The following is a 225,717-nucleotide window of genomic DNA, read 5'->3' as shown; positions in this document are numbered from 1 at the left end:
GATCAACCCCATCGCCATGGAAGAAGGTCTGCGCTTCGCTATCCGCGAAGGCGGCCGTACCGTGGGCGCTGGCGTCGTGGCCAAGATCATTGCTTAATCAAGCAAGATATACAGGGGTATAGCTCAATTGGCAGAGCGTCGGTCTCCAAAACCGAAGGTTGTAGGTTCGATTCCTACTGCCCCTGCCACTTGAATGTGGCCCCCAACAAGCCCGCCAGACCCTGGCGGGCTTCGGTGTCTTAAGTGATGCCGTGACTAGGAAGCAGGAAATACTCAAAGATGGCCACTTCACAGGTTGAAACTGTCAATACAGGCGTAGACAAGGCCAAGCTCGCAGTGGTAGTGGCGTTGGTCATTGCCTCCGTTGCGGGCTTTTATTTGTTGAGCAAGCAAGGCGCTGTCGTGCAGTGGGCGGCATTGATCGTCGGGCTGGTTGCGGCTGCGGCGGTGTTTTTGGTGTCGGAATCGGGGCGTCAATTCGTCGCGTTTGCCAAAGACGCATGGCGCGAAGTGAAAAAGGTGGTCTGGCCTACGCGCAAGGAAACCTTGCAGATGACGGCCTATGTGTTTGCCTTTGTGGTCATCATGGCGCTTTTTCTGTGGTTCACGGACAAGACGCTGGAGTGGGTCTTGTACGACTTGATTTTGGGTTGGAGAAAATCATGACGACCGCTGCGGAAATCACGGGAGCACAAGCTCCTGCAGGCGCTTCTGCCTCGGCCAATCCAGACCTGCGCTGGTACATTGTCCATGCCTATTCAGGCATGGAAAAAGCGGTCGAACGCAACATTCAGGAGCGCATCGGCCGTTCTGGCATGCAAGACAAATTTGGTCGGATCTTGGTGCCGACCGAAGAAGTTGTGGAAATGAAGAACGGCCAACGCAAGACGACGGAGCGTCGCTTGTTCCCTGGCTATGTGTTCGTTGAGATGGTGATGGATGACGACACCTGGCACTTGGTGAAGCACACTAACAAGGTCACGGGTTTCGTGGGCGGCGCCAAGAACAGGCCTGCCCCCATCTCGGAAGACGAAGTGCAAAAGATCGTCAGCCAGATGCAGGAAGGCACCGACAAACCACGCCACAAGATCGAGTTCATGGTGGGCGAGTTGGTGCGCGTCAAGGAAGGTCCTTTCACGGACTTCAATGGCTCTGTCGAGGAAGTCAATTACGAAAAGAGTCGCGTGCGCGTCTCTGTGATGATTTTCGGTCGCTCGACCCCTGTGGAGTTGGAGTTCGGACAGGTCGAAAAGACATAAATCTGTCGATCACAAGCCTGACTGCCTCGGCAGTCAGGGCAATGATTTTGGACGCCGCACTTTTCGGCTCGGTGCGGATGTCGTGACAGTGAGTCGTTAACCCGGGGAGCTGGTGGTTGCATGGTGCAACACAAGCGTTATGACCCGTCAGGAGTAAAGCATGGCGAAAAAAATCGTCGGTTTTATCAAGCTGCAAGTTCCAGCTGGTAAGGCCAATCCATCCCCACCGATCGGCCCAGCACTGGGTCAACGTGGCCTCAACATCATGGAGTTCTGCAAGGCATTCAATGCGCAGACCCAAGGTGTGGAGCCAGGTCTGCCACTGCCCGTGGTCATCACGGCGTTCGCAGACAAGAGCTTTACCTTTATCATCAAGACGCCGCCTGCGACGACTCTGATCAAGAAGGCCATCAAGCTCGAAAAGGGTTCTTCCAATGCCCTGAAGACCAAGGTTGGCAAGATCACGCGCGAACAGCTCGAAGAGATCGCCAAGACCAAGATGAAGGACATGAACGCCGCTAACGTTGACGCTGCTGTCCGTACGCTGGCTGGTTCCGCACGCTCGATGGGCGTGACGGTGGAGGGTTTGTAAATGGCCAAGTTGACGAAAAAGCAAAAGGCCCTGCAGGGCAAGGTTGACAGCACCAAGCTGTACGCTTTTGCAGACGCAGTGGCGCTCGTGAAAGAAGCTGCAACGGCCAAGTTCGACGAATCCATCGACGTGGCAGTGCAACTGGGCATCGATGCCAAGAAGTCGGACCAAGTGGTGCGTGGCGCCGTGGTGCTGCCCAATGGCACTGGCAAGACGACCCGTGTCGCTGTGTTTGCACAAGGCGCCAAGGCGGAAGAAGCCAAGGCTGCGGGTGCTGACATCGTTGGCATGGATGACCTGGCTGCCATGGTCAAGGCTGGTGACATGCCTTTCGACGTGGTGATTGCTGCCCCCGACGCTATGCGCGTTGTGGGTACGCTGGGCCAGATTCTGGGCCCTCGTGGTCTGATGCCTAACCCCAAGGTTGGCACCGTGACTCCTGACGTTGCCACGGCTGTGAAGAACGCCAAGGCTGGTCAGGTGCAATTCCGCGTGGACAAGGCCGGTATCGTGCACAGCACCATTGGCCGCCGTTCGTTCGACAACGAAAAGCTGCAAGGCAACCTGGCTGCGCTGATCGATGCACTGAACAAGGCCAAGCCAGCTTCGAGCAAGGGTCTGTACCTGCGCAAGGTCGCTGTGTCCTCCACGATGGGCGTTGGCGTCCGCGTGGATACGCAATCCATCGCAGCGTAATTGCGATTGAAATCTTCGGGCCTTTTTCAAAGGGCCTGATGTGGTGGGCTGTGGGTGGTGCAATACCTGCCTGCAGGCCATCCAAGACCGTTGGTGTGTGGTTCGCCGCACTTAATCCCCTTGCGGGGCCAACGCAGATGGCGATCCCGCTGCAGATGGAATTCGTTCCGAAACAGTTGGTCGCTGCAACAAGAGCGCGCAGGAGGGTGCAAGCCTGAGTGCGCAATTTAAGGAGTAGACCTTGAGTCTTAATCGCAGTGAGAAAGAAGCGGTCATCAGTGAAGTGACCAGCCTCGCCGCTAAAGCTCAAACGCTTGTGATCGCGGAATACCGTGGCATCACGGTCGCCGACATGACCAAACTGCGCGTTGATGCTCGCAGCAAGGGTGTGAGCCTGAGTGTTCTGAAGAACACCCTGGCCCGCCGTGCTGTGGCAGGCAGCCAGTTTGACGTGGTGGCAGACCAGATGACCGGTCCCCTGATCTATGGCTTCTCCGAAGACGCCGTGGCTGCCGCGAAAGTGGTGGCTGACTTTGCGAAGACCAACGACAAGTTGGTGATTCGCGGTGGCGCTTTCGGTGGTAAAGCCCTGGACGTCAACGGCGTGAAGCAACTGGCCAACATTCCTTCCAAGGAAGTTCTGCTGGCTCAGATTTGTGGCTTGCTTATGTCCCCCATGTCGCGTACAGCCGTTGTGCTGGGCGCACTGGCGGCGAAAAAAGGCGAAGGCGCAGCCGCACCGGCCGCCGAACCTGCAGCAGCTTGATAGCTGGGCAGTCAACCAACACAATTGTTAGGAAATCAAAATGGCATTCGATAAAGACGCATTTTTGACCGCGCTGGACAGCATGACGGTTCTGGAACTCAATGACCTGGTGAAGGCCATTGAAGAGAAGTTTGGCGTGAGCGCTGCAGCTATGGCTGCTCCTGCTGCCGCTGGTGGTGGTGCTGGCGCCGCTGCTGCTGAAGAAAAGACGGAATTCAACGTGGTGCTGACCGAAGCCGGCGCCAACAAGGTGTCCGTCATCAAGGCAGTGCGCGAAATCACCGGCCTGGGCCTCAAGGAAGCCAAGGACTTGGTGGACGGCGCTCCCAAGAACGTCAAGGAAGGCATTGCCAAGGCCGACGCCGAAGCAGCCGTCAAGAAGCTGGTGGAAGCCGGCGCCAAGGCCGAACTCAAGTAATTCGGTCTTGCTCAAGGGCTGGAGTGCTCCTCAAAGGGCCTCCAGCCTTTGGTGCTTTCAGAGAGCACCCGTAAGCCCCGTCTGCAACGAGGTTTTCGAGTGTCTTCTGACAACCCCGACAGCAGAAGACGCCTTGGTTCGGGTGATGTGCAACGCATCACCGTCCGCCATGGTTGGTAGTGGCCAACCGCCAAGCCTGTAAGGACCACGCTCCTTGCGGGTCAGTCGTCGAAGACCCAGGACTCATGTCTTTGCCCGGAGATCTCATGGCCTATTCCTACACCGAACGCAAGCGAATTCGCAAAAGTTTCGGCACCCGCGATAGCGTGCTCGAAGTTCCTTATCTGCTGCAGATGCAGAAGGACGCATACACCGCTTTCCTGCAGGCAGATACAGCACCCCAGAAAAGAACCATCGAAGGCCTTCAGGCTGCATTCGACGCTGCCTTCCCCATCGTCTCCCACAACGGGTTTGTGGAGATGAAGTTCATTGAGTACAACCTGGCAAAGCCGGCCTTCGATGTGCGTGAGTGCCAGACCCGTGGTCTGACGTTCGCCTCGGCCGTGCGCGCCAAGGTGCAACTGATCATCTATGACCGCGAGTCCTCGACGTCGCAGTCCAAGGTGGTCAAGGAAGTGAAGGAGCAAGAGGTCTACATGGGTGAAGTGCCCCTGATGACCGACAAGGGCTCGTTCATCATCAACGGCACGGAGCGCGTGATCGTGTCGCAGCTGCACCGTTCGCCAGGCGTGTTTTTCGAGCATGACAAGGGCAAGACCCACAGCTCGGGCAAGCTGCTGTTCTCGGCTCGGATCATCCCGTACCGCGGCTCCTGGCTCGACTTCGAGTTCGACCCCAAGGACATCCTGTACTTCCGCGTGGACCGTCGCCGCAAGATGCCGGTCACGATTCTGCTCAAGGCCATCGGCCTGAACCCCGAGTCCATCCTGGCGAACTTCTTCGTCAACGACAACTTCCGTCTGATGGACAGCGGTGCGCAAATGGAGTTTGTCTCCGAGCGCCTGCGTGGCGAAGTGGCACGCTTCGACATCACCGACAAGTCGGGCAAGGTGGTTGTGGCCAAGGACAAGCGCGTCACGGCCCGTCACACCCGCGAACTGGAGCAGTCTGGCACCACGCACATCAGCGTGCCAGAAGACTTCCTGATTGGCCGTGTGGTCGCTCGCAACATTGTGGACGCCGACACGGGCGAAATCATCGCCAAGGCCAATGAGGAACTGACTGAAGCGCTGCTCAAGAAGCTGCGTACTGCCGGCGTGCAAGACCTGCAGGTCATCTACACGAACGAACTGGACCAAGGCGCCTACATCTCGCAGACCCTGCGCATCGATGAAACGGTGGACGAGTTCGCTGCCCGCGTGGCCATCTACCGCATGATGCGCCCCGGCGAGCCGCCGACAGAAGACGCCGTGCAGGCCCTGTTCCAGCGCCTGTTCTACAACCCCGACACGTACGACCTGTCGCGCGTGGGGCGCATGAAGTTCAACGCCAAGATTGGCCGCGACGAATCCACCGGCCCCATGGTGCTGTCCAACGAAGACATCCTGGCCGTGGTCAAGATCCTGGTGGACCTGCGCAACGGCAACGGCGAAGTCGATGACATCGATCACTTGGGCAACCGCCGCGTGCGTTGCGTGGGCGAACTGGCCGAAAACCAGTACCGCACGGGCCTGGCACGTATCGAAAAGGCCGTGAAGGAGCGTCTGGGCCAGGCCGAGCAAGAGCCTCTGATGCCCCACGACCTGATCAACAGCAAGCCGATCTCGGCAGCGCTGAAGGAGTTCTTCGGCGCATCGCAGCTGTCACAGTTCATGGACCAGACCAACCCGCTGGCGGAAATCACGCACAAGCGCCGTGTATCTGCCCTCGGCCCAGGCGGTCTGACCCGTGAACGTGCAGGCTTCGAAGTGCGTGACGTGCACGTGACCCACTACGGTCGCGTCTGCCCTATCGAAACGCCTGAAGGTCCCAACATTGGTCTGATCAACTCGCTGGCTCTCTACGCCCGCCTGAACGAGTACGGTTTCATTGAGACCCCGTACCGTCGTGTGGTGGACGGCAAGGTGACCAACGACATCGACTATCTGTCGGCGATCGAAGAAGGCAAATACGTGATTGCGCAGGCGAATGCGCAGCTCGACAAGGACGGTCGTCTGACGGGCGAACTGGTCTCAGCCCGTGAAAAGGGTGAGTCGATTCTGTGCGGCGCAGATCGCGTGCAGTACATGGACGTGTCGCCCGCGCAGATCGTGTCGGTGGCAGCCTCGCTGGTGCCATTCCTGGAGCACGATGACGCGAACCGCGCGTTGATGGGCGCCAACATGTCGCGCCAGGCCGTGCCTGTGCTGCGTCCTGAAAAGCCCCTGGTCGGTACGGGCATTGAACGCGTGGCCGCTGTGGACTCGGGCACCGTGGTGACCGCTACACGTGGTGGTATCGTGGATTACGTGGATGCCACCCGTATCGTGGTCCGCGTGAACGACGACGAAGCCGTGGCCGGTGAAGTGGGTGTGGACATCTACAACCTCATCAAGTACCAGCGTTCCAACCAGAACACCAACATCCACCAGCGTCCTATCGTCAAGAAGGGTGACAAGCTGGTCAAGGGTGACGTCGTGGCCGACGGTGCATCGACGGACTTTGGCGAAATCGCCATCGGCCAGAACATGCTGATCGCGTTCATGCCCTGGAACGGCTACAACTTCGAAGACTCGATCCTGATCTCCGAACGCGTGGTGTCCGAAGACCGCTACACCTCGATCCACATCGAAGAGCTGGTGGTCATGGCTCGCGACACGAAGCTGGGTGCAGAAGAAATCACACGTGACATTCCGAACCTGTCGGAACAGCAACTGAACCGTCTGGACGAGTCCGGCATTATCTACGTGGGCGCCGAAGTGCAGCCCGGCGACACGCTGGTCGGCAAGGTCACGCCCAAGGGCGAAACCACCCTCACGCCTGAAGAGAAGCTGCTGCGCGCCATCTTCGGCGAGAAGGCTTCCGACGTGAAGGACACGTCGCTGCGCGTGGACCAGGGGTCGTCCGGCACCGTGATCGACGTGCAGGTGTTCACCCGCGAAGGCATCCAGCGCGACAAGCGCGCCCAGCAGATCATCGACGATGAACTCAAGCGCTTCCGTCTGGACCTGAACGACCAGCTGCGCATCGTGGAGGCCGACGCCTTTGATCGTATCGAGAAGCTGCTGATCGGCCGCGTGGCCAACGGCGGCCCACAGAAGCTCGCCAAGGGCACGAAGATCGACAAGGCCTATCTGGCTTCCGTCGAAAAGTTCCACTGGTTCGACATCCGCCCTGCGGAAGACGAAGTCGCCACCCAGCTCGAATCCATCAAGAACGCGCTGGAGCAAACGCGCCACAGCTTCGACTTGGCCTTTGAAGAAAAGCGCAAGAAGCTCACGCAAGGCGACGAGCTGCCTGCTGGCGTGCTCAAGATGGTCAAGGTGTACCTGGCCGTCAAGCGCCGTCTGCAGCCTGGCGACAAAATGGCTGGCCGCCACGGTAACAAGGGTGTGGTGTCCAAGATCGTTCCGGTCGAAGACATGCCCTACATGGCCGACGGCACGCCTGCCGACATCGTTCTGAACCCGCTGGGCGTGCCCTCGCGGATGAACATTGGTCAGGTGCTGGAAGTCCACCTGGGCTGGGCCGGCAAGGGCATTGGTCAGCGCATCGGCAACATGCTCCAGGAGCAGGCCAAGGCGTCCGAGCTGCGCACCTTCCTCGAAGAGGTGTACAACTCGCGCGGCCGCAAGGAAGACCTGTCGCAACTGAGCGACGACGACCTGATGGCCATGGCGGAAAACCTGACGAGTGGTGTGCCTTACGCTACCCCCGTGTTCGACGGTGCTTCGGAAGAAGAAATCAAGGACATGCTCAAGATCGCCTACCCGGACGATATTGCTGAGCGCAAGGGCCTGACACCGACCCGCACACAGGCTTATCTGTTTGATGGCCGCACGGGCGAGCGCTTTGAGCGCCCGACCACCATCGGCTACATGCACTACCTGAAGCTGCACCACTTGGTGGACGACAAGATGCACGCCCGCTCGACCGGTCCTTACTCGCTCGTCACGCAGCAGCCGCTGGGTGGTAAGGCGCAGTTCGGTGGCCAGCGTTTCGGGGAAATGGAAGTGTGGGCGCTGGAAGCTTACGGCGCCGCCTACGTGCTGCAGGAAATGCTGACCGTGAAGTCCGACGACGTCGTGGGCCGTACAAAGGTGTACGAGTCCATCGTCAAGGGCGAACACGCCATCGAAGCCGGCATGCCGGAATCGTTCAACGTGCTGGTCAAGGAAATCCGTTCGCTGGGCCTGGACATCGAGCTGGAACGCTCCTAAGCAGAAAAGGAAAGAGTCACTATGAAATCGCTACTCGACCTGTTCAAGCAATTCACGCCGGACGAGCATTTCGATGCCATCCGCATCGGCATGGCTTCGCCCGAAAAGATCCGTTCGTGGTCTTTCGGCGAAGTGAAAAAGCCCGAAACTATCAACTACCGCACATTCAAGCCCGAGCGTGACGGTCTGTTCTGCGCCAAGATTTTTGGTCCTATCAAGGACTACGAATGCCTGTGCGGCAAGTACAAGCGCCTCAAGCACCGCGGTGTGATCTGCGAGAAGTGCGGCGTTGAAGTCACGCAGACCAAGGTGCGTCGCGAGCGCATGGGCCACATTGATCTGGCCGCGCCTTGCGCTCACATCTGGTTCCTGAAGTCGCTGCCTTCGCGTCTGGGCCTGGTGCTCGACATGACGCTGCGCGACATCGAGCGCGTGCTGTACTTTGAAGCCTACGTGGTGACCGACCCCGGCATGACCCCGCTGAAGAAGTTCAGCATCATGTCCGAGGACGACTACGACGCCAAGCGCAAGGAATACGGCGACGAGTTCATCGCCAAAATGGGCGCTGAAGGCATCAAGGACCTGCTGGAATCCATCGACATCGACCTGTCGATCGAACGCCTGCGCGGTGACCTGACCGGCTCCGAAGTCAAGGTCAAGAAGAACGCCAAGCGCCTGAAGGTGCTCGAAGCTTTCAAGAAGTCGGGCATCAAGCCCGAGTGGATGGTGCTGGAAGTGCTGCCCGTGCTGCCACCGGACCTGCGTCCGCTGGTGCCGCTGGACGGCGGCCGCTTCGCGACCTCCGACCTGAACGACCTGTACCGCCGCGTCATCAACCGCAACTCGCGTCTGCGCCGCCTGCTGGAGCTGAAGGCCCCTGAAATCATCGCCCGCAACGAAAAGCGGATGCTGCAGGAAGCCGTCGACTCGCTGCTGGACAACGGCCGCCGTGGCAAGGCCATGACGGGCGCCAACAAGCGCGCGCTGAAGTCGCTGGCCGACATGATCAAGGGCAAATCCGGCCGTTTCCGCCAGAACTTGCTGGGCAAGCGCGTGGACTACTCCGGTCGTTCCGTGATCACCGTGGGCCCAACGCTCAAGTTGCACCAGTGCGGTCTGCCCAAGCTGATGGCGCTGGAGCTGTTCAAGCCTTTCATCTTCTCGCGCCTCGAAGCCATGGGCATCGCGACGACGATCAAGGCCGCCAAGAAGGAAGTCGAATCCGGCACCCCCGTGGTGTGGGACATCCTGGAAGAGGTCATCAAGGAACACCCCGTGATGCTGAACCGTGCACCTACGCTGCACCGTTTGGGCATCCAGGCCTTTGAACCCATCCTGATCGAAGGCAAGGCCATCCAGCTGCACCCCCTCGTTTGCGCGGCCTTCAACGCCGACTTCGACGGTGACCAGATGGCTGTGCACGTCCCGCTGTCGGTGGAAGCACAAATGGAAGCCCGCACGCTGATGCTGGCCTCCAACAACGTGCTGTTCCCCGCCTCGGGCGAACCCTCCATCGTGCCTTCGCAGGACGTGGTGCTGGGTCTGTACTACGCCACCCGTGACCGTATCAACGGCAAGGGCGAAGGCCTGGTGTTCGCTGACACCGGCGAAGTGCAGCGTGCCCTGGACGCTGGCCAGGTCGAACTGGCTGCCAAGATCACGGTGCGCATGACCGAGTGGACCAAGGATAAGACCACGGGCGAGTTTGTGCCCTCGACCTCGCTGGTGGAAACCACTGCGGGCCGCGCACTGCTGTCGGAGATCCTGCCCAAGGGCCTGCCGTTCAGCAACATGAACAAGGCGCTGAAGAAGAAGGAAATCTCCAAGCTCATCAACGTGAGCTTCCGCAAGTGCGGCCTGAAAGAAACCGTGGTGTTTGCAGACAAGCTGCTGCAAAACGGTTTCCGCCTGGCTACGCGCGCCGGTATCTCCATTGCTATCGACGACATGCTGGTGCCTCCGCAGAAGGCCGGCATCATTGAGCGCTCCGAGAAGGAAGTCAAAGAGATCGAACAGCAGTACGTGTCCGGTCTGGTGACGTCTGGCGAGCGCTACAACAAGGTGGTGGATATCTGGGGCAAGGCCGGCGACGAAGTGTCCAAGGTGATGATGGCCCAGCTGTCCAAGCAAAAGGTCACCGACCGCCACGGCAAGGAAGTGGACCAGGAGTCTTTCAACTCCATCTACATGATGGCCGACTCCGGTGCCCGCGGCTCTGCGGCCCAGATCCGTCAGGTGGCTGGTATGCGGGGTCTGATGGCCAAGCCAGACGGCTCGATCATCGAGACGCCCATTACCGCGAACTTCCGCGAAGGCCTGAACGTGCTGGAGTACTTCATCTCCACCCACGGTGCCCGTAAGGGTCTGGCCGACACGGCGCTGAAGACGGCGAACTCCGGTTACCTCACCCGCCGTCTGGTGGACGTGACGCAAGACCTGGTTGTGACCGAAGAGGATTGCGGCACGGCCAATGGTTCGCTGATGCGCGCCATCGTCGAAGGCGGTGAAGTGATCGAATCGCTGCGCGAGCGTATCCTGGGCCGCACTGCGGCTGAGGATGTGCTGCACCCCGAGAACCGCGCGGTGCTGGTCGAAGCTGGTGTGATGCTGGACGAAGACCTGATCGAAGAGCTCGAAGCCGCTGGCGTGGACGAAGTGAAGGTGCGCACGGCCCTGACCTGCGAAACCCGCTACGGCCTGTGCGCCAAGTGCTACGGCCGCGACCTGGGCCGCGGTGGCCTGATCAACCTCGGCGAAGCCGTGGGTGTGATCGCTGCCCAGTCCATTGGCGAGCCCGGCACGCAGCTGACCATGCGTACGTTCCACATCGGTGGTGCCGCTTCGCGTGCAGCCATCGCGTCGAGCGTGGAAGCCAAGTCCAACGGCGTGATCGGCTTCAACGCCACGATGCGCTACGTGAGCAACACCAAGGGCGAGCTGGTGGTGATTGCGCGTTCGGGTGAAATCATCATCCAGGACGAGCATGGCCGCGAGCGTGAGCGCCACAAGGTGCCTTACGGTGCGACGCTGACGGTGAAGGCCGACCAGCAGATCAAGGCCGGTACGATCCTGGCCAACTGGGACCCGCTGACGCGACCCATCATCACCGAGTTCGCCGGCCAGACCAAGTTCGAGAACGTCGAAGAAGGCCTGACGGTGGCCAAGCAGGTCGATGAAGTGACCGGTCTGTCCACGCTGGTGGTGATCGATCCGAAGCGCCGTGGTGCCGCCAAGGTGGTGCGTCCGCAGGTGAAGCTGATCGACGCCCAGGGCAACGAAGTGAAGATCCCTGGTACCGACCACTCGGTGACCATCGGCTTCCAGGTCGGTGCTCTGATCCAGGTGCGCGATGGCCAGGACGTGGGCCCCGGCGAAGTGCTGGCGCGTATTCCGGTCGAAGGCCAGAAGACCCGCGACATTACCGGTGGTCTGCCCCGCGTGGCCGAGCTGTTCGAAGCCCGTACACCGAAGGACAAGGGCACCCTGGCCGAAATGACCGGTACCGTGTCGTTCGGCAAGGAAACCAAGGGCAAGGTTCGCCTGCAGATCACTGACCCTGAAGGTCGCGTGTTCGAAGAGCTCGTGCCCAAGGAAAAGAACATCCTGGTGCACGAAGGCCAGGTGGTGAACAAGGGCGAATCGATTGTGGACGGCCCGGCCGACCCGCAAGACATTCTGCGTTTGCTGGGTATCGAAGAACTCTCGCGCTACATCGTCGATGAAGTGCAGGACGTGTACCGCTTGCAGGGTGTGAAGATCAACGACAAGCACATCGAGGTGATCGTTCGCCAGATGCTGCGCCGCGTCGTGGTCGAGAACGTCGGCGAGTCGAACTACATTGCCGGCGAGCAGGTCGAGCGCTCTGAGATCCTCAACACCAACGAGGCACTGCAGGCCGAGGGCAAGATCCCTGCGACCTACAGCAACCTGTTGCTGGGTATCACGAAGGCATCTCTGTCTACCGACTCGTTCATCTCGGCCGCTTCCTTCCAGGAAACGACCCGCGTGCTTACCGAGGCTGCCATCATGGGCAAGCGCGACGAGTTGCGTGGCCTGAAGGAAAACGTGATCGTGGGTCGCCTGATCCCTGCCGGTACGGGACTGGCCTACCACCAGGCACGCAAGGCCAAGGACGCTATGGACGACGCCGAGCGCCGCGCCATCGCCGAAGCCGAAGCCGCCGAAATGGCAGCCCAGTCGGACGCCTCGGATGTGGACAGTGGCAGCGTCACTGCCACAGACGCAGCGGCAGACTGATAGAAAACAGCAAGGCCTCCCCCAGGCCCTGCTGCGGTCGCCACAGCGCCCCCGTCCTGTCCCAGGCAGGCCGGGGGCGTTTTTGATGGACGCGTGTCTTTTCACCGCCCGTCGTTTGTTTCAACTTTCTGTTTTTCGGGCCGCGACGGGTGCAGCAGCATCCGCTCCGGCAACTGTGCATGCTGTGGTCGTCGCCCCTCTTCTGGATTGCTTTTGCCGTCTTTCTGTTCTGGGCCCTGGGGGCCTACAACCGTCTGATGCGCCTGCGCTCGGCCGTCGTTCAGTCGTTCGGCAGTTTTGACGCACACATGGTGCGGCTGGTGGCCTTGCTTGGCGAGTTCGGGGCGGCGCAGACCGTACAGCGCGGCAGCTTGCTGGCCGATGCAGGTGCGCAAGAGTTGGCTGCGCTGCAGGGTGCCGTGACGCAATTGAGTGCCTCGCTGGCCGTGGCACGTGCCCGCCCGCTGCAGAGTGACGCGGTGGCTGCATTGACTGCCGCCCGCGAAGTGCTGCGAGCAACCTGGGCCACCGCCTTGCAGAAGTTGCTGGCCGACCCTGCACAGCCAACAGCATTGGCCTCAGCTGCAGATACCGGTACGGTGACCCCAGGGTCTGCGCCCGTGGCCCTGTCCGTGTGGCAGGTGCGCTGGGAGGAACACGCCGTGCAGAACGAGCAAGCGATTCGCGTGTTCAATGAGGCCGTGGTGCAGTACAACAGTGCCATTGCCCAGTTTCCGGCCAGCCTGCTGGCCTGGGTGTTCGGGTTCAAGGCGGCACGTGCGCTGTAACCCGTTTTCAGGATCACGATGACTCCACCTCCCCACCAACGTCCCCGCCGCACCGGTGGCAATGCGCCGCGTCCCGTGCGCGCAGGCTCCGGCCAGCAGTCTCCGCAGGCGGGTTCTGCTGCGGTCTCACCCGATAGGGCGACTCCATCGAGTGCCACGACGGTTCCTCTGTGGCGGTTGCTGACAGCGGTGGCTGGCGCCTTGCAGGCGATCCGCGGTGGGCAGTCCGGCACGGCAGCGCTGGCGGCCATAGAGATCGCGTTGCGCCCTGGCGCGCAGGCCCTGCTGTTCCAGGTATTGCGCCAGGCCGGGCGGGCCGAGGCCCTGCGCCGACAGCTGGCCGCCCGTGCCCCCGCACCCGCCGCCGATGCGCTGCTGTGCAGCGCGCTGGCGCTGTGCTGGGACCCGCAGGCCTCGCCCTATGAACCCTTCACCCTGGTGAACCAGGCGGTGGAGGCGGCCAAGCACCACCCGGCCACCCGCGCGCAGGCCTCGTTCATCAACGGCTGCCTGCGCCGTTTTCTGCGCGAGCGCGACACCCTGGTGGTCGCCACCGACAACGATCCCGTGGCGCGCTGGAACCATCCGGCGTGGTGGGTGCAACGCCTGCGCAAGGACCACCCCCAGCACTGGGAGCAGATCCTGCAGGCCAACAATGCCCACGCACCAATGATGTTGCGGGTCAACGAACAAAAATGCACGGTAGCGCAGTATTTACATGCCTTGGATGCTATTGGTTTAGGAGCGATTGCGGTGGGCCAGCATGGCGTCGCGCTGCGTCAGGCGGTGCCCGTTCAGTCGCTGCCACACTTTGCGGAGGGCTGGGTGTCCGTGCAGGACGCCGCCGCCCAGCAGGCGGCTCCTTTGCTGCTGCAAGGGCTGGATCTGAGTCAGCCCTTGCGCGTGCTCGACGCCTGCGCCGCCCCCGGCGGCAAGACGGCGCACCTGCTGGAGATGGCGGGTCCGCAGTCTCCCTTGCAGGTCACGGCGCTGGAAATCGATGCCACACGCAGCGTCCGCATTGGTGAAACCCTGCAGCGCCTGGGGCTGACGGCCCAGGTCCTGGTGGCCGATGCTGCCCGCCCGCAAGACTGGTGGCAGTCGCAGTGCGGTGGCGTGCCGTTCGACGCCATCCTGCTCGACGCACCGTGCACCGCGTCCGGCATTGTGCGTCGCCATCCAGACGTGCGCTGGCTGCGCCGTGAATCCGACATTGCCCAGCTGGCAACCCTGCAGGCGGCCCTGCTCAAGGCTCTGTGGCCGCTGTTGCGTCCCGGCGGGCGCCTGCTGTATTGCACTTGTTCCGTCTTCCGGGCAGAGGGTGATGCCCAGGTGCAAACGTTTCTTGCACACAACACCGATGCGCAAATGCTGCCGTCGCCGGGGCATTTAATTCCCGGCAACGCGGACAAGGTCGGGGCTGTCCCGGACAATCTGACCGGTGACCACGACGGCTTTTTTTACGCACTGTTGCAAAAATCGGCGCAATGAGCCCCGGGGCATGCGCTGGTGGCTGGTGTGCGCATGGTTTGTGCTGTTTTGGGGGACGGTGCTCTGCTGGGTGCCGCAGGCCGTAGCGGCACAGGCGGCCTCCTCCGAGGTGGGTGACCTGCGCCTCGAACGCGGGGACGACGGTCTGTACCTAAGTGCCAACCTGCAATTTGAACTGCCCGAGTTGGCAGAAGACGCCTTGCAAAAAGGCATTCCCATGTTCTTCGTGGCCGACGCCCAGGTGCTGCGCGACCGCTGGTACTGGTCCGACCGGCAGGTGGCCGAGACCACCCGGTACTTCCGCCTGAGCTACCAGCCGCTCACCCGCCGTTGGCGTCTCAACATCTCCTCCACGCCTTTCACCAACAGCGGGCTGGGCGTGGTGCTGGGTCAGAATTTTGACAATTACGCCGATGCCTTGTCGTCGATTCAGCGTTTTTCACGTTGGAAGATCGCCGAACGCGATGTGATCGAGTCCGATGCCGTGCATACGGTGAACTTCCGCTTCCGCCTCGACATGTCCCAGCTGCCCCGTCCTTTCCAGATCGGTGCGGTCGGCCGGTCGGGCTGGAACCTGCTGGTGTCCCGCAGCCAGCGCCTGGGCGCAGAGCCAGCCAAGTGAGCACGTCCCCCCCATCCACCGGCGTTTCGGCATCGACCCACGCCACCGCCCGCCAGTCCCGCGCAGTGCGCTGGGCCGTGGGCGTGGGCGCCGCCATCATGTCGGCCATCGGTCTGGTACTGCTGTTCTTGCTGACGCTGGCCACCAACAACCGCGTGCTGTACGAGCGCAACTACGCCTGGCTCTTCGGCGTCAACGTGTTTGTGGCGCTGCTGCTGCTGCTGGTGCTGGGCTGGGTGGCGGTGCGATTGGGCTTGCGCCTGCGCAAGGGGCGCTTTGGCAGCCGCCTGCTGGTCAAGCTCGCAGCCATTTTTGCGCTGGTGGGGCTCATGCCGGGGCTGCTGATCTATGTGGTGTCCTATCAGTTCGTCACGCGCTCCATCGAAAGCTGGTTCGACGTGAAGGTGGAGGGTGCTCTGTCTGCGGGCGTCAACCTGGCCCGCGTGTCGCTGGACTCGCTGGCCACGGACATGGCCGCCAAGACCCGCAATGCCAGCGCCCAGGTGGCCCAGGTGCCTGATGCTGCTGCGGGCCTGGTGCTGGAGCGTATTCGCGACCAGCTCGGCGCGACCGACGTGGTGCTCTGGAACGCGTCCGGTCAGGCGGTGGCCAGCGCGGGACAGTCGCGCTTCAGTCTCAACCCCGAGCGGCCCGGCGCTGCCTTGCTGCGCACGGCGCGCCAGCAGCGCGCCACGGCGCAGATCGAAGGGCTGGACGACATTGCCGACCCGGCTGCGGCGCAGAACGCGCGGGTCAAGGTGCTGGCCCTGGTCAGCAGCCCCAGCGTGGGCCTGCTGATGGAGCCGCGCTATCTGCAGGCCACCTTGCCCCTACCGCCGGCCTTGGTGGCCAACGCCATCGCCGTGCAGGAGGCCAATCGTGAATACCAGGAGCGTGCGCTGGCCCGGGGCGGGCTGCGGCGCATGTATGTGGGCACGCTCACGCTGAGTCTGTTCCTGGCGGTGTTCGGCGCTGTGCTGCTGGCGGTGCTGCTGGGCAACCAGCTGGCGCGGCCTTTGTTGGTGCTTGCAGAGGGGGTGCGCGAGGTGGCTGCGGGCAATCTGAGTCCCAAGGCCGCGCTGCAAAGCAAAGATGAGTTGGGTGGGCTGACGCGCTCGTTCGCGCTCATGACCCAGCAACTGGCAGACGCGCGCCAGGCGGTGGAGCAGAGCATGGGCGAGGTCGATGCCTCCCGCGCCAACCTGCAGACCATTCTGGACAACCTTACGGCGGGTGTCATCGTGCTGGATGCGCAGGGGCTGATCCGTTCGTCCAACCCGGGCGCCACCCGCATCCTGCGCGCTCCCATGGCCGCTTATGAGGGGCGGCCGCTGTCCGAAGTGCCGGGCCTCGCGGAGTTTGCCGCGTCGGTCCAAAGCCATTTCGATGCGTTTTTGGGGGACCATGAACGCCATGGCCTGGACCATTGGCAGCAGCCGTTCGAGCTGCATGCCTCCTCCGGCGGCGCCGGACAACACGCCACGAGCCTGGTTGCGCGGGGCGCCGAGCTGCCCGATGCCACCCGACTGTTGGTTTTTGACGACATTTCAGAGATCGTTTCGGCCCAGCGTGCGCAGGCCTGGGGCGAGGTGGCGCGCCGGCTGGCGCACGAAATCAAGAACCCGCTGACCCCCATCCAGCTGTCGGCCGAGCGCCTTGAAATGAAGCTGTCGGGCAAGCTGCCGGACCCTGAACAGGCCATCCTCGCCAAGTCCGTCAAGACCATCGTGGACCAGGTCGATGCGATGAAGCGACTGGTCAACGAGTTCCGCGATTACGCGCGCTTGCCTGCTGCCGAACTGCATGCGCTGGACCTCAATGCCCTGGTCGCCGACGTGCTCCATTTGTATGGGGCAGAAAACGCCACCGTGCCTGTAGAAGCCGAGCTGGACCCGCGCTGCCCCTGGATTGCGGGCGATGCGCAGCAGTTGCGCCAGGTCGTACACAACCTGCTGCAGAACGCCCAGGATTCGACCGAGCAGGCCCGCGCCGGGGCCTCCGAGCCCGTGCCGCCGGTGCGCATCAGCACCCGCTGGAGCGAATCGTCACGCCGTGTGCGGCTCACGGTGTCGGACAGCGGCGGGGGCTTTCCGTCCCACATCCTGCAGCGCGCTTTCGAACCCTATGTCACCACCAAACCGCGTGGCACCGGCCTGGGTTTGGCCGTGGTCAAAAAGATCGCAGATGAGCACGGAGCGCGCATCGAACTGTCCAACCGCACCGAAGAAGGCGTGGTGCGCGGCGCCCAAGTGTCGTTATCATTCGCCCCTGAACCAGCGGTGGCGTCATAACAACACCGCCCCGCAGTACCTCCCCAAGGCGCTTCAACACACATGGCAAACATTCTGGTGGTCGACGATGAGCTCGGCATTCGTGATCTGCTGTCGGAAATCCTGAACGACGAAGGTCACAGCGTAGACCTCGCAGAAAATGCGACCCAGGCCCGAGCCGCCCGGGCAGGCAACAGCTATGACCTGGTGCTGCTGGACATCTGGATGCCCGACACCGACGGCGTCTCGTTGCTCAAAGAGTGGGCAACTGCGGGCGTGCTCACCATGCCGGTCATCATGATGAGCGGCCACGCCACCATCGACACAGCGGTAGAGGCCACGCGCATCGGCGCCTTCTCGTTCCTCGAAAAACCCATCACCCTGCAAAAGCTCCTCAAGGCCGTGGAGCAGGGCCTGGCCCGCAACGCAGCCCACCAAGCTGCACCCGTGGCTGCCGTGTCCGCACCCGTTGCCGCTCCGGCCGATCCGACGTTCTCGCAGCTGCCTGCCGTTTCTGCGGTGATGGCGGGGGTGGACCCTGGCCCCCACGCCCACCAGGGCTTTGACCTGGATCGTCCCCTGCGCGAAGCGCGCGATGGTTTCGAGAAGGCCTACTTCGAGTTTCACCTGGCCCGCGAAGGCGGCTCCATGACGCGCGTGGCCGAAAAGACGGGCCTGGAGCGCACCCACCTGTACCGCAAGCTGCGCCAGCTGGGCGTGGATCTGGGGCGCGGCAAGCGCGGCTGATCAATTAATTTGTGCCTTTTGCCGGAAGCACTGATTTTTCTGGCTATAATTTGAGGCTCAGGCCCGGTAGCTCAGTCGGTAGAGCAGAGGATTGAAAATCCTTGTGTCGGTGGTTCGATTCCGCCCCAGGCCACCAAACAAAAGCCCTTGATTTGCAAGAATCAAGGGCTTTTTCAATTTCGTACCGCCGAAGCAGGGCCACACCCAGCTGGGCAGGTGCGCATGCCGAAATCCTGCGTTGCCTTGGTGCTGGTTGCTGCCCGTACCGCGCATTGCCTTCCTTGTTGTTTCTCCCCACGTTCCCCATGCCCCTTCTGCAGGACACCACCCTTGGTATCGACTTCGGCACTTCCAACTCCGCGATGGCGGTGCGGCAGGGCGCGGGCCTGTCGCGGATGGTGGCGCTGGAGGGGGATGCACACACGCTGCCCACGGCGCTGTTCTTCAACGCCGAAGACCAGCGCACGCACTTTGGGCGCGATGCGGTGGCGCAGTACCTCGCGGGCACGGAAGGGCGGCTGATGCGCTCGCTCAAGAGCCTGCTGGGCAGTGCGCTGCTGCAGGACAAGACCGCAGTGCACAACCAGCTGGTCAGCTACCAGGACATCATCGGTCTCTTCTTGCGGATGCTGGCGCAGAAGGCCCGCGACGAACTGGGGGGCATGCCCGGGCGGGTGGTGATGGGGCGGCCGGTGCATTTTGTGGACGGCGACGCCGAGCGCGATCAGCAGGCCGAGGACGCGCTGCGCCAGGCCGCGCTGTCTGCAGGGTTCGAGAACGTGAGCTTCCAGTTCGAGCCCATTGCGGCCGCGCTGGACTACGAGCAGCGCATCGACCGGGAGTCGCTGGTGCTGGTGGTGGACATTGGCGGCGGTACGTCGGACTTCACGGTGGTACGCCTGGGCCCCGAGCGCATGGCCCGCGCGGACCGCAGCAGCGATGTGCTGGCCACCACTGGCGTGCACATCGGTGGCACGGACTTTGACCGGCGCCTCAGCCTGGACCTGCTCATGCCGCTGCTGGGCTTTCGCCACATCGGTCCGTCGGGGCGCGAGGTGCCCAGCCGCGTGTTTTTCGACCTCTCGACCTGGCACCTGATCCAGTGGCTGTATTCGCCGCGCGCACTGCGTGATGCGCAGAACCTGCGTACCGACTATGCCGATGCCGCGCTGCATGCCCGGCTGATTCGGGTGTTGAACGAGCGGCTGGGCCACCGCCTGGCCAACACGGTGGAGCAGGCCAAGATCGCGGCTTCTCTGGCCGATGCCGAGGCGCCCATGCCGCTGGACTGGGTCGAGGCTGGGCTCGGCGCCGCCATCACGCCGCCCGGATTGGCGCAGTCCCTGGCGCAGCCGCTGGAACAGGTGGTGGCCTGCGCGCGCGACTGCCTGCAGATGGCGGGACTGGGCGATGGGGGTGTGGATGCGATCTACCTGACTGGGGGCTCGTCGGCATTGCGGCCCCTGCGCCAGGCACTGCGCACGGCCTTCCCGGCAACTCCGCAAGTGGAGGGTGATCTGTTCGGCGGGGTGGCTGCGGGCCTGGCGGTTTCGCGGTAGTCATGCCATCCAGTTTGCTATTAATTGGATAGCTTGTGCGGCATATTGCACTAGCGCTACCGCCCGAAAACATCGCAAACACGGCCCGGGAGCACCTGGAGTCAGTCCTGTACGCCATCCTCGCGCTTCCACTCCAGCGCGGTGTCGTACAGCACGTTGCGTGACGCGCCCGTGATCTCGGCGGCCAGGCGCACGGCGGTCTTCAGGGGCAGCTCGGCCAGCAACAGGCGCAGCACGCGGTGGCTGTCGCCTGCGTCGCTGACCACAGGTACCGGGTGCAGCAGCACCACGAATTCGCCGCGCGAGCGCTGGGGCGACCCATCCAGCCACGCCGTCAGCGCCTGCGCGGGCTGGGTGGTGACTTCTTCAAACTGCTTGGTCAGCTCGCGCGCCAGGGTGATGGGGCGCTCGCCCAATACGGCCAGGGCCTGGGCCAGCTCGCCGATGCGGTGGGGCGCTTCGAGCAGCACCACGCACCGGGGCTCCTGGGCCAGCTGCTGCGCAATCACGTTGGCACGCTCCGCGTTCTTGACGGGCAGGAATCCTGCAAACACAAAGCCGCCGTGTTCGGTGCTGTGGGCCACGGCACCGGCCACGCTCAATGCGGTGGTGATGCTGCTGGCGCCCGGCAGTGGCACGGCACGCAGGCCCGCCGCCTGCACGGCAGCCACCAGACGTGCGCCGGGGTCGCTCACGCCGGGGGTGCCTGCGTCGCTCACATAGGCCACGCGCTGGCCCTGCTGCAGCCTGTGCACCACGTTCTGCGCGGCTTCGGCCTCGTTGTGCTGGTGCACAGCCAGCAGCTGGCTGGCGCCCTTGTCGATGCCGTAGGCGCGCAGCATCGACTGCGTATGGCGCGTGTCCTCGCAAGCCACCGTGTCGGCCAGCTGCAGCACATGCAGTGCGCGCAAGGTGATGTCGGCCAGGTTGCCGATGGGCGTGGCCACCACGTACAGCGCGCCCCGCGGATAATGCTGCGCAGCGGCGGCGTCGTGCGCCGCGCCCTGGGCTGAAGCGAAAGATGCGCTCAATGAATTTCCTTGGAAAAAGACCACCGGCCCTTGCCACCCCGGAGGCTGCCAAAAAAGCCACCACGCGTGAGCGGGGCAACGCTGCCGAGGACCAGGCATTGGCCCATCTGCAGGCAGCGGGACTGCAACTGGCGGTGCGCAATTATCGGACGCCCGGACGCGGCGGGGGCGAGATTGATCTGGTGATGCATGACCGGGATGGCACCCTGGTGTTCGTGGAGGTGCGCAGCCGCACGCATGGCGGCTTTGGCGGCGCCGGTGCCAGCATCAGCGCGACCAAGCAGCAGCGCATCATCTTTGCCGCACGGCACTACCTGATGCGCTTGCCGTCGCCACCGCCCTGCCGTTTTGACGTGGTGCTGGTGGAGGAGGGGGTGCAGTGGCTCAAGGCGGCGTTCGATGCGCAGTAGCGGCGGGCGCCCTACCGGTCGCCAGCGCAATGCGGGTGGCTACCCTTTGCTACAAAAGCTGTAACACGCGGCGGGTATCATCGGGCCCTCATGCTTGAGCAACGCATCCAACAGCATTTCATCGACAGCGCCGACCTGAAGTACCAGGCCGCGCAGACCCTGAGCCATCCCATTGCAGCAGCCGTACAGGCGGTGCTGGCCTGCGTGACCAGCGGCGGCAAGGTGCTGGCCTGTGGCAACGGCCCGTCCGCCGCCGAAGCGCAGCAGTTTGCCGCCTTTTGCGTGGCGGGCTTTGAACGCGAACGTCCCGAGCTGGCCGCGCTGGCGCTCACATCCGACAACACACTGCTCACGGCGGCTGCGGGCAGCAACGATGCCACCCAGCAGTTTGCGCGTCAGGTGCGCGCCCTGGGTCAGGCGGGCGATGTGTTGCTGGCCCTGACGGTGCACGGCAACGACCCCAACCTGCTGGCCGCCGCCGAGGCCGCGCACGAGCGCGACATGACCGTGGTGGTGTTGGCGGGCCGCACCGGCGGCAAACTGGCCGCCATGCTGCGGGAGACCGACGTCTTGATCAGCGTGCCCCACGACCGTGCGGCACGCGTGCGCGAAGTCCACACGCTGGTATTGCATTGCATCAGCGACGGCGTGGACGCACAGTTACTTGGTGAACAGGAGATCCCACTATGAACCCGACAACCATGAACCGCACCCGCCGCGTGGTGGGCACTGCCCTGGCTGCTGCCACACTGGCCGCCGCACTATCGGCCTGCGCGCCCCTGATCGTGGGCGGCGCTGTGGTCGGCGGCGTGATGGCGGTGGACCGCCGCACGGCCGGCACCCAGATCGAAGACGAAGGCATTGAGCTGCGCGCGGCCAACCGCATTCGCGAAGCCCTGGGCGACCGGGCCCATGTCAACGTGACCAGCTACAACCGCCAGGCCCTGCTGACCGGTGAAGTCGCCACGGCCCAGGACCGCCAGGCGGTGGAGCAGATGGTGTCGCAGGTGGAGAACGTGCGCTCCGTGGTCAACGATCTGGCCGTGATGCCCAGCTCCACCCTGAGCCAGCGGTCCACGGACACCTTCATCACCGGCAAGGTGCGTGCGAGCCTGGTGGACGCGCAGGACATCTCGGCCAACTCCTTCAAGGTGGTGACCGAGCGCAACACCGTCTATCTGATGGGCCGTGTCTCGCAGCGCGAGGCCAACCGTGCCACGGACATCGCCCGGGGCGTGAGTGACGTGCGCAAGGTGGTGCGTGTGTTCGAGATCGTTTCGGAGGAAGAGCTGCGCCGCATCGCGCCGCAGCCAGCGCCGGTCACCACGGACACCAAGCCAGCCGGCGGCTGAGGACGGGGTTCAGACCGGAGGGTCAAAGTCCCAGACCGCAGCGCGTGGTCTGGGACTTTTTTCTTGCAGCGCAGCGCTGGGGCTCCGCAACGCTGCCACACGCCGCCGGCGTTGCACCCGGGGGTAAGGCTGTGACGATGCCTGCTTTGTCCGACCGCCAGGCCTGCCCTTTGTCGGGGCAGACACCGCAGGCGGCTGAGGGGGTTACTTCAAGCGCTGAATCAGGCTGGACGTATCCCAGCGGTTGCCGCCCATCTTCTGCACATCGGCATAGAACTGGTCCACCAGTGCCGTCACCGGCACGCGTGATCCGTTGCGCTTGGCTTCGTCCAGTACCAGTCCCAGGTCCTTGCGCATCCAGTCCACGGCAAAACCAAAGTCGAACTTGCCGTCCACCATGGTCTTGCCACGGTTGTCCATCTGCCAGCTCTGGGCAGCGCCCTTGCCGATCACTTCCAGCACCTGCTTCATGTCCAGCCCGGCGTTCTGGCCAAACGCCACGGCTTCCGACAGGGCCTGCACCAGCCCGGCGATGCAGATCTGGTTGACCATCTTGGCCAACTGGCCCGAGCCGCTGGCACCCAGCAGCGTGAAGGCGCGCGAGAACGCCATGGCCACGGGCTGAGCAGCCTCGAAGGCTGCGGCATCGCCACCGCACATCACGGTCAGCAGGCCGTTCTGAGCGCCGGCTTGGCCGCCGGACACGGGCGCATCCACAAACTGCAGGCCGAGCGCCTGGGCGGCCGCATACAGCTCGCGGGCCACCTCGGCCGAGGCCGTGGTGTGGTCCACAAAAATCGCACCGGGCTTCATGCCTGCGAAGGCACCGTCCGCACCCAGGGTGACCGAGCGCAGGTCATCGTCATTGCCCACACAGCAGAACACGATGTCGGCGCCTGCCGCCGCCTCGCGGGGCGTGGCTGCATGCTGGGGGGCCTTGGTGCCCGCATACTCTGCGCACCATGCTACGGATTTGGTAGCGGTCCGGTTGTACACAGTGACTTCATGACCAGCCAGCGCCAGGTGTCCTGCCATGGGATAGCCCATCACGCCCAGGCCCAGAAAGGCGACTTTGCGGGAGGGGGTGGTGTCGTAGTTGCGGGGGTTAGTGCTTGGCATGGTGTGACGGCAAGATGATGCAAAAGTATGCGTGAAAACGAAAACCCGCCCAGGAGGGCGGGTGAAGCTGCGCGAAGGTGTGTGGACCTGGCTCTGGGGTCAAACGATCGCAAAATGCTCGGTACCCTGAGCCAGGTCGGGTGACTTGGCGCGCTGGCTGTTGAGCTTGATCTGCAGGCGCAAGTCGTTGAGCGAGTCGGCATTGCGCAGTGCGTCTTCGTAGCTGATGACATTGGCCTCGTAGGCATCGAACAGCGCCTGGTCGAAGGTCTGCATGCCCAGGTTGCGGCTCTTCTTCATGATCTCCTTGATCTCGGAGACCTCGCCCTTGAAGATCAGGTCGGAGATCAGCGGGGTGTTGAGCATCACCTCCACCGCTGCGGCGCGGCCCTTGCCATCCTGCTTGGGGATCAGGCGCTGCGACACCATGGCGCGCAGGTTGAGCGACAGGTCCATCAACAACTGGGCACGGCGCTCTTCGGGGAAGAAGTTGATGATCCGGTCCAGCGCCTGGTTGGCGCTGTTGGCGTGCAGCGTGGCCAGGCACAAGTGCCCGGTTTCGGCAAACGCCACCGCATGTTCCATGGTCTCGCGGTCGCGGATTTCGCCCATCAGAATCACGTCGGGCGCCTGCCGCAGTGTGTTCTTCAGGGCTGCTTCCCAGCTGTCGGTATCCAGGCCCACTTCACGCTGCGTCACCACGCAGTTCTTGTGCGGGTGCACAAATTCGATGGGGTCTTCCACCGTGATGATGTGGCCGAACGAGTTCTCGTTGCGCCAGTCCACCATGGCGGCCAACGTGGTGGACTTGCCCGAGCCCGTGGCACCCACCAGGATGCACAGGCCGCGTTTGGTCATCGTCACTTCCTTGAGCACCTGCGGCACACCCAGGCCGTCGATGGTGGGCAGCGTGAGCGGAATGGTCCGCAGCACCATGCCGACCTTGCCCTGCTGGATGAAAGCGTTGACGCGGAAGCGCCCGATGCCAGCGGGCGAGATGGCGAAGTTGCACTCCTTGGTGCGCTCGAAGTCCGCCACCTGCTTGTCGCTCATGATGGCGCGCGCCAGCGTGAGCGTGTGGTTGGACGTGAGGGGTTGCGGCGACACCTTGGTCACCTTGCCATCGACCTTGATGGCGGGTGGAAACTCTGCCGTGATGAACAAGTCGCTGCCGTTGCGGCTCACCATCAGCTTGAGCAGGTCATTGATGAATTTACTGGCCTGATCGCGTTCCATCAGAAGTTCTCCCGGGGGTGGTCGTCTGCCGGACGATCTTGTGTCGTGGATAGGTGCATCATTTCTGGTTGTCGCTCAGGCGTGCGCTCACCACGCGCAGGCGCAGCGACAGCTTGCGCGCCAGCAGGGCAATCAGACTGGCGGCCAGTTGCGGATCCTTGGTCATCATGTCGTCCATGGCCTCGGCGGAGAGCACGGCGATCTCGCAGTCGGTCAGCGTGGTGCAGGCCGAAAAGCGGATGCCGCTGTCCAGCAGCGACATCTCTCCCAGGATGTCCCCCGGGCGTGTCTCGGCCAGTCGCAATTGTTCGCCCCAAGGCTGCACGCGGTCCACGGCGATGGTGCCGGTGAGCAGCACCACCATGAAGTTGCCGTACTCATCCTGGCGAATCACGTCGCGGTTGGACGGGACGGCCGCAAATTCAAAAAAGCGCTCCATGCGCTCCACAGCGTCCTTGTCCAGGTGCGCCATGTATTTGTCCTTGGCCCACAGGCCTTGCAGCAGTTTGCCGCCCCGGCTGGTAGGCAGGCGCTTGGCGCCCACTTCCACGGCGCGCGCCTCCCAGGGCACCAGCATGGAGTCGTCCACACCCTGGCCCGCAAACGCGGTGGAAAACAACACGGAATCCGTGTGGTCGTCCGATGGCTTGCCGCTGCGGGTTTTCATTTTCAGAAGGCTCAAAATGCCTTTCATATCGCGCTCCGGTATGCGGCGCCTGCAGGGGCCGCAAAGTCGTTCATGGGGGTGTGCTGTCGGGGGCTCAGCCGGGGAAGTTCTCGGGGATCTTGGCCTTGCTGCGTGCTTCGGCCGGACTGATGATGTTGCGGCGCACGAGGTCGGTCAAATTCTGGTCCAGCGTCTGCATGCCCACGCTGTTGCTGGTCTGGATGGTGGAGTACATCTGCGCCACCTTGGCCTCGCGGATCAGGTTGCGGATGGCGCTGGTGCCCAGCATGATCTCGTGCGCAGCCACGCGGCCGGAGCCGTCCTTGGTCTTGCACAGCGTTTGCGAGATCACGGCCTGCAGCGATTCGGACAACATCGCACGGACCATTTCCTTTTCTTCGGCGGGGAACACGTCGATGATCCGGTCGATGGTCTTGGCGGCGCTCGAGGTGTGCAGCGTGCCAAACACCAAGTGGCCCGTTTCAGCAGCCGTCATGGCCAGGCGGATGGTTTCCAGGTCGCGCATTTCGCCCACCAGAATGGCGTCCGGGTCTTCGCGCAGTGCGGACTTCAGGGCCGCCGCGAACGACAGCGTCATCGGGCCGACTTCACGCTGGTTGATCAGGCACTTCTTGGACTCGTGCACGAATTCGATCGGGTCTTCCACCGTGAGGATGTGGCCGTATTCGGATTCGTTGAGGTAGTTGACCATGGCGGCCAGCGTGGTGGACTTGCCCGAGCCCGTGGGGCCGGTCACCAGCACCAGGCCCCGTGGCTTCAAGGCCAGGTCGCCGAAGATCTTGGGGGCGTTGAGCTGTTCCAGCGTCAGGATCTTGCTCGGAATCGTCCGGAACACGGCGGCCGCGCCCCGGTTCTGGTTGAAGGCGTTGACGCGGAAGCGGGCCAGGCCTTCGATCTCGAAGGAAAAGTCCACCTCCAGGAACTCTTCATACGTCTTGCGCTGCGCGTCGCTCATGATGTCGTACACCATGGCATGCACCGTCTTGTGGTCCAGCGCATCGACGTTGATACGCCGCACGTCGCCGTGGACCCGGATCATGGGCGGCAGACCGGCGGAGAGGTGCAGGTCGGAGGCCTTGTTCTTCACGCTGAACGCGAGCAATTGGGTAATGTCCACGGAGTCCCTCTATCGTTTGGTACGCTTGCCAAACATTATGACCACGATTGCTAACAACCTCCAACAGGTTATGGGCCGGATCGCCCAGGCGTGCCGGGCTGCCGGGCGCGACCCGGGCCAGGTGGGCCTGCTGGCCGTTTCCAAGACCTTTGGCGCCGATGCAGTGCTGGAGGCGGTGGCCGCAGGCCAGCGCGCCTTTGGCGAGAACTACATCCAGGAGGGCGTGGACAAGATTGCCGCCGTGCGGGCTGCCTTGCCCGGCGTGGCGCTGCAGTGGCACTGCATTGGCCCTATCCAGAGCAACAAGACCCGCCTGGTGGCCGAGCACTTTGCCTGGGTGCACACGGTGGACCGGCTCAAGATCGCCGAGCGCCTGTCGGCCCAGCGGCCCGATCACCTGCCGCCGCTGCAGATATGTATCCAGGTCAATATCGATGGAGGCCCCACCAAGTCAGGTGTGGCTCCTGCTGAAACGCTGGAGTTGGTGCGGGCTGTCGCAAAACTGCCACGGCTGGTGGTGCGGGGGCTCATGAGCATTCCGGACCATGCTCCTGAATTTGAAGCGCAATTGGCAATCCACACTAGCGCCAGAAGGCTATTTGACGAGATATCGGCAGTAGGAGAGCCAGGCCTGGGGCAGTTTGACACCCTGTCCCTGGGCATGACGGCCGACCTGGAGGCCGCCATTCAGGCAGGCAGCACGCTGGTGCGCGTGGGCACCGGCGTGTTTGGTGGACGGACCTACCCCGCCGCCTGAGCAGGCTCAGCCCGGCAGCGTGAAGCGCGCCACGCAGTCCAGCGCCGCTGTCACATCCGCCTCACTCACATCCAGGTGCGTCACCCAGCGCAGCCGGGTGGCGCCGCCATACAGACTGCTGGTCACGCGCACGCCGTGCTGCGCCAGCCAGGCGGTGAAGGCTGGGGCCACCTCTGCGTGCAGGTCGGTGAAGAGGATGTTGGTCTGCCACGGCAGCACGGTGAGCTTGCCCTGCAGCACGGGGTGGCTGCGGTTGGCTTCGGTCAGCCCTTGGGCCAGCCGGTCCAGGCGGGCGTGGTCTTCCGCCAGGCGCCGCACATGGTGCTGCAGCGCGTAGTGGCCGGCAGCCGCCAGGACACCCGCCTGCCGCATGCCACCGCCCAGGATCTTGCGGGTGCGGCGCGCCTGCCGGATGAAGTCGCGCGAGCCCAGCACCAGCGAGCCCACGGGCGCACCCAGGCCCTTGCTCAGGCACAGCGATGCGGAATCAAAGTGGCTGCACAGCGCGCGCGCTTCCGCATACACATCGGTGCCGTTGCGCGCGGCATTGGCCGTGGCAGCGTTGAACATGCGTGCGCCGTCCAGGTGCATGGCCAGCCCCCGGCTGCGCGCCAGTTGCGCCACCTCGGCGATGTAGGCGGGCGGCAGCACCTGGCCGCCGGTCGTGTTCTCCAGCACCACGAGGCGGGTGCGCGCGAAGTGCGGGTCGTCCGGTTTGATGGCGGCCGCGATGTCGGCCACGCGCAGCGTGCCGTCTGGCTGGGTCTCGACCGGCTGGGGCTGGATGGAGCCCAGCACGGCCATGCCGCCCGCCTCCCAGCGGTAGGTGTGCCAGCTCTGGCCCACGATGGCCTCGTCGCCGCGCTGGCAGTGGCCCCACAGCGCGATCAGGTTGGTCTGCGTGCCCGAGGGGGCGAACAGCGCGGCCTCAAAACCCAGCAGCTCGGCGGCATGGTCCTGCAGTGCGTTCACTGAGGGGTCGTCGGCAAATACATCGTCGCCCAGCGGGGCCTGGAACATGGCCTCGCGCATGGCGGGCGTGGGCTGGGTGACGGTGTCGCTGCGAAAGTCGGGCATGGGCGCGGTCCTTGTGGGTCGGGTCAATGAATGGCCGGCCATATTAGTCGCGTTGGCATCCCCTGCGGCTGCAATGCCCTCGGCCGGCGAAATGGGCGCTGCCTAGGTCAGGGACGCCGAGCAAGGGCCGCCCCGCAGCGAGGGCGTCGTCCCCCCGAGGGGGAAGGCGCCGAAGGCGACTCAGGGGGGCTACGGTCTGTTCATCTTGCAATCCGTGCCTTGCGCCAGCTCATTGCCGGTGTAGGCGGCATCGGTGCGAAAGCCATAGTTCGTGCCTTCCCAGCCCACCTTCACGGCCTTGCCGTCCACCGGCGCGATGGTGTTGACCACCTGGGGCAGCAGCAGCTGGTGGTCTTCGCCGCGCATGCGCACGGGGCCCACCACCGATTCGAGGGTCAGGTCTTCCAGCGCACGGGCTACCTTCACCGGGTCGGTGGACTGGGCCTTGTTGATGGCTGCGGCGAGGAAGCGCGGCGTCATCTCGATGCGCGGCGCGAGAAAGTCCTTGCCCGTCTTGGCCTTGTAGGTCTTGGCCAGCGCGTCCACCTTGGGGGTGTCGGCCTGGCCGGGGTGCCATTCGGCCACCCAGGTCAGCTGGCCCTGCTTGGCCTGCGACACCGCCAGCACCGTGCCGGGGATGGAGCCCGCGCTGTGGTTGAAGTAGCGCAGGTTGTAGCCCGCATCGCCCGCCGCCTTGAGCAGCAGCGTCATGTCCTGCCCCCAGTTGCCGGTGATGACCGAGTCGGCCTCCGTGCTCTTGACCTTGGCGAGGTAGGGCGCAAAGTCCTTCACGCGGCCGATAGGGTGCAGCGCCTCGCCCACAAACTGGATGTCGGGCCGCGCCAGGCCCACCATCTCGCGGCCATAGTGCGCCCACTGCTTGCCGTGCGCGTAGTCCTGGTTCAGCAGGTACACCTTCTTGATGTCTGGCTGCTTCTTGATGTAGTTGGCGATGGCCTTCATCTTCATGGCCGTGTTGGCCTCGAACTGGAAGTGCCAGAAGTTGCAGGCCTTGCCCGTCAGCTCGGGGTCGATAGAGGAGTGGTTCAGCACCAGGATCTCCTTGCCCGGGTTGCGCTGGTTGTGGCGCGCCGCTGCCTGCACCAGCGCCGTGACCACCGACGAGCCCGAACCGCCCGTCACGATGGCCTTGGCCCCCTGGTCAATGGCGGCCTGCAGCGCGCTCTGGCTCTCTTGCGCCGAGAGCTTGCTGTCGAACTGCAGCAGCTGCAGCTTGGTGCCCTTGAGCACGCCGCCCTTGGCGTTGATGTCCTCGATGGCGTACTGCGTGTGGGTGAGCATCAGCTCACCCACGTTGGCGAACGGGCCCGACAGCGGGTCGATGTAGGCGACCTTGAAGGTCTCCTGCGCGCTGGCGGCCGTGCCGATCAGCAGGGCCGCCGCAGCGGCCAGGGGGGTGAGGAACACGGTTTTCATGGGTTTTGTCTCCGGTGGTTGTTGTGCTTGGTGTAAGGGTGCTGCGGTGCGCGTCAGGCTGAGTTGCGCTTGCGGGTTCGCCGCAGCCCCAGCACACGCCAGGCCAGCTGCGCCAGCTCCTGCGCCACCTCGTCTTGCGACAGGCGGCCGTCAGGGCGGTACCAGTTGTAGAGAAAGCCGGGCAGGCTGCAGGCGGCCAGGGCGGTGATCTTGGTGTCGTTGAACTCGAACATGCCGTCCTGGCGGCCCTGTTCGAGCAGCGCGCACAGCCGGTCGTAGAAGTGGTTCGCCAGGTCCTTTTGCGCCGCCAGGTACTCGGGCCGGTACACCTGCGGCTCGCGGTACGGGAAGAAGGCCGAGGGGTGGTGCTCCAGCGTGGCGCGGATCAGCCGCTCGATGCCTTCCGTCACCTTCACATGGGCAGGCCGGTCATCGTCCGCCGCAAAGTCCATCGCAGTGAAACACGCCACGGCAGGCGCCCACGACAGCGTCTCGAAGATCTCCTGCTTGTTGCGAAAGTAGTAGTACACAAAGGGCTTGGTCACGCCCAGCTGCTGCACGATCTGCTCAATGGTGGTGTTGGCGTAGCCCTGCGCATCGAACAGCGCCTCGGCTGCGCGCAGGATGCGCTCGCGCTTTTCGTCCGACCCGGCCGTGGCGGCCTTCTGGCGGCCGCTGGCCTGCACGGGGGGCTGCTGGTTCATCGGTGTCCTTTGCGCGACGTTGAAGTTATACCCATGGGTAGCATTGTTCTACCGAGCGGTATATATTGGCAAGACGCTGGCGGGTGAGGGCGCTCAGAGAAAACCCTGAGTGGCCGCCAAGAACCAGCGATTCCAGACACCTCGGAGACAACGCCATGCCTTCTGCCGCACCGCAGCTGCCGCTGCACGAACACCTGCGCCGCCACGCGCGCGAAACGCCCGACCACATCGCCTACCTCTGGTACGGCCAGCCCCTCACGTGGGCGCAGCTTGATGCGGCCAGTGATGCATTTGCCGCGCGCCTACAGGCGCTGGGTGTGGCCAAGGGCGAGCCCGTGGCGCTGTTCATGAACAACTGCCCGCAGTACGTGATGGCGCACTACGGCATCCAGAAGATCGGCGCCATCGTCTGCCCTTGCGGGCCGCTGAACAAGGAGCATGAGCTGGAATACCAGCTCACCGACCTGCAGGCGCGCGTGATCGTCGCGGCCGATGTGCTGCTGCCCGTGGTGGACAAGGTGCGCGCCAAGACCGCGCTGCAGCAGGTGTTTGTGGTGCGCTATGCCGAACTGCTGCCCGAGGGCTCGCCCAGCATCGACGTACCCGCCGAGCTGCTGGCCATGCGCGCCGCCATGGCGCCGGTGCCTGCGGGCTGCGAAGACTTCCTGGCCGCCACCCGCACCGGTGCGCGGCCTGCGCCCGTGGCGCTGTCGATGGATGACGTTTCGCTCATGACCTACACCTCGGGCACCACCGGGTTACCGAAGGGCGCGATGCTGAGCTACGGCAATGCCACGTTCAAGACCGCTGCATCGGCGGACTGCAATGGCATGACACCGCACGAAACGCTGCTGGCCGTGGCACCGCTGTACCACATCGCCGGCATGGTGATGGGCGTGAACCTGCCGGTCTACACCGGCGCCACGGCCGTGCTGCTGTACCGTTTTGACCCGCTGGGCGTGGCCCAGGCGCTGGAGCGCCACCGCGTGACCTGGTGGTACAGCATCGCGCCCATGAATGGCGCGCTCATGCAGGTGCCCGGCGCACGCGAGATGGACTGGAGCGCGCTGCGCCGCAACCCAGTCACCAGCTTCGGCATCACCTTCACCGAGGTGCTGGCCCTGCAGTGGCAGCAGTTCGCGCCGAACTGCATCTCCCACGAGGCGGCCTACGGGCTGTCCGAAACGCACACGGTGGACACCGCCATGCCGGTGGACGCCATCCGCTGGGGCACTCAGGGCAAGCCCGTGCCGGGCAACACCCTGCGCATCGTCGACCCCGACACCGGTGCGCCGCTGTCCGTTGGCGAGGTGGGCGAGATCACCATCCACGGCCCCGGCAACTTCAAGGGCTACTGGAACAAGCCCGAGGCCACGGCCAAGACGCTGCGGGATGGCTGGGTCTACACCGGCGACATGGGCAAGATCGATGTGGACGGCTATGTCACCTTCATCGGTCGTTTCAAGGAAATGATCAAGGTGTCGGGCTACAGCGTGTTCCCCGAAGAGGTCGAGACCCTGCTCATCAAGCACCCCGCCGTGGCCCAGGCCGCCGTGATTGGCGTGCCCGATGCGGAAAAGGGTGAGGTGGTGCGCGCCTTCATCGTCAAGAAGTCCGGCCAGGAGGTGGACGCCGCCGGCCTGGTGGCCTGGTGCCGCGAGAACATGGCGCCCTACAAAGCCCCGCGCGAGGTGCGTTTCATCGACGCACTGCCCGCCACGGGCGCTGGCAAAGTGCTGCGCCGCCTGCTGCGTGATATTGCTTGAATGAGTGAAAAATTGGCTGCTGGCGCTAGTTGAATATGCGCTGGCAGCTATAAAAAATAGAGCGACTGCCCCATGCCATCTTCTGTTCTGTTCACCAAAGTGCTGGTTGCCAATCGGGGCGAAATCGCACTGCGCACCGTGCGCGCCCTGCACGACCTGAGCATCACCAGCGTGGCCGTGTATGCCGACGATGACGCCACCAGCCCCCATGTCCACGCAGCCAGTGCGGCCGTGGCACTGGGCGCCACCGGCCCGGCGGCGTACCTGGACGGTGCGCGCCTCATCGCGATTGCGAAGGCGCAGGGCTGCGATGCCGTGCATCCGGGCTACGGCTTCTTGAGCGAGCGCGCCGACTTCGCCCGCGCCTGCGCCGAGGCCGGGTTGCGCTTCATCGGCCCCACGCCTGCGCAGCTCGCGCTGTTCGGCGACAAGGCGCAGGCCCGTGCGCTGGCGCAGCAGCAGGGCGTGCCGCTCATGCCCGGCACGCAGGCGGCGGTGACGCTGCTGGAGGCACAGGCCTTCTTTGCGCAGCACGCCCATGCCGGCATCGTCATCAAGGCCATCGGTGGCGGCGGCGGGCGCGGCATGCGCGCGGTGGCGTCGGCCGATGACTTGCCCGCTGCCTACGCGCGCTGTCGCAGCGAGGCGCAGGCCGCCTTTGGTGTGGACGGCGTGTACGTGGAGCGCCTGATGGGCAACGCCCGCCACATCGAGGTGCAGGTGCTGGGCGATGGGCGCGAGGTGATCGCGCTGGGCGAGCGCGAGTGCACGCTGCAGCGGCGCTTTCAGAAGGTGGTGGAGATCGCGCCCAGCCCTTCGCTGCCCGCAGTGCTGCGCGAGCGGATCACCACCGCCGCACTGTCCATGGCGCGGGCGGTGCAGTACGAAGGCCTGGGCACCTTCGAGTTTCTGGTGGACTTGGCGTCGAGCGACCTGCCGTTTGTCTTCATCGAATGCAACCCACGCCTGCAGGTGGAGCACACCATCACCGAAGAGGTCACCGGCGTGGACCTGGTGCAGGCGCAGATTGCGCTGGCCGCAGGCCGCACGCTGCAGGACATCGGCCTCGACCCTGCCGCACCGCCTGCCGTGTTGGGCTTTGCCGTGCAGTGGCGCATCAACGCCGAGACGCTGGACGCACAGGGCAACGCCACCCCCGGCAGCGGCGTGCTCAGCCGCTTTGACCTGCCCGCAGGCCCAGGCGTGCGCGTGGACACGCACGGCGCAGCAGGCGTAACGCCGTCGCCGCACTACGACACGCTGCTGGCCAAGCTCATCGTGCACACGCGCGGCCCGCGCTTTGCGGACGCGCTGCGCCGCTCGCAGCGCGCGCTGGCCGAGTGCCGCATCGACGGTGTGGCCACCAACCTCGCGCTGCTGCAGGCGCTGGCAACATGGCCCGAAATGGAGAGCCAGCAGGTGCACACGCGCTGGCTGGAGTCGGTGCTGCCGGATCTTTTGGTTGCTACTGAAAATATAGCTATCAAGGCAGATTCGACTAGCGCTACAGGGCAAAAAGACCCGCATATCGCCTCTGACACCCCTGACGGCGCAGTGCTGGCCCCCATGCCCGCCCGCCTGGTGCAGCTGAGCGTGGCCGAGGGCGACGTGGTCGCCGCAGGCGCCGAGCTGGCCGTGCTCGAAGCCATGAAGATGGAGCATGTGCTGCTGGCCCCACACGCGGGCCGCGTCGGCGCGCTGCTGGCCGTGGCCGGTGCCTACGTCGCGCAGGGGCAGCCGCTGCTGGTGCTGGACGCGGTGGACGATGCGGCCGATGTCGAAGTGCAGGGCAGCGCTGCGCACGACCCCGACCACATCCGCGCCGACCTGCAACGCGTGATCGACCGCCACGCCTTCACGCTCGACGCCGCGCGCCCCGACGCCATGGCCAAACGCCACGCCCAAGGTGGCCGCTCCGCGCGCGAGAATATTGCCGACCTGTGCGACGACGGCAGCTTCATCGAATATGGCGCCCTCGCCATCGCCGCGCAGGCGCGCCGCCGCAGCAAGGAGGACCTGATTGCCAACACACCCGCCGACGGCATGGTCACAGGCATCGGCGGCATCAATGGCGCACTGTTTGGCGACGAGAAGTCCCGCACCGTGGTCATGTCTTACGACGCCACCGTGCTCGCGGGCACCCAGGGCGCACGCAACCACGCCAAGACCGACCGCATGCTCGGCATCGCGCTGGCGCAGAAGCTGCCGGTGGTGTTGTTCGCCGAGGGCGGCGGCGGGCGCCCGGGCGACACCGACATGCCCGTGGTGGCGGGGCTGCATGTGCACACGTTTGCGAGCTACGCGGCGCTGTCGGGCCAGGTGCCAGTCATCGGCATCGCCGCCGGGCGCTGCTTTGCGGGCAACGCGGCGCTGCTGGGCTGCAGCGACGTGATCATTGCCACGCGCGCCAGCAACATCGGCATGGGCGGCCCGGCCATGATCGAAGGTGGTGGTCTGGGCATCTTCAAGCCAGAGCAGATCGGACCGAGCCGCGTGCAGCATGCCAACGGCGTGATCGACGTGCTGGTCGATGACGAGGCCGGGGCGGTGCAGGCCGCGCGCCATTACCTGTCGTTCTTCCAGGGCCGCACATCGCAGTGGTCTGCACCCGACCAGCGCCTGCTGCGCGCCGTGGTGCCCGAAAACCGCCTGCGCGTGTACGACACCCGCACGGCGATGGCGGGCCTGGTGGACGACGGCAGCCTGCTGCTGCTGCGCACCGGCTTTGGCGCGGGCATCCACACCGCACTCGCGCGCATCGAAGGCCGCCCCGTGGGCCTGCTGGCCAACAACCCGCAACACCTGGGCGGCGCCATCGACGCCGATGCGGCCGACAAAGGCGCGCGCTTCATGCAGCTGTGCAACGCGCATGGTCTGCCCATCGTGAGCCTGGTGGACACGCCCGGCTTCATGGTCGGCCCCGAGGTCGAAGCCACGGCCCAGGTGCGCCACGTGAGCCGCCTGTTCGTCACCGCAGCCAGCCTGCGCGTACCCACCTTCAGCGTGGTGCTGCGCAAGGGTTACGGCCTGGGCGCCATGGGCATGACGGCCGGGGGCTTCCATGCGCCCGTGTTCACTGTCGCCTGGCCCACGGGCGAGTTCGGTGCCATGGGGCTCGAAGGCGCCGTGCGCCTGGGCTTTCGCAAGGAGCTGGAGGCGCTGCCCGAGGGCGCCGAGCGCGACGCGCTGTTTGCCAAGCTGCTGGCCAAGTCCTACGCCAACGGCGAGGCGATGCACATGGCCGCCACGCTGGAGATCGACGCGGTGATCGACCCGGCGGACACGCGGGCCTGGCTGGCGCGGGGGCTGGCGTCGGCGCAGGTGGCTCCGCTGGGTCCACGTTGCATCGATACCTGGTGAAGCAGCACGGCACCTGGCACGGTGGTGCCTATCGGTGCATCAGGGCGAGCTTTGCGCCGAGCCCGACAAACGCGGCCGCAAAGCCGCGGCGCAGCCACACCAGCGCGCCGGGGCGCTGCAGCACCTGGTCACGAAACCGGGCGGCAAAGACGCCATAGCCCAAAAACACCACAAAAGTCATGGCCATGAAGACCAGCGAGAGCTGGACCATGCGCCACGCGGGCTGCGATTCACCCGGTGCGATGAACTGCGGCAGAAAGGTGAGGAAGAACAGCGACAGCTTGGGGTTGAGCAGGTTGATCAGCATGGCTTCCGCGATACGCCCACCGGCTGTGCGTGCGGGTGCGTCGGCGCGCACCTCCAGTGTGGCGGGCGAGCGCCACGTGGCCCAGCCCATGTAGACCAGGTAGGCGACCCCCGCGTAGCGCAGGACTTCGAATGCCGTGGCGCTGGCGTTGAGAAGTGCGGCCAGCCCGGTGATCGCCGCCAGCAGGTGCGGCACGATGCCGAGCGTGCAGCCCAGCGCCGTCACGGCGGCGGCCCGCGCGCCGCCCGAGAGTCCGGCCGCCACGGTCAGCAGGGTTCCTGGCCCCGGCGAGACGACCACGATGAGAGAGGTGATGAGAAATTCGATGCCCATGGCGAGAGGCCGCGCGGCGGCGGCGTGAAGTGGCGATGCCCGCAGCATCCGCCAACCCCCGCACAACGGTCTTGAACGAAATTGCAGGGTCCGGGCTGTCAGCCGCGTGCGCGGACGTAGGCGCCCGGTGTGATGCCAAAGCTGCGCGTGAAGAGGCGCGTCAGGTGGCTTTGGTCGGCAAAGCCACTGGCTGCGGCGATATCGGCCAGGGGCGTACCCGCACCCATCAGATGGCGCGCAAGCTGCAGTCGGCGCTGCAGCAGGTAGGCGTGCGGCGTCAGGCCCGTGGCCTGGGCAAATTGGCGCACGAGCTGGTAGCGGCTCAAACTTGCTGCGTCGGCCAGTTGCGCGAGGCTCCAGGCCGCGGTGGGATCGTCGTCCATCATGGTGCGAGCCCTGGCGATGGACGCGGCGGATTGTTGGTGGCCCTTCGGCCGCAGCAGGCCGCTCAGCACCCGCAACAGGCATTCCTCCACATGCAGCGCTGCGGCCGAGTGGTTGGGGCGGTGGGTGGCCGCGTCGAACAGCGCCAGTACCTGGTCCGCCAGCCGCGCATCGCGCATGGTCGGAGCATGGAATTCGAAGGCGGAGCCGTGCGGGCCCGGATGCACCTCTGCCGCCAATGGCGCCACCAGGGCGGGCTCCAGGTAGAGCATGCGCCAGGCGCGTCCACGCTCGTCCAGCGGCATGCCATCGTGGACTTCGCCGGGGTTGACCGTGATGGTGTCGCCTGGGCCCGATTCCACAATCCCCCGGCCGCTGGCCGATTTCTGCGCACCCCGCTCGATCACGCCGAGGCCGAACTGCAAGTGCATGTGCCTGCCGAAGACGAGGCGGGAGTCGGCCTGCATCGCTTCGATGCCGGGCAGTGCGGTGGGCAGGAATCGGAAGGGTTTTTGCTGCATGGCGCGCGGCCTTGGGGTGGCGCGGGGCCATGATAAGCTGACCTGATCGTCCCTTTTTCCTCCCTCAGTTTCACACGCGGAGACTCCTCTATGCCTGGCCTTTTGCCCGATATCGACCCCGATGGTTTGCTCGAATTTTCGGTGGTCTACACCGACCGCGCGCTCAACCACATGTCCAAGCGCTTCACCGGCGTGGTGCAGGACATCCTGGGCACGCTCAAAGAGGTCTACCACGCCCACACCGCCGTGCTGGTGCCCGGCAGCGGCACCTTCGGCATGGAGGCCGTGGCGCGCCAGTTTGCCAACAAGGAAAAGGTGCTCATCGTGCGCAACGGTTGGTTCAGCTACCGCTGGACGCAGATCTTTGATGCCGACAAGGGCCTGGGCGGTGGTTCCGTGGTGTGCAAGGCGCGCCAGCAGGGCAGTGGCCCGCAGGCGCCCTGGGCACCATGCCCCGCTGAAGAAGTCGCCGCCACCATCCGGGCAGAAAAGCCCAAGGTGGTGTTTGCGCCCCATGTGGAAACGGCCAGCGGCATCATCCTTTCGGACGACTACATCCGCACGCTGACGGCAGCTGCGCATGAGGTGGGCGCGCTGTTTGTGCTGGACTGCGTGGCGTCGGGCGCGATGTGGGTGGACATGCAGGCCACGGGCGTGGATGTGCTCATCAGCGCACCGCAAAAGGGCTGGAGCGGATCGCCTTGCTGCGCCATGGTGATGCTGTCCGAGCGTGCGCGCGAAGCCATCGAGGGCACCACGAGCAGCAGCTTCTCGTGCGACCTCAAGAAGTGGATGCAGATTGCCGAGGGCTACGAAAAGGGCCAGCACGCGTACCACACCACCATGCCCACGGATGCGCTGGTGCGCCTGCGCGAGGTGATGGGCGAGACGCGTGAATATGGATTTGCCAAGGTGCGTGACGAGCAGATCGAATTGGGCGCCAAGGTGCGCGCGCTGCTCGAATCGCGCGGCTTCCCCAGCGTGGCGGCAGACGGCTTCAAGGCGCCCGGCGTGGTGGTGAGCTACACCACCGACTCCGGCATCCAGAACGGCAAGAAGTTCATGGAAGTGGGCCTGCAGACGGCTGCGGGTGTGCCGCTGCAGTGCGATGAGGGGCCGGACTTCAAGACCTTCCGCATTGGCCTGTTTGGCCTGGAGAAGTGGCACAACGTGGACCGCACGGTGGGCCACCTGTCGAAGGCGCTGGACCAGATTGCGGCGACTGCCTGACGCATTGGGGTCGAGGTCGGCGGGCTGGCCCGGATGAAGCCAGAGACTGACAGCGCAACCGTAGCCCTGCGGCGTGCCAAACGGCAGGCGCTGGGACTGTTGCTGCTGGTGACGGCGGTGTTCATCGCCACCAGCGTGGTCGAACGCGGACTGTGGCTCAACGGTGTGAAGGCCATGGCCGAGGCCGCCATGGTGGGTGCGCTGGCGGACTGGTTTGCGGTGGTGGCGCTGTTCCGGCGCCCGCTGGGCCTGCCGATTCCGCACACCGCAGTCATCGCGCGCAACCAGGCGCGCATCGGCCGCAACCTGGCCACCTTTGTACGCGACAAGTTCCTGGACGTGCCTTCGCTCGTGTCGCTGATCCGCCGGCACGACCCGGCCGAGCGTCTGGCGCAGTGGCTCACGGCGCCAGGCAACGCCGCGCTGCTGGGACACCAGGCCACGCGCCTGGCATCGGCCGCGCTGGAGACGGTGCAGGACGCGCAGGTGGAGCGCTTCATCCACAAGGCCGCGCGTGCCTTGATCGGGCAGGTGGATATGTCGCGTGCCCTGGCAGCGGTGCTCGACACCCTGACCCACAACGGCCGTCACCAGGCGCTGCTGGACGACGTGCTGGCCAAGCTCATCGAACTGCTGCAGAACGAGCAAACCCGCACCTGGGTCGCGCAGTCCATCGTGGTCTGGCTGAAGAAGGACCACCCGCGCACCGAGAAATTGCTGCCCAGCGACTGGCTGGGCGACAAGGGTTCGGCCCTGCTGGCCCGCGCGCTGGAGAGCCTGATGACCGATGTGGCCGCCAACCCGCAGCACGCATTGCGTGCGCAGTTTGATGTGGCGGTGCAGCGCTTTATCGAGCGCCTGCGCAGCGACCCGGAATGGGAGCGCAAGGGCGAGGAGATCCGCACATGGTTGCAGACCGACGCCACGGTGGCAGGTTATGTACAGACCTTGTGGTTGGATCTGCGCGGCGCTCTGCAACGCGACCTGGCCGATGCCAACTCGGTGCTGGCGCGGCAGGTGGGCAAGCTGGGGTTATGGCTGGGCGAGTCGCTGGCGGGGGACGCGGCGCTGCGGCAGTCGTTCAATGACAGGCTGGAGCGTTGGGTGGAGGGTCTGGCGCCGGATGTGTCGGCGTTCATTGCGCAGCACATCGAGGACACGGTGCGGCGGTGGGATACGGAAGAGATGACTCAGCTGATCGAGCTGAACATTGGCAAGGATCTGCAGTACATCCGCATCAATGGCACCGTGGTGGGCGGGCTCATCGGGCTGGTGCTGTTTGCTGTGTCGCATGTGGGGGAGATGGGGCGGGCTTTGTGGGGCGGGTGAGGGCCGCTGAGCGCGGCGCAGCGTGGGACAAGAGGTGATGTCCCTGCCGCACCCCTCACAACAACCGGAACACCAGCGGCATCAGCACCGCAGCCAGCACCACCTGCAGCCCCAGCGCCAACCCTGCATACGCCCCCGCTTCGGCATGCACCTGCAGCGCATGCGCCGCGCCGATGCCATGTGACGCCGTGCCCAGCGCAAAGCCCCGCAGTGCCATGCCTTGCGCGTCGGTGGGCAGGCGCATCAAGCCAAACAACCAGCGCGCAGACAGCGCCCCCACCATGCCCGTCAGCGCCGCGAACACGGCGGCCAGGGCGGGCACGCCGCCGATCTGTGCGGCAATGCCCATGGCGACCGGGGCGGTGACGGATTTGGGGGCCAGCGACATCAGCACATCACCCGGCAGGCCCAGTGCCCAGCCCAGGCCTACAGCGCTGGCGGCCGCCGCGCTGCCACCCGCCAGCGAGGCCAGCACCAGCCGGCCCCAACGCGAGCGCAAGGCCGCGCGGCGCTGCCACAGGGGCCAGCCCAGCGCCACCACCGCAGGGCCCAGCAAGAAGTGGATGAACTGCGCGCCCGCAAAGTACGTGGGATAGGCCGTGCCGGTGGCCAGCATGACCGTGGCCAGAATGGCCACCGACAGCATCACCGGGTTGGCCCAGGGCGCGTGCCCCGAGCGCACCGACAGCGCCTGCGCCAGCACATACACCGCCAGCGTTGCGGTCAGCCCGAACAGTGGGGCCGATGCCAGGTACACCCACAGCTCAACGAAGTTCGCCATGGGTCTCCTTGGGCTGCAAAAGACGCAGCACCAGCGCCGTCACGGCCATACCGACCCAGGTGGACAGCACAATCACCGCCACCAGCTGCAGGCCATAGGTGCTCAGCAGCGCCAGGTGGGTCATGACCCCCACGCCCACCGGCACAAACAGCAGCGACAGGTGCTGGAGCAAGAAGCCCGCCGCCGGGGCTACGGCATCCCGAACGGGCTGCCAACGCAAGGCCAGCAAGAGCAGCACCATGCCGACCACCGGCCCTGGGACCGGGAGCTTCAAAAAGTGAGACAGCGCCTCGCCCCCCGACTGCATGAGCAGAAGAAAGGCCAGCCCTTGCAGCGCCTTCATGGCGATCAGAAACGCGGCAGGTCGGGGTGCTTGATCTGCCCCCCACGCACCAGCATCTTCCCGTACTCCGCGCACCGGTTCAGCGTGGGGATTACCTTGCCGGGGTTCAGCAACCCTGCCGGATCAAACGCGTGCTTGAGCCCGAACATCTGTGCGTTTTCCGCTGCAGAGAACTGCACACACATGCTGTTGAGCTTCTCCACGCCCACGCCATGCTCGCCCGTCACCGTGCCGCCCATGGCGACGCTGGTCTCCAGGATGTCGGCGCCAAACAGCTCGCAGCGGTGCAGTTGGTCGGCATCGTTCGCATCGAACAGGATCAGCGGATGCAGGTTGCCGTCGCCCGCGTGGAACACGTTGGCGCAGCGCAGCTGGTATTTTTTCTCCATCTCCTGGATGGCGAGCAGGATGTCCGCCAGGCGCTTGCGCGGGATGGTCGAGTCCATGCACATGTAGTCGGGGCTGATGCGGCCGCTGGCGGGGAAGGCGTTCTTGCGGCCGCTCCAGAAGCGCAGGCGCTCGGCTTCGTCGTTGCTGACCGAGATGGCGGTGGCGCCTGCAGCGCGCAGCACGTCGCTCATGCGGCCAATTTCTTCCTCTACCTCTTCGGGTGTGCCGTCGCTCTCGCACAGCAGGATGGCTTCCGCAGTCAGGTCGTAGCCCGCGTGCACAAAGTCCTCCACGGCAGCGGTCATGGGTTTGTCCATCATCTCCAGGCCGGCCGGGATGATGCCGGCCGCGATGACCGCGGCCACCGCGTCGCCCGCTTTGCGCACGTCGTCAAAGCTGGCCATGATGCAGCGCGCCAGCTGGGGCTTGGGGATGAGCTTGACGGTGACCTCGGTGGTCACGGCCAGCATGCCCTCGCTGCCGATCACGGCGGCCAGCAGGTCGTAGCCAGGGGCGTCGAGTGCCTCGCTGCCGAATTCGACGGGCTCGCCTTCCACCGTGAAGCCCTTTACCTTGAGCACGTTGTGCACGGTGAGGCCGTATTTGAGGCAGTGCACGCCGCCCGAGTTCTCGGCCACGTTGCCGCCGATGGTGCAGGCGATCTGGCTGCTGGGGTCGGGCGCGTAGTAGAGGTTGTAGGGTGCCGCCGCCTCGCTGATCGCCAGGTTGCGCACGCCACACTGCACCACGGCCGTGCGGCTTTCGGGGTTGATGTCGAGGATGCGGTTGAACTTGGCCAGCGACATCGTCACGCCCAGGGCGTGCGGCATGGCGCCGCCCGACAGGCCCGTGCCCGCACCGCGCGCCACCACCGGCACCTGCAGCCGGTGGCACACCTGCAGCACGGCCTGCACCTCGTCGTAGGTTTCCGGCAGGCACACCACCAGCGGGCGCTGGCGGTAGGCGGTGAGGCCGTCGCATTCGTAGGGCGTGGTGTCCTCGTTGTGCCAGAGCAGTGCGTGGGCGGGCAGCACGCGGCCCAGGGCCTGGACAACCTCGGCCTGGCGCGCGGCGCGTTCGGACAGGGCTACGGTGGGGTCGGCGGCAGTGTTCATGGCTGTCACTGTAGGGGATGGCTCGGTGCCCGGGCTTGAGCTTTTCTTCAGGGGATTGTGAAAAACACCGGATTGCTCACCAATTGATAGCTGCTGGTGCCTGTTGAGCAAGCGCTGGAGGCAAATTTGCCTGAACCTGATGGAGGCGGGCGCGGCTCGGGCGAGGGTGGCCGAGCAAGGGCCGCCTCGCAGCAAGGTCTGCGTCCCCCTTCCCGGCGCAGCCGAGAGAAGGGGGAAGGCGCCCAAGGCGACTCAGGGGGATACCTCTACTACGCCATGGTTTTGCGCAGCCACTCGGCAAACGCCGCGCATTCCCACCGGTCCATGGTGCCCGTGCGCCAGCACAGGTAGTGCGCGTGGGGGCTGGCGGTGTCGGTGTCAAACAGGCGCACCAGTGTGCCGTTCTCCAGCCAGGGCGCGCCCAGCTTCAGGCGTACCAGCGCCACGCCCATGCCGGCAGCGGCGCCGTCACACATCAGGCCGATGTCGTTGAACTGCGAGCCCTCGCTGGGCTCGGCCCAGTCGAGACCCGTGGCAGCAAACCAGGTGCGCCAGGGCTCCAGCGGGCTGCGCAGCAGGGGCACGCCCTCCAGGTCTTCGGGGCGGTCAAAGGGCCCGTGCTCGCGCACGAATGCGGGCGAGGCCAGGGGCGTGACCACGTCGCGCGCCAGCTCCACATGCTCCACGTCGGCATAGTGGCCGGGGCCAAAGCGCACCATCAGGTCGGCGTCTTCGGCCACCACGTCCAGCAGCGGGATGGAGACCTGCAGCGCCAGGTCGATCTCGGGATAGGCCTCGGTGAACTGGCGCAGGCGGGGGATGAGGATGGTGCGCGCAAACGTGGGCGTCACGGCCAGCTTGAGCCGCCGGCGCCCTGGCGCGGCCGCCTGGCCGGGGAACCGCTGCAGCGCACCCAACCCCTCGCGCACATGGGCCAGGTAGGCGCTGCCCTCGGTGGTCAGCGAAAAATCGGCCCGGCCAAACAGCCGCACGCCCAGGATCTGCTCCAGCTGTTTGACGCGGTGGCTCACGGCGCTGGGCGTCACGCACAGCTCGTCGGCCGTCTGCGTCACGCTGCGCAGTCGGGCCAGCGCCTCGAAGGTCAGCAGGCACTGGATGGGCGGGATGCGCCGTGCAGCGCTGCTGAGGAAGGAGGACGGGGCTGCCGTGGCCATGGGAAAGCTGGACTAGCGGAAGATGACTGTCTTGTGGCCGTTCAGGATCACGCGGTGCTCGCTGTGCCACTTCACGGCGCGGGCCAGCACCTGGCTTTCGGTGTCGCGGCCGCGGGCCGTGAGGTCTTCCACGGTGTCGGTGTGGTCGGCGCGGGCCACGTCCTGCTCGATGATCGGGCCTTCGTCCAGGTCGGCCGTCACATAGTGGGCCGTGGCGCCGATCAGCTTCACGCCCCGGTCATGGGCCTGGTAGTAAGGCTTGGCGCCCTTGAAGCTGGGCAGGAAGCTGTGGTGGATGTTGATGGCCCGACCGGCCAACTTTTGACATAGGTCAAGAGAAAGTATCTGCATGTAACGGGCCAATACCACCAACTCGGCCCCTTCGCCCTCGATAATCTCAAACTGCTTGGCTTCGGCCTGGGCCTTGGTGCTGCCCGTCATCGGGATGTGATGAAACGGCACGTTGTAGCTGGCCGCCAGCTGGTAGAAGTCGCGGTGGTTGCTGATGATGGCGCGGATGTCGATGGGCAGCAGGCCACTCTTCCAGCGGAACAGCAGGTCGTTGAGGCAGTGGCCTTCCTTGCTGACCATGAGCACGGTTTTCATGGGGGCTGCCGTGGCGTGCAGGCTCCAGTGCATGTTGTAGGGCTCGGCAAAGCTGGTCAGGCGCGCTTTGAGGGTGGGGTGGTCGTGCTGGTCGCAGGCAAACTGCACCCGCATGAAGAACAGGCCCGTGGCGTGGTCGTTGTACTGCGCGGCTTCTTCGATGTTGCCGCCATGCTCCAGCAAAAAGCCGGAGACGGCGTGCACCAGCCCCAGGCGGTCGGGGCAGGACAGGGTAAGGATGTAGGCGTTGGTCATAGCTGTGCAATTGTCGCAGCAAGGGCCAAAGGCCGTGAAACCGTGAAATCAACAAGGAGCGCAAGAAGCGCAATGGGCAACGAGGGCTATGCCTCATCACTGGTCCCCTGGCGGGGCATGCTGCTGTACCTGGTGCTGGGGGTGGCCTGGGTGTTTGCGGGCGATGTGTTGCTGGCTCACTGGGTGACCGACCCGGCCCTGCTGACCCGTTTTCAGACCTGGAAGGGCTGGGGCTATGTGGCGCTGACCAGCGGCCTGGCCTGGTGGCTGCTGCGGCGCATGCGCCGCGCCGAAAAGGTGCGCATGGCCATGGCGCAGGAGCTGACGCAGATCGTGCGCCATGCGCCGGCCGGGTTTGCGCGGGTGGCGCTGGACGGCAGCTTTCTGTGGGCCAACGCCCGCCTGTGCGACCTGCTGGGGGCCACGCCCGCGCAGACGCTGGGCCTCAATTTTCGCGATGTGATGATCGCCCAGGACCCTGACTGGGCGGCGTCGCAACTGGAGCGCCTGCTGGCTGGCGAGATCGACCACTATGTGGGCGAGCGCCACTGCCTGCGGCTGGACAACGGCCGCCGGGCGCCTGTGCTGTGCACCGTGACACTGGCGCCCGAAGTGGGCGATGAGCCCGCGCACCTGGTGTGTGTGGTGCAGGACCTCGACGAGATCAAGGCCGCGCGTGCGGCGCTGCAGCGCAGCGAGGCCCGCCAGCGCCTGGCGGCCACGGTGGTGGACAACACCATGGAGGGCGTGGTGGTGACCGACGCCCACAGCCGCATCCTGTCGGTCAACGCGGCGTTCACCCGGCTGCTGGGCTATACCGAGGAGGAGCTGCTGGGCAAGACCCCGCGCGTCTTCAAGTCGGGCCGCCACGACAAGGCTTTTTATGAGGCGATGTGGTCGGCGCTGACCGAAACCGGGTACTGGCAGGGCGAGATCTGGAACCGCCGCAAGAACGGCGAGATCTTCCCGGAGCACATGTCCCTGTCGGCCGTGCGCGACCCGGCGGGCGAGATCACGCACTACGTGTGCATGTTTACCGACATCTCCGAAGAAAAGGCCCAGCAGCGGCAACTGGAATACCTGGCGCACAACGACCCGCTCACGGGCTTGTCCAACCGCACCTGGTTCGGGCACCAGCTGGAGCTGGCGGTGCAGGAGGCGCAGGGCAGTGGCGAGCACATCGCCGTGCTGCTGCTCAACCTGGACCGCTTCAAGGACGTGAACGACAGCTACGGCCATGCCACGGGCGACGAGGTGCTCAAGCACATTGCGCGGCAGGTGCAGTCCGCCCTGCGGCCCGGAGACGTGCTGGGGCGCATGGCGGGCGACGAGCTGGCCGTGGTGGCGCGCAACCTGCGCCATGCCGATGGTGCCGCCGCCGTGGCGCGCCACCTTATCCGCGCTGTGGCCGAGCCCTGGCGTTCGCCCGACGGGCTCGAGGTGGTGGCGGGCGTCAGTGTGGGCATCTGCATGTTCCCTGAGCACGCTGGCACCACCGAACTGCTGCTGCAGGGCGCCCATGCGGCGGTCTATGGCGCCAAGGCGCGCGGCCGGGGGGCGTGGTGCTTCTTCCACGAGGCCATGACCCAGGCGGCCCGCGAGCGGCTGGAGCTGGAGTCGCGCCTGCGCCTGGCGCTGGCCCAGGGCCATCTGCAGATGTACTACCAGCCCCAGATCGACATTGCCACCGGTCGCATCCAGGGCGCCGAAGCCCTGGTGCGCTGGAACGACCCGCAAGAGGGGCTGATCTCCCCCGCGCGCTTCATTCCCGTGGCCGAGACCTCGGGCGTCATCGGTCCGCTGGGCGAATGGGTGGTGCGCGAGGTCTGCCGTCAGGGCCAGCAATGGCGTGATGCCGGGCTGCCACCGCTGACCCTGGCGCTGAATGTGTCGCCGCGCCAGTTCCACCTGACCGACTTGGCCGGTTGCACGTCGGCCGCGCTGCAGGCCAGCGGGTTCCCCGCGGCACTGCTGGAGCTGGAGATCACCGAAAGCGCCCTGGCCGAACGTACCGAAGAAGCCCGCCAGGTGCTGGTGCGCCTGCGCGAGCTGGGGGTGCGCATCGCGGTGGATGACTTTGGCACCGGCTATTCGTCGCTGGCGCAGCTCAAGCGGTTTCCCATCGACGTGCTCAAGATCGACCAGGGATTCATCCGCGATATTCCGCAAAGCGAGGACGACATGGCCATCAGCGCCGCCATCATCGCCATGGGGCATAGCATGGGCCTGTCGGTGCTGGCCGAGGGGGTGGAGACCGAGGGCCAGCTGGCCTTCCTGCGCGAGCGGGGCTGCGACGCCTACCAGGGCTACCTGTGCAGCCGCCCCGTGCCCGCCGACGATTTTGTGGCGCTGCTGCGCGCGCAGGCGGAGTCTGCTGCCGCCGCGCAGGGCTAAAAGGCGCGCTCAGACCTTCTGTCCTGGGGGCGCAGGGCGCCACTGCTCGCGCAACTCTGCGCACACATCACGCGGGGGCAGCGCCGGGGTCTGGACCACGGCATCTGCTTGTGCACCTGATTTGATAGCGGCTGGCGCATGTTCCACCTGCGCTATCACCACTTTTGACACCAGATTTGCCGGCCAATGCGTTGGCACGCCCAGGTGGCGCAGCACATGGCCGCCGCCAGCCACCAGCAGCACCGTCTGGCCGGAGCGCAACGCCTCGTGGGCCGTCCGGGCCATGCTGGCGTCGCGGGCGATCTGGATGCGGGCCATGGGCGCAATTTGTGGCTCCGGCAGCAGCCCGCAGTGGCCGTCGCGCAGCGCCTGGTATTGCTGCGCCAGCGCGGGGGCGGGCAGGTGCCGGTCCCAGGCGGTCTCCGCCATGGCGGCCCGCATGCGGGCGCGGGGCAGGTTGCCTCCCAGCACGGGCACGCCGGCGCCCACGGCCGCCATCACCACCGGGCCATAGGCCTGCCATGGCCAGGCGGCGTTGTCCCATTGCAGGGCGGCCTGGGCCTGCGCTTCGCTGGCATCGCGCGGCAGGCCCCGGGTGCTGTGGCCCCGCTCGGCCATCTCCATCACCACGGCCGCCAGCTGCCCGCGCGAGGACAGCCACGCCACGGCCTCGCGCTGCAGGCGCTGGTGGTCGGGTGCATCGTGCTGCTCGCCCAGCAGCAGTACATCGGCGGGAAGCAGGCTCTGCAAGCGGTCGGTCCAGAGGGGGGAGGGCGGCGTGCCCGGGGCAGGGGCGTAGGCGCAGCCAGCCAGCGCCACGGTGACGCTTCCCAGCACCAGCCAGGTTCGCAGGAGAGGGAGGGGCAGTCGTTGCATGGCTCCATGCTACGCGGGCCGCTCTTGACCCAGGTCAAGGTTGTGGTGATGCCCCTTCCCTACACTGCGCCATGCGCTCCCGTCCCACGCTCTCCACCAAACTCCTTGCCATGGGCGCGGGCTTCTTGCTGGTGGCGCTCGCTTCCATCGGCCTGACCCTGTGGGTGACCTGGAAGCTCGAAGGTGGCGCAGCGGCGGTCAACGAGGCCGGCCGCCTGCGCATGAACATGCTGCGCATGGTGCTGGTGCTGCAGACCGAGCCACCCGAGGCCGTGCAAGAACGCGCCCGCCAGTTCGACGCCAGCCTGGAGTTGCTGCGCACGGGCGATCCGTCGCGCCCGCTGTTTGTGCCGTGGAGCGACGAGACACGTACGCGGTTCGATGGCATCCGCACCCGGTGGACCGAGGCCCGCACCGGGTGGGTCAGCGCATCGCCCCCGGACCGCGCCCGGAACCTGGCGGAGGCCGATGCCTTTGTGCAGCAGGTCGATGGTTTTGTGGATGCCATCGAGATCCAGATCGCGGGCTGGACCGCCGCGCTGCACCTGTTCCAGCTGTTCATGATGGCGCTGGCCATCGTGGCTGCCGTCACCTTCATGGCCGTGAGCTATCTGCTGGTCATCAATCCCGTGGCACGTCTGCAGCAGGCCCAGGCCCGGCTGCGCCAGGGCGAGCTGGGCACGCGGCTGCCGGTGGATACGGATGACGAGTTCGGTCAGCTGTCGGCGGGCTTCAACCTCATGGCGCATGCACTGCAGGCATCGCACGACGAGCTGGAGCACAAGGTGCGCGAAAAGACCGCCAGCATCGCCGTGCAGAACCAGCGCCTGGCCGCGTTGTATGAGGTGAGCGCGCTGGCCAGCACGGCGGGCAGCCTGGAGCTGCTGGCCCAGGGTTTTGTGCAGCAGATCCGCCGCGTAGCGGGGGCCGACGCAGCCGCCGTGCGCTGGTCCAATGAGGCCAACGAACGCTATGTGCTGCTGGCGGGCGACGGCCTGCCGCGCACCATGGCCGAAGGCGAGCACTGCCTGCACACGGGCACCTGCCTGTGCGGCCAGCCGCAGGCCCAAGCGCGCACGCGGGTCATTCCCATCACACCGTCCACGACCGTTGCCTTGCCCCATTGCCGCGAGGCGGGGTTCCAGACCATGGTCACCATCCCGGTGCAGATGCTGCAGCGCCTGTTGGGCGAGGTGGATCTGTTCTTCCGCTCGCCGGTGGAGCTGACCGATGAACTGCGCGACCTGCTCGAAGCCATGACGCGCCACTTGGCCAGTGCCATGGAGGGCCTGCGTGCCACCGCGCTGGAGCGCGAGGCGGCGGTGGCCGAGGAGCGCAGCCTGCTGGCGCGGGAGCTGCACGACTCCATCGCCCAGTCGCTGGCCTTCCTCAAGATCCAGACCCAGCTGCTGCGCGATGCCGTGGCGCGCGGCGATGAGGCCAAGCGCGACCGCAGCATCGGCGAGCTGGATGTGGGTGTGCGCGAGTGTTATTCCGATGTGCGCGAGCTGCTGGTGCACTTCCGCACCCGCACCAGCGAGGAAGACATCGAGTCAGCGCTGCGCGCCACCTTGTCCAAGTTTGAGCACCAGACCGGCATGGCCACCACGCTGGGCATGGTGGGCCACGGCTTGCCGCTGGCGCAGGACGTGCAGATCCAAGTGCTGCACATGGTGCAGGAGGCCTTGTCGAACGTGCGCAAACATTCGGGCGCCACACGGGTGGATGTGCTGGTGCACCGCCATCCACGCTGGCGCTTTGAGGTGCAGGACAACGGCACTGGCTTTGAGGTGGCCTCCGTGCCACCGGACTCGCTGCATGTAGGCCTGGGCATCATGCGCGAACGGGCCCAGCGCATTGGCGCGGTGGTCCAGGTGGAGTCCGCTCCGGGGCAGGGCACCCGCGTGTGCATCGAGCTTCCCTCGGTCGCACCCACCCAGCCTCACCAGCCTGCCGCATCCACCCATTCAGCGGGTTCGATATACGCCGCAGCCCCCCAACAAGCCACCATGCCATGACGACCTCCGTATCGCCCGTTGCCACAACCCCCGCGTCAGCGCCGACGACACCGCCGGTCACGCTGCTGGTGGTGGACGACCACACGCTGTTCCGTCGCGGGCTGATCGCGCTGCTGAGCCAGTATGAGGGCCTGTCCGTGGTGGGCGAGGCGGGGGATGCCGCGCAGGCCCTGCGGCTTGCGCCCCAGCTGCAGCCGCAGGTGATCCTGCTCGACAACCACCTGCCCGGGGTGATGGGCGTGGATGCCATCCAGGGCCTGCGCGAAGTCTCGCCCGCCTCGCGCGTGCTCATGCTCACCGTGAGCGAGGACGCGCAGGACCTGGCCACCGCGCTGCGCAACGGCGCGCAGGGCTACCTGCTCAAGACCATCGACGGCGACCTGTTGGCCCAGGCCATTCGCCGTGCCGCCCGGGGCGAGCCCGTGGTAAGCCCCGAACTCATGGGCAAGCTGGTGGCGGCGTTCCAGTCGCAGGGTGTGCCCGAGATAGCGCCCGCCGCGCCCTTACCCGCCGATGCCGCTGCGGTCGCTGCAGGCGCCGCCAGCGGCTTCACACCCCTGTCACCGCGCGAGGAAGACGTGCTGCGCGAGATCGCGCGCGGTGCCAGCAACAAGGAAATCGCGCGCACGCTCGATATCGCCGAGACCACGGTCAAGATCCATGTGCAGCACATCCTGCGCAAGCTGGGCCTGAGTTCACGCGTTCAGGCGGCCGTCTACGCGTCAGACCGGCAGCGCGCCGAATAGCGCTGGCCCGCGCACGCTCCGGGCGCGTCGGGCTGGTGTGGTGCGGGTGCTATTACCCACAACGCTTGCGCCATAGTTCTTTCGGACGATGCTCCGCCCAGGGTAAATAGTCCCTCTGCCGCGCCGCACACCCTCTAGTGAAGGATGTGCAAAGGTCGCCACAAACGCGACCATTCCTCTCATGCAAAAAGAGAGGAATCGCGCAATGGCCAACGCAACCCTGACCCCGGGCGACAGCCCGCAGCGCACTCGCCAGGCTTGGTCGGTGCTGATCGTCAGCACCTTCGCCTTCACGGTCTGCTTCATGGTGTGGATGATGTTTGGCGTCATCGGCATCCCCATCAAGAAGATGCTGAACCTGAACTCCACGCAGTTCGGGCTGCTGATGTCCATGCCAGTGCTCACGGGCTCGCTGGTGCGGGTGCCCCTGGGCATCTGGACCGACAAGTTCGGTGGCCGCATCGTGATGGCGGCCGTCATGGCTACCACCGTGCCTGCCATCTGGCTCATGAGCTATGCCACGGAGTACTGGCACTTCCTGACGATCGGCCTGTTCGTGGGCTTGGCGGGGGGCTCGTTCTCAGTGGGTACGCCGTATGTGGCGCGCTGGTTCCCCAAGCATCGCCAGGGCACGGCCATGGGTGTGTATGGCGCGGGTAACTCGGGTGCAGCCGTGAACAAGTTCGTGGCCCCGGTGCTGCTGGTGGCCTTTGGCTGGACCATGGTGCCGCAGGTGTATGCGGCCATCATGCTGGGCACCGTGGTGCTGTTCTGGCTCTTCAGCTACAGCGACCCGGCCCACCTGGTGCCCAGCAACGTCAAGTTCACCGACCAGCTCAAGGCGCTCAAGGACCCCAAGGTGCTCAAGTACTGCCAGTACTACAGCATCGTGTTCGGCGGCTACGTGGCGCTGTCGCTGTGGATGGTTCAGTACTACGTGGGCGAGTTCGGCCTCGATATCCGCGTGGCGGCGTTGCTGGCGGCCTGCTTCTCGTTGCCTGGCGGTGTGCTGCGCGCCATCGGCGGCATGCTCTCCGACAAGTACGGCGCACACAGCGTGACCTGGTGGGTGATGTGGGTGAGCTGGATCTGCCTGTTCGTGCTGAGCTACCCACAGACCGACTTCACCATCCTCACCGTCAACGGTCCCAAGACCTTCCACCTGGGTCTCAACGTCTACGCGTTCACCGGCCTGATGTTCCTGCTGGGCATTTCGTGGGCCTTCGGCAAGGCCAGTGTCTTCAAGTACATCAGCGATGACTATCCCAAGAACATCGGTGCCATCAGCGGCATCGTGGGCCTGGCCGGTGGCCTCGGCGGCTTCATCCTGCCCATCCTGTTTGGTGCGCTCATGGACCTCACCGGCATCCGCTCCAGCGCCTTCATGTTGATGTATGGCGTGGTGTGGGTCTCGCTCATCTGGATGTACTTCACCGAAGTGCGCAACACCCGTCTCATGGGCTCGCAGGGCGCTGTCGCACAGCCTGCCACCCGCTGATTTTTCAAGGAAACCTCACCATGTCTGCCACCACCAACAGCGGGCGCCAGGGGCGCCTGCTCACCCTCTGGACCCCGGAGGACAAGTCCTTCTGGGAGCGCGAAGGCGAAGCCGTCGCCAAGCTCAACCTGTGGATCTCGGTGCCCGCGCTGTTCCTGGCCTTTGCCATCTGGCAGGTCTGGAGCGTGGTCGCCGTGAGCCTGCCGGGCCTGGGCTTCAAGTATTCGACCAACCAGCTGTTCTGGCTGGCGGCAGCGCCCGCGCTTTCGGGCGCCACGCTGCGCATCTTCTACTCGTTCATGGTGCCGCTCGTGGGCGGGCGCCGCTGGACGGCGATCTCCACCGCTTCGCTGCTGATCCCTGCGATTGGCATCGGTTTTGCGGTGCAGGACAACACCACCGCGTACCCCACCATGCTCATCCTGGCGCTGCTGTGCGGCCTGGGCGGCGGCAACTTCAGCTCCAGCATGGCCAACATCAGCTTCTTCTTTCCGAAGGAGCGCAAGGGCTCGGCGCTGGGCGTGAACGCGGGCCTGGGCAACCTGGGCGTGTCGGTGGTGCAGTTCCTGAGCCCGCTGGTGGTCACGGCCGGCATCTTCGGCATCTTTGGCGGCGAAGGCCAGACCATTGTGAAGAACGGCCAGACCGTGCAGGTGTGGACGCAGAACGCCGCCTTCATCTGGGTGCCATGGATTGCGCTGACGGCGCTGGCCGCCTGGTTCGGCATGAACGACATCGCCGACGCGCGCGCCTCGTTCGCCGCCCAGGCCGCCATCTTCAAGCGCAAGCACAACTGGCTGATGTGCGTGCTGTACCTCGGCACCTTCGGCTCGTTCATCGGCTATGCAGCGGGCTTTCCGCTCCTCATCAAGAGCCAGTTCCCTGGCGTGAACCCCCTGGCCTACGCCTGGCTGGGCCCGCTGGTGGGCGCGGTGATCCGCCCGTTTGGCGGCTGGATGGCCGACAAGCTCGGCGGTGCGCGCGTCACGCTGTGGAACTTCATCGTCATGGCCATGGCGGTGGTGGGCGTCACGTTCTTCCTGCCCTCGGCGGGTAACGAAGGCCAGTTTGCAGGCTTCTTTGTGTGCTTCCTGGTGCTGTTCCTCACCACCGGCATCGGCAACGGCTCCACCTTCCGCATGATCCCCGTGATTTTCCTGACCGAAGCCATGCGGGGTGTGGACCCCCGCAACACCGCCGCCGTGGCACAGGCCAACAAGGAAGGCAACACGCTGGGCGCTGCCACGCTGGGCTTCACCGCCGCCATGGCCGCCTATGGCGGGTTCTTCATCCCCAAAAGCTATGGCAGCTCGATTGCCCTGACTGGCAGCCCCCATGCGGCGCTGTGGACATTTTTCGCTTTCTATCTCGTTTGCATCGTGATCACCTGGTGGTACTACGCACGCAAGCACGCCGAGATGCCTTGCTGATCACCCCTGGACAGAACAGAAAAAGGAGCCCCCGATGAGCCATTTCCTCGATCGCCTTTCGTACTTCTCGCAGCCCCGCGAGACCTTTGCCCAAGGCCACGGCGAAACCAACGGTGAAGACCGCACCTGGGAAGACGCCTACCGCGACCGCTGGGCGCACGACAAGATCGTGCGCAGCACGCACGGCGTGAACTGCACGGGCAGCTGCAGCTGGAAGATCTACGTCAAGGGCGGCATCGTGACCTGGGAAACCCAGCAGACCGACTACCCCCGCACCCGCCCCGACCTGCCCAACCACGAGCCCCGTGGCTGTGCGCGTGGCGCCAGCTACAGCTGGTACCTGTACAGCGCCAACCGCGTGAAGTACCCCATGGTGCGTGGCCGCCTGCTCAAGCATTGGCGCGCTGCCATTGCCCTCGCCAAGAGCCCGGTGGACGCCTGGGCCAGCATCGTCGAGAACGATGCCTCCAAACGCGAATGGCAAAAGCAGCGCGGCCTGGGCGGCTTCGTGCGCAGCACCTGGGAAGAAGTCAACCAGATGATCGCTGCGGCCAACGTGTACACCATCAAGAAGCACGGACCGGACCGCATCATCGGCTTCTCGCCCATCCCGGCGATGTCGATGATTTCGTACGCTGCGGGCAGCCGCTATCTCAGCCTGATTGGCGGCGTGTGCATGAGCTTTTACGACTGGTACTGCGACCTGCCCCCGAGCAGCCCGCAAGTTTGGGGTGAGCAGACCGACGTGCCCGAGTCGGCCGACTGGTACAACAGCTCGTACATCATTGCCTGGGGTTCCAACGTGCCCCAGACACGCACGCCCGATGCGCACTTTTTGACCGAGGTGCGCTACAAGGGCACCAAGGTCGTGTCCATCACGCCCGACTATTCCGAAGTCGCCAAGCTGGGCGATTTGTGGATGCACCCCAAGCAGGGGACGGACGCCGCCGTGGCCATGGCCATGGGCCATGTGATCCTGAACGAGTTCTACTTCAAGGACGGCGGCAAGGGCCGTTCGGCGTACTTTGATGACTACGCCCGCCGCTACACCGACCTGCCGCTGTTGGTGGTGCTGAAGGAAAAGAAGCTGCCCGATGGCCGCACGGTGATGGTGCCCGACCGCTATGTGCGCGCCAGCGACTTTCCGAACAAGCTCGACCAGTCGAACAACCCCGACTGGAAGACCGTGGGCTACGACGAACTGGGCCAGGTCACGCTGCCCAATGGTTCCATCGGGTTTCGTTGGGGGGCGGACGGCCGCCCCGACCAGGGTCTGTGGAACCTGGAGAACAAGGAAGCGCGCACCGGCAACACCGTCAAGCTCAAGCTCTCGGTGATTGAAGACGGCGACCAGGCGCACGACGTGGCTGACGTGGCCTTCCCGTACTTTGGCGGTGTAGCCACGCCCAACTTCACGGCCAATGAACAAGGCGGCGACGTGATGGTGCGCCGCGTGCCGGTGTCGCACCTGGAGCTGGCCGGGCACGAAGCCCAGGGCCGGGTGATGGTGGCCACGGTGTTCGACCTGCTGGCAGGCAACTACGGCATCGACCGTGGCCTGCCGGGTGAAGAGCCTGGTGGCAGCTACGATGCCGACCGCCCCTATACCCCCGCGTGGCAAGAGGCCATCACCGGTGTACCGCGCGAGCAGATCATTGCCGTGGCGCGACAGTTTGCCGACAACGCAGATAAGACCCATGGCAAGTCCATGGTGATCATCGGCGCGGCCATGAACCACTGGTACCACAGTGACATGAACTACCGGGGCATCATCAACATGCTGATGCTGTGCGGCTGTATTGGCCAGAGCGGTGGCGGCTGGGCGCACTATGTGGGCCAGGAAAAGCTGCGCCCACAGACGGGCTGGACGGCGCTGGCCTTTGCGCTGGACTGGATCCGTCCACCGCGCCAGATGAACAGCACGAGCTTCTTCTACGCCCACACCGACCAGTGGCGCTATGAAAAGCTGGGCATGGAAGAGATTCTGTCGCCCCTGGCCGACCAGCGCGCCTACCACGGCGCGCAGATCGACTACAACGTGCGTGCCGAGCGCATGGGCTGGCTGCCATCAGCCCCCCAGCTCAAGACCAACCCGATGCAGGTGGCCAAGGACGCCGCCGCTGCGGGAATGGACGCGAAGGACTACGTCGTCAAGTCTCTGAAGGATGGCAGCCTCACGATGAGCTGCGAGGACCCGGACCACCCCGCCAACTGGCCGCGCAACATGTTCGTGTGGCGCTCCAACATTTTGGGATCGTCGGGCAAGGGGCATGAATACTTCCTCAAGCACCTGCTGGGCACCACCCACGGCGTGCAGGGCAAAGACTTGGGCAAGGACGAGGCCAAGCCCGAGGAAGTGCAGTGGCACGCCAACGCGCCCGAAGGCAAGCTGGACCTGCTGGTCACGCTCGACTTCCGCATGAGCACCACCTGCCTTTACTCCGACATCGTGCTGCCCACGGCCACCTGGTATGAGAAGAACGACCTCAACACCAGCGACATGCACCCCTTCATCCACCCGCTGTCCACGGCGGTGGACCCTGCCTGGCAGGCCAAGAGCGACTGGGAGATCTACAAGGGTTTCGCCAAGGCTGTGAGCGAGGTCAGCGTGGGCCACCTGGGCGTCGAAAAAGACGTGGTGCTCACGCCCATCATGCACGACACCCCCGGTGAAATGGCGCAGCCGTATGGCGTGCGCGACTGGAAGAACGGCGAGTGCGAACTCATCCCCGGCAAGACCGCGCCGCAGGTCACCGTGGTAGAGCGCGATTACCCCAACCTCTACAAGCGCTTCACGGCCCTGGGCCCGCTGATGGACAAGGCGGGCAACGGCGGCAAGGGCATCGGCTGGAACACGCAGACCGAAGTCGGCCAGCTCGGTGACCTGAACGGCCGTGTGAAGGAAGAGGGCGTGACGCAGGGCATGCCCCGCATCGTGACCGACATCGACGCCACCGAAGTGGTGATGATGCTGGCCCCCGAAACCAACGGCCATGTGGCCTGCAAGGCCTGGGAGGCCCTGGGCAAGCAGACCGGGCGCGACCACGTGCACCTGGCGCTGCACCGCGAGGACGAGAAGATCCGCTTCCGCGACATCCAGGCGCAACCGCGCAAGATCATCAGCTCGCCCACCTGGTCGGGCCTGGAAAGCGAGAAGGTCAGCTACAACGCGGGCTACACCAATGTGCACGAGTACATCCCATGGCGCACCCTCACGGGCCGCCAGCAGTTCTACCAAGACCATCCGTGGATGCGTGACTTCGGCGAAGGGTTCGTGAGCTACCGCCCACCGGTGCACCTCAAGACGCTGGAAGAAGTCGAAGGCAAGAAGCCCAACGGCAACCGCGAGATTGCGCTGAACTTCATCACGCCGCACCAGAAGTGGGGCATCCACAGCACGTACAGCGACAACCTGATGATGCTGACGCTCAACCGCGGTGGCTCGGTCGTGTGGCTGAGCGAAGACGACGCCACGAGCGCCGGCATCGTGGACAACGACTGGGTGGAACTGTTCAACGCCAACGGCGCCATTGCGGCCCGTGCGGTGGTGAGCCAGCGTGTGAACCCCGGCATGGTGATGATGTACCACTCGCAAGAGAAGATCATCAACACACCCGGCTCCGAGATCACCGGCACCCGCGGCGGCATCCACAACTCGGTCACCCGCATCGTGCTCAAGCCCACGCACATGATCGGCGGCTATGCGCAGCTGAGCTACGGCTTCAACTACTACGGAACCATCGGCACCAACCGCGACGAGTTCGTGCTGGTGCGCAAGATGGACCGCATCGACTGGCTCGATGACGAGCCTGTGTCCAGCACCGCAGCCCACGCCTGAAGCCCTAGGAGAAACACGATGAAAATTCGCGCACAAATCGGCATGGTGCTGAACCTGGACAAGTGCATCGGTTGCCACACCTGTTCCGTCACCTGCAAGAACGTCTGGACCAGCCGCCCCGGCGTGGAATACGCCTGGTTCAACAACGTCGAAACCAAGCCCGGCATTGGCTATCCCAAGGAATGGGAAAACCAGGACAAGTGGAATGGCGGCTGGGTACGCAGTCCGGACGGCTCCATCGCCCCCCGCCAGGGCGGCAAGTGGAAGCTGCTCATGCGCATCTTTGCCAATCCCAACCTGCCGCAGATCGACGACTACTACGAGCCCTTCACGTTCGACTACGACCACCTGCAGTCGGCCCCTGAAAGCAAAGCCGCGCCTACGGCCCGCCCGCGCAGCCTGATCACCGGCAAGCGCATGGAGAAAATCGAGTGGGGTCCGAATTGGGAAGAAATCCTGGGCGGCGAATTCAGCAAGCGCAGCAAGGACAAGAACTTCGACGATGTGCAAAAGGACATCTACGGCCAGTTCGAAAACACCTTCATGATGTACCTGCCGCGCCTGTGCGAGCACTGCCTGAACCCGGCCTGCGTGGCATCGTGCCCCAGTGGCTCGATCTACAAGCGCGAGGAAGACGGCATCGTGCTGATCGACCAGGACAAGTGCCGCGGCTGGCGCATGTGCGTCTCTGGCTGCCCCTACAAGAAGATCTACTACAACTGGCAGTCGGGCAAGGCCGAGAAGTGCATCTTCTGCTACCCCCGCATTGAGGCCGGCCAGCCCACGGTGTGTTCGGAAACCTGCGTGGGCCGCATCCGCTACCTGGGCGTGCTGCTGTATGACGCAGACCGCATCCAGGAAGCTGCCAGCGTGGAGCGCGACCGCGACCTGTACCAGGCGCAGCTCGACATCTTCCTGGACCCGAACGACCCGGACGTGATCAAGCAAGCCCGCATCGACGGCATCCCGGACAGCTGGATGGACGCCGCGCGCAACAGCCCCGTCTACAAGATGGCCGTGCAGTGGAAGGTGGCCCTGCCGCTGCACCCCGAGTACCGCACGCTGCCCATGGTCTGGTATGTACCGCCCCTGTCGCCCATCACGGCCGCTGCCAATGCCGGCCATGTGGGCGTGAATGGCGAGATCCCCGACGTGTCGCAGCTGCGCATCCCCGTACAGTACCTGGCCAACCTGCTCACCGCCGGTGACACCGGACCCGTGGTGCGGGCGCTGGAGCGCATGCTGGCCATGCGCACCTACCAGCGCGACAAGCATGTGGAGCAGCGCCAGAACCTGTCGGTGCTCAAGCAGGCGGGCCTGTCGATGGCCGAGGTCGAGGAGATGTACCACGTGATGGCGATTGCCAATTACGAGGACCGCTTCGTCATCCCATCGGCCCACCGCGAGTACGCAGAAAACGCGTTCGACATCCGCGGCGGTTGCGGCTTCTCGTTTGGCAACGGTTGCTCCGACGGCGCCACCGAGACCAGTATGTTCGGTGGCAAGAAGCCGCGGACCATTCCCATCAAAGCGACTGTTTGAGCGACACGGAAGGAATCACTATGTTCAAGAAGAACCCGACCTCCGTGCGCCTGACCCTGCGCGCCCTGGGCTACCTGCTGAGCTACCCCGATGCGCAGCTGCGCAGCGTGATGCCACAGCTCATCGACGCCCTGCAGGCCGAGCAAGCCCTGACGGCCGAGCGCATGGAGGAGTTGAAGGCGGTGTGCGAGCACCTGGCTGCACTCGACCCGCTGGAAGCCGAAGCCCGCTACGTGGACAACTTTGATCGCGGCCGCCAGACCTCGCTGCACCTGTTCGAGCATGTGCACGGCGACTCGCGTGACCGGGGCCCGGCGCTCATCGACCTGTTGCAGACCTACGAGAAGGCAGGCCTGCAGTTCCAGGCAGAGGAGCTGCCCGACCACCTGCCGGTGGTGCTGGAGTTCGCCTCTACCCAGCCGCCCGAAGTGGCCAGGGATTTTCTGGGCGAAATGGCCCACATCCTCAATGCGCTGTTCAGCGCCCTCGTGGCGCGCAACAGTCCCTACGCCAGCGTGATCGCCGCCGTGCTCGAAGTCTCGGGCCAGCGTGTGCAGTCGGTGGCGCTCACGCCCGAGCCGCCCATGGACGAGGTCTGGGCCGAGCCCGAAGCGTTTGGCGGTTGCAGCACCCAGGGCCAGTCCAAGCCCGACCAGCCGCAGCCCCTGCATTTTGTTCGTACCCCCCGCGCCGAGCGGGCACCCGAAGGAGTCTCAGCATGACCACCTGGCTTGACACCCTGCTGTTTGGCATCTATCCGTACATTTGCCTGGCCGTGTTCTTCATCGGCAGCTGGGCGCGGTTTGACCGTGACCAGTACACCTGGAAGAGTGATTCGTCGCAGCTGCTGCGCACCGGCAGCCTGCGCTGGGGCAGCAACCTGTTCCACATCGGCGTGCTGTTCCTGTTCTTCGGCCACACGGTGGGCATGCTCACGCCGCACTTTGTGTACGAGCATTTCATGAGTGCGGGCGCCAAGCAGCTCATGGCCATGGTCTCCGGCGGGATCGCGGGCACGCTGGGCTTCATCGGCCTGTCCATCCTGCTGCACCGCCGCCTGTCGGACCCTCGCATCCGCGCCACGTCCAAGACCAGCGACATCCTGATTCTGGTGCTGCTGTGGCTGCAACTGGCACTGGGCCTGGCCACCATTCCGCTGTCGGCGCAGCATCTGGATGGCTCCATGATGATGAAGCTGGCCGAGTGGGGGCAACGGGTGGTGACCTTCCGCAGTGGCGGGGTGGAGCTGCTGGCCGAGGCGGGCTGGATTTTCAAGGCACACATGTTCCTGGGCATGAGCATCTTCCTGATCTTCCCCTTCACCCGCCTGGTGCACGTGTGGAGCGGCTTTGGCACGCTGGCCTATGTGCTGCGCCCCTACCAGGTGGTGCGTGCGCGCCGCCTGAACCTGCCGCCCGGCCACATGCAGTCGCAAGACCGCCGCGCCTGAAACCCACTGACCCAAGGAGCACACCATGAGCGGATGTGGAACCGGGAGCTGCGGATGCGGCTCCACTGACAGCAGCGTGGCGGCAGCACCTGCCAGCACGCTGACCCCTACGCAGGCTGCGGCCTACGAGGCACTGGTGGCAACGATGGACGATGCGCCCCAGCAAGCCACCCTGGCACCACAAGCCGGCGCCATGGGGGGCATGGGCTCGGTGGCGGCCGAGGTGGCTCGTGTCAATGGCGTGGCCCTCAACGTCCCGCACGAGCTGCTGGACGAAGAGGCCCTGCGCCAGCGTGCATGTACCGAGCTGCTGCGCCAGGCGGCGCAACAGGCCGGGTTGCTGTCTGCGAGCGACACGCCGGGTGTCGAAGGCGCCATCAGCGTGGATGCGTCCAATGCCATCGAGCAGCTGCTGGAGCGCGAGCTGGACCTCCCTGATCCTTCAGAAGAAGCCTGCCGCCGCTACCACGAGGCCCACCCTGCGGCACACGCCCAGGGTGAGCGTGCGCAACTGCGCCATGTGCTGTTTGCGGTGACGCCGGGGGTGGATGTGAAGCAGCTGCGCCTGCGGGCCGAGGCCTTGCTGATCGAGCTGCGCTGCGCGGACGATGGCGGCGCCCAATTTGCCAAGGCCGCCGCCCAGTGGTCCAACTGCCCCAGTGGCCAGCAGGGCGGCGACCTGGGCTGGCTCACCCGCGCGGACTGCGCCCCCGAGTTCGCGCGCGAGGTGTTTGGCGGTGCTGAGATCGGTGTGCTGGCACGCCTGGTGCACAGCCGCTTTGGTCTGCATGTGGTGGAGGTGGTGGCCCGTGACCCGGGGCAACAGCGCTCGTTCGAAGAGGTGCGCCAAGCCATTGCGCTCACCCTGCGCCAGCAGGCCTGGGTGAATGCGTTGCGCCAATATTTGCAGCTGCTGGCGGGCGCCGCCGTGGTCGAAGGGGTGGTGCTGGACGCGGCCGACACGCCGCTCGTACAGTAGTTGCTCCACACACCACCGTTATCTGATTGCCTGCCCATGCCCGACGAGTTGCTGGACCGCTTGCGCCGCTTCCATGACGACGCTTTCCCCCAGTACCGCCAGCAGTTCCAGGCGCTGGTGGACGAAGGGCAGCATCCCACCACCTTGTTCATCGGATGTTCCGACTCCCGCCTGGTGCCCTATCTGCTGACTGGTGCGGGGCCGGGCGAGCTGTTTCTGGTGCGCAATGTGGGGGCGTTTATCCCGCCGTACGACGGGTCGCATGGCCACCATGGCACCACGGCGGCCATCGAGTTCGCAGTGCTCAACCTGCAGGTGCGCCGCATCGTGGTGTGCGGCCACAGTCACTGTGGGGCCATCAAGGCGATGTATGGTGAGGTGTCGCCCGAGGCCCCCAACCTCAACCGCTGGCTGGACCTGGGGCGCGAGGCACTGTTGCCCATGCAGCCGGGTCCCGAGGTATTGCGCCGCACCGAACAGCGCGCAGTGGTGTTGCAGCTGGAGCGCCTCATGGAGTACCCCATGGTGCGTAGCCGGGTGCAGTCGGGCCAAATCAGCCTGCACGGTTGGCACTATGTGATCGAGGACGGCGAAGTGCATGTGTTCGACGTCCAGACCGGTGGATTTGTGCCCGCTTCGCAGTCGGACCACAGCGGCACCGGCCCCTACCAGCCCTACGTGGAGCATGATGGGCAGGTGCTGGTGGACGAGTGAGCGGCCACCGACTTGCCATGGCGCTGCATTCGGAGTGGAATGAGCGCTCCTTGACGGAACGCAACCCCGTTTCAGCCTGAAACCCAAATCATCGGCCCCCATGAAACGCGAACCCCAGCCCCCACTCAACCCCACCTCGTCCCTGCAGCCCATCAGCCTGGATGTGCTGCGGGAGAAGTACCTCAAACCCGGCGAAACCACGGCCGACGAGCTGTACCAGCGCGTGGCACGGGCCCTGGCCTCGGTCGAAAAACCCGAGCTGCGCGCAAAGTACGAGGCCCTGTTCCTCGCCAATCTGAAGGCGGGCGCCATCGGCGCAGGCCGCATCATGAGCGCAGCGGGCACCGACATCCAGGCCACCCTCATCAACTGCTTTGTGCAGCCCGTGGGTGACTGCATCCAGGGCGTGGATGACGAAGGCTTTCCGGGCATCTACGAAGCGCTGCGCGAGGCGGCCGAGACCATGCGCCGTGGCGGGGGCGTGGGCTACGATTTCTCCCGCATCCGTCCCAAGGGCGCACAGGTGAAGGCCACCGCCTCCATGGCATCGGGGCCGTGCAGCTACATGAACGTGTTCGACCAGTCCTGCTCCACCGTGGAGAGTGCTGGCGCACGCCGGGGTGCGCAGATGGGCGTGCTGCGCATCGACCACCCCGATGTGCACGAGTTCATCACCGCCAAGCGCACGCCAGGCCGCTGGAACAATTTCAATGTGTCGGTGGGGGTGTCGGACGAGTTCATCCAGGCTGTGCAGAACAACGCACCGTGGGAGCTGGTGCACAAGGCCCGCCCCGGCACCGCACTGCTGGCCCAGGGCGCTCGCCAGCGCGCCGATGGCCTGTGGGTCTACGCTACCGTGGCCGCGCGCGAGCTGTGGGACACGATCATGAAGTCGGCCTACGACTTTGCCGAGCCTGGCATCCTGTTCCTGGGGCGCATCAACGAAGACAACAACCTGCATTACTGCGAAGACATTGCGGCGACCAACCCCTGCGGAGAGCAGCCGCTGCCGTCCTATGGCTGCTGTGACCTGGGCCCCATCATCCTCACCCGCTTTGTGCGGCACCCCTTTGGCTTTGGGGGCGTGGCCGCGTTTGACTTTGACGCATTCACCCAAGCCGTGGCGCTGCAGGTGCGTGCACTCGACAACGTGCTCGATGTGACCTACTGGCCGCTGCCGCAGCAGCGCGATGAGGCCATGGCCAAGCGCCGTATTGGCGTGGGCTTTACCGGCATGGGCAACACGCTGGCCATGCTGTGCCTGCGCTACGACCTGCCTGAGGGCCGCACCATGGCCGCGCGCATTGCCGAGTGCATGCGCGACGCCGCGTACGCCGCGTCGGTGGATCTGGCGCGCGAGAAAGGTGCGTTTCCAAAGTTCGATGCGCGGGGCTACCTGGCGGAAGGCACGTTTGCGAGCCGGCTGCCCGAATCGCTCAAGGCCGCGATCCACCAGCACGGCATCCGCAACAGCCACCTGTTGTCCATCGCGCCCACGGGCACCGTGAGCCTGGCCTTTGCCGACAATGCCTCCAATGGCATCGAGCCGCCGTTCTCGTGGATGTACAAGCGCAAGAAGCGCGAGTCCGACGGCAGCACCACCGAATACGCTGTGGAAGACCATGCCTGGCGCCTGTACCGCGAGCTGGGTGGGGATGTGGAGGCGTTGCCGGACTACTTCGTCTCGGCCCTGGCCATGCCGGCCGAAGGCCACATCGCCATGATGGAAGCCGTGCAGCCTTTTGTGGACACGGCCATCTCCAAGACCGTCAACATTCCCGCGGACTACCCCTACGAAGGGTTCAAGGACCTGTACCTGCAGGCCTGGCGCGCCAAGCTCAAGGGCCTGGCCACCTACCGGCCCAACAGCATTCTGGGTTCGGTGCTCGAAACCCATGCGGAACCTGCGCCCGCGCCCGCTGCGGCGCCTGTGGCGCCACCCGCACCCCCGGTGGACCCCATGCGCACCGTGATCGAAAGCCGTCCGCAAGGGGGCCTTTCGGCGGTGGCTGAGAAGCTTGAGTACTGGACGCAGGAAGGCCACAAGACCCTGTACCTCATCGTGTCCTTCCTGCCCGTGCCCACGGGCGTGGGCAACGGTACGGTGGACCGCGCCATCGAGTTCTTCATGCCGGTGGGCCAGAGCGGCGAGTCGCAACAGTGGATCACGTCCAGCATGCGCATGCTGTCGCTCGCAGCGCGTGGCGGTTTTCTGGAGCGGGCGCTGTCGGACATGCGCAAAGTCGCCTGGGACCGCGGCCCGGTGCGCCTGGGCACCCACCGCAAGGACGACGGCACGCTGGTGCCCATGTGGCACGACTCCGAAGTGGCGGCCATGGCCTATGCCATCCAGAACATCCTGGCGCGCCGCGTGGCCGACCCGGTGCAGCAGCAACTGCCGCTGGACGAGCCCGCCCCGCTGCCCGTGGCTGTGCCCCAGGCCATGGCGGGCAAGAAGTGCAGCGAATGTGGCGCCCATGCGGTCATCCGCAAGGACGGCTGCGACTACTGCACGCAGTGTGGGCACCTGGGGAGCTGTGGATGAACGGTCGGGTCCCGCATCGGCCTTCCCGGCACACACGGTAAGCATTGGAAGGATTCCCCATGTCTGTCATTCCCTGGCCGTTGAACCCTTCGTCTCGCGCGCAGCTTGCTGCAGCGCGGGCCAGTGCGCCGGACGATGTGGCCGGGCTAGCGGCGGCGTTGATCCAGTCACGCCAGACCATTCTGCCCAAGCGCCTGGGCGGGCCCGGCCCCAATGCGGTCGAGCTGGCGCAGATCCTCCAGGCCGCAGCCTACGCGCCAGACCATGGCCAGCTGCTGCCCTGGCGCTTCATCCTGGTGCCGCAGGCCGCGCGCCCGCCGCTGGCCGATGTGTTTGCGCAGGCCCTGCTGGAGCGCGACTCTGCCGCCACCCCCGAGCAGGCCGAGCAGGCGCGCGAGAAGGCGTACCGCTCCCCGGTGTTGCTGTTGGCGGTGGTGGATGCCGAGCGAGGCGACGCCGAGATTGATCTGGCCGAGCGCACCGTCTCTGCCGGCTGTGCCGTGCAGAACATGCTGCTGATGGCCACCGCGCAAGGCTACGGTTCGGCACTGACCAGCGGCAAGGCGCTGAAGGCGCCGAGCCTGCGGGCCTTGTTTCAACTGGCGGCCTCCGAGCAGGCCCTGTGTTTCATCAGCATCGGCACCGTGTTGTCGCGCAAGGCGGTGCGCGCACGCCCTGCGGCAGGCGCCTATGTGAGCACACTGGATGCCAAGCGGGGCGTGGTGCCTGGATTTTGAAGCGCGCTGGTGGGCCCCACCTTTCATTGATTGCGAGACCTTTTCATGGATATTTCCAGTTTTGACGACCTGCTGCAGGCCGCACGCATGCAACCCGAGCCGCAGCGCCTGCTGTTCGTCTTCGCGGCGGTGGAGCTGCCCGACGACGCCACCCTGGCGCAGCGCGCGCGCTTCGAGGCCGGGCAGGGCGGTGCCCTGGTGCCTCTGATGTGTGTGGACAAGACGCCGCAGGAACTGGCATCGTTCGACGCACTGGTGACCGAGGCCCGCCAGTTCACCGCCCCGGGCCACGACTGGGCCATCGTGTTTGCGGCGGCGATGTCCGGCACGCTGAACCAAGCGCCCAGCAGCGCCGATGCCGAGGCGCCCTTGCAGCGCATGGTGGATGCGATCAAGGGTGGGGCGCATGGGGCGTTCATTCCGTTTGACCGCCAGGGCCACCCTGTGCGGTTTGGCTGAGGCCTGCCATGGCACAGGCGTCCGTACCTGCGTCCGCATCCGCATCTGCACCCGTATCTGCTGCCGCGTCAAGGCATCTGCCCGGCTTCAGCGCACCGGCCGTGGGCTTTGAGCAGCCTTTTGCCATGCTGGAGGCCTGCCACGAGCGCGTGCAACGCACGCTGGGTTTGCTGGGCCGCTTGCGTGAGCATGTGCGAAAGCAGGGCGTTGACAACGATGCCCGCCAGGCCGCGCGGGATGTACTGCGTTATTTCGACATCGCAGCACCGCTGCACCACCAGGACGAAGAACTGCATGTGTTCCCCCTGCTGCTCGCCCAGGCCACGCCCGAGGTCCGGGCGCTGGTCACGCGCCTGCAGCACGACCACGTGGCCATGACCACCGACTGGGCAGCGGCCCGGGCCGGGCTGCAAGCGTTGCTGGATGAAAGCGCCACCGGCTTCACGCCCCAGGACGAGGCCGCGCTGGACCGTTTTGCCATGCGGTACGACGCCCACATCGCCGCCGAAGAAGGCGTGGCCTACCCTGCTGCTGCCACTTTGCTGCCGCCCGCGTCCCTTGCGGCGATGGGGCAGGAGATGGCTGCGCGGCGGGGTGCGATCTAATTGCTATCAAAAATATAGCTGCAAGCGCATATTCGACTAGCGCAAGAGGCCGCTAGGGTTGAAATTTTGGCGCCTGCTGCCCCCAGGGACTGCTTGGCGCACGGTGCTACGCGGCCGTTGCCCGGTGGCGATGCCAGCCGTTCCGTCTGGGCAGCGCCTTGGCGGCTGCAGGGGCGGTGGCTCGCGCGATACTGCGGGGTTGCGCGCGCGACCCGCCGCGCTTGTTTGCTTGCCTGCCTGCCGTTTCCCGTATGCGCCCCCTCTTTATTGTTCGCACCCTGGCCACCCTGGCCTTGGCGTGGGCCGCTGCCGCTGCCTGTGTGGCCCTGCAGACCCCGCTGCCCTGGATGATCGGCCCACTGCTGGCCACTTCTGTCGTGTCGATGGCCGGCGGCCCCACCGAAAGCTGGGGCCCGCTGCGCAACGCCGGGCAATGGACCATTGGCGCCGCGCTGGGCCTGTATTTCACGCCCCAGGTGGTCGCGCTGATCGGCGGCCTGTGGTGGGCCATCGTGCTGGGCATTGCGTGGGCGCTGTTCCTGGGCTGGCTGTTTGGTGCGTGGCTTTACCGCGTGCATGCGCCCCGCATGCACGGTGTTCCTGCACCGATGCTGCGCGCCACCAGCTACTTTGCCGGCGCGATTGGGGCGGCGTCCGAGATGACCTTGTTGTCCGAGCGCGAAAACGCGCGCACTGACCTGGTGGCTGCCAGTCACAGCCTGCGGCTGCTGATCGTTACGGTGACCATTCCGTTCGCGCTGCAGTTCAGCGGCCTGCACGGCCTCGATATCCTGCCGCCCACGCTGCGGGTGGTGAACTGGCCGGGGCTGGCGCTGATGGCGCTGTTGACCGGTGCAGGGGCGTTGCTGATGGACCGGCTGGGCCGCGCCAACCCCTGGTTCATGGGGGCGATGCTGGTGTCCATGGGCCTGACCATGGCGGGCCAGAGCCTGTCGGCGGTGCCCCAGGGCATGGTGAACGCAGCGCAGCTCGTGATCGGGGTGAGCCTGGGCGTGCGGTTTCGCGCGGAGTTCTTGCACACTGCGCCGCGTTGGCTGGCGTCGGTGGCGCTGGGCACGGTGGCGCTGATGGGCGTGTGCGCACTGTTTGCCGGTGCCCTGGCCTGGGCGACGGGGCTGCCCTGGGTCACCTTGCTGCTGGGCACTTCGCCCGGCGGCATCACCGAGATGGCCATCACGGCCAAGGTGCTGCAGCTGGGGGTGCCCGTGGTGACGGCGTTCCAGGTGTGCCGGCTGATTGCGGTGCTGATGCTGGTGGACCCGCTGTACCGGAGGATTTATCCGCCCAGCGCACACGAAGGCTCGGTAGGCTGAGCTAACGCACCGGCCTTTGTCGCGGTGTCAGTGCACCACCACCGGGTTTTGCGCCAGGCCCGCGTAGCGGTCCAGTGCGTCTTCCACTTCTTCCTGGGTGGGCGTGTCGCGCTGCCAGGCCAGGATCTGTTCCTGGAACATCTCGGCCCAGGAACCGTCCAGGTAGACCTCTTTGCCGGAGCGCTTGTCCACGATTTCAAAACCATGGCGTGCAAGCTGGGGAACGGCGGGGGCGGTGTCGTTGAGCACCTGGGCGCTCTTTTTCTCCACGGCATCGGGCAGCATATGGACCACCACGAAGGATTCTGAGTCGTAGAGCATGTGCATCGTGTTCCCCTTGTCGATATAGATGTCAGATGACAGCGGGTGCGCAGAGTTCAAGGGCCTTTGAACAGGTTCTTAGGTAAACCACGGCTTTAGTCCCCTGCTGCGTTGCAGTATTTCATGAAAAACGGAGCACGCCGGGTTCGCGGGGGTTTTTTGCCCGGATGGCGTATGGGCGCAACACTCCGTGCGGCGCGAGCCGTCGGAGGCAGTGCTTTGAACAGGTTCTCAGGGTGGGCTGCTGGCGCGCAGCAGCAGGTCGGCGAAATCGCCGTTGGCCTGGGTGAGCTTGATGCGCACGGGCAGATAACCCAGCCCCGGCGCCACCCAGAGTTCGGCCTTCTGGTCGTAGTCCTTGCGGGGCAGGCGCAGCAGCTTGAGGGCAGGCGTGGGCCCGGCGGGCAGGTCCAGGGTTTCGGGGCCTTCCACGGTGAAGGTCCAGCGGTCGGCGCTGCGGGCACTCACCGTGGTCAGCGTGATCTGGGTGCCAGGCACAAACCGGCCCGGGTCTGCGGCCAGCATCGCGCCCAGCTGGATGAACAGGCTCAGCCGGTCCTGCACGCCGGGGCCTGCCACGGCATCGGGCGTGTTGGCGCTGAAGGTGACGTGGCCCTTGTCGTAGTCAAAATGCGCGGCCTGCTCGCTGCGGGATTTGTCGGAGAACTTCTCGGGCAGCAGTCCTTGCTCCGTGACCGTGCCCACGCTGCGCTGCGTGCGGGTGCCCACCAGGAAGGCGCTGATCTCCTGGCGCGCCTCGTAGCGATTGCCGTCGTGCTGCCACAGCAGTTCGGCCCGGGCGCTGTAGGCGAACTTTTTGGCCTGGCCGCTCACATCAAACGCGAGGCGCGTCGAGGCAGGCATGCGCACGGGCGGCGGTGGGGCGCTGGCACTGCGGCCGGTGCCTCCGGGCGGGCGGATGTCCACGCCCGTGCCGGGCTGTGCGTCTTCAGCCGTGGGCTCTGGGGGGGCGGCCGGTGCAGATGCCGCAGGCGCGGGCGCAGGGGCGGCGTCGTCGGCAGGCGTCTCAGGGGTTGCGCTGGCCACGGTGGTTGCGGCACCAGGGTCCGCAGGCGCGCCGGCTTCCGTGACAGGGGCGGCAGCCAGTGGCGCCTCGGGACGGTCTGGGACGGCAGGGGCTGGGGGGCGCTTGGGGGAGGGCGCCTTTTTACGGGCCGGGGGCTGCGGTGCGGCGACGGGCGCGGCGGTCACGCCGGAGGGCGCAACGGCTGGTGGGGGCGGTGCGGGCGCGATGCTGCGCGTGCTGAACACTTGGCGGGACGGCTGCGCGGGGCTGTCCCAGGCCAGGGGTACGCCGCTGAGCACCAGCCAGTGCAGGGCCAGCACCAGGGCCGTGATGAAAACCAGCGCGCGCCGTGGCATCTGCTCGCTGCTTGTGTGTCCGGGTACGGGGCCGTCAGGCGCTGCCCGCGCCCAGGTCGCTGGACAGCTGGGCTGCGGCCGCGCGCAGCGGCGCATCAATGGCGCCGCCCCATTCGGGGTCAAAGGTGGCGATAGATCCCAGCGTGGTGATGCCCAGCTCCAGGTGACCGTCGGCATCGAAAACCGGCGCGCAGAAGGCGACGATGCCCGGCAGCAGCGTGTCCACCACGCGCGCCGCGCCGCGCTCGCGCACCTCGGCCAGCAGTGCGTTCACTTCGGCCATGGTGGCGGGCAGGTCGGTGCGGCGCATCTTCACGGCGCGGGCCAGCTCCTCTTTGAGCAGCGGCGCCACCACCTCGGGCGACATGAAGGCCGCAAAACACCGGCCCGTGGCCGACGACAGCAGCGGCATCACGTCGCCCAGGCGCAGGTTGGCGGTGACGGCCTGGGGCGATTCCTCCCAGTGCACGATGGTGGGGCCGTGGTTGCCCCACACGGCCAGCGCCAGCGTGTGGCCGATGGTTTCCATGAGCGCGGGCATGCGTTCGCGGGCCAGGCGCACGCCATCGAGCCGCGTCAGCGAGGCCAGCCCCAGCTTGAGTGCGGCCGGGCCCAGGTCATAGCGCGCGGTGCGGGGGTCTTGCGTGACCAGGCCCAGGCGCTGAAAGCTCACCAGATACCGGTGCGCCTTGGCCGCGCTCATGCCCGCCGAGGCGGCCACATCCTTGAGCATCAGCGGTCCGCGCGAGCGCGTCAGCCCCTCCAGCAGGGCAAAACCCACCTCGACCGATTGAATTCCTGCACGTTCTTTGTCCATGTGCACTAAAATTTGCGAGTTTTGTTTAGTTAAATCAATTTACCCAAGCGTAATTCGTGTTGGGTGAAACCTTCAACCCCTTGAGACAAAGGTCCTGCCACCATGAAACTCGCTACCTACAAAGACGGCTCGCGCGACGGCCAACTGGTTGTCGTCTCCCGCGACCTGGGAACGGCCCATTATGCGACCGGCATTGCCAGCAAGATGCAGCAGGTGCTGGACGACTGGGGCTTCCTCTCGCCCCAGCTGCAGGACCTGTACGACCAGCTCAACAGCGGCCGCGCGCGCCACGCCTTCCCCTTTGACCCCGCCCAGTGCATGGCCCCGTTGCCCCGCGCGTACCAGTGGGCCGACGGCTCGGCCTACATCAACCACGTTGAACTGGTGCGAAAAGCGCGCAACTCCGAAGTGCCCGAAAGCTTCTACACCGACCCCCTGATGTACCAGGGCGGCAGCGACGACTTCATCGGCCCCTGCGACGATGTCGTGGTGCCCAGCGAAGCCATGGGCATCGACTTCGAGGCCGAGATCGCCGTCATCACCGGCGACGTGAAGATGGGCACCAATGCCGACCAGGCGCTGGACGGCATCCGCCTGGTGATGATTGCCAACGACGTGAGCCTGCGCAACCTGATCCCGGCCGAGCTGGCCAAGGGTTTTGGTTTCTTCCAGAGCAAGCCCGCCACCGCCTTCGGCCCCGTGGCCGTCACACTGGACGAGCTGGGCGACGCCTGGGACCACGGCCGCGTCAACCTCACCGTGCAGTCCACCTGGAACGGCCGCAAGGTCGGCATGTGCGACGCGGGTCCTGAAATGACCTTCCACTTCGGCCAGCTCATTGCCCACATCGCCAAGACGCGCAACGTGCGCGCCGGCTCCATCGTGGGCAGCGGCACCGTCAGCAACAAGGGCGTGGAGCAGAACGGCCGCATGGAATGGCCCAAGGGCTACAGCTGCATCGCCGAAAAGCGCTGCATCGAAACCATCCAGGACGGCAAGCCCAGCACCGACTTCATGAAGTTCGGCGACACCATCCGCATCGAGGTCAAGGGCAAGGACGGCGCCAGCATTTTTGGTGCCATCGACCAGACCATTGCCGCACCGGCCGCCTGAGGCCCCGCAGAGCAAAATTTGAATAAAAACGGCTGTATGCGCTAGAGGAACATGCGCTTGCAGCTATCAAATTAATAGTATCAAGGAGACAACCCCATGCAACGCCGTACCCTCTTGTCCGCCCTGGCCGCCGCAGGCGCCACCACCGCTGCGCCCTGGGCCGCCGCCCAATCGACCTGGCCCGACCAGCCCCTGCGCTGGGTGGTGCCGTACCCCGCCGGTGGCGGCACCGACGTGCTGGCCCGCACCGTGGCTGAGGCCATGCGCCAGACGCTGGGCCAGCAGATCGTGGTGGACAACCGCCCGGGCGCCTCCACCAACATCGGCGGCCAGATGGTGGCCACGGCCAAGCCCGACGGCAACACCTTCATGTCGGCCGACAACGCCATCCTGGCCTACAACGAACACCTGTTCACCAAGCTGCCGTTCAACCCTGAAAAGGACTTCACCTACGTGGGCGGCATCAGCCGCTTTCCGCTGGCGCTGGTGGTGCACCCGGCGTTTGAAGCCAAGACGGTGAAGGAATTCCTCGCCTACGCGCGCGCCAACCCCGGCAAGCTCAACTACGCATCGCCCGGCAATGGTTCGCCACACCACCTGGCGATGGAGATGTTCAAGAACCGCACCAAGACCTTCCTCACCCACATCCCCTACCGCGGCGCGGCGCCTGCGCTGCAGGACGTGATGGGCGGCCAGGTGCCCTGCATGTTCCTGGACCTGGCCGCTGGCCTTCCCGTCATCACCTCGGGCAAGGTGCGTGCGCTGGCCATTGGCTCGGCCAAGCGCGTGGCCGCGCTGCCGGACGTGCCCACCTTGGCAGAAGCCGGTGTGCCCAACACCGAAGTGTTTGCGTTCCAGGGCATCCTGGCGCCCGCCGGTCTGCCCGCTGCGATCACGGCGCGCCTGAACGGCGACCTGAACAAGGCCCTGCTCAACCCCGCCGTGGTCAAGCGCATGGCCGACTTCGGCATGGAAGCCCTGCCCGGCACGCCGGAGCAGTTCCGCGCCATGGCACGCTCCGAGTCCAAGCGCTGGGGCGAGATCATCAAAGCGGCAGGCGTGAAACTCGACTGACCCCCCTGAGCGGCTGCGCCGCTTCCCCCCAGGGGGACGCACCTGGTGGCCTGGCAAAGCCAGTTCCACGGGTGCACTCGCTTGGCGACGCGCCCTCTGCGGAGGGTGCAGCGGTGTTTCTTACTCCGGCAGGTGGCACACCGCCTCGATGTTGTTGCCCTCGGGGTCGATGACAAACGCGCCGTAATAGTGGGGGTGGTAGTCGGGCCGCAGGCCCGGGGCGCCGTTGTCTTGGCCCCCGGCTTCGATGGCGGCGCGGTGGAAGGCATCGACCTGGGCCCGGGTGGCGGCCCGCCACGCCAGGTGGCAGCCCGTGGTGGCGGGCGGGCCGCCGTAGGGCGAGGGGCCGTCGATGAACCACACATCCGCCTTCTTGCCGTCGGGCTCGGACGGAGCCGGGTAGGCATAGCCCAGCATGTTCGAGCCGTAGTTGCCTTCAAAACACAGGCTGTAGCCCAAAGGCGCGAGGGCAGCGGTGTAGAACGCCTTGGTGCGGGCAATGTCGGTGACGCGGAAGGTCATGTGGTCCAGCATGGGAGGTCTCCTCGGGTTGTGGTGCCCTGATTTATACCTGAAAGACTGTTTATAAATACAGTATTTTTCAGCCCGACACACAATCTGTCGCGCGGGTGGTGCTACGCCCCCTGCATGGCCCGCAGTTCTTCAGGCCCACCCCTCCAGTACCAGCTTGCCCCGCGCCTTGCCGCTCTCGATCAGCGCATGCGCGCGCTTCAGATTCTCGGCATTGATGGTGCCAAAGCGCTGGTCCAGCGTAGTGCGAATCAGCCCCGCATCCACCAGCTGTGCCACCTCAGTCAGCAGCCGGTGCTGGCCGATCATGTCGGCGGTGCCGAACAGGGCGCGGGTGAACATCAGCTCCCAGTGCACCGACACGGACTTGCGCTTGAACTTCGTCACGTCGAGTGAGACGGGGTCGTCGATCAGCGCGAACTGGCCCTGCGGCGCGATGGCCTCGACGATCTGGTCGAAGTGCGCGTCGGTCTGCGTGAGGCTCACGACGATGTCCACCGTGGGGTGGCCGATGCGGGCCAGCTCTTGTGTGAGCGGCTGGCTGTGGTCGATGACGTGGTGGGCGCCCAGGTCGCGCACCCACTGCTGCGTTTCGGGGCGCGATGCGGTGCCGATGATCGTGAGGCTGGTGAGCCGCGCCGCCAGCTGTGTGAGGATAGAGCCCACGCCGCCGCTCGCGCCAATGATGAGCAGGGTCTTGGGGGTGGGCTGCTTGCCAGGGGCCACACCCAGGCGGTCAAACAGCAGCTCCCACGCGGTGATGGTGGTCAGCGGCAGCGCGGCGGCTTCGGCAAAGTCCAGCGATTGGGGGGCATGGCCCACGATGCGTTCATCCACCAGGTGCAGTTCGCTGTTGGTGCCCTGGCGTGCGATGGAGCCCGCGTACCAGACGCGGTCGCCGGGCTGGAACAGTGTCACCTCCGGGCCCACGGCGCGGACGATGCCGCTGGCGTCCCAGCCCAGCACCTTGTAGTCGGGCCCGTCGCCGCTGCGCGAGCTGCTTTTGCGCACTTTCGTGTCCACGGGGTTGACCGAGACGGCGTGCACTTCCACCAGCAGATCGCGGCCGGTGGCCACCGGGTCGGGCAGGGTGATGTTGAGCAGCGACTCGGGGTGGTCGATGGGGTGGGCGGTTTGGTAGCCAACGGCTTTCATGATGGGTTCCTTGAGGTGCAAAGGGAGTTGAAGCGGGGGATATGCGAAGTTCGGAAGGGCGCGTGGTGCCGTTTTCAGGCCACTTCAGCCGCGCCAGCGTGGGCCATGGGCGCAGCCAGCGCATGGGCCGGTGCGTAGTCGCTGTAGCCGTGTGCTTCGCCGCCAAACAGCGTGGCCGCATCGAACGGGGCCAGTGGCAGCCCGGCGGCATAGCGCGCAGGCAGATCGGGGTTGGCAATGAACGGGCGGCCAAACGCCACCAGGTCGGCCATGCCGGACGCGAGGATCTGTTGCGCGCGTTCGGGGGTGTACTGGCCCGCCACCATCACTCGGCCGCTGAAGGCGGTGCGTAGAGCCTGGCGGAATTCATCTGGAATGCGGGGGGCGTCGTCCCAGTCGGCCTCTGCCAGGTGGATATAGGCCAGGCCCAGCGTGTCCAGCTCGCGCGCCAGGTGCAGGATGGTGGGGATGATCTCCGGGCAGTCCATGCCGCGCTGCGTGATGAACGGGGCCAGGCGCATGCCCGTGCGTTCGGCGCCGGCCTCGCTGGCCACGGCAGCGGCCACTTCGCGGGCGAAGCGGGTGCGGTTTTCCACCGGGCCGCCGTAGGCGTCGGTGCGGTGGTTGGAGGTCGTGCGCAGAAACTGGTCAAGGAGATAGCCGTTGGCGCCGTGGATCTCCACGCCGTCGAACCCTGCGCGCATGGCGTTGGCGGCGGCACGGCGGAAGTCGTCCACCACGCCAGGAATCTCGGCGGCCTCCAGTGCGCGGGGCACGGGGCAGTCGAGCATGCGGCCCACGCCGTCTTCGCCTGCCACCCATACCCGTGCCGCCGGGGCCAGGGCCGAGGGCGCCACGGGCAGCCCATCGGCATGGAAGCTGGCGTGCGACATGCGGCCCACGTGCCACAGCTGCAGCACCATGCGCCCGCCCGCGGCGTGCACCGCTTCGGTCACGCGGCGCCAGCCTTGCACCTGCGCCTCGCTGTAGATGCCAGGCGTGAAGCTGTAGCCCTGGCCTTGGCGTGACACCTGGCTGGCCTCGCTGACGATGAGGCCCGCACTGGCGCGCTGGGCGTAGTAGTCGGCCATGAGCGCGTTGGGCACGTCGCCCGGCTGGCTGCTGCGGGCGCGCGTCATGGGCGCCATCACGATGCGGTGGGGCAGTGCCAGCGGCCCCATCTGCAGGGGGCGGAACAGGGCGGGTGTGGCGGTGTGTGGGGTGGTGGTCATGGCAGGGGCTCGGGTCGGCGGCAGGCCGGTGTGGAACATGACGTGAATGGTGGGCTTTCTGCAATAGTTTTTAAATAGACGGTTGATTGAAAGAATATTCAAAGAAAATTTGAATATCAGCCCCTGGTGGTGGTGTCGTTCCATCGCCGTCGTCTTCCCTTTCCATCCACCCTCGCCATGAAAAGCCTGCAAGACCTCGACATCTTTGTGCGCACCGTGGACAGCGGCAGCCTTTCGGCCACGGCCCGTGCGCTGGATCTCACCCCCGCCGCCACGAGCGCCGCGCTCAAGCGGCTGGAGGCCGAGCTGGGCGTGGCGCTGTTCGTGCGCTCCACGCGCAGCCTGCGGCTCACGCAGGAGGGCGCGCTGTTCCTGGAGCACTGCCGCCCCGCACTCGCCGCGCTGCAGCAGGTGCAGGGCCAGCTCGCCAGCGGCCGGGCGGGCGAGCTGCGTGGCATGCTGCAGCTGGCGGCCCCGTCCGACCTGGGGCGCAATGTGCTGCTGCCCTGGCTGGATGCCTTCCAGGCGCTGCACCCCGGCATCGACATCCGCCTGCAGCTGTCGGACCGCATGGCCAATGTCTACGGCGAACCGGTGGATGCCGCCTTCCGCTACGGCAAGCCGCAGGATTCGAGCCTGGTGGCGCTGCCGCTGGTCGCCGAACACCGGCGCGTGCTCTGCGCCGCCCCCTCCTACCTGGCAGCGCACGGCACGCCCGATACGCCCCACGCCTTGGCTGCGCACGATGGCCTGTGCTTCATGCTGGGCGAGGACGTGCACGACCGCTGGCGCTTCTGGGACGCATCGGGCCAAGAAGTGGTGGTGCGCGTGCGCAGCCGCAACGTGGCCAACGACGGCGACGCGGTGCGCCGCTGGGCCGTGCTGGGCCGGGGCATTGCGTACAAGTCGTACTTTGATGTGGCCGACGACCTGGCCGCCGGGCGCCTAGTGCCGCTGTGCCCCGGCTGGACCACCGAGGCCGTGCCGCTCTTCCTGGTGGCCCCCAGCCGCCGCCAGTTCACGCCGCTGGTGCGGGCGCTGCGCGACTTCATGGCCGAGCGGCTGCAGGCGCTGATGGAGCGGGCGTCGCACTGAGTGCGTGTTGACGACCCCCGCTGGATCGTCAACAGGCTCCCAGCGCTAGCAGCAGTCGCATGCGCTGCGCCCGATGTGCTGCATGAGGCTCTGCTGGCTGCAGGGCTATCGCACGCGCGACCGGCACCGGGACCCCGTGCGCCGCACAATCGCGCCCTTGCTGTCGCTACCCAGGGCGGCGCGCCCCCTGCGCCCACCCGCGCGGCCGGGTTCCTGGTGATGCAGCGACGGCCTTTGACGGAGAAAGATCAACATGCTGAATTTCGACTTCCACAACCCCACCCACATCGCCTTCGGCCAAGGCCGCATTGCCGACCTGGCCAAGCTCGTGCCCGCTGCCGCCAAGGTGCTGATCCTGGTGGGCGGTGCCAGCGCCGAAAAGACCGGCACCCTGGCCGAGGTGCGCGCCGCGCTGGGCGAGCGCCAGCACGCCACCTTCAGCGGCATCGAGCCCAACCCGAGCTACGAGACCTCCATGAAGGCCGTGGCGCAGATCCGCGAAGGCGGGTTTGACTTCTTGCTGGCCGTGGGGGGCGGTTCGGTGATCGACGCCACCAAGTTCATCGCGGCCGCTGTCCGTTTTGAAGGCGATGACCCCTGGGCCATCCTCGAAAAGCACGGCCGCAACATCAAGGGCGCCATGCCGTTTGGTTCCGTGCTCACGCTGCCCGCCACGGGCTCGGAGATGAACAACGGCGGCGTCATCACCCACCGCGCCAAGGGTGCCAAGCTGTCGTTTGGCAGCGTGCACACCTACCCGGTGTTCTCGGTGCTCGACCCCACCAAGACCTACACCCTGCCACCCCAGCAGCTGGCCAATGGCGTGGTGGATGCGTTTGTGCACACGGTCGAGCAGTACCTGACCTACCCGGTCAACGCACCCGTGCAGGACCGGTTTGCAGAAGGCATCCTGCAGACGCTGATCGAGATCGGCCCGCGCCTGCTGACTGCCCCCGAGCCGGTGTACGACGACCGCGCCAACCTGATGTGGGCCGCCACCATGGCGCTCAACGGCCTGATCGGCGCGGGCGTGCCGCAGGACTGGGCCACGCACATGATCGGCCACGAGCTGACGGCGCTGCATGGCATCGACCACGCGCGCACCCTGGCTATCGTGCTGCCCGCGCTGCTGAACGAGCGCCGGGTGGCCAAGCGCGCCAAGCTGCTGCAGTACGGCGAGCGCGTATGGGGCATCACCACCGGCACGGATGACGAGCGCATCACCGCCGCCATCGAGCGCACGCGCGATTTCTTTGAGAGCATGGGCATCGCCACGCGCCTGTCTGGCTACGGCCTGGGCAGCGAGGTGGTGAACACCGTGGTGGCACAGCTGGAAGCGCACGGCATGGTGACGCTGGGCGAACAGCGCGAGATCACCCCTGCTGTGAGCCGCCGCATCCTCGAAGCTGCGCTGTAAATGGTGGTGGGCGGGGAGGGCGGGCCTATGGTCCTCTCTCCTGCTCGCCCCGCCTGCGCTGCATTTCGCGCCGCGCAGCCGCGTTTCGTCGCAGGGCGCTGGAGCCCGCCCCTTGCGCCGCCTACAGTGCCGTCAAGCCACCTCCTTGGGTGGCATTTGACGAAAGGCGCACCGTGACCCTCATCCTCATCCTGGCCCTCCGCTCCGCGTGGCGCAACGCCCGTGCCCCGTTGCTGGCAGCTTTTGTGGCAATGCTGGCCTGGGCCACACCGGCATCGGCCCAGCACGCCGGCCTGCGCACCCTGGTGGTACCGGGCGCAGAGCCCGTGACCGTGGCGCTGTTCTACCCCACCCCGGTGGTGGCGCGCACCCTGCCCATGGGCCCGTGGCGGCCCGTGGTCACGCCGGGCGCCCCGGTGGCAACCGCGCCCCTCAAGGGCCTGATCCTCATCTCGCACGGCACGGGTGGCCATGAACTGGGCCACCACAACCTGGCCACGCGCTTGGCGGCCGACGGCTATCTGGTGGCAGCGCTGCGCCATCCGGGCGACAACTGGGAAGACCGGTCGATGATCACCTCGGGCCGCTATTTCAGCGAGCGCCCCCGCCAGGTAAGCCGCGTGCTGGACGCACTGCTAGCCAACCCCGAATGGGGCCCCCGCATTCCGGCCGGGCGCATTGGCGGCGTGGGCCATTCGGCAGGCGGCTACACCGTGCTGGCCCTGGCCGGTGCGCAGGCCGAACCGGCCCGTGCGGCAGAGCACTGCCGCAGCGTGTCGGACGACCCCGGCTTTTGTAGCCTGGGCAAGCTGCCCGCCCGTGGCCAGACCGCCCAGACTACCAAGGAGGCCCCTGCGGCCGCCACCGCGGCATCCACACAGGCCGGCGCCCCCGCGCTCGATGGTCCGCTGGTCTCGGTGGCAGACCCCCGCATCCGCGCCGTGGTGGCCATGGCGCCCATGGCGGTGGTGTTCACGCCCGACAGCCTGAAGGCCATCAGCGTGCCCGTGAGGCTGATGGTGGCCGAGCGCGATGCCGTGCTTGTGGGCCCCTACCACGGCGGCTATGTGGCAGCGAATTTGCCGTCTGCACAGGCCAGTACGGTGCCGGGTGCAGGCCACTTCGCCTTCATGGCCCAGTCTGTCTGGCCGCTGGCGTCCGAGGCGGGGGACGCCGCCGCCAATCCCGAAGGCTTTGACCGCGTGGCCTACCACGCCACGCTGGAGAACGAGGTGGCGGAGTTCCTGGCCAGGCAGCTGCGTTGACAGGTTGAGGGCCCGCAGGTGCTGTAGCGCCGTGCTGTAAGCCAATGCCGCAAACCGGCCTGCATGGCGGGACAACGGGCCCGATGGCTGGTACGGTGATGGTTTGGTTTTTCCGATCAACCCCTCCCCACACCGAAAGCGACTTCCATGTCACACATCCTCATGGTTCTGACGTCCCACGACCAACTGGGCGACACCGGCAAAAAGACGGGCTTCTGGCTGGAAGAGTTTGCTGCACCGTACTACGTGTTCAAGGATGCAGGCGTGCAGATCACGCTCGCATCGCCCCACGGCGGCCAGCCGCCCCTGGACCCCAAAAGCGACGACGAAAACGCCCAGACCGATGCCACGCGCCGCTTTAAGGCCGATGCTTCAGCGAAGCAGCAGCTGGCCAGCACCGTGCCCCTGTCCAGCGTGAAGGCCGAGGACTTTGATGCAGTGTTCTACCCCGGCGGCCACGGCCCGCTGTGGGACCTAGCGGAAGACGCGCAGTCCATTGCCCTCATCGAAAAGACCTTTGCAGCAGGCAAGCCGCTGGCGCTGGTGTGCCACGCACCCGGCGTGCTGCGCCACGCCAAGGCGCCCGACGGGTCGCCGCTGGTCAAGGGCAAGAAGGTCACGGGGTTTACCAACAGCGAAGAAGACGCGGTGCAGTTGACCCAGATCGTGCCCTTCCTGGTGGAGGACATGCTCAAGGCCAACGGCGGCGTGTATTCCAAAGGCCCCGACTGGGCACCCTATGTGCTGATCGACGGCACGCTGATCACGGGGCAGAACCCGGCATCGTCCGAGCAGGGCGCACACGCGTTGCTGAAGCTGTTGGGGTAAGGGGCCGCGAAGGAACCCTGCACAGCCGCAGATCCTGCGCAGAACGGGTGTTTGCGCAGGTTAAGGATCAAAATGGCTGCAAGCGCCAGTGGATATTGCGCAAGCAGCTATTGAATGGATAGCAAACCCAGCATCTCAAGCTGCCCTCAGGCCGTGGTGCCGACGCGGGCTCCGGCATCCATGCCGGCATCGGCGGCGCCTGTGGCCTCCACTTCCACCAGACAGTCATAAAACGTGGGCGCGCGGCCCAGGTCGGTCAGCGCCTGGCTGGTCACCTCGTTCACGTTGGTGCCGTTCAGCCCCAGCTTGCGCCACCAGATGCCCAGGCCGTTGACCACGCCGGGCCGTGCGCGGCGCGAGACGGTGGCGTGGCAAAGGTAGCTGCCCCGGTCGTTGAACACGCGCACCACGGCGTCGTTGGCAATGCCGCGTGCTTCGGCGTCGTCGGGGTGGATCTCCAGCACGGGGCGGCCCTCGATGTTGCGCAGGCTCTGCACATTCACGAAGGTGGAGTTCAAGAAGTTGCGCGCGGGCGGCGAGATCATGGCCAGCGGGTGGCGTGCGTCCGTGCCCTGCAGTTCGTAGTTGGGCAGGTGGTCGGGCAGGCCGTCCAGGCCCTGGGCGGCCAGGCGGGCGCTGTAGAACTCGCACTTTCCAGAGGGTGATGGGAAGTTGCCTTCGGCGAACGGCGCATCGGGCAGCGCCAGCGTGGCAAATCCTTGGCTTTCAAGCAGTGCGTAGTCCACTGCGTCGCCAAACGCCTGGCGGCACAGGGCCTCGTCGCTCTCGGCAAAACAGGGCTCGGCAAAGCCCATGCGCGCCGCCAGGTCGCGGAAGATCTGCGCATTGCTGCGCGCCTGGCCCTGGGGCGCAATGGCGGGACGGTTGAGCAGCACGTCGGTGTGGCCGTAGCTCAGGTGGATGTCCCAATGCTCCAGCTGCGTGGTGGCGGGCAGGATGTAGTCGGCGTAGTCGGCCGTGTCGGTTTTGAAATGTTCCAGCACCACGGTGAACAGGTCTTCGCGTGCAAAGCCTTGCACCACCTTGCCCGAGTCGGGCGCCACGGCCACGGGATTGCTGTTGTAGACCACGATGGCCTCCACCTTCGGGCCGAAGGTGGGCGAGGCCTCGCGCAGCAGGTCGTCGCCAATGGTGGACATGTTGATGGTGCGCGGTGTCTGGGCGGGCATCAGGTCGGGCCGCTGCAGCACGGCGCGCTGCGCCGGGAACTGTCCCGAGCTGGACAGCAGCACGCCGCCCGCGCGGTGGCGCCAGGCGCCCGTGAGCGCAGGCAGGCAGGCCACGGCGCGCACCGCATTGCCGCCGCCGCGCACGCGCTGCATGCCGTAGTTCAGGCGGATGGCGGCGGGCTTCGTCGTGCCGTAGTCCTGGGCCAGCTGGCGAATCTGCTCCACCGGAATGCCGCACACCTCGGCCGCGCGCTCGGGCGGCCACTGCAGTGCGCGCTCGCGCAGCTGGTCCCAGCCCAACGTGTGGCGGGCGATGTAGTCGTGGTCCAGCCAGTCGTGGGCGATCAGCTCGTGCATCAGCGCCAGGGCCAGCGCGGCGTCGGTGCCGGGGCGCAGGGCAATGTGCTCGTGGCATTTGTCGGCCGTCTCGCTCTTGCGCGGGTCGATGCACACCAGCTTGGCTCCATTCCTCTTGGCCTGCTGGGCGTAGCGCCAGAAGTGCAGGTTGCTGCCGATGGAGTTGCTGCCCCAGATGATGATGAGCTGCGATTCGGCAAAGAACTCCACCTTCATGCCCACCTTGCCACCCAGGGTCTGCACCAGGGCCTCGGCCCCGGCCGATGCGCAGATGGTGCGGTCCAGTTGCGAGGCACCCAGCTTGTGGAAGAAGCGCCGGTCCATGCTCTCGCCCTGCACCATGCCCATGGTGCCCGCGTAGCTGTAGGGCAGGATGGCTTCGGGCGCGCGCGCGGCGATGGCCTGCAGGCGCTGGGCGATGTCGGCCAGCGCCTCGTCCCAGGTCACAGGCACGAACTGGCCGGCCCCCTTGGCGCCCGTGCGCTTGAGCGGCGTGAGCACGCGCTCGGGGTGGTAGCTGCGCTCGGTGTACTTGCTCACCTTGGCGCACAGCGCGCCGTCGGTGTGGCGGTGGTCAGGGTTGCCCTGCACGCGGGTGGCCACGCCGTGCTCGTCCACGGTGGTGAGCAGGGCGCAGGTGTCGGGGCAGTCGTGGGGGCAAGCGCCGCGCACCTGAATCAGTGCCGATGGAGGGGAATTAGCGTCAGAAGGCGTGGGCATTCGGGGGCTGGATCGTTAAACTGGCTGTCAGGGTTGGAACGGGCGTGCATATGGGTCCCCCGTTTCCAAGGGGCTGCCTACCGGCAGTGCAGAGGGGCATGCCCCTTCTTTCTTCTTACAAGAGCAGAGATTTCACCATGAACCAGACAGTATTGGGGCGCAGGCAGTTTTCGGTGGGCATGGGCGCCGTGGCGCTGGGCGGGTTCGGCCTGGCGCGTGCGCAGAGCGAGGGGCGCATCGTGCTGGGGCAGTCGGCCGCCTTCACCGGCCCGGCGGCGCAGCTGGGCGTGCAGTTCAACCAGGGCGCCAAGCTCTTTTTTGACCAGCTCAACGCCCAGGGCGGCGTGGGCAAGCGCATGGTGGAGATCCGCACCATGGACGACGGCTATGAGCCCGACCGGTGCGCCGAGAACACCCGCAAACTGATTGCCGACGAGGTGTTTGCCCTGTTTGGCTACATCGGCACTCCCACCAGCCTGGCGGCGCTGCCACTGTTCACCAAGGAGAAGGTGCCGTTTTTTGGCCCCTTTACCGGTGCCGAGGCGCTGCGCCAGCCGTTCAACCGGCTGATCTTTCATGTGCGTGCGTCCTACTACGACGAAACCGCACTCATCGTGCGCCAGCTCACCAACCTGGGGCTCAAGAAGATTGCGGTGTTCTACCAGAACGACGCCTACGGCAAGGCGGGGCTCGATGGCGTGAACCGCGCGCTGGCCGAGCTGAAGCTGACACCTGTGGCGACGGCCACCGTGGAGCGCAACTCCACGGACGTGAAAGCGGCCGTGGACAAGCTGGTGCCCGCCACGCCCGATGCCGTGGTGCAGATCACGGCCTATGCGTCGGCCGCCGCGTTTGTGCGTGCGGCGCGCAAGGCGGGCTTTGGCGGCACGTTCTACAACGTGTCGTTTGTGGGCACCCAGGCGCTGGCCGACGAGCTGGGCAAGGACGGTGCGGGTGTGGTGGTGTCGCAGGTGGTGCCCTCGCCCTACCAGCCCTCGCGCCAAATCACGCGCGAGTTTCTGGAGGCCATCAAGAAGGGTGGCGACAAGGTGCAGCCCAACTACTCCAGCATGGAAGGCTATCTGGCTGCACGCGTGTTCGCCGAGGGCCTGCGCCAGGCCCAGGCCGGCGGAAAGATCACGCGCGAGAGCTTCATCACTGGCACCGAGTCCATCGGCAACCAGGTGATCTCGGGCTTTCCGGTGTCGTTCAGTGGCACCAGCCACGCAGCCTCGAAGTTTGTCGAGATGTCGATGCTGACCGGGGACGGCCGGGTCAGGACCTGATCCCATTCCGGAGGGGGCGCGTTGGCCCCCGCCGCTGCGCAGTTATCAACCCAGCGTGCGCGTGCGCGCCAGCCCCTGCATGAACGCCTCGCAGCGTCCCAGCTGCTCCAGGCTCACGTACTCGTCGGGCTGGTGGGCCTGCTGGATGCTGCCGGGGCCACACACCACGGTGGAGATGCCCGCGTTCTTGAACAGCCCCGCTTCGGTGCCAAAGGCCACCAGGGTGGTGCCTTTTTCGCCCGACAGCTCTTGCGCCAGGCGCGTCACCGGGTCGTCCTTGCTGCCCAGGAAGCTCGGGATTTCGCAGATGGTTTCGAATTCAAAACCCGCTGCGGGCGCCACCTTCTTCATGGCGGGCTCCAGCGACCTGGCGTAGGCCACCACCTCGGACTGCATCTGCGCGGCGTTAGCCGTGGGCAGGTCGCGGAACTCGTAGCGGAACTCGGCGTCGCGCGGCACAACGTTGTCGGCAATGCCACCGTGGAACTGGCCCACGCTGCTGGTCGAGAACGGCACGTCAAAGCCCTCAAAGCGGGGCTCATTCTTTTCAAAGTCTTCCGCCATGTCGCGCACCCGGCCCACCACGCGGGCGGCCATCTCGATGGCGTTGACCGAATGCGGCGTGAGGGACGAATGCGCCTCCTTGCCACGCACGCAGCACTTGTAGCGGTACACGCCCTTGTGCGCGATGGCGGGGATCATGCTGGTGGGCTCGCCCACGATGCAGGCCAGGGGCTTGATGTTCGCGTCGCGCAGGTCGGCGATGAGTTCCTTCACGCCAAAGCAGCCGATCTCCTCTTCGTAGCTGAATGCCAGATGGACCGCAAAAGGCGCGTCGCTGCTCAGGAATTGCTCTGCGTGCGACACGGCAATGCCAATGAAGGCCTTCATGTCGGCACTGCCGCGCCCGTACAGGTTGCCGTCCTTGACCAGGGCACTCAGCGGGTCCATGGTCCAGTCCTGACCATCCCACGGCACCGTGTCGGTATGGCCCGAAAGGATCACGCCCGCCGGCTTGCCCTCGCCCAGGGTGGCGAACAGGTTGGCCTTGGTCTTGTCGTCGTTGAAGGTCAGGCGGCTTTTCACGCCCAGCTTGGCCAGGTGGTCGCGGATGAAATGGATCAGTTCCAGATTGGAGTTATGGCTGACGGTGTTCATGCGCACCAGGGTTTGCGCAAGTTCGAGGGCGTGGGCAGAAATCATGGGTGGCTAGCGAATAACCCGGGTTGGCACGTGTGTTGCTGTCGGGCTAGACTGTGAGATCGTAAGGACACATATCATGAACGTTATTGACTCCATCGTCACCCAGGCGGCCAGTATTGCAGCGGTGCGCCGGGACATTCACGCCCACCCCGAGCTGTGCTTCGAAGAGGTGCGCACCGCCGACGTGGTGGCGCAAAAGCTCACCGAGTGGGGCATTCCCATCCACCGGGGTATGGGCAAAACGGGCGTGGTGGGCATCGTCAAGGGGCGCGACGGTGGCGCCAGTGGCCGCGCGATTGGCCTGCGCGCCGACATGGACGCACTGCCCATGCAGGAGTTCAACACCTTCGCCCACGCCAGCAAACACCAGGGCAAGATGCACGCCTGCGGCCACGACGGCCATGTGGCCATGCTGCTGGCGGCGGCCCAGCACTTTGCCAAGCACCGCAATTTCGACGGCACCGTGTACCTGATCTTCCAGCCCGCCGAAGAGGGTGGCGGCGGTGCCCGCGTGATGATCGAGGACGGCCTGTTCGAGCAGTTCCCCATGGAGGCCGTGTACGGCATGCACAACTGGCCTGGCATGCCGGTGGGCACCTTTGCCGTGAGCCCCGGCCCAGTGATGGCATCGACCAGCGAGTTCAAGATCACCCTGCGTGGCAAGGGTGGCCATGCGGCGCTGCCGCACACCGGCATCGACCCGGTGCCGATTGCCTGCGGCATGGTGCAGTCCTTCCAAACCATCATCAGCCGCAACAAGAAGCCCGTGGACGCCGGCGTGATCTCGGTCACCATGATCCACGCGGGCGAGGCCACCAACGTGATTCCAGACAGCGTCGAGCTGCAGGGCACGGTGCGCACCTTCACCACCGAAGTGACGGACCTCATTGAAAAGCGCATGCGCCAGATCGCCGAGAACCACTGCGCTGCGCACGATGCCACCTGCGAGTTCGAGTTCGTGCGCAACTACCCGCCCACCGTCAACTCGCCCGCCGAGGCCGAATTTGCCCGCAAGGTCATGACCGGCATCGTGGGGGAAGAGCGTGTGGTGGTTCAGGAGCCCACCATGGGCGCTGAAGACTTTGCCTACATGCTGCAGGCCAAGCCCGGTGCGTACTGCTTCATTGCCAACGGCGACGGCGCCCACCGCGAGATGGGCCACGGCGGTGGCCCCTGCATGCTGCACAACCCCAGCTACGACTTCAACGACGACCTGATCCCGCTGGGCGCGACCTACTGGGTCAAGCTGGCCGAGGAATGGCTGGCCCAGCCCGCCAAAGTGGCCTGAAGCAGCTTGACGCGCCGTTGATCCTCCTCCACCCGGGCGTGCGCAGCGCGCGTGCCCGGGTTTTCTTTTTGTCTTCCCACTGACTCCTGAAAGCCCTGCCCATGACCGGAATCGTTGAAGCCTTCTCGCCCAGCTACGCCCAGGCGCGCACAAAGTTTCTGGAGGCCGCTGCAGCCGCCGGCCTGTCCATCGAATCGCACGCCCACCCGCTCAAGGGCCGCGATGGCGAAGACCTGGCCATGGACGTGGTGCGCGACGGCCCGGCCGATGCCAAAAAGCTGCTCATCGTGAGCAGCGCCTGCCATGGCGTCGAGGGCTACTGCGGCAGCGGCGTGCAGGTGTTTGCGCTGCACGATGCCGAGTGGCGCGCCAAGGCGCGCGATGCCGGTGTGGCCACGCTCTACATCCACGCGCTCAACCCGTATGGCTTCTCGCACGTGCGCCGCTTCACACACGAGAACGTGGACCTGAACCGCAACTTCCAGGACTTCAGCAAGCCCCTGCCCGTGAACACGGCCTACCGCGAGGTGCAGCCCCTGCTGCTGCCCGAGCAGTGGCCACCCGGCCCTGAGAACCAGGCAGCGGTGGCGGAGTACATCGCCAACAAGGGCGAGGCCGCGTGGCAGGCCGCCATCTCGCAAGGCCAGCACGAGTTTCCGCAGGGAGTGTTCTTTGGCGGCACCGAGCCCACCTGGAGCAACCGCACGCTGCGCCAGGTGCTGCGCCAGCACGGTGCGGCCGCGTCGAAGATCGCCTGGATCGACCTGCACACGGGCCTGGGCCCCAGCGGCCATGGCGAGCGCATCTATGCGGGCAATGACAACGCCGTGGCCGTGGCCCGCGCGCGCGCCTGGTGGGACGGCGGCGGCGCCACGCCGGTCACGTCGATCTACGACGGCTCGTCCACCTCGGCCTTCCTCACCGGCCTGATGTGGACCTCGATCTACGACGAGTGCCCCCACGCCGAGTACACCGGCATTGCCATGGAGTACGGCACCGTGCCCGTGCTCGACGTGATGAACGCCATCCGTGCCGAGCAATGGCTCCAACTGCACCCCGAAACTCCGGCTGACAAGGCTGCCCAGATCAAGGCGCAAATGCTGGCGGCCTTCTACACCGACACGGACGCGTGGAAGGGCCAGATCATCAGCCAGGCACGGCAGTCGATGTTCCAGGCAGTGGACGGGTTGACGGCCTGATTTTGTGTTCCAGAGGCCTCAGGCGCTAGTGCTATATGGCTGAGTTGCTATCAATATCGTAGTGTTGCGCTGAGGTCGTGCGGACGCTCCGGGTTTACGGGGGGTTGGGGTAGCCACCCTGTGGCGGCTACCATCGCCTCCAAAAACCAGGAGACACCATGGCCTCTGACCCTCTGCGCGCGCTGAGCCGCAGCCTGCTCCGGCTGTCGGAGCAAGCCCAGCAGGTGGCCCCGCAGGACTTGCTGCACCAGGCCATGCAGACCTTGCAGGGGCTGGTGCCTTTTGATTCCGCCTGGTGGGGCGAGGTCTCGGCGGGCGATGTGCAGGTGGCACCCCGCAACTGGCTGCACGGCAGCATTGGCCTGAGCCGCAGCTTTGCCGAGGAGTGGAATGCGCTGGCGGCGGTGGACCTGTTTGGGCTGCAGTCCATGCAGCAGCTGGGGGTGGTGATCCGTGAGCGTGACGTGGTGGGCCCGTTACCCGAGCACCCGGAGGTGGCCGCCTTCAGCCAGCGCCACGGCCTGTACCACTGTATGGCCCTCACGGCCGAGCTGCCCCACAGCGGGCTCATGTTTTTTGTCTCCATCTACCGCCCGCCAGCGCGGCCGGAATTCTCGGACGGAGAGACCGTGCTGTTCGGCGAATTCGTCCTGCACCTGCTGCAGCAATGGCACCACCGTCTGCAGCGCCTGCAAAGCGACACGCCCGGCCGCCCCTGGGACAGCTTTGCCCTGGCCCGGCCGTCGGGCGAACTGCTGTTTGCCGGGCTGCGCATCAGCCGGGCGTTGGGCGAAGCCAGCCCCGGCTGGCACGGCACCCACCTGCCTCCGGTGGTGGCGCAGGCGCTGGCGGGTGCGCCCTGCACCCTGTCGGTGGGCAAGGCCTGCCGCCTGCGCTTGGAGCCCTGCGGGCCACTGGTGGCCGTGAGCCTGGCGTCGCGCCAGCGCAAGCAAGCCCTGGCACCGCGCGAGCTGAGCGCCGCCATGCTGTACGCCCAGGGCCGCTCGCACAAGGACATTGCGGCCACGCTGGGCCTCACGCCCGCCACGGTGCGCACCTACCTGCGCACGGCCTATGCAGCGCTGGGCGTGAGCAACAAGCTGGAGCTGGTGGCCGCGCTGCGTCACCAGTAGAGATCGGCGGCGGGGCGCCACGCGCCGGTTTGCAGGGCTCGGTAGTTTCCCGCTCCCTCTGCATTTGCAGAGGCTGCAACCACGCCACCTTTTCCTATCGTCCGCACCGGAGTCCAGACACCGGTGCGGGCCAGACCGCCGCCCGGCCTGGGCTCCTGAAGAACCGCCATAACAGGAGACCCTTGCATGTTCCCGAACCCCCACCCCTCCGCCGTGGCGCCCCGGCGCCACCCTCACTCCCTGGCACGCGCAGGGCGATGGACCGCTGTCTGCACCCTGGGTGCTGTGGCAGCCCTGGCCCTGACCGCCTGCGGCGGCGGCAGCGACGCCAACCCCCCGCTGGCCAGCAAGCCCCTGGCTGAGGCCTGCGCCGCCTACGCATCCACCGCCTTGCCCCATGGCGCCAAGGTCACCCGTACCGAGCTGCGCAAGGCCGAGGGCACGTTGCCCGACGTGTGCATCGTGCGCGGGCAGATCGTCTCGTCGCCCGAGTCCACCATCAACTGGGCGGTGGAGCTGCCCACGCCGGCCCAGTGGAACGGCAAGACGCTGACCATTGGCGGCGGCGGCTTCGACGGCTTCATCCCCACCGACGACCCGTGGTACCAGCAGCTGGTGGGCCCGTCGGCCAACCCGTACGTGAAGATCAGCTCCGACTCCGGCCACCAGATCCGCGGGTTTGCCTGGGGCAAGAGCGACGTGGCGCTGCGCAACCACGCGTTCGACGCCAACCATTTCGTGCTGGAGGTGGGCACCACGATCGCCACCGAGTTCTATGGCAAGCGCCCCGTGCGGCGCTACCACATGGGCCATTCCAACGGCGGTCGGTCGGGGCTCATCTCCACGCAGAAGTACCCCAAGGACTACGACGGCGTGGTGGCCATGGAGCCCGCCATCAGCCAGCAGGCGCATCAGGTCAACCTGGGGCCCACGGTGCTGCGCCACATCTTCAAGAGCCGCGACAACTGGATGAGCCCCGCCAAGATCGCGCTGTATGCCAAGGCCGAGGTGGCGGCGTGTGATGGCCTCGATGGCCTGAAGGACGGCGTCATCGGCAACATCGAGGCGTGCAACTACGTGCCTACCGAGCTGCTGTGCCAGGGGGCGGACAACGACAGCTGTCTCACGGCCGGCCAGATCGAATCCATCCGCCTCATCTACAGCGACCACAAGACACCCGTGACCCTGTCGCGCGGTGCCGTGGGCTACCCGCGCTATGGCCGGGGCGGGGCGTCCACCTCCGACTGGCAGTCGTACATGTTCGGCACCAGCTTTGACGCGCCCGATTCGTTCAACCACATGGCCGTGACGGAAGCCGCGCGCCTGGTGGAGGGCAACCCCAACGCCAACATCCTGAGCCACGACCCCACGCAGTACCAGGCGCAGTACGCGCGGCTGGCCGAGATGATCGATGGCACGGACCCCGACATCTCCGCCTTTGCCGACAACGGCGGCAAGCTGCTGATCTGGTACGGCCTGGGCGACACCTGCGTGTCGCTGTACCGCACGGCAGACTATTTCGACACGGTCAAGCAGCGCCTGGGCGCCAGCAAGGTGCAGGGCTTTGCGCGCATGGTCACCTCGCCCTCCAACGGGCATGACCTGGACGGCGCAGGCACCGAGCCGCGCTCCATTGACCTGCTCGCCGCCATGGACGCCTGGGTGGAAAAGGGAGCGGCGCCTGACAAGCTGGTCGCCACGAAGTTCGCCCCAGGCACCAGCACCCCCGTGGCCCAGCGCCCGGTGTGCGAGTACCCCAAGTTCCCGCGCTACAACGGCACGGGCGATCCGGCCAAGGCCGAGAGCTTCAGCTGCTCCGCGACCTGAGCGCTGCGTTGGATGGAAAAAGGCACGCCCTGGGCGTGCCTTTTTTTGCGTCCAGTCCTCCGTCAGGATGCCAGCGCGCGCATCTCCGCAATCAGGTCCGACTTGCCTTCGAAGCCGATGCCCGGCAGCGGTGGCAGTGTGACGTAGCCGTTGTCCACCTTCACGCCATCGGGGAAGCCACCGTAAGGCTGGAACAGGTCGGGGTAGCTCTCGTTGCCGCCCAGGCCCAGGCCGGCGGCAATTGCCAGCGACATCTGGTGGCCGCCGTGCGGTATGCAGCGGCTGGGGGACCAGCCGTATTCCTTGAGCATGTCGAGCGTGCGCAGGTACTCCACCAGGCCGTAGCTCAGCGCGCAGTCGAACTGCAGCCAGTCGCGGTCCTTGTGCATGCCGCCGTGGCGGATCAGGTTGCGCGCGTCCTGCATCGAGAACAGGTTCTCGCCCGTGGCCATGGGGCCTTGGTAGACCTCGCCGAGCTTGGCCTGCAGCTCGTAGTCCAGCGGGTCACCCGCTTCTTCGTACCAGAACAGCGGGTACTGCGACAGGGCCTTGCCGTATTCGATGGCGGTCTTCAGATCGAAGCGGCCATTGGCGTCCACCGCCAGTTGCTGGCCTGGGCCCAGGATCTTGAGCACCGACTCGATGCGCTCGCAGTCTTCGGCCAGCGTGGCGCCGCCGATCTTCATCTTGACCACCGAGTAGCCGCGTGCCAGGTAGCTTTCCATTTCCTTCTTGAGGCCATCGAGCCCCTTGCCGGGGTAGTAGTAGCCGCCGGCGGCGTAGACAAACACGCGCGGGTTGGGCGTGCCGTTGCCGTAGCGCTCGGCCAGCAGCTGGTACAGCGGCTTGCCTGCAATCTTGGCCGTGGCGTCCCACGCGGCCATGTCGATGGTGCCCACGGCCACCGAGCGCTCGCCGTGGCCGCCTGGTTTTTCGTTGATCATCATGCGGGCCCAGACCTTGTGCGGGTCCAGGTTCTCGCCCGTCTCGTCCAGCAGGCTGGCCGGCTCAGCCTCCAGCACGCGGGGGATGAATCGGTCGCGCATCAGCGCGCCCTGGCCGTAACGGCCGTTGGAGTTGAAGCCGTAGCCGATCACCGGCTTGCCATCGCGGATCACGTCGGTGACCACGGCCACGAGGCTCAGCGTCATCTTCGAGAAGTCGATGTAGGCATTGCGGATGTCCGACTTGATGGGACGGGTCGATTCGAGGATGTTGACGATCTTCATGGTGGTCGCGTTGGTTGGCAAAGAGGGAAAGGGGCGGGATCAAAAGGAAAGATCAGCGGGCGAGCGAAGAGCCCCCGCAGATCGCGATGTCCTGCCCCGTGATGGCGGCGGCAGATTCAGACAGAAGAAAGCCCACCAGTGCGGCAATCTCGGCAGGCTCGATCAGGCGGCCGATGGGCGGCAGGCGCGGTGCACTGCCCTGGCGGGCGGGGTCGTTCAGCATGCCGGTGGCGGTGGCTGCGGGCGAGACGACATTCACCGTCACGCCCTGCGCGGCCACCTCGGCGGCCCAGCTGCGCGCCAGTGCAATCAGCGCGGCCTTGGTCGCGGCGTACTGACCGCGCCCGGCCATGCCCTGCGCCACGCGGCTGCCAATGAACACCACGCGCCCCTGGCCGCGCTGGGCCATGCCGGGCACGATGGCATCGGCCAGCCGGGTGGCGGCATCCACATGCAGGCGCCACATCAGCTCGCCGCCCGCATGGTCGAGCTGGCCCAGCGGCCCCACGCGCAGCACGCCGGCCGCATGGACCAGCGCGTCCACGCCGGGCAGTGCAGCGGCCACGCGGGCGATGTCTGCGCCATCGGCCAGGTTGACCGGTGTATGGGTGAACGAGGGGTGAACGACCGTCGCCTGGGCCACATCCAGGCCCGTCACGCGCCAGCCGCCGGCCAGCAGCGACTCGGCGATGCTGCGGCCTATGCCGCTGCCGCTGCCGGTGACGATGGCGTGGCGGGCATTACTCGACACGGATATTCCCTTCGGTGACGATCTTCTGCGAGCGCTCCATGTCGCTGCGCTGGAACTTCGCAAAGTCCTCCACGCTGCCCGGCGTGGTCAGCAGCCCTTGTTCCTTGAGCTTGGGCGTCATCTCGGCCAGGGCCTTGTTCACCTCGGTGTTCAGCCGCTGGGTGATGTCCGCCGGCAGCTTGGCCGGGCCCCACAGGCCATACCAGCTGTAGAACTCGTAGCCCGGAATCGTCTCGCCCACCGTGGGCACGTCGGGCAAGCTCGCGGCGCGCTGGGCGGAGGTGACGGCCACCACGCGCAGCATGCCGCTCTTGTGGTACTGCAGAGACCCCAGGATGGGGTCGATGAACCCGTCGATCTGCCCGCCGATCAGGTCCTGGAACGCAGGCGCCGTGCCCTTGTAGGGCACGATCAGGTAGTCGAGGTTGCCTGCGCGCTTGAGCAGTTCGGTCGAGAGGTGCCCGGCCGACCCGATGGAGCCCACGGCGAAGGTCATCTTGCCGGGGTTGGCTTTGGCGTAGGCCATCAGCGACTTGATGTCGGTGACCGGCAGGTTCTTGTTGATGGCCACCGACAACGGGGCCTTGGCCACCAGCGCCACGGGCGTGAAGTCCTTGACCACGCCGTAGGGCACGGACTTCATGGTCATGGGCGCCGTGGTGAAGGTGGATGCGTTGAACAGCAGCGTGTAGCCGTCGGCCGGGGCCTTGGCCACCACGTCGCCGCCAATCACGCCATTGCCGCCCGCCTTGTTCTCGACGATGAAGTTCTGGCCCATCTGGTCGCCCAGCTTTTGCGCGAGCATGCGGCCCACGGTGTCGAGCGTGCCGCCTGGCGGAAAGGGGATGACCATCCGGACGGGCTTGGTGGGGTAAGCCTGCGCAAAGCTGCTGGCCGCCATCGCGAGCGTGGCTACACCCAGGGCGGCGCGGATGAAAAGGTGGCGTTGCATGGTGTCTTGTCTCCTTGTCGGTTTTCTTGTGTGCAATGAGGCGCGGGGGACTCAAAATCCCCCGAGCCTCGCAGGGACCGCTCAGCGCTTGAGCAGGCCGGCCTGCTTCACCGCAGCGCGCAGCGCTTCGACTTCCTTGGCGTTGGGCGCCTCGGTCGGTGGGCGCACGGTGGCGTCGTCGATCACGCCTGCCAGGTACATGCCACCCTTCATGCGGGCGTGGGCCTCGCCAGTGGGCTCGCCGCCGCCATACACCGCGTCCTTCAGGGGCGTGATGACAGCCTGCACCGCCATGGCTTTCTTCAAGTCGCCGGCCTTCACCGCATTCCACAGATCGATGATGAGCTGGGGGATGAAGGTCGCAAAACCCACCAGCGCGCCGTCCACGCCCTGCACCATCGAGGCCAGCAGGTACTCGTCGTGGCAGGTCAGGATGGCCTTGGACGCGTCGGCCTCGCGGATCGCCTGGATGTCGCGGGCGTACTTGTTCATGTCGCGCTGGCCCACCTTGAAGGCCTGCAGGTAGGGCAACCGTGCCAGGTCGGCCAGCAGCTGCGACGAGTACGAGGCACGCGTCCAGGCCGGGTAGACGTGGCAGACCAGATCGGCGTTGGGCGCCGCCTTGTGGATGGCATCGAAGTACTGCAGTGCGTGGCCGGCCGTGAAGCCAAAGCGCAGCCAGTGGTGCGGGGGCATCACGTCCAGCGCCACAGCACCAGCCTCGACGGCAGCGCGGGCATGGTCGGCCGCGTCGGCCAGGCCTTCGCAGACGATGGACGAAATGACAGGCATGCGCCCCTTGAGTTCGTCGGCCACGATGCGGGTGACCTCGGCGCGTTCAGCCGGTGTGAGGGAGAACACCTCGCCGGTGTGGCCGTTGGTCATGACGGCCACCACGCCCTCGTGGCCCGCCAGCCAGGCGGCGAGCTTGCGCAGCGCGGGCTCGTCGATGCGGTGGTCGGGGGTGAAGGGGCACGAGATGGCGGGGATGATCCCGCGATAATTCGAGATGGCAGGCATGCTTTCTTGTCTCCGTTGGAAAAGCTGGTGAACAACGGGGTGGATCATTCCGCGCCATGCTGCAGCGGTCCAATACTCGAATCGCATACAACTATCTACCGATCCATCGCGGAGACACATGGGACCCGGCAACCGACCCCTGGACCTGGAATGGCTGGAGGATTTCCTCGCCCTGGCCGAGACGGGCAATTTCTCGCGTGCGGCCGAGGCCCGCGCCATTGCCCAGCCCGCCTTCAGCCGCCATATCCGCGCACTGGAAGACTGGGTGGGCGTGGAGCTGTTCGACCGCAGTGCCCATCCCGCGGCGCTCACGGCGGCAGGCCAGCGCTTTTTGCCGCTGCTCGAAACCATCCTGGCCAATCTGGAGGCCGCGCGCATCAAGGCCCGTGCTGCACATGACCTGGCGGCTGCCAGCCTGCGCTTTGCGGCCACGCACGTGCTCTCTCTCACGTTCTTTCCGCGCTGGCTGGTGGGCATGGAGGCACGCCTGCGGCTGGGGCCCATCCAGACCATGTCCGACAGCTCGCAGGCCTGCGAAGACCTGATGCTCCAGCGGCGTGTGCAGTTTGTGCTGTGCCATGGCCACGCCGAGGTGCCGGGGCGCCTGGACGAGGCGCAGTACCCCATGTGCCGCCTGGCGGACGACCGGCTGCTGCCAGTCAGTGCGCCGCAGCCCGGCGGCGCAGCAGGCCAGCCGTTGCATGCGCTGGGCCAGCAGGCCCCGGTGCCCGTGCTGGCCTACAGCGAGGCGTCGGGCCTGGGCCGCATCATGCGGGCCCGCATGCGCGGGGTGTTCGCTGACGGTGCTGACGGCCCGGTGGCGGTGGTTTTCACCGCGCACCACGCGGTGTTGCTCAAGACCCTGGCCCAGGAAGGGCGGGGCGTGGCCTGGCTGCCCGAAAGCCTGATTGCCGACGAGCTGCGCGCCGGCACGCTGGTGGCTGCCGGGGGCGCTGACTGGAACGTGCCGGTGCAGATCCGCCTGTACCGCCAGCGTGCCGAGATGTCGCCAGTGGCCGAGTCCTTGTGGGAACTGGCGGTGGCGCAGGTGGCACCGCAGGCCTGAGCGCTTGCCGTTCCCCTGGCTGGCAGCCGATTCTTAAAGGCCCAGGTCGCTCAGCCCCGGATGGTCGTCTGGCCGGCGCCCCAGCGGCCAGAAGAACAGCCGGTCTGCGGCCTGGATGGGGCGGTCGTTGATGCTGGCGTGGCGCACGGCCATCAGGCCTGCGTCGTTGAACTCCCAGTTCTCGTTGCCGTAGCTGCGGTACCACTGGCCTGCGTCGTCATGCCACTCGTAGGCAAACCGCACGGCGATGCGGTGGCCGCTGAACGCCCACAGCTCCTTGATGAGGCGGTAGTCCAGTTCGCGTGCCCACTTGCGCTCCAGCAGCTGCCGGGCGGCCTCGCGGCCCACGGGGAACTCGGCGCGGTTGCGCCAGCGCGTGTCCTCTGTGTAGGCCAGGGCCACGCGGGCAGGGTCGCGCGAGTTCCAGCCGTCTTCGGCCAGGCGCACTTTCTGGACGGCGGTGTGTTGGGTAAAGGGCGGCAAAGGCGGGCGTGTTTCCATGGGAACCTCGACGGTGAAGGGTTGATGTAGACAGGTCTGTCTACGTGTCATCATAAAGCCATGTAGACAGACTTGTCTACAATGAGCGAATGACCTTTGATCCTCTCCCTGTCGGCTGGCAAGACCTGCCCGCCCGAGACCGCCTGCTGCACACGGCGCACGCGCTGTTCTACCGGGATGGCATCCGCGCCACGGGCATCGACCGGGTGATTGCGGAGTCTGGCGTGACCAAGGTGACCTTCTACCGGCATTTCCCGAGCAAGAACGCGCTCATCTGTGCGTATCTGGAGTACCGGCACGCGGGCTGGATGAGCTGGTTCGCCGACGCGCTGCAGCGCCATGCGCACGCGCTGCCCTCAGGGGCGGATCGCACGCGGGCATTGGCGCCCGCGCTGGCGGAATGGTTGGGCAGCAAGCACTTTCGGGGCTGTGCGTTCATCAACAGCGTGAGCGAGCTGGGAGACACCGTGCCCGAGGTGCTGGAGATTGCGCAGCGCCACAAGCGCGACATGACGGCGTTGCTGGCTGCCTTGTTGTCAGCGCCTTCCCACCGTGCGGAGGACGCGCAGGCGCTGACCCTGGTGGTGGAGGGCGCCATCGTGCGCGCGCAGATGGGCGAACCTGTCGCCGCGGTGGTGGCCGCAGTGTCCCGCCTGACGGATGCGCTGGTGGCGGCGCCTCCTCAGCGCAAGGGGTGAGCCTGTCGGTCGATAGGAAAGATGGGAACGTTTCTGGCGGCCGCCCGCATGGTCAGTCCAGCCGTGCGCCTTGTGTGGCACCGTGGCGGGTGCGCTGGTCGTACTGCTTCTCGCGTGCCACGTGGTCCTGCAGCAGCCGGTGGCCCAGGGCATTGGCTTCGCGCTCCAGCGTGGCGCAGTCGGACGCTGCGGGCATCTGGCGGATGGCCTGGTCAATGGCCTGCGCTGCGTCGCGCCCGATCTGCACATGGCCTTGCTCGTGGTGGGACAGCGCCTGCAAATAGCGGTCAAAAACCGCCTGCTGCGACGGGCTGGCGGCCTGCAGGTCGGGCAGCTGCACTTCGGTGCGCAGCCGGGTGTTGACTTCGGTGATCGCACAGCGGCCCGAGGCTTCGCGCCACCAGCGGAAGGTCCAGCGCACGTTCCAGCGGGTGTAGCCATGAAAGCGCTGTCCACCCACCGAAATGGGGGTTGCAGCATGCAGGGCATCGCGCAGTGTCTCTCCGGGCTGGGCGCGCACCACGTAGGGCCGCTGGGTGCTTTCTTCCTCCACGGCCGCGTGTGCCCCACCCGCAGACAGCAGCAAGGCCACCACCCACCCCAGACACACGCAGGGTGGTGGCTCTGGCAACGCAGATGCGTTCAGTCGCCCCACGGCAGCATCAGCGTGAGGAGCGACAGCTGGTCGAACTCGGGCGCAAAGGCATCAATGATCTGCTGCGGCTCGGGGCACAGGGTGGTGTCCGTGATCACGCCAAACTGCACGCCGCCGCCGTAGCTGAGGATAGAGACCCCCAGCCCGATGTCACCCGACTGCGGCACCCAGAACATGCACTGCGTGACGCGTGCGCCGCACAGCGTGAGCTGCTCCTTGGGGCCGGGCACGTTGGTCATCACCGCCGTGGTCTTGCGGCCAAACAGGTTGAGCAGTGCGTCCTGCGCGGGCTTGATCATCAGGCCTGCCACGGCGAGCATGGCAAACGCCAGGATGGGCTGGGTGCTGCCCTTGAGCGCGTTCATGCGCTTGCGCACTTCGTACACGCGCTCGACGGGGTTGGCCACGCCAATCGGCAGCACCAGCGGCACCAGGCCAAAGCGGTTGCCCAGCTTCCAGGCCTCTTCCATGGGGCGCAGATTCACCGGGATCATCGCGCGGATCTCCTGGTCCGTGGGGTCGTCGCCCTGGCTGCGCAGGTAGCCGCCGATGGCGCCCGCCACACACGACAGCAGCACATCGTTGATGGAGCAGTTGAGCGCCTTGCCGATGGCCTTGACCTCTTCGAGCGGAATCGGCGGGCACCAGGCCACGCGCTTGGCGCTGCCGGGCTGGCCCTTCAGGCGCGTGGGGGAGTCGTCAGGCATCAGCGCCAATGCCGCCGCATCGCTGACGAGCTGGTAGGCCACGCGGGCCATGTCCATGGTGCCGGTCAGCCCGTGGTGCATGGCCTTTTCCGGGTCTCCCAGCATCTGCAACGACTTGGCGGCGCTGTCGCCCGCCAGGTCCAGTGCCTTGACGGTGAGGCCGGTGAAGGGTTTGATGAGTGCGTCGGCGATCCAGTCCTCGGCGGTGGCGGCTTCCTTGTCTGCCCGCGCCTTGCGCTTGGGGGGTTCCGAGCCGCCATCGACCAGCGACATGGTCACCGAGATGAGTGCAATGCCGTCGGCAATGCAGTGGTGGATGCGCACGATGAGCGCGCTGCCCTTCGCGCCGTCATCACCCACAAAGTCTTCGATCAGGTGCATTTGCCACAACGGGCGGCGTGTATCGAGCGGCTGCATGGCGAGTTCGCCCACGCGGTCCTGCAGTGCGCGCTGCATGCTGTGGCCTGTGCCGTGGGGCAGCTTTTCGCGCAGCACATGCGCAGCGATGTCGAAGTTGCGGTCCTCCACCCAGGTGGCGCCTGCGGCATCTTCCACCACCCGCTGGCGAAAGCGCGGGTACTGCAGCAGGCGCTGCTGCACGCGTTCGCACAAGGCCTCCCAGGTGATGCCGGGTGACAGGGTCCACACGCCGTTGATCATCATCAGGTTACTGTGCGAATCCATGCGCAGCCAGGCGGTATCGACCTTGCTCATGCGTTCGCCCGACAGGCCCAGCATGCCGGTGGCCGCGCGGCGCACGTTCTTCTGCACCACGGTGGCGGCCTTGCGGGCTGCGGGGGGCAGGGCCTGGGCGGCCTTGCGTGCCACCTCAGGCGCCTGGTCGCGCATGGTGCGCAGGGGGCTCGTGCTGAGGCCGGGGGCGGCTTTGCGGGGGGCTGGAATGCGGGTCACCATCAGATGTACACCTATTGTTTGATTTTTGGGGGCTTGCCTCTATGGATTGAGCGGCCCCGGGCCGTGCTCAGCCCGTAAGATACAACGCAGCAAACCCTTGCCGACACCGTTCTTTCCCTCCCCCCACACATCCCAAGGAGCACACCGACATGGCCGACCTCAATGCCACCTTCGAAGCAGCCGTGGCCAATTCCAAGAACCTGAGCGAGCGTCCCGACAACGCCACGCTGCTCAAGATCTACGCGCTGTACAAGCAAGCCACCGCCGGCGACAACACCGAGAAGAAGCCCAGCTTCTCCGATATGGTGGGCCGCGCCAAGTGGGACGCCTGGGAAAAGCTCAAGGGCACGGGTGCCGACGAGGCCAAGCAACAGTATGTGGACCTGATCACCTCGCTGAGCTGATACGGCGGTGACCCCCAAAGAAAAAGGCGACTTCGGTCGCCTTTTTCTTTGGGGGCAGAGGTGCCTAACGCTGGACCCACCCCTTGGGCAGCCCCGCTTCCGGCGTCATGCCGTAGACCGGCTCGCCCGGCAGCCCTGTCTGCAGCGGCACGCGGGCGGCCATCAGGCGCTCCACGTCCACCCCCGTGGCAATACCCATGGCTTCGAACATGAACACCAGGTCTTCGGTCACCACGTTGCCCGACGCGCCCGGTGCATAGGGGCAGCCGCCCAGGCCGCCCAGCGACGCATCAAAGGTGCGCACCCCCACGTCGTAGGCCGCCAGGCAGTTGGCCAGCCCCAGCCCGCGGGTGTTGTGCATGTGGGCCGCACCGGCCTTGGCACCCAGCTCGGCGCGCAGGCGCGTGAACAGGCGGCGCACCTGCGCCGGGTTGGCCATGCCGGTGGTGTCCGACAGGCCCACCTCGTCGGCGCCGGCCTCGGCGCACAGGCCTGCGAGCCAGATCACATCGTCCTCGGGCACCACGCCCTGCAGCGTGCAGCCAAAGGCAGTGGACAACCCCACCTCCACCAGCACGCCGGGCGCCAACTCATCACGCAGCTGTGCCACGGCGCGCACCTCCTCGACCATGGCCTCGCGCGTCTTGCGCACATTGGCCAGCGAATGGGCAGCACTGGCCGATACCGGCAGGGTGACCTTGTGCACCCCTGCTGCCAGCGCCGCCTCGGCGCCGCGCAGGTTGGGGGCCAGGGCCATCACGGTGATGCCAGGGTGGGTGAGCGCGTGCTGCACCACTTCGGCCACATCGGCCATCTGGGGCAGCAGGCGGGCGGGCACGAAGGAGCCGACTTCGATCTCGCGCAGGCCGGCCGCCACCAGGGCGTCGATCCAGCGCAACTTGTCGGCCGTGGGCATGGTGGCTTTGACGGACTGCAGGCCATCGCGCGGGCCGACTTCGCTGATGAGTACTTGGGGTTGCGTCATGGTGCTGGACGGAGGATGCCGCCGAGGATAGCGCGCTGGCGCTGCCAGAAGGTGCTCTGGGGCTTTTGAACAAAGTGGCAATTTGTGATGCCATACCGGCAAGCAGTCCAGCAATATGCAGCAGATTGGGCGATTCCCATTGTTTTGGCGCTTCGAGACACTGCTTGGAGCCGTATCCATTCCCATTCGGAGACAAGCGCCATGCCCTCAACCCATCCCTTTTCCACCCGCTACCTCAGTGCCACCGATGTCATCGACATGGTGCAGCGCAAGGGCGTCGAGGCCTGCCTGCTCGGCATTGCCGACTACATCCAGTCCGACTTTCTGCGCTGGGGCGCGTTCGACAAATCCGCACGTGTGGCCAGCCATTCGCGCGACGGCGTGATCGAACTCATGCCGATTGCCGACGACCAGACCTATGCGTTCAAGTACGTCAACGGCCATCCCAAGAACACGCGCTGGGGCTTGCCGACCGTGATGGCGTTTGGCGTGCTGGCCGATGTAGCCACCGGCGTGCCGCTGCTGCTGAGCGAACTCACCCTCACCACCGCCCTGCGCACCGCCGCCATGTCGGCCGTGGCCGCCCGCGCCCTGGCACGCCCCGGTGCGCGCACCATGGCGCTGATCGGTAACGGCGCCCAAAGCGAGTTCCAGGCGCTGGCCTTCCACCACCTGCTGGGCGTCACCACGCTGCGGCTGTTTGACACGGACCCGGCCGCCACCGCCAAGCTGCAGGCCAACCTGCAAGGCACGGGCCTGCGCACCGTGGTCTGCAACAGCACGGCCGAGGCCGTGCGTGGCGCCGATATCGTGACCACGGTGACGGCCGACAAGACCAATGCCACCATTCTCACGCCCGACATGCTGGTGCCCGGCATGCACATCAACGCTGTCGGCGGCGACTGCCCCGGCAAGACCGAGCTGCATGCCGACGTGTTGCGCCAGGCCCAGGTGTTTGTGGAATACACCCCGCAGACACGCATCGAAGGCGACATCCAGCAGTTGCCTGCCGACTTTGTGGTGACCGAGCTGTGGGAAGTGCTGGCAGGTCAGCACACCGGCCGGGCCAGCGATGCGGCGGTGACGGTGTTCGACTCCGTGGGTTTTGCGCTGGAGGACTTTTCTGCACTGCGATTCTTGCGCGATGCGGCCACCGAGCTGGGCATGGGCCAACCCATCGAACTCATCCCCCAGCTGTCAGACCCCAAGAACCTGTTTGGGCTGCTGCGCACGCACAACCCCCTGCTGCGCGCTGTGGCCTGACGCCCGCCCGGTCACGCCCTTTCAGTCTCGCCACACCACACTGCTCCCCGGGTCGGCGCGAGTGGTGCGGAAATGGTTGGCCGGGTGGGCGGTATCTGCCATGCCAAACGAGATGCCGCAGACGATGCTGCGGTCCTCACCAATGCCCAGCACCTCGCGAAGCACGCCGGGGTAGGACGCCAGCGCAGCCTGCGCGATGGAGCCCACGCCCAGGCTGTGCGCGGCCAGCATGAAGTTGCTCACGTACGCACCGCAGTCCACCGCACCATACACGCCCAGTGCCTCGTCGCTGGTGATGATGGCCACATGCGGTGCACCAAACATGGTGAAGTTCTGCGCCGCCTGACGGGCCGAGGCTTCGCGGTCGCCCTTGGCAATGCCCAGGGCTTCGTACAGGCCCCAGCCACATTCGCGCCGCCGCTCCTGGTACACGCCCCGGTATTCGCGCGGCCAGGGCAGGTCGGGCGCAGGGGCTGCGTTGGCCATGTGCGACTGCAGCGCGCCGCGCAGGCGCTCCAGCGTGGCGCCACTGGCGATGGTGAGCTGCCAGGGCTGCGCGTTGCACCACGATGCCGTGCGCTGCGCGGTGACCAGGATGGCTTCGATGGTGGCGCGCGATAGGGGTTCGGGCAGAAACGCGCGGCAGCTGTAGCGGGTGTGGAGCAGCGTGGAGAGGGTGTCGAATGCCGTGCTGTGGGTGGCAGAGTCCGTGGCGGTGGATGTCATGGTGATGGCATCGATAGCTATGCCTTCTTGGCTTTGGCGGCAGGTTTGGCCGCTGCCTTGGTACCCGGCTTGTCTGCCCCTGCCTCAGCCGCGTGCTTCTTCTTGTCGACAGCGGGCTTCTTGGCGCCGGGGTGAGGCGCATTGAGCAGGGCGTCGAGCTGCTCACCAATTTCGGCCTCGATGCGGTCCTTGAACGCGCCGAACAAAAAGCCCAGCTGCGCCTTCATCTCGAACTGGTGGGCATCCACCAGCAGCGTGCCCTTGACGCCCGAGCGGGTGAATGTAAGCAGGTCTTCCGTCTCGCCCTCTTCGTAGGTGCACTCCATGTCGAATTTTTCTTCGGCCTTTTCGGCCCAGGAGAAGGCGACCTTGCGGGCCTCCTTGAAGCCCAGGTGGTGGTCGCGGTGGATATGGATGTCAGGCACCGGGTGTCTCCTTGAGGTGTTGGGTATCAGATAGAAGGGCGCGCAGTGCCTCGTGCCGTTGTGGCTGGGGCTGTTGCGTCAGTTGCCGTACGGCATCATAAAACCGGGGCCAGTCGCGGCCCTCGCGTTCGAACAGGGCTTCGAACGCGGGCACCAGTTCATCGTAGGCAGCCTGGGCGGCAAAGCTGGCGTTGTTGGCTTGGGCCACCCAGCGGTCGTAGCCCGCCACCTGGGCGGTGGTGGCTTGGGGTGCCCCCCCGCTGGATGTGTTCAGCCATTGCGTGCGCAGGGCCGCGTAACCGGTGCGGAAAGCCTCCATTGCTTCACTTTTCATAGCTGCTAGCGCTTGATCATCCAGCGCTAGAGCCTCTTTTTGTCCATAAATGGCTGCCAGCCGAGCGCGGGTGGCGCGGGTCAGCGCGCGGAAGGCGCTGCGCCGTGCCTCGCTGGTGGCAAAGGCCTTGCGGGCCTCCGGGGTGGACTGGGTTGCCAGCCACTGCGCAACGCCGATGCGCTCCACCGCCGTGGCAAAGGACTCGTTGAACAAGGTGTCGTTCTTGGCATAGACCACCTGGTGCGCCAGCTCGTGGAACAGCAGGCGCACAAAGTCGCCCTCGGGCCAGGCGACAAAGGTGGAGAGCAACGGGTCGCCGCCCGCCCAGTTCATATAGCCCAACGTGGAATACGCGGGCACGCCATACACCTCCACTTCCAGCCCCTGGGCGGCCAGCTCCGCTGCCTCGGCTTGCGCGGCAGCCTCGGTAAAGTAGCCCCGGTAGCCAATGCAACCCGTCACCGGGAAGCACCAGGTGTGCAGCATCAGGGAGTACGGCGGCGCGGCCACCACGTTCCAGACGGCAGCGGGGCGTTTGAGGTCCGCATAGCGGCGGTAGCTGGCGTTGTCAGGCAGGCCCAGCTCGGCCACGGCAAAGGCGCGGGCGCGCTGCGCCAGTTGCAGCCGCTCGCGCAGGGCGGGGGGGATGTCGGTGCGGGCGATCCAGCGGTCGATGGGCTCGGCCGCCTGCATGATCTGCATGTGCCCCTGCACCGATTGCCAGTAGTAGCCCAGCATGCTGCTGGGGCCGGTGGTGCTGGCGCAGCCCGCCAAGGCAAGGCTGATCATGAGGGGAGATACGGCTCGCAGATGGGGGAGAAGCTGGCGCATGCGGGCAGTTTATGGGCAGATCGCGCGGGGCGTTTGAAGGGGTGTCAGCAGTGTGGCCGGTGCAGTTTCTAGAATGCAGCGCATGACCGCTGAATCCGCCCCTGACCTGCCTGCCGGCCTGTTTGCCGACGAGGCCGATTGCCCACGCTGCATCTGGTGCCAGGCCACGCCTTTCTATCGCCATTACCACGACCACGAGTGGGGGTTCCCCGTGGCGGACGACCGGCGGCTGTTCGAGAAGATCTGCCTGGAAGGCTTTCAGTCAGGCCTGAGCTGGCTCACCATCCTGAACAAGCGCGAGGGTTTTCGCGCCGCGTTCGCGAACTTCGACGCCGAGCAGGTCGCGGCCTTCGGCCCCGCCGAAGTCGAGCGCCTGGTGCAGGATGCGGCCATCGTGCGCCACCGGGGCAAGATCGAGTCCACCATCAACAACGCGCGCCGCGTGCTGGAGCTTAAGCGCGAATTCGGATCGCTGGCGCACTACGCCTGGCGCTACGAGCCGGCCGCTGCCGACCGGCCCGAGCGGCTCACGCGCGAAGTGGCGCGCACGCTGTCCACTTCGCCCGCATCCATTGCCATGTCCAAGGACCTGAAAAAGCGCGGCTGGAGCTTTGTGGGACCCACCACGGTGTACGCCTTCATGCAGGCGATGGGTCTGGTCAATGACCACCTGGAAGGCTGCCACTCGCGCCCCGCAGCGCTCGCGGCGCGGAAGGCGTTTGAGGTGCCGCGCGGCTGACCGATGGATTGATAGCTCGTTCAGGCCCGCGCCACGGGCCGCAGCAGCCACAGCGCTCCCAACGCGGCCAGGCCCAGCAGTGTGGTGAGCCACAGGGCAGCTGCCCCGGCGCTGTCCAGCAGCATGCCAAACAGCACCGGTGCAAAAGCCTGCGCCACGCGGGCGGGCACCATCATCAGGCCCTGGCGCGCGCCGTAGCCTGCTGGCCCAAACAGCACCAGTGGCAGCATGCCCTTGGCAATGGTCAGTATCCCGTTGCCTGCTCCGTGCAGCACGGTAAATACTGCGGCAGCAGGCCCGCCCAGCACCATCAGCAGGCCCGCGCCCACGGGGTGTGCGGCGGCAGCCAGCTGGGCCGACAGCAGCGGGTGCAGGCGGCGCAGAAAACCAAACTCCAGCAGGCGCGCCGCCACCTGTGCCGGGCCCACTAGCGCCGCCAGGGCCACTGCCGCCTGCAGCGATGTGCCACTGGCCTGCAGCAGGCGAGGCAGGTGGGCTGCCATGGCGGTGCTCGTGAACCAGGTGACCGCAAACACGAAGGACAGCAGCACGGTGGTGCGCAGCGGGTGGGCTGGAGTGGGCGGGGCGGATACGGCCGGTTCTGTGGTGGGCGCTGCGATGGCGTCCGTCGATGGTTCGGGGGCCTTGTCTGCGGCGTCGGCGCGTGGCAGCCAGCCATTGAGTGGAACGCCCACCAGCAAGTGCAATGCGGCCCAGCCCGCGCACGCTCCGCGCCAACCCCACTGCGTCTCCATCCAGGCCGACAGCGGCCAGCCCACGGTGCTGGCAAACCCCGCGATCAACGTGATGCCGGTGATGGCGCCGCGTGCGCCCTGGCCATACAGCCGCACCAGCGTGGCAAATGCGGCCTCGTACAGGCCCGACCCCATGGCCACGCCCATCAATACCCAGGCGGCAAACAGGCCCACCGGGCCTTGCGCCAGGGCCATGCCCACCAGAGCAGCTGCAAACAACAGGTTGGTGCCCACCAGCACCGGGCGGCCGCCATGGCGGTCGATGGCCCGGCCCGCGAAAGGCCCGAGCAGCGCCGACACGATGAGCGCCACGGAAAACGCCGCGAACACCGTGGGGGTGGCCACACCCAGGTCGCGCGCCATGGGCGCGGCCAGCATGGCAGGCAGGTAGTAGGACGAGGCCCAGGCCAGCGTCTGGGCCGTGCCCAGGCGCGCCACGGTCCAGCGTTGCGAGGCGGCGCTCATGCCGCGCGGTGGGCCATGGTGGAGGCGCGCGAGGTTGCCTCAGACACGCTGGCCCTGCGCGTTGATGACGACTTCGCCATCCTCCTTGGTGAAGGCACCTTGCTGCGGTGCGGGCAGGATGTCCAGCACTTTCTCGGACGGGCGGCACAGCCGCGTGCCCAGGGGCGTGACCACGATGGGGCGGTTGATGAGGATGGGGTGCTGCAGCATCGCGTCGATGAGCTGCGCGTCGGTGACGCCCGGTGCGTCCAGTTGCAGCTCGGTGAAGATCGCCTCCTTGGTGCGCACGGCGTTGATCACCGGCTCGCCCGTGGCGGCAATCAGCGCCACCAGCGTGGCGCGGTCGGGCGGGGCTTTCAGGTATTCGATGACCTCGGGCTCCAAGCCGCTGTTGCGGATCATGGCGAGGGTGTTGCGGGACGTGCCGCACTTGGGGTTGTGATAGATCGTGATGGTGGTCATGGCGTGCTGGAAAGGATGGGAGCGACGGGCGAAAGTTTGCCACTGCGCTGGGGCCAGCCCGGTAAATTTTCCAACGCGTTCAGCAGCCGCTGGCCCGCATCGCCCAGCGCTCCGTCGTTGTGCACCTCCAGGCTGGCCGCTCCCCGCGGCGGGCTGTAGGCCAGCGCGCGCTGCACCCGGGCCTCCACCTCTTCGCGCGTCTCGCGGCCGCGCGCCAGCAGACGTCCGCGCAGCACCTGCGGGCTGGCGGTGATGTGCACGGCCACCAGGTCTGGGAAGCGCGCCAGGGCCTCGGGCAGGTAGGCGCGCGAGCCATTGAGCAGCACCCAGTGACCCTGCGCCAGCGGCGCCAGTTGCGCATGCCGCACGCCGTAACCCAGGCCGTTGGCCTGCCAGTGCAGGGCAAAGGCGTGGTCGCTGCACAGCGCAACAAACGTTTGGGGCGAAACGCTTTCATGCACTTCGCCGGCAGACGTCGCGGCACGGCTGATGGTGCGCTGCGCCCAGTGCACGGGGCACGGGGTGGGCAGGTGTGTCCGTAACCAGTTCAGCAGGCTGTCCTTACCCGCACCCGAGGGGCCCATGCAGTAGACCAGCCGGCCCGCGGTCATGCGCCCATCTCCAGGTGATCCAGCAGCACAAAGTCAGCGCCGGGTGTGGGCTCTGCGAACAAGGCCAGGCTGTTGAACTTCAGCATGGGAAGGTCCGAGAAGAACTCCTGCGCGGCCTCGAACACCAGCGCCTGCGTCTGTTTGTCCACCTGCGCCAGGCTGCCGGTGAGCGACATGTGAAAGCGGAACTCGTCCAGCACAAAGGGGTAGCCCCATTGCTGCAGCAGCGCGTCCTGCCGGGCCGTGAGCCCCGCCGAGCGGCGCCGGGCGAGGTCCGCGTCGGACAAGGGTGCGGCCAAGGGCTGCAGCGCCGTCACGCAGGTGGCGGCTGTCTCCTGGATCTGCGCATTGGCGGGGTGCAACGCCGGGGGCACCAGCGCTAGAAAGTCGTCGATGCGCTGCACCTGCAGGGGCGGCAGCACAAAGGGTTGCAGACCGCGCGCCACGGACTGCACGGCCTGGTGCAGCGTGATCCAGTCGGTGCCGGGCGCCAGCGCAAACGGCGCCTTGAGCGTGGCGTGCCAGCCGTAGCGGCGGGGTGCCGCCGTAAGGCGGTGCAGGTCGTCCGCCGCCACGCCGTCGATGGCGAGCTGTTGCAGTGGCTGCAGCAGCGCAGCGCAGCGCCCCAGCCAGTGGCTGCCGGCGAGCCAGCCCAGGCTGCCCGGGTTGGGTGCGAAATAGACCGCATAGCGGTGGTGGGTGGGAGGCATGTCAGGCGTGTTCATCGTGGTCAATGGTCAGTTTCACGCGGTCGCCCGCAAACCAGGCGCGGGCCCATTCGATGGGCGTGCCCGCCAGGTCCACGTTCAGGCTCTCTACCTGCAGCACGGGGCGTGAGGTGGGCTGGCGCAACTGGGCAGCCACTTCGGCGCTCGGCAGCTCGGCGGTGATGCGGCTTTCGCGGCGGGTGTAGTCGGCCACGCCGTGGGCGGTGAAGCCTGCGGTGATGGAGCCTGTCTCGCGCACCACGGCCGCCAGGTTCTCGAAGCGCGGCAGGGGAAAGTAGCGCTCGCTGATGTGCAGGGGCTGGCCCTCGGCGTCGCCCCGAACGCGCAGCGCCAGCAGCGGGCTGCGCGCGGGCACTTGCAGCGCCTTCGCCAGCGCCGCCGTGGCGCGCGTGGTCTGGGCCTGCAGCACCACCAGGCTGCCGCGCAGCCCCGCCTGCGCCAGGCCCTGCTGGTGGCGCGTGCGCTTGCCCAGCACCAGGTCCACCGCAAAGTCTTCCACATAGGTGCCGCTGCCCTGCGTGATGCGCACTAGCCCCTGGCTGCACAGGCTGGCGAGCGAACGGCGGATGGTGTGGCGGTTCACGCCGAACTGCTCGGCCAGCGCGTGTTCCGAGGGCAGTCGCTGGCCTGGCGGATAGACACCGCTGCCGATGGCCTCGGCCAGCTCGGCGGCAATGCGCGTCCAGAAGCTGTCGCGCGCAGGGTGCAGTGGTGGTGCTTGCAGGACCTGCAACGGGGTCGTGAGAGAGGTGGTGCTGGCTGTCATGAAACCTACATGCGCGCTCTTTAAGCTGGCGCCAGTTGTTCAATTTGTCTATACAACTTTCAGGGTACCACTTCCATGTTTCAAGCCTTTGACAACCCGGGGCCGGGCCGCCCCCTGGGCCGCGCGCAGTGGATGGCGCTGCTGGCCCGGGCGCCGCTGGGGCTGCTCGAATCTGCGTTGCACGAGCACGCCACGCGCCCCGCGCGCTGGCTGCGTGCACCAGAGACCGGCCTGATGATGGTGCAGGGCCGCGCCGGTGGCACGGGCGAGCGCTTCAACCTGGGCGAGGTCACCGTCACCCGCTGCGCGCTGCGCGTGGCCGACGCATCGGACGCCGCCAAGGCCACTGTGGGCGTGGCCTACGTGCTGGGCCGATCGCACCGCCAGGTGCAGCTGGCGGCCCTGGCCGATGCGCTGCTGCAAGACCCTGTTCAGCAACCGGTGCTGGACGCACAACTGCTCGAACCCATCCGCAACCACCTGCGCAACACCCAGGCCGAGCGCCAGGCGCGGGCCGCCAGCACCAAGGTGGACTTCTTTACCGTGGCGCGCGAGAGCGGTGCCGACAACGACGAGGACACCGAATGAGCACGACCCCGTTGGCATCGCTGGGTGCCGGATTTTCGAATGAAGCCTTTGGCAGCCAGGCGGTGTTCCGCGCGGTGCTGCAGGCGCTGTCGCACCCCGGCCGCACGGTCGCGGTCGAACACGATGCGCAGGCTCCTGCCGTGGGGCATTCCGCATCGGCTGCCGTGCTGCTGGCGCTGCTCGACAGCGACTGCACCTTGTGGCTCTCGCCCAAGCTGGCAGCCAGTGATGCCGGTGCCTGGCTGCGCTTTCACACAGGCTGCACTGTGGTGGCCGACGCTGCGCAGGCTCGCTTTGTGTGGGTGGCGCAGGGTGATGCGCTGCCTGCCCTGAACCGTCTGGCCCTGGGTACCGACATCTACCCCGACCAGTCAGCGACTTGCGTGGTCGATGTATCGCGTGCCGCCGCCACCACGACGGACGCGAGTGATGCGTGGCACTTGCGCGGCCCCGGCATCCAGGAGGTGGCGGCCTTGCGGGTGGATGGTTTGCCCGACGACTTCGAGGCCCAGTGGGCGGCCAACCATGGGGTGTTTCCACGCGGTGTGGATCTGCTGCTGGCCACTGCAGACCACATCGTCGGTCTGCCACGTACCACGCGGACAACGCGCGGTGCCACTGCCCTTCAGGAGGCTTGAGCATGTACGTAGCCGTCAAAGGCGGAGAAGCCGCCATTCTCAACAGCTACCAGCTGCTGGCCCGCCAGCGCCGGGGCGATGTCTCTGAGCCCGAACTCTCGGTGCCGCAGATCCGCCAGCAGCTCAAGCTGGCCGTAGACCGGGTGATGACCGAGGGATCGGTGTACGACCCTGAGCTGGCGGCCCTGGCCATCAAGCAGGCAGCAGGCGACCTGGTGGAAGCCATCTTTTTGCTGCGCGCCTACCGCGCCACGCTGCCGCGCCTGGGCACCACCTGCCCGCTGGATACCAGCCGCATGGCGCTGGACCGGCGCATCTCCGCCACGTTCAAGGATCTGCCCGGCGGGCAGGTGCTGGGCCCCACTTACGACTACACGCAGCGCCTGCTCGACTTCAAGCTGCTGGCCGAAGGCCCGGTGACGCCGCCTGCCGCTGCGGCAGTGGCTGTGCCGCCCGGCCCCACGCCGCGTGTGGTGGACCTGCTCAACCAGGAAGGCCTGATCGAGACCCGCCCCGTGCCCCCGGGCGACCCCGCGCCCACCGACCTGACCCGCGAGCCGCTGCGCTTTCCCGCCAACCGGGCCACGCGCCTGCAAAACCTGGCGCGCGGCGACGAGGGCTTCCTGCTCGCCATGGCGTATTCCACGCAGCGCGGCTATTCGCACTCGCACCCGTTTGTGGGCGAGGTGCGCCTGGGCACGGTGGCGGTGGAGGTCGTGCCCGAAGAACTGGGCTTTGCCATCGACATTGGCGACATCGAGATCACCGAGTGCGAGATGGTGAACCAGTTTGCAGGCAGCAAGAGCCAGCCCCCGCAGTTCACGCGCGGCTACGGCCTGGCGTTTGGCCACAGCGAGCGCAAGGCCATGGCCATGGGCCTGGTGGACCGCGCCCTGCGCGCCGATGAGCTGGGCGAGCCGGTGGAGTCCCCCGCACAGATGCAGGAGTTTGTGCTGGGCCACAGCGACAGCCTGGAGGCCTCGGGCTTTGTGCAGCACCTGAAGCTGCCGCACTACGTGGACTTTCAGTCCGAGCTGGAGCTGGTGCGCAAGATGCGCGCCGCTGCCGCCCATCCCACCACCCCCGCCGAGGAGGATGCCGCATGAACGCGCCCATGGAACCCGCCGTGATGGGCCTGCCCGCCGACGCCGCGCCGGTGGACGGCCACTTCAACTTTGCCTACCTGGACGAGCGCACCAAACGCATGATCCGCCGCGCCATCCTCAAGGCCGTGGCCATCCCCGGCTACCAGGTGCCGTTTGGCTCGCGCGAGATGCCGCTGCCCTATGGCTGGGGCACGGGCGGCATCCAGGTCACCGCGTCCATCATCGGCCCGCAGGACTGCCTCAAGGTCATCGACCAGGGATCGGACGACACGGTCAACGCGGTCAACATCCGCCGCTTCTTCGAGCGCACCACGGCCGTGGCGACCACCACCCGCACGCGCGAGGCCACGCTGATCCAGACACGCCACCGCATCCCCGAGACGCCGCTGGCCGAGGGCCAGGTCATCGTCTACCAGGTACCGGTGCCCGAGCCCATGCAGCGCCTGGAGCCGCGCGAGACCGAAACGCGCACGCTGCACGGCCTGGCCGAGTACGGGCTCATGCACGTCAAGCTCTACGAAGACATCGCACGCTACGGCCACATCGCCACCACCTACGACTACCCCGTGCTGGTCAACGGCCGCTATGTGATGGCGCCGTCGCCCATCCCCAAGTTCGACAACCCCAAGATGCACATGAACCCCGCGCTGCAGCTGTTTGGCGCGGGCCGCGAAAAGCGCATCTACGCCGTGCCGCCCTACACACCAGTGGAGAGCCTGGGTTTTGAGGACCACCCGTTCGAGGTGCAGCGCTGGGATGCTGCCTGCGCGCTGTGTGGTGCCACCGACAGTTTTCTGGACGAGGTCATCACCGACGACCAGGGCGGGCGCATGCATGTGTGTTCGGACTCGGATTACTGCCAGGAGCGCCAGGCGCAGCAGGCCGAAACTGCGCGGGTGGAAGGCGGCGCCGCATGAGCACCGTGCACATCCGCGAAGCCCGGCAGGCAGACCTGGAGAGCGTGCTGGCGCTGTATGCCGCCATTGAAGACAGCCCGGCCGACGTGCTGACCCTGGAAGAAGCCCAGGCCGTGTGGGCCCAGTTCGCCCGCTACCCCAGCTACCGCCTGTGGGTGGCCTGCGACCCCGCGCAGCACGGCGCCGTGGTGGGCACCTATGCGCTGCTCGTCATGCACAACCTGGCGCACCGGGGCACGCCCTCGGCCATCGTGGAAGACGTGGTGGTGGCACAGGACCAGCAGGGCCGAGGCATTGGCCGCCAGATGATGGCCCACGCCATGCAGCAGGCGCGGGACGCGGGTTGCTACAAGCTCGCGCTCTCGTCCAACGCCCGCCGCCAGGGCGCGCATGCCTTCTATGAATCCCTGGGCTTTGCGCAGCATGGCCTGAGCTTTGTTGTCGAGACCCTCACATGAATCACCCCGAACCTTCTGCGCCGCTGCTGAGCGTGCGCAACGTCAGCAAGCGCTATGGCGACCGCGTGGCGCTGCAAGGCGCGTCCTTTGACCTGTGGCCCGGCGAGGTACTCGCCGTGGTGGGCGAGTCGGGCTCTGGCAAGTCCACGCTGCTCAACGCCATTGCAGCACGCAGCGCCCCGGACGAAGGCACGGTGCAGTTCCGCCAGCGCAGCGGCGAGCTGCAGGACATCTATGCCATGACCGAAGCGCAGCAGCGTCTGCTGGCCCGCACTGACTGGGGCTTTGTGCATCAGAACGCGGCGGACGGCCTGCGCATGGATGTGTCCGCCGGTGCCAACGTGGGCGAGCGCCTGATGGGCCTGGGCGAGCGCCACTACGGAAAGCTGCGCGCCACGGCCACCGAATGGCTGCAGCGTGTCGAGATCGACGCGGCGCGCATCGACGATGCACCGCGCACGTTTTCGGGCGGCATGCGCCAGCGCCTGCAGATTGCGCGCAACCTCGTCACCCAGCCCCGCCTGGTGTTCATGGACGAACCCACGTCGGGCCTCGATGTGTCGGTGCAGGCGCGCCTGCTGGACCTGCTGCGCCAGCTCACGCGGCAGATGCAGTTGGCGGCCATTGTGGTCACGCACGACCTGGCCGTGGCACGCCTGCTGGCCCACCGCATGGTGGTCATGCAACGCGGCCGCGTGGTGGAGGCGGGCCTGACCGACCAGGTGCTCGACGACCCGCAACACCCTTACACCCAGCTCCTCGTTTCTTCGGTACTGCAGCCATGAACCAGCCCCCTTCCATTGCGCCCATTCTCCAGATGCAAGGGGTGGCCAAGCGCTTCACCCTGCACCACCAGAACGGCATCGAACTGCCCGTGCTCGCCCAGGTGGACCTGGCCGTGCAGCCCGGTGAATGTGTGGTGCTGGACGGCCCCTCGGGCATGGGCAAGAGCACGCTGCTCAAGATGATCTACGCCAACTACCGGGTCAATGCAGGGAGCATCACCGTGCGCTCGGCCGATGGCGCCGTGGTGGATGTGACGCAGGCCACGCCGCGTGCGCTGGTGCAGCTGCGGCGCGACACCGTGGGCTATGTGAGCCAGTTCCTGCGGGTCATCCCACGGGTGTCGGCCCTGGATGTGGTGGCCGAGCCACTGGCCGAAGACGCGGGCGGCGACCCTGCGGGCATCGAGGCCGCGCGCGAGGCCGCCCGGCAGTGGCTGACCCGCCTGCGCATCCCCGAGCGGCTGTGGCACCTGCCGCCCGCCACCTTCTCGGGCGGGGAGCAGCAGCGCATCAACATTGCCCGCAACATGATCAAGCCCAAGCCGTTGCTGTTGCTGGACGAGCCCACCGCATCGCTCGATGCAGCCAACACCGAGACCGTGATCGCCATGATCCACGAGGCGGTGGCGCGCGGGGCGGCCCTGGTGGGCATTTTTCACGACGCGCAGGTGGGCGCCGCCGTGGCCACGCGCCGCGTGAATGTGGGCGACTTTCGGGGAGCATCGGCATGACCGCGACCGTGTTCAAGAACGCCCGCATGGTGCTGCCGGACGAAGTGGTTTTGGGCAGCCTGCAGGTGGATGGCGGGCGCATTGCGTCGCTGGATAGTGGGGACACTGCGGCCCTGCAAGGTATCGACCTGGGGGGCGACTACCTGCTGCCCGGGCTGGTCGAAATCCACACCGACAATTTCGAGCGCCACCTGATGCCGCGACCCAAGGTGCAATGGGCCGAGATGCCCGCACTGCTGGCGCACGACGCCGAGATTGCGGCCGCAGGCATCACCACGGTGCTGGATGCGCTGGGCGTGGGCGAGGCCGATGTGGACAGCCTGCGCGGCAGCGCCTGGAACCGCGTGCTCGACACCATCGACACCTGCACCGAGCGCAACCTGCTGCGGGCCGACCACCACCTGCATGTGCGCTGCGAGCTGCCTGCGCCCAACACCATCGACCTGTTCGAGCCCTTCCACGGGCACCCGCGCCTGTCGCTGATTTCGCTGATGGACCACACCCCAGGCCAGCGCCAGTGGGAGAACATCGAGCAGGCACGCACCTACTACACCGGCAAGAAGGGCTGGAGCGCCGAGAAGTTCGAGCGTCAGGTGGCGCACGCGGCCACGCTGCAGGCGCAGTACGCCGAGCCGCACCGCGCGTACTTCGTGGATTACTGCCGCACACACGGCATCTCGCTGGCCAGCCACGACGACACCACGGTGGCGCATGTGGAACAGGCCCATGCGGAAGGGGCCGCGATGTCGGAGTTCCCGACCACGCTGGCCGCAGCCCAGGCCGCGCACGAACGTGGATTGCTCACCGTGATGGGCGGGCCCAACGTGGTGCGCGGTGGTTCGCACTCGGGCAACGTGGCGGCGGCCGACTTGGCGCGCAGGGGCTTGCTGGACATCCTCTCGTCCGACTATGTGCCCGGCAGCCTGCTGAGCGCGGTGATGCGGCTGGTGCAGGACGACATATTGCCTCTGCCACGGGCTGTGGCCGCCGTCACCTGCAACCCCGCCAAGGCCGCAGGCATGGCCGACCGGGGCGCGCTGGCCCCCGGATTGCGGGCCGACCTGGTGCAGGTGCACATGGCCGAGCTGCCCGATGGCGGCCGCCAGGCCGTGGTGCGTGGGGTGTGGCGCGAAGGGCAGCGGGTGCTCTAGGGCCACCTCTGACATCCAAACTTCTCCCAACTGTCAAAGCACTGTCACGCCCACCAACCACACTCCGGTTGTCTAGACGACTTATTCCGTTTCCAAATCATCCGTGTCGTTGTTGCTTCGCCTTGCCGTGCTACAGCACTGTCTGCGGCTTTGCGCCTAGACACGAATGATTTGGAAACGGAATTAACCCCCAAAGGAGGCTGCCATGACCGCCGCACTGCACATCCACCAACTGAACAAGCATTTCGCCAATGGCAAACACGCCCTGCGCGACATCAACCTCACCGTGCAGCGCGGCGAGATGGTGGCGCTGATTGGTGCCTCGGGCTCGGGCAAGTCCACCCTGCTGCGCCACGTGGCGGGCCTGGTGGTAGCCGATGCGGCCAGCGATTCGCTGATCGAGGTGGATGGTCGCTGCGTGCAGCAGGGCGGGCGCATCCACAGCGACATCCGCAAGGTGCGTTCGCAGGTGGGCTTTGTGTTCCAGCAGTTCAACCTGGTGGACCGACTGCCCGTGCTGATGAACGTGCTGGTGGGCCTGTTGCACCGCACGCCCTGGTGGCGCGGCTGGCTGCGCATGTTCAAGCCGCAGGAGCGTGCGCTGGCGCTGGAGGCGCTGCACCGCGTGGGCATTGCCGAATGCCATGCACAGCGTGCGTCCACCTTGTCCGGCGGGCAGCAGCAGCGCGCGGCCATTGCACGCACGCTGGTGCAGGGCGCCAAGGTGGTGCTGGCCGACGAGCCCATCGCCTCGCTGGACCCCGAATCCTCGCGCAAGGTCATGGACATCCTGGCCCGCATCAACCGCGAGGACCGCTGCACCGTCATCGTGTCGCTGCACCAGGTAGATGTGGCCATCAAATACTGCCCCCGCGTGGTGGCGTTGCACCACGGCCAGGTGGTGTACGACGGCCCATCGGCGGCCCTCACGCCCGCACTGCTGCGCAGCCTCTATGGCGTGCACGCCGACGAAATTCTGTCGGATGCAGCGGGTGCCCCACCAGCACCCGTGCATGCCCCAACACCCGTCCCGCAGTGGACGCCCGCCATGGTCTAGGCCGCCTGAACGGTCTTTTGTTTCTTTTCAATTCCTTTCTCTGGAGTTTTCAACATGTTCAAGAAACTGTGTGCCGCCCTGACGATCGGGCTGGGTTTGACCACGGGCGCGTTGGCCCAGGACATCAACTTCGGCATGATCTCGACCGAGGCCTCGCAAAACCTCAAGGCAGACTGGCAGCCCCTGCTGGATGACATGGCCAAGCAGACCGGTCTGAAGATCAATGCCTTCTTTGCATCCGACTACGCAGGCCTCATCGAAGCCATGCGCTTCAACAAGATGCAGGTGGCCTGGCTGGGCAACAAGTCGGCCATGGAAGCCGTGGACCGCGCCAACGGCGAAGTCTTTGCGCAGATGGTGAACGCAGACGGCACCCAGGGCTACTACTCGCACCTCATCGTGCACAAGGACAGCCCCCTGGCCACCCTGGATGACGTGCTCAAGAACGGCAAGTCGCTGAGCTTTGGCAACGGCGACCCCAACTCCACCTCGGGCTTCCTGGTGCCCGGCTACTACGCCTTTGCACAGAACAAGATCGACGCGAAGACGCACTTCAAGATCACGCGCAGTGCCAACCACGAGACCAACGCGCTGGCCGTGGCCAACAAGCAGGTGGATGTGGCCACCAACAACAGCGAGAACCTGGAAAAGATCAAGGAGCGCCAGCCCGAGAAGTTCAAGGACATCAAGATCGTCTGGACCTCGCCCCTGATTCCGCTGGACCCGCTGGTGATGCGCAAGGACTTGCCCGAGGCCACCAAGACCAAGATCCGCGACTTCTTCTACAACTACGCCAAGACCGATGCGCGCGAGAAGGAGATCGTGATGAAGATCTCCAAGCTCTCGGGCTTCAAGCCATCAACGAACGCACAGCTCACCCCCATCCGCCAGCTGGACCTGTTCGGCAAGCGCAACAAGATCGAGGCCGACGCGACGCTGGCTGATTCTGACAAGAAGACCCGCCTGGCCGAGATCGACCAGCAGCTGGCGTCGTTGAAGTAATCCGTAGGTTTCTTGTTATGGCCCGGGTGTCTCCATGTCCTCTGCTTTGAATCCCTCGCTGGCCACACTGGCCGGCACCTCGTCGCCCAAGCGCAGCCTGGCCTGGTACCTGTCGTGGGGCATCCTGCTGGTGTTGCTGGCGGCGTCCTGGAAGGGCGCCGACATGCGCCCGTTCGATCTGTGGAACGACTCGGGCAACATGGTCAGCTATGCGGCGGAGTTCTTTCCGCCCAATTTTGCGCAGTGGCAGATCTATGTGCAGGAGATGCTGGTCACGCTGCAGATCGCGCTGTGGGGCACGGCGCTGGCGGTGGTCACCGCCGTGCCGCTGGCACTGCTGGCCTCGTCCAACATCGTGCCCTGGTGGGTCTACCAGCCGGTGCGCCGCGTGCTGGACGCGTGCCGCGCCATCAACGAAATGGTGTTTGCCATGCTGTTTGTGGTGGCCGTGGGCCTGGGGCCTTTTGCGGGTGTCCTGGCCCTGTGGATCCACACCTCGGGCACCCTGGCCAAGCTGTTCTCCGAAGCCGTGGAGGCGATTGACCCGCAGCCCGTGGAAGGCATCCGCTCCACCGGTGCGAGCGCACTGCACGAAATCATCTATGGCGTGATCCCGCAGGTCATGCCGCTGTGGATCTCGTACACGCTGTACCGCTTTGAAGCCAACGTGCGTTCGGCTTCGGTGGTGGGCATGGTGGGCGCCGGGGGCATTGGGGTGGTGCTGTGGGAAATCATCCGGGGCTTCCAGTACGCCGAGACCTGCGCGGTCATGCTCATCATCGTGGTCACGGTGAGTGTTATCGACCTGGTGTCGGCCCGCATCCGCAAGGCACTGGTCTGACAAGGAGCACACCGTGGCATTGACCCTTGAAGACATCACCCACCTGCTTGCCACGCGGGGCGTGAACCAGTACGGCCGCGAGGCGGTCAGCCAGCTGGAGCATGCGCTGCAGTGTGCACAGTGGGCCGAAAAATCGGGTGAAACCCCGGCCACCGTCGTCGCGGCCCTGCTGCACGACCTGGGCCACCTGCTGGCGCCGGGGGGCGACACGGCCGAGCAGGACGACCTGCACCAGTACATGGCCATCCCGTTCTTGCGGGGCCTACTGCCCGACGCGGTGCTGGAGCCCATCCGCCTGCATGTGGATGCCAAGCGCTACCTGTGCACCATGGAGCCGGGGTACTGGGAGACACTGTCGCCCGCATCGCAGCACAGCCTGGTGCTGCAGGGCGGGCCCTTCACGCCCAAAGAGGCGATGCAGTTTGCGGCCCAGCCCTTCGCGCAGGAGGCCATCCGCCTGCGCCGCTATGACGACCATGCCAAGGTGCCGGGGCTGGTCACGCCCCCGCTGGGCTACTACATGGCGCTGGTGCAGCGGCTGGCGCCAGTTCCGGCGGCTATTGCCGCTGCGGCTGAACTCGCCCCGGTGGCAGCGTAAACAGCCGCGCGACCAAGCCGAGGCAGCCCCCGCGCGTCAACCTCCCTTGTCGCCATTCACCCAGCCCAGGTCCAGCGGCCGGTCCTCGAATTCGGTGTTCAGGACCACGGTGCTCGTGGTGCGCGCCACGCCGGGAATCGCCTTGATCTGGTAAAGCACGTCCTCCAGCCCGCGCGCGTGCGTGGTGCGGATCTTGGCCAGGAAGTCGTGCTCGCCAGCCACGCTGTGCAACTCCTCCACCTGGGGGATACCGCGCAGGCGCGGCGCAATGTCGCGGCAGTGCGCGCCGCCATCGTTGCGGATCGCCACAAACGCGGTGAAGTTCAGCCCCACGCGTTCCGGGTCCACGCTGATCGAAAACCGGCGAATCACGCCCTTGTCCAGAAGCTTCTTCACGCGCTCGTGCACGGCGGCGGTGGACAGTCCCACTTCGGCCCCCACATCGGCATAGGAACGTCGGCCATCGGCGCCTAGCGCCGAAATAATTCTGGCGTCCATGTCATCTGTCTGAATATTTGCTTGCATAGCCGCTCGATTTTGGTAAAAATTCCGAAAACCTCGCGGTTTCCATAAATTATTCGGTCAGGTGAAGAATATGCCGGCAATTTTCAATGCGCAAGCCCATGCACAGCGCAAAGGGGCGGTGGCCATGGCACTGCTCCTGGTCTACATCGTCTGGGGCACTACCTATTTCGCCATTGGTATTGCGCTGCAGAGCATGCCGCCGCTGCTGATGAATGCGATCCGCTTTCTGTGTGCAGGGGGGGTGATGCTGCTGATTGCGTTGTGGCAAGGCCATGCATTGCCCACGTGGGTGCAATGGCGCAACTCGGCGGTGGTGGGCGGCTGCATGGTGTTTCTGGCCATGAACCTGATGGGCTTTGCACAAAAGCTGGGCATTGGCTCGGGCCTGATGGCCACGGTGGTCACCACCATGCCGATGTGGCTGGCGCTGTGGTCGCGCTGGGGCGGCGAGCGCGTGCCGTTCACCAGCTGGATCGGCCTGGCGCTGGGCGTGGTGGGTGCGCTGCTGCTGGCGCTGGAGGGCGACTTTTCAGCCACCTGGCTCGGTGCGCTGCTGGCCTTTGGTGCGCCGCTGTGCTGGAGTGTGGGCTCGTATGCATCGCGCAAGCTGTCGCTACCTGCGCCCGCCATGGCATCGGCCGCGCAGTGGTTTGCGGGGGGCGCCATGGGGCTGGTGGTGGCGTTGTGGTTTGAGCCGTTGAGCGCCCTGGGCCAGGTCACTGCCAAGTCGTGGGCGGCGTGGGTCTATCTGCTGGTGTTTGGCACCTTGGTGGCGCTCAATGCGTACCTGTGGCTGCTGCAGAACACGTCGGCCGCGCTGGCGGGCAGCTATTCGTTTGTGAACCCTGCGGTGGCTTTGCTGGTGGGCGTGGCGCTGGGGGGCGAGCTGCTCACGGGCTGGGTGTTTGCCGCGCTGCCGTTGATTGGGGCGGCGCTGGCGTTCATTCTGTACGGGCAAGCGCTGCAGCGGTGGCTGGAAAAGCTCAGTCCGGGATTACAGCGGTTGCTTCAATCTCGATCTTCGCGCGCTCTTCCATGAGCCCCGCCACCTGCACGCAGGCCATGGCCGGAAAGTTCTTGCCCAGCACCTCGCGGTAGACAGCACCCAGCTCCTTCAGGCGGCTGTTGTATTCGTTGCGGTCGGTCACATACCAGGTCAGCCTCACCAGGTGCTCGGGGCCCGCGCCACCAGCCTCCAGCACCGCACGCACATTCAGCAGGGTTTGCCTGGTCTGGGCGATGAAGTCGTCGCTCTCAAACTGCTGCTGCGCGTTCCAGCCGATCTGGCCGCCGGTGAAGACCATGGTGCCGCGTGCGGCCACGCCGTTGGCGTAGCCTTTGGGGGTGACCCAGCCTTCGGGCTGCAAAAGGGTGTTTTTCATCGTCATGTTTTTTTTGTGGAAGTGGGCGATGTGGCGGAGGGTGATGCGGCCGCACCCTGGCGCAGCTTGAAACGCTGCAGCTTGCCGGTTTCGGTGCGTGGCAGGGCTGTCACAAACTCCACCACGCGTGGGTATTTGAACGGGGCGATGGTGGCCTTCACGTGGTCCTGCAGGGTCTTGACCATGGCGGCGTCGCCGGTGTGGCCGGGCTTGAGCACGCAGATGGCCTTGACCACCATGCCGCGCTCTTCGTCGGGCACGCCGATCACCCCGCACTCGGCCACGGCCGGGTGGCGCAGCAGGGCGTCTTCCACCTCGGGGCCGCCCACGTTGTAGCCGGCGGTGATGATCATGTCATCGTCGCGCGCCTGGTAGAAGAAGTAGCCGTCCGCGTCTTGCGTGAACGCATCGCCGGGGTAGTTCCAGCCATCCTTCACGTACTTGGCCTGGCGCGGGTCGTCGAGGTACTTGCAGCCCGTGGGGCCGATCACCGCGAGCTTGCCCACGGTGCCGCGTGGCAGCTCATTGCCATCGTCGTCCACCACCTTGGCGATGTAGCCGGGCACCACCTTGCCGATGGCGCCGCGCCGGCTCTCACCGCCGGGCGAGGAAATGAAGATGTGGAACATCTCCGTGGCGCCGATACCGTCCGTCATGTCCAGACCGGTCGCCTCCTTCCACAGCTGGCGCGTCGCGTCGGGCAGCCCCTCACCCGCGCTCACGCTGGTGCGCAGCTGGGGCAGGCCGATCTGCTTGGCAAAGGGTGCCATCTGCCGGTAGAAGGTGGGGGCGGTGTAGCAGATGGTCACGCCCGCATCGCGCATCAGCCGCACCATGGTTTCGGGCGTATAGGGCTGGTCCGGAAAGTACACGCTGGCCCCGGCCCACATCGGAAACACCAGCAAGCCGCCCAGGCCAAAGGTGAACGCCAGGGGCGGCGAGCCCGCCACGATGTCATCGGGCGTGGCCTTGAGTACATGGCGCGGCCAGGCCTCGCAGCCTGCCAGCACATCGCGGTGCGTGTGCACGGCCGCCTTGGGGGAACCTGTGGTGCCCGAGGTGAACGCCATCAGCGCGATGTCGTCCACCGACGTGGGGCAGGGCGGCGTGGTGCCGGGCTTGCCCTGCGCGCGCTGCAGCAGGTCGGCCGCATCTGGCGCTGTGTGGAAGGGCACGATGGTGGCGAGCACGGGGTGCTGCGTCTGCGCGGCTTGCAGCTCGGCCAGCAGGCGGCCGTCGCACAGCGCCAGCGTGGGCTGGGCGCGGTCGATGATGCTGCCCAGCTCTACCGCGCGCAGCAGGGGCATGGTGGCCACCGCAATCAGACCGGCGTAGACCGTGCCCAGCCAGGCCAGCGCCATCTCCACCGTGTTGCCGCCGCGCAGCAGCACGCGGTTGCCGGGCACGAGACCGTGGTCCTGCGTCAGCACCTCGGCAATGCGCGCGGCCTCGGTGCGGGCGTCGCGGTAGGTGTACGTGCGGTGCGGGCCGCGCAACAGGGGGCGGTCGATGTGGCCCGCACGTTCGGCCTGGTCTAACAGCGCCTGCACCAGGTTGGCCTGGTTGGCGATCTGCAGCTCCGGCAGGTCGTAGCGCAGCGTGGGCCAGGCCTCGGGCGGCGGCATGCGGTCGTGCACGAAATGGTCGGGCTGGGCGGAGGGGGCTTTCATGCGATTACTCCTGCAAAACGGCCTTACCGATGATGAGCTGCTGCACTTCGGTGGCGCCTTCGTAAATGCGCAGCGAGCGGATGTCGCGGTACAGCGATTCGACCTTGCTGCCCACTTCCACGCCGCGCCCGCCGTGCAGCTGCAGCGCCATGTCAATGACGCGCTGGGCGTTTTCAGTGGCGGTCATCTTCGCCATCGCCGCTTCGGCAGTCACGCGCGCCTGGCCCGTGTCGCGCAGCCAGGCCGCGCGGTAGGTGAGCAGCGCGGCGCTGTCCACCAGCGCGGCCATCTCGCCGATCTTGGCTTGGGTGAGCTGGAAGTCCGCCAGCGTCTGGCCGAACATGCGGCGCTGGCGGGCGTGGTGCACGGCCTCGGCCAGTGCGCGGCGCGCCATGCCCAGGGCCGCGGCGGCCACCGACGCACGAAAAATGTCCAGCGTGCGCATGGCCAGCTTGAAGCCGCCGTTCTCGTCGCCCAGCAGCGCGGTGGCGGGCACGTTGCAGTTGGTGAACTGCAGCGTGGCCAGCGGGTGGGGCGCCATCACATGGATATGGCGCGAGGCGTCCAGGCCCGGCGTGTTCGCATCGACGATGAAGGCGCTGATGCCGCGCGTGCCGCCGCTCGGGTTGGTCTTGGCGAACACGCAGTAGAAGTCGGCGATGCCGCCGTTGCTGATCCAGGTCTTGGTGCCGTTCAAGCAAAAAGTGCCTGTAGCGCTAGTCGAATCTGTGCTGGCAGCTATGGTTTGCATAGCGCCCACATCCGACCCCGCCTCGGGCTCGCTCAGCGCGAACGCAGCAATCAGTTCGCCACGCGCCACGCCTTGCAGGTAGTGCGCCTGCTGCGCGGGGCTGCCCGCCAGCGTGATCGCACCGCTGCCCAGTCCTTGCATCGCAAACGCAAAGTCCGCCAGCGGCGAGTGGTAGGCCAGCGTCTCGCGCAGCAGCACCAGCGCGCGCGAGTCGAGCGCAGGCAGCGCGCCGCCGTGTGCGGCAGGCACGCAGTAGCGCAGCCAGCCGCCCGCGCCCAAGCGCTGCACCCAGTCGCGGCAGGCGGCGCGGTCGTCGGTTTCATCGACCTGCTGTGCGGCAGCCCAGGGCACCAGGCCCTCGGCCAGCGCGCGGTGGGCGTCGTCGAAGAAGGGCAGGGCCAGGTGCGCCGTCGAGGGCGGGCGGGGGGCCGGGGGCGTTGCAACGTGCATGGGTTCAATCTCCCTGGAACACGGGCTTTTGCTTGGCGGCGAACGCTTCGTAGGCGCGGCGGAAGTCTTCGGTCTGCATGCAGATGGCCTGGGCCTGCGCTTCGGCTTCGATGGCCTGCTCGATGGTCATGCTCCACTCCTGGCTCAGCATGGTCTTGGTCATGCCGTGGGCGAAGGTGGGACCGTCGGCCAGCGTGCGCGCCGTGGCCTGCACGTTGGCCAGCAGGTCAGCGCTCTCATACAAATCGTTGAAGAAGCCCCAGGCGAGACCCTCGTGCGCCGTCATCGCGCGGCCGGTGAACAGCAGTTCGCTGGCGCGGCCCTGGCCGATCATGCGCGGCAGCAGTGCGCAGGCGCCCATGTCGGCACCGGCCAGGCCCACGCGGGTGAACAAAAAGGCGGTCTTGGTGGCCTCGGTGCCGTAGCGCATGTCGCAGGCCAGCGCCATCATCGCGCCCGCACCGGCGCAGATGCCGTCGATGGCGCCCAGCACGGGCTGCGGGCAGGCGCGCATGGCTTTCACCAGGTCACCCGTCATGCGCGTGAACTCCAGCAGCTCGGGCATGGTCATGGTGGTGAGCGGGCCGATGATCTCGTGCACGTCGCCGCCCGAGCAGAAGTTGCCGCCCGCACCCGTGACAACGATGGCTTTCACATCGGTGGCAAAGCGCAGCGCGTAGAAGAAGTCGCGCAGCTCGGCATAGCTCTGGAAGGTGAGAGGGTTCTTGCGGTCGGGCCGGTTGAGCGTGACGGTGCCCACGCCAGCATCAAAGCTCCACGCGAAATGCTCGGCCACGTAGCGGGCCTCTGGGTTGAACTGCTCGCGCATGGGGTTGCTCGCCCCGATGTAGTGTTTCATTCGGCTGTCTCCAAAGAATTGTTTTGTGTGTGTTCTTTCACCTTGCCCAGCAGGCGGTACAAGGTGGCGATGTCGCGCTCGCCCAGCGTGGCGAAGGCCTCGACGATCCATTGCTCGTGCTGGCGCGCCATGGTGTTGAACTGCTCGCGGCCTTGCGGCGTGAGGCGCACCAGGTACGCGCGGCGGTCGCCTTCCACGTCCATGCGCTCCACCAGCCCTTCGGCCACGAGCTGGTCGGTGATGCCGGTGATGTTGCCGCTCGTCACCATCATGCGGCGCGAGAGTTCCTTCATCTTCATGCCGTCTGGCGCGCGCTCCAGCTGGGCCATCAGGTCAAAGCGTGGCAAGGTGGTGTCGAACTGCGCGCGCAGGTGGCTGCGCACCTGTTTTTCGATGAGCTGGGTGCAGGTGAGCAGGCGCAGCCACAGGCGCAGGGCCTCGGGGTGTTCACTGGGAGCGGCGCCGTGCAGGCGGGCTTCGAGGTCCATGGCTAGCCTTCTTCCTCGGATGCTCTGTTTTTGGTAGCTGCTTGCGCTTGATTCACTAGCGCTTGTGCCTGCTTTTGCTTGGAAATTTCGCGCAGCATCTGGTCGCGGCCGCTGTGATACTGCACCGGCCAGTCGGTGTGCGCTGCGGCCACGGGGCTCAACTGCGCGGCGGCGTGCAGCGTCCAGGCCGGGTCGGCCAGGTGGGGGCGCGCGATGGCACACAGGTCGGCACGGCCGGCGGCGATGATGCTGTTCGCGTGGTCGGCCTCGGTGATCGCGCCCACCGCCATGGTGGCAATACCCACCTCGTTGCGGATGCGGTCGGCAAACGGCGTCTGGTACATGCGTCCATACACCGGGCGCGAGTCGCGTGTGGTCTGGCCGGAGGACACGTCGATCAGGTCTGCGCCTGCCGCCTTGAACAAGCGCGCAATGGCGATGGCGTCGTCGGCAGTATTTCCGTCAGGGAGCCAGTCGTGCGCAGAGATACGCACGGAGAGCGGCTTGTCGGCCGGCCACACGGCGCGCAGCGCGGTCAGCACCTCCAGCGGGTAGCGGCAGCGGTTCTCCAGGCTGCCGCCGTATGCATCGGTACGCTGGTTGGTGGCGGGGCTCAAAAAGCTGGCGAGCAGGTAGCCGTGGGCGCAGTGCAGCTCCAGCCAGTCAAAGCCGCAGGCCACGGCGCGGCGGGCGCTGTCCGCAAAGGCGGCAGTCACGCGGTCCATGTCGGCGCGGGTCATGGCGGCAGGTGTCTGGTTTTGCGCGCCATAGGCGATGGGGCTGGCGGCCAGCAGGGGCCAGTTGCCCGCCTCCAGCGGCTCGTCCGTGCCCTCCCAGCCCACGCGGGTGGAACCCTTGGGGCCGCTGTGGCCGAGCTGCAGGCCGATCTTGGCCGTGCTGCTGCCGTGCACAAAGTTGACAACGCGCGCAAAGGCGGCTTGCTGTGCGTCGTTCCACAGGCCGGGGCAGGCGGGGGTGATGCGACCCTCGGGTGTGGGGCTGGTCATCTCCACCATCACCAGCGCCGCGCCGCCGAGGGCGCGCGCGCCCAGGTGCACCAGGTGAAAGTCCTGCGGCACGCCCTCGACTGCGCTGTAGGTGGCCATGGGCGAGACAACGATGCGGTTCTTGAGCGTGAGGCCTTTCAAAGTGAACGGCGTGAGCATGGGGGGAATCGCTGCCTTGCCACCCGCGAGCCAGGCCTCATAGCCCTCCAGCCACGCGGCATCGCGCAGCCGCAGGTTCTCGTGACTGATGCGCTGGCTGCGCGTGAGCAGCGAGTACGTGAACTGCTCCACCGGCATGCCGGCGTAGCGCGCCACGTTCTCAAACCACTCGGTGCTGTTGCGCGCGGCGTTCTGGATCTTGAGTACCTCCACGCTGCGGCGCGCCTCGTAGTGCTGCAGCACTTCGTCGATGGGCAGGCCGGTGGCGAACTCGTTGGCGAGGTCGATGGCGTCTTCCAGTGCGAGTTTGGTGCCGCTGCCAATCGAGAAATGCGCCGTGTGCGCTGCGTCGCCCATCAGCACGATGGGCACCTGCTTGCTGTCGATGGCTTCGCGGTGCACCCAGGTGTTGCAGATCACACGCGGAAAACGGATCCAGTTGGCCGAACCGCGCAGGTGCGTGGCGTTGCTGATGAGCGCGTTGCCGTCCAGGTATTGGGCAAACAGCTTTTCGCAGAATGCAATGGCCTCGGGCTGCTCCATCTGGTCCAGGCCGTGGGCCTTCCACACGGCCTCGGGCGTTTCGACGATGAAGGTGGAGGTGTCGGCGTCAAACTGGTAGGCGTGGGCCTGGAACCAGCCATGCTCGGTCTGCTCGAAAGCAAACGTAAAAGCGTCGAACTTTTTCTTGGTGCCCAGCCATACGAAGCGGCACTGGCGCAGATCGATGTCTGGCTGGTAGGTGGCTGCGTAGCGGGTGCGGATGCGGCTGTTGAGGCCGTCGCTGGCGATGACCAGGTCGGCGTTGTACTGCGCAGCCAGCGCCTGGTCGTCGGCCACGTCGGTCTCGAACACCAGCTCCACGCCCACCGCCAGGCACCGGTCCTGCAGGATGTTGAGCAGGCGCTTGCGGCCAATGCCGCAGAAGCCGTGGCCGGTGGAGCGCACGCTGCGCCCCTTGAAGAACACTTCAATATCGTCCCAGTGGTTGAACGCGTCGCCGATCAGGGCTGCCGTGGGCGCGTCGGCCGCCTGCAGGTTGGCCAGCGTCTGGTCCGACAGTACCACCCCCCATCCGAAGGTGTCGAACGGCCGGTTGCGTTCGACCACCGTGACGCGGTGCGCGGGGTTTTGCTGCTTCATGAGCAGGGCGAAGTAGAGACCGGCGGGCCCACCGCCAATGCAGAGGATGTTCATGCCAAAATAGTTTAGGCTTAAACAAAATACTGTCAATGGGGCCTTCCCGGCGAAACCCCTGATGCCATTGCGGGGTGTTGACGCAGTGCAGCAAATTTTTCAAGATGCGCCGCATGAAGCACTTGCTGCACACCTTGGAGGGGCGGCTGGCGGCCTTGCCGGTGCCGATGGCAGTCCAGTTGCCTGCGGGCCAGCAACTGGGCGCGCCCGAGCCCGCCGTCACCTTGCGCTTTCGTGACCGCATGGCACTGGTGGCGCTGGCCACGGGCGAGATCGGCAATGTGGGGGCTGCCATCGTCGAGGGGCGCGTGGCGCTGGAAGGCGGCATGCGCGACCTGATGGCCGCCGCTGCAGGCCTGCTGACCCGCGACCCGGCCCGCGACCAGCACCATGGTTGGTGGCAGAGGGTGCTAGCAAGGGCGCGGTCCATGGCTGCGCATACGCTGGCGCACGACGCGCGCCATGTGCAGTTTCACTACGACCTGTCGGACGACTTCTACGCGCTGTGGCTGGATCCGCGCCGCGTCTACTCGTGCGCCTATTACCGTTCACCGGACCTGACGCTCGCCCAGGCCCAGGAGGCCAAGCTCGACCACATCTGTCGCAAGCTGCAGCTGCAGCCCGGCGACCGGTTCCTGGACATTGGCGCGGGCTGGGGTGGCCTGCTGCTGTGGGCGGCTGAGCACTACGGCGTGGATGCCACGGGCATCACGCTGTCGCGCAACCAGCATGCGCATGTGCAGCGGCGCATTGAAGAGCGTGGGCTGCAGGGGCGCGTGCGCATGCAATTGGTGGATTACCGCGAGCTGCAGGTGGAGCAGCCCTTCGACAAGATCGCGTCGGTGGGCATGTTCGAGCATGTGGGCCGCGCACAGATGCTGCGTTACTTTGAAACCGTGGCCCGCCTGCTGCGCCCGGGCGGGCTGGTGCTGAACCACGGCATCACGGCCGGGGGCGCAGACAACGCGCAGCTGGGCGCAGGCATGGGTGACTTTATCGAGCAGTACATCTTCCCCGGCGGCGAGCTTTTGCATGTGAGCGCGGTGTTGCACGACATGGCGCGCGCGGGCCTGGAGATGGTGGACACCGAGAACCTGCGCCCGCACTATGCGCGCACGCTGTGGGCGTGGTCCGACGGGCTCGAAGCCCGATTGCCTGCAGCCCGTGAGGTGCTGGTCGCACAAGGAGGGGAGGAGCACGGTGATAAGGTCTTGCGTGCGTACCGCCTGTACCTTGCGGGCAGCGCCCTGGGTTTTGAACGTGGCTGGATGGCGCTGCACCAGATGCTGGCCATCAAGCCGGATGGCGACACGGCCAGAGGCCTTTTGCCCGGCGCACAATCGAGCTATCCGTTCACCCGCGACTACATGTATGCGGACCCTGGCAACCTCTTCCGATAGGCCTTGACCATGCTCTACAAATTCAAATCCCGCGCCACCGCCGACCTGATCATGCTCGAACCCCAGGGGCGCCAGATCGTGACCATCATCGGCAAGACACCCGGCGCCAGCGGCATCGTGACCGCTGCCCAGATCCCCGGCGCCATTGCCGCGCTGGAGGCGGCCGTGATCGCCGACGAAGCCCAGCCCGAAGCCCAGGAAAACGATGAGGCCGCGGCTGAAGAAATCAACGAGGCCGTGCGCCTGCGCCAGCGCGCTGCGCCGTTCATCGAGATGCTCAAGCGCAGTGCTGCGGCGGATGTGGATGTGGTGTGGGGTGTGTGACCTGATCGCGAGTGCGTCTGCCGCTAGCGAGCGTTGTTAGCTTGGCTGCATACGTTCGGCTGGCGCCGCAGCCAATGCTCGCGCCACGGCTGATGCGGTGGCGCCAACCATCAATCCACCTTGGCCCCCGACGTCTTCACCACCTGCGCCCACTTCTTGTGCTCGTTGTCGATGTGCTTGGCAAATTCGGCCGGGGTGTTGCCGCCGGGGATGGCGCCTTGTGCCAGCAGCCGCTCCTTCATGGCGGGCGTGGCCAGTGACTTGGCGACTTCCTGCTGGATGCGGTTGACGATGTCGGCGGGTGTGCCCGCCGGGGCCAGCAGGCCGAACCAGGAACTGGCTTCATAGCCCTTGAGTGTGGGGCCGCCCGCCTGCTCCACGGTGGGCACATCGGGCAGTGCGCCCGAGCGCTCGGAGCTGGTCACGGCCAGCGCGGTGAGCTTGCCGGCCTTGATCTGCGCCATGGACGAGGGCAGGTTGTCGAACATCACGTCCGCATTGCCCGCCACCATGTCCATGAGCGCCGGGCCCGAGCCACGGTAGGGCAGGTGCAGCATGAAGGTGCCGGTCATGCTTTTGAACAGCTCGCCAGCCAGATGGATCGATGTGCCGTTGCCGCTGGAGGCCATGTTCATCTTGCCGGGGTTGGCCTTGGCCACCCGGATGAAATCCTGCACGTTGTGAATGCCCTGGGCCTTGGCCTTGTCGGCATTCATCACCATCACATTGGGAACAGCCGCCACCATGGTGATGGGCACAAAGTCCTTGATGGGGTCGTACGGCAGCTTCGCGTACAGCGCACGGTTGATGCCGTGGGTGCCCACGGTGCCCATCAACAGCGTGTAGCCGTCGCCGGGCGACTTGGCGACGATCTCCGCGCCCACATTGCCGCCGGCGCCGGCACGGTTGTCCACGATGAACTGCTGGCCGAAGGCCTTGGACAGCTCGGGCGCCATGGCGCGGGCCAGGATGTCGGTCGTGCCACCGGGCGCAAAGGGCACGACGATGCGCACCGGCTTGGTGGGCCACGCCCCCTGGGCGCGCGCCATGGTGGGCAGCAGCGCCGCCGCGCAGGCCAGTGCCAGCGCACTGGCGGCCAGGGTCAGCGCCTGGCGACGTCGCGCACGAAGTGGGTGCACGGCGACTGTCGCACCGGATGGGCGAGTGGGTGCGTGGGGGGGAGTGCGTGCCATGGAGATCGATCCTTGATGTCGGGGGGAGGAGATAGGTCTGCCCTGGTTCTACGCGCGTTGGCGCAGTGGGGGCAGATGGATAACCCCAATCCTGTCGGCGCATGGGATTTGCCAGGCGCTATGTCTTGCGCATGGTGCGATCAATAACCCGCCACGCACCCACAAAAAAAGCCGCAACGCGGCGGCTTTTTTGGAGGGGCTGGCAGGGCTGCGTTCAGAGCCCTGCCGGGTGCGAAAGCATCAGTCCGCGTAGGTGCCAGCGGCCTTGATGACGGCGCCCCACTTGTCGATCTCAGCCGCCACAAACTTCTTGTGTTCCGGGCCATCGATGCGCTTGTCGGTGATGACCACGGCGCCCAGGGCTTCCTGTTTCTTGATGAACTCAGGGTCCTTCAGCGCGACCTTGAGGGCTTCGTTGATCTTCTTCTGCACATCGGCTGGTGTGCCCTTGGGGGCGTACAGGCCGTGCCAGATGCTCACGTTGAAGTCCTTCAGACCGGATTCGGCCAGGGTGGGCAGGTCCTTGAGCGCAGGCGTGGTCAGGCGCTTGGCGGTGGTCACGGCATAGGCCTTGACCTTCTTGCCTTCGATCTGGCTGGTGGTGTTGGTGGTCTGGTCGCACAGCAGGTCGATCTGGCCGCCGATCAGGTCGGTGATGGCAGGGGCCGTGCCCTTGTAAGGCACATCCGTCATGTCCGTCTGCAGGGCGGACTTGAACATCAGTCCGCACAGGTGCGAGGCCGCGCCCAGGCCCGCGTTGCCCAGGTTGATCTTGCCCTTGTTCTGCTGGATCCAGGCGGTCAACTCCTTGAAGTTGTTGGCGGGCATGGTGGGGCGAGCGATCAGCGTCATGGGCACTTCGTTGACCATGCCCAGGTATTCAAAGTCGTTGGGTACGCTGAACGACAGCTTGCGGTACAGCGCAGGCATGGTGGACATGCCGATGTGGTTGAGCAGCAGCGTGTAGCCATCGGGTGTGGCGCGGGCTACGCGGGCGGCACCGATCGAGCTGCCTGCGCCGGCGGTGTTGTCCACCACAACGGTCGCGCCCAAAGGCTTGCGCAGCGCCTCGGCCAGGTCGCGCGCCACACGGTCGGTGGGGCCACCCGCCGCAAAGGGCACCACCAGGGTGACTGTCTTGTCCTTGGCGGGGAAATCCTGCGCATGGGCGCCAAAGGCGGCCACTGCAGCGGCAGCGACGAGGGCGAGTTTCAGCGTTGTTTTCATGGGTGCTCCTGTAAATGACGGGCCATGATAGCGAGGGGCATTTCCGGCAACATTGCGGATAGTACGTAGCACACAAGCCATATGGTCTTTAAGCCAAAAAGGTCTGTAGCGCAGATATTTATTGGCTTGAATGCTATTCAAAAGATAGCATTTGTAAGGGTAAACACTGCGGTACCCCGGCACGCAAAGTGGACATGTTTTGCGCTGTCGCAAGTGCAGGCGCGATGTCCTGGCCATTGATGTGCATGCACATCTTTTGGGCGCTAGCATGCGTGCCGGCGCTGCCAGCACCGGCTCACGCAGCGCTCCTGCGGCCCCTGCGAGAACGTCAGCGGGCTCTCAGGGGCTACTTGTAGCTGCGCGCGTCTTCGATGACTTTGCCATCGTTGGGCAGTGTGCCCGGGGGCACCATCTGCACCTCGCCGCGCAGCTTGGTCACTTCGCGGATGGCGTCGCTGAGCTGGTGGGCCAGGCCCTCGGCGGTTTCGGTGGTCTCCACCTGCAGCACCATCTGGTCGTTGGCCATCTCGCCGCTGACCACGAGCCGGGCGCGCTGCACCTGTGGAAAGCGCCGCGCGATGGTGGCGATCTGGCCGGGGTGCACGAACATTCCGCGCACCTTGGTGGTCTGGTCGGCCCGGCCCATCCAGCCCTTGATGCGGGTGTTGGTGCGGCCGGTGGGGCACTGGCCCGGCAGCACCGCCGACAGGTCGCCAGTACCAAAGCGGATCAGCGGGTAGTCAGGGTTGAGCGTGGTGATGACCAGCTCGCCCACCTCACCCTCGGGCACGGGGTCGCCCGTGCCGGGACGCACGATCTCGACGATCACGCCTTCATCTAGCACCAGGCCTTCGCGGGCCGAGGTTTCATACGCAATCAGGCCCAGGTCGGCGGTGGCATAGCACTGGTAGCCCGCGATGCCACGCTCGGCAAACCAGTCGCGCAGCGAGGGCGGGAAGGCCTCGCCCGACACCAGGGCCTTGGTGACGGTGGGCAGCGCCACGCCCATCTCTGCAGCCTTCTCGACGATGATTTTCAGAAAACTGGGCGTGCCGATGTAGCCCGCAGGCTTCAGCTCGGCCATGGCCTGCACTTGCTGCTCGGTCTGGCCCGTGCCACCGGGGAAGACAGTGCAGCCCAGCGCGTGGGCGCCGGTCTCCATCATCGAACCCGCAGGCACAAAGTGATAGCTGAAGCTGTTGTGGATCAACTCGCCGCTGCGAAAGCCCGCTGCGTGGATCGCCCGCGCCATGCGCCAGTAGTCGCGACGCGTGCCCTCGGGCTCGTAGATGGTGCCGGGGCTGGCAAAAACCCGGGTCATACCCGGCCCGAAGCCCAGTGCACTGAACCCGCCAAACACGTTGGCCGCGCGGCCTGCCTGCTGGCGCTCCAGCAGCTCGTACTTGCGCGTGACGGGCAGCTGCGCCAGGGCTGCGCGGCCGGTGATGGTGGTGGCATCCACACCAGCCAGGATGCTGGCAAAAGCGGGCGATGCCTTCTGGGCATGGGCGATCTGCTGCGGCAGCGCAGCCATCAGCGCCGCTTCGCGCTCTGCGGGGCTGCGTGTTTCCAGGGCGTCATAGAACGTGCTCATGCCTGGGTTTCCTTGTGAGGTTGTTTGAGTGAAATATGCCTCTAGCGCTTTTCGATCAAGCGTAAGCAGCTATAAATTTAAGAGTGAATTCGTCCGAAGTCTGAAAAGGAGTACAGCCCTGGTCTCCCACGCTGCCGAAGGCCAGCGCCACCGCGCAAGGGCCGCCCCGCCGCGCTGGTGGCGTCCCCCTGAGGGGGATGGCGCGTCAGCGCCTCAGGAGGCTCCCTAAGCCAACCAGCGCTTGCGCCGCTTGTAGCTTTTGACATCCTTGAAACTCTTGCGCTCGCCGCCGCCCACGCCCAGGTAGAACTCCTTGACGTCCTCGTTGTTGGCCAGGTCGCTCGCGGCGCCGTCCATCACCACGCGGCCGCTTTCCATGATGTAGCCGTAGTCCGAATACTTGAGGGCCATGTTGGTGTTCTGCTCGGCCAGCAGGAAGGTGACCTTCTCCTTGGTGTTCAGATCCTTCACGATGTTGAACACCTCCTCCACGATCTGTGGGGCCAGGCCCATGGAGGGCTCGTCCAGCAGCACCATGCTGGGGTTGGCCATGAGCGCGCGGCCGATGGCGCACATCTGCTGCTCGCCGCCCGAGGTGTAGGCCGCCTGCGAGGTACGCCGCGTCTTCAGGCGCGGAAAGTAGTTGTAGACCTTCTCCAGGTTGGCCGCGATTTCGGCCTTGCTGGTGCGGGTGTAGGAGCCTGTCATCAGGTTCTCTTCGATCGTCAGGTGGGCAAAGCAGTGCCGCCCCTCCATCACCTGCACCACGCCACGCTGCACCAGGTCGGCGGGCGACAGGTTCTCGATGCGCTCGCCACGCAGCTCGATGGAGCCCTTGGTGACCGCGCCGCGCTCCCCCTGCAGCAGGTTGGAGATGGCCCGCAGTGTGGTGGTCTTGCCTGCGCCATTGCCGCCCAGAATGGCCACGATGGAGCCCTCGCGCACCTGCAGGGAGACGCCCTTGAGCACCAGGATCACGTGGTTGTAGATGACCTCGATGCCGTTGACGTTGAGAACGATATTGCTGTTGGAGTCCATGGTGTTGCCTTCCTGTACCAATCCAAAGGGTTGTTGCACAACCCTTTGGATTGGCGGCTGCCAAAGAGGCAACCGCTGTTCATTGGCCCTTGAAACGGTCGCTGCCCCGGCCAGTGCCACCGCGCAAGGGCCGCCCCGCCGCGCTGGCGGCGCCCCCCTTCCCGCAGCGCGCAGCGCTAAGAGAGAAGGGGGAAGCGGCAAAGCCGCTCAGGGGGATGTGCTTAGCTCTGGCAATCCGCCGCATCCCGGCGCGTCATCTTCTTGTCGGCCAGGTACTTGTCCGCACCGGCCTTGACCATGGGCTTGAGGATCTGCTCATCGGCCTGGTACCAGTCGGACGAGAAGTTCCACTTGCTGCCATCCCAGGTGTGCACGCGCGCCCAGGTGGAGCCCATGTGGTCGGCGCAGCTGGTGGACAGCGGACGCATCACGCCGCCAAAGCCCAGCGCGTCCAGCTTCTTCTGGTCCAGGGCCAGGTTTTCCATGCCCCAGCGCACTTGTTCGCCAGTCATGACCTTGCCCTTGCCAAAACGCTCCTGCGCGCGGCGCACCGATTCGACGGCCAGCATCTGGATGATCACGCCACGGGTGTACAGCACCGAGCCCACTTCGTCCTTGGGTCCCGTGCCCTGGCCCTTGTCGTGCACGTTCTTCAGGATGTCCTGGATCACTTTGGGCTGCTGGCCCGAGGTGTTCAGGGCCAGCGCGTTGTAGCCCTTGGCGCCTTCACCCACGTCACGCACATCGGGCTCGGCACCAGCCCACCACACGCCGTACATCTTGTCGCGGGGGTAGCCAGTGGCCTGGGCTTCCTTCAGGGCGGTGGAGTTCATCACGCCCCAGCCCCACAGCAGCACGTAGTCGGGGCGGCTCTGGCGCACTTGCAGCCAGGTGGCCTTCTGCTCCACGCCAGGGGCTGTCACAGGCAGCATCTGCAGCTCAAAGCCGTGCATCTTGGCGCGCTCTTGCAGCAGCGGGATAGGCTCCTTGCCGAACGGGCTGTCGTGGTACACCAGCGCAATCTTCTTGCCCTTGAGCTTGTCCAGACCGCCGTTGGCCTTGCCAATGTGCTGGATCAGGATGTCGGCGCCGGTCCAGTAGCTGCCCATGAATGGGAAGTTCCACTTGAACGCCTGGCCGTCCTGCGCCACCGACAGGCCGTAGCCCAGTGTCATCAGCGGAATCTTGTCCACGGGGGCTTTTTCGGTCAGCGCAAAGGTGATGCCGGTGGCCTGGGGGTCGAACAGCGATACGCCGGGGCGGCTCTTGAGGCGCTCGTAGCATTCGACGCCACGGTCCGTGGCGTAGCCCGTTTCACATTCTTCAAAAGTCAGCTTCACACCATTGATGCCGCCGTCGCGGGCATTGATCATCTTGATGTAATCCTGCTTGCCGTTGGCCCACGGCACGCCGTTGGGCGCATAGGGGCCTGTGCGGTACGACAGCAGCGGGAAGAACTGCTCCTTGGCTTGTGCGAAAGCGCTCGTCGCGATGGACGATGCACCGGCAGCAACCACCGCAGCGGCGATCACGATTTTCGAAAGCTTCATGGATGTCTCCTTTGGATGAATGTGTTGAAGCACGGGAAAAAACAGGACAGATAGACAGTTAACGCGGCAATGCGACAGGCACGTATCGGGACTTGCGAGTAAGGGGTTTCCTGCAATGCCGTCCGGTCAATGGGGGAAGGGCCACAGGCGCAGCTTCTGCTTGGCGGTGGACCACAGCTTGGCCAGGCCGTGGGGCTCGACGATGAGGAACCACACGATCAGCGCACCGAAGATCATCAGCTCGGCATGCGAGACGCCCGCCGTGGACACCTCGATGCCAAAGAGCCCCATGAAGGCCGGCAGGAACTGGTTGAGCACGATGGGCAGCACCACGATGAAGGCCGCACCAAAGAAGCCACCCATGATCGAGCCCAGCCCGCCGATGATCACCATGAACAAGAGGCGGAACGATATTTCCACCGAGAAGGCTGCTGGCTCCCACGCGCCCAGGTGCACAAAGGCCCACAGTGCACCGGCCATGCCCACGATGAACGAGCTGACCGCGAACGCGCTGAGCTTGGCGTACATGGGGCGGATGCCGATCACGGCGGCGGCCACGTCCATGTCGCGAATCGCCATCCACTCGCGGCCAATGGCACCACGCACCAGGTTCTTGGCCAGCAGGGCCACGATGACCAGCAACGCCAGGCAGAAAAGGTATTTGCTGGTGGCGCTTTCGATGGGCATGCCCAGCACCTGCAGGTTGTTGACCGACACCGAGCCCGAGTCGGAGTTGTTGGTGAACCACTTGATGCGCAGGAACATCCAGTCGCTGAAGAACTGCGCGGCCAGCGTCGCCACGGCCAGATACAGCCCCTTGACGCGCAGGCTGGGCAGCCCGAACAGGATGCCGAAGAACGTGGCGCACAGGCCGCCCAGGATCAGTGCAGGGATCAGCGGCATGCCTGGAAAGCGCACGAAGAAGTTGTAGGCGCCGTAGGCTCCCACGGCCATGAAGGCGCCCGAGCCCAGCGAGATCTGCCCGCAGTAGCCCACCAGGATGTTCACCCCCAGGGCCGCCAGCGCCATGATGACGAAGGGGATCAGGATGGCGCGGAAGATGTAGTCGCTGGCCAGCATGGGCACGGCGATGAAGGCGATGGCCAGGATGATGCCGATGGCAATGCGGTCCTGTGCGATCGGGAAGATCTGCTGGTCGGCGCGGTAGCTCGTCTTGAACTGGCCGTTTTCGCGGTAGAGCATGGTGTGTCTCCTGTGTTCTTGTTGTTATGGGTTACACGCGGTCAATGATCTTCTCCCCGAACAGACCTTGAGGCCTGAACAGAAGGAACACCAACGCCAGCACATACGCAAACCAGATCTCGATGCCGCCGCCCACGAAGGGGCCCAGGTACACCTCGGAGAGCTTCTCGCCCACGCCGATGATCAGCCCGCCGATGATGGCGCCGGGCACCGAGGTGAGGCCGCCCAGGATCACCACGGGCAGCGCACGCAGCGCCACCGTGGTCAGTGAGAACTGCACACCCAGCTTGCTGCCCCAGATCATCCCGGCCACCAGGGCCACGACACCGGCCACGCACCACACGATCACCCAGATGCGGTTGAGCGGAATGCCGATGGACTGGGCGGCCTGGTGGTCGTCGGCCACGGCGCGCAGCGCGCGGCCGGTGGAGGTCTTCTGGAAGAACACCGACAGCAGGGCCACCAGCGCAGCGGCAATGGCGGCGGCAATCACGTCTTCCTTATTGATCAGGATGCCGCCCTGAAAGAGGCTGTCGAGCATGAAGATCGGCTCCTTGGGCATGCCCACATCGATCTTGTAGATGTCGCTGCCGAACAGCGTCTGGCCCAGGCCTTCCATGAAGTAGGTAATGCCCAGCGTGGCCATGAGCAGCGTGGCACCCTCCTGGTTCACGAGGTGGCGCAGCACCAGTTTTTCAATCAGCCAGGCCACCACAAACATGATGGCGCCTGCGATCACAAAGGCCGCCAGGTTGGCCACGATGGGGCTGCTGATGCCCGTCCACTTGGGGATCCACTCGGCAAAACGGGCCATGGCCAGCGCTGCGAACAGCACCATGGCGCCCTGCGCAAAGTTGAACACGCCCGAGGCCTTGTAGATCAGCACAAAGCCCAACGCCACCAGCGAATACAGCATGCCGGCCATCAGGCCGCCGATCAGTGTTTCAAGAAAGAATGCCATGTTGTCTTCTCCTGATCAGTGCGAGGTGCCGAGATAGGCACTGATCACGTCTTCGTTGCTGCGCACTTCGTCGGGGCTGCCGTCGCCGATCTTCTTGCCGTAGTCCAGCACCACCACACGGTCGCTGATGTCCATCACCACGCCCATGTCGTGTTCGATCAGCACGATGGTGGTGCCGAACTCGTCATTCACGTCCAGGATGAAGCGGCACATGTCCTGCTTTTCTTCCACGTTCATGCCGGCCATGGGCTCGTCCAGCAGCAGCACCTGCGGCTCCATGGCCAGGGCGCGGCCCAGGTCCACGCGCTTTTGCAGGCCGTAGGGCAGCTGGCCCACGGGTGTCTTGCGGTAGGCCTGGATTTCCAGGAAGTCGATGATGTGCTCGACGTATTCGCGGTGGCGGATTTCCTCGCGCTCGGCCGGGCCGATGCGCAGCGCCTGCATCAGCAGGTTGCTTTTGATCTTGAGGTTGCGGCCGGTCATGATGTTGTCGATCACGCTCATGCCCTTGAACAGCGCCAGGTTCTGGAACGTGCGCGCCACGCCCATCTCGGCCACCTGGCGCGAGTTCATGTGGTCAAACGTCTTGCCCCGGAAGGTGATGGAGCCCTCGGACGGCGTGTACACGCCGTTGATGCAGTTGAGCATGGAGCTTTTGCCTGCGCCGTTGGGGCCGATGATGGCGCGGATCTCATGCTCCTTGACATTGAAGGAGATGTCGGTGAGCGCCTTCACGCCGCCAAACCGGAGGCTGATGTTCTTGACGTCGAGGATGACGTCGCCGATCTTTTTAGTGGTCATGGTGGGGGGCTTCTCCAGCGGGTAGAGCGCGGGCTTCATGCGGCACTCTTCACAGGCGCAAATGTCTTCGTGTCCGACAGCTTGAGCGTGGCGCTCACGCTGCCGGTGCGGCCGTCCTCGAACTTGACCTGGGTCTCGATGTACTGCTCGGTGCGGCCTGCGTACAGCGCATCCACCAGCACGCCGTACTTGTCGGCAATGAAGCCCCGGCGGACCTTGTTGGTGCGGGTGAGTTCGCCGTCGTCGGCGTCCAGCTCCTTGTGCAGCACCAGGAAGCGGCTCACCTGGCTGCCAGCCAGCATGGTGTCGGTGGCCAGGTCTGCGTTGACCTTCTCGATGCACTCGCGGATCAGTTCGTACACCTCGGGTTTTTGGGCCAGGTCGGTGTAGCCAGCGTAGGGCAGGTTGCGGCGCTCGGCCCAGTTGCCCACGGCGTCGAAGTCGATGTTGACCATCACGCAGACCTTCTCACGCTTGTCGCCCAGGGCCACCACCTCCTTGATGTGCGGGAAGAACTTGAGCTTGTTCTCCACGTACTTGGGCGCAAACATGGCGCCGTCGTTGGCGCCGCCCATGATGCGGCCCACGTCCTTGACGCGGTCGATGATCTTGAGGTGGCCGTGGGCGTCCAGAAAGCCTGCATCGCTGGTGTGGTACCAGCCGTCGGCCGTCAGCACCTCGGCCGTGGCGGCCGGGTTCTTGTAGTACTCCTTGAGCAGCCCGGCCGACTTGACCAGGATCTCGCCGTTGTCGGCCACCTTGATTTCCACACCGCGAATTGGCACGCCCACCGTGTCGGCGCGCGCCTGGTTGTCGGGCTGCAGGCACACGAACACGGCGGTTTCGGTGGAGCCGTACAGCTGCTTCAAGTTGATGCCGATGGAGCGGTAGAAGGTGAACAGGTCGGGCCCGATGGCCTCGCCCGCCGTGTAGGCCACGCGCACGCGGCTGAAACCGAGGTTGTTGCGCAGCGGGCCGTACACCAGCACATTGCCCAATGCGTACTTGATGCGGTCGAGGGTGCCCACGGGCTCGCCATCCATGAGGGCGGGGCCCACGCGTTTGGCGACGCGCATGCAGGCCTCGAACATCTTGCGCTTCAAGGCGCCCGCGTCTTCCATGCGGATCATCACGCTGGTGAGCAGACCTTCAAAGATGCGCGGTGGCGCAAAGTAGTAGGTGGGGCCCACTTCCTTCAGATCGATGGTCACCGTGCTGGCCGACTCGGGGCAGTTGACCACGTAGCCGCAGGCCAGCCACTGGGCATAGCTGAAGATGTTCTGGCCGATCCAGGCGGGTGGCAGGTAGGCCAGCACTTCTTCGCTGCTGGTGAGCTTGTCGAACTCGGCGCCCGCGCTGGCGCGGTCCAGCAGCGTGCTGTGGGTGTGGACCACGCCCTTGGGGTTGCCCGTGGTGCCGGAGGTGAAGAACATTGCAGCCACGTCGCCGGGCTGGGCTTTGGCCACCTCGGCCTTGAACCAGCCGGGGTTCTTTGCTGCAAAGGCCTTGCCGGACTCGATCAGGGCATCCAGCGATGCCAGGCCGGGCTCCGAGTAGTTGCGCAGGCCGCGGGGGTCGTCAAAGAAGATGTTGGAGATCTGCGGGCATTGCTCGCGGATTTCGAGCAGCTTGTCCACCTGCTCCTGGTCTTCCACCAGGCAAAAGCGCACCTCGGCGTTGTTGAGCGGGAAGATGCACTCGGCGGCCACCGCGTCCTGGTACAGCGGCACGGGGATGGCGCCCAGCGACTGGGCGGCCAGCATGGTGGCGTACAGGCGGGGGCGATTTGCGCCCACCACCACCATGTGCTCATGGCGCTTCAGGCCCGCCAGGTGCAGGCCGGCCGCTACCTGTTCCACCATGCGCACCAGGTCGGCCCAGCTGTGGGTTTGCCAGATGCCATATTCTTTTTCGCGCAGGGCCGGGGCATTGGGGCGCTCGGCGGCATGCTTGAGCAGCAGTTGCGGGAACGTGGTCAACATTGCAGGTTCCTGAAAGTGAGAAGGTGTCAGCCCGGTGACTGCCGGGCGCGCAAGCTTGTGATTGCGCGATGGGGGAATGCTAGGACCCACTTTGACGTCATCTTGTCTTGCCGACGACAATTTAGGGGTAACTCCCGGGTGGGTAAAACCCTGCCCACGGGCGGGCGGTATCCTCCGGGGCATGTACGCCCCGTTCTTCGGCCTTCAGCATCCGCCGTTCTCCATCGCCCCTGACCCCCGCTACCTGTTCATGAGCGAGCGGCACCGTGAGGCGCTGGCGCACCTGCTGTATGGCCTGGATGCAGGCGGCGGTTTTGTGCTGCTGACGGGCGAGGTGGGTGCGGGCAAGACCACGGTGTGCCGCTGTTTTCTGGAGCAAATCCCGTCGCACTGCGATGTGGCCTACATCTTCAACCCCAAGCTCACGGTGGGCGAGCTGCTGCGCTCCATTTGCGACGAATTTGGTGTGCCGCACCAGCCCTCGGTGGCAGGCGTGGAAACGGTCAAGGATTACATCGACCCGCTCAATGCCTCGCTGCTCGCGGCGCATGGCGCCGGGCGCAACACCGTGCTGATCATTGACGAGGCGCAGAACCTGTCGGCCGACGTGCTGGAGCAACTGCGCCTTTTGACCAACCTGGAAACCAGCGAGCGCAAGCTGCTGCAGATCATCCTCATCGGCCAGCCCGAGCTGCGCACCATGGTTGCCAGCCCCGCGCTGGAGCAACTGGCTCAGCGCGTGATTGCGCGCTTTCACCTCGATGCGCTGAGCGCGCAGGAAACCCAGCAATACATCGCCCACCGCCTGGCCGTGGCGGGCCTGCAAGGCCCGCTGCCCTTCAGTCGCAGCGCCATCCGGCGGGTGCACACGCTGTCGCGCGGCATTCCCCGACGCATCAATCTGCTGTGCGACCGGGCGCTGCTGGGTGCCTATGCCGCCGGGGTGCGCGAGGTCAGCGCCCGCATCGTCCAGCGCGCGGCGGCTGAGGTGTTTGATGCGCCAGCGTCGGCCGCTGCTGCGCGCAACGCCCGGGGCCTGTGGCCGCGCTGGGCGGTTGCGGGCCTGGGCGTGGTGGCGGGAGCCGCCCTGGTGGCGGGCGGCTGGGCACTGGGAACTTGGCCGCAATGGTCTCGGCAAGGCGCCGTGACATCCGCCGTGCCTGCGGGCGCCATGGCCAGCAAAACATCTGCCAGCGCGCCACCGAGCGGCGCTGCCAGCACAGCGGGGGTAACGCCCGCAGCCCCTGCGTCAGGGGCTTCGGCCCCGCGCGGGGCAGCGCCGGTGGCCATGTCGGACCTGCAGCAGTTTGTGGCCACACTGCCCGCCAGCGATACCGCCGCCTGGCAGGCGCTGGCCTCGGCCTGGGGTGCCAGTGTGGCCGATGGCGCCGACGCCTGCGCCGCATTGCCCCGCGACGGCTTGCGCTGTTATCGCAACCGCCGCGCCGGCCTGAACCTGGTGCGGCAGATCGACCGCCCGGTGCTGCTCACGCTGTTCCCGTCCGAAGAGGGCGACGTGGCCGTGTCGGCCGTGCTGCGCCGCCTGGACGGCGACACGGCCACGCTGGAAGGCGGGGGCCGCACGGTGCGTGTGCCCGTGGCCGAGCTGGCCCAGGTGTGGCGCGGCGACATCGCCACGCTGTGGCGCACGCCGCCCGATATGCCCGACAAAGGCGACCTGGCGGAGACCCCCGCTGGCGCCGCCTGGCTGGACCAGCAACTGGCCACGGCTGCAGCAGGGGGCACGCGGGCTGCCGTACCTGCAGCCGGCCGCGCGACCACGCCGGCCCAGCGCCAGTCCCGCATCCAGAGCTTCCAGCTCGCCCAGGGGGTGACCCCGGACGGCCGGGCGGGCCCCTTGACCCTCATGCTGCTCAACCGTGTCAACGGCGTGAGCGAACCGCGCTTGCGCACCGGAGGCTGAACCCAGTGTCTTACATCCTTGATGCGCTGCGGCGCGCAGAAGCCGAGCGCGGCCGTGGCGCTGTGCCCGGCATCCATACCCCGGCGGTGCCTGTCCCCGGTGCCGTGCCGGTGGCAGGGCGATCGGCCATCAGCCCGGTGCTGGTGGCCGTGGCGGTGGTGGTTGTGGCTGCTGTGGCGGCCGGTGGTACCTGGTGGTTTATGCAGCGGCCGGTGCCTGCGGGCGCCGTCGTTGTTGCTGCCGCGCCCGCCACATCCGCCGCTGTGGCGCCGTCCATGCCGGCGGTAGCGTCCACGGCGCCGCCGGCAGCGCCGGCAGCGCCTGCAGCTCTGCCGGCAGCCCCCGAAGCGGTCCCTGCGGTGGTGGCGGCGGTGACGCCCCCTCCGGCAGCCGCGCCCCGCGCGACGGCACCGCAGCGGGAGCGGCCCGCGCCGGTGTCCAGCAGCCCGGTCGCGCCGCGCTCCCCCGCCACAGACTCCGAACGGTCACGCCCTGCAGAGCCTGCCCCCCGTGAGCGCGTGCCTGCGGCCCCAGCGCCGCGTGTACCCGACATGGCTGCGGCCAGTCCAGCTCCTTCTGCAGCACCGGCGGCTACGGGCACCGTGTTTGCTCAGGCCGACCTGCCCGAGGCTGTGCGGGCGCAGTTGCCGTCGCTCAAGATCTCTGGCGTCACCTATTCCAGCAATCCGGTGTACCGCATGGCCATCGTCAACGGACAGGTGCTGCACGAGGGCGACCCTGCCGGGCCTGGCCTGCTGCTGGAGAAGATCGAGCCCGGCCGCACCATCTGGTCGTTCAAGGGCTACCGGTACGGATTGGCTTCGCAATAGCAGTATTTGGGCAAAATTGGCAGGTAGCGCTAGTGCAATATGCGCTGGTAGCTATTTAATTGATAGCAATTGTGTGGGCATGCGCTGAGCCACCTGTGCCGCTCACATTCGCTGAGAACTGGGGGGACCCAGGGCTATCGCAAGAACCGCCCGTCGCGCCCCACCAGCGTGAGCTCCACAAAGCGCGAGGCGTTGCGGTCCGGCGTGCTGGCGCTGATCTCGAACCCGCCCAGGTCCCACTTTTTCAGGTTCCAGGTGGCGTCGATGAAGGCCGCGCGCGTGGGGTTGCGGCCTGCGCGCTGCAGGGCCTCGGCAAACACGCGGGCGTTGATGTAGCCCTCCAGCGCCAGGTGGGAGGGCTCGGCCGTGGCGCCGGAGGCCTTCCAGGCGGCCTGGAATTCGCGCACCACGGGCATCACCACGTTGGAGGGCAGGGGCACCACCTGCGAAATCGCCATGCCCGTGGCGTCCGCGCCCAGGGCCTTGACGGTGGCCGGGGTGCCCATGACCGACAGCGCGTACAGCGTCACGCCCCGCTTGAGCGCGCGGAACGCCTTCACGAACTCCAGCGTGGGCTTGCCTGCGAGGCCAATCACGATGGCCTCCAGGTTGCCGCCAGCCAGCTTGGCCGCTGCGCTGCCCGCATCCGAGGCGTTGTTCTCCACCGTCACCGTGGTGGCTTCGGGCAGTTTCAGCCGGTCCATCGACTGCTTGGCCGCGTTGAACACCTCTTTGCCGAACGAGTTGTTCTGGTAGACGATGCCAATGCGCTGGATGCCGATGGTGGACAGGTGCTGCACCAGCTTCTCGGCCTCGTCGGCGTAGCTGGCGCGCATGTTGAACACGTTGCGGGCGTTCTTGGTGCGGCTGAGCTGTGCGCCGGTGAAGGGTGCAAAAAACGGGATGCCGCTCTCGATCACCTTGGGCAGCATGGCGTCGATCATGGGCGTGCCCATGCAGTTGAACAGCGCGAAATATCCGGGGTCGGCCAGAAACTGCTCCACATTGGCCAGTGCCTTGGGCACGTCGTAGGTGTCGTCCTGGGTGACGAGTTCAATGGCCTTGCCATGCACGCCGCCGCGCGCGTTGATGCCCGCAAATGCGGCCTTGGCGCCCTGGTGCATGGCCGAGCCCAGGTCGCCCAGCGGGCCGGTGAGGGCGGTGGATTGCGCAATCTTGATTGCGCCCTCCTGCGCGCGGGCCGCGCCGCTCCAGCCCAGCCCGGGCAGGCCGACGGCCGCTGCGGTGGCGGCTGCGGCGGCCAGCACCTGGCGGCGGGCCAGGGGGCGCGGCGCGGTGGGCGCGGGTGGGACGGTGCGTGCGGTGATGGAAGGGTGTTGGGTCATGGTGCTTGTCTCCTCGGGGGCTCCGGCCCTGTACGGGCGGGGCGCGAGGCGACATCATCCCGTCACGATTGGCATTTTTTTGTCGGTCTGGCGACAATTGGGATCGTGGTATTCCCGCATGCCGAGGCGGCCGCGGGGCGCCCTTTTTCGTGAGAACCTTTGCGCCATGGACCCACGCACCCACCAGGACCTGTCGCTGCACCAGCGGCGCCGTTCGCCCACGCCGCAGGAGCTTGACGGTATTCCGTGGCTCGACTTGCTGCTGCCCGCCGAGCGAGAGCGCGCCGTGGCCTCGTTGCTGGTGGGGGACGCCAAGGCGGGCGACTATGTGTGCCGCGTGGGGCGCCCGGTGACCTACTGGTTTGGGGTAGTGGAGGGCCTGCTCAAGATGAGCACCGACAACGCCCAGGGCCAGACCATGACCTATGCAGGCCTGCCGCCCGGCGGCTGGTTTGGCGAGGGCACGACCATCAAGCGCGAGCCCTACCGCTACAACATCCAGGCCCTGCGCAAGAGCGTGGTGGCGGGGCTGCCCATCGACAGCTTTCACTGGCTGCTGGACCACTCCATCGGCTTCAACCGCTTTGTGATGAACCAGCTCAACGAGCGCCTGGGCCAGTTCATTGCAGCCCGCGAGATCGACCGCTTGAACAACCCCGATGTGCGTGTGGCGCGCAGCCTGGCGTCGCTGTTCAACCCCGTGCTGTACCCGGGCGTGGGCGAGGTGCTGCGCATCACGCAGCAGGAGCTGGCCTATCTGGTGGGGCTGTCGCGTCAGCGGGTGAACGAGGCGCTGGCGGCGCTGGAGGCGCAGGGGGCGATCCGGGTGGAGTACGGCGGCCTGCGGGTGCTGGACCTGGCGGCGCTGCGATCGAGTGTGACTCCCCCCTGAGGCGCTGTGCGCCTTCCCCGTGAGGGGGCGACGCCCTCGCTGCGGGGCGGTCCTTGCTTGGCGCCCCTGGCGTGGAGTGCGCCCGATTGAAAGTCCCGTCAGCTACGTGGCAGTGCGGGAGCGCGGGATGATGGGGCTGATGCCAGATGGCGCGGGGCTGCCGTGCGCGTGGGCGCTGGCACTGCGGTGGGCGATGCGGAGGCGCTGGCTGTGCCCCAGCTGTTTTCGTCGCCGCCGTCGCGCGTCAGGCGGAAGGTACCCACCATCTGTGTCAGGCGTCCGGCCTGGTCCTTGAGGCTGTCGGCAGCGGCTGCGCCTTCCTCCACCAGGGCGGCATTCTGCTGGGTCATTTCTTCCAGCGCACCCACCGACTGGCTCACATGCCCGATGCGCTGGCTTTGCTCCTGCGTGGCCGCCGTGATCTCGCCCATGATGTCGGAGACGCGGCGCACCGACTGCACCAGTTCTTCAATCGTCTTGCCGGCGTGGTTGACGAGCGTGCTGCCCTCTTGCACCTGGTCCACGCTGGTTCCGATCAGCGCCTTGATTTCGCGCGCGGCCTGGGCCGAGCGCCCCGCCAGGTTGCGCACCTCGCCCGCCACCACCGCAAAGCCGCGGCCCTGCTCGCCCGCACGGGCGGCTTCCACCGCCGCGTTCAGCGCGAGGATGTTGGTCTGGAACGCGATGCCATCGATCACGCTGATGATGTCGGCGATCTTGCGCGAGCTGGCGCTGATGGTGTCCATGGTGCGCACCACCTGGCCCACCACTTCGCCGCCGCGTGTGGCCGCATCGGACGCGGTGGACGCGAGCTGGTTGGCCTGGCGGGCCGAGTCGGCGCTTTGCGACACCGTGCCGGTCAGGTCCACCAGCGCTGTCGCTGCGCCCTGCAGGTTGTGCGAGGTCTGTTCGGTGCGCTGGCTCAGGTCCAGGTTGCCCGAAGCCACTTCGGAGCTGGCCACCAGGATGGAGTCGGCGGTCTGGCCGATTTCGCCCACCAGGGTGCGTAGGCGCTCCTGCATGGCGGCAATGGCTTCGAGCAGGCGGCCGGTTTCGTCGTGGATGCGCACTTCGACCTGCGAGGTGAGGTCGCCACGTGCAATGCGCTCTGCCACCACGACTGCGCGGCCAATGGGGGCGGTGATGCTGGCCGTTATGCGCCAGGCAATCAGCGCGCCCAGCCCGATGGCCAGCAGCACCAGCAGCCCACCCACCACGCGGGCACTGCTCTGGGTTTGCTCTGCTGAGACCGTGGCCTCGGCATTCAAGGTGTTTTGCAGCTCGATCAGTTCGCGCAGCTTGGCGCGCCAGGCGGTTTCTGCGGGGGCCACGCGTGTCATCAGCGCCAGCGTGGCGCTCACGGTGTCGCCGTCGTCAGCGGCCTTGATGGCGCTGTCCAGTTCGGGGCGGGTCTTGCCGCCCAGGGCCTGCACCTCGGTCAGCAGCTTGAGTTCTGCGGGGGTGGCCGTGGCAGGGGTGAGCAGCTGCGTCAAAGCGGCTTCTTGCGTGGCGTATTCCTTGAGCGTCTTGCCCACGGCCACGATCTGCTCGCGCGCCTGCTTGGGATCGATGTCGTTGAGCATGGCGGCGGAGCGGCTCTGGATGCCGATGGCGCTCACGCTTTCCAGCATGCCGTTGACCAGCTTGGCTTTGTTGGCGCCCACTCCGGTGATCTGCGTCATCTGATCGTGCACTTTGCCCACGGACAGCTGGCCCACTGCCGCCACCGCCACCAGGAGTACCAGCATGCAGCCGAACCCCAGGCTGAGCCGGCTGGAAATCGACAGGGATTTGAAGGTGGAAGCAGCCGGCATGGGGGTCCTTGGGTATCGAAAAGGATCAAAGCGTGATCAAACGGGGGCCTCTGCGCAAAGCAATAACGGTGCCCACCGGCCGCCGCGCGTCCGTTGAACGGGCGCTGGAGTCGGTGCAGTGTAGGCAATAACAACAAAATGTGTCATGAGCGTTGAGGATGGTCCCATGCCCGATCTGCATAGCCGTGTTTGTTACAAATGCCGCGCCGCACGACCCTGGTGCACTGGCGCCAAAGTGCAACAGAAGGTGGTGCTGAAATTATTCGCAAAACCATCGCAGGCGCCTGTAATTAATACCTGTGTTGCTATCAAAAACAAAGTGAATGCTGGGCTTGGGGTTTGCCCTTGCCCACGCCACGGGCGCTACCGATCAGGTATAAACCTGTAACACTTGCGAGGTCTTTCATGCATCCGTTTTTTCCCTCCTCCACGCTGCGCACCACCCTCGCTGCAGCCGCCCTGGCCTTGCTGGCCGGCTGTGCGGCACCCCGGCACGACACCGGTTTGCGCGATACCCTGGTGGCCGTGACGGCCTCGCATGAGCTCATTACCTTCCAGGCCGCGCAGCCCGAGCGCATCCTGGAGCGGCGCCCCGTGACGGGCCTGGCGCCCGGCGAGCGGCTGGTGGGCATCGACTTCCGCGTGGCCAAGGGCGTGCTCTATGCGCTGTCGCAGGCGGGCCGCCTGTACACGCTCGACATCCCCACCGGTGCGCTGCGCCCGGTGGGCCCTGCACCCGCCGCGCTGGCGCTGCAAGGCGCAGTCTTCGGCTTTGATTTCAACCCGGCAGCCGACCGTATCCGGGTGGTGTCCAACACCGGACAGAACCTGCGTCTGCACCCCGACACCGGGGCGGTGGTCGATGGCGACACTGCGGTGGAAGGGGTGCAGCCCGACCCCAGCCTGCGCTACGCCTGGGGCGACGTCAACGCCCGCCGCAGGCCCGACATTGCCGGTGCCGCCTACACCTACAACCCCAACGACAGCAAGATCACCACCAACTACGCCATCGACCGTGCGCTGGGCGTGCTGGTGATGCAGGGCTCGCGCGAGGGCACCCAGCCCGTGGTGTCGCCCAACGCCGGGCAGCTGCGCACCGTGGGCCCCCTGGGGCTGGGGCCGCTCACGGAAGTGAGTTTTGACATCGCCGACGTGGGCAACACCGCCCTCATCGCCGTGCGCACCGCCGCCGATACCCAGACCCGGCTGCACCAGGTGGACCTGGCAACCGGCGCCACCCGCCCCCTGGGCCCGGTGGGCGATGGCGCGCCCCTGGTGGGCCTGGCGATCGAACCATGAGGCCGGACGGCCTGCCGACGCTGCGGCCGCGCGCGGTGCGCCAAGCCTTGCGTCACGCCATGCGTACCTCGTCAGCGGCACTCGCTGCGCTGGCGTTGGTGGCCGGCGGCGCGCAGGCAGGCACCGTGCAGGTGGATGTGTCCGACGCTGCGGGCAAGCCTGTGGCCGATGCGGTGGTGTTCTTGGACTCGGCCGAGGCGCGCAAGCAGGTCAAACCGCTGACCGGTGTGGAGATGGCGCAGGAGAAACGGCAGTTTGTGCCCGGCCTGCTGGTGGTGCCGGTGGGCACCGAGGTGCTGTTCCCCAACCGCGACTCGGTGCGGCACCATGTGTACTCCTTCTCGCCGGCCAAGAAGTTCGAACTCAAGCTCTACAGCGGCACGCCATCCAACCCGGTGCTGTTTGACAAGGCCGGTGTGGTGGCCCTGGGCTGCAACATCCATGACCAGATGGTGGGCTGGGTGCTGGTGGTGGACACGCCGTACTACGCCCGTACCCCCGCCGCCACGGGCAAGGCGCAGCTCGACAATGTGCCGCCCGGCACCTACACGCTGCGCACCTGGCACACCCGCCTGCCGGTGGGTGCCCCAGCCCTGGAGCAGGCGCTGACCGTGCCCGCTACAGGCTCCGCCACGGCGTCTGTGCGCATGACGGGGTTGCAACCTTGAAGCGGCTGCGCCTGGCCCGGCGCAGCCTGATCCTGCGGTTGGTGGGGTTGTCGCTGCTGCTGCTGCTCATCGTGCAGGCGGCAGGGTTTGCCGTGGTGCGGGCCTCCATCGACCGCAATGCCCGCGCCCAGATCGCGCGGGCCCTGGACCTGGACGAAAACATCTGGCGCCGCCTGCTCGACCAGAATGCCGAGCAGCTGCGCCAGGGATCGGCCCTGCTCGCGGCTGACTATGGCTTTCGCTCGGCGGTCAACTCGGGGGACGAGGAAACCATTCAGTCGGTGCTGGAGAACCATGGCAGCCGCATCGGCGCAGCCGTGACTGCGCTGCTCGGAACGGACCTGGAGCTGCGCGCGGTCAGCCTGTCCGACAGCATGGAGCAATTCCCGGCCACGCTGCGGCAGGTGGTGCCGCGCCTGGCGCAGCAGCCCCAGGGCAGCCAGATCGCGGTGATGGATGGCGTGCCCTACCAGTTCGTGATGGTGCCCATGCGTGCGCCGGTGGTCATTGGCTGGGTGTTGATGGGTTTTCGCATTGACCAGTCGCGTGCCGACGAAATGCGGCAGCTCTTATCGGTGCATGTGGCCCTGATGATCAAGTCCCCGGAGGGGGCGATGACCCTGTCGGTCAGCACCTTGCCCGCAGATGCGCGGGCCTTGCTGCTGAGCACCGGTGGCGCGGCAGGCGAGCTGCAGACAGCCGAGGGCACCTTGCTCGCGCGCTCCAGCAAGCTCGACAGCGTGGGGGGGGAGGTGCACTCGCTGCTGCTGCGTTCGGTGGACGAGGTGGTGGCGCCTTATCGCCAGCTGCAGGTGTTGCTGGCCATCATCACCGTGGCGGGTGTGCTGCTGTTTGCGGCAGGCACGGGCCTGGTGGCGCAACGGCTCACCACGCCCCTGCGCTCGCTGCTGGCGGCCACGCAGCGGCTCTCACGCGGTGAATACGATGTTCCGCTGGAGCACACCGACCGCACGGACGAGATCGGCAACCTGGCGCGTTCGTTCGATCACATGCGCGTGGACATCGGCGCGCAGCAAACCGAAATCCGCCGCCTCGCCTACTGGGACCGCCTGACGGGCCTGCCCAACCGGGAGCGCTTTCGTGACGCCGTGGTGCAGGCCATCGCCGCAAGTGCCGATCCTGCGCAGCCGCTGGCCGTGCTCACGCTGGACCTGGACCGCTTCAAGCATGTCAACGACGTGCTGGGCTACGCCTTTGGCGACCGCCTGCTGCAGGCCGTGGCCGAGCGTCTGAGCCAGCAGGTGCGTTCGCCCGATGACATGGTGGCGCGCCTGGGGGGCAATGAGTTCGCCATCCTGCTGCAGCGCGCCGATGCCGCTGCGGCACACGAGATTGCCCAGCGCATCAACCAGTCGTTCGAGCAACCGCTGGCCTTTGAGGACCAGACGGTGGACCTGAGCGCAGGCATTGGTTTTGCCTGCTGGCCGGGCAATGCGGGTGACGCCGACACGCTGCTCAGCCGCTCTGAAATCGCCATGTATGCCGCTAAGCGCAAGCTCAGCGGAGCCCTGCAGTACGACGCAGCCTTTGATTCGTCCAGTGCGCAGACCCTGTCGCTGCTGACCGAGCTGCGCCACGCCGTGGAGCACCATGAGTTGCGCCTGTACCTGCAGCCCAAGGTGCCCTTGCACGGGCAGCCGGGCCTGGCGGCCGAGGCGCTGGTGCGCTGGCAGCACCCGCAGCGCGGGCTGGTGCCGCCCATGCAGTTCATCCCGTTTGCCGAGCAGACCGGGTTTGTGCGCCACCTCACGCTGTGGATGTTTGAAGAAGTCGCGCGCCTGCTGGCCGACCCGCGCACGCAGGGCCTGCCGCTCAGGGTGTCGGTCAACCTCTCCACCCGCGACCTTCTCGACCCCGAGCTGAGCCACCGGCTCGCTGAGATCCTGGCGCGCCACGGAGTGGCGGCCAGTGCCTTTTGCCTGGAGATCACCGAAAGCGCGATCATGGACGATCCGCAGCGCGCCGAGGCCATGCTCAACCGCCTGTCGGAGCAGGGTTTCAAGCTGTCCATCGACGATTTCGGCACGGGCTATTCGTCGCTGGCCTACCTCAAGCGCCTGCCGGTCGATGAGCTCAAGATCGACAAGTCATTTGTGATGGGCATGGAGACGGGCGAAGACGACGCGATGATCGTGCGCTCGACCATCGACCTGGCGCACAACCTCGGGCTCACCGTGGTGGCCGAAGGCGTGGAGACCGCCGCCATCCTGGAGCGCCTGCGCCTCCTGGCCTGCGACGAGGCGCAGGGGTATCACATTGCGCGGCCCCTGCCGGTGGATGATTTCCTGGCCTGGCAAGCCCGCCAGGGGTAGCTGGCGCCAGGCCGTTGCATCTCAGTTTGGGGGCGAAGAACCTGTTCAAAGCAGTTCACAGGCGAAAATACACGCAATGTCTTCCTCCTCCTCTCGCCCGCCCGCGGGCTCCGCTGCTGCCCCAGCCTCTGACGCTGGCGGCTCCACGCCTGTTTCTTCCTCTGCGCCTGCCGCGCGTCCTGTGCTGCGCCGCCCGACCCTGGCGGCCAAGCCTGCGCCTGCACGGCCTGCGCCCCCACCCAGGGCCCCCCGTCCCTCCCGCGCTCCAGCGCCGTCCAGCTACCGCGTCGCGTCAGGCGCCTTTGTGGCGCCCGTGCGCCAGGTGCCTGCGCCTGCCACCAGCACCGTGGGGGGCTTGCCCACCTCGCGCCTGAACAAGCGCATGGCTGAGCTGGGCCTGTGCTCGCGCCGCGAGGCCGACGACTGGGTAGAGCAGGGCTGGGTCAAGGTCAACGGCGTGGTGGCGACCATGGGCCAGCAGGTCACGGCGGCCGACCGCATCGAGGTGGACAAGATTGCCCAGGGTTTCCAGGAGCAGCGCGTCACCATCCTGCTGAACAAGCCCATTGGCTATGTGAGCGGCCAGGCCGAGGACGGTCACACGCCCGCCGTGGCGCTGATCAACCCCCGCACCCACTGGCGCGATGACCCCAGTCGCAACCGCTTCTCCCCGCCGCAGCTGCGGGGCCTGGCACCTTGCGGGCGGCTCGATATCGACTCGGTGGGCCTCTTGGTGCTGACCCAGGACGGCCGCGTGGCCCGGCAGATCATTGGCGAGGACTCCGAGATGGAAAAGGAGTACCTGGTGCGCGTGGTCTACCAGGCCCCCGGTCAGGCGGTGCCACGCCACCTCGGCGAGCGCTCCGCGCCGCTGCAGGAAATCGACGAGCGTGACCCGGTCAGCACCAATGTGCAGGCGGTGTTTCCCCGAGAGTTGCTGGAACGCCTGCGCCATGGCCTGAGCCTGGACGGCGAACCGCTCAGGCCCGCCAAGGTCGATTGGCAAAACCCCGAGCAGCTGCGGTTTGTGCTCACCGAGGGCAAAAAACGCCAGATCCGCCGCATGTGCGAACTGGTGGGGCTCAAGGTGGTGGGTCTCAAGCGCATCCGCATCGGCCGCGTGACCTTGGGCAACCTGCCTGTGGGGCAGTGGCGCTACCTGTCGCCCAACGAGCGGTTCTGAGAGCCTGCGGGCTCCCTGACACTTTTTAAACGGAGCCCTTTCATGCCCCCACCGTCCACACCCCGGCTGCGCAAGCCTGCTGCTTCTGCCCCTCCGGTCGACGGCGCCACTGCGGCGAAGGCCAACCCGCTGCGCCAGTTGCGGGCGTCCGACCTGCGCGGTGTCGCGCGCCTGGCCGCGCAGGCCACCACCGGCATCAGCCGGGTGGCCGAGGGGGTGCACCAGTCGGTGCTGGGCACGCTGGGGCTGCAGGGCGGTGACCAGCCGGGTCGTACGCGGGGGCTGACCGGGTTGGTGTACCAAAGCATCCGGGGGGTAACGCAGCTGGTGGATGCGGGCGTGCAAGCCGGGCTGGCGCGGCTGGAACCGTTTTTTGCTCCGGCCACGTCATCCGACGCAGTGCATTGGGAGCGCGAGGCGGTCATCGCCGCGCTCAACGGCGTGATGGGCGACCGCCTGCAACGCGACGGCAACCCGCTGTGCACGCAGATGGGCTGGTACCAGCAGGGTCTGCCCCTGGACTTGCGCGCGCTGGCTGCACCGGGCGCCGCCACGGGCAAGCTTCTGGTACTGGTGCATGGCCTGTGCATGAACGACCTGCAGTGGCTGCGCCATGGCCACGACCATGGCGCCCATCTGGCCGAGGCCTTGGGCTACACCCCTGTCTACCTGCGCTACAACACCGGCCAGCACACATCCACCAACGGGGCCGAGTTATCGGCCCTGCTTGCATCCCTGGTGGCTTCGTGGCCCGTGCCGGTGACGGAGCTGTCCATCCTGGCCCACAGCATGGGTGGGCTTGTGGCGCGCAGCGCCTGTCACCATGCCGCGCAGGCCCCGGCAGGTTCCGGCGGCTGGCTGCCCCGGCTGCGCCACCTGGTTTTTCTGGGCACCCCGCACCACGGCGCACCCCTGGAGCGCGCGGGCCACTGGGTGGACGTGCTGCTGGGCAGCACCGCGTACTCACGCCCCTTTGCCCGCCTGGCCCAGTTGCGCAGTGCGGGCATCACCGACCTGCGCTACGGCCATGTGCTCGATACGGACTGGCAGGGGCGCGATCGCTTTCGCAAAAGCCCCGACCAGCGCACCCCGGTGCCGCTGCCTTCCGCCGTGGCGTGCCACGCGGTGGCGGCCACCCTGGCCGCGCGGCGCAGCCCGGTGGGCGAGCGGCTGGTGGGGGACGGGTTGGTGCCCTTGCACAGTGCGCTGGGCATCCACGATGATCCCGAGAGGACGCTGGGCTTTGCCAAGGCCCGGCAGGCGGTGTTCTATCGCCTGGGCCACCTGGACCTGCTGGCAGATGCGGGCGTGGCGCGGCAGCTGCAGGAATGGATACAGGCATGAGTACCTGGGCGGCCTGCTTTTTGACGCAGGCGGCGCTTGCCAGGGGCCGGGGCGCGGCTACCATGTCGCGGTGCGCTACGTAACAAGGAGAATTTAGTGAGTGATGCGAAATACCGCTTGGTGACCCGCAGTGACTTTGACGGCCTGGTCTGCGCGGTGCTGCTCAATGAGCTGAACCTGATCGACGAGATCACTTTTGTCCACCCCAAGGACATGCAGGACGGCAAGGTGCCTATCACCAGCCGCGATATCACCACCAACCTGCCCTATGTGCCGGGTGCGCACCTGGTGTTCGACCACCACGAGTCCGAAACCATCCGCAACTCGGGTCGCCGCGACGAGAATCACATCATCGAGGCCCACGCCCCCTCGGCTGCGCGCGTGGTCTACAACCACTATGGCGGCAAGGCCGCGTTCCCGCGCGTCACCGACGAGATGATGGCCGCCGTGGACCAGGCCGACTCGGCGCAGTATTCACGCGACGACATCCTCAACCCCCAGGGCTGGGTGTTGCTGAACTACCTCATGGACTCGCGCACGGGCCTGGGGCGTTTTCGGGAGTTCCGCATCAGCAACTATGCGCTGATGATGGACCTGATCCAGTATTGCCGCGACCACACCATCGACGAGATCCTGGCGCTGCCCGATGTGCAAGAGCGCGTCAATCTTTACCGCGAGCACGCCCCCAAGGCCCAGGCCCAGCTGCAAAGCTGTGCCATTCGCATCGGCAACCTGGTGGTGCTGGACCTGCGCGACGAGGAAACCATCTGGGCCACCAACCGGTTCATGATCTATGCGTTGTTTCCACAGTGCAACATCTCGATCCACGTGATGTGGGGCCTGCAGAAGCAGAACACGGTGTTTGCCACCGGCAAGTCCATTCTGGACCGCAGCAGCAAGACCCACGTGGGTAACCTGATGCTGGAGTTTGGCGGCGGCGGCCATGCGGCGGCGGGCACCTGCCAGGTGGCCAACGACAAGGCCGACACCATGCTCAAGACGCTGATCGAGCGCATCACCACCGACGGCTGAGCACTGAGGCCCGGCCGGGCGGTCAACGACCGCCATGCCTGGCCCTTGAAAAACGGGTGCACGCCCCTACATCACGCCTGCTGGTTCGGCAGGCGTGATTTTTTGTGCCGATCCCATTCGTATTCGTTCAGACCGATTTCCATAGAGAGAACCCCTCCATGAGCAAGCAAACCCTGTCGTTCCAGGCCGAAGTGGCCCAGCTGCTGCACCTGGTCACCCATTCGCTGTATTCCAACCAGGAAATCTTCCTGCGTGAGCTGATCTCCAACGCGTCGGACGCCTGCGACAAGCTGCGTTTTGAGGCGCTGGACAAGCCCGCCCTGTACCAAGACGCGCCCAACCTTGAAGTGCGCGTGACCTTTGACAAGGCCGCCAAGACGCTGACCATCACCGACAACGGCATTGGTATGAGCCAGCAGGAGGCCATCGACCACCTGGGCACCATTGCCAAGAGCGGCACCAAGGACTTCATGGGCAAGCTCTCGGGCGACCAGAAGCAGGATGCCCAGCTCATCGGTCAGTTCGGCGTGGGCTTCTACTCCGGCTTCATCGTGGCCGACAAGATCACGGTGGAATCGCGCCGTGCGGGCCTGAAGGCCGACGAAGGCGTGCGCTGGATCAGCGGCGGCACGGGCGACTTCGAGGTGGAAACCATCACCCGCGCCCAGCGCGGCACCAGCATCATCCTGCACCTGCGTGACGATGCCGAGGAATACCTCAACGCCTGGAAGCTCAAGCAGGTCATCGCCAAATACTCCGACCACATCAGCCTGCCTATCCTGATGGAAAAGGAAGAGTGGAAAGACGGCGAGCTGATCAACCCCAACGACGAAAACGGGGGCCGCCAGCCCGGCGGCATGGTCAAGACGGGCGAGTGGGAAACCATCAACAAGGCCAGCGCCCTGTGGACGCGTCCCAAGAAGGACATCACCGACGAGCAGTACGCCGAGTTCTACAAGACCATCAGCCACGATCACGAAGCCCCACTGACCTGGGCGCACAACCGCGTGGAAGGCAACACCGAATACACGCAGCTGCTGTACATCCCCGCCAAGGCGCCGTTCGATTTGTGGAACCGCGACAAGAAGGCTGGCGTGAAGCTGTATGTGAAGCGTGTGTTCATCATGGACGACGCCGAAGCGCTGATGCCCACCTACCTGCGCTTCGTCAAGGGCGTGATCGACTCGGCCGACTTGCCGCTGAACGTGAGTCGTGAACTGCTGCAGGAAAGCCGTGATGTGCGTGCCATCCGCGAAGGCTCCACCAAGCGCGTGCTCTCGATGCTGGAAGACCTGGCCAAGCACGACAGGCACGACACCGCAGCGGGCGCCGACGGCGTGACCGACGTGGTGGATGCCGACGACAAAGCCAAGGAAGGCAAGTACACCGCGTTCTACGCCGAGTTTGGCGCCGTGCTGAAGGAAGGCCTGGGTGAAGACTTTGGCAACCGCGAGCGCCTGGCCAAGCTGCTGCGTTTTGCATCCACCACCAGCGACGCCGTGACGGTCGGTTTTGCCGATTACAAGGCCCGCATGAAGGAAGGCCAGGAGGCGATTTACTACATCACTGCCGACACCCTGGCTGCTGCCAAGAACAGTCCACAGCTCGAAGTCTTCAAGAAAAAGGGCATCGAGGTCCTGCTGATGACCGACCGCGTGGACGAGTGGGCACTGAACTACCTGCACGAGTTTGACGGCACCCCGCTGCAAAGCGTGGCCAAGGGCGCCGTGGACCTGGGCAAGCTGCAGGACGAGGCCGAGAAGAAGGCCGCTGAAGAGGCTGCCGAGGCGTTCAAGCCCGTGCTCGCCAAGCTCAAGGAAGCCCTGAAGGACAAGGCCGAAGACGTTCGCGTGACCACCCGCCTCGTCGACTCGCCCGCCTGCCTGGTGGTGCAGGACGACGGCATGAGCACCCAGCTGGCGCGCATGCTCAAGCAGGCCGGCCAGCAGGCGCCCGAGACCAAGCCCGTGCTGGAGGTGAATGCCGAGCACGCGCTGGTCAAGAAGCTCGACGGCAGCGTGCACTTCCATGACCTGGCGCACATCCTGTTCGACCAGGCCCTGCTGGCCGAAGGCGGCTTGCCAGAAGACCCTGCGGCGTACGTCAAGCGCGTGAACGCGCTGCTGGCCTGAGGTTCTCGCAGGTGGTGGGCAGGTGCACCCCCGGGGCGAAATCTGCTTTCACCCCGCGTGAATAGGGGCTGGGAAGCCATTCAAAGTGAAACCCCGGGGCTGGATTGCTCCCGGGGTTTTCTTTGGCCACTGCGGGGCCAGCTCACTCCAGCGGCTGAGCCTGCTCCAGCAGCCGCGCATACACCTGGTTGCGCTCTTGTGGGGCTGCATCCATCAAAGTCTTGAGGGCCTCATCGGGTAGCCGCATGCCGCGACGCCGGTCGGTTGCCACTGGCAGATTGCGCCAGCCGGAGAGCACCAGCCAGTCCCACAACTCCCCCGAAATCCGATGGGTGACCGCCATCTTCAGCGCCTCCCGTTGGATGTCCGTGCCGACCGCAGGCACCTGCCCCACCGGCGCGGGGCGGCGTGTCTGTCGGATCGAAAAAACGTTGCGTATCCAGTCCTTCATGGGCGGGGGGGGGGGCGTGTTGATAGGGTGCAGCATAGCCCACCGTGTTGGCTTTGCTCAAGCCTCACGGGCCTTGCATAACGCCGCACAACGCTGCCGTCCGCAGCGGAGTTCACTGCGTTGGCGTGCGCGGAATGTCCTGCGCTCCAACGCGTGAATCACTGAAGCCCTGATGGCCTGCGCGGGCCAAGGAAACCAAGGGCCGCGCCTTCTCCCGCCGAATTGATCACCACAGCACTGCACGCGAGTGGTGCGAACGATACGCATTGCGTCACGCAATGGTTAACGATTATTGCCCCGCAGCAATGCGCCTGTTTCGTGGCTAGATTCGAGTGCTGCTTCAGCCACCAAGGCTGGGCTTCTTCGCGGTCTCCCCTCACACCGATTTTTACCAACCCGAAAAGGGGCTGGTGAGGTTGCGGCGTGGCCAAAAACTTGAGCTGTTCATCACTTCAGGACCAACTATGTTCAATCCGTTGTCGCGCCTCTTTGTGGGCGCGCATCCGCCCAGTAGACAGATGCAGGAATTTGACGGTACTACGCAGCCCGAGCAGGGCATGCGCCATCAACGCTGGGCGGCGAAATCCCGCCGGGCATCCCGCGCCTTGCGCCGGTTTGGCTGGCTGCTGCTGGCGAATGGACTGGTCGCGGGCGCTGCCCTGGCGCAGTCTGCGGACCTGGTGGTGAACCACGCAGACTCTCCGGACCCGGGCCCAGCTGGCGGCATCTTCACGTACACGCTGCGCATCGACAACAACGGACCCAATGGGGCGGTGGGTGTCACGTTGACAGACACCTTGCCCGCAGGTTCCGTCTTCATTGATGTGAACACGACCGCAGGCACCTGCAACCAGGCTGGCGGCACGGTCAGTTGCGCCTTGGGCGACATTCCGTTCAATGCCAATCAAACGGTGACGGTGCGCGTGCGCTTGCCTTCGGCTGGGGTGTGGACCAACACCGCCACGGCGGGCAGCACCACTGCAGACCCCAACGCCAGCAATAACGTCAACAGCATCCAGGCCACAACGGCCACGCAAGCGGCTGACCTTTCGGTGTCTGCAGTTCCGTCTGTTGCCAGCGTGAATGCAGGCCAAGCTTACAGCTACGCATTGCAGGCTACCAACCAGGGGCCGGACGCGGCAGATGGCAGCCAGAGCATTAGCTTCACCGTGCCTGCCGGGGCTTTGATCACCGCAGCACCCTCGGGCAGTGGCTGGTCGTGCACGCCGTCCAGCGGCTATCCGCTGAGCAGTGGCAACGTGAGCTGTACCCGCTCGGGCACCTTGGCGAACGGTGCCACCACCTCGGTGTTGACCGTGCCTGCTGTGTCCAATGTGAACGGCACTGTGACTGCCGCATTTGCTGTGGCTGGCCGCAAGCCAGACAGCGCGACCATGCCGGATGGGGATTTGACCAACAACACGGTCACTGTAGATGTGGCCTCCAACGCTGGAGCGGATGTGTCGGTCACCAAGACGGCCGCCAGTTCCAACGTGGCGCAGGGTGCCAACGTGGTGTACACCCTGACGCCCCGCCTCAATGGCGGCATGTCGCTGGTAGGGCAGGTCGTCACGGTGACCGACACCTTGGGGGCGGGGTTGACCTTTGTTTCTGCGGCGGGCTCCGGATGGACATGTGATGCCACCATCACCTGCACCCGGTCAGAGTACACGGGCGCCAACTTCAGCAACATGCCCGCGATTACCGTGACAGCCACGGCGGATAACACCGGGGTGTTGAGCAACACGGCGGGTGTCAGCACCGCGCTGCCCGACCCTGTGCCTGGCAACAACAGCGCCACGGCCAATGTCACGTCCAGCAACGACGCAGACATGCGGTTGACCAAAACGGCGAGCATCAACCCGGTGGTGCCCAACCAGCCATTCAACTACACACTGACAGCACGCAACACCGGCCCCTTGGCCATCCCGGCGGGCCAGACCATCACCATCACAGACCAGGTTCCGGCGGGGGTCACCCTCAACACCCTCGTCAGCGCGACCGGATGGACCTGCGATGCTTTGCCGTTTGCAGGGCCTGGTGCTTGGAACTGCTCTCGCTCCACTGCGTTGTCGGCCAACACCGACGCGCCTGTGGTCACCGTCTCTGCCATGCTGACCGGCACCGGTACGGCCACCAACAACGCCTGCGTGGCCCTGGGGGCAGGCGTACGGGTGGACAGCAATGCCGCCAACAACTGTGCGGGGGTCGGCGTCACATCGACCGCAACGCAGGCCGATCTGCGGGTGGTGTCTAAAACGGCGTCGCCCACCACCGTGGTGGCCGGCGAGAACCTGACCTATGTCATCACCGTGGAGAACCTGGGCCCTGCAACGGCCACCAATGTGGTGGTGTCGGACACGTTGGCCAGCCTGGTCAATACGGGGGGCTTTCAGTCTGCTACAGCCTCGCAGGGCTCTTGCACGCCCAACGGGGTGACCAACGGGACTTCGCAGAACCTGAGCTGTTCTCTGGGCACCCTGGCAGCAGGTGCACAAGCGACGGTGACCCTGGTGGTACGTCCCAATATCGCAGCTACCGGAAATCGCACGAACACGGCCACCGTGCGGTCCACCGATGTGGGCGATCCTGATCAATCCAACAACAGCGGCAGCGTGACCAGCCAGGTCACCGCCCTGGTGGATGTCACGGCTGCCAAGACCGCGACCCCCTCCTCCGTGGCTGCCGGAGCACCGATCACCTTCGTGGCGACGATCGGAAACACCGGGCCGTCCACCGCGCAAACGGTGCAGATGGTGGACACCTTGCCCTCCAACGCCGCCTTCATCGAGCTGGTCACCGTCAGCGGCGGTGGATCCTGCTCGCCGATCACGGCGGGCACCGTCGGAGGAACCCTCACCTGCACCTGGACGAGCATCACGGCGGGCTCGCAGCAGACGGCCACCTATCGCATGCGGCCCCTGGGCAACGCTGCGGGCAGCAACGTCGTCAACAGCATCGCTGCAACCACTGCCACTGCCGAGTCCAACACGAGCAACAACAGCGCAACGACCACGACACCCGTCACGGCCGCACAGCTCGATATCCTGGTGAACAAGGTGGACAGCGCCGACCCGGTGGACCTGGGGCAACCGACCACCTACACCATCACCATCAACAACAGCGGACCTTCCTATGGGACCAATGTGGTGATGACGGACATCTTCCCGGCCCCAGGCTCGGCGCCGACCGCGACGTTCAGCTACCAAGGTGCGTTGACCGTGAATGCGGGGGGCGTGTGTACCGAGCCGACCGTGGGCGCTACCAGTGGCACGCTGCGCTGCGTTTTCCCAGGCCTTAACAGTGGCCAGACGGCAACGGTGACCTATGCCATGCGTGCGGAGACGCTCACGGTGGCGGGTGCCACCAGCGGCACGGCCTTCAACCGGGCCAGCGTGACCGTGGACGAGACGGAAACCACCCTGGCCAACAACGTGGTCACGCATGACACCACTGCGCGCCGCTTTACCGTGGCGACCGATCTGGCCCTGGTCAAGTCAGCACCTGTGGGGCCTTTGGCGCCTGGCGCATCGCTCAACTACACACTGACGGTCACCAACAACGGCCCTCTGGCCAGCGATGGCGCACAAGTGGTGGATGTGCTACCTGCGGGGGTGAGCTTTGTCTCGGCCGTTGGCTGCGTGAATGCGGCAGGCACAGTGCGGTGCGCGATCGGGCCCCTGGCAGTGGGGGCTTCGCGGACCTTCACGCTGGTGACAGCGCTGGCATCGCCCTATACCGGCGCACGTCCGCTGGTCAACACAGCCACGCTGGATGCGCCGGGTGACACCAATCCCGGCAACAACTCCAGCACCACCACCACCACGGTGTCGGTGTCGCCCAGCGGGACCAGCAGCATTCCAACCTTGTCGGAGTGGGGGCTGATCATCCTGTCCACCCTGCTGGGCCTGATGGCTTGGGGGCAGGCGGCACGGGGGCGTCGTCGCTGACCGCTTCGCAGTAGTCCCCCTCGGCGCTTCGCACATCTGCGAAGCGCTCCGGCTGGTGTCGGCCAGCACGCACCAAGGCGTGCTGGCCGCTTTTTTGTTTGTCGATAATGGAAGCTTCGCCTGAATCTTTGCAGGCAGCTTTGTTGTCCAAGAGTTCCATGCTGCGTTTTTTTCTGACCTTTGTACTGCTTCAGCTTTCCCTTTTTGGCATCAACATGCTGGGCGTGGTACAGCAGCATGTGGTTCTTCCGTGGACGGAGTTGCTGGCGCGCGCCTGCGTGGCGTTGGTCATGCTGTTTGACGAAACCGCTGCGGCGGCGGGCAAGGTGCTTTGGAACACCGCGACCGGCTTTGGTGTTTCGATCGAGCCCGGATGCAACGGCATCGAAGCCTGCATCGTGCTGTTTGCTGCCGTGATGGCGTTCCCCTCGTCCTGGCGCCACAAGCTGGTGGGCCTTTTGGTCGGCTTTCTGGCGGTGCAAGGGCTCAACGTGGTGCGGGTGATCAGTCTTTTCTACCTCGGGCAGTGGAACACGCAAGTGTTCAACTTTGCGCACGAGTACCTGTGGCAGGCACTCATCATGCTGGACGTGCTGGTTGTCTGGCTGCTCTGGGTGCGCGCAGGCAGCAAGTCGCAGGAAGCGTCCGGGCCTCCATCGCCGCCTGAAGATCCACCTGCGCCCCCGGCGTACTCCGCAGTCTCTCCAAAGCCTGACGACCCGCTGGTGAGCGCGTCTCTGGACCTGTCGCCGCCCGTGCGATGAGCCGAAAGCGAAGGAACGGACTGCCCATGCGCCGACTCTCTCCCTTGACGATCTTCATGCTGTCTGCCTTCGGGTGGATCGTGGCCCTGACGACTGTGTGGTCGCAGGTGTCCGCATGGACTTCCTACCCCGTGGGGGTGCTTTCGCACATGGCGCTGGAGCAGAGTGCGCCGATGTGGGTGCGGCAGGTGCATCTGTCGCCGGGCACCATGGAGGTGGATACCGCGATCTCCGTGCCTGTTCCCGACGCGGGCGGGCGACGCGGGGAGATCACCATCGATGTCAGCACAGCACGCTACGCCTACGGGCTGCCGATCTTCATTGCGCTGCTGCTGGCGGCCCGAGGCCGGGGGCGCCTGGGCCGTGCGGCTGCAGGGTATGTCCTGCTGCTACCGGTCCAGGCATTCAGTCTGACGATGAGCGCCCTGATGCAAATGGTGTTGGCCGCCCAGGCAGACATCCGTCTGCTCAGGGTATCTCAGTGGCAAATGGAGGCCATTGTGTATGGCTACCAGCTGGGCTCTCTGGTGCTGCCTACGCTGGTACCTATCCTGCTGTGGCTGTGGATGGACCGTAAATTTGTGAACGATGTGCTGATCCGCAGCTGGCGCGATTCGCTGCCGCCTGCCACGTCCTCGCCTTGAGCCTGGCCAGCGGGCACTGCCGGCCACTACCCTGAAAGTGTTTCGGTGGTCGCGGCGCGTTGCTGCCCAGGGGCGCGGTGGAGGGCTGGTGCGCCCACAGGATCCAGCCGGTACCCCATCCCATAAATCGCTGAGATCGTGTAGCCGTTGTTCTCGGTCAGCTCCAGCTTCGTGCGCAGGCGTGACATGTGGGTGTCGAGCGAGCGCGAGGGGGTTTCGGCGCTGTCGCCCCAGACGGCTTCGCGCAGGTGGGTGCGGGACAGCAGGCGCCCCGCGTTACGGAACATGAACAGGGCCAGTTCGTACTCGCGGTGCTTGAGTTCGATGGGCTGGCCGTGCACGCTCAGAGAGCGCTTGTCGGCGTCAAAACAGTAGGCGCCGAAGGTCATGCGGGCGCCCATGCTTTCGGGGTAGGCGCGGCGCAGCAGCGCTGTGATGCGGGCCACGAGTTCGCCCATGCGCAGGGGCTTGCTCATGAAATCGTCGGCACCGCGCGAGAGCGCTTCGACCACGTCGCGTTCATCGTTGCGGCGGGTGATGAACAGGATTGGCAACTGCATGCCGCTCATGTCGCGCACGGTCTGTACGACCTCGGTGCCCTCCATGTCCGGCAGGTGCCAGTCGACGATCAGCAGGTCGAAGGTGTCGTGCCGCAGGGCCTTCAGCAGACTGGTGCCGTCGGCGTAGGTGTGGCACACATGGTGGTGGCATTCCAGGGTGCCCTTGATCTGCTCCAGCAGGAGAAGGTCGTCGTCAAGGACTGCGATGCGCATGGTGGTGGGCTCTGGGCCGGGGGCCGTGAAATCAAAGAAACACCTCTTTGGGGAAGAGGTGCCTTGATGGTGCCCCACATCGGGCAGCTGTGCGCAGGGGTTGACAATCGTTTGCAATGGCCGGGCCTGCGCTGGTGGGGCCTGTCCCCGCCCGGTCCACCTTGTCAGGCCACCAGCGGTTCTTCCTCCATCGCCTCGATCTGCTCGATCAGCATGTCCACCTGCCCGCGCCAGTAGTCGCTGCTGCCAAACCAGGGAAAGTTCACCGGGAAGATCGGGTCTTGCCAGCGGCGCGCGAGCCAGGCGCTGTAGTGGATCAGGCGCAAGGTGCGCAGCGGTTCGATGAGCGCCAGCTCGCGGCGGTCGAAGCTGCGGAACTGCTCGTAGCCGTCGATCAGGGCGCCGAGCTGGTGGGTGCGCTGGCGCCGGTCTCCCGACAGCAGCATCCACAGATCCTGCACGGCCGGACCCATGCGTGCGTCGTCCAGGTCCACAAAGTGCGGGCCGCCGCGGCCCCATTCATCCAGCGGGGTCCAGAGGATGTTGCCGGGGTGGCAGTCGCCGTGCAGGCGGATCATGGTGGCATTGTTCAAGCCAAATTGGCCTGTAGCGCTAGTGGAATATGCGCTGGCAGCTATCAAATCAAGAGCTTTGTCGCACTGGGCCTTCCAGGCGGCTTGCATGTCGAGCGGAATGATCTCGTTCATCAGCAGCCAGTCGCGCGATGCCGTGCCGAAGGTGGCCAGGTCCAGCGTGGGTCGGTGTGCAAAGGGCTGGGCGGCGCCCACGGTGTGGATGCGGGCCAGAAAGCGGCCGATCCATTCCAGCACCTCGAAGTCGTCCAGCTCGGGCTGGCGCCCGCCGCGCCAGGGGCTGACGGAAAACGCAAAGCCATTGTGCTGGTGCAGGGTGGTGCCGTTCAGCACCAGCGGGCCCACGGCGGGCACCTCGGCGGCCATCAGCTCGGCGGCAAAGGCGTGTTCTTCGAGGATCTGCGCCTCGCTCCAGCGGCCTGGGCGGTAAAACTTGGCCACCACGCGCTCGCCGTCTTCCAGCGTCGCCTGGTACACCCGGTTTTCGTACGACGACAGGGCCATGAGGCGGCCATCGCCGTACAGGCCCACGCCAGCCAGTGCGTCCAGCACTTGGTCGGGGGTGAGGCGGGCGTAGGGGTGCTGGTCGTTGGCGGGGTTGGTAGCGGTATCGGGGGGCAATGGGGTCATGCCCCATTGTCGCCGCCAAGCCCTTGGCCGCCGGGTTGCGGGCTTTAAGCGGGCAGCATCGTCGCGATATGCCCCGCGCGCGGGTCGCCGCTGCCCGCCAGCACGCTGGCGAACAGGGTTTGCGTGGCCTGGGGACCCGCATGGCGCTGCACCACCAGCCAGGGCTGCGGCCCCGACGACACGGCGGTGCTGAACTGGTTCCACGCCGCCACCAGGCGCTCGTTCAGGCCCTGGGCGCCCCAGTCGGTGTGGCGCTTCTTGACCTGGGCGGGCGCAAAGAACATCACCGGGCGCGGGCCGGGCAGCTGGCCTGCGCCGCCCAGGTCCTGCACGTGGCTGGCGCCCACCGAGCAGCTGTAGGCCAGGCCCGTGAAGTGGGCGTGGATGCGCTGGCGCAGGCCCACGCTGCCCGCAAAGTCGATGTAGACGCTGGGTGTGGCGCCGTCGATCTGGTCCAGTGCGTCGTAGGTGACCACGCGGCTGTAGCAGCCCAGGCTTTCGCAAAACGCCACATTGCCGGGCGAGGTGAGGCCAATGACCTCGATGCCGTCGCGCTGTGCAAGCTGGAAGGCGGTGCCGTAGGCCGTTTTGCTCGACGCGCTTGACAGCAGCATGCGCCGGGCGCCAAAGAACTGCTGGTCCGCCAGAAAATCGTCGATGAGCCACGAGGTGATGAACAGTGGCCGCAGGAGCGCCTGCACGTCCTCGTTGTCGGCGCGGTACAGCCCGTCGGTGCTGGTGCGCAGGTAGTGGTTGTAGACCGCATGCAGGCCCGCGCGGTGCGGGGCGCCGTCGCTGAAGCCCGTGGGGTTGACACGCTGGGGCGACAGCACGGCCTGGCTGGCCATGGGCCAGTAGCCATACAGCCGCTCGCCCACCGCCACGGCCGGGTGCAGCGACTGCACCACGGTGCCGAAGCCCCACACAGGCACGATGCCCCAGCCGGCCTCGCCGGTGGGGAAGAACTGCCAGTAGTTCAGCATGTCGCCCAGCGCGGCATAGGTGATGTTGTTGGCCGTGAGGGCAAACGACTCGACCCGCACGCGGACCTGGCCCTCGGCCAGCGGGGTGTCGTCGGTGGTCAACAGGCGGGTGGTGGCCAGCTGGTCCTGGCGCACGAGAAGGATGGTGGTGCTCATGCCGCGACGCTAAACCAAAGCGGGCGTGCGCTCAAGCGGCGCGCGCCGCCTGGGCGACACAGGCTCCGTGTGCCGAAGTGTTCAATCGGTTGTGGGCTGGGCCAGTTGCTCGAATGGCAGCGCCTGCTTGACCAGGATGACGGTGCAGGGCGCATCGCGCGCCACGCGCATGGGCACCGTGGCAAAAAAGCGCTGGGTTTGCAGCCCGTGGGTGGCGGCGCCCAGGATCATCATGCTCACGTGGTTGCTGGCCGCATAGCGCACCAGCGCCTGGGCCACGTCGCCCGCTTCGAGCACGTGGTAGCTCACGGCATGGCCGGTCAGGTCCAGCCCTTGGGCCCACTGGCGCAGGCGCGCCATGTGCTGGCGGTGCAGCGTGGTTTCGCTGCGCTCGCTGTCGCTGGTGCTGCTGGCGCCGGGCGACACCACCGTCACGCAGGCCAGCCGCGCGCCGGGGCGGATGCCCAGCGAGCGGGCCACGGCCTGGCGCAGCGAGTACAGCGTGGCATCGCTCACATCGGCATGGGGCACCGCGACCATGAGGATGGGCGTGTCCTCGATCTGCTGCGAGGGCAGGGGGCTGGGGGTGTAGTGCATGCCCGCTGCGCGCAGCCAGCGGCGCAGGTGGGTGCGCAGCGGCGTGCGCTCGGTGCGCTCGCCGCGTTCGGTGATGAGTACCTGCTCGGGGTTGGACAGGTCAAACGCCAGGTGCGCGGCCGAGGGGTAACGGCTTGCGGCCTCGGGCTCCAGGCAGCGCAGGATGACCTCCTGCAGCCAGGGCGGGATGTCGGCCCGGTGCTTGCGCGGCGGCGCGGGCGTCATCCACAGCCGCTGGCGCATGCCGCCGCTGGTGGTGGGTGCGCCAAAGGGCAGCTCGCCAGTGGCCAGCTCGTACAGCATCACGCCGATGGCAAAGATATCGCTGCGCGGGTCTCCGCGCACGCCCACCACCTGCTCCGGTGCGATCCAGGCGGGCGAGCCCACGGCCTGGCGCATTTCCTCGGCCAGCAGGTCCGGGTAGTGGGCGTGGCACGAGAGGCCAAAGTCCAGCAGCACGGCCGTGCCATCTTCTTTGATGAGCACGTTGGCAGGTTTGAGGTCCAGGTGGCACACGTTCTGCTGGTGCAGGCTGTGCGCGGCGCGCGCCGTGGCCGCGCCCAGGCGGGCGATGGTGGCGATGTCGCAGCGCCCGGGCGCATCCAGCCAGTGCTGCAGCGTCTGGCCGGGGATGTATTCCATGACCAGGTAGGGCAGCCGCACCAGGTCGCCCGCCGCCACAAAACGCGGCACATGCGGGCCGCTGAGCACGGGTAGGATCTGCAGCTCCACCTCGAAGCTCACGATGTTCTCGGCCCCGTCACCCGCCGTCATGCGCGGGATCTTCATCGCCATGGCAAAGCCGGGGCTGCGGTCGGCCTGCGCGTATTCCACGGCGTAGATGTGGGCCATGCCGCCCGCGTGGATGCAGCCCACCACGCGGAAGCCGTCGATCTCGGTGCCGGGCTCCAGCAGTTTCATGTCACTGGCCTTTTTCGAGGCGGTCGGCGTAGAAGCCGGGCAGGCCAGCCGCGCGGATGGCGGCGGCGGCGGCCAGGTGGTCGTAGGGCACGCGGTAGAACGTGATCTGCTTGGCGGTGTCGTCGAACAGAGCGTACATGGCGCGTGCATCGCCGTCGCGCGGCTGGCCCACGGAGCCCACGATGCCCAGCCACTGGCGGTGCGTTGGCACAGGCACGGGCACGCCGGGCTCGGGCGCAAAGCGCATCAGCTTGGCGGTGGGCGTGAGGAAGTACAGCACCTGCTCGTGCACATGGCCGCTGAACACGTAGCGGATGGCGGGGTCGATGCCTTGCGCTGCGGTCATGCTGCGCTCGGCGGCGTTGGAGTCCTCCACATACCGCCATTGCGCGGGCATGTCGGCACTGGCGTGCACCAGCAAGGCGCTGCTGCCCAGCCGCGCCGTGAGCGGCAGCGACTGCAAAAAGGCGATGTGGCTGTTGCCGAGCTGGTCGTGCGTCCATTGCGCTCCCAGCTCGCTGCGGTTGCGTGGGTTGGCAGGCGGGGCCAGGGCCATGGCGTCGTGGTTGCCCAGCACACACAGGGCACCTTGCTGGGCCAGGTCGCGCACCTGCTCCACCACGGCCACGGGCTCGCCGCCGTAGCCCACCAGGTCGCCCAGCAGCGCAAACTGCTCGGCGCCCTGGGCGCGGGCGTGTTGCAGGCAGGCGTCCAGGGCCTGGCGGTTGGCGTGGATGTCGGACAGCAGGGCGATTTTCATGGGGTTGTCTCCAACCCCATCATCGCGGGTGTCGCTGAACGCCAGCTTGCAGGTGGCTGTACCTGCGTGGATTCAAAGCAAAAATAGCTGCCAGCGCTTGTTGATCAAGCGCTGGCAGCTATGGTTTTGGTAGCTCAGAGGCTGCGCTGTACGGCGGGTTTTTTGTCCAGCGCCAGCACCAGGCCCAGCGCAATGATCGCGGGCAGCGCCTGGCTGAAGAAGATCTTGGGCGCTGCGGTGGCGGCGCCAAACACCCCGGCCACGATCACGCAGGCCAGGAAGAAGATCTTGAACACCCGGTTGCCGGTGAACAGCCCCCAGAACAGGCCTGCCGCCAGAAAACCGTTGTACAGCCCCTGGTTGGCCGCCAACGTGGTGGTGGCGTCGGCCAGCTCCTGGGTCAGGTTGAAGGTCTTCATGCCCAGGGGCTTGTTCCAGAAGAACATTTCGAGCACGAGGATGTACACATGCTCGATGGCCACCAGGGCCACCGCGATGCGGGGGATCAGCAGGCGGCCCATGGTCTTAGACGATCGTGATGGTCACGTCGATGTTGCCGCGCGTGGCGTTGGAGTAGGGGCAAACCTGGTGGGCTGCGTCTACCAGCTTCTGGGCCGTGGCCTTGTCCAGGCCAGGCAGGCTGATCGCCAGGCGGGCAGCGATGCCGTAGGCGTTCGGGATGGGGCCCAGGTCCACTTCGGCGTCGATGGACACGTCCTGGGGCACGGGGATGCCGATCTTGCCGCCGACGGCCTTCATCGCGCCGATGAAGCACGCTGCGTAGCCGGAGGCAAACAGCTGCTCGGGGTTGGTGCCTGTGCCGGACGTACCAGGCGAGGACAGCTTGACGTCCAGGCGGCCGTCATCGGTCTTGGCGGCGCCATCGCGGCCACCGGTCACGTGCGACTTGGCGGTGTACAGGACTTTTTCGAGTGTGGTCATGGTGTCTTCCTTGCGGTTGTTGCCCAATGGCGGGCGGTGGAGGGAATCGGTTCTTGCGTTGTCTGCAGGCCGTCAGCGTTGCTCGCTGAGCCGGTCTCGCAGCTGCTTGAGTTCGGTGGTCAAGGTGGTCAGCTCGGCAATCGAGCACTGGCTGCTTTGCAGCACGCACGGTGGAATGGCTTCAGCCTGGTTGCGCAGCACGCGGCCTTGTGACGTGAGGGTGATGCGCACGCGGCGCTCGTCCTGCACATCGCGCAACCGGGCAATGTGGCCCTGCGCCTCCAGGCGCTTGAGCAACGGCGTGAGCGTGCCGGAGTCGAGGAACAGGCGCTCGCCCAGCTCGGACACCGTCACGCCATCCTGTTCCCACAACACCAGCATCACGAGGTATTGGGGGTAGGTCAGGCCGATCTGGTCGAGCAGCGGTTTGTACAGCTTGGTCATCGCCAGCGAGGCGGAATACAGCGCAAAGCAGACCTGGTTGTCCAGCCGCAGGATGGCGGGGCTGGGAGTGTGGGGTGTGCTGTGGCTGGGCATGGGGTGAATTGTGGGTGCAAATTCAATTGTGTGCAATTGAGTTGTGAAAAACTTTGTTAATAGATGGGATTGTGTGGGTGGGGGGGTGGCGCCGCGCCATCGGTGCTATTCGCGCGCTCCGCTTGCGCAGGCGGGGGCGCTGTGCCCCTTTACTCTCGGGAAGTTGCTATCAATAGGAGAGCTGCTGGCGCTTGATTCATATGCGCTAGCGGCCGATTGGGCTTGAAACTTGGCATGTAGTGGTTCGGGCGACGACGAACCACCAGGCCCTCAGCGTCCGCTGAACTGCGCGGGCCGGCGCTCGACAAACGCGCGCACGCCTTCGGCCGCGTCCTCGCTGTTGGCCAGCTGCTTTTGCACGGGGATGAACTCTGCCACCGCAGCCGCCTGTCCCTGCTCAATGGCCTTGAGCACGTTGAGCCGCGTGGCCACCACGGCCAGTGGCGCCTGGGCTTCGATGCGCTGGGCAATCTGCAGCGCTTCCTGCAGCTCCTGGCCTGCGGGCACCACCTTTTGCACAAAGTTCAGCCGGTACGCCTCGGCGCTGCCGAACTCGTCGGCCGTCAGCAGGTGCAGCAGCGCATTGCCCGTGCCCGCGCGCTCGGCCATGCGCAGCGTGGCGCCGCCCGTGGCCATGATGCCGCGCTGCACCTCCATCTGCGAGAAGCGACAGTTGTCGGCCGCCACCACGATGTCGGCACCCAGCATCAACTCGATGCCCACGGTGAAGCAGATGCCCTTGACCGCCACCACCATGGGCTTGGTGCGGCGCCGGTAGCCGGGCAGGCCGTAGTCATGGGGCTCCACCAGGCCTTCGGGGATCGCTTTTTCGCCGCGCTGCATGTAGGCGCTCACGGCGGGCAGGTCCAGTCCGGCCGTGAAGTGGTCGCCCATGGCATGCAGCACACCGACGCGCAACTCGGGGTCATCGTCGAGGCGGGTGTAAGCCTCGGCCAGCTGGCGGAACATGGGCGGCGTCCAGCCGTTGCGCTTGGCCGGGCGGTTGATGCCGATCAGCAGCACGTGGCCGAGCACCAGGGTGTCGATGCAGCCCTCGGGCGGGGGCGTGGTGGGGGGGATGTTTGTCATGGGCGCGGGTCTCCTAGCCCATGATTGAAAACGCTTCAAGCGTTGTGCGCCGTCTCAATCGAGACAGCGCAGCCGATTAACGCACGCGGCCTTCGAACCGGCGCGGCGCCTTACCAGTGCACCCGCGCAAGGGCCGCCACGACATGTGAATGTCGTATTCACTCCGTGCGCCGGGTACGTCCCCCCCCTGGGGGGACGGCGCGAAGCGTCTCCGGGGGTTAGTAGGAATACACGCCCTGGCCCGTCTTGCGGCCCAGGCGGCCTGCGGCCACCATTTCCTTGAGCAGCGGGCTGGGGCGGTATTTGCTGTCGCCAAACTCGGTCAGGTACACGTCCATCACCGCCAGGCACACATCCAGGCCGATCATGTCCGCCAGCGCCAGCGGGCCGATGGGCTGGTTGCAGCCCAGTTTCATGCCCGCGTCGATGTCCTCGGGCGTAGCCAGGCCTTCGGCCAGCACGAAGAAGGCCTCGTTGATCATGGGCACCAGAATGCGGTTGACCACAAAGCCGGGTGCGTTCTTCACGGTGATGGGGCTCTTGCCCAGCGCCTCGGCCAGGGCCTTCACGGCGTCGTGCGTGGCGTCGCTGGTCTGCAGGCCACGGATGATCTCCACCAGCGCCATCATGGGCACGGGGTTGAAGAAGTGCATGCCAATGAAGCGGTCGGCGCGGCTGGTGGCGGCTGCCAGCTTGGTGATGGAGATCGAAGACGTGTTCGATGCAATCAGCACCTCGGGGCCCACCAGGGCATCCACCTGCTTGAGGATCTTGAGCTTGAGCTCGTAGTTTTCAGTGGCGGCCTCGATCACCAATTGCGCGGCCTTGAGGTCGTCGTAGCTGGTGGAGGTTTGGATGCGCGCCAGGGCCGCAGCCTTGTCGGCTTCGGTGATTTTTTCCTTCTTGATCAGGCGGTCCAGGCTGCCGGCCACGGTGGCCAAGCCTTTTTGCACTGCAGCGTCCGAGATATCAACCATCACCACGTTGATGCCCGACACCGCACAGGCCTGTGCAATGCCGTTGCCCATGGTGCCTGCGCCGATGATGCCTACGGTCTGAATCGTCATATAGAGAGCCCTCTTCAAAGTGAAACGGATGGACGGAATGGTAAGGCGAATCGCACGACCGTTCGGTTATCGTGCGTCAAACCTGAACCAACAAGCCGCTGCGCAGCATGGCGGAGGAGACACAAAACATGTTTGACTACATCGTGATCGGTGGCGGATCGGCGGGCTCCGTGCTGGCCGGCCGCCTGACTGAGAACCCCTCCGTGCGCGTCTGCCTGCTGGAGGCCGGGCCTGCCGACAAGAGCGTGCTCATCCACTGCCCGGCTGGGCTGGCCGTGATGGCCAAGTTCGAACTGAACGGCTGGGGCTTCAACACCACGCCGCAGGCCGCGCTGAATAACCGGCGCGGCTACCAGCCACGCGGCAAGGTGCTGGGGGGCTCCAGCTCCATCAACGCCATGGTCTACATCCGGGGCCAGCACGCCGACTACGACCACTGGGCCGCACAGGGCAACCCGGGCTGGGGCTGGGAGGATGTGAAGCCTTACTTTGTGCGTGCCGAGAACAACGAGCGCGGGGCCAACGATTGGCACGGCCGGGGCGGGCCCTTCAACGTGGCAGACCTGCGTGCACCCAACCGGTTCAGCCAATATTTCACCGACGCAGGTGTGCAGGCCGGGCACCCGCACAACACCGACTTCAATGGCGCCACGCAGGAAGGTGTGGGCCTGTACCAGGTCACGCACAAGAACGGCGAGCGCCACAGCGCAGCCAAGGGCTACCTCACGCCGCACCTGGCGCGGCCCAACCTGCAGGTCATCACCGGTGCGCATGCCACGCGCATCCTGTTCGAGGGCACACGTGCCGTGGGTGTGGAATACCGCCAGGGCGGTACGCTGCAACAGGTGCGTGCCGGACGCGAGGTGCTGCTGAGTGCAGGCGCACTGCTGTCGCCGCAGCTGCTGATGTTGTCGGGCGTGGGGCCCGCGGCACACTTGCAGCAACACGGCATCCCGGTGCTGCACGACCTGCCGGGCGTGGGCCAGCACCTGCACGACCACCCCGACGTGGTGCAGGTGCTGGACGCACCCGAGCTCAAGGACCTGTTCGGCCTGTCACTGTCGGGCATGGCGCAGACGCTGCGCGGCATAGCCGAATGGCGCAAGCACCGCACGGGCATGTTGACCACAAACTTTGCCGAGGCGGGGGGCTTCATCAAAAGCGACCCGTCCGAGCCCGCGCCCGACCTGCAGCTGCACTTTGTGATCGGCAAGCTGGTGGACCACGGGCGCAAGACCGTGTTCGGCCATGGTTACTCGGCCCACGTGTGCCTGCTGCAGCCCAAGAGCCGGGGCGCGGTCACGCTGGCCAGCCGCGACCCCATGGCCTTGCCTTTGGTGGACCCGAACTTCCTGGCCGATCCCGATGACATGGCGCGCATGGTGCGTGGCTTCAAACGCACGCGGGAGATCCTCATGCAACCGGCGCTCGCGAAGTTCGGCGCCAAGGAGCTGGCGGCCTCGGCCAGTGCGCGCAGCGACGCGGAGATCGAGCAGTTCATCCGCCAGTACGCCGACACCATCTACCACCCCGTGGGCACCTGCCGCATGGGGCCCGGGCCGCTGGATGTGGTGGATACCGAACTGCGTGTGCATGGCCTCGCGGGCCTGCGTGTGGTGGACGCGTCCATCATGCCGCGCATAGTGAGCGGCAACACCAATGCGCCCACGGTGATGATTGCTGAAAAAGCGGTGGACCTGCTGCGCGCCGCGCCGTGAACGATTTCACGTTTGGCGCCCGGAACGCGATTTTTAAGGTTTTCAAAGGGTCTGTTTAAGGAGTTTTTAACAGGCAAAAGCGCGGCGAATTTCTAGACTTCTTTGCATGGAAACGGGTGCATGGTGCACCCGGCCCGGCACCCCAAAAAGCAGGGTGTTGAGAGGCCCCACGAGGCCATGAAAGAAGCACATGAAGATTGATTCCCGTGAAATTGCCGCACTGACCCAAGCCCAGCCCGCCGCCCCCCGCATGGACATGTACGCCAGCATCCATAAGGCGCTGCGCGCCTTCATGGCCGACACGCTGCTGGGCCTGGGCCGCATGGATGTCGAGGACGACCTGGAGTTTGCCCAGACCTGCGACCGCGTGATGCAACTGCTGGACCTGTGCCGCGCCCACCTGCACCACGAGAACCAGTTCGTGCACGCCGCCATGGAGGCGCGCCAGCCCGGATCCAGCCAGAGCATTGCCGGTGAACATGTGGAGCACGAACAGGCCATCGTCGCTTTGGCGGACGGTGTAAACCACCTGATGGCCTGTGCCAAGCCCGCACGCCCCGCCGCCACCCAGGCCCTGTACCGCCAGCTGGCGCTGTTTGTGGCGCACAACTTCGAGCACATGCACGAGGAAGAGACTGCGCACAACCGCGTACTCTGGCAGTGCTACACCGACGCAGAACTGGCGGGCGTGCACGACGCGCTGGTAGCCTCGATCCCGCCGCACGAAATGATGGTGGTGGCCCGCTGGATGGTGCCCTACATGTCACCCGCCGAGCGCACGGCCATGCTGTCGGACATGAAACAACATGCGCCTGCCCCTGTGCTGGCAGCGGTGCTGGCGCAAGTGCAGCCGCACCTCACGCAGCCTGAGTGGACCAAGCTGATGCGCAGCCTGGGCCTGCCGGTGGTGCCGGGTCTGGTGCACTGAGAAGGTGTGAACGAACCCGCCATGCCCGCTCATCCCGCCAAAACACACCCGTTCGTCGTTGCCAATGCTCGCCATAGCCCGAGCTATGGCTGCGCTTTGCGTCTCGATCGGGCGCGTTTTGACGGCCTGCTCGGGCTCGCCGGACTCATTCACACCTTCTGAGGCTCAAGCGTCTTCCAGCACCACAGGGCGCAGCACGCACAGCCGAAAGCGCCCGCGCCCCGTTTTTTCGATGTGGATGTGCGGGCAGTTCTCCTGCAGGCGGCGCTGGAGCAATAGCAGGCGGGCCTCCAGGTTGTCGGCCACATCGGGCAGGCGCAGGGCGGGGTCCAGCCGCAGTTCGCGGTTGGTGAAGTCCACGCGCCCGGTGTGCTGGTGGTCGCGCAGCAACTTCCAGACAATGGCGCCCGCCACGCCCTTGATCAAATAGTCGTCGTTGATGAACACGCTGTCGTTGGCCGCAAAGTGGCGCACCCGCAGCGCGCTGCCGCTCACCGGCGGTGCCGCTGTTGGAGTAGGCAGCGGCTCGGGCGCATCGGGCGCGGCCTGCAGCAGGTCGATGGCGGCGGCCAGTTGGCCCGCAATGGCCACCAGCAGGTCTTCGTCCTCGAAGCCAAAGCGCATGTCCTCGGGGCTCTCGGCAAACAGCACGCCCATCAGGCGCCCGGCCGACAGCAGCGGCACCGCCACCTGGCTGTGCGGCTCTGGCAGGCCGGGGTAGGGGATGTCCAGGCCGCGCAACGGGGGTGCATCGGGTGTGGCATGCGCGTCCATGCTTTCGCGGATGGCATGGCTGTACAGGGCGGCGTGCGTCATGTGGCTGATGCGCACCGGCGTGCGCTCGCGCGCGGCCATGCCGATCACTCCCTGGCCCAGCCGGATTTCTGAACCCACGCCCGAAGTGGCATAGCCGCAGCTGGCCACCGTGTAGAGCTGCTGGGCGCTGGCGTCCAGCATCAGCACCATGGCGTGCTGGATGCCCAGCTTGTCCTGCAGGCCCTGCAGCGCGCCTTGCAGCAATTCATCCAGCCCCGAGCAGCGCGCGATGCTCTCGCTGCACAGACGCAGCGTGTGCAGCAAGCCAGAACGCGGCGCCGGTGCCGGCAGGCCTTCGCCCGCTACCGATTCGATGCGCTCCACAGCGTAGATGTCGGCCCCTTTGAGTTCAAACACCTCGGCCATGCCCGCATGCGACGCAATGCCCGCCAGCTGCGCGCGCATGCTCTCGAACACCGGTCCGCTGTCCTCGGTGCGTTCGTACAGCAGGTGCAGGCGGTAGAAATGGGCGGTGACTGGGTCCAGCACCAGCACCGACGCGCGCGGGTTGCGCAGGATGTTCTGGCGGGTCTTGTTGAAGAACTGGAACGACAGCGCCACGTGCGCCGCATCCACATAGACCACCTGCGAGATGTAGGCCACGTTGGGTGTGCCGTCAGGGTCGCAGGTCGCCATGATGGCGGGAATCGCCCCCTCCAGGCAGGGGCGGATGCTGTGCAGGGACGGCGCTGCGGAGCTCATGGCTGCAGTACGGGTGGTGTGGGTGGTGCGGGCGGCGCACACAACTCCGCGCCCGCGCGCGGGCCTGGGGTCTGGTCGAACGCGCTGGTGGGGGTGAAGGTCACTGCGACCACATCCTGCAGCGGTGCTGCCAGCATGGCGCCCACATACTGCGGCCCATAACCCACCCGGCCCACCTCCTGCACCATGGACTGCAGGTAGGCCTGCAACACCGGCAGGTCGCCATCAGTGGCCGGGCGCTGCGTGGCCCGGCGGGCCTTGAGCTGCAGCGTCTGGTGGGTGGACGGCACGCTGAACACCACGGCAATCTCTCCTGTGTGCGCAATGTCCTGCAGCAACTGTTCGGACTGGCTGCGCCGCAGGTACACCGTGACCTCCCGCCCATCGCCGCTGATGCGACTGCCCACGGCCCGCATGATGCTCGGCCGCAGGGCCGCATCGCGTGACGCCACGATGGCCGACACGCCCTTGGCCACCATGGCGATATGGCTGGGGCCGAGCAGCGCGGTCATGCCTTGAAGCGCTTGCGGGTCAGGGCCAGAGCCACCCAGAAGGCCACCACGGTGGTCACCACCAGCACCAGGCCGTGGCGCAGGGGGTGGACGGGCCACTGGTCCATGAACAGCGGGCGCACCAGCTCGACCGCGTTGGTCAGCGGCAGCCAGTCGGAGATGGTGCGCACGATGGGGGGCAACTGCTCGCGCGGGAAGAAAACGCCCGAGAGAAACATCATGGGCGTGAGCACCAGCGTGAAGTAGTAGGTAAAAAAGTCATACCCCTTGGCCAGCGCATTGAAGATGAGCGCGATGCTGGAGAACATCACCCCCACGAACAGCAGCACCGGCCAGGCCACCAGCAGCTTGGGGCTGTGGCTGATGGAGAGGGCCAGCATCACGCCCAGGATGGCGGTGACGGTGAACAGCGCCTTGAACGCGGCCCACAGCATCTCGGCCAGCACCACATCGTCCAGGCTGACCGGCGCGTTCATGATGCCGTCCCAGGTCTTTTGCACATGCATGCGCGAGAAGGCCGAGTACAGCGCCTCGAAGCTGGCCGCGTTCATGGCGCTCATGCAGATGGAGCCGCTGGCCAGGAACAGGATGTAGGGCACCTTGGTGTCGCCCGCCGCGCCGCCCACGTTCACCTGCCCCACCAGGGCCCCCATGCCGTAGCCAAAGGCCACCAGCCACATCAGCGGCTCGGCAATGTTGCCCACCAGGCTGGGGATGGCCAGCTTGCGCCAGACCAGCAGGTTGCGCATGAACACGGGCCACCAGCGCACGGACAGGCTGGGCGGGCGCCATACCGACGGCGGGGGCGGGGCCACAGTGGCCACAGAGGGCGGGTGAGCGGTTTGCATCCGCTTATTGTGCGATGTTGGCGGGCGGGCGCACAGTCCCCGATGTGTTCCTGGTCGCTACCTGGGCACGGCCATTGCTTGGGTGCCCCTATGTCCACCCACGTCCTGAACCTGCCCGCCGGTGCCAGTGCCCTCTGGCAGAACCGCCTGGGGCTGCTGCTGGAGTCCACGGGCGAGGGGGTGTTTGGCATTGATCTGGCGGGCAACTGCGTGTTCATCAACCGGGCGGGCGCGCAGATGCTGGGCTTTGCCGCCGATGAGGTGATGGGGCGCAACATGCACGCGCTCACCCACCACAGCCACCCCGACGGCAGCCCGTATGCGGACGGCGACTGCCCCATCTTCAATGCGTTCCGCCAGGGCTTGCCCTGCCGGGTGGACACCGAGGTGTTCTGGCGCCGCGATGGCTCGGCGTTTGCCGTGGAGTATTCGAGCCACCCCATTTTGGAAGGCGATCAGGTGCAGGGAGCTGTGATCGCTTTTGTGGACATTACCAGCCGCAAGCGTGCCGCCGATGAGCTGCAGCGCGCGCACGATGAGCTGGCCCGTGCCAATGACGAGCTGGAGCGTCGCGTGGCCGCGCGCACCCAGGAGCTGTCGCAGGCGCTGGCGCAGCTGCGCGAGCTGTCCGCCTACTCGGAGCAGGTGCGCGAAGACGAACGCACCCGCATCGCCCGCGAAGTGCACGACGAGCTGGGCAGCCTGCTGGTGGCGCTGAAGATGGATGTCAACTGGCTGCACAAGCGCCTGGGCGAGCAGGGCGAGCGCACGCCCGAGGCCGCGGGCGACATGCGCACCCAGATGCGCTGCAAGTGCCAGAACATGAGCCGCCTGATCGAAAACGCCGTGGACAACGTGGGCCGCATCATCACCGACCTGCGCCCCAGCATCCTGGACCACCAGGGCCTGTGGGCGGCGCTGGAGTGGCAGGCGCAGGAGTTCGTGCAGTCGGCCGAACTGGAGCTGGCGTGGCAGATGGAGGTGCCTGCCACCCTGCACCTGCCCGAGCCCGCCGCCATCGCCGTGTTCCGCATCTTCCAGGAGATGCTGAGCAATGTGGGCCGCCACGCGCAGGCCAGCGCCATCGACATCGCCATCGACGTGCAGGACGAGATGCTGCAACTGCGTGTGCGCGACAACGGCGTGGGCGCCACCCGCCAGGCCCTGGAGGCGCCCACCGCCTATGGCGTGATGGGCATGCGCGAGCGGGCACGGCAGCTTGGGGGCCGGTTGAGCATCACCAGCGAGCCGGGGCAGGGCTCGTGCCTGCAATTGCTGATTCCTCTGGAGCTGTCATGAATTCCGTGGTTCGAGTGTTGATCGGTGATGACCACCGCATCGTGCGGGAGGGGCTCAAGCAGGTGCTGGGCGACCCGGCCAATGGCCTGCCCGAGATCACTGTGGTCGCCGAGGCCACCCAGGGCAGCGAGGTGCTGGAGCTGGTCGCCGCCCTGCAAGGGCCCACGAGAACACCGGGGCTGGACCTGGTGCTGCTGGACATCGCCATGCCGGGCATGGACGGCCTCGAAGTGCTGCAGGCGCTGCGCAAGGCCTGGCCTGCATTGCCGGTGCTGATGCTCAGCACCTACCCCGAGCGGCAATACGCGGTGCGCTGCATCCAGATGGGCGCGGCGGGCTACCTGCACAAAAGCGCCGATCCCGACGACATGGTGGCCGCCGTGCGCAAGGTGGCAGCAGGCGGGCGCTACCTGACAGAGGCGACCGCGCAAGCCCTGGCAGGTGCACTGGAACGCACCGGGGTGGTGCGCACCGCCCAGCAGGGCACGCCCGCCGGGGTGGACGCGCTCTCCTATCGGGAGCACCAGGTGTTCCGCCTGCTCACTGCCGGGCAGAGCGTGAGCGAAATTGGTGCGCAGCTCAAACTCGCGCCCAACACGGTGAGCACCTACCGCGCCCGCATCCTCGAAAAGACCGGCGCGCGCAACGATGTGGAGCTTGCGCTGCTGGCGCGTGGTGCACCGGCAGAGTGAATTCGGTGCGTTGCATGCCCGGTTTGTAGTGCTGGCCCTACACGCTGTAGACACCACACCCACGAATTCATGACAGCGGGCCGACACCGGCAAAAACTGGCCCGCGCTTTGCGTAACGCCTGGCACCAACTTCTTCGAGGTGTGCCATGTCCGAATTCTTCTCGCCCTACGATGCCGACCGCCCGTTGATGCTGAAATGCAGCTGTGGCCGCGACCACACGGTGGCCGACCACCACGCCGAGATATCGGCCGATGCCGCCGCAGCCACCCTGCGCCAGCGCAGCGAGACCCGTGAGTTCGAGCTCTACAGCAACGAGTTCATCGAAGCCACGCTGGTCAAGGCGCTGTTTCCGCAAGACGCGGTGCGCCGCCGCTTCATCAAGGCGGTGGGCAAGGGCACGGCCATGGCGGCCATCGCGAGCGTGTTGCCTGTGGCCAGCATGCAGGCCATGGCGCAAGAGAAGCAGGGCGCACTGGAGAAGACCAACCTCAAGATCGGCTTCATCCCGATCACCTGCGCCACCCCGCTGATCATGGCCCACCCGCTGGGCTTCTACAGCAAGCAGGGCCTGAGCGTCGAAGTCACCAAGACGGCCGGCTGGGCACTGATCCGCGACAAGATGATCAACAAGGAGTACGACGCAACGCACTTCCTGAGCCCCATGCCGCTGGCGATCTCCATGGGCCTGGGCTCCAACGCCACGCCGATGAACGTGGCCACCATCCAGAACGTGAACGGCCAGGCCATCACGCTCAGCCTCAAGCACAAGGACAACCGCGATCCCAAGAACTGGAAGGGCTTCAAGTTCGCGATCCCCTTCGAGTACAGCATGCACAACTTCCTGTTGCGCTACTACCTGGCCGAGGCGGGCTTGAACCCCGACACCGACGTGCAGTTGCGCGTGGTGCCACCCGCCGAGATGGTGGCCAATCTGCGCGCGGGCAACATCGACGGCTTCCTCGGCCCCGATCCTTTCAACCAGCGTGCCGTGTTCGAGGAAGTCGGCTTCATCCACCTGCTCACCAAGGACCTGTGGAACGGCCACCCCTGTTGCGCCTTCGGCACCAGCACCGAGTTCATCCAGAAGAACCCCAACACCTTTGCCGCGCTGTACCGCGCGGTGCTCACCTCGGCCGCGATGGCGCGCGACCCGGCCAACCGGGAGCTCATCGCCAAGGTGATTGCGCCCCAGGCCTACCTGAACCAGCCCGAGGCAGTGCTCAACCAGGTGCTCACCGGAAAGTTCGCCGACGGCCTGGGCAAGATCCAGAACGTGCCGGACCGCGCGGACTTCGACCCCATGCCGTGGCAGAGCATGGCCGTGTGGATGCTCACGCAGATGCAGCGCTGGGGCTACATCAAGGGCGATGTGGACTACAAGCAGATTGCCGAAAAGGTGTTCCTCATCACCGATGCGAAAAAGCAGATGAAGGCGCTGGATCAGAAGGTGCCCGAAGGCGCATACCCCAAGTTCAAGATCATGGGGCGCGAATTCGATGCCGCCAAGGCGAGCGAGTACGCAAAGAGCTTCCCCATCCGCAAGGCGGCATGACATGACTCCCGCCAAGAACCTCAACCTGCGCGCGGGCCTTTTGTCCGTGCTCATCTTCCTGGCCCTGCTGGGGATCTGGTACATCGCCACCGCTTCTTCGGGCGCGGGCAACAGCACGGCCGGCATGACCGCCGAGCAGATCGAGTACGCCAAGATGATGGGCAAGGACCCAGGCGCCAGCGCCAAGGGCAGCGGCTTCCCCTCGCTGACAGAGATGGGCCGTACCGTGTGGGGGCACGTGTCCAACCCGTTCTATGACAACGGCCCCAACGACAAGGGCATCGCCATCCAGCTCGCGCATTCGCTGGGCCGGGTCGCGCTAGGGTTCGGCCTGGCCTGCTTGGTGGCGATACCGCTCGGTTTCGTCATCGGCATGTCGCCGCTGCTGCGCCGTGCGTTCGACCCGTTCATTCAGGTGCTCAAGCCCATCAGCCCGCTGGCGTGGATGCCGCTTGCGCTCTACACCATCAAGGACTCATCGATCTCGGGCATCTTCGTGATCTTCATCTGCTCGGTGTGGCCCATGCTGGTGAACACGGCGTTTGGCGTGGCATCGGTCAAGCGCGAGTGGCTCAACGTGTCGGCCACGCTGCAGGTCAACCCGCTGCGCAAGGCCTTCCTGGTGATCTTGCCCGCCGCAGCGCCCACCATCCTCACGGGCATGCGCATCAGCATGGGCATCGCCTGGTTGGTGATCGTGGCGGCCGAGATGCTGGTGGGCGGCACGGGGATTGGCTACTTCGTGTGGAACGAGTGGAACAACCTGTCGCTCACCAACGTGATCTTTGCCATCCTGGTGATTGGCGTGGTGGGCATGTTGCTCGACCTGGCCTTCGGCCAGCTGCAGAAGGTGGTGACCTATGTGGAGTGATGTCGCCCAGCGCCCGGCTGTTCCAGCCCCTCTTCCCACTGACGCCCCGCAACGAAAGGCCTCTGCCGTGACCCAAGGCTTCCTCCAGATCGACCGGCTGAGCAAAGCTTTTGTGCCCGCCAAGCCCGTGTTTGCTGATGTGTCGTTCACGCTCGACAAGGGCGAGTTCGTTTGCATCATCGGCCACTCGGGCTGCGGCAAGACTACCATCCTGAACGTGCTGGCGGGGCTGGACACCGCCACCTCGGGCACCGTCATCATGGACGGGCGAGAAGTGGCCGGCCCCAGTCTGGATCGGGGTGTGGTGTTCCAGAGCCACGCGCTCATGCCCTGGCTCACGGTGCGCCAGAACATCGCGTTTGCCGTGAAGTCGCGCTGGCCCGACTGGAAGAAGAGCCAGGTGGATGCGCATGTGGAGAAGTTCGTGGCGCTGGTGGGCCTGAGCCCTGCCATCGACAAGAAGCCCTCACAGCTCTCAGGCGGTATGAAGCAGCGCGTGGGCATTGCGCGCGCGTTCTCCATCCAGCCCAAGATGTTGCTGCTGGATGAACCCTTTGGCGCACTGGATGCGCTCACGCGCGGCACCATCCAGGACGAGCTGATGGCCATCGTGCGCCAGACGCAGCAGACGGTCTTCATGATCACGCACGATGTGGACGAAGCCATCTTGCTGGCCGACCGCATCCTGCTCATGAGCAACGGCAACGAGACGCCCGAGGGCTACCGCCCCGGCGGCATCGCCGAGGTGGTGGTGAACCCGCTGCCACGCGAACGCACGCGCACCAGCCTGCACCACCTTGACGGCTACTACGCGCTGCGCAACCACATCGTGGACTTTCTCGTCACCCGAGCCAAAGCCCACTGATTTCCTGAATAACCCAGCACTGTCGTGTTGCCCCTTGGGGTGGAAGGGAGTGCTGCACCCTGAAGTTCCTGTTCCCTGTTCCAAAACCCATCCAACCGAAGGAGCCATCACCATGAATCGCAACGACGTTACCGAAAAGATCATCAGCACCAAGGTCGCCAAGGGCCTGCAATGGGAGGCCATTGCCAAGAAGGTCGGCCAGTCCAAGGAATGGACCACGGCCCTGTGCCTGGGCCAGATGACGGCCACGCCTGAGCAGGCCAAGATCGTCGGCAAGATCTTCGGCCTCACCGCCGAGGAGCAGAAGTGGCTGCAGGTGGTGCCTTACAAGGGCTCGCTGCCCACGCCCGTGCCCACCGATCCGCTGATCTACCGCTGGTACGAGGTGGTGAGTGTGTACGGCACCACCATCAAGGAGCTGATCCACGAAGAGTTTGGCGATGGCATCATGAGCGCCATCGACTTCAGCATGGATATCCAGCGCGAGGCCAATCCCAATGGCGATCGCGTGAATGTGGTCCTGTCCGGTAAATTCCTGCCCTATAAGCAGTACTGAAATCGGGCCCAGGCCGTGTTCGTCACAGCACTTTGACGGCGCGGCCAATGAACTGGATAGGCCCTGTGGGCTTGCCAATCGGCGAGCCTGTGGGCGGTTCCAGCGTCAGCTCAAACAACTGGTTGGGCTGCAGCGGCGGCAGCTTGTCCAGCGGGATCTGCAGGGGCTGACCGGGCTGCACCAGGCCCAGCGATACGGGGCCGCTCCAGCCGTCGGCCTTGGTCCAGAACTCCAGGGCCTTGTCGGCCGGTACTTCGGCCATACCCAGCGGAATCAGGCTGATCTGCCGGGGCGAGCTGGCCTGCACCACCCAGCCCGGGGCCTTGTCATGCGGCGCGACCAGCACCACCATGAACTGCGGCGGCGCGGCCACTGGGGCGGTGCGGGTGACGAGCACTGCCGCGAGCACCGCCGCCATGGCAAAGCCCGAGCCGGCGAGGGCCCGCCACAGGCCCAGGTGGTCCCACCAGCGCACGGACGGTTTGCGTTTTGTTTCTGCGCGGGGCGGTGCAACGGGTGTCGCAGTCTGTTGAGGGCTCGCCGCTCGCAGCGACTGGTCGATGCGCGCCCACAAGACAGCGGGCGGCGCGATGGGCTCTGCCAGCTGGGTCAGCGGCAGCAGGCGGGCTTCCCATTCGGCAACCGCCTGTTGCAGTGCCTTGTCACCAGGCAGGCGTTGCTGCACACCCTGGCGTTCGGCAGCGGGCAGGGTGCCCAGCACGTACTCGCCGGCCAGCACGGTCAGGTCTTCCGGCGAGGGGGTGGACGGTGTGTTGCGCACGTCGGTCATGCCATGCACTCCCGCAGCGAAACCAGGCTGCGCCGGATCCACGCCTTGACGGTGCCCAGCGGCGCGCCGAGGCGCTCGGCAATTTCGCCGTGCGAGCAGCCGTCCACATAGGCGTGCAACACGCAGTTGCGGCGCGCGGGGTCCAGGGCCTCCAGGCAATGCTGCAGGCGGCCCAGGCTGGCGTTCAGCGCAAAGGTTTCCTCGACCTCGTGGTGGGCCTGCACAGACATGTCGGCCTCCAGGGCTTGGGTGGTGGTGTCGTCCACATCAACGTGGCGGCCCGCGTCGCGCACGGCGTTCAGGGCCAGGTTGCGCACCACGCTGTAGATCCAGCCGCGTGCGCTGCCCCGGCTCGCGTCGTAGCTGGTGGCGCGCGTCCAGATGTTCACGCACGCATCGTGCACGATGTCCTCGGCCAACGCGCGCTGGCGCACGATGCGCAGCGCCACGCCCAGCAGCCGTGCGCCCTCCTGTTCATATAGGCGGTGCATGGCCTGCCGGTCGCCGGCTGCGCAGGCGGCCAGAGCGGCTTCGTAGTCAAAATCGCCAGGGGTGTCGGGCACGGTGTGCAGGCAGCGGGGCCGCGGCTAAAGGGTGGGCGCATCGTAGCCGCAAACCCGCCACCGCCTGGCGGTAGCCCCCGCTGGGCAGGGGATTGCGTGTGCGTGGTTTACGCGGCCTTCCAGAAGATGTAGTCGGCCTGGTACTTCACGATCTGGCGCTCGCCCTTGTTAGCGGTGGTGCAGGCAGCAGCGGGTGCCACGCCACCCTTCAAGGCCACGCGCTGGATGAAGGTCACGCCGGTCATGGCGCCCGAACCCATGGCGGGGTTGGCCTTGACGAGCTGGTAGGGCAGGTTGCCCGTGCCCGATGGCGCCACGGCCAGCTGGGTGGCTGTCAGCTTGGACCCGTCGCTCGACTCCCAGGTGGCCGGCGGGCCGTAGTAGGTGCCCACTTGTTTGCCGCTGCGGTCATTCAGCACGGCCTTGGGGCCCACGAACACCCATTCGGTCTGGCCGGGCATGTTGGCCTTGTCGCGGCATTCGTAGGTGATCTCGCCCACGCCCACGGTTTCCATCGCCACCTTGTTGCCAGCCGGCACCTTGATGCTGTCGGGCAGGCTGTCCTGCGAATACATGGATTTGGAGGACGACGACATCATCGAACCGCAGGCGCTCAGCAGCACGGCGGCGGCAATGGCGCCCGTCAGGGGGAGCAGGCGGGAGATGGGGGACGTGTGGATGGTCATGGCGTTTCTCTCTGGTCTGTGGGTTGATAGGACAGCAGCAACAAGATGCGCTGCTATAGGTACTACCCACGAAAACGCCGTTTGGATGCAGTGGATGCCAAAAATTTTTTGCCGGTGCCAGCCCGGGCAAGATTGCCGCCCGGGCCCGAGGCTGCCTCAATGCAGGGTCAGCGGCCGTGTGGTGGTCTTGACCCGCACCACGGCCGCCCGGTGCTCATAGGGGGCCACCGGTTGACCCAGGATGGCGGCCGCCAGCGTGCGCGCCTGCCGGGCAATCGGTTCGATGTAGCGGCTGCACTGCCCGTCGATGCTGATGCAATCGCCCATTGCATGGATGCGGGATACGCTGGTTTGCAGCGTGCCTGCGTCCACCGCAATGCCATGGGTCCAGTCAAGCCCTGCACTCTGCGCCAGGCGGTGGGGGGGCAGCAGGCCTGTAGCCACCACCACTTCGTCCGCCGCAAAACGCCGCCCGCTGGTGGTGGAGACGCGGTAGCGCGAGCCCACGCGTTCCACCTGCTCCACCTGCAGACCGCCTTCAAAGCGGATGGACAGGTCTTTCCAGGCGTCCAGCAGCTGCGGGCCCGCCTGCTGGTCGTGCCAGCGCGCCAGTGGTTCGGTGGCCGTGTCCAGCAGCGTGATGTGGTGGCCGCCCAGTGCCAGGTCGTTGGCCAGCTCACTGCCGACCAGGCCCGCGCCGATGATGAGCACGTCCTTGGGCTGGTCGCCCAGGTGCTGGCGCAGGCGCTGGTAGGCGTCCAGGTGGTTGATGCGCCAGCACAGGCTGGCGGGCAAGCCCGGAGGCAAGGCGGCCTGCGCACCGTGGGCCAGCACCAGGTGGCCGTAGCGCAGCACGCCCCGCGTGGTGCGCAATTGGCGGGTGTCGGCGCAGATGCGCACGGCATGGGTGTGGGCCAGCAGGGTGACGCCCAGGCGGTGCGCCGCATCGCGACCGGTTTCGGACACCAGGGCCAGCGGGTCCAGCTGGCGCGCCATGGCCACCGACAGCAAAGGCTTGTCGTACCGGTCGCCCGCGCAGGCCGTCACCAGGGTGATGGGCAGCGTGGCGCTGTGTTGGCGCAGGGTTTCAGCCAGTTGCCAGCCTGCACGGCCCGCGCCGACGATGACCACGCCCGGCTCGCCACGCACGCGCAGGGAGGCGGCTGGCGCTGCGCTGGCCTGCGCCCGCAGCGCCTCCAGCGTGGGGGCTTCGTACGGCGAAAAATCGGCCTTGGTCACTCCACACAGCGGGCAGGCCCAGTCGTCGGGTATGTCCGCCAGCCGCGTGCCCGGCGGCAGGCCGCCATCGGGGTCGCCGTCGGCCTCGTGGTAGACGTAGCCGCAGGCGTTGCAGATGTAGCTTTGCCAGGGCGCCTGGGTGGCCGCGTCGGCAAACGCATCGCACAGCGCCTGCGATGCCGCGCTCAACACGAACTCGGAGGCAACCGACGGCGTGGTGGCGGTGGGGAGGGCGGGCGTCATGCAGGCATCTCCTCGGTGCTGAGCCGGGCGATCTCCTTGCGCAGGTGCTTGATGGCAGGCGTGACGATGGCCACAAAGTGCGACTCGCGCACGCGCCGCTGCACGTCCGAGCTCATCAGGTAGCCGCGCGCACCCTGGTGCATCAGGGCGGACTGGGCGGCGCGCAGGCACAGCTCCGCGCCATGGGCACGGGCGTCCAGCACGTCGATGAAGAAATCGGTGCTTGTGTCGAACGGAGTCTGGGCCAGTTGCATGACGCGTGCAGTCAGTGCATCCAGTTCGGCCTGCAGGGCGTCGGGCCGGTCTTCCAGGAACTGGTTGACATGGCCCAGTTGGGCCTCCACCGCCCACATCGAGTCGATGGCGCCCTGGGTGATGCCCACGGCCATGCCACATTGCAGCATCACGAACGCAGCGCGGATGCGGGCGATGAAAGGCCGGGTGGGGTCGGCCATGGTGTCGGCCGTGCCGATGAAATGGTCCTTGAGCCGCAGTGCATAGGTGCCCGTGCCCTCCATGGCGGAGAAGCTGGGGCATTCGCGCATCTCCACGCCCGGTGCGTCGCAGCGCAGCAGGAACATCACCTCGCGCTGGCTGGCCGCACCGTCGGCCTCCACCACCGCCGCAATCGCGCCGCAGTAATGGTCGGGCCCCAGGTTGCTCACCCAGGGCAGGGTGCCGTTGATGAGGTAGCCCCCCTCCACTGGCGTGGCCTTGAGCAGCAGGCTTTCGATCTGCGCATAGCTCTTCATGGGGTTGGACAACGCCGTGCCGCCCATGCCTGCGCCGCTGGCGTGGCGCTGCAGCACATCGCCCATCAGCGCGGGATTGCCCGACTGCTGCAGGTACAACCCACACACCGCCTGGCACCACATCATGAAGCCGGTAGCGCCGCACACGCGCGAGGCCTCGGCCATGGCGCGGATGGCCAGGCCGTAGTCGGCCGGGCCCGCCGTGCTGTCCAGGTGCGCGCTCATCGTGCCCACGGCGGCCAGCTGCTGCAGCTCCGCGCACGGGTAGTAGCCGGTGCGGTCAATCGCCTCCACCTGCGCGGCTAGCGGGCCCTGGGCAATCTCGCGCACGGCGGCCAGCAGCGCATCGCCCCGCAGGGCGCCGTCCAGGTGGAGTTGGGGAGGGAGGTCGGCGGGGTTCATGGGGCTCCTTGGGTGCGCAGGGCGGGCTCGGTTGCGGGGCTATTTAGTCCGCGAGGCTGATCTCGAACGGAATGGGGTTGCGCATGCTGTTGGCCACGGGCGAGTAAAAGTTGGCGTGCTGCACGATCTCGTCCAGCACCTCGCGCGGTGCATCGCCTTCCACCAGCACCTTCACGCGGATCGCCTGAAATCCCATCTCGGGGGGCGTCTTCTGCAATGCACCACCCGCACCCCAGGCGGCCGGGTTGCCGATGTCGCCTTCCATGAAGACCTCGATCTTGCTGAGCTTGACCTGCTTCCAGGTGGCCACGGCCGTGATGCCCACGGCCAGGCAGCCGCCCAGGCCCGACAGCACGATTTCGCCGGGCGCAGGCGCCGTGTCCTGACCGAACAGGTGCAGGGGCTCGTCCACCACCACCGGCGCATGGTTGCCCACATAGCTCAGCGAGCGGTACTGCCCCTCCATCACCGTATGGACCTTGTTGGTGCCCCGGCTGGCAGGGTTGTTGCGGCCCTTGTCGGCAAAGGCCATCAGCCCGTCGCGGTCGATGGGGCGCAGGTGCGTGTGCACGGTGGTGACAGGGGCAGAGGGTTCCAGCAGATCGGTGGACATGGTGTTCCTTGAAGAAAGAGACGGGAATGAAAAAAGAAGGACAGGGTTCGCAGCGGACACGCCCGCTGCAACAACGCACAGGGCTCAGGCCGCCAGCGCGAGCGCAGGCTTTTTGGGGAACTTGACCAGCGGCAGACCGCTTTCAATCGGCAACTTGTCGTCGCGCGACCATTCGTTCCACGAGCCGAAGTACATGCGCACATCGGCAAAGCCCGCCTGCTTGAGCGCCAGGAAGGTGTTGGACGCGCGTGCGCCCTTGAAGCAATACAGGTACACCGTGTCCGCCGGGCTGATGCCCGCCGTGGCGCATTCGGCGCGCACTTCGTCGGGCGACTTGAACACCGGACCCTGGGGCGAGGGCTTCATGAAGCGGTACCACTCCAGCCACTTGGCGCCCGGCAGGCGGCCTTTGCGCGGCGCAAAGTCCTTGCCATAAGGGCTCGAGCTGTCGCCAATCCACTCGTCCACATCGCGCACGTCCAGCAGCACGGTGTCGGTGCCCAGAGCCTCGATCACATCCTCCTTGGTCAGCATCACATCGGTGGTGGCCAGCTGGGTGGGGAAGATGGCGGGCGTGGGCACCACGGCCTCGGCGGAGACGGGCAGCTCTGCCGCCTTCCAGGCCGAGTAGCCGCCATTCAATACCTTGACCTTGGGGTAGCCCAGCCAGGTCAGCAGGTAGTAGCCCCGGCAGGACTGGCCGTAGCCGCTGTTGAGCGCGTCTTCATAGAACACGGCCGTCTCGGCGCCCGACAGGCCGATGGCGCCCAGGTGCGCGGCGAAGGTGTCTTTCAGCTCCTGCAGGCCTTGGGGTGTAGAGGTGGCGAGATACGTGAAGGTCTCGCGCAGGTTCACCGCGCCGGGGATGTGCCCCAGGGCATAGGTGTCGGCGTCGCGGGTGTCGATCAGCACCACAGGTTCTGCGGCTTGCAGGGCCAATAGCTGGGTGGGTGAGATGAGGACGGCGTCGGAGGCGGTAGCGGTCACGGTGCTCATGGAAAACCTTTCGGTGCGGTGGTGGGCGGGATGCCTGCCCTCCTTATTGCAACAGGTGTGCCAGAGCTTGGGAATGCTAAGAAATTTGAATGAAATAGGCTGCTAGCGCTTATTGGTAAAGCGCTGACAGCTATTGATTTGATAGTATTTTTTGCCGACTATCACCAGAGCGCAGCCTGTCCAACGCGGACGCTGAACACTGTGTCTACAAATTGTTGACACAGTGTTGGGCGTCACTTCAAGCCTGCTTTGCGCAGCCGGTAAGCGAACTGCCGGAGCGTCAACCCCAGGCTCTGCGCCGCGCGCGATTGGTTGCCGTGGTGTTCGACCAGCGCGGCCTGCAGCACCTGAACGCTGTGGGACTGGGCCGAGGCGTAGTCGCGCACCAGCGGTGCTGCGGCGATAGGGGTAGACGGCATCTCGGCCTGAATCTGCTGAATGGGCGCCGGTGCGGGTGGCAAAACCACAGCCGCAGCGGGCAGAAACCGGTCCAGCTCGCCACGCGTTACCAGCGTGTCATTGGTCAGCAGCACCAGGCGTTCGATCACATTGCCCAGCTCGCGGATGTTGCCTGGCCAGGGGTGTTCTTCCAGCCGCGCCAGCGCGTCGGGCGAGAGGTTCACGTTGCGCTGGTGCGCCTGGTTGGCGCGGCTCACAAAGTGCAGCGCCAGCGCGCGGATGTCCTCGCGCCGCTCGGCCAGCGAGGGCAGATGGATCGGAATCACATGCAGGCGGTAGTACAGGTCCTGCCGAAAGCGCCCGGCCTCCACATCGGCCGCCAGGTCGCGGTGGGTGGCCGCCACCAGGCGCACGTTGACCTTGACCTCGCGCTGCCCGCCCAGGCGCACCAGCGTGCCCTCCTGCAGCGTACGCAGCAGCTTCGATTGCAGGGCCAGCGGCAGCTCGCCAATCTCGTCCAGAAAGATGGTGCCGCTGTCGGCCTGCTCAAACCAGCCTGCGCGGGCTGTGCTGGCGCCGGTGAATGCGCCCTTCTCGTAGCCAAACAGTTCGGATTCGAACAGCGCGTCCGGAATGGCCGAGCAGTTGACCTTGATGAAGGGCCGGTCGCGCCGCCCGCTGGCCAGGTGCACGGCGCGTGCGAACAGCTCCTTGCCCGTGCCCGACTGGCCCAGCAGCAGCACGGTGGCCTGGGTTTGCGACACACGCTCCAGCTCGCTCAAGGCCTGCAGCAGCGGTGGCGAGCTGCCAATGAGCCCGTAGCGCGCGCTTTTGGTGTTGAGCGCATTGGCCAGCACGGCGTTGCGCGCCTGCAGCTGCCGCGTCTGCTCTGCCACCAGGGCTTCCAGCTGCAGCAGCTGCCCGACCAGCGTGGCCAGCACGCGCAGCACCGCCAGGTCGTCGTTCAGGTGGCGCTGGCGGCTGCGGATGCGGTGGCAGGCCAGCACGCCGATGGGCGCGTTGTTGACCTCGATGGGCAGTGCGATGAAGGCCACCGTCTCGGGCGGCAGCTGGCTGCGCTCCACTGCGCGTGCCAGAAACAGCGGTTCGGCATCAATGTCCTGCACGATGGCAGGCTGCCCCGTGGCCAGCACGCGGCCTGTGATGCCCTCGCCCCAGGCGTACCGCCCGCGCTGCACCTCGGCCTGGGTGAGGCCGTACGCATGCTGGATGGAGGCGGTGCGCGGCGCGCCGGCTGGGGAGGAGGGAGCGTTGTCCACCAGCACGATGCGCCCCCGGTTCAGGCCCAGCAGCTCGCTCATCAGGTGCAGCATTTCGCGCAGCACCAGGCCGGGCGCCAGGCTGCGGCCGATGAGGCGCATCACCTCGCGCATCAGCAGCAGCTCCTGGGCGTGCCAGTCGGTGGGGCTGTGCGAGCGGGCCGTGCTGGAAGGGGAGGGCATGGGCGGTGGGGGCATGTCAGGGCGATTGCAAGTTCTGCGCCCGGGTGCATTAAAGTCGCCTGCGTCCCGCCATTTACCGACTTTTTCACCTTCTCGAAAGCCCCCACCATGACCACCCTCGGAACCCCTCTGTCCCCCCATGCCACCAAAGTCATGCTGCTGGGCTCGGGCGAGCTGGGCAAGGAGGTGCTGATCGCGCTGCAGCGCCTGGGGGTGGAAACCATTGCCGTGGACCGCTACGACAACGCCCCCGGCCAGCAAGTGGCCCACCACGCGCGCACCATCACCATGAGCGACCCGGCCCAGCTCAAGGCGCTGATCGAAGCCGAACGGCCCCACCTGGTGGTGCCCGAGATCGAAGCCATCGCCACCCCCATGCTCGAAGAGCTGGAAGCCGCGGGCACCGTGCGCGTGATCCCTACGGCCCGCGCAGCGCGCCTGACCATGGACCGTGAAGGCATCCGCGTGCTGGCCGCAGAAACCCTGGGCCTGCCCACCAGCCCGTACAAATTCTGTAATTCGCTCGAAGAGTTGCAGGCCGCGATTGATGGCGGGATTGGTTACCCCTGCATCGTCAAGCCCGTGATGAGCAGCTCGGGCAAGGGCCAGAGCAAGATCGACGGCCCAGACGACGTGAAGAAGGCCTGGGACTACGCCATGGCCGGTGGCCGGGTGAGCCACGGCCGCGTGATCGTCGAGGGCTTCATCGACTTTGACTACGAAATCACCCAGCTCACCGTGCGTGCGGTGGGCGCGGACGGCCAAATCACCACCAGTTTCTGCGACCCCATCGGCCATGTGCAGGTGAGTGGCGACTATGTGGAAAGCTGGCAGCCCCACCCCATGCACCCGGCCGCGCTCGAAAAGTCACGCCAGATCGCCAAGGCCGTGACCGACAACCTGGGCGGCCAGGGATTGTTTGGCGTGGAGCTGTTCGTCAAGGGCCAGGAGGTCTGGTTCAGCGAAGTGAGCCCCCGCCCGCACGACACGGGCCTGGTCACGCTGTGCACCCAGCACCAGAGCGAGTTCGAGCTGCATGCCCGCGCCATCCTGGGCCTGCCGGTAGACACCAGTCTGCGCAACCCCGGCGCCAGTGCCGTCATCTACGGTGGCGTGGAAGCCCAGGGCATCGTGTTCGACGGTGTGGAAGAAGCCCTGCGCGTGCCGGGCTCCGACCTGCGTCTGTTCGGCAAGCCCGAGAGTTTTGTGAAGCGCCGCATGGGCGTCGCGCTGGCGCGGGCTGAGAATGTGGACACGGCGCGTGCGAACGCCAAGCTGGCGGCGAGCAAGGTCAGGCCCCGCGTGGCCTGATAGCCTGCGGCCGCAGTTGCGGCGGGCCGGTGCGACGACGGCGCTTCTGAAGGAGAAACCCCTGTGAGCCTGAGTGCGCGGATCCTGTGGCTGGTGCTGGCAGCCTCTTTGTTGCCTGTGCCGGCCCTGGTGTGGTTGCTTTTGGAGTTCCGGGTGACTACCACCGGACAGGCGCGCGACCGGCTGGTGGCCCGGGCAGGCATCATTGCCAGCGACCTGGACGACAAGATCGCTGGTACCGGGCAACTCTTGTTTGGCCTTGGGCGCGTACCCCTGCTGGCAGCGGGCGACAAGGGCGCCTGCTCTGATTTCCTGGCAGATGTCCTCAAGGAACATCCTCAGTACACCGGCATCCTCACCATCCAGCCCGATGGTTCCCTGTTCTGTGATTCGCTGCGCAGTGGCCGTACGCTGGACCTCCGGGACCGCAGTTACTTTCAGCGTGCGCTGACAGCCTCCGGGCCGGTGCTGGAAGCGGTCATAGGCCGCCTGACGGGCAAGGGGGTGCTGCAGGTGGCCTACCCGGTGCGCGATGCGGGAGGCGCGTTGCGCTTCATCCTGCTGGCCTCGCTCGACATGCAGGACTACGGGCAGGCCACGGTGCATGCACAGCGCTATGAGCGTATGCATCTGCAGGTATGGAATGCCGACGGTTCGGTGGTCATGGACTTCCGCCGACCGGAGGTGGCGCCGCTGACCCTGGGGGACGCCGAACGCACTTTCATGTTGCAAGCGGTCGAAGGGCATGCCGTGATGGAGGGGGCCGATGGCGTGCGTCGCGTCTGGGTGCGCGCCCAGTTGCCGCGCGCACAGGGCTCGGATCTGCGTCTGGCCCTGGCCGTGCCCGAGGACGACCTGCGTGGCCCGGTGGAGCGCCAGTTCCGGCGCGCACTGCTGGGGGTGCTGGCACTGGCGGCCATCGTGTTTGTTGCTGCTTTTCTGTTGGTGGAATTTGCGGTACGCCGCCATGCCATGCGCGCCATCCGCGCCATTGGCCGCATGGATGCTGGCAACTACGCCGAACCCATTGGCACACCCTATCCCCCGGGAGAGCTGGGGCAGGTGGCCCGGGCACTGGACCGGATGGCGGAGTCCCTGCTGCGCCAGCAGCAGTCCATCGCGCTGCACACGGAGACGCTGGAGCGCCAGGCGCGGCGAGACCCCCTGACCGACTTGGCCAACCGCTACAGCCTCACGGAGCGGCTGGACGCGGCGTTGGACCGGGCGCGGGAGCAGGGCCACTGCGTGGCCGTTATGGCCATGGACCTGGACCGGTTCAAAGGGGTGAATGACAGCCTGGGACATGCCCGGGGCGATGCCTTGCTCAAGGAGGTGGCGGTCCGGTTGCAGGGTTGTGTACGCCCTGGCGACGTAGTGGCCCGCCCGGGAGGGGATGAGTTTGTGGTGGTGCTGCCTGACCTGCCGGACCCGGCCGTGGTGGAGCCCATGGCGCGGCGCATTGTGCGGGCGCTGACCCTGCCTGTGGAGACCGGCACGTCCAGCTGGTTGCTGGGCACCAGCCTGGGGATTGCGGTCTTTCCACAGGATGGGGACTCTGGCGACCTGTTGTTGCGCAATGCAGACGTGGCCATGTACGACGCCAAGGACCTGGGTGGGAATCGACTGGCTTTCTTCAGCCCGCACATGACGGAGGTGTTGACGGAGCGCCTGCGGGTGGAGGCGGGCCTGCGCCATGCCATCGAGCACGACGGGCTGCGCCTGCACTATCAGCCCATCATGGATGCGCGGACGGGGCGCGTGTCGTCGGTGGAGGCGCTGGTGCGGTGGGCGGACCCGGAGCGTGGGCTGGTGTCTCCGCTGCAGTTCATCGGCATTGCGGAAGAAACGGGGCTGATCGTGCCCCTGGGCGAATGGGTGCTGAACGAGGCCTGCGCGCAGGCACGCCGGTGGCTGGATGCCGGGTGGGGGGAGATCCCGGTGGCGGTGAACCTCTCGGCCCGTCAGTTCCAGGAGCCCGAGCTGGACCAGGTGGTGGCCCGCGCCTTGCAAAGCACCGGGTGCCCACCCCGGTTGCTGCAATTGGAGATCACTGAAAGCTCGATCATGGAGCCCGTGGAGGAGGCCCTGCAGACCATGCAGCGCCTCACCGCTCTGGGTGTGCAGCTGGCCATCGACGACTTCGGCACCGGCTATTCGTCACTGAGCCAGCTCAAGCGGTTTCCGGTGCGCAAGCTCAAGATCGACCGCTCTTTCGTGAACGATCTGGGGAGCAATGACCGGGGCGAAGTGCTGGTGGACGCCATCGTGGCCCTGGCGCAAAAGCTGGGCCTGCGCACGGTGGCCGAGGGCGTGGAAACCGACCACCAAGCCCAGTGGCTGGCCCGGCTGGGCTGCGACGAACTGCAGGGTTATCTCTTTTCCCAGCCTTGCGCGCCACAAGACCTTGAAAACTGGTGGCAGGGCCGGGTGGCAGGCCCTCCCGCCGGCCCTATTCCCGGATCTGCCGCCCCGTGAGCTTGAGGAACAAATCCTCCAGATTCGCAGGCCGGTGCAGCGTGCGCAGGTGGCCATGCTGCCCCAGCGCCTGCAGCAGCGGCTGCGCGTTCTGGGTGTAGAAAAACACCGTCTCGCCGCTGATCTCCACGCGCGCGGCCAGGGCACGCAGCGCGGCGTCTTCGGACATCTGCACGGCCCCCACGCCGAACACCTCCACCACATCCGGCTCCAGGTGCTGGGCGATCAGCTCGCGCGGGCGGCCTTCCGCAATCTTGCGGCCGTGGTCCAGCACCAGCAGGCGCGAGCACAGGCGCTCGGCCTCGTCCATGAAGTGGGTGGTCAGCAGGATCGACTTGCCTTGCTGCAGCAGCAGTTGCAGGCGCTCCCACATCAGGTGGCGGGCTTGCGGGTCCAGGCCTGTGGTGGGCTCGTCCAGCAGCAGCAGGCGCGGATTGTTGACCAGGGCGCGCGCCAGCGAGAGGCGCCGCTTCATGCCGCCCGACAGCTCGCCCGGCTTGGCATCGGCCTTGTGGGTGAGGGCTGCGAACTCCAGCAACTGGGGCACACGCTCGTCCATCACCGGGCCCTTCAGGCCGAAGTAGCGGCCGAACACGCGGAGGTTTTCTGCGCAGGTGAAGTCCGGGTCGAGGGTGTCAAACTGCGTGACCACGCCCAGTTGCGCCTTGATGGCCAGCGCATCGCGGGGCATCAGCAGCGGGGCCGTGCCGGGCTGGGGCGTGAAATGCACTTCGCCCCCGTCTGGAGACGCCAGGCCCAGGCACATGCGGATGGTGGTGGTCTTGCCCGCGCCGTTGGGGCCGATGACCCCCAGGCATTCGCCGGGAGCAATGGCGAAGGACACGTCGTCCACCACCGTGGTCTCGCCATAACGTTTGCGCAGGTGCAGGGCTTCAAAAAGTGCGGTCATGGAGGGATTGTGTGCGACGAGTGCGTCCGTGGTGCTTGGGGGCGGATTTTTGCCAGAATCTGCCGCAGGCGCTAGTGGGTATTGCGCCTGATGCTATCAAAACAGGACTGCTTGCCTCAGTCCGCCGCGACAAGCCGCCCCCGGCCCGCCGTCTTGGCTGCATAGAGGGCACCGTCGGCACGGGCCATCAGTTCGGCCAAGCCAGCTTCGCCCGGCTGCAGCACGGCCATCCCGGCGCTGTAGTCCAGCGCAAAGCCCAGCTCTGCCACGCTGGCGGCATGCAGACGCCTGCGCAGTCGCCGGTCCAGGGCCAGCCCAGCGGGTGCGCTGTTGTGCAACAGCAGCACGCCAAACTCCTCGCCACCCAGGCGCCCGACCAGGTCGCCGCTGCGGCAGGTGTCACCCAGCAGGCGGGCAAACAGTTGCAGGGCGCGGTCTCCGGCCTCGTGGCCGTGGGTGTCGTTGACCTGCTTGAAGTGGTCCAGGTCCAGCATCATTGCCGTCATGGGCAACTGGTGGCGTGCGGCGTGGGCCAGCAGGCTGCTGCCTTGGGTGGTGAAGCCGCGCCGGTTGAGCACGCCGGTGAGGCCGTCGGTCATCGCCAGCGTGCGCAGCTTGTGTTCAGCCTCCGACCGCCAGGCCACCAGCAGGGCGACCGTGCCGAGCACCAGGCTCACGTTGGTGGCCACGGCGGCAGCGAGGTTGACAGGGTGGGGAGTGCGAAAGCTGGGGTACTGGTCGGTGAAGGCGCCCAGCATGCCCCGCGCCAACGTGAACGCGGCCGACGTCAACAGGCAGCCCAGCAGCAGGCTGCGCCAGCGCAGGTTGGCCTCGACCACAGGCGCCAGGGTGGCGCGCGCAACGATGCACAGGATGGTGGCCAATACAAAGTTGGCCCAGCCCACGCGCCAGGCGTAGTGACCAAAGCCCAGGGTGTAGCCCAGCGGGGCGGCTATCACCAGCACCAGCAGCAGGCTGCGCAAGGGACGGGGGCCCAGCCATTCCTCCAGCGCCCGGTACAGCATCCACTGTGCGGCCGCGTTGCAGGCAATCGACACGGTGGAAAGGGCCTGGTCCCACAGGGTGGATGAGGCAATGATGGCCGCCCAGGCCACGGCCTGCAGCAGCATGCTGGCCTGCACATGGCGTGCAGCGCGGCTCACGTCCCGGCCCATGATCAGCGGCAGCGCGGCCGAGATCATGAACAGGTTGGCCGCCATGACCGTCATCAGCGTGAGGAAATCCAGTGGCATACGCAGCGGCCCCGGGCCCGTCGTTTACTGAAAAGCGACCTCGGCAAAGCTGCGCAGCTTGCGGCTGTGCAGGCGGTCCACGCCGCCGTTGCGCAGGATCTCGATAGCGCGCATGCCGATGCGCAGGTGCTGGTCCACCCGCTCGCGGTAGAAGTGGTTGGCCATGCCGGGCAGCTTGATTTCGCCGTGCAGGGGCTTGTCGCTCACGCACAGCAGGGTGCCGTAGGGCACGCGAAAGCGAAAGCCATTGGCGGCGATGGTGGCGCTTTCCATGTCCAGCGCCACGGCGCGGCTCTGGCTGAAACGGCGCTGGGGCGTGTTGTCGGGCAGCAGCTCCCAGTTGCGGTTGTCGGTGCTGGCCACGGTGCCGGTGCGCATCACGCGCTTCAGGTCGGCGCCGCTGATCTGTGTGACATCGGCCACGGCCTGCTGCAGCGCGAGCTGAATCTCGGCCAGCGCCGGGATGGGCACCCACAGCGGCAGGTCTTCGTCCAGCACATGGTCCTCGCGCACGTAGGCATGCGCCAGCACGTAGTCGCCCAGCTGCTGGCTGTTGCGCAGGCCCGCGCAGTGGCCCAGCATCATCCAGGCATGGGGGCGCAGCACGGCGATGTGGTCGGTGATGGTCTTGGCGTTGGCCGGGCCCACGCCGATGTTGACCATGGTGATGCCGCTCGCGTCCTTGCGCACCAGGTGGTAGGCGGGCATCTGCGGCAGGCGGGGTGGAGCGGCGCCCAGGTCGTCGCCCGCCTCGGCGCTCAGGCCCACGCGGCGCGTGACCACGTTGCCGGGTTCGATGAAGGCAATGTATTCGCTGTCGGGTTTGGCCATCTCGGCGTGGCCCAGGCGCACGAATTCGTCGATGTAGAACTGGTAATTGGTGAACAGAACAAAGTTCTGGAACCACTCGGGCGCTGTGCCTGTGTAGTGGCGCAGGCGGTGCAGCGAATAGTCCACGCGCGGCGCGGTGAACAGCGACAGCGGCTGCGCCTCGCCGGGCGCGGCCTGCCAGGTGCCGTTGGCGATGCCATCGTCCATGGCGGCCAGGTCGGGCAGGTCGAACACGTCGCGCATCAGCATGCGGCGGGCCTGGGTCAGCGTGCCCTCGATGTGGTCGTGCTCCGCAAATGAGAAATGGATGGGAATCGGGTGGGTGCTGGTGCCCACTTCCAGCTCCACGTTGTGGCTGGCACGCAGCAGGCGGAACTGCTCGGCGTAGTAGTTGGCAAACAGGTCGGGCCGGGTGAGGGTGGTCTCATACCGCCCGGGGCCTTCCACAAAGCCATAGGCCAGCTTGGTGTCGGCCCGCGCCACGGTGGTGGTGTGCACCCGCACAAACGGGTAGAACGCGCGCACCGGGCCCTCGGGCGTCTCGCCCGCCACAAAACGCTGCATGGCGTCTCTCAGGTGGCCGATTTGTTGCTGATAAATGCGCTGCACCTGGGCCAGAGCGTCGGCCGGGTCGGTGTGGCGGGTGGGGGCGATGAAGTCGGGGATGATGGGCATGCGCTATTTTCGCCTGCCTGTGTCACTGAAGCAGGGGTTGCTTGCTTTTTGGGCACATGAGCGCATGACGCTGCTGTTAGCGTGTCTGGGGCCTACCGTCCAGCCACTGCACGGCGGCATCCAGCACAGGGTCGCCACCGGTCATGATGCGTTGGACGAAGCCTGCGTCCGCCGCCAGGCGCAGATCGGGCTCAACGCCTTTGCCAAAGACATAGTGGTCGCCTTTGGCGCCCAGTTCTGCCACCGTGGGCGCGTGAACGATCACGTCTCCGGGCAGCAGCACGCGCGTCGTCATGCCTACAGCGCCCGGCGTGGGCTCCGTCCCGATGACCTGGGCCCGACCGGCTTTTTGCAACCAGGCTGCGAACATCTCGCACGGGCCCGTGCACTCCGGTCCCGTCAGCAGCACCAAGGGGGCGCCGTAGTAAGCGCCGCCTTGTGTGAACAGCGGCAGCTGTGGAGGTAGGCCCAGGCTGCCGCGAGTGCGCCACACCTTGGCGGTGGCGTCCACCTGGCGCTGCGCGTAGCCCTGCAGCCTCAGTGGTCGGTCGTAAGAGAAGAAAGACGCTGCGTAGTGGGGAACCAACTGATAAGCACCATGGTTGGCGCCCCGAAGGTCCAGCACCAGGCCGCTGAGCCGTGCCTGGGTGGCGGCTGCAAGGCTGCGTTCCCACTGGTCCAGGTTGCCTCCGCCGTCGGCGAACGAATTCAGCGCGATGTAGCCGTACTGCCGGCCCGATTGACTGCGCAACTGGAACGCTGACAGCGATTCGTTGTTGGGGGCTGATCCTGCCGCCTGAGGCCGTTCCGCCACGCGCTGGCGCAGATCGAAGGTTTGCTCCTTGCCGTCCTGGCGCACCTTCAGCACCATGGCTTCCCGATCGTAGGCCATCAGCTTGAGGGCATCGTGGCGGCGCCCGACTTCAGTGGGGCGGTTGGAGTAGCGTGCGGCGCGGCCCACATAGCGCCCGATGCTTTCGCCATTGACTTCCACAATCTCAGCGCCCGGGCGCAGCCCGGCCAGTTCCGCTGCCGAGCGTGGAGCGACGCTGCCTACCAGGGCCCGGCCATCAGGCAGCCACCACACGCCCTGCATCGGCAGGGGCGTGATGCCGCGCGGCAGCCACTGGCCGGCCAGGCCCACATCGAGTCCTGCCGTGAGACCCTGGGGACCACCTGCACCGCGCAGTTCGACGCGGAACAGGCCGTCCTGCAGGCGTGTGCCAATGTCGGCGTAGATTTGCGCCATGGCTTGCCGCTCCCGCTGGTCACCGGCCTGCCGCACCTTGTCCGCCAGCTCGGCCTGCAGCCGCGCCCAGTCCATGGGCTGCGCGCCGCGGAACGGGTAGCGTTCATGCATCACACTGGTGAATGCCTTGAAAGCGTCGCCGGGCGACAGCCGGGTCAGGTCGATGTCTGCCGTGGACTGCACCCCATATTGAGCCAGCGCGATCTCGCGGCTGCGGTCGAAGCTAAAACCGCGGCTGTCCAGGGTCACGACGGTGTAGCCGCGCGGCAGCCGCACCATGGGGTCGTCGGGCGTGAAGAGGCGGCCGTCCGCACCGAAGCCCGCCGGAAACGCTGCGCCTGACTCGCTGGCCCACACCAGCAACTTGCCACCCACCGCTTCCATTGCCAGGTCGGGCTGCAGTGGCCATTCCATCTGCACTGAACTGGTGGTGAGCATGGCGTGCTGCTCTATCGCATCCAGCGCGCGGCGGCCAGCCCGGCGTGGCAGGCTGGTGTGCACAGACAGTGCAAATATCTTCACGCCAGCTCCTGAAGCTCGTACCCTGCCCGAAGCCAGGTCGAAGAGGGTCCCCGGTGGAGTCTGCGGCAGGTCGATGGACACCACAGAGCTGTCTGCGCGGGGAGTGGCCAGTAACTGGTCCTGAGGTGTTGTCACATGCGCAGTCTGGCGCTGCACGAAGTACGCGCCCTGGTCGAGCAGCGCCACCAGCGTGCTACCCGCAGCGACGGGGTCGCCCGCGCCGCGTTCGAGGGCGGCAATGATTCGCACCGGGCCGCCTTCGTCGCGCGCCATCACGGCGGGTCCGGAGGGCGGCTGGAACGGAATGCCGTTGCGGCTATCCCAGGCCTGGCGGCCCGCGTCCATCGCCTGCCTGCTCGTCGACATCACCTGTTGTCCGGTGGACATCATCTGCTGACCGGCTGACACAGCGCCTTCGCTGCGACTGATGGCTTCGCCGGCCCTGCCCAGGCCATCGAGCAGACCTGAATGCGCTGGCATCGCGAAGGCTGCGCAGACAACCAAGGCGATCAAGGCGGCAGTCGGTCGCGTGGTGCCTGCTCGGCGGTTTGCGGCGCAGGTGTGGTGGAGCAGGTTGCGGAGCAAGCGTGCGTGGGGCATGGTGGCGGTGCGTCGAAGGGTGTGCTTTTGGGTTTAGCCGTAGCGGATCACGAAGTCGTTGTCGGCGGCGCTCACTTCGATCCGGCTGATGGTCTTTGCGTCCACCGAGGCCTGCAGGAACTCTATGGCCATGCGTGGCAAGAGGTTCTGGGTCAGGATCGCGTCGATCATGCGGGCGCCAGACTCCACTTCGCTGCAGCGCTCTCGGATCAGTTGCACGGCGCTCTCGTCGAAGTGGAATTGCGCGCCGTGGTTGGCCTGGATACGTGTCTGGATGCGGCGCAATTGCAGGCCAATGATCTGCTCGAGCATCGCGTCGGAAATCGGGTAGTACGGTACCACCGTGAGGCGGCCAAGCAGCGCAGCCGGGAACTTGTCGAGCAGCGGCTGGCGGACTGCCTTTGCAAGAGCCTCCGGCGACGGAATGAGGTCGGGGTCGTTGCAAAGGCCCGCGATCAGCTCCGAGCCCACATTCGATGTCAGGATGATCACGGTGTTCTTGAAATCGATGTAGCGGCCTTCGCCGTCCTCCATCCAGCCCTTGTCGAACACCTGGAAGAACATCTCATGCACGTCCGCGTGGGCCTTCTCGATCTCATCGAGCAACACCACGCTGTACGGTCTGCGGCGCACCGCTTCCGTCAGCACGCCGCCTTCGCCGTACCCCACGTAGCCCGGTGGGGCGCCCTTGAGCGTGGAGACGGTGTGCGCTTCCTGGAACTCGCTCATGTTGATGGTGATGAGGTTCTGCTCGCCGCCGTAAAGCGCCTCGGCCAGGGACAGGGCGGTTTCGGTCTTGCCCACCCCCGAGGGACCTGCCAGCAGGAACACTCCAATGGGTTTGCTGGGGTTGTCCAGCTGCGCGCGCGCTGTCTGTATGCGCCGGGTAATGGCCTCTAGCCCGTGGCGCTGGCCGATCACACGCTTCTCCAGCGTCTGTGCCAGCGTCAGCACCGACTTCACTTCGTCGCGCACCATGCGGCCCACCGGAATGCCTGTCCATTCGGCCACCACAGCAGCCACGACGCCTGCATCCACCACCGGGTGCAGCAGGGGATCGTCCCCCTGTAGCGTGAGCAGTTCCGTGCGCATCGTGACCAGCTCCTCGGGCGAGACGGCTGGTACGGGTGATGTCGTTGCTTCGGCGGAGGCAGCCGCCGCATTGCTTTCGGCCGCGTCCGGGGTGCGTGCAAGCCGTGCTGCAAGGAGTGCTGCTTCTGCCTGGATGATGCGTTGGGCGAGGTCATTCTCGCGAACCAGGCGCTCGGTCAGCGTGGCCTTCTCCTGCCGCAGGCGCTCAAGCGTTGCGGTCAGCTCGTCCATACGCCCTGCATCGGCGATGCCCAGGTTGGCCTCTCGCTGCACGACCCCTAGCTCCACTTGGAGCGCCTCCTGTTGGCGGGTCACGGCCTCCAGGCGCGCAGGTGTTGCCGTGAGGGCCATGGCGACGCGGGAACAGGCGGTGTCCATGAGACTCACCGCCTTGTCTGGCAACTGGCGTGCGGGAATGTAGCGGTGCGACAGGTTTACCGCGGCCACCACTGCCTCGTCAGCGATCCGAACCTTGTGATGCGCTTCCAGCTTGGCGGCCACTCCGCGCAGCATGTGCACAGCCTTGGGTTCGTCGGGCTCGTGGATGTGTACCAGCTGGAAGCGGCGCGTCAGCGCCGGGTCTTTCTCGATGTACTTCTTGTACTCTGCCCAGGTGGTCGCGCCAATCGTGCGCAGCACCCCACGGGCCAATGCTGGTTTGAGCAGGTTGGCCGCATCGCCCGTGCCAGCCTGGCCGCCCGCACCGATCAGGGTGTGCACTTCGTCGATGAAGAGCACGATCGGAGTGGTGCTAGCCTGCACTTCGTCCAGCAGCGTGCGAAGCCGGTTCTCGAATTCGCCCTTCATGCTGGCGCCCGCCTGCAACAGGCCAACGTCCATGGTGCGCAGCTGGACGCCGCGCAGCGGCGGTGGAACGTCGTCCGTGGCAATGCGCAACGCCAGGCCTTCCACCACGGCGGTCTTGCCGACACCGGCTTCTCCCACCAGGATGGGGTTGTTCTGCCGACGGCGCATGAGGATGTCGATCATCTGGCGCACTTCTTCGTCGCGGCCTGTCACCGGATCGAGCTCACCTAGGCGCGCTCGCTCGGTCAGGTCAATGGTGTAGCGTTGCAAGGCGTCCTGCTTGCGCGTACCGAGCGGCGACGTCGCACTGCTGGCCTCGCCCGGAGCTCCCTGGAGACCTGAACCGTCGGCGGCCTTTAGTTGGGCTTCTGGCGACAACGGCAGCAGCTTGGGGAATGCGTCGCTCAGCGAAGGCTCTCCGAGCTTCTCGAACTCCTTGGAAATTGATCGCAGCTCATTGGCCAGCGTCCGAGTGCGCAGCATGCCGGAGAGCCAGTAGGCGCTGCGAATCTGCGACTCGTTGAACATCAGCGTGGCGTAGACCCAGCCTCGCTCGATGGATATCTCGATCTGGTCCGAGAAGTCGGAGATCGACGTGGCTCCCCGTGGTAGCCGGTCCAGACTACGCAGCACGTCGGCAGCAAGTTGCTCTGCATCGATCTCGAAGTGGCGACACAGCCTCATCAGGTCGGAGTCGTTCTCCTGCAGCAACTGGTGCAGCCAGTGGACCAGTTCGACATAGGGGTTGCCCCGCAGCTTGCAGAACACCGTAGCGCCCTCCAGCGATTTGAAAAGCAGCGGGTTGAGTTTTCCGAACAGGGCAAGGCGACTGATCTCAGACATGGTATCGGGGCAGGGCGTTGATGAGAATTTCTGGGAGAGTTAACAACGAGGGTTTGTCATGCGCCCGGAGGCATGGTCGCGCGCGCTCTGACCTGCTGGCTGCGCGAATGCAACCAGCTTTCCGGGTCCAGACGGAAATCATCCGCATCAGAGGCCGCAGGGCCGTCGAGCATCCAACTGGTCCAGCCCAGGCGGGTTCCGCCTCCCAGACGCGTGCCGGGGACTTCCTCACGCTGTAGCACGAGCTCGAAATCCCAGGCGTACTCGATACCAAGGTAGTTCCTCACCCAGTCCACGAGTGCCTGGAAATCTGGATGGCCCGGAAGAAAGCGCTCGTACTGCGCCAGTGTCATGGGGCCAATGCGAAGCCGGAACTTGCTTTGCGCATCCGGAACCCTGGATCCCACCACCGTATCGACCCCCAACTGAGAGTTGCAGGGATGCCGCGAGAGACGGGTTTGCTGCGAGGGTTCGAGCTCCAAGTAATGCAAGCAGTATTCGTTCAGAGCGACGGGCACTCCAAAGTAGCTGGCGATGGCACGCTGCAGGCCCTCCGGATTGCGGGTGATGCGCGTGAGGTGCCCGGCCATGTGAAGCTTGGCGTGGTCGTCCACCGCATCGCGGCGTCGTGCTGATGGTTCACCGATGCCAATGATGCTGGCCAGGTGGCGCCCGAACATCCCGTCACCGGGCCGGTCCAGGGATACTGTGGGCTGGGCATCGGCCCATGCACGAAAGAACAGCAGCAGCAGCCTGTGGTGGAAGATGTCGGAGAACCGGGCCAGCGTCGGGTCGTCGTATTGGCGCTGTCTCTCGCGGACGTACTCCGTCAGGTGGGTAGGCAGCGGGCCATTGGGACCATACAGGCCGAAGTTCCAGACCATCAACCGCTCCGGCTGGCCTGCAACGGCTGGCAGCACCTCCGCGATGGTGGCCGGGGCGAAGGCGAGAGAAGGGTCCTGTCCCAGGCGGATCGGCTCGGCTTGCGGGCGCGCAGCGCGGCCCAAAACCGGTAGGTCCGGATGGCGAGCCTGCAGCCATCGCAACGCGAAGAACAGATCGAAGGCGTGTGGATCGCTGCGCAGTCGTTGCCACAGGTCGGCGCTGCCATCATGCCGCTGCAACGGGTCTTCCCCGGTTGGAGATGCTGCGCCGGTCATGTATTCGGCCTCTGGCCTGGGCGAGCGTCCCACTTGGCGAGTGGCCCTCGTTGCCGCGAGTGCAAAGACAGTTCTGTGAAGCTGTTGACACCCACATGGCGCGCGAAAAAGCGCTCAAGCACACAGGCTAGCGGCCATGCGCTCACGCCAGCGAACGAAGATTCATCGACCGTGAGTGTGATCCCCACTCCCCGGCCGTATATCAGCTGGCTGTGTTGAGCAAGGCGCCTGGTGATGGGTTGAATACTGACTTCCTTCAGCCCGGCAACTTGGCCGGTGAGGGCATGGTTGCCCAAGGCGAGATAGAGGTTCATCAGTTCGCGAAGCGTGGCTGCGCCTTCCTGCTCCGAGAGGTCGGTCATCGCGAGGTAGTTCAGCGACAGATGCGAGATCAATCTCCAGGTGATCTCGTTCTCTGACACGCTGCCCATGGGTCGCGATGGTCCAGCGACGGTGCGTATGGCGCCGATGGGCGCCGAGTCGAGGGTGATGAAATCCCCCCCGGCTTGATTGATCGGCATCAGCAGAGGCAGATCGCGGTTTGTGCACAGGGTGCGTACCGAAAGCTGCTTGAGATCGTCTGAAAAAGGGGCTGCTCGTTGGTCCACCAGCGACAGGAAAACTTCGCTGCCCAGGTATTGGGTCCGGGGCCCGAAACGAACGGCGTGCTCCGAAAACAGCCGGGGCTCCCTCCGTACAGCGAAGTACGCTTGGTCGTCTGAGCGTATGCCGTGCACGGAGGCATACAAGGGAACGAACTCCCGGTCGTTCACCTGGCCCTCCTGGTGGCCGGTGACGCTGAGCACGTTGTACACCTCGAAGTCGCGTGGGCGGGTGCGTTCCATCACCACGTGGTACTCGTTGACACCGGCCGACACGTGGATGCGGTCCGCCATGCGCTCAAACAGGTTGATCGCGGGTGTGCAGTGCAACAGGAAATTTTGTCTATCCACCACCGGTTCGAGGTCTGGGGCTGCCTTGCGTAGCAGCAGCGTCATGGCCAGACGCCTCCCAGGGATCACCTGTAGCGAACTCGCCAGACCTTGGATGGAGAAAAACCGGAAGCGCGGCGGAAAGGCGAAATACTCATGCAGCAGCCGGTGCCCCTGAAACGCCCGGTGCGAATAAGGCAGCAAGGACTGACTCTGTTCATACCCTTCGGCACGAAGGGCGTGGGCTGAGAGGTATCCGTGCACCCGGGTCGGGTCTTGTGCATCGTGCACCACGATGCCGAGGAGAGATTCGTGCAACAGCTCCTGCAGATGAGACGCCACAGCGTCAGATGCGTGGATGTACATATCCAGCCGATCCATCGGCAGTTGCGCGAAGTCGGTAGCCCCCTGGGTTTCGATTTCCAGGCGCAAATGCCCTGCCGGCTCATGCTGCAATCCGAAGCGGGATAGTGGGAGATCCAGAGGAGGCCCACCCAGAACTGCGCGGGACAGTGCAATAGGCCATAGAGTGACGTCGTGCCCAGTACGAAAATCGCACGGTACTTGGTCATCATGGGTCTTGCGTGAGCGCAGCATGCTGCCAGCGGGCAGGCAATAGCCGTCTGCCACGTTGCCCTCGGTATCGCTGGGAGACATCTGGACGACCACCATGGCGGGGGTGGGGGCCAGATAGTGGGGGCACACCATCTCGAGGATGCGTTGTGAAAGCCGTGGGAACTCGGCGTCCATCTTCATCTGCACCCGCGCGGTCAGGAAGCTGAACCCCTCCAGGAGACGTTCAACGTACGGGTCTGCCACATCCAGGTCTCGCAGCGCGAGCCGGCCGGCCACTTTTGGAAATGCGGCAGCAAACTCGGCCCCCAGCTCACGCAGGTAGGCCAGCTCTCGGTTGTAGTACTCCACCAGACGCGGATTCATCGGTGTGTTCTCAGGGTCAGCTTCTAAGGTCCGACAACACCACTTGACCGGTTTCTAGGTCCAGGCTCGTCTTGAGCAGCAGCTCCAGAGGGTAAGGCATGGACCAGAACTGGCATCGGATTTCGAATTGCAAAGTGTTGTGGTGGTTGAGTGAATCGAACGACGGCAGGAGAGTCACCGTCAGTGAGTCGGGCAGGACCCGGGGCTCAAACGCCAGGATCGCGCGGCTCACATTGGCTTCGACGTCTTTCCAGTCCAGATCGGAAAGCAGCTTGCCCGCCAGGGGATTCATCCCATAGTTCAGGGTGGATCTTTCAGCATGCGCAAGTCCGGAAAAGTCGATGTGTCCCGAAGCATTGCTTGCGTTGAGTAGCCAGCCAAGATCGCGCAGCAACGCGCCGCGCAGGCGCGACTCGGTGACATACACAGCATCGGCCTGCTCCGTCCGTTGGGTGGGCTCATGGTCGGTCAGGCGATCCAGCAGAGCCGGCTGCAGGCGATCCTTTTCGGTTCCAAAACCGCTCAGTCTTCTGGACTGCATGACAGGAATACGTCAATCCAGGAAGGAGATAGTGCGCACATCGAGCAATGCGTGATCTCCCTGGTCAGAGACCCACATTCGTTGCCCCCGGCCTGCCACATGCTCGTCCCCGATCTCTGCCCATTCCGTGCGTCGTGCCAGCCTCAGGCCGTCGTCATCGTGAGCCTGCAGCGGATAGCGCGTGGGTACCAGGCCTTTTAGCGTGCTGTCGTTGACCAGCACCAGCTCTGCGGGTTGCCACACAAGGTCTCGAAGGTCTGCGGGTTTTTCCATGGCGATGCTATGCACCGCTGAGAAGGGAACCCAGTAGTAGCAGCCGTTGGTGTGAAACTCCAGCACTGGCCCCAGCCTCGAGTCGGAATCGCTCAGCCATTCGAACGGTTCGCCATTGAGCTTTCCGGAGCGAGCCGGTGCCATGTCCAAGGCAAGGGATCGCAATTGCAGCGCAGCATTGGGAGTCCCTTCTGACTCTGCTTTGAGGGCGTCCACCATGTAACTAAGCCATGCAGGCGGTTCACCCAGGATGTAAGGCGTGCGACGCCCCTCAAACACCTCGGTGCGCAGCAATTCGCAGCGCATGGCTTCCCGATAGGCATGTGCCATCGGAATGGCCTTGGGATCCAGCTGCGCACATACCTGCAACTGCGCCAGCGCCTTGTCCCAGTCGCCAAGTACCGCTAGCAACTGGAAATAGAAAGTGCGCAGCGAGGCCTTGGAGGGCTCAGCCCGGATCGCGTCTTTGACGCGATGGAGTTGAAGGTCCAACGGGCTTTGGGAGTCAAAGAGAATGGCAGTCACGTTGAAAGCTGATGTTGATCATTTTGGGTGCCGGCGTGCTAAATCGCCTTGACGGATGATCGATTGCGATGTCGGTCATCCGACGAAGGTGGGGCATGCACTGCGGCCCTTCCGAGTAGCGGTGCGCTTGGACTCAAATTCGTGAAAAGTACCTGCCTGCCTGCAAACGACGGCAGGTCAATCAGCGGAAGTTGGGTGAGGCGCCAGGTCGCGAAAACAGCGATGGAGTCACGCTAGCTTTTGTTAGCGTGTGCCTTCTTCCTGGCAGGACCGCTGCCGGTCAGTTGCCTGCTTCTTTGACAGAAGGCAGTTTGGACACAAGTCGCAGCGATACCGTCAGCCCTTCGAGCTGGTAGTGAGGGCGCAGGAAGAACTTGGAGGTGTAGTACCCCGGATTGCCTTCCACTTCATTCACCTCAACCTCAGCTGCGGCCAGGGGCTTTCGTGCCTTGGTCTCCTGGGAAGAGTTGGAAGGATCCCCATCGACGTAGTTCATGATCCAGTCGTTGAGCCAGCGCTCCATGTCGCTGCGCTCCTTGAACGAGCCGATCTTGTCGCGCACGATGCACTTGAGGTAGTGCGCGAAGCGGCAGCACGCAAACATGTAAGGCAGCCGTGCCGAGAGGTTGGCGTTCGCCGTGGCGTCGGCGTCGTAGTATTCGGCGGGTTTGTTCAGCGACTGCGCACCAATGAAGGCTGCAACGTCCGAGTTCTTGCGGTGTACCAACGGCATGAAGCCGTTCTTGGCAAGCTCCGCCTCCCGGCGGTCGCTGATTGCGATTTCGGTGGGGCACTTCATGTCCACGCCACCATCGTCTGTGGGAAATGTGTGTGCGGGCAGGTTCTCCACTGCGCCGCCGGATTCCACGCCGCGGATGGATGTACACCAGCCGTAGTATTTGAAAGAGCGGTTGATGTTTACCGCCATGGCATACGCCGAATTCGCCCAGCAGTACTTGCTGTGGTTGCCGCTGGCAGTTTCTTCTTCAAAGTCGAACTCGTCCACCGGATTGGTCTTGGCGCCGTAGGGAAGGCGGGCCAGGAAGCGTGGCATGGCGAGGCCGATGTACTTGGAGTCATCGGACTCGCGCAGGCTGCGCCAAGCGGCGTACTCGGTGTTGGTGAATATCTTGGTCAGGTCGCGAGGGTTGGCCAGTTCCTGCCATGAGTCCATCTGCATCAGCGCGGGAGATGCGCCGGAGATAAAGGGACAGTGGGCTGCTGCCGCCACCTTGGCCATTTCCCCCAGCAGTTCGACATCCGGCGGGCTGTGGTCGAAGTGGTAGTCGCCCACCAGACATCCAAAGGGCTCTCCGCCGAACTGGCCGTACTCCTCCTCGTAAACCTTCTTGAAGATGGGGCTCTGATCCCAGCCCACGCCCTTGTAGCGTCGCATGTTGCGATGAAGCTCCTTTTTGGAGATGTTCATCACGCGGATCTTGAGCATCTCGTCCACCTCGGTGTTGGTCACCAGATGCTGTAGGCCGCGCCAGGCGCCTTCAAGCTTCTGGAACTCCGCATGGTGAATCACGAGGTTGACTTGTTCGGACAACTTTCGGTCGATCTCTGCAATGATGGCTTGCACGGTCTGGTACGCATCGTTGGAGATGGTGGCTACCGATGCGAGCGCCTGCTGTGCAAGCGTCTGTACGGCAGCTTCTACTGCGTCGCGTGCTTGGTCGGTTTTGGGCTTGAATTCTTTGTTCAGCAAGGCCGCAAAGTCGTGGCCTTCTAGCGACTGGGCGGTGGTTGATTCTGTGGTGGCTACTACTGCACTCATGGGTGATCTCCGTTGGCAGGGATGTCTCAGGCGGCGTCGTTTTGAGCTGGCGTCTCAGCGGCTTCTGCGGCGGGCTTGGCACTCGCAGCCAGTGACTTGAGCAGTGCAGGGTCCTGGAGTACCTTGCGGATCAGCTCTTCTGCTCCCTGCTTACCGTCCATGTACGAAAGCAGGTTATGGAGTTGGGTGCGAGCCTCCAGCAGTGTGTTGAGTGGGCCGATGTTGCGGGCCACCGCGGCAGGCGAGAAGTCATCCATGCTTTCAAACGTCAGATCCACGCTCAAATAGCCTTCACCAGTGAGTGTGTTGGGCACCAGGAAGGAAGCGCGAGGCTTGATGGATTTCATGCGGGCATCGAAGTTGTCGATGTCGATGTCCAGGAATTTGCGATCGGCGATTTCCGGTAAGTTTTCAAGCGGCTTTCCGGACAGGTCGGCCATCACGCCCATGACAAAGGGAATGTGCACCTTTTTCTCCGACCCATAGATTTCCACGTCGTACTCAATTTGCACGCGTGGCGCCCGGTTTCGTGCGATGAACTTCTGCCCGCTTTTTCCCACTTTGGTGATTGACATGTTTACCTCTCTCTCAAGTTGTCTGGTTCGATCAACCTTTGGCCGAGACCTCGTGGTTGCCGGTTCAAATGCTTACAAAGTTGTGTGAATTCGCTACGGTTTGTCGTGGCTGAAACGAGTCGTTCCTGGACGGTCTTTTTGTCGCACACGGCCCTTGGGGTGACCATGACGCGCATGCTTCGAAGAATCTCCACTGGAAGGTGGGAAAGTCCACAATTTCGTGGAGCCTGTATGCGTTGAACGGGGCTACTGTTTCTGTATTTCAGTATCCGATCTGCCTGCGTAGCGACTGTTACAGTTCGTAGTTCAAGAGGTCTGTTCAGGCTGGACTCCTGTGATTAACTCGATCTGCTGAAGGCTTTGTGGTGCGAGCTCGCGAAGGAGGTCGATGAAGCTCATGCCCATCAGTTTTGCGGATCGGCGAATCAGGAGCGAGGCGGGGTTGGTGGGCTCGGTGGATTCGAGGAACTCGGCGATCTTGACCAACTGTCTGATCGCATCCTCCCGGGTCTTGATCTCCTGGCCGACGGCTGGCACGGCGGTGACAACTACATCTGGTCCGTCGCCTAGTCCTTTGGAAACGGCAACGGCTTGTTCTGACTTGGGCAGAAGGCTGTGGAGCAGCGCTACCAATGATTGAATGTTGCCCATGTCGGGCCGCTGGTGGTGGGGCAGCTTGTCGTCGCACAACCGCACTAGCTGTTCTAGCGCCTCTTTCGCTCGGGGGACCGCGACAAGCGGGGCGTGCCCTTGTTCCACGGCGTTAGCCATGCCCAGCCGCAGTTGGTCCATGGTGAGCTGTGCATTGGATTCCGCACGCTGTCCGCGCGCCAGCACTTCTGCGTCGCGTACTGTGAAGTGACCAAAATTGGAGGCGAGGAACTCCGTTTGCCTCAACTCGCGCAGCAGCCCGGTCACGTCGTTGAGCATGGCAACGGCGTTCATGCGCATGAAATAGTCGCCGTCTTCAGGCAGCGGGTGAATGTCGCCCCAGTACTTTGCCAGGAGGGCTCCCATTAACTCCAATCCGCGGGCCAGACCGATGAGCCCTTCGGTGTTTGTCCAGGATCTGCACAGCAGTCCGGCGATTCGCATGTCCTTGCTCTGCACCAGCAGTTGCAAGGCATTGCTTTCCACAGATTGCCAGTCGGGATCTTCGGCGGGAATGATGGTGTCGCCGTACTGCTGCTCGACCTTTCCGCGGGCCAATTGCTCCAATGCCAGAAATTCCGCCGCATAGGTCATCTCGGGGCCGCACGGAGGCGCGGAGGGAGCTTCGTTCAGGAGTTCGTCGAGGTTTGTCATGGTGAAGGGGCCTTGATCCAGGGAAGGCGGGTTCCGTCAATGTTTGGAGAACAATTGAGCGAAGAGCCAGCGGTCGGCCTTGCCGTGATGCACCAGTTCCTGGGATTCCAGGCGATGGGTGGGAGATATCCACCACAGGCTTTGCTCGCCAAAGAGAGCCGTGTGCGCTCTCCATTCGCCTGCAGGCAGCGTGATGTTTTCAGCGAGATCGCTTGCTGTTGCTTGGTGAGCTTGCGAAGCCTCGTGGAGGTCCGACAGGATGTCTTGGATGAGAGATGGCTCGCGCTCGCTGGGCAGTGTGGTGCCGAAGGGGTTGGGCAACAGGCTGACACGTCGATCCAAGTCATCCACAGAAAGCGCGCGGCGTCGTGCCTCCACAATGGCAGAGCGCGCTCCCGCGAGGAATGCCTTGACCTGCAGGTCGTCTGCAAATGGGCAACCCGCATGCGGCGCCGTTGCCATCACGGTGAGTGGGTAATAGCGCCCGACACGGTCCACGCTGGGCGCGAGTGCGCCAATTACCGGTGAGCCCTGTGTGCTCAAAGAGGCAATGAAGAACCACAACGGGGCGTTCACGAAGGTATCCGACCAGCCTGCGCCGTCTGCCCGGCGCAGTTGTTCCATCCCCTCTCGCATCCACGCATCCCACTCGCTACTGAGGGCATGCGGCATACGCCTGCCCACGAAGTCACCCAGGCTTGGCAATTTGCCGTACCAGGCGACAGAAGAAGGCGCCAGCATGCTGCGGAGGTCGTTGCTCAAAGGTTGCTTGGGCATTCGAACTCTTCCATCGCCTTGAGGCGGAATGGATTGAACACACTGCTGGTAGTGACTTCAAACCGTACCCGGCGCCCATCTACGTTGAAGATCGCGGAGAACTTCTCCGGCGCATTGCCCGGAAGGAGCTGTGCGCGGTCAAATAGCCGATGTAGCGCCCATGGACCTTCCGTGACCAATCCCGAGTTTTCACCGTTGGTGCTCGTGATCTGCAGCCTTACCTGGCCTGTGCCCCGCGTGCCTGGCCAATTCATGGATTTAGGGATCTGCGGCCCGTGCTGGTAGCGAAGCACGTCTCCATCCACGTCCAAGACCATCTGCGAAATGGCCGCGTCCATCTCGATGGGCTTGATGTCCAGACGGATACCGGGTGCCTTGCCTCCTGCCCGAAAGTAGACATCGCGGATGGTGGCCGCTTTCTGGAAGGATGCCAGCGACGCAGATCCTCCGACCGGCGTTCCGTCCACACCCTGCTTGAAGGTCCAGGTGGAAGCGGATATGTCGACCATGGGCTGTAGCGTGCTGCGGAAAAATTCGTCCATGACGCCACCCATGGCGAACAGTTTGGCGAAATCATCAGCGGTGACGTCGCGTCCTGCGCTGCGTGTGAAGGGGTATCTGCCCAGCACGGCGCGGCGGCAGAAGTCCCCGATGGTCGCGTTCAGATTACCGCCAATGGTGCTGCGTACGTCCCGTCCGACCAGGGTGGATGTCGCTTCAGCCAGATCGGTGTACATCAGGTTGAGAGGCGGAGGGAGGCGCTTGGCTTCTGCACGCACCCTTTCAAGGGTCGACGACAGCGTCGGCGGGATGGTGCCACCCGATTTCACCTGCTGTCGCGCCGATGCGATCACGGCAGATGCCTCGTTGAGTACCTGCAGGCTCTGTGTCAGTGGCGAAGGGCCCGACCCGTTGCTGGTCGCGAGCCGGCGGTATTCGCGGAAGCGGAAGTCCACGATGTCGGCTTCGAGCGTTCCACTGGGCGTAAGGCCTCCCACGTTGACCTGCTTACCGGTCAGCCTGCTCAGCTGCCGCTGTTCCTCGCGAATGCGGTTCAGCTTATCTCCCAGCCAGCTGCTGGTGCTGGCGCCGCTGCTATCGGCATCTGCATCGGGGCGGCGTGCAAGCGTCGTCTCCTTGGCGACGGCGCGGATGAACTGTTCCAGGCTCGAATTGGCAGATGAATACAGGCGAGCCTGCTCCCCTGCCTGGTCCAGTGATCCGATGCGGGTGGGGCGTACGTCGGCCAGATAGTCCTCCCATAGCTTGGCGTACTCCATCAGGTACAGGCGTTTCACCTCGTTGGCGACCTGACCGGTCAATACCTCCTGAGCGGTGCTGCGCTTGCCGTCCGCCTGCCCCAGCACCCAGCCTTCTTCCTTGGACAGCAGCGTTGTGACCTTGGGCAGCTCGTGCAGGAACACACCGTGGTATCCGTCATAGGTGAACAGTCCGGATATTCCCTGCGTCAGGGGCCGGCCGCTGCGGCGGCTGAACACCTGGGGTGCTTCTGGGCCGCTGGCCCGCACGACGCTGAAGTCCGCTGGCAGGCTATTGCCCGTGATCAGCAGTTGCTTCAAGCGGCTATATGCCCGCTGCGCTGGGGACATCTGTGCCAGGCGTTGGCGTACCTCCGCCACCAGTGCGGTGTCGACCGGGGTTGACGATATCACCACGCGTTCGTCCATGAGCCGGTCCAGATGGTGAGATAGGCGATCGCCCACGCCCGCCTGCAGCAGTTGCGGCGTCAGGCTGGCGTCCCATTCGTGCCGGATCCATGCCTTCACCGTTCGGGCGTCGAAGCGATCGGCGTCATGGATCATCAGATATGCCTTCAGCGCTTCGTAGCTGGCCTCGGGGTTGCTTGTCGAGGTTTGCTGCAACGAGCGGCGCAACTGCCGCACGATACCGGGCAGCCACGCATCTTCCAGAAGGCGCAGGTAGGTGGTGTCTGCTGCTGTCTCTACTTTCGGGACCTGCAGCAGGCCCCAGCGCCAACTCAGCGGTGGCGAGCCTGTGTAGCGCTCACTGACGGCGAGGGATTCCGCATGGTCCAGCATCGGCAATAGCGCCACCAGATTTTCCGGGTCGCCCGTTTTGGCCTCTTCGACCGCTTGTCGCAAGGTGCCCACACTGGTCTTTACTTCCTCCAGGTACCCCAGGTTGTTCTGGTGACTGATGCCCCAGGCCAGCGCAGCACCACTCAGTGCCAGAGCCAAGCCGATGAGACCGCCAGCCTGCAGCAGTCGGAGCTGCCGCTCTTTCTTGGCGTTGCGGCCTGTCAACCCCGCTTCGTTGAACATCACACCCTTGAAGAGGGTTTCGATGAAAAAACTCTTGCCTTGCTGCCCTGCTCCAGGCTTCAGCGGGGTGGCGATGGCGAACCGCCGCTTGAGTGCCGACAGCACACGGTCAAAGGGCATGCCCTCTTGCGTACCGCTGGTGAAATACACGCCACGGAACAGGGGCTTCTCTTTGAAGCGCGAGGATGAAAAAGCCTCCTGCAACGTTTGGTGCACCAGTTCGCGCAGGCCCACAAACTGCTGGGGCAGCCCGTAGATCAGTCCACGCCGGGCAAGATCCGGTTCCGCCAGCAGGCGATGGGGCAACAGGCGATTGATTTGTGCCACCAGCGCGTCGAACTCTGCAGTGAACTGGGCCGTAGGGTCATCGTTGGACGGCACATTCTCTCGGTATTGCTGGGTGAAGCCCCACACCTGGGCGCGCTCGTCGCGCGTCATCTGGCCGAAAAATTCGTTGAAGCCCGCCAGCAGGTCGGCCTTGGTGATCAGTACGTACACCGGGAACTTGATTGCCAGTTCATCGCACAACTCCCCGAGCCGCGCACCGATGGTCTTGGCGAGGCGCGCGCGCTCCGCTTCGGTACTGCTCAAGAGCTCTTGTACGCTGAGCGTCACGATGACGCCATTGATGGGCTGCCGACCGCGAAAGCGCTTCAGAAGCTGTAGAAAGCCCGACCAGGCGGCTTTGTCTTGCACGACATCGCTGTCGTGCGTCGTGTACCGGCCGGCGGTATCCAGCAGCACGGCCTGGTCTGTGAACCACCAGTCGCAGTTGCGTGTGCCGCCCACGCCTCGGATTGAGCCCCTGCCGAACTGTTCGGCCAGTGGAAAGTCGAGCCCCGAGTTGGCCAGTGCCGTGGTCTTGCCCGATCCTGGAGAGCCGATGATCAGGTACCAGGGCAGCTGGTACACGTAGCGCTTGGTGAAGCGGCCTAACAGGCCGCTTTCGGTAGTGCCAAAGCGAGTCTTGGAAAGAACCTCTACGGCCTCCTTGAAGCGCCCCTCCAGTTCAGTCACCTCCTCTTGACCAGGTGCAAGTTCTTGGGGGGTATCACGGCCAGCAGTGATCCGTGCGATCTGCCCCATGAGCTTGTCGTTCATGCGTTTGGCACGCCACCAGTGAAAGAGTAGCTTGATCACCCAGATGGTGAATAGCGCGGCGATGAGGGCCCAGCGCACGTTTTCGCTTTCCAGTGGCTGATACGGCTTGATGTAAACCAAAGGGCCGATGAACCAGATCACCAGACTCAGCAATACCAGACCGATGAAGGCCAGAGTAAAACGATTGAACAGCAACGCTGCCATATGTCTCAGCATGCTCATTTCTTGATGCTTTCAGTCCGCGGGGCATTACCGCTGAGCTGCAATTCCTTGTCACGTACCTGCGGTGCGACCAGCAGAACGATTTCTACGCGTCGGTTTCTCGCCTTGCCTTCGCTTGTGGTGTTGGGCGCCACAGGATCCGCTTCTCCGCGGCCTTCAGCCTGCACGCGCTGACTGTCCCGAACCGTGCTCAGCAGCATGTCAGAGACGGACCGAGCTCGGTCTTGGGAGAGGTGCCAGTTGGATGGGTACCTGGCCGTGCGAATGGGCGAGTTGTCGGTGTAGCCGTTCACGACCACCTTGCCGGGCACTTCGTTCAAGGCGGTGGCAATGCGCTGAACCACCTGCACATAGCGAGGTTTGACCACGTTGGAGCCCAGTTCGAACAAGCCGTCGCCGCGCAGGATGATGGTGCTGCGGTCCGCCTGGTCAATGACCTCGACCAGACCTTCGCGGATTTCAGGTTCGAGGAATTGGCGCAGCCTGGGCTTGTCCACGCTCGCCATGGCCGCGATGGCTCTGGGGAATCGGATAGCGTTGATGGAGGTGAACAGCGCGTCAGACTGGGCTGCGAGTCGGTAGCTGAACCAGAGGAAGAGGGCGAACGCGAGCAGCAGCGCGAGTGCTGTAGCTACCCAAAGCGGCACCATGGTCCACGGAGGCGCCGCCCTGCGTTCCTCGCCTTTCCAGTGAAGTGATAGTGCGCCGCTGCGATCGCCACGTGTACTCTCGATCAGAGCCAACAGCCGCGCCTTGAGCGTTTCCAGCTGGCTTCGCCCGTTCTCGATCACGCGATAACGTCCTTCAAAACCGAGCATGAGACAGAAGTACATCAGCTCGATCAGGTCGATGTGTTGGTGGGGTGTCTGAACCAGCTTGGCCAGCAGCTGGAAGAACTTCTCGCCCCCCCAGGTTTCGTTGTGCAACGCAACCAGAAGGCTGAACTTGGGCCAAACGCCAGATCCGCCCCAAGGCGTTTGCGCCGCAGCCTCGTCCACCACGGTGCACAGGCAGTACCTTGCCCCGATAACAGTCTCGATCGGAACGCCCGCGACGCCCGCGCTGCGCTCGAATTCGCGGATGTTCGCAAGTAGCAGGCGCTGGAAGCCTTCAGGGTCCGCGTTGGAGGCCATCGCCCGGATCTGCGGCACAAGATTTAGCAGTACGTTCGCGGATTCCACCAGTGGATTGCCACCGCTGACCACATCGGGCAGGTTGGTGCATGACATGTTCTGGGCGCCTGCTCCAGGTATGGATATTTCAGGCGTTCCGAGTGCGCCATGCTCGGTATGGTCACTGGCGCTGAACGCGAAAACGTTGTCCGTGATTGGGATCGACATGGGTTGTTCTTATCTGCGGATCGCCCAGAATTCCAACTCCAGCTCCGGGAACTCGCCCGAGACATGCATGGCTAGGCCCCCTGAGCTGTTGAGCTGGCGCCATAGGTTGTGTGTGGTGTCAACCTCAAAATAGGAGTACCCCGCGTGATAAGGGATTTCGCGTGGAGCCACGGACAGCGATCGCAGGGTGACGCCGGGCAGGTGGAGGTTGACGAGGTCCCGGATCTTCTCGACAGGCCCCAGCTTCGTCTGGGTGGGAAAGTGGGTGCGCAGGAATTCCACCGTGGTCTGGGCGTGTACTGCCAACACGAAATCGCAGGTGGTCAGCAGCTCGGTGGACGGGATGAGGGCTACACGAACGCCGTATTGCCGCTCCTGCAGCTCGATCTGGATAGCGTTTTGCTCAAGCACCGACGAAAGGCCGCGGCGCAGTTCCAGCATCAAGGGCGGAAAGCAGCTGCGCAGGTCGTCGTGGTCATAAGCCGGCAGTGGCGCGGGGCGTCGTTGCTCGCGGGTGAAGGTGGACAGCTCTCCCGCCATTTTCAGGAGGTCATCGAAGAGGCGCTCAGGGTGAATGCTGCGAATCCTGACCCAATGTTCTACCGCGGGCTCCCATCGGTTGATGAATTGCAGCATCAGGAAGTCACCCACCTCGCCGACACCGCCGCGCCCTGGCTGGATCAGCCGCTCCTCCAGCGCGACGCCCCGCTGGCGCAACAGGCCGTGAAGTTCTCGGCAAAACGCGAATAGTGCGGAGGTTTCAGAGTTGTTGACGACAGTCGGGATGAAGGTTTTGTCCAGCAACGCTGCTCCATCCGCCTTGCGTTCCACCACGTGGGCCACGGGCAGAGATACCCAACCGTCGGAAAGATCGTGTGATGTGCGCAGGCTGAACCGGGCGATGCCCAACTGCACCTCCGCCGGCTGCGCGCCAACGTCGTTAATGTCTGCCACTTCCAGCACCTGCGCTTGGTAACGCGTCATGCCTGCGTCGTCGTCGGCAAGGGTTACTTCTGCGCCGCTACGCCGCCGCAGCGGGAGTGACAGATGGATCAGCGTGTCTTTGGTGTTCTTCCCCACATCAAACGGTGGTGGGGCATCGTCCACATCCGGGATCCTGAACGGCGTGCCGTCAGGTAGCACACCTTGCGCAGAGATCAGTGCAACCTTGCCGAGGGCAAGCATCTGGGTGTCCAGGGTCAGCTCTGAAAACCCCCAGTAGAAAGGCTGGGCGGAAAGACTGCGCCCTTGGATCAGAAAGTCCAGGTGTCGCTCTTGTTGTTGAAAGTGCTGAGGGCGCAGGAACATCCCTTCCGCCCACACCACTTTGCGTTGCCAAACCATGGTTCTACCTTGAAGTGATTTGATGTTGAACCCGTACGGCGTCGCGCGAGACCGTGACCAGGTAGTGAACGGGTTTGAGCCGCTGTGTTTCTCCAAGGCCCCACCAGCGGCGGCGCATTTCCACCGAGTTCGGGGCATCGACATGTGCACGCCAGGTGCTGCGCTCGAGGTCGCGATAGCTGGCGAAGAAACCGAAGGCACGCACGTCGGGGTTGCCTTTGCGTTCGATGACGCGGCGCTCACCCGGTGCAATCAGGATCTCTTCTCGCCGCACGAAGTCGCCGCCGAGCTGGCTTTCGTCCTTGTCCAACAGGTCGAAGAAGCTGGAGCGTTCGAAGGTGACGGGAGTGCGCAATTCGTAGATGCGCAGCAGTACGGGCTTGGGCATGCCGTCCACGTCAGGGTTCAGGCTGCGCTCGGCGATGATCTCGATGACGGCTGGCGGCACCCCGGTGGGCGCCTCGCTGGGGCGATTGAGTGTGTTCACCACGCCGCATCCGGACAGAGGCAGCGCTGCCATTGACAGCCAGTGGGTGGTCTTCAGGATCGTTCGCCTTGATACGGCTTTCTTGGTCATCTGCATGGCGGCATCCTCCCGTTCAGTGGGCAGTTCGATTCAGTTCAGTTGACGGTCTGGTTTGCGGATACCCACACGGCCAGCGCGCTGAGGTTGTCCTGATGGGGACGGTCTTTGGAGCGAACGGCTTCCGCCATGTCCTGTAGCCAGACGTCGGGCCGCTCTGCGGCCCGCAGCGCTTGTTCCATCGCGGACTCGTGTAGGTTTTCCCAAAGTCCGTCGGAGCACAGCAGAAAGGCGTCACCCTCTGTCAGCTCTACGGATTCAGGCAGCACGGCGGGCGGTACCTGCGACTCGGCACCCACTGCACCGGCCAGAACACTGCGATTGGGCAGCGACCTGGGATCGCCGTTGGCATACAAGCCAGCGTGCAAAAGCTGCTGCACAACGCTGTGGTCTTCGGTCATGCGGTGAACCCGGCCTTCCCGGAACCAGTAAAGGCGCGAGTCGCCCCAATGCGCCCACAGCGCGCGGCCGGTGACCGGATCTATGCACAGCAGGACCACGGTGGCGCTCATGTGCATCCGCGAAACGGAGGTGGGCTGTTCTTCAGATACTGTATGTTCGGCGCGAAAGATGAGCGATGCTAGGCTGGCTGGCGCAAACATAGGGTTCTCGCGGTAACCTCCGAGTACGGCGTCCACCGTCAGGCGCGCGGCCAGCGCACCGTTGCCATGGCCTCCAGCTCCATCCGCCAGGGTGCAGCAAAAGCCTCTCGATCCCAGATCTATCATGCCTAAGTAATCTTCGTTGGAGGCACGGCCGCCTTTGTCTGTGATGGCCGATACCGACAGCCGCAGGCGGTGCGACTCTCCTGCGATATGTGCGATCACGAATGCTCCTCGGCAGACTGTGCGGCGGCTTCGTATGCGTTCACAAAGGTTTTCCCGGAGAACGCCATTAGGTCGTCTTCTGCATGGCGACGCACCGAGTCATATTGCTGCTGGAAGTCGTCCCACAAGGCGGCTTTGCGATGCACTCTGGATATTTTGGTTAGCAGGCTAGACGCTACCGCAGCTTTCTTCTCTAGCTCTGCTGGGCTGAGGCTTGCCACGGCTTCTGAGTAGGCGGCTCGTATGCCGGCCATCAGTGCGATCTGGTGTACCGTCAGGTCTTTGTACGCTTCCTTCATTGCGGGTACCGGCTTCATGAATCCCGGAAACGTCTGTCCAATAAGCTGCAGCATCACACCGTCTGCCGTCGGCAGGAACTTGAGGGGGTTGTTGGCCCCGGAGGCAATGATCGTGACATCCGCTCGGAATTCACGTTTGATTTCCGAGCGCGCGGAGAGGAGGTCGATAGAGCCTTGTACCGCTACCCGCAGTGCTTCGCCGAAAGCGCGCATGAAATCCGGCGTGATGGTGACGTGTGCTTTGCCTTGCTCTATCCCCGCGCCTTGGAGAAAAGCAGCGGCGAGTGCATCCGATGAAGCTACCGTTGTCTGCGCCGTTACGTGGGCGTCAGCGGCGGTCGGTGTCGGCGCAGGGGGCGACGCGGGCTGCGTGGCGTGCGTGGGGATCGCGTTCTCCCGTAGGTGCGGCGGCTGGATATCTGCGATCTTCAGCAAGTCCTCCTCCCGCAGTGCCTGCGCAGCGTCTCCGCCGTCGAACAGAGCCAAGTCCAGCCCTTGCATGGCGTGAAGTCCTGCCTCTACAACAGACTCAACGGGCGGCGCAGCCACCGGAGTTGCCTCGACGTTGAGGCGGTTGGTGGCGGGGAGCCCATGGGTGACCGCAGCTGGCAGCGCTGTCGCATGGCGCCGTTGGGCATCGCGGGGCATGTTGAACACCTGGGCCAAATCCGAGCCGCGGGACATGCCATGGTCTTCTGGCTCCACATACATCGACTCCCCGGGCTCACGAAAGAGCTTCAGCGGGTTCAGTTCGATGGCTGGATCCAACTGCTTGGGCAGCCCGGTATGCGCAGCATTGTCCATTTCGCCCGCCAAATGCCCCGTTTTGGGCAATGCCTGGAGCAGGCCATCGTTCTTGAGTTGAACCACTTCAGCCAAGCTCTTGGCGGCAAGATTCCCGCTCCAGGGGTCACGCTGGAGGGCTTGCTCCCTGGGATCAACTGCGAATGGGTCGAAGTCGTCGGGAATGACCATCGCTCGATGCGCTGTCGGCGGTGCCTGTGTGGGCCTGGCTGTAGCGGCAGAAATATCGAACGGGTGGGGTGGGGCGTGTTCCGTCGGAATGTCTGCATGCAGCCCGTCCTTAACAGGGGCGGCAGAGGCCGATTGCGCCACTGTCAGTGCCGCGGCGGGCCCTGGCCCGTTGGCGGACCGTTCAGGGACGAGCGCTGCCGCAGAGCGGGCCTCGACCCGTCCAAGGATTGCGAAGGGGCTGGCCTCCGCATCGTGCTGCGATGGTGCTTCGGGCAGGGACGAGAGCAAGAGGCCTGACAGGTGTGCATCTCCTCCGACGATGTCTGGTATGTCTGCCCAGGGGTTGGGCAGGGAGGCGAGCCCGATCGCCGAGGTTGCGGCATTGGCGCTCGGTGTGGATGTACCCGGCTGTGTGTCACTGCCGGCTGCCGATGTGGCCTCCGAGATGCCTTCTGTGAACGCGCGGGAGACCTTCGCCTGGGTGGCCTGCGCATCCTGGTGTTGCCCTGGAATGACTGCGCGCAGTTGATATGGACCAATGCCTATGCTTGTGCCGGGTACCAGCGGTACCTCTTGCCCGGACAGCACCTCCAGCCCGTTTACGCGCACTGAGCGGCGTTCGCACAGATTGGCGATATAGGCTCGGTCGGAGTCAAGGCGGACCATGGCATGCACGCGCGCGACCATCGCGTCGCCATCGGGCAATACCAGCTTGTTTTGCCCTGCACGACCCACGGTCCCGCCTGCCATCCCAAAGATGGCGGACCAATAGCGGCAGACCGGGCTACCCGCTTCGTGTGTGACCACCAGTTCTATCTTGTCCATTGCGTATTTGCGCGTGCGTTGTCTGGAGGAGCGTCAAGGTGTCTTGCGGGTGTTGCGCTTGGAACGCGCAGCATTGCGGGCATTGATGAATTCACGGCCCCAGACCGGGTGGCCCTTTTCTGCCTCGGTGAGTTGGAACGTGGGGTCCTGCTCGAGGGCGAGTTCGAACTGCTGTCGGCAGGGGCGCGGCCGCCCTGCGGCGCAGTGGCTGAAGGCCATGAACTTGCGGGCCTTGATTTGCAATGTCAGCGGTAGCTCGGGGGCGTCGGCAAGAGGTGTGAGCTTGACGATGGCTTCATCGAACTGCCCTTCTGCGTACGCGTTCAATGCTTCGGTCAGCTGTGCCTCTTTCTGCGCGCGCGGATCCACCGGTGCGACGGGCTCGGGAGCTGGTGGCGGTGGTGGCGGTGCTTCCACCTGCGGCTCGGGGGGCTTTGGCGCTGTTTCGCAAGCGGCCAGGAGAAGGCTGGCGCAGGCGACGATCAAGGCGCTCCAGTAACGGTTTCGCATGGATTTATTTCGCGTCAAAGTCATGGGTGATCGTGATCGGTTGATCTGGCTCGACCTTGAGCGTTTTGCGCACGGTATCGAAGCCGGGGTTGCTGAATTCAATGTTGTGTGAGCCTGGGGGGAGCTTGAGTTCTGTGAGCGGAGGAGTCACGCCCACTCGCTTTCCATTGAGAGTCACATGGGCCCACGGTGAAACGCGCAGCTGAATGTTGTTCTCGGAGCGGATGGGCCTCCGCGAACCCGGTGCCATTGGGGACGTCGGGTCGAACGATGGTGTGGGATAGCCTGCAACGGCCAACAGCGGCGTGATGGCTGCGATCACAGTGCTGTTGAGCGAAAAGGTAAGAGTGTTGCCATTCCCTGGGGAAGATCCTTGACTGTTGCTGAAACTTGCCAAGGACCGGCCGCACTTTGCGCCGCGCTGGCTGTATGCCTTCGTATAGGCATCCCGCCACGGCGTGTTCTGCAGCTCGTACGCTTCGAGCGTGAACGAAGGGCGCGCGTCGAAAGCTGCGTTGAATGCGGTGTCGCACCGGGCCCATTCCCGATTGGTGCAATAAATGAACGCAAGGTATTTATGGGCAGTAGATCGCTCGTGCCCATCTGTCAGACCTGCAAACAGTGAAGCCTGTAGTGCTTTTTCTGCCAGCTCCAGCTTTCGCGTCTCGTAGAGCGATATGCCCTGTCCCAGATATTGACGTCCAGCCGAAGAAACCGAGTTCCCCGCTTCAGGTGTGCTTGGTTCGTTGCAATCCACCGAGGCGATTGCAGTGCTGAGACCCAGGCACAGGCAACAAGCTCCCCATCGCAGTAAAGCGTTTATTGGCATATCGACAGCAGGCGCTCGCGGACGTGAATTATTCGAACTGGTGACTGATTACCACCGGCTCGCCTTTTTTGACCTGGACTGTCTTGGTGACTGGCGCTGCGGCCGGATTGCTCACGTCAATGCGATGCAAGCCTTCAGGAAGCTCGATGGAAGTCAGTGGTGGCGTGGTTCCCAAAGAGTTGCCGTTCACCGAGATCCGGCCCCATGGGCTTACGCGCAGAACAACACGCCCTACTTCTCCCGCTGTCTTTGGCGGAGTCTTGGCTGCTACTACCGAATCTGCAACAGCAGGATCTCCTTTGGGCGCAGGCGGTGGCGTCGTCGCTGCCACTGCCACTGCCACGGCCTTTGGGGCCGTTGTTGCAGGCGGCTCTGACGCTGAGGGCGCAGAGGTCGAAGCAACGACAGGCTGGGTGGGTGCTGACGCTAAGGCAGGTGGCGGCGGACTGACAACCGGTTCTAGAAATTCCAGACGATTGATGAGGGCCATCGCTTCGCTGCGATGCTTGCCCTTCGGGTAGGCGCTCAGGTACGAGTCCAGCATGGCTACAGAGCCCGCAGCTTGTGCTTCTTTCCAATGTTGGTCTTCCAGATTCAGTGCTATCTCTTCTGCGGACTGGTGCGCGGCCACGTCGTGCTTGGTCAACCAAAGAACCAACGCAGTGGCTACGAACAGCGCGAGGGCCGCAATCGTCCATCGCAGCGTCAAAGCGCGTGTGCGCGTGTGTCGCAGATCGCTGCTGATCTCCGCATTTTGGCGTTCTCGAGCGTCCGGCTTCGCGGGCAGTTGGGGTGTTGCTGTGGCGTTGCTAGTTGATGCAGCAGACGATGTCTGGGGGGCAAACTTCAGTATGTCGATGTCGATGTCGATGTCGCTGGCGACGACTGCTGCTTGCGGAAGTGTCTGGTTCGCATGGGTGGCCATCGCGGTAACGGGCTCGCGCTGAGCGGGTTCTGCCGAATGGTTTAACGGCAATGATGCGTTGGCCTCGGTAATTACGCCAGTGGGTTTCAACGACTCATGCAGGCCCGTGTTGTCCGAGGTTGCGAGCGTTGGATGGGGGAGCGAAGAGGTAACCACCTGCGCACCTGGTAAGACATCGTGCCAGGGCGCATGCATGGGCATGGTGAACGTTGTGATGCCGAGCAGATCCTTGAGTGCAGCAATCGTCTGTGGCCGCTCCTGAGGTTTCACCGCCAATGCATGACCCACTCCACGCAGAAACTGGGATGAGTATCCTGGGTAGTCAGCGGGCGATAAAGCTGCCACCGGATCGTTGATCATTCTGGCGACCGATGTTGCTGGTGGCTTCCCGGTGATCGCTAGGTAGAGCATCGCGCCAATTTGGTAGATGTCGGTCCATGCTCCCTGTGGCATGGCGCCGTCATCTACGTACTGTTCAATGGGAGCGAAGCCTGGCTTCAACACCATCGTCAGGGCCTGCGTCATGTCACCGATGATTCGCCGAGCGGCCCCAAAATCGAGCAGCACAGGCATCCCTGAGTTTTGCAGGAATACGTTATCGGGAGCGATATCGCGGTGGTAGCAATCGGCTGCATGCAGCATCTCGACGACATCGAGGATGGGGCCTACGATCGCGGCTAGCATGCGTTGATTCATGTGTTCTTGTTGGGCATTCAAAAATGCTCGGAACGTCTGCCCTTCGTAATGGCGCATGACCATGTAGGCCGTGCCGTTCAGTTCGAAAAATCGGTACACATGTACCAGAGCTGGATGTGAGAACTTGGCCAGCAGTCGGGCTTCGTTGATGAAGCTTCGCAGCCCGGCATCGAATGCCCCACGATGCTGCGAACGGACGTGGATTTCGTTGGATGATTTACGCCCCGCCAACGTGGCGGGCATGTATTCCTTGATGGCAACAATCCTGTCAAGGCTCACATCGCGGGCGCGATACACAATGCCAAAACCACCTTCTCCAATGACGTCCAACAGCCGGTATTCACCGATATGGACGCCCGGCGCGAGGCAGTTTGCCGAACCTCCTGCGGTCTCAATCATCACGTGGCTCCCTGTGTATTCATCGCCTCATCGGCTTTTCCCAAGCGGTCAGTAGATCTTCAGTGCTACTGCAATCGGAGCTGACCCTGCCTGCTCTTGCAATGTGCTGACTTGTCT

The 225,717-nt window shown here is 65.6% G+C and carries 195 protein-coding genes, 2 tRNA genes and 1 pseudogene; 96 read left to right on the top strand and 102 right to left on the bottom strand.

Going from position 1 to position 225,717, the window contains the following annotated elements; translation table 11 throughout:
• The 17 genes and pseudogenes from ASC83_RS23450 to ASC83_RS07315 form a co-directional block, all read left to right on the top strand.
• Positions 1 to 97: pseudogene (locus tag ASC83_RS23450) on the top strand (elongation factor Tu); the annotation flags it as partial.
• Positions 98 to 112: 15 nt separating this feature from the next.
• Positions 113 to 188 (top strand) — tRNA-Trp (locus ASC83_RS07390).
• A 91-nt stretch (positions 189 to 279) separates the two neighbouring features.
• On the top strand, positions 280 to 666 hold the full coding sequence (gene secE / locus ASC83_RS07385) for a preprotein translocase subunit SecE (RefSeq protein ID WP_056059947.1): 387 nt from the start codon (positions 280 to 282) through the stop codon (positions 664 to 666).
• Positions 663 to 1,259, top strand: coding sequence for a transcription termination/antitermination protein NusG (nusG, locus tag ASC83_RS07380; protein ID WP_015012231.1), 597 nt, complete (start codon positions 663 to 665; stop codon positions 1,257 to 1,259). Before secE ends, nusG begins: the two co-directional genes overlap by 4 nt.
• A gap of 160 nt (positions 1,260 to 1,419) precedes the next feature.
• Complete coding sequence (rplK, locus tag ASC83_RS07375) at positions 1,420 to 1,851, top strand: 50S ribosomal protein L11 (RefSeq protein ID WP_008907082.1); 432 nt, start codon at positions 1,420 to 1,422, stop codon at positions 1,849 to 1,851.
• Entirely contained in the window at positions 1,852 to 2,547 is a 696-nt protein-coding gene (rplA, locus tag ASC83_RS07370) for a 50S ribosomal protein L1 (RefSeq protein WP_056059944.1), read from the top strand.
• A 241-nt stretch (positions 2,548 to 2,788) separates the two neighbouring features.
• Positions 2,789 to 3,313, top strand: a complete 525-nt coding sequence (gene rplJ / locus ASC83_RS07365; RefSeq protein ID WP_034695835.1) for a 50S ribosomal protein L10 — start codon at positions 2,789 to 2,791, stop codon at positions 3,311 to 3,313.
• Positions 3,314 to 3,353: 40 nt separating this feature from the next.
• Positions 3,354 to 3,731 (top strand): 50S ribosomal protein L7/L12, encoded by a 378-nt coding sequence (gene rplL, locus ASC83_RS07360; protein ID WP_008907085.1) that lies wholly within the window; start codon positions 3,354 to 3,356, stop codon positions 3,729 to 3,731.
• A gap of 266 nt (positions 3,732 to 3,997) precedes the next feature.
• Positions 3,998 to 8,110, top strand: a complete 4,113-nt coding sequence (gene rpoB / locus ASC83_RS07355; protein WP_056059942.1) for a DNA-directed RNA polymerase subunit beta — start codon at positions 3,998 to 4,000, stop codon at positions 8,108 to 8,110.
• Positions 8,111 to 8,131: 21 nt separating this feature from the next.
• Complete coding sequence (gene rpoC, locus ASC83_RS07350; protein ID WP_056059939.1) at positions 8,132 to 12,367, top strand: DNA-directed RNA polymerase subunit beta'; 4,236 nt, start codon at positions 8,132 to 8,134, stop codon at positions 12,365 to 12,367.
• A 179-nt stretch (positions 12,368 to 12,546) separates the two neighbouring features.
• Positions 12,547 to 13,155 (top strand): LemA family protein, encoded by a 609-nt coding sequence (locus tag ASC83_RS07345; protein ID WP_056059935.1) that lies wholly within the window; start codon positions 12,547 to 12,549, stop codon positions 13,153 to 13,155.
• A gap of 18 nt (positions 13,156 to 13,173) precedes the next feature.
• Positions 13,174 to 14,646, top strand: coding sequence for a 16S rRNA (cytosine(967)-C(5))-methyltransferase RsmB (rsmB, locus tag ASC83_RS07340; RefSeq protein WP_235509331.1), 1,473 nt, complete (start codon positions 13,174 to 13,176; stop codon positions 14,644 to 14,646).
• Positions 14,647 to 14,656: 10 nt separating this feature from the next.
• Positions 14,657 to 15,268 carry a DUF4390 domain-containing protein gene (locus tag ASC83_RS07335; protein WP_056059932.1) on the top strand — a complete coding sequence of 204 codons (612 nt, stop codon included), beginning with the start codon at positions 14,657 to 14,659 and terminating at the stop codon, positions 15,266 to 15,268.
• Positions 15,265 to 17,559: an ATP-binding protein gene (locus ASC83_RS07330; RefSeq protein WP_056059927.1), complete on the top strand. Its 2,295-nt coding sequence runs from the start codon at positions 15,265 to 15,267 to the stop codon at positions 17,557 to 17,559. The genes ASC83_RS07335 and ASC83_RS07330 overlap by 4 nt, the downstream gene beginning before the upstream one ends.
• Positions 17,560 to 17,601: 42 nt before the next feature.
• Positions 17,602 to 18,285, top strand: coding sequence for a response regulator (locus tag ASC83_RS07325; RefSeq protein ID WP_056059924.1), 684 nt, complete (start codon positions 17,602 to 17,604; stop codon positions 18,283 to 18,285).
• 60 nt (positions 18,286 to 18,345) lie between these two features.
• Positions 18,346 to 18,421: transfer RNA gene (locus ASC83_RS07320), tRNA-Phe, on the top strand.
• A gap of 169 nt (positions 18,422 to 18,590) precedes the next feature.
• Positions 18,591 to 19,844, top strand: coding sequence for an Hsp70 family protein (locus ASC83_RS07315; protein WP_056059922.1), 1,254 nt, complete (start codon positions 18,591 to 18,593; stop codon positions 19,842 to 19,844).
• A gap of 101 nt (positions 19,845 to 19,945) precedes the next feature.
• Here ASC83_RS07315 and rsmI read toward each other — a convergent pair whose 3' ends face one another.
• Entirely contained in the window at positions 19,946 to 20,875 is a 930-nt protein-coding gene (gene rsmI / locus ASC83_RS07310; RefSeq protein ID WP_056059919.1) for a 16S rRNA (cytidine(1402)-2'-O)-methyltransferase, read from the bottom strand.
• Here rsmI and ASC83_RS07305 point away from each other — a divergent pair.
• The 3 genes from ASC83_RS07305 (at position 20,875) to ASC83_RS07295 (ending at position 22,637) form a co-directional block, all read left to right on the top strand.
• Positions 20,875 to 21,285 carry a YraN family protein gene (locus tag ASC83_RS07305; RefSeq protein ID WP_056059917.1) on the top strand — a complete coding sequence of 137 codons (411 nt, stop codon included), beginning with the start codon at positions 20,875 to 20,877 and terminating at the stop codon, positions 21,283 to 21,285. The genes rsmI and ASC83_RS07305 overlap by 1 nt on opposite strands.
• A gap of 90 nt (positions 21,286 to 21,375) precedes the next feature.
• Positions 21,376 to 21,975: an SIS domain-containing protein gene (locus ASC83_RS07300; protein WP_056059914.1), complete on the top strand. Its 600-nt coding sequence runs from the start codon at positions 21,376 to 21,378 to the stop codon at positions 21,973 to 21,975.
• A complete protein-coding gene (locus tag ASC83_RS07295) occupies positions 21,972 to 22,637 on the top strand; it encodes a BON domain-containing protein (protein ID WP_200938904.1) in 666 nt (221 codons plus the stop codon). Before ASC83_RS07300 ends, ASC83_RS07295 begins: the two co-directional genes overlap by 4 nt.
• A 204-nt stretch (positions 22,638 to 22,841) precedes the next feature.
• On the opposite strand, the gene ASC83_RS07290 is transcribed toward ASC83_RS07295, so the two are convergent.
• From ASC83_RS07290 to ASC83_RS07275, 4 genes are all read right to left on the bottom strand, one after another.
• Positions 22,842 to 23,756, bottom strand: a complete 915-nt coding sequence (locus ASC83_RS07290) for an NAD(P)-dependent oxidoreductase (protein ID WP_056059909.1) — start codon at positions 23,754 to 23,756, stop codon at positions 22,842 to 22,844.
• Positions 23,757 to 23,855: 99 nt separating this feature from the next.
• Positions 23,856 to 24,992, bottom strand: coding sequence for a PilT/PilU family type 4a pilus ATPase (locus tag ASC83_RS07285; RefSeq protein WP_056059906.1), 1,137 nt, complete (start codon positions 24,990 to 24,992; stop codon positions 23,856 to 23,858).
• 58 nt (positions 24,993 to 25,050) lie between these two features.
• Positions 25,051 to 25,686 (bottom strand): Crp/Fnr family transcriptional regulator, encoded by a 636-nt coding sequence (locus ASC83_RS07280; protein ID WP_056059904.1) that lies wholly within the window; start codon positions 25,684 to 25,686, stop codon positions 25,051 to 25,053.
• A gap of 67 nt (positions 25,687 to 25,753) precedes the next feature.
• Positions 25,754 to 26,797 (bottom strand): type IV pilus twitching motility protein PilT, encoded by a 1,044-nt coding sequence (locus ASC83_RS07275; protein ID WP_015012257.1) that lies wholly within the window; start codon positions 26,795 to 26,797, stop codon positions 25,754 to 25,756.
• A gap of 37 nt (positions 26,798 to 26,834) precedes the next feature.
• Between ASC83_RS07275 and ASC83_RS07270 the strand changes: the two genes are divergently transcribed.
• Positions 26,835 to 27,554, top strand: coding sequence for a YggS family pyridoxal phosphate-dependent enzyme (locus tag ASC83_RS07270; RefSeq protein WP_056059901.1), 720 nt, complete (start codon positions 26,835 to 26,837; stop codon positions 27,552 to 27,554).
• Positions 27,555 to 27,560: 6 nt separating this feature from the next.
• Here the strand turns inward: ASC83_RS07270 and ltaE are convergent, their stop codons facing one another.
• The 3 genes from ltaE to ASC83_RS07255 all read right to left on the bottom strand — a co-directional run bounded on the left by ltaE (position 27,561) and on the right by ASC83_RS07255 (position 30,772).
• Positions 27,561 to 28,631 (bottom strand): low-specificity L-threonine aldolase, encoded by a 1,071-nt coding sequence (ltaE, locus tag ASC83_RS07265; RefSeq protein ID WP_056059900.1) that lies wholly within the window; start codon positions 28,629 to 28,631, stop codon positions 27,561 to 27,563.
• Between the two features lie 189 nt (positions 28,632 to 28,820).
• Complete coding sequence (locus ASC83_RS07260; protein WP_056059897.1) at positions 28,821 to 30,068, bottom strand: branched-chain amino acid ABC transporter substrate-binding protein; 1,248 nt, start codon at positions 30,066 to 30,068, stop codon at positions 28,821 to 28,823.
• 53 nt (positions 30,069 to 30,121) lie between these two features.
• A complete protein-coding gene (locus ASC83_RS07255; protein WP_056059894.1) occupies positions 30,122 to 30,772 on the bottom strand; it encodes a TetR/AcrR family transcriptional regulator in 651 nt (216 codons plus the stop codon).
• A 155-nt stretch (positions 30,773 to 30,927) separates the two neighbouring features.
• Here ASC83_RS07255 and ASC83_RS07250 point away from each other — a divergent pair, with 155 nt between their 5' ends.
• Positions 30,928 to 32,538, top strand: a complete 1,611-nt coding sequence (locus tag ASC83_RS07250; RefSeq protein ID WP_056059891.1) for an AMP-binding protein — start codon at positions 30,928 to 30,930, stop codon at positions 32,536 to 32,538.
• Positions 32,539 to 32,625: 87 nt separating this feature from the next.
• Complete coding sequence (locus tag ASC83_RS07245) at positions 32,626 to 35,898, top strand: carboxyl transferase domain-containing protein (protein ID WP_056060093.1); 3,273 nt, start codon at positions 32,626 to 32,628, stop codon at positions 35,896 to 35,898.
• 28 nt (positions 35,899 to 35,926) lie between these two features.
• Here ASC83_RS07245 and ASC83_RS07240 read toward each other — a convergent pair whose 3' ends face one another.
• Together ASC83_RS07240 and ASC83_RS07235 are read right to left on the bottom strand one after the other, a co-directional pair.
• The gene (locus ASC83_RS07240) at positions 35,927 to 36,538 is read right to left on the bottom strand and encodes a LysE family translocator (RefSeq protein WP_056060091.1); all 612 of its coding nucleotides are present in this window, start codon (positions 36,536 to 36,538) and stop codon (positions 35,927 to 35,929) included.
• Positions 36,539 to 36,636: 98 nt separating this feature from the next.
• Positions 36,637 to 37,443: an AraC family transcriptional regulator gene (locus ASC83_RS07235; protein WP_056059887.1), complete on the bottom strand. Its 807-nt coding sequence runs from the start codon at positions 37,441 to 37,443 to the stop codon at positions 36,637 to 36,639.
• Between the two features lie 90 nt (positions 37,444 to 37,533).
• On the opposite strand from ASC83_RS07235, the gene ASC83_RS07230 reads away from it, so the two are divergent.
• Both ASC83_RS07230 and ASC83_RS07225 read left to right on the top strand, forming a co-directional pair.
• The gene (locus tag ASC83_RS07230; RefSeq protein ID WP_056059884.1) at positions 37,534 to 38,673 is read left to right on the top strand and encodes an aminotransferase class V-fold PLP-dependent enzyme; all 1,140 of its coding nucleotides are present in this window, start codon (positions 37,534 to 37,536) and stop codon (positions 38,671 to 38,673) included.
• A 33-nt stretch (positions 38,674 to 38,706) separates the two neighbouring features.
• Positions 38,707 to 40,002, top strand: coding sequence for a DUF445 domain-containing protein (locus tag ASC83_RS07225; protein ID WP_056059879.1), 1,296 nt, complete (start codon positions 38,707 to 38,709; stop codon positions 40,000 to 40,002).
• A gap of 55 nt (positions 40,003 to 40,057) precedes the next feature.
• Here ASC83_RS07225 and ASC83_RS07220 read toward each other — a convergent pair whose 3' ends face one another.
• The 5 genes from ASC83_RS07220 to purU form a co-directional block, all read right to left on the bottom strand.
• On the bottom strand, positions 40,058 to 40,783 hold the full coding sequence (locus ASC83_RS07220) for an LrgB family protein (protein ID WP_056059876.1): 726 nt from the start codon (positions 40,781 to 40,783) through the stop codon (positions 40,058 to 40,060).
• Positions 40,767 to 41,126 carry a CidA/LrgA family protein gene (locus tag ASC83_RS07215; RefSeq protein WP_056059873.1) on the bottom strand — a complete coding sequence of 120 codons (360 nt, stop codon included), beginning with the start codon at positions 41,124 to 41,126 and terminating at the stop codon, positions 40,767 to 40,769. The genes ASC83_RS07220 and ASC83_RS07215 overlap by 17 nt, the downstream gene beginning before the upstream one ends.
• A gap of 5 nt (positions 41,127 to 41,131) precedes the next feature.
• Positions 41,132 to 42,631: an FAD-linked oxidase C-terminal domain-containing protein gene (locus tag ASC83_RS07210; RefSeq protein WP_056059869.1), complete on the bottom strand. Its 1,500-nt coding sequence runs from the start codon at positions 42,629 to 42,631 to the stop codon at positions 41,132 to 41,134.
• 269 nt (positions 42,632 to 42,900) lie between these two features.
• Positions 42,901 to 43,806, bottom strand: a complete 906-nt coding sequence (locus ASC83_RS07205; RefSeq protein ID WP_056059867.1) for a LysR substrate-binding domain-containing protein — start codon at positions 43,804 to 43,806, stop codon at positions 42,901 to 42,903.
• A 12-nt stretch (positions 43,807 to 43,818) separates the two neighbouring features.
• Positions 43,819 to 44,667, bottom strand: a complete 849-nt coding sequence (purU, locus tag ASC83_RS07200) for a formyltetrahydrofolate deformylase (protein WP_056059864.1) — start codon at positions 44,665 to 44,667, stop codon at positions 43,819 to 43,821.
• A gap of 72 nt (positions 44,668 to 44,739) precedes the next feature.
• On the opposite strand from purU, the gene ASC83_RS07195 reads away from it, so the two are divergent.
• The gene (locus ASC83_RS07195; RefSeq protein ID WP_056059861.1) at positions 44,740 to 47,061 is read left to right on the top strand and encodes a bifunctional diguanylate cyclase/phosphodiesterase; all 2,322 of its coding nucleotides are present in this window, start codon (positions 44,740 to 44,742) and stop codon (positions 47,059 to 47,061) included.
• A 9-nt stretch (positions 47,062 to 47,070) separates the two neighbouring features.
• Here ASC83_RS07195 and ASC83_RS07190 read toward each other — a convergent pair whose 3' ends face one another.
• Positions 47,071 to 47,937 (bottom strand): ChaN family lipoprotein, encoded by an 867-nt coding sequence (locus ASC83_RS07190; RefSeq protein WP_056059858.1) that lies wholly within the window; start codon positions 47,935 to 47,937, stop codon positions 47,071 to 47,073.
• Positions 47,938 to 48,008: 71 nt separating this feature from the next.
• Between ASC83_RS07190 and ASC83_RS07185 the strand changes: the two genes are divergently transcribed.
• The 15 genes from ASC83_RS07185 to ASC83_RS07115 all read left to right on the top strand — a co-directional run bounded on the left by ASC83_RS07185 (position 48,009) and on the right by ASC83_RS07115 (position 67,832).
• Positions 48,009 to 49,955, top strand: coding sequence for a type IV pili methyl-accepting chemotaxis transducer N-terminal domain-containing protein (locus tag ASC83_RS07185; protein ID WP_056059855.1), 1,947 nt, complete (start codon positions 48,009 to 48,011; stop codon positions 49,953 to 49,955).
• Positions 49,952 to 50,701, top strand: a complete 750-nt coding sequence (locus tag ASC83_RS07180) for a response regulator (RefSeq protein ID WP_056059852.1) — start codon at positions 49,952 to 49,954, stop codon at positions 50,699 to 50,701. Before ASC83_RS07185 ends, ASC83_RS07180 begins: the two co-directional genes overlap by 4 nt.
• A gap of 205 nt (positions 50,702 to 50,906) precedes the next feature.
• Positions 50,907 to 52,199, top strand: coding sequence for a nitrate/nitrite transporter (locus ASC83_RS07175; protein ID WP_056059848.1), 1,293 nt, complete (start codon positions 50,907 to 50,909; stop codon positions 52,197 to 52,199).
• A gap of 20 nt (positions 52,200 to 52,219) precedes the next feature.
• Positions 52,220 to 53,629: a NarK family nitrate/nitrite MFS transporter gene (locus ASC83_RS07170; protein WP_010463005.1), complete on the top strand. Its 1,410-nt coding sequence runs from the start codon at positions 52,220 to 52,222 to the stop codon at positions 53,627 to 53,629.
• A 34-nt stretch (positions 53,630 to 53,663) separates the two neighbouring features.
• On the top strand, positions 53,664 to 57,467 hold the full coding sequence (locus ASC83_RS07165) for a nitrate reductase subunit alpha (RefSeq protein ID WP_056059845.1): 3,804 nt from the start codon (positions 53,664 to 53,666) through the stop codon (positions 57,465 to 57,467).
• An 18-nt stretch (positions 57,468 to 57,485) separates the two neighbouring features.
• Positions 57,486 to 59,009 carry a nitrate reductase subunit beta gene (gene narH / locus ASC83_RS07160; RefSeq protein ID WP_056059840.1) on the top strand — a complete coding sequence of 508 codons (1,524 nt, stop codon included), beginning with the start codon at positions 57,486 to 57,488 and terminating at the stop codon, positions 59,007 to 59,009.
• 20 nt (positions 59,010 to 59,029) lie between these two features.
• Positions 59,030 to 59,731 (top strand): nitrate reductase molybdenum cofactor assembly chaperone, encoded by a 702-nt coding sequence (narJ, locus tag ASC83_RS07155; RefSeq protein ID WP_056059837.1) that lies wholly within the window; start codon positions 59,030 to 59,032, stop codon positions 59,729 to 59,731.
• On the top strand, positions 59,728 to 60,459 hold the full coding sequence (gene narI / locus ASC83_RS07150) for a respiratory nitrate reductase subunit gamma (RefSeq protein ID WP_056059835.1): 732 nt from the start codon (positions 59,728 to 59,730) through the stop codon (positions 60,457 to 60,459). The genes narJ and narI overlap by 4 nt, the downstream gene beginning before the upstream one ends.
• A gap of 25 nt (positions 60,460 to 60,484) precedes the next feature.
• Entirely contained in the window at positions 60,485 to 61,438 is a 954-nt protein-coding gene (locus ASC83_RS07145; protein WP_369816956.1) for a peptidylprolyl isomerase, read from the top strand.
• A gap of 36 nt (positions 61,439 to 61,474) precedes the next feature.
• Positions 61,475 to 62,152: a carbonic anhydrase gene (locus ASC83_RS07140; RefSeq protein ID WP_015012284.1), complete on the top strand. Its 678-nt coding sequence runs from the start codon at positions 61,475 to 61,477 to the stop codon at positions 62,150 to 62,152.
• Between the two features lie 100 nt (positions 62,153 to 62,252).
• Positions 62,253 to 64,697, top strand: coding sequence for an adenosylcobalamin-dependent ribonucleoside-diphosphate reductase (locus tag ASC83_RS07135; RefSeq protein WP_056059834.1), 2,445 nt, complete (start codon positions 62,253 to 62,255; stop codon positions 64,695 to 64,697).
• A gap of 59 nt (positions 64,698 to 64,756) precedes the next feature.
• On the top strand, positions 64,757 to 65,434 hold the full coding sequence (locus tag ASC83_RS07130; protein WP_200938902.1) for a nitroreductase: 678 nt from the start codon (positions 64,757 to 64,759) through the stop codon (positions 65,432 to 65,434).
• Positions 65,435 to 65,479: 45 nt separating this feature from the next.
• Positions 65,480 to 65,893, top strand: a complete 414-nt coding sequence (locus ASC83_RS07125) for a hypothetical protein (protein ID WP_056059832.1) — start codon at positions 65,480 to 65,482, stop codon at positions 65,891 to 65,893.
• 125 nt (positions 65,894 to 66,018) lie between these two features.
• Complete coding sequence (locus ASC83_RS07120; protein WP_235509333.1) at positions 66,019 to 66,498, top strand: hemerythrin domain-containing protein; 480 nt, start codon at positions 66,019 to 66,021, stop codon at positions 66,496 to 66,498.
• Between the two features lie 251 nt (positions 66,499 to 66,749).
• Positions 66,750 to 67,832, top strand: coding sequence for an AbrB family transcriptional regulator (locus ASC83_RS07115; RefSeq protein ID WP_056059827.1), 1,083 nt, complete (start codon positions 66,750 to 66,752; stop codon positions 67,830 to 67,832).
• 27 nt (positions 67,833 to 67,859) lie between these two features.
• Here ASC83_RS07115 and ASC83_RS07110 read toward each other — a convergent pair whose 3' ends face one another.
• The 3 genes from ASC83_RS07110 to ASC83_RS07100 form a co-directional block, all read right to left on the bottom strand.
• Positions 67,860 to 68,159, bottom strand: a complete 300-nt coding sequence (locus tag ASC83_RS07110) for a DUF3567 domain-containing protein (RefSeq protein ID WP_055392879.1) — start codon at positions 68,157 to 68,159, stop codon at positions 67,860 to 67,862.
• A 225-nt stretch (positions 68,160 to 68,384) separates the two neighbouring features.
• Positions 68,385 to 69,536 carry a DUF3108 domain-containing protein gene (locus ASC83_RS07105; RefSeq protein ID WP_056059826.1) on the bottom strand — a complete coding sequence of 384 codons (1,152 nt, stop codon included), beginning with the start codon at positions 69,534 to 69,536 and terminating at the stop codon, positions 68,385 to 68,387.
• Positions 69,537 to 69,570: 34 nt separating this feature from the next.
• Entirely contained in the window at positions 69,571 to 70,353 is a 783-nt protein-coding gene (locus ASC83_RS07100) for an IclR family transcriptional regulator (RefSeq protein WP_056059824.1), read from the bottom strand.
• Between the two features lie 102 nt (positions 70,354 to 70,455).
• On the opposite strand from ASC83_RS07100, the gene ASC83_RS07095 reads away from it, so the two are divergent.
• Positions 70,456 to 71,466 carry a fumarylacetoacetate hydrolase family protein gene (locus ASC83_RS07095; protein ID WP_056059821.1) on the top strand — a complete coding sequence of 337 codons (1,011 nt, stop codon included), beginning with the start codon at positions 70,456 to 70,458 and terminating at the stop codon, positions 71,464 to 71,466.
• 96 nt (positions 71,467 to 71,562) lie between these two features.
• Positions 71,563 to 72,540 carry a tripartite tricarboxylate transporter substrate binding protein gene (locus tag ASC83_RS07090; RefSeq protein ID WP_056059819.1) on the top strand — a complete coding sequence of 326 codons (978 nt, stop codon included), beginning with the start codon at positions 71,563 to 71,565 and terminating at the stop codon, positions 72,538 to 72,540.
• A gap of 120 nt (positions 72,541 to 72,660) precedes the next feature.
• Here ASC83_RS07090 and ASC83_RS07085 read toward each other — a convergent pair whose 3' ends face one another.
• From ASC83_RS07085 to ASC83_RS07075, 3 genes are all read right to left on the bottom strand, one after another.
• Positions 72,661 to 73,074: a VOC family protein gene (locus ASC83_RS07085; protein WP_056059817.1), complete on the bottom strand. Its 414-nt coding sequence runs from the start codon at positions 73,072 to 73,074 to the stop codon at positions 72,661 to 72,663.
• Positions 73,075 to 73,203: 129 nt separating this feature from the next.
• Positions 73,204 to 74,226 (bottom strand): zinc-binding alcohol dehydrogenase family protein, encoded by a 1,023-nt coding sequence (locus ASC83_RS07080; RefSeq protein ID WP_056060083.1) that lies wholly within the window; start codon positions 74,224 to 74,226, stop codon positions 73,204 to 73,206.
• A 74-nt stretch (positions 74,227 to 74,300) separates the two neighbouring features.
• Entirely contained in the window at positions 74,301 to 75,458 is a 1,158-nt protein-coding gene (locus ASC83_RS07075; RefSeq protein WP_056060079.1) for an alkene reductase, read from the bottom strand.
• 177 nt (positions 75,459 to 75,635) lie between these two features.
• On the opposite strand from ASC83_RS07075, the gene ASC83_RS07070 reads away from it, so the two are divergent.
• The 4 genes from ASC83_RS07070 (at position 75,636) to ASC83_RS07055 (ending at position 80,063) form a co-directional block, all read left to right on the top strand.
• The gene (locus ASC83_RS07070) at positions 75,636 to 76,553 is read left to right on the top strand and encodes a LysR family transcriptional regulator (protein ID WP_056059815.1); all 918 of its coding nucleotides are present in this window, start codon (positions 75,636 to 75,638) and stop codon (positions 76,551 to 76,553) included.
• Between the two features lie 253 nt (positions 76,554 to 76,806).
• On the top strand, positions 76,807 to 77,970 hold the full coding sequence (locus ASC83_RS07065) for an iron-containing alcohol dehydrogenase (RefSeq protein WP_056059812.1): 1,164 nt from the start codon (positions 76,807 to 76,809) through the stop codon (positions 77,968 to 77,970).
• Between the two features lie 173 nt (positions 77,971 to 78,143).
• Positions 78,144 to 79,235: an alpha/beta fold hydrolase gene (locus ASC83_RS07060; protein WP_235509330.1), complete on the top strand. Its 1,092-nt coding sequence runs from the start codon at positions 78,144 to 78,146 to the stop codon at positions 79,233 to 79,235.
• A 147-nt stretch (positions 79,236 to 79,382) separates the two neighbouring features.
• Positions 79,383 to 80,063: a type 1 glutamine amidotransferase domain-containing protein gene (locus ASC83_RS07055; protein ID WP_056059810.1), complete on the top strand. Its 681-nt coding sequence runs from the start codon at positions 79,383 to 79,385 to the stop codon at positions 80,061 to 80,063.
• Positions 80,064 to 80,209: 146 nt separating this feature from the next.
• Here ASC83_RS07055 and ASC83_RS07050 read toward each other — a convergent pair whose 3' ends face one another.
• Entirely contained in the window at positions 80,210 to 82,330 is a 2,121-nt protein-coding gene (locus ASC83_RS07050) for a molybdopterin-dependent oxidoreductase (RefSeq protein WP_056059808.1), read from the bottom strand.
• Positions 82,331 to 82,467: 137 nt separating this feature from the next.
• Here ASC83_RS07050 and ASC83_RS07045 point away from each other — a divergent pair, with 137 nt between their 5' ends.
• Positions 82,468 to 83,616: an ABC transporter substrate-binding protein gene (locus tag ASC83_RS07045; RefSeq protein WP_056059805.1), complete on the top strand. Its 1,149-nt coding sequence runs from the start codon at positions 82,468 to 82,470 to the stop codon at positions 83,614 to 83,616.
• Positions 83,617 to 83,661: 45 nt separating this feature from the next.
• Here the strand turns inward: ASC83_RS07045 and argE are convergent, their stop codons facing one another.
• The gene (gene argE, locus ASC83_RS07040) at positions 83,662 to 84,819 is read right to left on the bottom strand and encodes an acetylornithine deacetylase (RefSeq protein ID WP_056059803.1); all 1,158 of its coding nucleotides are present in this window, start codon (positions 84,817 to 84,819) and stop codon (positions 83,662 to 83,664) included.
• A 76-nt stretch (positions 84,820 to 84,895) separates the two neighbouring features.
• Between argE and ASC83_RS07035 the strand changes: the two genes are divergently transcribed.
• The 4 genes from ASC83_RS07035 (at position 84,896) to ASC83_RS07020 (ending at position 90,266) form a co-directional block, all read left to right on the top strand.
• Positions 84,896 to 86,107 carry a M20 aminoacylase family protein gene (locus tag ASC83_RS07035; protein ID WP_056059802.1) on the top strand — a complete coding sequence of 404 codons (1,212 nt, stop codon included), beginning with the start codon at positions 84,896 to 84,898 and terminating at the stop codon, positions 86,105 to 86,107.
• Positions 86,108 to 86,208: 101 nt separating this feature from the next.
• The gene (locus ASC83_RS07030; RefSeq protein WP_056059800.1) at positions 86,209 to 87,306 is read left to right on the top strand and encodes a M14 family metallopeptidase; all 1,098 of its coding nucleotides are present in this window, start codon (positions 86,209 to 86,211) and stop codon (positions 87,304 to 87,306) included.
• Positions 87,307 to 87,464: 158 nt separating this feature from the next.
• Positions 87,465 to 88,439, top strand: coding sequence for a LuxR C-terminal-related transcriptional regulator (locus tag ASC83_RS07025; protein WP_056059799.1), 975 nt, complete (start codon positions 87,465 to 87,467; stop codon positions 88,437 to 88,439).
• Between the two features lie 186 nt (positions 88,440 to 88,625).
• A complete protein-coding gene (locus ASC83_RS07020; protein WP_235509329.1) occupies positions 88,626 to 90,266 on the top strand; it encodes a tannase/feruloyl esterase family alpha/beta hydrolase in 1,641 nt (546 codons plus the stop codon).
• 62 nt (positions 90,267 to 90,328) lie between these two features.
• Here ASC83_RS07020 and ASC83_RS07015 read toward each other — a convergent pair whose 3' ends face one another.
• The 4 genes from ASC83_RS07015 to ASC83_RS07000 all read right to left on the bottom strand — a co-directional run bounded on the left by ASC83_RS07015 (position 90,329) and on the right by ASC83_RS07000 (position 94,218).
• On the bottom strand, positions 90,329 to 91,495 hold the full coding sequence (locus ASC83_RS07015; protein WP_056059797.1) for a mandelate racemase/muconate lactonizing enzyme family protein: 1,167 nt from the start codon (positions 91,493 to 91,495) through the stop codon (positions 90,329 to 90,331).
• Between the two features lie 52 nt (positions 91,496 to 91,547).
• Positions 91,548 to 92,246 (bottom strand): SDR family NAD(P)-dependent oxidoreductase, encoded by a 699-nt coding sequence (locus ASC83_RS07010; RefSeq protein ID WP_056059796.1) that lies wholly within the window; start codon positions 92,244 to 92,246, stop codon positions 91,548 to 91,550.
• A complete protein-coding gene (locus tag ASC83_RS07005) occupies positions 92,236 to 93,198 on the bottom strand; it encodes a tripartite tricarboxylate transporter substrate binding protein (protein ID WP_056059794.1) in 963 nt (320 codons plus the stop codon). Before ASC83_RS07005 ends, ASC83_RS07010 begins: the two co-directional genes overlap by 11 nt.
• A gap of 81 nt (positions 93,199 to 93,279) precedes the next feature.
• Positions 93,280 to 94,218 (bottom strand): dihydrodipicolinate synthase family protein, encoded by a 939-nt coding sequence (locus ASC83_RS07000; RefSeq protein ID WP_056059792.1) that lies wholly within the window; start codon positions 94,216 to 94,218, stop codon positions 93,280 to 93,282.
• Between the two features lie 118 nt (positions 94,219 to 94,336).
• On the opposite strand from ASC83_RS07000, the gene ASC83_RS06995 reads away from it, so the two are divergent.
• On the top strand, positions 94,337 to 95,284 hold the full coding sequence (locus tag ASC83_RS06995) for a LysR family transcriptional regulator (RefSeq protein WP_056059791.1): 948 nt from the start codon (positions 94,337 to 94,339) through the stop codon (positions 95,282 to 95,284).
• A gap of 33 nt (positions 95,285 to 95,317) precedes the next feature.
• Here the strand turns inward: ASC83_RS06995 and ASC83_RS06990 are convergent, their stop codons facing one another.
• Positions 95,318 to 95,785 carry a nuclear transport factor 2 family protein gene (locus ASC83_RS06990; RefSeq protein ID WP_056059789.1) on the bottom strand — a complete coding sequence of 156 codons (468 nt, stop codon included), beginning with the start codon at positions 95,783 to 95,785 and terminating at the stop codon, positions 95,318 to 95,320.
• Between the two features lie 89 nt (positions 95,786 to 95,874).
• Here ASC83_RS06990 and ASC83_RS06985 point away from each other — a divergent pair, with 89 nt between their 5' ends.
• On the top strand, positions 95,875 to 96,483 hold the full coding sequence (locus tag ASC83_RS06985; RefSeq protein ID WP_056059787.1) for a TetR/AcrR family transcriptional regulator: 609 nt from the start codon (positions 95,875 to 95,877) through the stop codon (positions 96,481 to 96,483).
• 52 nt (positions 96,484 to 96,535) lie between these two features.
• On the opposite strand, the gene ASC83_RS06980 is transcribed toward ASC83_RS06985, so the two are convergent.
• Entirely contained in the window at positions 96,536 to 97,093 is a 558-nt protein-coding gene (locus ASC83_RS06980; RefSeq protein ID WP_056059785.1) for a DUF922 domain-containing Zn-dependent protease, read from the bottom strand.
• A 32-nt stretch (positions 97,094 to 97,125) separates the two neighbouring features.
• Positions 97,126 to 98,760, bottom strand: coding sequence for a wax ester/triacylglycerol synthase family O-acyltransferase (locus tag ASC83_RS06975; protein WP_056059783.1), 1,635 nt, complete (start codon positions 98,758 to 98,760; stop codon positions 97,126 to 97,128).
• Between the two features lie 149 nt (positions 98,761 to 98,909).
• Between ASC83_RS06975 and ASC83_RS06970 the strand changes: the two genes are divergently transcribed.
• Positions 98,910 to 99,164, top strand: a complete 255-nt coding sequence (locus ASC83_RS06970) for an acyl-CoA-binding protein (RefSeq protein ID WP_055397012.1) — start codon at positions 98,910 to 98,912, stop codon at positions 99,162 to 99,164.
• 64 nt (positions 99,165 to 99,228) lie between these two features.
• On the opposite strand, the gene ASC83_RS06965 is transcribed toward ASC83_RS06970, so the two are convergent.
• On the bottom strand, positions 99,229 to 100,149 hold the full coding sequence (locus ASC83_RS06965) for a hydroxymethylglutaryl-CoA lyase (protein WP_056059781.1): 921 nt from the start codon (positions 100,147 to 100,149) through the stop codon (positions 99,229 to 99,231).
• 201 nt (positions 100,150 to 100,350) lie between these two features.
• On the opposite strand from ASC83_RS06965, the gene ASC83_RS06960 reads away from it, so the two are divergent.
• A complete protein-coding gene (locus ASC83_RS06960; protein WP_056059779.1) occupies positions 100,351 to 101,412 on the top strand; it encodes an ornithine cyclodeaminase in 1,062 nt (353 codons plus the stop codon).
• A gap of 21 nt (positions 101,413 to 101,433) precedes the next feature.
• On the opposite strand, the gene ASC83_RS06955 is transcribed toward ASC83_RS06960, so the two are convergent.
• From ASC83_RS06955 to ASC83_RS06945, 3 genes are read right to left on the bottom strand one after another with little or no spacing between them, the layout of a single operon-like run.
• Positions 101,434 to 102,138 carry a nitroreductase gene (locus ASC83_RS06955; protein WP_056059777.1) on the bottom strand — a complete coding sequence of 235 codons (705 nt, stop codon included), beginning with the start codon at positions 102,136 to 102,138 and terminating at the stop codon, positions 101,434 to 101,436.
• Between the two features lie 17 nt (positions 102,139 to 102,155).
• Positions 102,156 to 102,563, bottom strand: coding sequence for a polyhydroxyalkanoic acid system family protein (locus ASC83_RS06950; protein WP_056059775.1), 408 nt, complete (start codon positions 102,561 to 102,563; stop codon positions 102,156 to 102,158).
• A complete protein-coding gene (locus ASC83_RS06945) occupies positions 102,556 to 103,728 on the bottom strand; it encodes an aminopeptidase (RefSeq protein WP_056059774.1) in 1,173 nt (390 codons plus the stop codon). The genes ASC83_RS06950 and ASC83_RS06945 overlap by 8 nt, the downstream gene beginning before the upstream one ends.
• Before the next feature lie 73 nt (positions 103,729 to 103,801).
• Between ASC83_RS06945 and ASC83_RS06940 the strand changes: the two genes are divergently transcribed.
• A complete protein-coding gene (locus ASC83_RS06940) occupies positions 103,802 to 104,467 on the top strand; it encodes a DNA-3-methyladenine glycosylase I (protein WP_056059772.1) in 666 nt (221 codons plus the stop codon).
• 20 nt (positions 104,468 to 104,487) lie between these two features.
• Here the strand turns inward: ASC83_RS06940 and ASC83_RS06935 are convergent, their stop codons facing one another.
• The 5 genes from ASC83_RS06935 to phnF are packed head-to-tail and all read right to left on the bottom strand — an operon-like array spanning position 104,488 to position 108,254.
• A complete protein-coding gene (locus ASC83_RS06935; RefSeq protein WP_056059770.1) occupies positions 104,488 to 105,687 on the bottom strand; it encodes an MFS transporter in 1,200 nt (399 codons plus the stop codon).
• 39 nt (positions 105,688 to 105,726) lie between these two features.
• Positions 105,727 to 106,149 (bottom strand): arsenate reductase (glutaredoxin), encoded by a 423-nt coding sequence (arsC, locus tag ASC83_RS06930; protein ID WP_056059768.1) that lies wholly within the window; start codon positions 106,147 to 106,149, stop codon positions 105,727 to 105,729.
• Positions 106,146 to 106,760: a phosphonate metabolism protein/1,5-bisphosphokinase (PRPP-forming) PhnN gene (gene phnN, locus ASC83_RS06925; RefSeq protein ID WP_056059765.1), complete on the bottom strand. Its 615-nt coding sequence runs from the start codon at positions 106,758 to 106,760 to the stop codon at positions 106,146 to 106,148. The genes arsC and phnN overlap by 4 nt, the downstream gene beginning before the upstream one ends.
• A complete protein-coding gene (locus ASC83_RS06920; protein WP_056059763.1) occupies positions 106,757 to 107,485 on the bottom strand; it encodes a DUF1045 domain-containing protein in 729 nt (242 codons plus the stop codon). The genes phnN and ASC83_RS06920 overlap by 4 nt, the downstream gene beginning before the upstream one ends.
• A complete protein-coding gene (gene phnF, locus ASC83_RS06915; protein ID WP_156379449.1) occupies positions 107,472 to 108,254 on the bottom strand; it encodes a phosphonate metabolism transcriptional regulator PhnF in 783 nt (260 codons plus the stop codon). The genes ASC83_RS06920 and phnF overlap by 14 nt, the downstream gene beginning before the upstream one ends.
• A gap of 75 nt (positions 108,255 to 108,329) precedes the next feature.
• On the opposite strand from phnF, the gene phnG reads away from it, so the two are divergent.
• From phnG to ASC83_RS06855, 12 genes are all read left to right on the top strand, one after another.
• Positions 108,330 to 108,842: a phosphonate C-P lyase system protein PhnG gene (gene phnG, locus ASC83_RS06910; protein ID WP_056059759.1), complete on the top strand. Its 513-nt coding sequence runs from the start codon at positions 108,330 to 108,332 to the stop codon at positions 108,840 to 108,842.
• Positions 108,839 to 109,480: a phosphonate C-P lyase system protein PhnH gene (gene phnH / locus ASC83_RS06905; protein ID WP_056059758.1), complete on the top strand. Its 642-nt coding sequence runs from the start codon at positions 108,839 to 108,841 to the stop codon at positions 109,478 to 109,480. Before phnG ends, phnH begins: the two co-directional genes overlap by 4 nt.
• A gap of 2 nt (positions 109,481 to 109,482) precedes the next feature.
• Positions 109,483 to 110,586: a carbon-phosphorus lyase complex subunit PhnI gene (locus ASC83_RS06900; RefSeq protein WP_056059756.1), complete on the top strand. Its 1,104-nt coding sequence runs from the start codon at positions 109,483 to 109,485 to the stop codon at positions 110,584 to 110,586.
• Complete coding sequence (locus ASC83_RS06895; protein ID WP_056059755.1) at positions 110,583 to 111,503, top strand: alpha-D-ribose 1-methylphosphonate 5-phosphate C-P-lyase PhnJ; 921 nt, start codon at positions 110,583 to 110,585, stop codon at positions 111,501 to 111,503. Before ASC83_RS06900 ends, ASC83_RS06895 begins: the two co-directional genes overlap by 4 nt.
• Positions 111,500 to 111,961 (top strand): GNAT family N-acetyltransferase, encoded by a 462-nt coding sequence (locus tag ASC83_RS06890; protein WP_056059753.1) that lies wholly within the window; start codon positions 111,500 to 111,502, stop codon positions 111,959 to 111,961. Before ASC83_RS06895 ends, ASC83_RS06890 begins: the two co-directional genes overlap by 4 nt.
• Positions 111,958 to 112,746, top strand: a complete 789-nt coding sequence (gene phnK / locus ASC83_RS06885) for a phosphonate C-P lyase system protein PhnK (protein WP_056059751.1) — start codon at positions 111,958 to 111,960, stop codon at positions 112,744 to 112,746. Before ASC83_RS06890 ends, phnK begins: the two co-directional genes overlap by 4 nt.
• Positions 112,743 to 113,477: a phosphonate C-P lyase system protein PhnL gene (gene phnL, locus ASC83_RS06880; RefSeq protein WP_056059748.1), complete on the top strand. Its 735-nt coding sequence runs from the start codon at positions 112,743 to 112,745 to the stop codon at positions 113,475 to 113,477. The genes phnK and phnL overlap by 4 nt, the downstream gene beginning before the upstream one ends.
• A complete protein-coding gene (locus ASC83_RS06875) occupies positions 113,474 to 114,628 on the top strand; it encodes an alpha-D-ribose 1-methylphosphonate 5-triphosphate diphosphatase (protein ID WP_056059745.1) in 1,155 nt (384 codons plus the stop codon). The genes phnL and ASC83_RS06875 overlap by 4 nt, the downstream gene beginning before the upstream one ends.
• Before the next feature lie 205 nt (positions 114,629 to 114,833).
• On the top strand, positions 114,834 to 115,685 hold the full coding sequence (gene phnC, locus ASC83_RS06870) for a phosphonate ABC transporter ATP-binding protein (protein ID WP_056059743.1): 852 nt from the start codon (positions 114,834 to 114,836) through the stop codon (positions 115,683 to 115,685).
• Between the two features lie 54 nt (positions 115,686 to 115,739).
• Complete coding sequence (gene phnD / locus ASC83_RS06865; RefSeq protein ID WP_056059741.1) at positions 115,740 to 116,687, top strand: phosphonate ABC transporter substrate-binding protein; 948 nt, start codon at positions 115,740 to 115,742, stop codon at positions 116,685 to 116,687.
• Between the two features lie 34 nt (positions 116,688 to 116,721).
• Positions 116,722 to 117,528 carry a phosphonate ABC transporter, permease protein PhnE gene (gene phnE, locus ASC83_RS06860; RefSeq protein ID WP_056059739.1) on the top strand — a complete coding sequence of 269 codons (807 nt, stop codon included), beginning with the start codon at positions 116,722 to 116,724 and terminating at the stop codon, positions 117,526 to 117,528.
• A gap of 13 nt (positions 117,529 to 117,541) precedes the next feature.
• A complete protein-coding gene (locus ASC83_RS06855) occupies positions 117,542 to 118,126 on the top strand; it encodes a phosphonate degradation HD-domain oxygenase (protein ID WP_056059737.1) in 585 nt (194 codons plus the stop codon).
• A gap of 36 nt (positions 118,127 to 118,162) precedes the next feature.
• Here ASC83_RS06855 and ASC83_RS06850 read toward each other — a convergent pair whose 3' ends face one another.
• Positions 118,163 to 118,624 (bottom strand): Lrp/AsnC family transcriptional regulator, encoded by a 462-nt coding sequence (locus tag ASC83_RS06850; protein ID WP_056059735.1) that lies wholly within the window; start codon positions 118,622 to 118,624, stop codon positions 118,163 to 118,165.
• A gap of 97 nt (positions 118,625 to 118,721) precedes the next feature.
• Between ASC83_RS06850 and ASC83_RS06845 the strand changes: the two genes are divergently transcribed.
• Positions 118,722 to 119,690 (top strand): EamA family transporter, encoded by a 969-nt coding sequence (locus ASC83_RS06845; RefSeq protein ID WP_056059733.1) that lies wholly within the window; start codon positions 118,722 to 118,724, stop codon positions 119,688 to 119,690.
• Here the strand turns inward: ASC83_RS06845 and ASC83_RS06840 are convergent.
• From ASC83_RS06840 to ASC83_RS06815, 6 genes are read right to left on the bottom strand one after another with little or no spacing between them, the layout of a single operon-like run.
• Complete coding sequence (locus tag ASC83_RS06840) at positions 119,635 to 120,033, bottom strand: RidA family protein (RefSeq protein WP_056059731.1); 399 nt, start codon at positions 120,031 to 120,033, stop codon at positions 119,635 to 119,637. The genes ASC83_RS06845 and ASC83_RS06840 overlap by 56 nt on opposite strands.
• A 2-nt stretch (positions 120,034 to 120,035) precedes the next feature.
• Positions 120,036 to 121,703 carry an AMP-binding protein gene (locus tag ASC83_RS06835; RefSeq protein WP_056059729.1) on the bottom strand — a complete coding sequence of 556 codons (1,668 nt, stop codon included), beginning with the start codon at positions 121,701 to 121,703 and terminating at the stop codon, positions 120,036 to 120,038.
• A gap of 4 nt (positions 121,704 to 121,707) precedes the next feature.
• Positions 121,708 to 122,904, bottom strand: a complete 1,197-nt coding sequence (locus ASC83_RS06830) for an acyl-CoA dehydrogenase family protein (protein ID WP_056059727.1) — start codon at positions 122,902 to 122,904, stop codon at positions 121,708 to 121,710.
• A 4-nt stretch (positions 122,905 to 122,908) separates the two neighbouring features.
• Positions 122,909 to 123,763 carry an enoyl-CoA hydratase family protein gene (locus tag ASC83_RS06825; RefSeq protein WP_056059725.1) on the bottom strand — a complete coding sequence of 285 codons (855 nt, stop codon included), beginning with the start codon at positions 123,761 to 123,763 and terminating at the stop codon, positions 122,909 to 122,911.
• Positions 123,760 to 124,251 carry a MarR family winged helix-turn-helix transcriptional regulator gene (locus ASC83_RS06820; RefSeq protein WP_056059723.1) on the bottom strand — a complete coding sequence of 164 codons (492 nt, stop codon included), beginning with the start codon at positions 124,249 to 124,251 and terminating at the stop codon, positions 123,760 to 123,762. Before ASC83_RS06820 ends, ASC83_RS06825 begins: the two co-directional genes overlap by 4 nt.
• Before the next feature lie 2 nt (positions 124,252 to 124,253).
• Positions 124,254 to 126,614, bottom strand: coding sequence for a bifunctional salicylyl-CoA 5-hydroxylase/oxidoreductase (locus tag ASC83_RS06815; protein WP_056059722.1), 2,361 nt, complete (start codon positions 126,612 to 126,614; stop codon positions 124,254 to 124,256).
• A gap of 113 nt (positions 126,615 to 126,727) precedes the next feature.
• Here ASC83_RS06815 and ASC83_RS06810 point away from each other — a divergent pair, with 113 nt between their 5' ends.
• Together ASC83_RS06810 and ASC83_RS06805 are read left to right on the top strand one after the other, a co-directional pair.
• Complete coding sequence (locus tag ASC83_RS06810) at positions 126,728 to 128,014, top strand: class I SAM-dependent methyltransferase (RefSeq protein WP_056060070.1); 1,287 nt, start codon at positions 126,728 to 126,730, stop codon at positions 128,012 to 128,014.
• A gap of 9 nt (positions 128,015 to 128,023) precedes the next feature.
• A complete protein-coding gene (locus tag ASC83_RS06805; RefSeq protein ID WP_056059719.1) occupies positions 128,024 to 128,338 on the top strand; it encodes a DUF1840 domain-containing protein in 315 nt (104 codons plus the stop codon).
• A 110-nt stretch (positions 128,339 to 128,448) separates the two neighbouring features.
• Here ASC83_RS06805 and ASC83_RS06800 read toward each other — a convergent pair whose 3' ends face one another.
• The 9 genes from ASC83_RS06800 to ASC83_RS06760 all read right to left on the bottom strand — a co-directional run bounded on the left by ASC83_RS06800 (position 128,449) and on the right by ASC83_RS06760 (position 139,887).
• Complete coding sequence (locus ASC83_RS06800; protein WP_342212237.1) at positions 128,449 to 129,531, bottom strand: tripartite tricarboxylate transporter substrate binding protein; 1,083 nt, start codon at positions 129,529 to 129,531, stop codon at positions 128,449 to 128,451.
• Between the two features lie 240 nt (positions 129,532 to 129,771).
• Entirely contained in the window at positions 129,772 to 130,758 is a 987-nt protein-coding gene (locus tag ASC83_RS06795; protein WP_056059714.1) for a tripartite tricarboxylate transporter substrate-binding protein, read from the bottom strand.
• A gap of 346 nt (positions 130,759 to 131,104) precedes the next feature.
• Positions 131,105 to 132,352, bottom strand: coding sequence for a phenylacetate--CoA ligase family protein (locus tag ASC83_RS06790; protein WP_056059711.1), 1,248 nt, complete (start codon positions 132,350 to 132,352; stop codon positions 131,105 to 131,107).
• Positions 132,353 to 132,577: 225 nt separating this feature from the next.
• Positions 132,578 to 133,390, bottom strand: a complete 813-nt coding sequence (locus ASC83_RS06785; RefSeq protein ID WP_056060067.1) for an ABC transporter ATP-binding protein — start codon at positions 133,388 to 133,390, stop codon at positions 132,578 to 132,580.
• A gap of 221 nt (positions 133,391 to 133,611) precedes the next feature.
• On the bottom strand, positions 133,612 to 134,940 hold the full coding sequence (locus ASC83_RS06780) for an ABC transporter substrate-binding protein (RefSeq protein ID WP_056059709.1): 1,329 nt from the start codon (positions 134,938 to 134,940) through the stop codon (positions 133,612 to 133,614).
• Positions 134,941 to 135,066: 126 nt separating this feature from the next.
• The gene (locus tag ASC83_RS06775; RefSeq protein ID WP_056059708.1) at positions 135,067 to 136,143 is read right to left on the bottom strand and encodes a branched-chain amino acid ABC transporter permease; all 1,077 of its coding nucleotides are present in this window, start codon (positions 136,141 to 136,143) and stop codon (positions 135,067 to 135,069) included.
• A gap of 31 nt (positions 136,144 to 136,174) precedes the next feature.
• On the bottom strand, positions 136,175 to 137,104 hold the full coding sequence (locus ASC83_RS06770; RefSeq protein ID WP_056059706.1) for a branched-chain amino acid ABC transporter permease: 930 nt from the start codon (positions 137,102 to 137,104) through the stop codon (positions 136,175 to 136,177).
• A gap of 15 nt (positions 137,105 to 137,119) precedes the next feature.
• The gene (locus ASC83_RS06765; RefSeq protein WP_056060064.1) at positions 137,120 to 137,905 is read right to left on the bottom strand and encodes an ABC transporter ATP-binding protein; all 786 of its coding nucleotides are present in this window, start codon (positions 137,903 to 137,905) and stop codon (positions 137,120 to 137,122) included.
• 35 nt (positions 137,906 to 137,940) lie between these two features.
• The gene (locus tag ASC83_RS06760) at positions 137,941 to 139,887 is read right to left on the bottom strand and encodes a long-chain fatty acid--CoA ligase (RefSeq protein WP_056059704.1); all 1,947 of its coding nucleotides are present in this window, start codon (positions 139,885 to 139,887) and stop codon (positions 137,941 to 137,943) included.
• A gap of 181 nt (positions 139,888 to 140,068) precedes the next feature.
• Between ASC83_RS06760 and ASC83_RS06755 the strand changes: the two genes are divergently transcribed.
• Positions 140,069 to 141,811, top strand: a complete 1,743-nt coding sequence (locus tag ASC83_RS06755; RefSeq protein ID WP_056059703.1) for an ExeA family protein — start codon at positions 140,069 to 140,071, stop codon at positions 141,809 to 141,811.
• 5 nt (positions 141,812 to 141,816) lie between these two features.
• Positions 141,817 to 142,641, top strand: a complete 825-nt coding sequence (locus tag ASC83_RS06750; RefSeq protein ID WP_056059700.1) for a general secretion pathway protein GspB — start codon at positions 141,817 to 141,819, stop codon at positions 142,639 to 142,641.
• Positions 142,642 to 142,775: 134 nt separating this feature from the next.
• Here the strand turns inward: ASC83_RS06750 and ASC83_RS06745 are convergent, their stop codons facing one another.
• On the bottom strand, positions 142,776 to 143,987 hold the full coding sequence (locus ASC83_RS06745) for an ABC transporter substrate-binding protein (RefSeq protein ID WP_056059698.1): 1,212 nt from the start codon (positions 143,985 to 143,987) through the stop codon (positions 142,776 to 142,778).
• 166 nt (positions 143,988 to 144,153) lie between these two features.
• Between ASC83_RS06745 and ASC83_RS06740 the strand changes: the two genes are divergently transcribed.
• The gene (locus ASC83_RS06740) at positions 144,154 to 144,879 is read left to right on the top strand and encodes a Crp/Fnr family transcriptional regulator (RefSeq protein ID WP_056059696.1); all 726 of its coding nucleotides are present in this window, start codon (positions 144,154 to 144,156) and stop codon (positions 144,877 to 144,879) included.
• Between the two features lie 98 nt (positions 144,880 to 144,977).
• Here ASC83_RS06740 and ASC83_RS06735 read toward each other — a convergent pair whose 3' ends face one another.
• Entirely contained in the window at positions 144,978 to 146,693 is a 1,716-nt protein-coding gene (locus ASC83_RS06735; protein ID WP_056059694.1) for a methyl-accepting chemotaxis protein, read from the bottom strand.
• Positions 146,694 to 147,098: 405 nt separating this feature from the next.
• Between ASC83_RS06735 and ASC83_RS06730 the strand changes: the two genes are divergently transcribed.
• The 7 genes from ASC83_RS06730 to htpG all read left to right on the top strand — a co-directional run bounded on the left by ASC83_RS06730 (position 147,099) and on the right by htpG (position 156,684).
• On the top strand, positions 147,099 to 147,992 hold the full coding sequence (locus ASC83_RS06730; protein WP_056059693.1) for a DUF4394 domain-containing protein: 894 nt from the start codon (positions 147,099 to 147,101) through the stop codon (positions 147,990 to 147,992).
• Between the two features lie 59 nt (positions 147,993 to 148,051).
• Complete coding sequence (locus tag ASC83_RS06725; RefSeq protein ID WP_056060061.1) at positions 148,052 to 148,660, top strand: methylamine utilization protein; 609 nt, start codon at positions 148,052 to 148,054, stop codon at positions 148,658 to 148,660.
• Positions 148,657 to 150,993, top strand: coding sequence for a bifunctional diguanylate cyclase/phosphodiesterase (locus ASC83_RS06720; protein WP_082522371.1), 2,337 nt, complete (start codon positions 148,657 to 148,659; stop codon positions 150,991 to 150,993). The genes ASC83_RS06725 and ASC83_RS06720 overlap by 4 nt, the downstream gene beginning before the upstream one ends.
• A gap of 322 nt (positions 150,994 to 151,315) precedes the next feature.
• Positions 151,316 to 152,176, top strand: a complete 861-nt coding sequence (locus tag ASC83_RS06715) for a pseudouridine synthase (protein ID WP_056060055.1) — start codon at positions 151,316 to 151,318, stop codon at positions 152,174 to 152,176.
• A gap of 42 nt (positions 152,177 to 152,218) precedes the next feature.
• The gene (locus tag ASC83_RS06710) at positions 152,219 to 153,520 is read left to right on the top strand and encodes a triacylglycerol lipase (protein ID WP_082522370.1); all 1,302 of its coding nucleotides are present in this window, start codon (positions 152,219 to 152,221) and stop codon (positions 153,518 to 153,520) included.
• Between the two features lie 96 nt (positions 153,521 to 153,616).
• Positions 153,617 to 154,552: a hypothetical protein gene (locus ASC83_RS06705; protein ID WP_056059691.1), complete on the top strand. Its 936-nt coding sequence runs from the start codon at positions 153,617 to 153,619 to the stop codon at positions 154,550 to 154,552.
• A gap of 158 nt (positions 154,553 to 154,710) precedes the next feature.
• Positions 154,711 to 156,684, top strand: coding sequence for a molecular chaperone HtpG (htpG, locus tag ASC83_RS06700; protein WP_056059689.1), 1,974 nt, complete (start codon positions 154,711 to 154,713; stop codon positions 156,682 to 156,684).
• Positions 156,685 to 156,826: 142 nt separating this feature from the next.
• Here htpG and ASC83_RS06695 read toward each other — a convergent pair whose 3' ends face one another.
• Positions 156,827 to 157,135 (bottom strand): hypothetical protein, encoded by a 309-nt coding sequence (locus ASC83_RS06695; protein ID WP_056060049.1) that lies wholly within the window; start codon positions 157,133 to 157,135, stop codon positions 156,827 to 156,829.
• A gap of 464 nt (positions 157,136 to 157,599) precedes the next feature.
• Between ASC83_RS06695 and ASC83_RS06690 the strand changes: the two genes are divergently transcribed.
• The 3 genes from ASC83_RS06690 (at position 157,600) to ASC83_RS06680 (ending at position 162,493) form a co-directional block, all read left to right on the top strand.
• Complete coding sequence (locus ASC83_RS06690) at positions 157,600 to 161,085, top strand: IPTL-CTERM sorting domain-containing protein (protein ID WP_235509328.1); 3,486 nt, start codon at positions 157,600 to 157,602, stop codon at positions 161,083 to 161,085.
• 158 nt (positions 161,086 to 161,243) lie between these two features.
• Positions 161,244 to 161,849: an exosortase H gene (xrtH, locus tag ASC83_RS06685; RefSeq protein WP_056060045.1), complete on the top strand. Its 606-nt coding sequence runs from the start codon at positions 161,244 to 161,246 to the stop codon at positions 161,847 to 161,849.
• A 26-nt stretch (positions 161,850 to 161,875) separates the two neighbouring features.
• Positions 161,876 to 162,493, top strand: coding sequence for an exosortase H-associated membrane protein (locus tag ASC83_RS06680; RefSeq protein WP_056059687.1), 618 nt, complete (start codon positions 161,876 to 161,878; stop codon positions 162,491 to 162,493).
• Between the two features lie 26 nt (positions 162,494 to 162,519).
• Here ASC83_RS06680 and ASC83_RS06675 read toward each other — a convergent pair whose 3' ends face one another.
• The 10 genes from ASC83_RS06675 to ASC83_RS06630 all read right to left on the bottom strand — a co-directional run bounded on the left by ASC83_RS06675 (position 162,520) and on the right by ASC83_RS06630 (position 171,541).
• Positions 162,520 to 163,266: a response regulator transcription factor gene (locus ASC83_RS06675; RefSeq protein WP_056059686.1), complete on the bottom strand. Its 747-nt coding sequence runs from the start codon at positions 163,264 to 163,266 to the stop codon at positions 162,520 to 162,522.
• Between the two features lie 164 nt (positions 163,267 to 163,430).
• Entirely contained in the window at positions 163,431 to 164,489 is a 1,059-nt protein-coding gene (locus ASC83_RS06670) for a serine/threonine protein kinase (protein WP_056059684.1), read from the bottom strand.
• 44 nt (positions 164,490 to 164,533) lie between these two features.
• A complete protein-coding gene (locus tag ASC83_RS06665) occupies positions 164,534 to 165,628 on the bottom strand; it encodes a DUF2855 family protein (protein ID WP_056059682.1) in 1,095 nt (364 codons plus the stop codon).
• A gap of 81 nt (positions 165,629 to 165,709) precedes the next feature.
• A complete protein-coding gene (locus ASC83_RS06660; RefSeq protein ID WP_056059680.1) occupies positions 165,710 to 167,146 on the bottom strand; it encodes a bifunctional serine/threonine-protein kinase/universal stress protein in 1,437 nt (478 codons plus the stop codon).
• Position 167,147: 1 nt separating this feature from the next.
• Complete coding sequence (locus ASC83_RS06655) at positions 167,148 to 167,906, bottom strand: metallophosphoesterase (protein ID WP_056059678.1); 759 nt, start codon at positions 167,904 to 167,906, stop codon at positions 167,148 to 167,150.
• A 134-nt stretch (positions 167,907 to 168,040) separates the two neighbouring features.
• Positions 168,041 to 168,427: a DUF1304 domain-containing protein gene (locus tag ASC83_RS06650; RefSeq protein ID WP_056059676.1), complete on the bottom strand. Its 387-nt coding sequence runs from the start codon at positions 168,425 to 168,427 to the stop codon at positions 168,041 to 168,043.
• Positions 168,428 to 168,431: 4 nt separating this feature from the next.
• Positions 168,432 to 168,848, bottom strand: coding sequence for an organic hydroperoxide resistance protein (locus tag ASC83_RS06645; protein ID WP_056060042.1), 417 nt, complete (start codon positions 168,846 to 168,848; stop codon positions 168,432 to 168,434).
• A 72-nt stretch (positions 168,849 to 168,920) separates the two neighbouring features.
• Positions 168,921 to 169,385 carry a MarR family winged helix-turn-helix transcriptional regulator gene (locus ASC83_RS06640; protein WP_056059674.1) on the bottom strand — a complete coding sequence of 155 codons (465 nt, stop codon included), beginning with the start codon at positions 169,383 to 169,385 and terminating at the stop codon, positions 168,921 to 168,923.
• 270 nt (positions 169,386 to 169,655) lie between these two features.
• Complete coding sequence (locus ASC83_RS06635) at positions 169,656 to 170,474, bottom strand: crotonase/enoyl-CoA hydratase family protein (protein WP_056059672.1); 819 nt, start codon at positions 170,472 to 170,474, stop codon at positions 169,656 to 169,658.
• A gap of 218 nt (positions 170,475 to 170,692) precedes the next feature.
• The gene (locus ASC83_RS06630) at positions 170,693 to 171,541 is read right to left on the bottom strand and encodes a 3-hydroxybutyryl-CoA dehydrogenase (RefSeq protein ID WP_056059670.1); all 849 of its coding nucleotides are present in this window, start codon (positions 171,539 to 171,541) and stop codon (positions 170,693 to 170,695) included.
• Positions 171,542 to 171,669: 128 nt separating this feature from the next.
• Here ASC83_RS06630 and ASC83_RS06625 point away from each other — a divergent pair, with 128 nt between their 5' ends.
• The 3 genes from ASC83_RS06625 (at position 171,670) to ASC83_RS23885 (ending at position 174,349) form a co-directional block, all read left to right on the top strand.
• Positions 171,670 to 173,259: a GMC family oxidoreductase gene (locus ASC83_RS06625; protein ID WP_056059669.1), complete on the top strand. Its 1,590-nt coding sequence runs from the start codon at positions 171,670 to 171,672 to the stop codon at positions 173,257 to 173,259.
• 190 nt (positions 173,260 to 173,449) lie between these two features.
• Positions 173,450 to 174,187 carry a hypothetical protein gene (locus ASC83_RS06620; RefSeq protein WP_056059667.1) on the top strand — a complete coding sequence of 246 codons (738 nt, stop codon included), beginning with the start codon at positions 173,450 to 173,452 and terminating at the stop codon, positions 174,185 to 174,187.
• Between the two features lie 6 nt (positions 174,188 to 174,193).
• Positions 174,194 to 174,349: a hypothetical protein gene (locus tag ASC83_RS23885; protein ID WP_156379448.1), complete on the top strand. Its 156-nt coding sequence runs from the start codon at positions 174,194 to 174,196 to the stop codon at positions 174,347 to 174,349.
• 3 nt (positions 174,350 to 174,352) lie between these two features.
• On the opposite strand, the gene ASC83_RS06615 is transcribed toward ASC83_RS23885, so the two are convergent.
• From ASC83_RS06615 to ASC83_RS06605, 3 genes are read right to left on the bottom strand one after another with little or no spacing between them, the layout of a single operon-like run.
• Positions 174,353 to 175,705 (bottom strand): GAF domain-containing protein, encoded by a 1,353-nt coding sequence (locus tag ASC83_RS06615; protein WP_056059665.1) that lies wholly within the window; start codon positions 175,703 to 175,705, stop codon positions 174,353 to 174,355.
• Positions 175,702 to 176,217: a hypothetical protein gene (locus ASC83_RS06610; RefSeq protein ID WP_056059663.1), complete on the bottom strand. Its 516-nt coding sequence runs from the start codon at positions 176,215 to 176,217 to the stop codon at positions 175,702 to 175,704. The genes ASC83_RS06615 and ASC83_RS06610 overlap by 4 nt, the downstream gene beginning before the upstream one ends.
• Positions 176,214 to 177,065 (bottom strand): ABC transporter permease, encoded by an 852-nt coding sequence (locus ASC83_RS06605; RefSeq protein WP_056059661.1) that lies wholly within the window; start codon positions 177,063 to 177,065, stop codon positions 176,214 to 176,216. The genes ASC83_RS06610 and ASC83_RS06605 overlap by 4 nt, the downstream gene beginning before the upstream one ends.
• A 90-nt stretch (positions 177,066 to 177,155) precedes the next feature.
• On the opposite strand from ASC83_RS06605, the gene ASC83_RS06600 reads away from it, so the two are divergent.
• From ASC83_RS06600 to cynS, 6 genes are all read left to right on the top strand, one after another.
• On the top strand, positions 177,156 to 178,364 hold the full coding sequence (locus ASC83_RS06600; RefSeq protein WP_056059659.1) for a PAS domain-containing sensor histidine kinase: 1,209 nt from the start codon (positions 177,156 to 177,158) through the stop codon (positions 178,362 to 178,364).
• On the top strand, positions 178,361 to 179,056 hold the full coding sequence (locus tag ASC83_RS06595) for a response regulator transcription factor (protein ID WP_056059657.1): 696 nt from the start codon (positions 178,361 to 178,363) through the stop codon (positions 179,054 to 179,056). Before ASC83_RS06600 ends, ASC83_RS06595 begins: the two co-directional genes overlap by 4 nt.
• Before the next feature lie 146 nt (positions 179,057 to 179,202).
• Positions 179,203 to 180,609 (top strand): CmpA/NrtA family ABC transporter substrate-binding protein, encoded by a 1,407-nt coding sequence (locus ASC83_RS06590; RefSeq protein WP_056059655.1) that lies wholly within the window; start codon positions 179,203 to 179,205, stop codon positions 180,607 to 180,609.
• Position 180,610: 1 nt separating this feature from the next.
• On the top strand, positions 180,611 to 181,480 hold the full coding sequence (gene ntrB, locus ASC83_RS06585) for a nitrate ABC transporter permease (RefSeq protein ID WP_056059654.1): 870 nt from the start codon (positions 180,611 to 180,613) through the stop codon (positions 181,478 to 181,480).
• Positions 181,470 to 182,345: an ABC transporter ATP-binding protein gene (locus ASC83_RS06580; protein ID WP_056059652.1), complete on the top strand. Its 876-nt coding sequence runs from the start codon at positions 181,470 to 181,472 to the stop codon at positions 182,343 to 182,345. Before ntrB ends, ASC83_RS06580 begins: the two co-directional genes overlap by 11 nt.
• Positions 182,346 to 182,457: 112 nt before the next feature.
• A complete protein-coding gene (gene cynS / locus ASC83_RS06575; RefSeq protein ID WP_008905293.1) occupies positions 182,458 to 182,901 on the top strand; it encodes a cyanase in 444 nt (147 codons plus the stop codon).
• Positions 182,902 to 182,923: 22 nt separating this feature from the next.
• Here the strand turns inward: cynS and ASC83_RS06570 are convergent, their stop codons facing one another.
• From ASC83_RS06570 to ASC83_RS06535, 8 genes are all read right to left on the bottom strand, one after another.
• Complete coding sequence (locus ASC83_RS06570; protein WP_056059650.1) at positions 182,924 to 183,691, bottom strand: anti-sigma factor domain-containing protein; 768 nt, start codon at positions 183,689 to 183,691, stop codon at positions 182,924 to 182,926.
• Positions 183,688 to 184,254, bottom strand: a complete 567-nt coding sequence (locus ASC83_RS06565) for a sigma-70 family RNA polymerase sigma factor (RefSeq protein WP_056059648.1) — start codon at positions 184,252 to 184,254, stop codon at positions 183,688 to 183,690. Before ASC83_RS06565 ends, ASC83_RS06570 begins: the two co-directional genes overlap by 4 nt.
• A 107-nt stretch (positions 184,255 to 184,361) precedes the next feature.
• The gene (locus ASC83_RS06560) at positions 184,362 to 184,940 is read right to left on the bottom strand and encodes a DUF3455 domain-containing protein (RefSeq protein ID WP_055396334.1); all 579 of its coding nucleotides are present in this window, start codon (positions 184,938 to 184,940) and stop codon (positions 184,362 to 184,364) included.
• A gap of 156 nt (positions 184,941 to 185,096) precedes the next feature.
• Positions 185,097 to 186,422: an FAD-dependent oxidoreductase gene (locus ASC83_RS06555; RefSeq protein WP_056059646.1), complete on the bottom strand. Its 1,326-nt coding sequence runs from the start codon at positions 186,420 to 186,422 to the stop codon at positions 185,097 to 185,099.
• On the bottom strand, positions 186,419 to 187,576 hold the full coding sequence (locus ASC83_RS06550) for an acyl-CoA dehydrogenase family protein (RefSeq protein WP_056059643.1): 1,158 nt from the start codon (positions 187,574 to 187,576) through the stop codon (positions 186,419 to 186,421). Before ASC83_RS06550 ends, ASC83_RS06555 begins: the two co-directional genes overlap by 4 nt.
• Positions 187,577 to 187,619: 43 nt before the next feature.
• Positions 187,620 to 188,189 (bottom strand): OsmC family protein, encoded by a 570-nt coding sequence (locus ASC83_RS06545; protein WP_008905298.1) that lies wholly within the window; start codon positions 188,187 to 188,189, stop codon positions 187,620 to 187,622.
• Positions 188,190 to 188,273: 84 nt separating this feature from the next.
• A complete protein-coding gene (locus tag ASC83_RS06540) occupies positions 188,274 to 189,185 on the bottom strand; it encodes a sulfurtransferase (protein ID WP_056059641.1) in 912 nt (303 codons plus the stop codon).
• Positions 189,186 to 189,418: 233 nt separating this feature from the next.
• A complete protein-coding gene (locus ASC83_RS06535; RefSeq protein ID WP_056059640.1) occupies positions 189,419 to 191,047 on the bottom strand; it encodes a sigma-54-dependent Fis family transcriptional regulator in 1,629 nt (542 codons plus the stop codon).
• 108 nt (positions 191,048 to 191,155) lie between these two features.
• Between ASC83_RS06535 and purT the strand changes: the two genes are divergently transcribed.
• Both purT and ASC83_RS06525 read left to right on the top strand, forming a co-directional pair.
• Entirely contained in the window at positions 191,156 to 192,358 is a 1,203-nt protein-coding gene (gene purT / locus ASC83_RS06530) for a formate-dependent phosphoribosylglycinamide formyltransferase (protein ID WP_056059638.1), read from the top strand.
• A 63-nt stretch (positions 192,359 to 192,421) separates the two neighbouring features.
• Positions 192,422 to 194,833 (top strand): bifunctional diguanylate cyclase/phosphodiesterase, encoded by a 2,412-nt coding sequence (locus ASC83_RS06525; protein WP_056059637.1) that lies wholly within the window; start codon positions 192,422 to 192,424, stop codon positions 194,831 to 194,833.
• Here the strand turns inward: ASC83_RS06525 and ASC83_RS06520 are convergent.
• From ASC83_RS06520 to ASC83_RS06420, 22 genes are all read right to left on the bottom strand, one after another.
• Positions 194,808 to 195,743 carry an ATP-binding cassette domain-containing protein gene (locus ASC83_RS06520; protein ID WP_055396350.1) on the bottom strand — a complete coding sequence of 312 codons (936 nt, stop codon included), beginning with the start codon at positions 195,741 to 195,743 and terminating at the stop codon, positions 194,808 to 194,810. The two genes, ASC83_RS06525 and ASC83_RS06520, sit on opposite strands and share 26 nt — an antisense overlap.
• A gap of 116 nt (positions 195,744 to 195,859) precedes the next feature.
• On the bottom strand, positions 195,860 to 196,996 hold the full coding sequence (locus ASC83_RS06515) for a GGDEF domain-containing protein (protein ID WP_056059635.1): 1,137 nt from the start codon (positions 196,994 to 196,996) through the stop codon (positions 195,860 to 195,862).
• A gap of 24 nt (positions 196,997 to 197,020) precedes the next feature.
• Positions 197,021 to 198,502: an AMP nucleosidase gene (locus tag ASC83_RS06510; protein WP_056059633.1), complete on the bottom strand. Its 1,482-nt coding sequence runs from the start codon at positions 198,500 to 198,502 to the stop codon at positions 197,021 to 197,023.
• Positions 198,503 to 198,578: 76 nt separating this feature from the next.
• Entirely contained in the window at positions 198,579 to 200,639 is a 2,061-nt protein-coding gene (locus tag ASC83_RS06505; RefSeq protein WP_235509327.1) for a S41 family peptidase, read from the bottom strand.
• Between the two features lie 267 nt (positions 200,640 to 200,906).
• Positions 200,907 to 203,615 (bottom strand): type VI secretion system ATPase TssH, encoded by a 2,709-nt coding sequence (gene tssH / locus ASC83_RS06500; protein ID WP_056059629.1) that lies wholly within the window; start codon positions 203,613 to 203,615, stop codon positions 200,907 to 200,909.
• Between the two features lie 56 nt (positions 203,616 to 203,671).
• Entirely contained in the window at positions 203,672 to 204,775 is a 1,104-nt protein-coding gene (gene tssG, locus ASC83_RS06495; protein ID WP_056059627.1) for a type VI secretion system baseplate subunit TssG, read from the bottom strand.
• Entirely contained in the window at positions 204,772 to 206,646 is a 1,875-nt protein-coding gene (gene tssF / locus ASC83_RS06490) for a type VI secretion system baseplate subunit TssF (protein ID WP_056059625.1), read from the bottom strand. Before tssF ends, tssG begins: the two co-directional genes overlap by 4 nt.
• 16 nt (positions 206,647 to 206,662) lie before the next feature.
• Complete coding sequence (gene tssE, locus ASC83_RS06485; protein WP_056059623.1) at positions 206,663 to 207,187, bottom strand: type VI secretion system baseplate subunit TssE; 525 nt, start codon at positions 207,185 to 207,187, stop codon at positions 206,663 to 206,665.
• Positions 207,188 to 207,199: 12 nt separating this feature from the next.
• A complete protein-coding gene (locus tag ASC83_RS06480; protein ID WP_056059620.1) occupies positions 207,200 to 207,985 on the bottom strand; it encodes a type VI secretion system accessory protein TagJ in 786 nt (261 codons plus the stop codon).
• Positions 207,986 to 208,265: 280 nt separating this feature from the next.
• A complete protein-coding gene (gene tssC, locus ASC83_RS06475) occupies positions 208,266 to 209,765 on the bottom strand; it encodes a type VI secretion system contractile sheath large subunit (RefSeq protein ID WP_056059618.1) in 1,500 nt (499 codons plus the stop codon).
• Between the two features lie 26 nt (positions 209,766 to 209,791).
• Positions 209,792 to 210,340 carry a type VI secretion system contractile sheath small subunit gene (gene tssB, locus ASC83_RS06470; protein ID WP_056059615.1) on the bottom strand — a complete coding sequence of 183 codons (549 nt, stop codon included), beginning with the start codon at positions 210,338 to 210,340 and terminating at the stop codon, positions 209,792 to 209,794.
• 306 nt (positions 210,341 to 210,646) lie between these two features.
• On the bottom strand, positions 210,647 to 211,645 hold the full coding sequence (gene tssA / locus ASC83_RS06465) for a type VI secretion system protein TssA (RefSeq protein WP_056059613.1): 999 nt from the start codon (positions 211,643 to 211,645) through the stop codon (positions 210,647 to 210,649).
• Positions 211,646 to 211,681: 36 nt separating this feature from the next.
• On the bottom strand, positions 211,682 to 212,422 hold the full coding sequence (tagF, locus tag ASC83_RS06460; protein ID WP_056059611.1) for a type VI secretion system-associated protein TagF: 741 nt from the start codon (positions 212,420 to 212,422) through the stop codon (positions 211,682 to 211,684).
• Positions 212,404 to 216,030, bottom strand: a complete 3,627-nt coding sequence (gene tssM, locus ASC83_RS06455) for a type VI secretion system membrane subunit TssM (RefSeq protein WP_235509326.1) — start codon at positions 216,028 to 216,030, stop codon at positions 212,404 to 212,406. The genes tagF and tssM overlap by 19 nt, the downstream gene beginning before the upstream one ends.
• Positions 216,031 to 216,044: 14 nt before the next feature.
• Positions 216,045 to 217,388: a DotU family type VI secretion system protein gene (locus ASC83_RS06450; protein ID WP_056059609.1), complete on the bottom strand. Its 1,344-nt coding sequence runs from the start codon at positions 217,386 to 217,388 to the stop codon at positions 216,045 to 216,047.
• Positions 217,389 to 217,397: 9 nt separating this feature from the next.
• Positions 217,398 to 218,732, bottom strand: coding sequence for a type VI secretion system baseplate subunit TssK (gene tssK / locus ASC83_RS06445; protein WP_056059607.1), 1,335 nt, complete (start codon positions 218,730 to 218,732; stop codon positions 217,398 to 217,400).
• Between the two features lie 4 nt (positions 218,733 to 218,736).
• On the bottom strand, positions 218,737 to 219,315 hold the full coding sequence (gene tssJ, locus ASC83_RS06440) for a type VI secretion system lipoprotein TssJ (RefSeq protein ID WP_233250246.1): 579 nt from the start codon (positions 219,313 to 219,315) through the stop codon (positions 218,737 to 218,739).
• 38 nt (positions 219,316 to 219,353) lie between these two features.
• Positions 219,354 to 220,142, bottom strand: a complete 789-nt coding sequence (locus ASC83_RS06435; protein ID WP_056059606.1) for a PP2C family serine/threonine-protein phosphatase — start codon at positions 220,140 to 220,142, stop codon at positions 219,354 to 219,356.
• Positions 220,139 to 222,241 (bottom strand): type VI secretion system-associated FHA domain protein TagH, encoded by a 2,103-nt coding sequence (gene tagH / locus ASC83_RS06430; RefSeq protein ID WP_056059604.1) that lies wholly within the window; start codon positions 222,239 to 222,241, stop codon positions 220,139 to 220,141. The genes ASC83_RS06435 and tagH overlap by 4 nt, the downstream gene beginning before the upstream one ends.
• Positions 222,242 to 222,274: 33 nt before the next feature.
• Entirely contained in the window at positions 222,275 to 222,751 is a 477-nt protein-coding gene (locus ASC83_RS06425) for a TssQ family T6SS-associated lipoprotein (protein ID WP_156379447.1), read from the bottom strand.
• Between the two features lie 4 nt (positions 222,752 to 222,755).
• A complete protein-coding gene (locus ASC83_RS23445) occupies positions 222,756 to 223,508 on the bottom strand; it encodes a PEGA domain-containing protein (RefSeq protein ID WP_162245484.1) in 753 nt (250 codons plus the stop codon).
• 100 nt (positions 223,509 to 223,608) lie between these two features.
• Positions 223,609 to 225,600 (bottom strand): serine/threonine-protein kinase, encoded by a 1,992-nt coding sequence (locus ASC83_RS06420; RefSeq protein WP_056059600.1) that lies wholly within the window; start codon positions 225,598 to 225,600, stop codon positions 223,609 to 223,611.
• Positions 225,601 to 225,717: the final 117 nt, after the last annotated feature.

This window comes from Acidovorax sp. Root402, assembly GCF_001425125.1.
Lineage (GTDB): Bacteria > Pseudomonadota > Gammaproteobacteria > Burkholderiales > Burkholderiaceae_C > Acidovorax > Acidovorax delafieldii.
Note: the sequence above shows the minus strand (reverse complement) of the source record. Positions and strands in the feature narration are given on the sequence as shown.

Excerpts from the sequence above, each read along its gene's own strand:
- phnD (WP_056059741.1), top strand. The coding sequence starts at position 115,740 with ATGTTCAAGAAACTGTGTGCCGCCCTGACGATCGGGCTGGGTTTGACC.
- ASC83_RS07285 (WP_056059906.1), bottom strand. The coding sequence starts at position 24,992 with ATGGAACGCGATCAGGCCAGTAAATTCATCAATGACCTGCTCAAGCTG.
- ASC83_RS07165 (WP_056059845.1), top strand. The coding sequence starts at position 53,664 with ATGAGCCATTTCCTCGATCGCCTTTCGTACTTCTCGCAGCCCCGCGAG.
- tssG (WP_056059627.1), bottom strand. The coding sequence starts at position 204,775 with ATGACCGGCGCAGCATCTCCAACCGGGGAAGACCCGTTGCAGCGGCAT.
- ASC83_RS06595 (WP_056059657.1), top strand. The coding sequence starts at position 178,361 with ATGAATTCCGTGGTTCGAGTGTTGATCGGTGATGACCACCGCATCGTG.
- rplL (WP_008907085.1), top strand. The coding sequence starts at position 3,354 with ATGGCATTCGATAAAGACGCATTTTTGACCGCGCTGGACAGCATGACG.
- narI (WP_056059835.1), top strand. The coding sequence starts at position 59,728 with ATGACCACCTGGCTTGACACCCTGCTGTTTGGCATCTATCCGTACATT.
- ASC83_RS06820 (WP_056059723.1), bottom strand. The coding sequence starts at position 124,251 with ATGGACCTCGAAGCCCGCCTGCACGGCGCCGCTCCCAGTGAACACCCC.
- ASC83_RS06635 (WP_056059672.1), bottom strand. The coding sequence starts at position 170,474 with ATGACAAACATCCCCCCCACCACGCCCCCGCCCGAGGGCTGCATCGAC.
- ASC83_RS06570 (WP_056059650.1), bottom strand. The coding sequence starts at position 183,691 with ATGACCGACGTGCGCAACACACCGTCCACCCCCTCGCCGGAAGACCTG.
- ASC83_RS07020 (WP_235509329.1), top strand. The coding sequence starts at position 88,626 with ATGTTCCCGAACCCCCACCCCTCCGCCGTGGCGCCCCGGCGCCACCCT.
- ASC83_RS06755 (WP_056059703.1), top strand. The coding sequence starts at position 140,069 with ATGTACGCCCCGTTCTTCGGCCTTCAGCATCCGCCGTTCTCCATCGCC.
- xrtH (WP_056060045.1), top strand. The coding sequence starts at position 161,244 with ATGCTGCGTTTTTTTCTGACCTTTGTACTGCTTCAGCTTTCCCTTTTT.
- ASC83_RS07140 (WP_015012284.1), top strand. The coding sequence starts at position 61,475 with ATGCCCGACGAGTTGCTGGACCGCTTGCGCCGCTTCCATGACGACGCT.
- ASC83_RS06560 (WP_055396334.1), bottom strand. The coding sequence starts at position 184,940 with ATGACCATCCACACGTCCCCCATCTCCCGCCTGCTCCCCCTGACGGGC.
- phnK (WP_056059751.1), top strand. The coding sequence starts at position 111,958 with ATGAATCACCCCGAACCTTCTGCGCCGCTGCTGAGCGTGCGCAACGTC.
- ASC83_RS06825 (WP_056059725.1), bottom strand. The coding sequence starts at position 123,763 with ATGAAACACTACATCGGGGCGAGCAACCCCATGCGCGAGCAGTTCAAC.
- ASC83_RS07250 (WP_056059891.1), top strand. The coding sequence starts at position 30,928 with ATGCCTTCTGCCGCACCGCAGCTGCCGCTGCACGAACACCTGCGCCGC.
- ASC83_RS07205 (WP_056059867.1), bottom strand. The coding sequence starts at position 43,806 with ATGGCCACGGCAGCCCCGTCCTCCTTCCTCAGCAGCGCTGCACGGCGC.
- ASC83_RS07180 (WP_056059852.1), top strand. The coding sequence starts at position 49,952 with ATGACGACCTCCGTATCGCCCGTTGCCACAACCCCCGCGTCAGCGCCG.
- arsC (WP_056059768.1), bottom strand. The coding sequence starts at position 106,149 with ATGACCACCATCACGATCTATCACAACCCCAAGTGCGGCACGTCCCGC.
- ASC83_RS06590 (WP_056059655.1), top strand. The coding sequence starts at position 179,203 with ATGTCCGAATTCTTCTCGCCCTACGATGCCGACCGCCCGTTGATGCTG.
- ASC83_RS06815 (WP_056059722.1), bottom strand. The coding sequence starts at position 126,614 with ATGAACATCCTCTGCATTGGCGGTGGGCCCGCCGGTCTCTACTTCGCC.
- ASC83_RS07290 (WP_056059909.1), bottom strand. The coding sequence starts at position 23,756 with ATGCCAAGCACTAACCCCCGCAACTACGACACCACCCCCTCCCGCAAA.
- rplA (WP_056059944.1), top strand. The coding sequence starts at position 1,852 with ATGGCCAAGTTGACGAAAAAGCAAAAGGCCCTGCAGGGCAAGGTTGAC.
- ASC83_RS06740 (WP_056059696.1), top strand. The coding sequence starts at position 144,154 with ATGGACCCACGCACCCACCAGGACCTGTCGCTGCACCAGCGGCGCCGT.
- ASC83_RS07175 (WP_056059848.1), top strand. The coding sequence starts at position 50,907 with ATGGCCAACGCAACCCTGACCCCGGGCGACAGCCCGCAGCGCACTCGC.
- ASC83_RS06515 (WP_056059635.1), bottom strand. The coding sequence starts at position 196,996 with ATGCCACTGGATTTCCTCACGCTGATGACGGTCATGGCGGCCAACCTG.
- ASC83_RS06645 (WP_056060042.1), bottom strand. The coding sequence starts at position 168,848 with ATGACCACACTCGAAAAAGTCCTGTACACCGCCAAGTCGCACGTGACC.
- ASC83_RS07185 (WP_056059855.1), top strand. The coding sequence starts at position 48,009 with ATGCGCTCCCGTCCCACGCTCTCCACCAAACTCCTTGCCATGGGCGCG.
- ASC83_RS06945 (WP_056059774.1), bottom strand. The coding sequence starts at position 103,728 with ATGCGCCAGCTTCTCCCCCATCTGCGAGCCGTATCTCCCCTCATGATC.
- ASC83_RS07325 (WP_056059924.1), top strand. The coding sequence starts at position 17,602 with ATGGCAAACATTCTGGTGGTCGACGATGAGCTCGGCATTCGTGATCTG.
- phnN (WP_056059765.1), bottom strand. The coding sequence starts at position 106,760 with ATGACCGCGGGCCGGCTGGTCTACTGCATGGGCCCCTCGGGTGCGGGT.
- ASC83_RS06420 (WP_056059600.1), bottom strand. The coding sequence starts at position 225,600 with ATGATTGAGACCGCAGGAGGTTCGGCAAACTGCCTCGCGCCGGGCGTC.
- narJ (WP_056059837.1), top strand. The coding sequence starts at position 59,030 with ATGTTCAAGAAGAACCCGACCTCCGTGCGCCTGACCCTGCGCGCCCTG.
- ASC83_RS06935 (WP_056059770.1), bottom strand. The coding sequence starts at position 105,687 with ATGAGCGCCGCCTCGCAACGCTGGACCGTGGCGCGCCTGGGCACGGCC.
- ASC83_RS07145 (WP_369816956.1), top strand. The coding sequence starts at position 60,485 with ATGAGCGGATGTGGAACCGGGAGCTGCGGATGCGGCTCCACTGACAGC.
- ASC83_RS07220 (WP_056059876.1), bottom strand. The coding sequence starts at position 40,783 with ATGGCGAACTTCGTTGAGCTGTGGGTGTACCTGGCATCGGCCCCACTG.
- ASC83_RS06850 (WP_056059735.1), bottom strand. The coding sequence starts at position 118,624 with ATGGACGCCAGAATTATTTCGGCGCTAGGCGCCGATGGCCGACGTTCC.
- ASC83_RS07015 (WP_056059797.1), bottom strand. The coding sequence starts at position 91,495 with ATGAAGATCGTCAACATCCTCGAATCGACCCGTCCCATCAAGTCGGAC.
- ASC83_RS06745 (WP_056059698.1), bottom strand. The coding sequence starts at position 143,987 with ATGACCCAACACCCTTCCATCACCGCACGCACCGTCCCACCCGCGCCC.
- ASC83_RS06890 (WP_056059753.1), top strand. The coding sequence starts at position 111,500 with ATGAGCACCGTGCACATCCGCGAAGCCCGGCAGGCAGACCTGGAGAGC.
- ASC83_RS07070 (WP_056059815.1), top strand. The coding sequence starts at position 75,636 with ATGAAAAGCCTGCAAGACCTCGACATCTTTGTGCGCACCGTGGACAGC.
- ASC83_RS07260 (WP_056059897.1), bottom strand. The coding sequence starts at position 30,068 with ATGAAAACCGTGTTCCTCACCCCCCTGGCCGCTGCGGCGGCCCTGCTG.
- rsmB (WP_235509331.1), top strand. The coding sequence starts at position 13,174 with ATGACTCCACCTCCCCACCAACGTCCCCGCCGCACCGGTGGCAATGCG.
- ASC83_RS06985 (WP_056059787.1), top strand. The coding sequence starts at position 95,875 with ATGACCTTTGATCCTCTCCCTGTCGGCTGGCAAGACCTGCCCGCCCGA.
- ASC83_RS06545 (WP_008905298.1), bottom strand. The coding sequence starts at position 188,189 with ATGTCCACCGATCTGCTGGAACCCTCTGCCCCTGTCACCACCGTGCAC.
- ASC83_RS06830 (WP_056059727.1), bottom strand. The coding sequence starts at position 122,904 with ATGCACGTTGCAACGCCCCCGGCCCCCCGCCCGCCCTCGACGGCGCAC.
- secE (WP_056059947.1), top strand. The coding sequence starts at position 280 with ATGGCCACTTCACAGGTTGAAACTGTCAATACAGGCGTAGACAAGGCC.
- ASC83_RS06665 (WP_056059682.1), bottom strand. The coding sequence starts at position 165,628 with ATGAGCACCACCATCCTTCTCGTGCGCCAGGACCAGCTGGCCACCACC.
- rpoB (WP_056059942.1), top strand. The coding sequence starts at position 3,998 with ATGGCCTATTCCTACACCGAACGCAAGCGAATTCGCAAAAGTTTCGGC.
- ASC83_RS07065 (WP_056059812.1), top strand. The coding sequence starts at position 76,807 with ATGCTGAATTTCGACTTCCACAACCCCACCCACATCGCCTTCGGCCAA.
- ASC83_RS06580 (WP_056059652.1), top strand. The coding sequence starts at position 181,470 with ATGTGGAGTGATGTCGCCCAGCGCCCGGCTGTTCCAGCCCCTCTTCCC.
- ASC83_RS07305 (WP_056059917.1), top strand. The coding sequence starts at position 20,875 with ATGAATTTCCTTGGAAAAAGACCACCGGCCCTTGCCACCCCGGAGGCT.
- tssJ (WP_233250246.1), bottom strand. The coding sequence starts at position 219,315 with ATGCAGATGACCAAGAAAGCCGTATCAAGGCGAACGATCCTGAAGACC.
- nusG (WP_015012231.1), top strand. The coding sequence starts at position 663 with ATGACGACCGCTGCGGAAATCACGGGAGCACAAGCTCCTGCAGGCGCT.
- ASC83_RS06765 (WP_056060064.1), bottom strand. The coding sequence starts at position 137,905 with ATGACCACTAAAAAGATCGGCGACGTCATCCTCGACGTCAAGAACATC.
- tssB (WP_056059615.1), bottom strand. The coding sequence starts at position 210,340 with ATGTCAATCACCAAAGTGGGAAAAAGCGGGCAGAAGTTCATCGCACGA.
- purT (WP_056059638.1), top strand. The coding sequence starts at position 191,156 with ATGACCACCCTCGGAACCCCTCTGTCCCCCCATGCCACCAAAGTCATG.
- ASC83_RS07345 (WP_056059935.1), top strand. The coding sequence starts at position 12,547 with ATGCTGTGGTCGTCGCCCCTCTTCTGGATTGCTTTTGCCGTCTTTCTG.
- ASC83_RS07270 (WP_056059901.1), top strand. The coding sequence starts at position 26,835 with ATGACCACGATTGCTAACAACCTCCAACAGGTTATGGGCCGGATCGCC.
- ASC83_RS07120 (WP_235509333.1), top strand. The coding sequence starts at position 66,019 with ATGCTGGAGGCCTGCCACGAGCGCGTGCAACGCACGCTGGGTTTGCTG.
- tssM (WP_235509326.1), bottom strand. The coding sequence starts at position 216,030 with ATGGCAGCGTTGCTGTTCAATCGTTTTACTCTGGCCTTCATCGGTCTG.
- ASC83_RS06555 (WP_056059646.1), bottom strand. The coding sequence starts at position 186,422 with ATGACGCCCGCCCTCCCCACCGCCACCACGCCGTCGGTTGCCTCCGAG.
- ASC83_RS06450 (WP_056059609.1), bottom strand. The coding sequence starts at position 217,388 with ATGTCGATCCCAATCACGGACAACGTTTTCGCGTTCAGCGCCAGTGAC.
- ASC83_RS06895 (WP_056059755.1), top strand. The coding sequence starts at position 110,583 with ATGAACGCGCCCATGGAACCCGCCGTGATGGGCCTGCCCGCCGACGCC.
- ASC83_RS06520 (WP_055396350.1), bottom strand. The coding sequence starts at position 195,743 with ATGACCGCACTTTTTGAAGCCCTGCACCTGCGCAAACGTTATGGCGAG.
- ASC83_RS06620 (WP_056059667.1), top strand. The coding sequence starts at position 173,450 with ATGAAGATTGATTCCCGTGAAATTGCCGCACTGACCCAAGCCCAGCCC.
- ASC83_RS07190 (WP_056059858.1), bottom strand. The coding sequence starts at position 47,937 with ATGCAACGACTGCCCCTCCCTCTCCTGCGAACCTGGCTGGTGCTGGGA.
- ASC83_RS07300 (WP_056059914.1), top strand. The coding sequence starts at position 21,376 with ATGCTTGAGCAACGCATCCAACAGCATTTCATCGACAGCGCCGACCTG.
- ASC83_RS06735 (WP_056059694.1), bottom strand. The coding sequence starts at position 146,693 with ATGCCGGCTGCTTCCACCTTCAAATCCCTGTCGATTTCCAGCCGGCTC.
- ASC83_RS07095 (WP_056059821.1), top strand. The coding sequence starts at position 70,456 with ATGAAACTCGCTACCTACAAAGACGGCTCGCGCGACGGCCAACTGGTT.
- ASC83_RS07235 (WP_056059887.1), bottom strand. The coding sequence starts at position 37,443 with ATGCAGCAAAAACCCTTCCGATTCCTGCCCACCGCACTGCCCGGCATC.
- ASC83_RS06790 (WP_056059711.1), bottom strand. The coding sequence starts at position 132,352 with ATGAGCACGTTCTATGACGCCCTGGAAACACGCAGCCCCGCAGAGCGC.
- ASC83_RS07085 (WP_056059817.1), bottom strand. The coding sequence starts at position 73,074 with ATGCTGGACCACATGACCTTCCGCGTCACCGACATTGCCCGCACCAAG.
- ASC83_RS06680 (WP_056059687.1), top strand. The coding sequence starts at position 161,876 with ATGCGCCGACTCTCTCCCTTGACGATCTTCATGCTGTCTGCCTTCGGG.
- rplK (WP_008907082.1), top strand. The coding sequence starts at position 1,420 with ATGGCGAAAAAAATCGTCGGTTTTATCAAGCTGCAAGTTCCAGCTGGT.
- tagH (WP_056059604.1), bottom strand. The coding sequence starts at position 222,241 with ATGGACAAGATAGAACTGGTGGTCACACACGAAGCGGGTAGCCCGGTC.
- ASC83_RS06630 (WP_056059670.1), bottom strand. The coding sequence starts at position 171,541 with ATGACGATTCAGACCGTAGGCATCATCGGCGCAGGCACCATGGGCAAC.
- ASC83_RS06770 (WP_056059706.1), bottom strand. The coding sequence starts at position 137,104 with ATGGCATTCTTTCTTGAAACACTGATCGGCGGCCTGATGGCCGGCATG.
- ASC83_RS06725 (WP_056060061.1), top strand. The coding sequence starts at position 148,052 with ATGCGTACCTCGTCAGCGGCACTCGCTGCGCTGGCGTTGGTGGCCGGC.
- ASC83_RS06655 (WP_056059678.1), bottom strand. The coding sequence starts at position 167,906 with ATGAAAATCGCCCTGCTGTCCGACATCCACGCCAACCGCCAGGCCCTG.
- phnH (WP_056059758.1), top strand. The coding sequence starts at position 108,839 with ATGAGCACGACCCCGTTGGCATCGCTGGGTGCCGGATTTTCGAATGAA.
- ASC83_RS06760 (WP_056059704.1), bottom strand. The coding sequence starts at position 139,887 with ATGTTGACCACGTTCCCGCAACTGCTGCTCAAGCATGCCGCCGAGCGC.
- ASC83_RS06690 (WP_235509328.1), top strand. The coding sequence starts at position 157,600 with ATGTTCAATCCGTTGTCGCGCCTCTTTGTGGGCGCGCATCCGCCCAGT.
- ASC83_RS07130 (WP_200938902.1), top strand. The coding sequence starts at position 64,757 with ATGTCTGTCATTCCCTGGCCGTTGAACCCTTCGTCTCGCGCGCAGCTT.
- ASC83_RS06780 (WP_056059709.1), bottom strand. The coding sequence starts at position 134,940 with ATGAAGCTTTCGAAAATCGTGATCGCCGCTGCGGTGGTTGCTGCCGGT.
- tssH (WP_056059629.1), bottom strand. The coding sequence starts at position 203,615 with ATGTCTGAGATCAGTCGCCTTGCCCTGTTCGGAAAACTCAACCCGCTG.
- ASC83_RS06920 (WP_056059763.1), bottom strand. The coding sequence starts at position 107,485 with ATGAACACGCCTGACATGCCTCCCACCCACCACCGCTATGCGGTCTAT.
- tssC (WP_056059618.1), bottom strand. The coding sequence starts at position 209,765 with ATGAGTGCAGTAGTAGCCACCACAGAATCAACCACCGCCCAGTCGCTA.
- ASC83_RS07255 (WP_056059894.1), bottom strand. The coding sequence starts at position 30,772 with ATGAACCAGCAGCCCCCCGTGCAGGCCAGCGGCCGCCAGAAGGCCGCC.
- ASC83_RS06675 (WP_056059686.1), bottom strand. The coding sequence starts at position 163,266 with ATGCGCATCGCAGTCCTTGACGACGACCTTCTCCTGCTGGAGCAGATC.
- ASC83_RS06840 (WP_056059731.1), bottom strand. The coding sequence starts at position 120,033 with ATGAAAAACACCCTTTTGCAGCCCGAAGGCTGGGTCACCCCCAAAGGC.
- ASC83_RS06810 (WP_056060070.1), top strand. The coding sequence starts at position 126,728 with ATGAAGCACTTGCTGCACACCTTGGAGGGGCGGCTGGCGGCCTTGCCG.
- ASC83_RS07090 (WP_056059819.1), top strand. The coding sequence starts at position 71,563 with ATGCAACGCCGTACCCTCTTGTCCGCCCTGGCCGCCGCAGGCGCCACC.
- ASC83_RS07055 (WP_056059810.1), top strand. The coding sequence starts at position 79,383 with ATGTCACACATCCTCATGGTTCTGACGTCCCACGACCAACTGGGCGAC.
- ASC83_RS07295 (WP_200938904.1), top strand. The coding sequence starts at position 21,972 with ATGAACCCGACAACCATGAACCGCACCCGCCGCGTGGTGGGCACTGCC.
- argE (WP_056059803.1), bottom strand. The coding sequence starts at position 84,819 with ATGATTTCTGCCCACGCCCTCGAACTTGCGCAAACCCTGGTGCGCATG.
- ASC83_RS06710 (WP_082522370.1), top strand. The coding sequence starts at position 152,219 with ATGCCCCCACCGTCCACACCCCGGCTGCGCAAGCCTGCTGCTTCTGCC.
- ASC83_RS06600 (WP_056059659.1), top strand. The coding sequence starts at position 177,156 with ATGTCCACCCACGTCCTGAACCTGCCCGCCGGTGCCAGTGCCCTCTGG.
- ASC83_RS06875 (WP_056059745.1), top strand. The coding sequence starts at position 113,474 with ATGACCGCGACCGTGTTCAAGAACGCCCGCATGGTGCTGCCGGACGAA.
- ASC83_RS07125 (WP_056059832.1), top strand. The coding sequence starts at position 65,480 with ATGGATATTTCCAGTTTTGACGACCTGCTGCAGGCCGCACGCATGCAA.
- ASC83_RS07280 (WP_056059904.1), bottom strand. The coding sequence starts at position 25,686 with ATGAAAGGCATTTTGAGCCTTCTGAAAATGAAAACCCGCAGCGGCAAG.
- ASC83_RS06900 (WP_056059756.1), top strand. The coding sequence starts at position 109,483 with ATGTACGTAGCCGTCAAAGGCGGAGAAGCCGCCATTCTCAACAGCTAC.
- ASC83_RS06730 (WP_056059693.1), top strand. The coding sequence starts at position 147,099 with ATGCATCCGTTTTTTCCCTCCTCCACGCTGCGCACCACCCTCGCTGCA.
- ASC83_RS06775 (WP_056059708.1), bottom strand. The coding sequence starts at position 136,143 with ATGCTCTACCGCGAAAACGGCCAGTTCAAGACGAGCTACCGCGCCGAC.
- htpG (WP_056059689.1), top strand. The coding sequence starts at position 154,711 with ATGAGCAAGCAAACCCTGTCGTTCCAGGCCGAAGTGGCCCAGCTGCTG.
- tssA (WP_056059613.1), bottom strand. The coding sequence starts at position 211,645 with ATGACAAACCTCGACGAACTCCTGAACGAAGCTCCCTCCGCGCCTCCG.
- ntrB (WP_056059654.1), top strand. The coding sequence starts at position 180,611 with ATGACTCCCGCCAAGAACCTCAACCTGCGCGCGGGCCTTTTGTCCGTG.
- ASC83_RS07025 (WP_056059799.1), top strand. The coding sequence starts at position 87,465 with ATGGCCTCTGACCCTCTGCGCGCGCTGAGCCGCAGCCTGCTCCGGCTG.
- narH (WP_056059840.1), top strand. The coding sequence starts at position 57,486 with ATGAAAATTCGCGCACAAATCGGCATGGTGCTGAACCTGGACAAGTGC.
- tssF (WP_056059625.1), bottom strand. The coding sequence starts at position 206,646 with ATGAATCCGCGTCTGGTGGAGTACTACAACCGAGAGCTGGCCTACCTG.
- ASC83_RS06540 (WP_056059641.1), bottom strand. The coding sequence starts at position 189,185 with ATGAGCACCGTGACCGCTACCGCCTCCGACGCCGTCCTCATCTCACCC.
- ASC83_RS07080 (WP_056060083.1), bottom strand. The coding sequence starts at position 74,226 with ATGAAAGCCGTTGGCTACCAAACCGCCCACCCCATCGACCACCCCGAG.
- ASC83_RS07050 (WP_056059808.1), bottom strand. The coding sequence starts at position 82,330 with ATGCCCACGCCTTCTGACGCTAATTCCCCTCCATCGGCACTGATTCAG.
- ASC83_RS06785 (WP_056060067.1), bottom strand. The coding sequence starts at position 133,390 with ATGGACTCCAACAGCAATATCGTTCTCAACGTCAACGGCATCGAGGTC.
- ASC83_RS06835 (WP_056059729.1), bottom strand. The coding sequence starts at position 121,703 with ATGAAAGCCCCCTCCGCCCAGCCCGACCATTTCGTGCACGACCGCATG.
- ASC83_RS07230 (WP_056059884.1), top strand. The coding sequence starts at position 37,534 with ATGCCTGGCCTTTTGCCCGATATCGACCCCGATGGTTTGCTCGAATTT.
- tssE (WP_056059623.1), bottom strand. The coding sequence starts at position 207,187 with ATGCAGTCCAGAAGACTGAGCGGTTTTGGAACCGAAAAGGATCGCCTG.
- phnL (WP_056059748.1), top strand. The coding sequence starts at position 112,743 with ATGAACCAGCCCCCTTCCATTGCGCCCATTCTCCAGATGCAAGGGGTG.
- ASC83_RS06605 (WP_056059661.1), bottom strand. The coding sequence starts at position 177,065 with ATGCAAACCGCTCACCCGCCCTCTGTGGCCACTGTGGCCCCGCCCCCG.
- ASC83_RS06975 (WP_056059783.1), bottom strand. The coding sequence starts at position 98,760 with ATGGTGACCCGCATTCCAGCCCCCCGCAAAGCCGCCCCCGGCCTCAGC.
- ASC83_RS06795 (WP_056059714.1), bottom strand. The coding sequence starts at position 130,758 with ATGAAAACAACGCTGAAACTCGCCCTCGTCGCTGCCGCTGCAGTGGCC.
- ASC83_RS06995 (WP_056059791.1), top strand. The coding sequence starts at position 94,337 with ATGGGACCCGGCAACCGACCCCTGGACCTGGAATGGCTGGAGGATTTC.
- ASC83_RS07315 (WP_056059922.1), top strand. The coding sequence starts at position 18,591 with ATGCCCCTTCTGCAGGACACCACCCTTGGTATCGACTTCGGCACTTCC.
- ASC83_RS06695 (WP_056060049.1), bottom strand. The coding sequence starts at position 157,135 with ATGAAGGACTGGATACGCAACGTTTTTTCGATCCGACAGACACGCCGC.
- ASC83_RS07335 (WP_056059932.1), top strand. The coding sequence starts at position 14,657 with ATGCGCTGGTGGCTGGTGTGCGCATGGTTTGTGCTGTTTTGGGGGACG.
- ASC83_RS07115 (WP_056059827.1), top strand. The coding sequence starts at position 66,750 with ATGCGCCCCCTCTTTATTGTTCGCACCCTGGCCACCCTGGCCTTGGCG.
- ASC83_RS06550 (WP_056059643.1), bottom strand. The coding sequence starts at position 187,576 with ATGAACCCCGCCGACCTCCCTCCCCAACTCCACCTGGACGGCGCCCTG.
- ASC83_RS07000 (WP_056059792.1), bottom strand. The coding sequence starts at position 94,218 with ATGCCTGCCATCTCGAATTATCGCGGGATCATCCCCGCCATCTCGTGC.
- ASC83_RS07195 (WP_056059861.1), top strand. The coding sequence starts at position 44,740 with ATGGGCAACGAGGGCTATGCCTCATCACTGGTCCCCTGGCGGGGCATG.
- ASC83_RS06960 (WP_056059779.1), top strand. The coding sequence starts at position 100,351 with ATGCCCTCAACCCATCCCTTTTCCACCCGCTACCTCAGTGCCACCGAT.
- ASC83_RS06610 (WP_056059663.1), bottom strand. The coding sequence starts at position 176,217 with ATGACCGCGCTGCTCGGCCCCAGCCATATCGCCATGGTGGCCAAGGGC.
- ASC83_RS06670 (WP_056059684.1), bottom strand. The coding sequence starts at position 164,489 with ATGACCCCATTGCCCCCCGATACCGCTACCAACCCCGCCAACGACCAG.
- phnC (WP_056059743.1), top strand. The coding sequence starts at position 114,834 with ATGACCGCCGCACTGCACATCCACCAACTGAACAAGCATTTCGCCAAT.
- ASC83_RS06990 (WP_056059789.1), bottom strand. The coding sequence starts at position 95,785 with ATGGAAACACGCCCGCCTTTGCCGCCCTTTACCCAACACACCGCCGTC.
- ASC83_RS07005 (WP_056059794.1), bottom strand. The coding sequence starts at position 93,198 with ATGCAACGCCACCTTTTCATCCGCGCCGCCCTGGGTGTAGCCACGCTC.
- ASC83_RS07045 (WP_056059805.1), top strand. The coding sequence starts at position 82,468 with ATGAACCAGACAGTATTGGGGCGCAGGCAGTTTTCGGTGGGCATGGGC.
- ASC83_RS07075 (WP_056060079.1), bottom strand. The coding sequence starts at position 75,458 with ATGACCACCACCCCACACACCGCCACACCCGCCCTGTTCCGCCCCCTG.
- ASC83_RS07135 (WP_056059834.1), top strand. The coding sequence starts at position 62,253 with ATGAAACGCGAACCCCAGCCCCCACTCAACCCCACCTCGTCCCTGCAG.
- ASC83_RS06650 (WP_056059676.1), bottom strand. The coding sequence starts at position 168,427 with ATGGGCCGCCTGCTGATCCCCCGCATCGCGGTGGCCCTGGTGGCCATC.
- ASC83_RS07100 (WP_056059824.1), bottom strand. The coding sequence starts at position 70,353 with ATGGACAAAGAACGTGCAGGAATTCAATCGGTCGAGGTGGGTTTTGCC.
- phnG (WP_056059759.1), top strand. The coding sequence starts at position 108,330 with ATGTTTCAAGCCTTTGACAACCCGGGGCCGGGCCGCCCCCTGGGCCGC.
- ltaE (WP_056059900.1), bottom strand. The coding sequence starts at position 28,631 with ATGCCCGACTTTCGCAGCGACACCGTCACCCAGCCCACGCCCGCCATG.
- ASC83_RS07110 (WP_055392879.1), bottom strand. The coding sequence starts at position 68,159 with ATGCACATGCTCTACGACTCAGAATCCTTCGTGGTGGTCCATATGCTG.
- phnE (WP_056059739.1), top strand. The coding sequence starts at position 116,722 with ATGTCCTCTGCTTTGAATCCCTCGCTGGCCACACTGGCCGGCACCTCG.
- ASC83_RS06425 (WP_156379447.1), bottom strand. The coding sequence starts at position 222,751 with ATGCGAAACCGTTACTGGAGCGCCTTGATCGTCGCCTGCGCCAGCCTT.
- purU (WP_056059864.1), bottom strand. The coding sequence starts at position 44,667 with ATGACCAACGCCTACATCCTTACCCTGTCCTGCCCCGACCGCCTGGGG.
- tssK (WP_056059607.1), bottom strand. The coding sequence starts at position 218,732 with ATGGTTTGGCAACGCAAAGTGGTGTGGGCGGAAGGGATGTTCCTGCGC.
- ASC83_RS07035 (WP_056059802.1), top strand. The coding sequence starts at position 84,896 with ATGAACGTTATTGACTCCATCGTCACCCAGGCGGCCAGTATTGCAGCG.
- ASC83_RS06625 (WP_056059669.1), top strand. The coding sequence starts at position 171,670 with ATGTTTGACTACATCGTGATCGGTGGCGGATCGGCGGGCTCCGTGCTG.
- ASC83_RS06800 (WP_342212237.1), bottom strand. The coding sequence starts at position 129,531 with ATGGCACGCACTCCCCCCCACGCACCCACTCGCCCATCCGGTGCGACA.
- ASC83_RS06505 (WP_235509327.1), bottom strand. The coding sequence starts at position 200,639 with ATGTCGACGAGCAGGCAGGCGATGGACGCGGGCCGCCAGGCCTGGGAT.
- tagF (WP_056059611.1), bottom strand. The coding sequence starts at position 212,422 with ATGCCCAAGCAACCTTTGAGCAACGACCTCCGCAGCATGCTGGCGCCT.
- ASC83_RS07105 (WP_056059826.1), bottom strand. The coding sequence starts at position 69,536 with ATGCCACGGCGCGCGCTGGTTTTCATCACGGCCCTGGTGCTGGCCCTG.
- ASC83_RS06845 (WP_056059733.1), top strand. The coding sequence starts at position 118,722 with ATGCCGGCAATTTTCAATGCGCAAGCCCATGCACAGCGCAAAGGGGCG.
- ASC83_RS06535 (WP_056059640.1), bottom strand. The coding sequence starts at position 191,047 with ATGCCCTCCCCTTCCAGCACGGCCCGCTCGCACAGCCCCACCGACTGG.
- ASC83_RS06970 (WP_055397012.1), top strand. The coding sequence starts at position 98,910 with ATGGCCGACCTCAATGCCACCTTCGAAGCAGCCGTGGCCAATTCCAAG.
- ASC83_RS07210 (WP_056059869.1), bottom strand. The coding sequence starts at position 42,631 with ATGAACACTGCCGCCGACCCCACCGTAGCCCTGTCCGAACGCGCCGCG.
- ASC83_RS06805 (WP_056059719.1), top strand. The coding sequence starts at position 128,024 with ATGCTCTACAAATTCAAATCCCGCGCCACCGCCGACCTGATCATGCTC.
- ASC83_RS06955 (WP_056059777.1), bottom strand. The coding sequence starts at position 102,138 with ATGACATCCACCGCCACGGACTCTGCCACCCACAGCACGGCATTCGAC.
- ASC83_RS07170 (WP_010463005.1), top strand. The coding sequence starts at position 52,220 with ATGTCTGCCACCACCAACAGCGGGCGCCAGGGGCGCCTGCTCACCCTC.
- phnF (WP_156379449.1), bottom strand. The coding sequence starts at position 108,254 with ATGACAGCCAGCACCACCTCTCTCACGACCCCGTTGCAGGTCCTGCAA.
- ASC83_RS06640 (WP_056059674.1), bottom strand. The coding sequence starts at position 169,385 with ATGCCCAGCCACAGCACACCCCACACTCCCAGCCCCGCCATCCTGCGG.
- ASC83_RS07030 (WP_056059800.1), top strand. The coding sequence starts at position 86,209 with ATGACCGGAATCGTTGAAGCCTTCTCGCCCAGCTACGCCCAGGCGCGC.
- ASC83_RS07215 (WP_056059873.1), bottom strand. The coding sequence starts at position 41,126 with ATGAAGGCGCTGCAAGGGCTGGCCTTTCTTCTGCTCATGCAGTCGGGG.
- ASC83_RS07225 (WP_056059879.1), top strand. The coding sequence starts at position 38,707 with ATGAAGCCAGAGACTGACAGCGCAACCGTAGCCCTGCGGCGTGCCAAA.
- ASC83_RS06510 (WP_056059633.1), bottom strand. The coding sequence starts at position 198,502 with ATGCCCATCATCCCCGACTTCATCGCCCCCACCCGCCACACCGACCCG.
- ASC83_RS06660 (WP_056059680.1), bottom strand. The coding sequence starts at position 167,146 with ATGAAACTGCTGGAGCCCGGCACCGAGATCGACGGCTTCCGCGTGGTG.
- ASC83_RS06940 (WP_056059772.1), top strand. The coding sequence starts at position 103,802 with ATGCAGCGCATGACCGCTGAATCCGCCCCTGACCTGCCTGCCGGCCTG.
- ASC83_RS07240 (WP_056060091.1), bottom strand. The coding sequence starts at position 36,538 with ATGGGCATCGAATTTCTCATCACCTCTCTCATCGTGGTCGTCTCGCCG.
- cynS (WP_008905293.1), top strand. The coding sequence starts at position 182,458 with ATGAATCGCAACGACGTTACCGAAAAGATCATCAGCACCAAGGTCGCC.
- rpoC (WP_056059939.1), top strand. The coding sequence starts at position 8,132 with ATGAAATCGCTACTCGACCTGTTCAAGCAATTCACGCCGGACGAGCAT.
- ASC83_RS06615 (WP_056059665.1), bottom strand. The coding sequence starts at position 175,705 with ATGAGCTCCGCAGCGCCGTCCCTGCACAGCATCCGCCCCTGCCTGGAG.
- ASC83_RS06965 (WP_056059781.1), bottom strand. The coding sequence starts at position 100,149 with ATGACGCAACCCCAAGTACTCATCAGCGAAGTCGGCCCGCGCGATGGC.